This window comes from Rhizobium sp. 25PS6 (genome assembly GCF_032464655.1).
GTDB lineage: Bacteria > Pseudomonadota > Alphaproteobacteria > Rhizobiales > Rhizobiaceae > Rhizobium > Rhizobium laguerreae.
The window spans coordinates 57,672-288,357 of record NZ_JAWDIV010000002.1; the positions used below are offsets into that span (position 1 = coordinate 57,672).

Here is a 230,686-nt window from a genome sequence, read left to right on the forward strand (position 1 = left end):
TGGCGGCGTAGTTCACCGCGACACGCCAGCCCTGGCGCGCGGCGAGCCGTGAAGCCGCGGCGCCGATACCCCGGCTTCCGCCGGTAATGAGAACAACAGGTGCATCGCTCATGTCGCACACTCCTTAAATGTCAGCACGTCCCAGGGTGCCACCACGGCCTTGCCCTCGCCCCAGGCGCTGGATTCGCGGATGGCAGGACCAAGGCCGGGAAGCACGAGTTTTTCAGCCGCCGCCGCACCTTCGGGCTGCAGATTGTTCATCTCGCCCTCGGCATCCATGCCATAGACGGCGCCCTGCCAGACCGTGCAGGCATTGAGATCGGCGCCGGTCGCATCACCCTCGGGGCAGTTGAACATCAAGATGCCGATGGCGCGCACCGGATCTTCCGATGGCATGACATAACCTTCCATCACGACAGGTGTCTTCAGCGCGCTGAACTTGAACTGGTTGCTGGCGGCGGCCGATGGAGAATTCAGCGGTGCAAAGCGCAATTCATAGGCACCGTCGCGATCGACGTAGACGGCCTGCTCCTGCTTGCATGCGGCACCGAAGGTGGATGCCGGAAAGACAAAAAACGCGGCGGCTGCGATTGCAGCCACGCCTGTCCGTCTCGTCGTGATCCCGGTCCTTCCGCTCATTGCAGCTTCGGCTCCTTGCGCCCGTCGGCATTCTCGACAACGCTGAAATCCGTCAGCAGCACCAACGCGCGGCCATCCCTGTCGAGCCCCCAGAAAACCGGATAGAAACCGTCGCCCCAGCCGCTCCAGAACACCGCGACATTGCCTCGTCTGCCGGCGACCGGCCGATGCAGCGCATAGATGCCCTTGTTGGCGTCGAGGTCCGACGCCAACACGTCGTCGTAATAGTTGACGTCGGAATCTGGTTTCTGCGCCTGCACCTGGGCCTCGCGCTCTCCGATCAAATCAAGCGTATCGGCATCCATGTAGCAGCCGAGGCCGGCATCGACGGGATAGCCGAAGATCTCGCCGTCCTTCAGCGTCGCCGGGTCCTGCCCTGGCAGGACCGCAAGCTCCCAACGATCCGGCTTGCCCTCGGCAAACCGCATGCTGGCAGCGGCGATGCGCCCGAACGCCTGGTAGAGCGTCACCGGATACTCGCCGGGCGCAACCGTTCTTGCGAGTGCCGGACGGTCGGGCTGGGCCAGCGGATCGGCGGCAACGATGCGCCCCGAGGTCAGTTCGACATTGCCCATATGGATGACGCCGATCGACCGCCCGGAAAGCTCGGCATCGCCAAGCGCCACCAGCTCGAAATTGCTGCTTGCCTTGCCGATATCCCAGCCGGCAGCCGATGCGGAGACCGGGACATGCGCGGCGGCAGCGCAAAAAAGAAGGCGCGCCGCTCGCATGATCCGGTTCCGCATCGAAAACGCTCCCTTAGAGATCGAGAACCAGACGTTCCGGATCTTCCAGGCTTTCCTTGACGCGCACGAGGAAGGTGACCGCTTCCTTGCCGTCGACCATGCGGTGATCGTAGGACAGCGCCAGATACATCATCGGACGGATGACCACCTGGCCGCCGATCGCAACCGGCCGCTCCTGGATTTTGTGCATGCCGAGAATGCCGGACTGCGGTGCGTTGAGGATCGGCGAAGACATCAGCGAACCGTAGACGCCGCCATTGGTGATGGTGAAGGTGCCGCCCTGCATGTCGGCCATGGAGAGCGAGCCATCACGGGCTGCCTTGGCAAGACGGCCGAGCTCCTTCTCGATTTCGGCGATCGACATCTGGTCGGCGTCGCGGATGACGGGAACGACGAGACCTTTGTCCGTGCCGACGGCCATGCCGACATGGCAGTAGTTCTTGTAGATGACGTCGGTGCCGTCGATTTCGGCGTTGACGGCCGGCAGTTCCTTCAGCGCATGCGTCACCGCCTTGGTGAAGAAGCCCATGAAGCCAAGCTTGACGCCGTGCTTCTTCTCGAAAATGTCCTTGTACTTGTTGCGCAGATCCATGACCGCCTTCATGTCCACCTCGTTATAGGTGGTCAGCATGGCGGCAGTATTCTGCGCATCCTTGAGGCGCTTGGCGATCGTCTGGCGCAGGCGCGTCATCTTCACGCGCTCTTCGCGCGAGGCATCCTCGACCGTCGACGGGCCACGCGCGGCGGCAGGCGTCGCCGCCGGTGCGGCCGCCGGAGCGGAAATGCCCTTGGCAACGGCGGCGATGACGTCGCCCTTCAGCACCTGGCCGCGCTTGCCGCTACCGTCGACCTGATCGGCGGAAAGGTTGTTTTCAGCAAGCATCTTCGAAGCTGCCGGTGCCGGCGGCATGGTGGAGACGGAGGCGCTCGACGACGACGCAGCAGCGGCGGCAACCGCCGGCTGGGCCGGAGCAGCAGCGGCCGGTTGGGCGGGAGCCGGAGCAGCAGGCGCGGCGGCCGGTGCAGCGGCAGCAGGCGCGGCGGCAGCGGCTGCACCTTCGGCGATCTGGCCGAGCAATGCGCCAAGGCCGACAGTCTCGCCGGCAGCGACAACGATTTCCGAAAGCGTGCCGGAGGCGGGTGCTGGAACTTCGATGGTCACCTTGTCGGTTTCAAGCTCGAGAATCGGCTCGTCGGCCTTGATGGCGTCGCCGACCTTCTTGAACCAGGTGCCGACGGTTGCCTCGCTGACGGATTCACCGAGAGTTGGAACGCGGATTTCTGTGGCCATTGTTCAGATCCTGATTTCGTGTGTTTTCGTTTATGCGTTTCAGACGGCGGGAGGCCGCGAGATGATCGAGGGCATCGGCAGGATATCGAAACGGAAACCGAAGCCGGAAGCGATGATCGGATCGCCGTCGGCAAGAACCTGCGCCGCCGCCTTGATCCTCGACCTCGACGATCGCCATGCCCCAGGCGCCTTCACCCTCGAAGACGGGGCCGACGATAATCGCCGATCCCGCAAGAGCGTTCCGATGCCAGTATTCGGCATGGCGTTTCATCGCCGCCATTTCCTCCCCGGTCCCGTCATGCGGGAAAGTGGGGCGCGGCGGCTGCGGTCTCAGAAAGAAATAAGCCATTGCGCCCCCCTTGTTTTAACCGCCCAATGCATCCTCGAGGAATGCGGCGAGCTGCGACAGATGCTTGGACATCAGGCCCGTCGCCGGCGAGGCGGCGGCCGGACGGCCGGTATACCGGACACGCTGGTATTTCGCGTCGATATGGGCGAGCACCCATTCGAGGAAGGGGTCGATGAACGACCATGCGCCCATGTTCTTCGGCTCTTCCTGGCACCAGACCATCTCGGCATTGCGGAAGCGCGACAGCTCGTTGATCAGCGCCTTAGCCGGGAACGGATAGAGCTGTTCGACACGTAAGAGATAGACGTCGTCGATACCGCGCTTTTCACGCTCTTCGAGAAGATCGTAATAGACCTTGCCGGAGCACATGACGACGCGGCGGATCTTGTTGTCCTTCTGCAGCTTGATCGGACCATCCTTGATCACCTCGGCATCGTCCCAGAGCAGGCGATGGAAGGCGGATTCGCCGGCCATTTCGGCAAGCGTCGAAACCGCCCGCTTGTGGCGCAGCAGCGACTTCGGCGTCATCAGGATCAGCGGCTTGCGGAAATCGCGCTTCAGCTGCCGGCGCAGGATGTGGAAGTAGTTCGCCGGCGTCGTGACATTGGCGACCTGCATGTTGTCTTCCGCGCAAAGCTGCAGGAAACGCTCGAGGCGGGCCGAGGAGTGTTCGGGACCCTGACCTTCATAGCCGTGCGGCAGCAGGCAGACGAGGCCCGACATACGCAGCCACTTGCGTTCGCCCGACGAGATGAACTGGTCGAAGACCACCTGCGCACCGTTGGCGAAATCGCCGAACTGTGCTTCCCAGAGCGTCAGCGCATTCGGGCGGGCGAGCGAATAGCCATATTCGAAACCGAGCACGGCCTCTTCCGAAAGCATCGAATTGATGACTTCGTAGCGCCCCTGCGTCGGCGAAAGATTGGCGAGCGGGATATAACGCTCTTCGGTTTCCTGATCGTAGAGAACCGAGTGACGCTGCGAGAAGGTGCCGCGTTCACAATCCTGGCCGGACAGGCGGATCTTGCTGCCTTCGACGCAGAGCGCGCCGAAGGAGAGCGCTTCGGCCATCGCCCAGTCGATACCCTCGCCGGTGGCGATCATGTTGGCGCGGTTTTCCATGAAGCGCTGGATCGTGCGGTGCGCGTTGAAGCCAGCCGGGATCTCAGAGAGCTTGCGGCCGATCTCCTTCAGCGTCTTCATCGGCACGGCGGTCTTGCCGCGGCGTTGCTCGTCGGCATTGTCGGCCGTGCGCAGGCCTGACCACTCGCCGTCTAGCCAGTCGGCCTTGTTCGGCTTGTACTGCTGGCCGGCCTCGAATTCCTGTTCGAGATGGAGGCGCCAATCGGCCTTCATCTTCTCGACTTCACCGTCGGTCAGCAGGCCCTCGGCGACGAGACGGGCCGCATAGAGCTGCAGCACGGTCTTGTGGGCGCGGATCACCTTGTACATCTTCGGCTGCGTGAAGGACGGTTCGTCGCCTTCATTGTGGCCGTAGCGGCGGTAGCAGAACAGGTCGAGCACAACAGGCTTGTGGAACTTCATGCGGAATTCGGTGGCGATCTTCGCCCCATAGACCACCGCTTCCGGATCGTCGCCGTTGACGTGCAGGATCGGCGCCTCGATCATCTTGGCGACGTCGGACGGATAAGGCGACGAGCGCGAAAAGGCCGGGTTGGTCGTGAAGCCGATCTGGTTGTTGATGATCACATGCATGGTGCCGGCGACGCGGTGGCCGCGCAGACCGGAAAGGCCGAGGATTTCGGCAATGACACCCTGGCCGGCAAAGGCCGCGTCGCCATGGATCAGCAGTGGCAGAACCTTGGCGCGTTCGGAAAGCGGGATGATGTCGCCGTCCCAGACGGTGGCGTTCATATCCTGCTTGGCGCGGGCCTTGCCCATGACGACGGGATCGACGATTTCGAGATGCGACGGGTTCGCCGTCAGCGAAACGTGGATCTTGTTGCCGTCGAATTCGCGGTCGGAAGAGGCGCCGAGATGGTACTTGACGTCACCCGAGCCCTCGACCTCGTCAGGAGCGGCCGAGCCGCCCTTGAACTCGTGGAAGATCGCCCGGTGCGGCTTGCCCATGACCTGGGAGAGCACGTTCAGGCGGCCGCGATGGGCCATGCCGAACACGGCTTCCTTGAGGCCAAGATGGCCGCCGCGCTTGAGGATCTGCTCCAGCGCCGGGATCAGCGATTCGCCGCCGTCGAGACCGAAACGCTTCGTGCCCTTGAACTTGACGTCGAGGAACTGTTCGTAGCCTTCGGCTTCGACGAGCTTGGCAAGGATCGCCTTCTTGCCTTCCGGCGTAAAGGCCACACCCTTGTCCGGTCCTTCGATGCGCTCCTGGATCCAGGCCTTTTCTTCCGGATTGGAGATATGCATGAATTCGACGCCGAGCGTCGAGCAATAGGTGCGCTCAAGGATCCCGATCATCTCGCGGATGGTCGCGTATTCCAAGCCGAGCACGTTGTCGATGAAGATCTTGCGATCGTAATCGGCGGCCGTGAAGCCGTAATTCTCCGCCGAGAGTTCGTGATAGTCGTCAACGGGAGCGGCGATGCCGAGCGGGTCGAGCTTGGCATGCAAGTGGCCGCGCATGCGGTAGGCGCGGATCATCATGATGGCGCGCACGGAATCGCGCGTCGCCTGCAGCACCTCGGTGCTGTCGGCAGGCTTGCCCTGAGCTTCGGCCTTGGCCTTGACCTTGGTTTCGATCACCTTCTCGACGATGCCCCAGTCGCCATCGAGAGCCGATACCAGATCGCCGCTTGCCTGAAGCGGCCAGTTCTTCTTGCGCCAGGAAGCGCCCTTGGCCGCCCTTTTCACATCGCTGGGATCCTCCTCCAGCGCCTTGAAGAAGGACCGCCACTGATCGTCGACCGATGCCGGATCTTCTTCGTACCGCGCGTAGAGCTGCTCGATATAGGCAGCGTTGGCGCCATCCAGAAACGAGGTGATCTGAAACTGCTCGTTGGCTTCTTGCCGTGCCATGGTGATATGCGGACGCTTCCGTCCGCCTCCTGACTTTGATGAATTTGCCGGCTTGATGGCCGGCTGCCGCATTCCGATTGCCGCCTGTCCGCGGCGCATCTGCTGGTCTCGTGTCGAGGCCGGGCGGGAGCACAGATGCCGTTCCTCCGCCCGGTCTATATAGGTGGCTTAGCCCTTGAGGACTTCAACCAGCGTCTTGCCGAGGCGGGCCGGAGAGGGCGATACCTTGATGCCTGCCGATTCCATCGCCGCGATCTTCGATTCCGCATCGCCCTTGCCGCCGGAAACCACAGCGCCGGCATGGCCCATGGTGCGGCCCTTCGGCGCCGTACGGCCGGCAATGAAGCCAGCCATCGGTTTCTTGCGGCCCTTCTTGGCTTCGTCCTTGAGGAACTGGGCTGCGTCTTCTTCAGCCGCACCACCGATTTCACCGATCATGATGATCGACTGGGTCGCTTCATCGGCCAGGAACATTTCCAGGACGTCGATGAACTCGGTGCCCTTGACCGGGTCGCCGCCGATACCGACGGCCGTCGTCTGGCCGAGACCTTCATTGGAGGTCTGGAACACGGCTTCATAGGTCAGCGTGCCCGAGCGGGAAACGATACCGACCGAACCCTTGCGGAAGATCGAGCCCGGCATGATGCCGATCTTGCATTCTTCCGGCGTCATGATACCCGGGCAGTTTGGACCGAGCAGCCGCGACTTGGAGCGGTCGAGGCGAGCCTTGACCCGCACCATGTCCATGACCGGGATGCCTTCGGTGATGCAGGTGATGAACGGGATCTCGGCGTCGATCGCCTCGATGATCGCGTCTGCGGCTCCCGCCGGCGGGACATAGATGACGGTCGCGTTGGCGCCGGTCTTTTCCTTGCCCTCGGCAACGGTTGCGAAGATCGGCAGGCTTTCGCCCTTTGCGCCGGTCCAGGTTTCGCCACCCTTCTTCGGATGGATACCGCCGACCATCTGCGTGCCGTAGTAAGCAAGCGCCTGTTCGGTGTGGAACGTGCCGGTCTTGCCGGTCAGACCCTGAACGAGGACCTTGGTGTCTTTATTGACGAGAATAGACATTCTTTCAGATCCTTCAAAATTAGCCGTTGATCGCCGCGACGATCTTCTTGGCCGCATCGTCCAAGTCGTCAGCCGCCGTGATCGCCAGACCCGACTCGTTCAGGATCTTCTTGCCGAGCTCGACATTGGTGCCTTCAAGGCGCACGACGAGCGGAACCTTGAGGCCGACTTCCTTGACCGCGGCAATCACGCCCTCGGCAATGACGTCGCACTTCATGATGCCGCCGAAGATGTTGACGAGAATGCCTTCGACCTTGGGGTCTGCGGTGATGATCTTGAAAGCCGCAGCAACCTTCTCCTTGCCGGCGCCGCCGCCGACGTCGCAGAAGTTAGCCGGCTCCTTGCCGTAGAGCTTGATGATGTCCATCGTTGCCATGGCAAGGCCCGCACCATTGACCATGCAGCCGATGTTGCCGTCGAGCGCGACATAGGCGAGGTCCCACTTCGAGGCCTCGATTTCCTTGGCGTCTTCTTCGGTCTCGTCGCGCAGCACCTTAACGTCGTCGTGACGGAAGAGCGCATTGCCATCGAAAGACATCTTGGCATCGAGGACGCGCAGGTGGCCGTCCTTCATGACGATCAGCGGATTGATCTCCAGCAGAGCCATGTCCTTCTCGCCGAAAGCCTTATAGAGCATCGGGAAAAGCGTCTTGGCGTCTTCGGCGGCAGCACCCTCGAGCTCAAAAGCCTTGGAGATCGCAGCAACGTCGGCAGCCGTCACGCCGGCTTCAGGATCGATGGCGATCGTCTGGATTTTTTCGGGCGTGTCGTGGGCGACAGCTTCGATGTCCATGCCGCCTTCGGTGGAGACCACGAAAGCCACGCGACCGACCGAGCGGTCGACCAGCAGCGAGCAATAAAGCTCGCGAGCGATGTCGGCGCCGTCTTCGATGTACAGCCGGTTGACCTGCTTGCCGGCTTCGCCGGTCTGCGCCGTCACCAGCGTGTTGCCCAGCATTTCCTTGGCATGGGCGACGACTTCGTCGATCGACTTGGCGAGCCGCACGCCGCCCTTGGCTTCCGGTGACAGTTCCTTGAACTTGCCCTTGCCGCGGCCGCCGGCATGGATCTGGCTCTTGACCACGTAAAGCGGACCGGGAAGAGACTTGGCGGCAGCCTCGGCTTCTTCAACCTTGAGAATAGCCACACCTTCGGCAACCGGCGCGCCATAACCCTTCAGCAGAGCCTTGGCCTGATATTCATGAATGTTCATGGGTGTATCCCTGTTTCGATTACTTCAGCCCAGCGACTACTTGAGGGCAGGCGCGATGTTGATGCAGGCTTCGCAGAGACCGGCGACGGCGCCGACGGACTTGTCGAAGGCTTCCTTCTCGGTCTTGTTGAGATCGATCTCGATGATGCGCTCGACGCCGCCGGCGCCGATGACGGTGGGAACGCCGACATACATGTCCTTGACGCCGTACTGACCGGAGAGGTGGGCAGCACAAGGCAGAACGCGCTTCTTGTCCTTGAGGTAGGATTCGGCCATTTCGATCGCCGAGGCGGCCGGGGCGTAATAGGCCGAGCCGGTCTTCAGCAGGCCGACGATTTCGGCGCCGCCGTCACGGGTACGCTGGATGATCTCTTCGAGGCGCTCCTTGGTGACCCAGCCCATGGTGACGAGATCGGTGAGCGGAATGCCGCCGACCGTCGAATAGCGGGCGAGCGGCACCATCGTGTCGCCGTGGCCGCCGAGAACGAAGGCCGTGACGTCCTGGACGGACACGTTGAATTCCTTGGCGAGGAAAAGACGGAAACGCGAGGAGTCGAGAACGCCGGCCATGCCGACGACCTTGTTGGCCGGAAGGCCGGAAAACTTCTGCAGCGCCCAGACCATGGCGTCGAGCGGATTGGTGATGCAGATCACGAAGGCGTTCGGCGCATATTTCTTGATGCCGGCGCCGACCTGCTCCATGACCTTGAGGTTGATGCCGAGAAGATCGTCGCGGCTCATGCCGGGCTTGCGGGCGACGCCCGCCGTGACGATGCAGACGTCAGCACCTTCGATCGCGGAATAGTCGCTGGCGCCCGTCAGATTGACGTCGAAGCCTTCGACCGGCGACGATTGGGAAATATCGAGACCCTTGCCCTGGGGAATACCGTCCGCGATGTCGAAGAGAACGATGTCGCCCAGTTCCTTCAGGCCGGCGAGGTGCGCCAGCGTGCCACCAATCATGCCAGAACCAATGAGTGCGATCTTGTTACGCGCCATTTTCGCTGTTTCCTTTGCGATCAAATTCGTCGAACGGACGCGCAAGGCACCGCCCAATGACGCAATCGCATAGACCCAAAGCCAAAAAATGGCAATTCATTATTTTTGATGCAGCGTTTTCAATCGTTTAGATACAAAAATTCTTACGTAAACGTAAGGTATTCTGTCACCAAATTGTTACTCTGCGGCGCGTTTCTCATGGTGCAGCGCAAGATATTCCGCACTGCGCATCTCGAACAGGCGCGACGCCGTGCGGTCGAATTCGAAGCCCTCGGTGCCCCGACGTTGCAGCAGCAGTTCCTCCGGCATGGCCGCCGCGGAAACGTAAAGCCGCACGGCATGATCGTAGAACGTATCGACCATAATGATGAACCGTTTGATCTGGTTCCGCTTTTCCGGCCCGAGCAAGGGAATGTGATCGACGAAGACCGTATCGTAGCGCTCGGCGATGGCCAGGAAGTCAACCGCCCCGAGCGGTTTGTCGCAAAGATCGGTGAAAGAGAACCGCGCCATGCGGTCGACGGCGAGCGGCACATGGATGTGGCGCCCCTTCATCGGAATATCCAGCGGCTGCGCCTTGCGCCCATGCAGCGCCTGCGTCCAGGACGCATCCATCGCCATGTCGTTATGCTCGTTGATCGGCACCAGATAGACCGGCTGGCTGCTCAGCTTCTCCATCCGGTAGTCGGTCGGCGAACCCAGGGTGACGACATCGACATGCTGCTTGAGCAACGCGACGAAGGGCAGGAAGAGGCCGCGATTGAGACCATCCATGTAGAGATTGTCGGGCTCGACATTCGAGGTCGCGACCAGCACACATCCGCGCGCGAAAAGCTCGGAGAACAACCGTGACAGGATCATCGCATCGGCGATGTCGGTGACCGTGAACTCGTCGAAGCAGAGCAGTTCCGCCTCGTCGTAGAGCGCTGCGGCGACCGGCGGCATCGGATCGGCCTGTGTCGTCTCGCCGTTCTTGAGCTTCAGCCTGTGCGCCGCGATGCGGTTGTGCACATCCGCCATGAATTCGTGGAAATGCGCCCGGCGCTTCTTCCTGCACGGCGCCATGGCGAAGAACATATCCATCAGCATGGTCTTGCCGCGCCCGACGCTGCCGTGGATGTAAAGCCCCTTGATGCCGTCGGCGGATTTCTTCTTGGCGGCAAACAGCCAGCCGAGCGCGCTCGATTTTGCCGCCGGCCGCCGCTGCTTCAGCCCGGCGAGCACCCGGTCAAGGTTCTTTGCCACATCCATCTGAGCGGAATCGACCTGGAGGGCGCCCGATGCGGTCAGCGCTTTAAGCTGTTCGCAGACGCTGAGCGCATAATCCGGCATTGGTTGCATGGGGGCATATCCGCCTGTCAGTCAACGGCGACCCGCCGGAATATTTACCGGCTGAGACTGATCGACTGACCTGTGCTCGTCTGTCCCTCAAAGCGGTTGTCGGCCGTCTTGTAGACGCTGCCGAGCTGGTTGCCCGAGCGGTCCTTGAGCAGCACCTGCTTGCCGGCGACCTCCCAGGAGCCCATCGCCGTCAGCTCGCCGACGCAGCCGCGCGTTCCGCCGCGCGAACCGCTGCCGAGATTGGTGAGCGTCAGGAACATGTCGCAGCTGCCGTTGACACGCCAGCTTCCGACCATCGATTCCTTGGTGATATCGAGCGCATTCGCGGCCATTGCGCCAGGCTGAGCGCCCGGCATCGGCGCCGTCGTCGTCGGCGCGGCCGGAAACTGCGAACTGCCGGTTGGCGGCGGAAGCTGCCCACCCTGCACCGAGGGAACCGGCTGCGCCGTCAACGGCGCCGGGCCGGCACTGGAGCTGTAATCATATGCCGTACGCTGACAACCGGCTAGCGCGAGAGCCACCACCAGACCTGTCATCGCATATCGCAACTGCATCATCATACTCCTGAATTCGGCCATCGCCGTAGAGAAACGGGCGTGAGACAAGTCCGATTATCGTAATTCGCTTTGGTTAATCAAGTCGGGCAGCATAAATTGCCCGAGACAACAACTAACCGAAAAACGATACAGTTCAACTGTCCCGCTGCAAAACTTCCTGCACATAGAATTTGTCAGCAAGGTGTTGCCCGCGTTCATCTCTGTCAGGATCCCTGTCGAACTCCCGCAATGTCTCTCGGAATAGCGCGCCCCGGCGAACCCTGGAGAAGGATTGCACCAGCACCGATGCGGAGGCCCTGTTCGCGCACCGAGGTAAGCCTCGACCTGATCGCGGTGACGGCTTCGGGATCGAAGCCGTCGATTCCGCCAGCGGCATGCATGCCGATCAAACCCGACGCTCGACCATCATCTTCTTGATTTCGGCGATCGCCTTGGCCGGATTGAGGCCCTTCGGGCAGGTCTGCGCGCAGTTCATGATCGTGTGGCAGCGATAGAGACGGAACGGATCCTCGAGATTATCGAGGCGCTCGCCGGTCGCCTCGTCTCTGGAATCGATCAGCCAGCGATAGGCCTGCAGCAGAACGGCCGGACCGAGATAGCGGTCGCCGTTCCACCAGTAGCTCGGACAGGAGGTCGAGCAGCAGGCGCAGAGGATGCATTCATAAAGGCCATCGAGCTTCTGCCGGTCCTCGTGGCTCTGCTTCCACTCCTTGGCCGGCGCCGGCGACACCGTCTTCAGCCATGGCTCGATCGAACGGTGCTGGGCATAGAAGTTGGTGAGGTCGGGAACCAGATCCTTGACGACGGGCAGATGCGGCAGCGGATAGATCTTCACCGCACCCTTGATATCGTCGAGGCCCTTGGTGCAGGCGAGCGTGTTCGTGCCGTCGATATTCATCGCGCAGGAGCCGCAAATGCCCTCGCGACAGGAGCGGCGCAGCGTCAGCGTCGGATCGATCTTGTTCTTGATATAGAGAAGACCGTCGAGCACCATTGGCCCGCAATCGTCGACATCGATGTAGAAGGTGTCGATCGACGGGTTCTGACCGTCGTCCGGGCTCCAGCGGTAGACGCGGAATTCGCGGGTGTTCTTGGCACCCGCCGGCTTCGGCCAGACCTTGCCTTCGCGCATCTGAGAATTCTTGGGGAGAGCGAGTTCAACCATGTCCGGTTCCTCTTGAGATCAGTACACGCGCGCCTTCGGCTCGATCTTGTGCGGATCGATGCCTTCGGCGATGAGCTCGGTGTGAACAGGCCGGTAGTCGAGTTTCACGTCGCCTGCCTCGTTCACCCAGGCGAGTGTGTGCTTGCGCCAGTTGACGTCGTCGCGGCCGGCGAATGCACCCTCGGTATAGTCCTCGCGTGCATGCGAACCGCGGCTCTCCTTGCGGGCCTCGGCGCCATAGATCGTCGTGATGGCATTGGCCATCAGGTTCTGCAGCTCCAGCGTCTCGACCAGATCGGAGTTCCAGATCATCGAGCGGTCGGTGACCTTGATGTCCTTCATCTCGCCCCAGATCGCCGAAATGCGCCGGCAACCGGATTCCAGCGACTCCTGCGTGCGGAAGACGGCGGCGTCTTCCTGCATGGCGCGCTGCATCTTCTCGCGCAATTCCGCCGTCGGCGTGCCGCCGCTGGCGTGGCGCAGACCGTCGAAGCGGTCCATGATCTGATCGCAGGCTGCGACGTTGAGATGGGGAATCGGGGCTGCGCGGTCGATCACCTCGCCGGCGCGGATCGCAGCGGCCCGGCCGAAGACCACGAGGTCGATCAGCGAGTTGGAGCCGAGGCGGTTCGCGCCGTGCACCGAGGCGCAGCCGGCTTCACCCACAGCCATCAGGCCGGGGATGATCCGTTCAGGATTGGCGCCGTCGGCGTTCAGCACTTCGCCCCAATAATTCGTGGGAATGCCGCCCATATTGTAGTGAACGGTCGGCAGAACCGGAATCGGTTCGCGCGTGACGTCGACGCCGGCGAAGATCTTGGCGCTCTCGGAAATCCCCGGCAGACGTTCATGAAGAACGGCCGGATCGAGATGATCGAGATGCAGGAAAATGTGATCCTTCGCCTTGCCGACACCGCGGCCTTCGCGGATTTCCAGCGTCATGCAGCGCGAAACGACGTCGCGCGAGGCAAGGTCCTTGGCCGAAGGGGCATAACGCTCCATGAAGCGCTCGCCCTCGGAGTTGACGAGGTAACCGCCTTCGCCGCGCGCGCCTTCGGTGATCAGACAGCCCGAACCGTAGATGCCGGTCGGATGGAACTGGACGAATTCCATGTCCTGCAGCGGCAGGCCGGCGCGCGCCACCATGCCGCCGCCGTCGCCGGTGCAGGTATGGGCTGATGTTGCCGAGAAATAGGCGCGGCCGTAGCCGCCGGTCGCCAGCACAACCATCTTGGCGGCGAAGCGATGGATCGTGCCGTCATCGAGGCACCAGGCAACGACGCCGATGCAGCGGCTGCCGTCTTCCGACATGATCAGATCGAGCGCGAAATACTCGATGAAGAATTCGGCATTGTTGCGCAGCGACTGGCCGTAGAGCGTATGCAGAATGGCGTGGCCGGTACGGTCGGCAACGGCGCAGGTGCGCTGTACCGGCGGGCCTTCGCCGTAATTCTGCATGTGGCCGCCGAACGGGCGCTGATAGATCTTGCCTTCCTCGTTGCGCGAGAACGGCACGCCGTAGTGCTCGAGCTCATAGACCGCCTTCGGCGCTTCCATGGTGAGATACTGCATGGCGTCGACGTCGCCGAGCCAGTCGGAACCCTTGACGGTGTCGTAGAGGTGCCACTGCCAGCTATCCGGCGTCATGTTGCGCAGCGAGGCGGCGATGCCGCCCTGGGCCGCGACCGTATGCGAACGGGTCGGGAATACCTTGGTGATGCAGGCCGTGCGGAAACCCTGCTCGGCCATGCCGAGCGTGGCGCGCAGCCCGGCGCCACCGGCGCCGACGACGATCACGTCGTAGGAGTGATCGACATACTTGTAGGCCTTGCCATTCTGGGCGGGTGAAGTCGGTGCCATGTCAGCTTATCCTACGAATGCGATTTTCAGAATGGCGAAGAGACAGAGGCCGGCAATCAGGATCGCGAAGAACGTGTTCAGCATCAGCAGAGCGACTTTGCCGAACTCGCCATGCACATAATCCTCGATGATGGCCTGCATGCCGAGCCTCATGTGAATGACGCCCGAGATCACCATCAGCCCCATGACGACCGCGACGAAGGGGTTCGACAGCGCGCGAACCACATCCGCATAAGGCGCGCCGGCATAGGCGAGCATGAAGATGACGAAGAACAGGATGAGCGGAACATTGGCGACGGCCGTCAGTCGCTGACGCCAGAAATGATCCGTGCCGTCCTTGGCGGAGCCGAGCCCGCGAACCTTGCCGAGGGGGGTGCGCATATCCATGAGAGGACCTTCAGAAGCGAATGAGGAAGCCGATCACCCAGACCAGCACGGTCAGACAGAGCGACCCGATGATGTTGGCGATGGCGAGCTTGGTCGAGAATTCTTTCCCGAAGCCATAGCCGAGGTCCCACATGAGATGGCGGAAGCCGCCGAGCATGTGGTGCAGCAGCGCCCAAGTGTAGCCGAGAAGCACGAGCTTGCCGAGAAGGCTGCCGAGCACCCAGTTGGCCCAGTCATAGGAGCCCTGGCCGCTTGCCGCCGCGATCAGCCACCAGGCGACGAGCAGCGTGCCGACGTAGAGCGCGCTACCGGTAATGCGGTGAACGATGGACATGACCATGGTGGGAATAGGTTTGTAGATTTGCAGATGCGGCGATAGGGGCCGGTTATTTGTCACGTTCGCCATCAGAACCTCGCGGCGGCTTCTCTGCGCTCCCGGATTTCGGAGCATGCTCAGTCAACCACACGAATGACAAAATTCTCTGTGTGCGTTGCATCAATTGCGACGTTTAATCACCGGAACCGCCGACGACAAGCACAATCGCTGTCTGCTTTTAATTTAATCGATTCGCGTTACCGGGAAGTTTGCAGGCTAAGGAAACTGGTCTTTTCCGCTCAAATTTTGTGCCGGTTGTCCGACCCGAATGGACAAGCTCTGGCTTTTGGCGCAATCTGGCGTTAACGATTTGTTAGGGATCGGAATTCCGGAGGCCGGCCACCCATGTTTCGCAGTCTGACCGCAGTCGCCCTGCTTGCCCTGTCAGCACTCGCTGCACTTCCCGCCGAAGCCGGCGACCGCCGTCATGATCGTCGCTTTTCCGACCACCGCCACGCTTTTCATGGCGGACTGCTTCTCGGCGAACGTGTGAACTGGCGCAATCGCGGCATCCGCTTCGACAACGCCTATCGATCTCGGAACCGCAAAGAACGGATGCCGTTCCTGCAACATTTTTCCTCGCCGGCGACCAACCGCGTCACCCGCAACAATATCATCATCGTCGCACCCCAGCCGCAAAGCGACGGCGGCGACACCTATGCCGGCACGTCTTACGTCTATCAGGCTGATGGCGGAACCTATGTCGGCGGCGAGCGCTACGGCTTCTATCCCCCTGCGCGGCCTGAGCCGCTAGCCCCGAAAGCGAAAGTCATCGATATTGCAGTGCAGGACGATCCCTGCGCCTACGAGGCCAATGTCTGCGTCATCCGGCCTTAGAGCATGTCGCGCAAAAGTGTGCCGCGGTTTTGCGACAACGACATGCGGGAAACAAAGACCTAAAGCGCGAGGAGCGAATCTGAACGAATCGCGACGCGCTTTAGAGTGTGATGACGAACACGGGCAGCTCAAATTTGCCCGGACCCACTCTTTCGCGACGCGGCTATGTCAATACGGATGGCGCACATCGGCGGGAGATTCTTGTCCTCAAACGTCGCCCGCCGTGGCGTTCCGCTATCCGGCATCCAAGCATCCCAGGCTCTGTTCATTTCCTCGAATGAGGCAAGGTCCCTGAGCCAGATGTTGGCGAGAATGATCTCTGACTTGTCGGTACCTTCGCGCAGCAGCATATCATCGATGCGCTCCAATATTTCGTTGGTTTGCGCCGTCAAGCTCGCTCCCCTCGTGAGGTTTGCGACCTGGCCGGGCAGATAGGCGGCAGCCGCGAGGAGGGTTTCGTCAACTTTGGCTTGCCCCATCATCGTATTCGCAGACTTCCATGAATGCTTGAGATTGGGCCGTCGACCCTTCATGGATCACTGTGGGGCTTCGCTCGCCAGTCCGGTAGAGCGAATTAAATTGACCCGATATAATGGAAGCTGAACGCTCCCGGAACAGGATGTTGTCCGAAAACCGATCACGCTTTTCGGCATCATGTTCTAGCTGGACAATATGGCCGTATGCCGCGAAATGAAGTCCACAAGGTAGCGCGCGCCTTCGGCCGTCTCGGGTTGAGCATAGAGACCGATCTCGATGCGCACCGGACCGGGCAGATCCGCCGATCTGTCAAGCGTCCGGCAGCCCTCCGGTTTCGTGGTGAGCATCATTGGCGCGATGCCGATACCGACGCGAACCGCGGTCGCCATGGCCACCAGCGTCGATGCGACACACGCCGTCTTCCATTTGACGTTCCGCTGGGACAGAGCCGCAATCGTCGGGAGCGTCCAGGGGCACTCCTCCTCGAACATGATGATCGGAAGCGGTTTTTCCGTATCCGCCACAAAGTCGGATCTAACCGTCCACATCAAATATTCAGTCCAGATCAGGGTCGGTTTTCGCGAGAGGCAGGTGATGTCGCAAACCACGAGATCCAGCTTCCTGTCTTCAAACAGTTTGGCGAGGCGGCGATTCGGCTCGACAATGATGTCGATCTCGACCTTCGGGTTCTGGGCTCTGAAGGCACTAAGAATGTCGATCAGGTGGCCGGCTGCGAAGTCCTCAACGACGCCGAGGCGAATGCGGTCCTCGATCATCTTGCCTGTCAGCCTTTTCCCGACCTCGTCGCTGAGGGCGACCATTTCGCGGGCATAAGCCAGCATGATCTGCCCATGGCTCGTCAGCTCGAGGCCCTTTGATGAACGCGAAAACAGCGTAACGCCGACAAGCTCCTCCAGCTTGCGGATCTGCATGCTCACGGCCGCCTGCGTTCTGTTCAGCTTGACGGCTGCTCGATTGACGGTGCCGATCTCCGCGACGGTCAGAAATGCACGAAGCAGGTAGGAATCAAGATCAAGCATCAGAAGCCGCATTCCATACTTTGTGGCGCTCGAGAGCCGAGGGCCTCTCTGCCCGTAAGTGGATATTGGACGAACCATGTCCTTCCGGCAACTGGTGACCCTTATCCCCGGGCGAGCGCAAGCTGCGCCCGGTCAATGCCAGCTTATTGCGCGAATAGAACGCAGCCTGGGGCGGAATCGAAACGCTGATCTCCTGCCCGCGAGCGAAGGTTATGTCTGGACGGTTCGGGCAAGCCGAGATTATCCGGTCGCCACTGACGAGGTCCAGAACGACATGCCTGAAGGCACCGAGTGTCACGACGTCGGCAACGCGTCCGGGCATGGCTCCGGCATCCGGAGCGCCGGACGACATCTCGACGCTTTCCGGCCTCACCCAAGTCTCGGCGGCGCCTGAGGTTTCCAACCGCGATAGTGGGAAAATACTCGCCGGCTTATAAAGTTTTCTGAACATACCGATGAACGCATTACCCGCATCGCGGAGCATCGACGGATCCAAGCTATCAAGAATCGTTATATCCCCTCTCGAATTTTCGCGGTTCCAAGAGAAGCGGGCGGCCCCGATGATGATGGCAGCATCATACCGTGGGAGCCTGCCTTGACCATTGACCATGACTTTCTGGAGGACTTGAGAAAGCGCTTCGGCAGCGCTGCAGGCGGGGAGATGGAAGATCAGCACTTCCGCGCCGTGGCGGCGAGCGTATTCAAGGACGGCGACAGCCGCAAATGGCCCTTCGCCGATCCCGCGACCTTTCTGGATGCCCGTTTCATCGAGAACGGCTTGCGGCCCGAGGTGCTTGAGGCGCTTGACGTGGCTTTGATCGGTGTGCCGATGGACCTCGGCGTCACCAATCGCGCCGGCGCGCGGCTGGGGCCGCGGGCCGTCCGGGCGATCGAGCGTATAGGCCCCTACGAACATGTTCTGCGTGTCGCGCCGATGGGAGGGTTAAAGGTCGCCGATGTCGGCGACGTGCCGATGCGCAGCCGGTTCGACCTGGCCGAGTGCCATGCCGACATCGAGGCCTGCTACCGGATGATCGCGGCAACCGGGGTCATCCCGCTGTCGGTCGGCGGCGACCATTCGATCTCCGGCGCCATCCTCAAGGGCCTGGCGGCCAGCCAGCCGGTAGGCATGATCCACATCGACGCTCATTGCGACACCGCCGGTCCCTATGAGGGCTCCAAGTTCCATCACGGCGCGCCTTTCCGTGAGGCGGTTCTGGCGGGCGTGCTCGATCCGAAGCGTACGATCCAGATCGGCATCCGCGGTGGCGGCGAATATCTCTGGGAGTTCTCCTTTGCCTCCGGCATGACCGTCATTCACGCCGAAGAGGTGGCGGAGATGGGGCTCAGGGCGGTGATCGCAAAGGCTCTGGAGGTAGTCGGTGCCGGTCCGACCTATCTCAGTTTCGACGTGGATAGCCTCGATCCGGCCTTCGCCCCGGGAACCGGCACGCCGGAAGTCGGCGGGCTTCAGCCGAGGGAAGCCCTGACTCTGCTGCGCGGCTTCAAGGGCATCAACCTCGTCGGCGGCGACGTCGTGGAAATCGCGCCGCAATACGACAACACCACCAACACCGCGCAGATCGCGGCGCAGGTGTTTTTCGAACTCCTGTGCCTCGCGATGTTCAGTCCCGCGGTCAGGACAAAGCTGACCTGAGAACCAGCTCCACAACGGCAGCGTGCCTCGTGCCCGCTGCCATCCATCACCTGTCGCACAACACGTCTCAAAAAGGGGAACGACATGACTGCTCTTATGAAATTGCGCTACACCGCCACCGCGGCAATTGCCCTGTTCGGCATTCTGGCAGGGGCCGCACAGGCCGACGAACTTGCCGATATCAAGGCCGCAGGCGAGATCAACATCGGCATCTTCTCCGATTTCCCGCCCTTCTCTTCGGCAAGCGCCGATATGAGCATCAAGGGCTATGACGTCGATGTCGCTCAGAAGATCGCCGACGGGCTCGGCGTGAAACTCAATCTGGTCAGCGTTACTGGCCAGAACAGGATCGCCTACCTGAACGACGACCGCGTCGACCTGCTGATGAGCGTCGGCTATTCGAAGGAGCGCGCCGAGGTTATCGATTTTGCGGCCCCGTACGCTCCCTATTATATCGCCGTCATTGGTCCGGCTGCGCTGAAGGTCAGCGGCAAGGAAGACCTCGCCGACAAGACCGTTGCCGTCAATCGTGGGACGCTCGAAGACACGTCGCTGACGGCCGTCGCCCCCGGCTCGGCTGCGATCCAGCGTTTCGAGAACTATAATTCGGTCATCCAGGCCTTCATTTCCGGCCAGACCCAGTTGATGGTCGTCGGCAACGATGTCGGTGCGCAGGTTCTCGCACGACAGGAGGAGCTGAAGCCGGAGCAGAAGTTCCAGCTCCTCAGCTCCCCCTCGCACATCGCGCTCCGCAAGGGCGAGGAAGGCCTGAAGAAGGTTGTCAACGACAGCGTCGCCGCAATGATCTCCGATGGTTCGCTCGACGCAAGCTCGAAGAGCTGGCTGAAAGCGCCGCTCAACCCTGAAAACCTGAAGGACTGACGAGCACGGCCTCCCACTCACCTGAGCGTGATGCCGAAAACTGCAGGCGATTGCGGTGGCATCATGCTCCAATTCTTTGCTTGAGAGGCGGGTCGGGATTCGGTCGGCCCGGCTTGGATCATCCGGCTCCAAAGGACAAGCGATGAAATACAGCCTCGATTTCAATTGGCTTTGGGACGGAATGGGAGCTCTGGCTTATGGCGCAGGCACGACGCTTGCACTGACGGTCTCCACATCGGTCCTCGGGATCATTCTCAGCATTCTCGGCGCAGCCGCGCGCCGGGGACCTTATCCATGGTTGCGCAAAGTCGTCGGCCTGTATGTGGAAATCATGCGCAACACGCCATTCCTGGTGCAGCTGTTCTTCATCTTCTTTGGCTTGCCTAGCCTCGGCATTCGCCTCGATCCGATCACTGCCGCCGTGCTTGCCATGACCCTCAACATGGCGGCCTACACGATCGAGGTGGTCGGAGCCGGGCTCGATGCCATACCGAGAGGCCAGAAGGAGGCGGCGCAGGCACTCGGCCTCAGGCCTCGGCTAGTATTCTTCAAGATCATCCTGCCGCAGGCGATCGCCATCATTTTTCCGGCGCTGACGAGCCAGATCATCATCATGATGCTGGAATCGGCGGTGGTTTCGCAAATATCCGTCCGCGAGTTGGCGCAGGAGGCCGATCTGCTTCAATCACGCACCTTTCGCTCCTTCGAGACCTATCTGGTGGCGACGTTGATCTACCTTGCGATGTCCGCCGCACTTCGCCGGCTCCTTTTCGCCGGGAAACGCCGTTTTCTGGGAGCCGGTCTGACATGATTGAGTTCACCTTTTGGGACATTCTGCGCAATCTTGTCTTCGCGACACGCTGGACTCTGCTGCTTTCGCTCGCAGCCTTTGCCGGCGGCGCCATCGTTGGCCTGGCGATTCTATCTGCACGGATATCGAAAACACGCTGGCCGCGCAGCTTCGCGTCCGGCTACATTGCCCTGTTTCAGGGAACGCCGCTCCTGATGCAGCTGTTTTTGATGTTCTTCGGCCTGCCGATGCTCGGCTTCCGGATCGAGTCATGGACCGCCGCCGTCTGCGGTCTAACGTTCTACGCCAGCGCTTATCTTGCCGAAATCTGGCGGAGCGGTGTCGAGGCAGTGCCGCGCGGGCAATGGGACGCCGCAGCCAGCCTGGGCTTGCATCGTCTCCTCGAACTTCGCCTTGTCATCCTGCCGCAGGCTTTCCGGATCACGCGTGCGCCGACCGTCGGGTTCTTGGTCCAGTTGATCAAGAGCACCGCACTGGCATCGATCCTCGGCTTCGACGAACTGCTGAAAACCGCGAACGCCATCAACAACGCGACCTTCGAACCTTTCAAGGTCTACGGTCTCGTCGCGGTGATCTTCTTCGCCCTGTGCTACCCGCTGACGCAATACGCCAGAATTCTGGAGAAGAAAGCGGCGTTTGGCTGAGCGGTGCCGAGGTGCTCCGCATGCCGATCGCAACGAAGTGTCCAAAGGGCCGATGCCGGTTTGGTGCGCCGCGCAGCGGCGACGCGGCTCTCGTTCAATCGCACAGGATTCGCTTTATCCAGCAGTCAGACCTTCCTGAGAGATCGCTTCCATGACCGACACACAAATCCGTATTCTCGATGCCCGGACAACGGGCGAGCTTCTCCCTTTCGGCCCACTGGTCGCGACCCTGCGGCAAGCATTTGCCGAAGGCTGTGTCGTGCCGGTACGGCATCACCACACGATAGCCAATAGCGGCGAGCCGGATGCGACGCTGCTTCTGATGCCCGCCTGGCATGAAACGCACCGGTCGGAGCGCTACCTTGGGATCAAGATCGTCACCGTCTTTCCCGGCAACACGCTGCGCGGCATTCCCGGTTTGACCTCGACTTACATGCTCTATGATGGCCGGACCGGGATGCAGCTTGCGCTCCTTGACGGAAACACGATCACCACGCGCCGCACGGTAGCGGCATCTGCCCTTGCCGCGGATTATCTTACCCGAAAGGATGCACGCCGTCTGCTGGTGATCGGCGCAGGCCGCGTCGCGAGCCTCATACCCGATGCCTACCGCGCCGTCCGGCCGATCGCAGACGTCGATATCTGGGATATCGATCCCGCCAGCGCCGAACGGCCGGCGCAGAGCCTCCGGCAACAGGGGCTCCAGGCCGCAGCCGTCACGGATCTGGAGGCAGCGGCGCGGCAGGCCGATATCGTCAGTGCGGCGACGCTGGCGACCGCACCGCTTATCCGCGGCGAATGGCTGAGGCCGGGCACCCACGTCGATCTGATCGGCGGCTTCACCCCGGCGATGCGCGAGGCCGATGACGAGGCGCTTCGACGCTCGTCTGTCTATATCGACACCCACGAAGCCCTTCACGAAGCGGGCGATCTGGTTCAGCCGATCAGCGCTGGCGTCATTTCTGCAGATGCGGTGCGTGCGACACTTGACGAGCTGAGCCGCCGGGATGTTCCAGCGCGGACGTCCAACGATGAGATCACCCTCTACAAGGCAGTCGGAACGACGTTGGCCGATCTTGCCGCCGCGACGATGGTGTATGAAGCCGCCTCGGTCGCCGGCTGACGTCTTCTGGTCCGGGCGATCGCGAACGATCGGAACGCGCCTGTTGCTCGTCTCCGGTAGTCCAGGACCTGCGCCAGAGGCAAGAACTATTGGTGCTTCCTTCCGCCGACGGCGTTCCCTACAATCTCGCCTGCCCTCCCCGAGCCCTGGAAATGAGGTTTACATGAGCACGCTTACCCGCTTCTCCGTTCAGCCGCTCTCGACCATGACCCGCCGTCTTGCGGATGTCGCCTCCGCTCGTCGCGAACCCGACCTGGTTATCCAGGGCGCACGCGTCTTGTCCACCTATTCGGAGCGCCTTCTCGACGGACGCGAAGTCTGGATTTCGGGGGGCCGCATTGCAGCCGTGAAGCCGGCCGGCAGCTACAGAGGCGGGAGTGCCAAGCTCTACGACGCAAAGGGCGGCATCATCGCCCCGGGCTTGGTCGATCCGCATATCCATATCGAATCCTCGATGGTGACGGCCTGCGCCTATGCGGAAGCGGCGCTCCTCAACGGCACGACGACGATCTTCTGCGACAGCCACGAGATCGGCAATGTCATGGACGTCGCCGGCGTCGAGGCCATGCTCGAGGATGCACGGCAGGCGCCGCTGTCGATCTTCCTAACCGTGCCGAGCACCGTGCCGGCGACGACGCCGGATCTGGAAACAGCCGGCGGCGACCTGACGCCGGACAAGATCGCCGCCCTGTTCGACAAATGGCCGGAAGCCGTGGCTCTCGGTGAGAAAATGGATTTTGTCCCCGTTGCGATGGGCGACGAGCGCAGCCATGCGATCCTGGCTGCAGCACTCGGGCGTGGCAGGCCGGTGTCGGGCCATATCTACGGACGAGAGTTCGTTGCCGCCTATGCCGCATCCGGCGTTACCGACACGCATGAAGCCATCGACCGCGACATTGCCGACGACCTGCTGGAAGCCGGCGTGTGGATCTTCCTGCGCGGCGGCCCGCCGACGACTCCCTGGCATTCGCTGCCGCAGGCGATCAAGACGATCACCGAGCTCGGCGCTTCCCACAAGCGCGTCGCCGTCTGCACCGACGACCGTGATGCGGAAGATCTGCTCGCCTTCGGCCTGGACTGGGTAACGCGCGAAGCCGTGAAATACGGCATGAGGCCGGAAGAGGCCTGGGCGATGGGTTCGCTGCACGGCGCGACGCGGTTCGGCATGGAGGGCGAAATCGGCGGTCTGGGCGGCGGGCGCCGCGCCGACCTGGTGCTTCTCAGCGACGACCTTACGCCGATCAGCACCTGGTATGGCGGCGAACTCGTCGTCGACGGCAAGAAGATCACGCCGATCCTCGACGAAGCCCTATCGAAACCGTACCGCTATCCGGATGCCGCCTACCACACGGTCAAGCTGCCGAAAAATCTCAAGCTGACACCGGACCTACCGACGGAGACGGTCGTCGCTCATACGATCAGGACGGAGCTGCCTGGCATTACCCTTGGCCATGTCATCGTCACGCTGGAACCGGCCAATGACTGGCAAGCCCATTTCGACAAGCACGACCTCTGCTTCGTGACGGTGGTGGAACGTCACGGCAAGTCTGCCGGCAATGTCGCCCACGGACTGCTCAACGGCTTCGGGCTCAGACAAGGGGCTGTCGCATCCTCGGTCGGCCACGACAGCCACAACATCATCGTCGCCGGCACCAATGCCGCGGACATGCAGGTGGCGCTCGACGCGATCGAGGAAAAGCAGGGTGGCGTCTGTGTCGTCATGGACGGCAAGGTGACGGCCATGGTGCCACTGCCGATCGCCGGGCTTTTGTCCGACAAGCGCGTGCACCAGGTCGCGGACAAGGTAAAGGCCTTGAAGCTCGAATGGGAAAGGGCAGGCTGCACCATCGCCTATATGGGCTTCAACCTTATCCCGCTATCGGTCATCCCGGAAATCCGGATAACCGACAAGGGCCTGGTGCTGGTGCCGGAAATGGTGATCTCGCCGCTCTTCGAAAAGGCCTGAAAGCTGGCAATCCGATGGTGAAAGAGGTGCCGATCCTTCGCCGTGACGGGGCAAGAAAACCGAATTTGTCGCTAGAGCAATTCCAGGAAAAGTGCGAAGCGGTTTTCCGTCCGGAATGCGTAAAAACAAAAGGATAGAGCGGTTCTGCGCTTCCGTTAAAAGCTGAACCGCTCTAACAAACCACGATCAATAACGTTAGGCATCGAGCGCACGTTGTTTGGCAGTCGAGATCAGATCCTTGAAGTGCGCAGCAATTCTATCTTCGCGGCTAGCGTCCTCTGCTTCCCATCCGAACTTCCACGCGTCGTGACGCGCAAGCCAATCGCCGAGGGCGCTGGTATCACCAGTCGGCATCCTATGGGCGGCGAGGTATGGGTTTTCGTGAGCCTTCAGGCCGAGCACCCGCGCCCTTGAGCCCGCTTCCTGCAGATCGATCAGCTCTTCAATCGTCATACGCGATCCCCCACGATGCCGGCGACGGTAGCATCGTAGTCCGCGCATGCAAGTGAATGCTAATTAATGGGTTAATTTGGGACAGTTGCGGTGACAAGCGTCCAATGACCACACCCCAGAATAACCTCCTGCCACCACGGGCCGGTGTCGCCCGCCGCCTCCACCCGCATCCAACTCTTGCCGTGACACACAAAAATGCAACTGCAATACTAGAGGTCAGCGACTTGTAGATGCATTCGCGTAAATGCGATTAGGCTTTCGATGTGTTGGGCGACAGCTCGGCGCGTTTCCTCAACATCGCCCCGGTCGATCGCCTCGATGATAACGAGGTGTTCCGTGGAGTCCGGCTTCAGGCGATCTTTCAGGCGGTCGATTTCGAAGAGACGCGTGGTCGCCCGAAGCTCCCGCAGTACCTTTGCCATGACCGCGTTGCCGCAATGATCAATGATCATATTATGGAGATTGTCGTCCGAGAACCAGTGCGCGTCTGTGTGATACGCCGTCGCATCCAAAAGGTCGTGGATTTCCTGCCGGACGCTGATCAAAAGCCGCCGCGGAATGGCGTTGATCGACAGTACCGCCGCTTCAGGTTCGATCAACAACCTCAGTTTCAAGCTTTGAAGATACTCGCCGACATCCACCTGTCGCACGACGTAGTTTCGGCCATCGCCCTTGCGAACCAGGCCTTCGCCTTCTAACCTCTGCAGCGCTTCGCGCAGCGGTGTCCTCGAAATCCCGAGTGTCTCGGCAAGCCTTGCCTCAACGATGACATGCCCGCCTTTCAGCCGGCGATGCCGGATCATGTCGGACACGGCCTTGTAGGTCAGCGATGCAAGATTATGCTGCCCTTTCTCCGCAATTTTCCGACCCGGGGCCGCTAAGGCGTCTGTCACCGGTTGCTATTTCCTTGTTCTTTAGGGCGTTGGCCGCTCGACGCGGCACCGCGCTTTCCTTACGCGATCACTTGTTACATATGATAGCCGATTTGGAAAAGGACTGGAACGAGTGCAGATGGACGATGGTCTGAATGAAGTTGGCGACTCCAGCCTTGCTGACGAAACCTACCGTTCCCTGCTGGCCGATATTCTATCAGCCAGGCTCGCGGGGGGATCGGTCATCCAGCAACGCCGCCTGGCGACGAAACATGCCGTTTCGCGTTCTCCCATGCGCCACGCGCTGGGACGTCTTGAAGGAGAGGGACTACTTGTCAGAAACGAAAAAGGCGTTCTCTCGGTCAGGGTCATCAGTCTCAAGGATTACCTTGACAGTCTCACCATGAGAATGCTGCTCGAACCAACGGCGGCCGCGCTCGCCAGTCCCCATGTTTCGCGACTTGAACTGGACCCTTTGACAAAGATGCTTGACGAGGTCGAGGCCGACCCCGAACCTGACCCAGAGGTGGTTTGGGCGTTTGACGATGCGCTTCACAACTATATCGCAAGCGAGAGCCGCAACCCCTTTATGGCAACCACTATCGGGGAGATGCGGCGCTACACAACGATCTTCGAGCGGCAGCTGCCTGTGGTGCGGGCAAAGCCGGGCGTGCGGGAACATCGAGCGATCCTGCTTGCCTTGGCCGCCAACGATGCCGAGGCGGCTCGCCGAGCCATGACCGACCATCTCGAAGTCGTCCGTCAGGGCGTGCTTGCGAACTACTGAATCAATGAGTTGAGAATGCACTTGCTTCTACGGTGGACTTTTGTATAAAAGTGGGATCCCACTTGAATGCACTGTCGGGATCCAACGATAAAGAACCGAACTCCAGAGGCTCTCCATGCTCCGTTCACACTTCTCTCGCAGCCTTTTTGCCGCGTCCTTCCTGTCGGTCACAGCGTCTTTTGCCTTCGCTCAATCCTGCGAACCCAAAGTCGCGGCAGGCGAGTTGATCAAGCCCGGCACGCTCGTCATGTCGACCAATCCAACGCTTCCTCCGCTCCAGTTCATCGATTCCACGGGTGATCTGAAGGGCATGCGCATCGACCTCGGCAAAGAGATCGCCAAACGCCTTTGCCTTGAGCCCGAATATGTCCGCATCGAATTCTCCGCGATGGTTCCGGGTCTGCAAGCTGGCCGCTGGGACATGATCAATACGGGCATTTTCTTCACCGAGGAACGTGCCAAGATCATGCAGATGATCCCCTATGAAGATCAGGCCATCAGCATCTCCGTGGCGCCGGATTCGAAGAAAAACGTCGCTGCAAAAGATGATCTGGCCGGCATGACGATCGGTGTCGAAATTGGTGGTTTCGAGGAAACAAAGACACGCCTTCTCGACAAGGAACTGCGTGACGCGGGCAAAGAAGGCCTGACCATCCAGACGTTCGATAATTTCGCCTTGGCCTTCCAGGCTCTGCGGGCGGGCCAGGTCCAGGGTGTCGTGTCGATCGACGCCGTCGCCAAGGAGTACGATTCTCGCGGCGACTTCAAACGGGCAATCAGCGGCCTCTACCCCGCTCCGGTTTCTGTCGCATTCAAAAGCCCGGCTTTGGCTGATGCCGTGTCTGCAACGTTGAAAGACATGAAGGCGGATGGATCTCTGAAGGCGCTCTTTGACAAATACGGCCTGCCGATGGTCGCGGGTGACTATTCGGTCAAAGGCCCCGGCCGCTGAACTGATTTCAAAGATCGTTTAGAGATGAGGCGGGGCGCGACCACGTCGCGCCAGCCCTCTTGCAGAAGGTCGTCTTCATGTCGCTTTGGAACTGGTCTGGCTTCTTCGGTTACCTGTTCAACCCCTTTATACTTGGCGGGGTGTTCACGACTGTCTGGCTCACCGTCGTCTCGTTGGTTGCGGGGCTAATTCTTGGTTTTGCCCTTGCATTGATGCGGCGATCGTCGCGGCGGGTGCCATACTCCCTTGCCAAGGCGTATATCTGGCTTTTTCGTGGCACGCCGCTTCTTGTACAGTTGATTGCGATCTACACGGCGCTTCCGCTGTTCGGCATCAAGTTCATAGAGGCGGCGTTGCTCGGATTGGCTCTCAACGAGGCGGCTTATCTCGCGGAGATCATTCGCGCCGGTATCGAAGCCGTACCGGAAGGCCAGACCAGGGCGGCGCGCGCGCTCGGCATGACGGAGCGTCAGATCATGCGCTACATCGTGATGCCGCAAGCCTTCAAAGTTATCGTTCCGCCTCTCGGCAATTCGGTGAACGGTCTATTGAAAACGACCTCCGTCACCTCCGTCATCTCGGTCGAAGAACTCCTTCGCCGGACCCAGGTTCTCATCCAGGAGCGGTTCATGGTGCTCGAACTGTTTGCGGTCGCGGCGATTTATTACCTCCTCCTCACAACACTCTGGGACTTCTTCCAGAGCCATATCGAAAAGCGTCTCGGTCAAGCCGGATCTCGGCTTTCCATTAACGAGAAGCGCTAGAACCAGGATTTTCAAATGCAGAAGACGTTCCGCGGTGTCTACACCGTGATGATTACTCCGTTGGATCCCAGCGGCGCGGTCGATCTGAAGGGGCTGGCTGCCTTCACCGACTGGCAGGTCAAGGAAGGTATACATGGCCTGATCCCTCTTGGATCGACGGGTGAATTTCTGTCGCTCAGCGAGGAAGAGCGCGATGGTGTGGCGAGGACCGTCATCGAAACCGTCGCGGGACGGGTGCCTGTTCTGATCGGCACGGGAGCGGAAGATACGCGGGAGTCCGTTCGCCTTAGCGTCAAGGCCGAGGCAATGGGAGCTGACGGCGTCATGATTATTCCGCCGTTCTATTCGACCCCAACGGATGACGAACTCGTTCACCACTACAAGAGCGTTGCGTCTGCCGTGGCCATCCCGATTATGGTCTACAACAATCCCGCGACCGCAAATGTCGACCTGACGCCGGAGTTGGTCAAGCGCATCGCCGAAATCGACGGCTGCGACTATATCAAGGAGTCCACCCTCGAAGTGACGCGCGTGCGCGATATCATCCGGCTGGCCGGCGACGATATGACTGTGTTCGGAGGTATTCTCGGGTTCGAGTCTTTCGTTATGGGTGCGCAGGGCTGGGTGGCAGTGGCTTCAAATATTGCGCCAGGACCGATGGCGCGGATCTTCGAACTTGTCGCAAATGAGAAAAAGTTCGATGAGGCAAGAGAGCTTTACCTCAAATGGCTGCCTGTCATTCAGGCGGTCGGGGGCCAGGCCTATGTCGCAGGAACGAAGTCACTGCTGACCCATATGGGATTTGGCGCAGGCCTGCCGCGTCCGCCGCGCCTGCCGTTGCCACCCGCGCAGGACGCCGCCATGAAGAGGCTGGTGGCCGATTTCGGTCTGACGTTCAGCGTCTGAGGAATTCCATGATGCCCGTCGCTTCCATAAACCAGAGTTTGAGGCCCGACGATGCGCGGGTCAGGCTCTCGGTCGACGGTCTGCAGATATTTGCCGAAAAAGGCATGTCTGTTGCCGCCGCCATCGAGGCCACGGGGCGGCATGAATTTTCCCGAGGCATCAAAGGCGACGGCCGTGGCCTCTTCTGCGGAATGGGTGTCTGTCACGACTGTCTCGTGACGATCGACGGAAAAGTCAGCCAGCGGGCCTGCATGACCACTGTCGACAATGACATGCAGGTCCTGCGCCCTGCTGCGCGGCCAGATCTTGCCACTGGTCAGATTGCCGATCTCTGCGGTGTGCCGCAGTCCTTGACGACAAGGACGATGGACGTTCTCATCGTAGGAGCGGGGCCTGCGGGGCTTGCCGCCGCGCAGATCCTTGCCGCGGCCGGCGCCAAGGTGACTGTCATTGATGAACGGCCGTCTGCCGGCGGGCAGTATTTCAAACAACCCTCGACACGGAGCGCCGCCGAGCGATTGAGTGGCGACGAGCAGGCTTTATCCGGCGCAGCGCTTATAGGGCAAGTGCGCGATCACGGCGTGATATTTCTAACCGCTACGGTGGTGTGGGGTGCCGCACGTGACGACGACGGTTCGCTTATTATCGCCTGCTATGGCCCCGGCCATGCGTTTTACTGCAAGCCGAAAATACTCATCATCGCGACGGGGGCCTACGAACGCCCAACGCCGGTGGGGGGTTGGACACTTCCTGGTGCGATGACAACAGGAGCCGCCCAGACGTTGCTGAGGAGCTACGGAACCGTGCCCGGCCGAAGGATCGTTATTGCCGGAAACGGTCCTTTGAATATGCAGGTCGCAAACGAACTTCGAAAGGCAGGAGCCTCCATAGTCGCTTTGCTGGAAGCAGCGCCGCCACCCTGGTCTCGCCCTGCAGCAGCCCTCGGCCTTCTGACAACGGATCCCGCTCTCGCCCGTCACGGATTGCACCAGATATCGTCGCTTGGGTCCGCGGGCGTCAAGATAGGCTGGAATAGCGTACTCACCTCGATCGACGGTTCGCAGCGTGTGGAGAGCGTCACGTTCGCCGGACCAGGCGGCGAGACCAGTCTCGATGCTGACACGGTCCTTATCGGCGGCAATTTCACATCCTCCAATGAGCTGTCCCGGCTACTCGGATGCGGCCATGAGGTCACTGACGGCGATCTGCGGGCAATGCGGGATCTCGACGGTCAGACAACGCTTGCCAACGTGCATATTGTCGGTGAAGCGGCGCGTTTCGGCGGCGCGCATGTTGCAATGGCAGAAGGGCAGATCGCCGCCGCCGCGATTGCGCGAAGATTGGGCTTCCTTGTCCAAACCGACGAAAGCGTGGTGAAAAGACTTGCCCGCCATAGACGGTTTCAGAGGGCGCTTTGGCAGGTCTTTGCGCCGAAGGACGATGCAAAGACAAAGACGGCAATTCCGCCAGATGATGCATTGATCTGCCGTTGCGAAGGGGTGACTTACGGTGTCTTGAGGACGCTCAGCGCAAATAGTGCGCAGGACGTTTCGACATTAAAGCGCCTGTCGCGTGCAGGCATGGGGCGGTGTCAGAGCCGCTACTGCAGCAAAGCGATCGCTGACGTCGCGAAGGAACGGCACCTCACCGGCGAGACAAGCGGTTTTCTCGCGCCGCAAATGCCACTTCGCCCTATTCCGCTGGCGGCGCTTGCGGTCGAGAAGCCGGAATGGGGCGGCCACAAGCGCGCACTTTTGCCGGAAAAGCCCCCATTGGCGAGCCCTCAAGCTTTGCCGGTGAAAGAAACGTCCACGCTGGTAATCGGCGCAGGCATTGCAGGCCTTTCGACGGCGCTTTTCCTTGCCCGGGAAGGCGAGGACGTTGTGGTAGTGGAGCGTGCTTTTGCGAACTCGCTGGCATCAGGAGGGAATGCAGGAAGCCTTCATGCCCAGTTGCTTTCCTTCGACCATGGTGCCCGTGCCGAAGGTGGCGGCGGAGCGGCCGCACAAACACTTCCCCTCCAGCGCGATTCAATCGCTCTTTGGGCCGCGCTGCAAAGCGAGCTCGGACAGGATTTCGAGATGAAGGTCACGGGCGGCCTCATGGTGGCCGAAACCGATGACCACATGCGTTTTCTGGCAGAAAAGGTCGGGGTGGAGCGCGCGGCCGGGATCGATTGCCGCTTGATCGGGCAAGAGGAACTGCGCTCCCTGGAGCCTGCCCTGTCTTCTCACTTCGTCGGTGCTGCCTACTGCTCCCAGGAGGGCAAGATCAATCCTCTCGTCGCTACGCAATATATATCGGAGGCGGCACGGCGAGACGGCGCTCAAGTCTTCGAAAATTGCGAGGTCACCGGAATAAGGACCTCGGACGACGGGTTCGAGGTCAAGACATCGAGGGGCATATTGCGGGCAAAACGGATCGTCAATGCAGCCGGAGCCTTCGCTTCAAGGATCGGCGCGATGCTCGGTATCGACGTGCCCGTATTCGGTGCTCCGCTGCAGATGGTGGTTACCGAGGCCGCCGCACCTTTGATTTCGTGTCTCGTCGCCCATGCCGACCGCCATTTGACCCTGAAGCAGGCGGCAAACGGGAACTTCATCATCGGCGGCGGCTGGACCGCAGGCCTCGATCCGGTCCATCAACATCCACGCCCGCTCCTGTCGAGCCTTGAGGGGAACCTTTGGGTTGCCCAGCACGTCGTTCCCGCTCTGCGCAAACTTCACGTCATCCGAAGCTGGGCGGCGATGAACATCAACATCGATGGTGCGCCGATCCTTGGCGAACATCCGTCAATGCCCGGGTTCTTCAACGCCGTCACTTCAAACGGCTATACGCTCGGCCCGATCGTCGGCCAGTTAACATCTCGGCTCGTTCTCGGTCGCGAGACCGATAGAGCCTTGCAACCCTTTTCCATCTCGCGTTTCCAGAAAGGCCGGGCATGATTGAGATCGCTGGCGTTACCAAATATTATGGTCAGTTCGCTGTCCTTAAGAACTGCTCGGTGAACGTCGAGCGCGGTGAGGTCGTGGTTGTCTGCGGTCCCTCGGGGTCGGGCAAATCGACATTGATCAAATGCGTCAACGGGCTCGAGCAGTTTCAGGAAGGTTCGATCCGGGTGCACGGTATCGAAGTCGGCGACCCGAAGACCGACCTGCCGAACCTTCGCACACGGGTAGGCATGGTCTTCCAGAACTTCGAATTGTTTCCGCATCTGACGATCATCGGCAATATCATGCTGGCGCAGAAGATTGTCATTGGCCGCAGCGAAACCGCGGCCCACGCGAAGGCGATGGCGCTTCTTGATCGCGTCGGGCTGACGGACCACGCGCAAAAATATCCAAGCCAACTCTCCGGCGGGCAGCAGCAGCGCGTGGCGATCGCGCGGGCGCTGGCGATGGATCCGCTCGCCATGCTCTTCGACGAGCCGACATCCGCGCTTGATCCGGAAATGATTTCCGAAGTGCTCGACGTCATGACCGGATTGGCAAAGGACGGCATGACGATGATGGTCGTCACCCATGAGATGGGATTTGCCCGCCGAGTGGCGACGCGCGTTATTTTCATCGATCAGGGCGAGATCCTCGAGGATCGTCCGAGCGAGGAGTTTTTCGCGGGCAAACACAATCCGCGGACCGAAGCTTTCCTTGGCAAAATCCTGCAGCACTGAAGGTCAGGCTTGTGAGCAACTAGCGCAGACTATTCGCCCTACGAGGGGATCGAGATCACCGGCTGGCCGATAACGACAATTGTCGCCGGAAAGCCTGTCGTCGAAAACGGCGTCCTGGTGGGTACTAAGGGCCACGGGCAATATCGGAAAGCCGCGGCGAGACAAATCAACAAACAGTCAAATCTAACAAGAGCGACATCATGAAACTGAAAATTACAGCAGGGCCATTCATCTTCGACGCTGTCCTGGAAACTGCCAGAGCGCCCAAAACCTGTGAAGCATTCATCAAGCAGATGCCGTTCGATGGTAAAATCGTGCACGTTCGCTGGTCTGGCGAGGGCGTTTGGATCCCGCTTGGCGACCATGATTTCGGCGTCGGTTATGAGAACCATACAAGCCATCCGGCCCCGGTCACATCATCCTTTACCCGGGAGGCATTAGCGAAACGGAAATCCTGCTTGCCTACGGAGGCGTCGATTTTTCATCGAAAATGGGCCAACTGGCTGGCAATCATTTCATCACAATCACATCCAATCTCGACCAACTCGCCGAGATAGGGCGCCTCACGCTGTGGGAAGGCGCGCAATCCATTCGATTTGAGGCCGTATCCTAACGCATAACCCCGAAAATCGGAATCGGTTTTCGGAAAATTATGCGCAAATTCAAAGTGCTATAGCGTTCTTTGCGCGTCTGAAAAGGCGCGCGGCGCTCTAGAGCATGATGCCGAAAAGTGTGGGCGGTTTTCGGATGCCATCATGCTCTAACTATTTAATTTAGAACAGGATTCAGATTTTAGGCCGACCCGGCCTAAAATCATCCAGCGCGAGGCGACAGGGCTGACGCCGCCGCGCCAGCAGCGGTTGGCACGTTTCCTGCGTGCTGGTTTTGGAGATTCTCTTCGAGATTTCCAAATGGTGGATGAGGCCCGAAATGTCTTTTGATTTTGACTTCGAACTTGCGAAAAGAGCGGCGCAAGAACTGCCTCCGTCGCAGAAGCAGCCAAAAGCGCGTAAGATGTCTCTTCTACAGAGGCTCATGGCTTCGCCGCCAATTCCTCCTCGTCCGTCTCTCAGTATTCTGCGCACATATAGAGATGGTGATGCGCAATGACGCTGTGATAGCCCTGTCGAACAGGTAAGGCGGTGCTGTGCCGACGGTTCCCGTCGAGGTGGCGTCATGTCTACAGATGCGGTGCGTGCGACACTTGACGAACTGTGTCGCCGGATAGTCCAGCGCGGACGTCCAACGATGAGATCACTCGCTACAAGGCGGTCGGAACGGCGTTGGCTGATCTTGCCGCCGCGACGCGCTTTAGGGAGCGAACCGCCACACTGTCGTCTTCTTGATTTCGCTGTCCTCCAGTGCCCGCGTCACCGGCACCTCATAAACCGCGCAGAATTCCAGCCGCTCTCTCGGCAGGTAACTGCGTCCGGGATCGCCGACCAGCACCCGCTTGCCGTCGGCTGCTAGCTTGGCGAACCAGGGAACGAGCGCGTCGGCAAAAGCGCGGTCGTAGAAGACGTCGCCGGCAAGCACGACATCCGCATCGACGCCCTGCCCGATCAGATCGGCGCCGGTAAATCCGAGCGAAACGCGGTTGGCCTCGGCATTCAGCCGGACTGCGGCTTCCGTCCAGGGATCGATATCGGCGGCCGTGACTTCCCGGGCACCGGCCATCATCGCCGCAATGCCGACAAGGCCGGAACCGCTGGCGAAATCGAGCACGCGCTTGCCGCGCACCGTTTCCGGATGATCGAGAACGTAGCGCGCCAGTCCCTGCCCGCCTGCCCAGGCGAAAGCCCAGAAGGGCGGCGGCAGGCCGATCGCCTCCAGCTCCTCCTCGGTCTTCAGCCAGAGCTCATGCGCCTCGCTCGCCAGATAGAGCGAAACCTCCGGCACATGCGGCGGCGACATCAGGCTGGTATTGGCGCGGATGAAGGCTTGCGGGTCGGTCTTCAACGCGGCGGATTGTCCAATCCGCCCATCCGGCAGACTTCGAGATATTCTTCCTCCGTCACCGGCTGCACCGAAAGCCGCATCGAGGTGACGAGCGCCATCTTGGCGAGCTTCTCGCTCGCCTTGACATCCTTCAGCGTCACCGGCTTCGGGACGTCCATGACGGCGCGGATATCGACGCAATCCCACTTCGGATCGCCCTTGGCGGAAGAATCGGGGTGCGACAGGGCGCAGACTTCGACGATGCCGACGATCTCCAACCCGTCATTGGAATGATAGAAGAAGCCTTTGTCGCCGATCTGCATCGCCCGCATGTTGTTGCGCGCCAGATAGTTGCGGACGCCGGTCCATTCCGTGCCCTTTTCGCCGGCAGCCTTCTGCTGCTCCCAGGACCAGGAGGCAGGTTCGGATTTATAGAGCCAGTGCGCCATGCTCACGCCTCCGGTTTGTTGAAGACCCAGTTGTAGGCCTTGACGTCGACGCTTTCGAATAGTCCGGCCTTGGCATAGGGATCGGCATCGGCAAGCGCACGCGCCGCCTCTTTCGATTCCGCTTCGACGATGATCAGGCTGCCGCAGGGCTTGCCGTCGTCATCGAGAAATGGGCCGGCGATCTTCAGCGTGCCCTCGGCATTCAGCTTGTTGAGATGCTCGATATGTGTCGGACGCGTATCCATGCGCACGTTCAGGTGTCCCGGTTTGTCCTTGCAGAGAAGGGCGAAAAGCATGTCTGTCTCCTATTCGGTGGTGATCGGACGCGTCATCAGCTGCTCTATCGCCTCTGATATATCGAGCCTGCCGTCGATGATGGCGGAAATGGCATCGGTGATCGGCATGCTGACCTTCAACTCCGCCGCAAGCCGCGAGGCGACGGAAGCGGCAAACGCGCCTTCCACCAGCGCACCCTGCAGGGGATCGGTCTTTTCGCCGCGCCCGAGCGCGATGCCGAAGCGCAGGTTTCGCGATTGATGGCTCGTTGCCGTCAGCACCAGATCGCCGAGGCCGGAAAGTCCGCGCACCGTATCCGCCTGCCCACCCTTGGCGACGACGAAACGCGACATTTCGGCAAGTCCGCGCGCAATCAGCGCCGCACGTGCGGAATCGCCGATGCCGCGGCCTTCGACGATGCCGCAGGCGATCGCCAGCACATTCTTCAGCGCGCCGCCGAGCTGCACGCCGATCCGGTCATTGGAAGCGTAGAGCCGGAAGGTCCGCCCGGAAATCGCCAGAGCGAGCCGCTCGGCGATTTCCATGTCGGCTGCAGCAATCGCCATCGCCGTCGGCAGGCCCTTGGCGATATCGGCGGCAAAACCCGGGCCGGAGAGCACGGCGATGGGATGGTCCGGAAGTTCCCGTTCCAGCATGTCGGTCAAAAGATTGCCGGTCGCCCGTTCGATACCCTTGGCACAGGTAACGACGACAGCATCCTTGGAAAGATAAGGTCCGTATTGCCGCGCCGCATCGGCCTGCGCCTGCGACGGCATCGCAAACAGCACGATGGAGGCACCAGTGATCGCATCCGCCTCGGCGGAGAATTCCAGCGTATCGGGCAGGAGAATGCCGGGCAGCACCGCATCATGCAGCCGTTCGGCCTTCAGATCGGCGATCAGGGACGGATCGCGCCCGACGAGTGTCACGGCGCTGCGGCCGGCAAGCGCGATGACGGCGGCAAGCGCCGTGCCGAAAGCCCCCGATCCGACGACGGCGATGTTTTCGCTCATGCCTTGGCCCCTCGTCTTCCGAAGCCGATCAGCGTCTCCGCATTGGAATCGAGCGGCCAGCGCGAACGCGGCTGCACGTCGAGCGGATCCGGCGCAGCGCCGGTCGCCATCCGCTCCAGTCCCGCCCAGGCGATCATCACCGCATTGTCGGTGCAGAGCCTGAGCGGCGGCGCGACGAAACGGAAGGCGTTCTTGTCGCACAACGCCTGCAGCGTGCCGCGCAGTTCGAGATTGGCGGCGACACCGCCGGCAACGACGAGCGCCGGCTTTTCACCGGTCGTCGGAAATTCGGTCTTGAACCGCTGCAGGCCGCGGCCGATACGGTCCTTCAGCGTCCGCGAAACCGCCTTCTGGAACGAGGCGCAGATATCCGCGACGTCCTGATCGCTAAGCGGCGCGATATCCTGCGCCGCCTGCCGCACCGCCGTCTTCAGGCCGGAGAAGGAAAAATCGAGCCTTGCTTCGCCGACCAGCGGCCGCGGAAAGTCGAAGCAATCGGGATTGCCGTCCCGCGCCATCCGCTCCACCGCCGGGCCGCCGGGATAGGGCAGACCGAGCAGCTTTGCCGTCTTGTCGAAGGCTTCGCCCAGCGCATCGTCGATCGTCGTGCCCCAGCGTTCGTACTGTCCGACACCACGCACCAGAATGAGCTGGGTATGGCCGCCGGAGACGAGCAGCATCAGATAGGGAAAGGAAAGCCCGTCCGTCAGCCGCGCCGTCAGCGCATGGCCTTCGAGATGGTTGATCGCATAGAGCGGCTTGCCGGCGGCTCTGGCGATCGCCTTGCCGGTCATCAACCCCACCAGCAGCCCGCCGATCAGCCCCGGCCCCGACGTGGCGGCGATGGCATCGACATCGTTGAGCGACACATTGGCGCGCGTTAGCGCTTCCTCGATCAGCTCGTCCAGCGCTTCGACATGGGCGCGTGCGGCGATCTCGGGCACCACGCCGCCATAGGCGCTATGTTCGTCGAGCTGGGAAAGCACCACGTCCGACAGCACATTGGAATGCCCCTCCTCATCGCGCTCGACGACCGCGGCGGCGGTCTCGTCGCAGCTCGTTTCGATGCCAAGGATGCGCAGAAAGGGAACCATGAAGCCTGTTCGTTCATTGCGATGGGATGGAAACCCGTTTACGAGAACTCCGGTAACAACGGAATAGAACGGATGCAAACAAAACCTTTCCGGATCGGCACGCGGGGCAGCCCGCTGGCGCTTGCCCAGGCGCATGAGGCCCGCGACAGGCTGATGGCGGCGCATCATCTGCCCGAGGACATGTTCGAGATCGTCGTGCTGACGACCAAGGGCGACCGCATCACCGACCGGTCGCTGGCCGAGATCGGCGGCAAGGGCCTGTTCACCGAGGAGCTCGAACAGAAGCTTGCAGCCGGCGAGCTCGATTTCGCCGTGCATTCCGCCAAGGACATGGCGACGAAGCTGCCCGAGGGGCTTTATCTCTCCGCCTACCTGCCGCGCGAGGATATCCGCGACGCCGTCATCGGCCGCACCGCCCGAAAGCTGATCGACCTGCCGCATGGCGCCACCGTCGGTTCCTCGTCGCTCCGCCGCCAGGCGCTGATCCGCCGCATGCGGCCGGATATCAACGTCGTCACCTTCCGCGGCCTGGTCGAAACCCGCCTGCGCAAGCTCGAACAGGGCGAGGTGGACGCGACCCTGCTGGCGCTTGCCGGCCTGAAGCGTCTCGGCAAGGTCGACGTGCTGACCGACATCCTCGACCCCGACACCTTCCCGCCGGCGCCGGCGCAGGGAGCGATCTGCATCGAAAGCCGCATCGGCGATGCCAGGGTCGACGATCTGCTGGCACCTGTTAACGATGGCCCGACCTTCGACACCGTCTCCTGCGAACGCGCCTTCCTCGCCGCACTCGACGGCTCCTGCCGCACGCCGATCGGCGGTTACGCCGTCTGCGAAGGCGACCTGATCCGGTTCTCCGGCCTCATCATCACTCCCGACGGCCGCAGCCAGCATGCGGTGACGACCGACGGCCACCGCCGCGATGCGGCGGCACTCGGCACCCGCGCCGGCCAGGACGTGCGCGCCAGGGCCGGCAGCGCCTTTTTCGACGACTGGCACTGAAGCGGCCATGCGCGTGCTCGTCACCCGCCCCGCGCATTCGGCGACGAGAACTGCACAACGTCTGCGCGATATGGGCCACGAGCCGCTGCTGCTGCCGCTGCGTCAGCCGCTGCACGACAGCGATGCCGCCGCAGACGCGCTTGCAACCACCAGCGGCGCAATCGCGGTGACCAGCGCCGAAGCCATCAGGGTCCTCTCCGCGCTCGGCGAGCAACTTCACCCGCATCTTGCCCGCCCGCTTTTTGCGGTCGGCGAAACGACGGCCGAAGAAGCGCGCAACCTTGGTTTCCGATCCATCGCCTCATCCCAGGGCAACGGCCGCGATCTCGCCGATCTCGTCGCGGCGGAGAAACCGGTCACGCTGCTCTACCTCGCCGGCACCCCGCGCGCCGAGAATTTTGAAGGAAGATTGCGAGAACTCGGCATCCGTTTTTCCGTCGCCGAATGCTACCGCATGCAGCCCGCCGTCCCCGATCCCGCCGAGATCGACGCGATCTTCGCTAACGGTTACCCGGACGCCATTCTCTTCTATTCCCGGCAGACGGCCGAGGATTTCTTCCAAGTGCCCGCCCTGCCGGAACACTGTGCAGCCCGCCTTCTATGCCTCAGCGAAGCGGTGGCGCAAGCCATTCCGGCGGCTCTGAAAAAAAGCGTCGAGATTTCACCGATGGCGGATGAGAAAAGCCTTTTGTCGCTGCTTTGAAGGCTCTAGCTGCCCAAATTTGATCTAACCTCTTCCCTTAACTGGCATCACTGTCTAGTTTCGTTGCAATGCAGGATAAAGAGGACCTCATGGTATCGGGAAACCCGCCACGCCATTCGAAGAGCGCCGACGAACCGGTCACGATCGACCTTGATGCACAGGAATTCGCCGCTGCAGCCGATACCGAAAAACCGGTAGACAATGAAACCGGCGAGGCCGACAGCACTACCGCCGATGCCGGCCTGGCGCCCGAAACCGAGACTGCGTCGCATGCCCAAGATGAAGAGAAGCCCGTGATGGATGCGCCGGAGGAGGAACCGGCAGCTCCAGAACCTCCCTTCACCCCTCCTCCTGAACAGCCCGCGCCGAAGAGCGCCGGCACCTCCGGCCCGATTGCCGCCGGCATCTTCGGCGGCCTCGTGGCGCTGCTTGGCGCCGGCGCCATCCAGTATGCGGGTTACCTCCCGGGCTCCTCCACGCCGCAGACGACATCGCCGGAGACGGCCGATCTTGCCGGCGAGATCGACGGCCTGAAACAGACCGTTGCCAACCTTGCCGCCAATCCGGTGAGCACAGATGACGGCGAGCTTGCGAAACGTGTCGCTGCGCTGGAAGCGGCTGCCAAGGCCCCCGCGGCCGGCGCGCCGGCCGATTCTGGTAACGTCGAGGCACTCAACAAGAAGATTGCGGAACTGACCGGTCAGGTCGACCAGCTGCGCTCGACGCTTGCCCAGTCTTCCGAGCAGCAGACGACGAACGGCGCCGATATCGCCAAGCGCCTCGAAGAGGCCGAAAAGAAGCTGAACGAGCCGCGCGAGGACGTCGCCGTTGCCCGGGCGATCGCGGCCGCCGCCCTGAAGGCGGCGATCGATCGCGGTGGCCCGTTCCTGGCCGAGCTCGACACCTTCGCCGGTGTTGCCCCCGACGATCCAGCCGTCGCTGACCTCAGAGCCTTTGCCCAAACCGGCGTTCCCTCACGCACCGAGCTGGTGGGCGAGGTTCCCGATGTCGCCACCGCGATCGTCGAAGCCGTCAACCAGCCGGATTCGAACCAGAGCTGGTCGGACCGGCTGATGTCGAGCGCCAAATCGCTGGTGAGCGTTCGTCCCGTCGGCAATATCGAGGGTGAAAGCGTCGAAGCCATCGCCGCCCGCATGGAGGAGAAGGTGAAGAACGGCGACCTGCCCGGCGCTTCCGCCGAATGGAACAGCCTGCCCGCCCTCGGCAAACAGGCGTCCGCCGCCTTCAAGCAGTCGCTCGAAGCGCGCATACGCGTCGAGGAACTGGTCGGCGGGGCGCTGTCGAAGGCGGTCTCAGGCACCGGCAAGGAGGGATGAGACCATGCTGATCCGTCTTGTCGTCTTCGCCCTCTTCGTGCTGCTTCTTGCCTATGGCTTCTCCTGGCTCGCCGATCGTCCCGGTGACCTCTCGCTGATCTGGGAGGGCCAGATCTACCAGACAAAGCTGATCGTCGCCGCCAGCGCAATCATCGCGCTGGTCGCCGCCGTGATGATCGCCTGGTGGTTCGTCCGGCTGGTCTGGACCTCGCCGCATTCGGTGACGCGTTATTTCCGCGCCCGCAAGCGGGACCGTGGGTATCAGGCGCTGTCGACCGGCCTGATCGCCGCCGGCGCCGGCAATGCGCTGCTCGCCCGCAAGATGGCCGCCCGCTCGCGCGGCCTGATCCGCGCCGATCAGGAACCGCTGATCAACCTGCTCGAGGCCCAGGCCGCCCTGATTGAAGGTCGCCATGATGAGGCGCGCGCCAAGTTCGAGGCCATGGCCAACGATCCCGAGACGCGCGAGCTCGGTCTGCGCGGCCTCTATCTGGAAGCCCGCCGTCTCGGAGCCAACGAGGCCGCCCGCCAATATGCCGAAAAGGCCGCCGACAACGCGCCCTATTTGCCCTGGGCCGCACAGGCGACGCTCGAATATCGCAGTCAGGCCGGCCGCTGGGATGATGCGATCCGCCTGCTCGAACAGCAAAAGGCCGCCCGCGTCGTCGAAAAGGCCGAAGCCAACCGTCTGCACGCCGTCCTCCTGACAGCGCGCGCCGGCGAGAAGCTGGAAAGCAACCCGACGGGTGCCCGCGACGACGCTCTGCAAGCGTTGAAGCTTGCCGCCGATTTCATTCCGGCAGCCCTCATCGCCGCAAAGGCGCTGTTTCGCGAAGGCGGCGTCCGCAAGGCCGCCTCGATCCTCGAACAGGCATGGAAATCGGCACCTCATCCCGAGATCGGCCAAGCCTATGTCAGGGCTCGCAGCGGCGATTCGACGCTCGACCGGCTGAAGCGCGCCGAGCGGCTGGAAGGGCAGCGCCCGAACAACGTCGAATCCCTTCTCGTCGTCGCCCAGGCAGCCCTCGACGCGCAGGAATTCGCCAAGGCTCGCGCCAAAGCGGAAGCAGCGGCGCGCATGCAGCCGCGTGAAGCCGCCTATCTGCTGTTGGCCGACATCGAAGAAGCCGAGACCGGAGACCAGGGCCGCGTGCGCCACTGGCTGGCCCAGGCGCTCAAGGCGCCGCGCGATCCGGCCTGGGTGGCAGACGGCTTCGTGTCGGACAAATGGCTGCCGGTATCCCCCGTGACCGGCCGCCTCGACGCCTTCGAATGGAAGGCGCCCTTCGGCCAGATCGAGGGTGCGCTCGAAGACGGTTCGACGCCTGCCTCGATCGAAACGGCTTTGAAGACATTGCCGCCGCTGCGTGACGTCAGGCCGGAAAGCCCGGTCAACGACCATCGCATCATTGAGCTGGAACGCGCCGCGACGATTGCCGAGGCTGTGCGCCCCACGCCGGCACCGGCACCGCCATCGGCAAAACCGAAACCCGCCGAACCGGCCGTGAGCGATAAAGCGCCGGCGCCAAGCGAGGCGAAACCTTTCTTTGGCGGACTGCCGGATGATCCGGGCGTTCGCGACCCCAGGGTGGAACCGGAACCCAAGACACGGCTCCGCCTTTTTTGAAATGGAACGAAAACCGCATGTTCGAACGCTTTCAGGCATTCTTCCAGAAGCTCACCGCCGACAGTCCTAAGAAAGGTTTCGCCCCTGATGATCCGCGCATCACGGTGGCAGCGCTCTGCATGCAGGTGATGGAGGCCGACGGTCAGATCAAAGCCAGCGAGAAGAAGCGGCTGCGCAAACTCCTGAAGGAGCAGTATGCGCTCGACGGCAAGCAGCTCGATGCTCTGATGGCGGCGGGTCTCGAGGCCGAAAGCTCCGCCGTCGACTATTATCGCTTCACCGCCGATCTGAAGCGTCATCTCAATACCGAGCAGCGGCTGGAGCTGATCGGCATCCTCTGGGACATCGTCTATGCCGATGGCGAGCGCAGCGAGATGGAAGACCATGTGATCTGGCGTATCGCCGATCTGCTCGGCGTCTCCTCACGCGAGCGCATCCAGAAGCGGCAGGAGGCCGCCGCCAGGGTGACCGATGTCCAGGTTGCACAAGATGATGCCGACTGAGCAAATCAAGAACCGCGACACGCGCCCGATCCTCATCGTCCTGCATCAGGAGCGGTCGAGCCCCGGCCGTGTCGGCCAATTGCTCGTCGAAAAGGGCTACCGCCTCGATATCCGTCGCCCGGTTCTGGGCCAGCCCCTTCCGACAACACTTGAAGACCATGCCGGCGCCGTCGTCTTCGGCGGACCGATGAGCGCCAATGATCCCGATGACTTCGTCAAGAAGGAGATCGACTGGCTCGACATTCCGCTCCGGGAAAAGCGCCCTTATCTCGGTATCTGCCTCGGCGCGCAGATGCTGGTCCGTCATCTCGGCGGCAAGGTGCAGTCGAATGCCGACGGCTCGACGGAGATCGGCTGGTATCCGCTGCACCCGACCGAGAAGGGCCGCCTGCTGATGCACTGGCCGAAGATGGTCTATCATTTCCATCGCGAGGGCTTCGAACTGCCGCGCGGCGCCGACCTGCTCGCCGAAGGCGATGCCTATCCGAACCAGGCCTTCCGCTACGACGGCAACGCCTGGGGCCTGCAGTTCCATGCCGAACTGACCCGGGTGATGATGCATCGCTGGGTCGTGCATGGCGCCCATCGCTTCATCCTGCCGAACGCCCAGCAGGGCCGCGAACATCTCGAAGGCCGCATGCTGTTCGACGCGCCGCTGAAGGCCTGGCTGACCGAATTCCTCGACATCGTCTTCGAGGGAAAGACGGCAAAGGCGACGTCTTCTATCGCTCTTCGCGCCTAAAGCGCGTCGCGCTTAGAGCATTTCCAGGAAAAGTGCGAAGCGGTTTCCGTCGGGAATTGCGTAAAACAAAAGCCTAGAGCGGTCCTGCGCTTCCGTTAAAAGCTGAACCGCTCGAGAGCCTGTCCTCAAACCGAATGCGAGGATGCGCTGGGCGCGTCGAGCGTATCGATCCGGCGCAGTTTGGGGAAACTCGACGCCCAGATCGCCGCCACGACAAGCGTCCCGACCCCGCCGATGACGACCGCCGGCACCGCGCCGAAGAGCGCCGCCATCGTGCCCGCCCTGAATTCCCCAAGCTCGTTCGAGGCGCCGACAAAGACCATGTTGACCGCATTGACCCGGCCGCGCAGATGATCCGGCGTCCAGAGCGCAATCAGGCTCTCGCGCACATAGACCGACACCATGTCGGCCGCCCCCATCAGCGCCAGCGCCGCGATCGAGACCTCGGTGTTGGTCGAGACGCCGAAGATGATCGTTCCGACGCCGAACAGGGCAACGCCGATGAACATGTAGATGCCGGCGCGATGTTTGAGTGGATAGGCGGCCAGGAAGATCGCCATGACGATGGCGCCAAGTCCGGGTGCGGCGCGCAGCAGTCCGAGCCCCCAGGGACCGAGGGTGAGGATATCGCGTGCGAAGATCGGCATCAGCGCCGTGGCGCCGCCGAGCAGCACGGCGAAGAGGTCGAGCGAGATCGCCCCGAGCACCACCTTTTCGGCGCGGATGAAACTGAAGCCGCCGAGAATCATCGCCCAGCTCTTGGTCTCGCCGGTCGTCTTCTGCACCGGTTTTGGGATCATGTAGAGAAGGGCCGCACCGAGCACCGAAAAGACCACCGCCACCGTATAGGCAGTCGGCGCACTGACGCCGTAGAGCAGACCGCCGAGCACCGGCCCGGTAATTGCCGCGAGCTGCCAGGACGACGAATTCCAGGCGATCGCATTGGAAAGATCCTGCTCCGGCACGAGATTGGGCGCCAGCGACTGCACCGCCGGCGACATGAAGGCGCGTTCGATGCCGAAGATCAAAAGCACTGCGAAAACAGGCAAGGGAGTGAAGGTCCCCATGACGGTCATAGCCAGCAGCGCCAGCGTGCAGAGCGCGCTTACCAGCGAGCAGAGGGCCGCGATCGCCCGGCGATTGTACCGGTCGGCCACCGAACCGGTGACGAGCATGAGCAGCAGCGACGGCAGGAACTGGACGAGGCCGATCAAGCCGAGATAGATCGCGCTGCCCGTCTGGTCGTACATCTGCCAGCCGACCGCGACGCTGACGATCTGCTGCGAGAAGGAAAGCAGGAAGCGCGCGAAGAAGAACCGCGTGTAGGACGAATGCCGGAACGCTGCAAAACGGTCTCCGGTGGGCGAAAACGACATGGATGTTTTCCGAGGAGACGGGCGCCGGAAGAGCTGCAAAGCCGCCCGTTAAACATGATTCACCGCGTGTTTCCACACGGCACTTGCCCGTTTAGTCGCCAATGTCTACATGTCTGTCAACAACGAATTGGAGACGATGATGTTTGCGCTGTTTCAAACCATTGATTTGGCTTTGAATATTTACACCTGGATCCTGATTGCCAGTGCCATTTTTTCCTGGCTCTATGCCTTCAATGTTATCAATTCCAGCAATCAGTTCGTCAATTCGGTCGGCACATTCCTCTATAATGTCACCGAACCGGTGCTGAAGCCGATCCGCCGCCGCCTGCCGAACCTTGGCGGCATCGATATTTCGCCGATCATCCTGCTGCTGATCATCTTCTTCCTGCGCACCTTGCTTTGGACCACGCTGTACCCGCTGGTCGCTTGAGCCGTCCCTGGAGCCTTTTCGATGACCATCTGCGCCTCGCCGTCCGGCTGACGCCGAATGGCGGGCGTGACGTGCTCGACGGCGTTGAGGCCGACGGCGAGGGTGAGGCTTTCCTGAAGGCACGCGTCACCGCCGTGACCGAGAAAGGCAAGGCCAACAAGGCGCTCATCCTTTTGATTGCAAAGTCCCTGCACCTTCCCAAGTCCAGCATCAGCCTCGTCTCGGGTGAGACCGCGCGCAGAAAAATCCTCCGGATCGACGGCGATCCGGAGGATTTGGTAAAAAAGCTCGAGATATTTTTAGGCTGAACGATCAGCCTTTCTTCTTGGCGCGCTCGACGGCTTCGAGGATGAGGTCGCCTGCTTCCTTGGAGTCGCCCCAGCCGAAGATCTTCACCCACTTGCCGGGCTCCAGATCCTTGTAGTGCTCGAAGAAATGCTCGATCTGCTTCAGCGTGATCTCGGGAAGATCGGTGTGGTTCTTCACCTTCTCATAGCGCAGCGTCAGCTTCGGCGACGGCACGGCAATGATCTTCTCGTCCTTGCCGGAATTGTCTTCCATCTTCAGGACGCCGATCGGGCGCACATTGATGACGCAGCCGGGAACCAGCGGACGGGTGCTGGCGATCAGCACGTCGATCGGGTCGCCATCTTCCGACAGCGTGTGCGGCACGAAACCATAATTGCCCGGATAGGTCATCGGCGTATAGAGGAAACGATCGACCACCAGCGTGCCGGCTTCCTTGTCCATCTCATACTTGATGGGATGACCGCCGACCGGAACCTCAACGATGACGTTGACGTCCTCAGGTGGATTATGACCGATTGAAATAGCGTCGATGCGCATAGAAAACTCCCGCGAGGTTGAATGTGCTGGCAGCCAGATAATCAGTTTCATGCGGCAACGCAACATGGCACAGCACCAATGCTTGACTGCACCGGCGCACATTCACATCTAATGGGAGATAGCCGAACGCCGACTCCAGCGTCGCGCGTCCTTTCAGACGCCAAAGGACGTCGTGGCACTTTGAATGGCCGTTCAGCTCCAGATGAAGCCGATCTTCTTCAACTGCCTGTGGTCGAAACTTTCCATGCCTTCGCAGAAATCGACGCCGCCATGATTGCGGTAGAAGTGGCTGGCGGTCTCGTTATCCTCGAGGCACCAGACGACCAGCCCGTTGCAGCCGAGCGACTTCAAGAGACGGCGCGCTTCGCCGAACAGCATCCTGCCAAGGCCGATGCCCTGATACTCAGGCCGAAGATAAAGCTCGTAAATTTCGCCTTCCTGCGGCAGAGCGCGGGCCCGGTTGAGACCGAGCGTCGCATAGCCGGCGACTGTCCCGGCAACATCGAGAACCAGCAGCGTCGCGGGTCCACGTGTTGCCTTGCGCCACCAGCTTTCGCCGCGCCGCTCGATCATCTGCGTCAGTGCGCGATGCGGAATAATGCCCGCATAGGTGTGTTGCCAGGCAAGCCTGTGTGTTTCCGATATGGCTCGGGCATCTTGCGGCTCGGCCCGCCGGACATCGATCGACAACGTCTTCATAACGTTTACTCTGGTCCCGCTAGAGGCAACTAACCATATGCACAGAGGCATTGTGATCGATTGCCCACAGACTTGATATGTGGACGACGATCAAAAGTTAACGCTTTTTTAACGATTGTCACAAGGCGGAATCGACGCGGCGCACAATAAAAAACCCCGGCGCGAAGGCCGGGGTTTTGAAGGATTTCTGTCCAGCGCCGCGCCTCTTTTCGAGAGACCCAAGACGCTGCAGCACTTTGAATGGCGCTCAGAGCGCCGCTTTCGTCTTTTCGAAACGCTTGCGATCGTTCGCGTCGAGATACATCTTGCGCAGACGAATATTCTTCGGTGTCACTTCCATCAGCTCGTCATCCTGGATCCAGGAGAGCGCGCGATCAAGCGTCATGCGGATCGGCGGCGTCAGCTTCACCGCTTCGTCCTTGCCGGCGGCGCGGATGTTGGTGAGCTGCTTGCCCTTCAGCACGTTGACTTCAAGGTCGTTGTCGCGCGAATGGATGCCGATGATCATGCCGGCATAAACCTTTTCGCCCGGCTCGATGATCATCGGGCCGCGATCTTCCAGGTTGAACATCGCATAGGCGACGGCTTCGCCGGGAGCGTTGGCGAGCAGCACGCCGTTGACGCGGCCACCGATCACACCCTTGTAGGGCTGGTAGTCGTGGAACAGGCGGTTCATGATCGCCGTGCCGCGGGTATCCGTCAGCAGCTCCGACTGGTAGCCGATCAGGCCACGGGTCGGCGCGTAGAAACGCAGGCGAAGACGGTTGCCGCCCGAAGGACGCAGCTCGACCATTTCGGCCTTGCGCTCGGACATCTTCTGCACGACGACACCGGAATGTTCTTCGTCGACGTCGACGACGACCTCCTCGATCGGCTCCAGAAGCTGGCCGTTTTCATCCTTGTGCATCACGACGCGCGGACGCGACACGGCAAGCTCGAAGCCTTCGCGACGCATGGTTTCGATGAGAACGGCGAGCTGAAGTTCGCCGCGGCCGGACACGTAGAACGAATCCTTGCCTTCGGCTTCTTCGATCTTCAGGGCGACGTTGCCTTCCGCTTCCTTGAAGAGACGGTCGCGGATGACGCGTGAAGTCACCTTGTCGCCTTCGGTGCCCGCCAGCGGGCTATCGTTGACGATGAAGGACATGGTGACGGTCGGCGGATCGATCGGCTGCGCCTGCAGCGGCTCGGTGACCGAGGGATCGCAGAAGGTGTCGGCGACCGTGCCCTTGGAAAGGCCGGCAATCGCGACGATGTCGCCCTGATGCGCTTCTTCGATCGCCGTGCGCTCGATGCCGCGGAAGGCGAGGATCTTGGAAATACGGCCAGTTTCGATCGTCTTGCCGTCGGCGTGGAGAACCTTCACCGCCTGGTTCGGCTTGATGGAACCCGAATTGATACGACCGGTGATGATGCGACCGAGGAAGGGGTTGGCTTCGAGGATCGTGCCGATCATCGTGAACGGACCTTCGTGGACGGTCGGCTCCGGAACATGCTTGAGCACCAGGTCGAGAAGCGGCGTAAGACCCTGATCCTTCGGACCTTCCGGATTGACGTTCATCCAGCCGTCGCGGCCGGAACCGTAGAGGATCGGGAAGTCGAGCTGTTCGTCGGTCGCGTCGAGATTGGCGAAAAGATCGAAGACTTCGTTGATGACTTCTTCGTGGCGGCCATCAGGACGGTCGATCTTGTTGATCGCGACGATCGGACGAAGACCGACCTTCAACGCCTTGGAGACAACGAACTTCGTCTGCGGCATCGGGCCTTCAGAGGAGTCGACGAGAACGATCGCGCCATCCACCATCGAGAGAATGCGCTCGACCTCACCGCCGAAGTCGGCGTGGCCGGGGGTGTCGACGATGTTGATGCGGACACCCTTCCATTCCACCGAGGTCGCCTTGGCGAGAATGGTGATGCCGCGTTCTTTTTCGAGATCGTTCGAGTCCATCACGCGTTCAGCGACACGCTGATTTTCCCGGAACGAGCCGGACTGCTTGAGAAGCTCATCCACCAGGGTCGTTTTGCCATGGTCAACGTGCGCGATGATCGCGATATTGCGAAGTGCCATATGTGAAATCTCTGAGGCTGGGGCGCACGCTCTAGAGGACGCGCCTATTAGTTTGGGGCGTCCATACAGTTTTTTTTGCGTTTGCGAAAGGGGGGAACGCGCAAAAGCTGCGGCAAGGCTGTCGCCCCGCCGCATCATGGCATGTCATCAAATTGTCTTAGGCGTCGCTGCCTGTCAATTCCTCGAAGGTCGAAAGTCCTTTTTTGACAAGCATCGCATCCGGGCTCGGCAGCTTGCCGCGGAAGGCCTTGTAGGCGTCTTCCGGATCGACCGAACCGCCGACGGAATAGATATTGTCCTTGAGCTTGCGCGCCATCTCGCCGTTGAAGGCGTCTCCCGTCTCCTCGAAGGCGGCAAAGGCGTCGGCGTCGAGCACCTCCGACCACATGTAGGAGTAATAGCCGGCCGAATAGCCGCCGGAGAAGATGTGCTGGAAGTGCGGCGTCGCATGGCGCATGACGATCGATTTCGGCATGCCGATCTCGGCCAACACCTCGGCCTGCACCGCCATCGGGTCCTCGACAGTCGTTCTCGTGTGAAACGCCATATCGACCAGCGCCGACGAGGTGAACTCGACGGTATTGAAGCCGGCATTGAAGGTGCGCGCTGCCAGCACCTTGTCGAGCAAGGCCTGCGGCATCGGCTCGCCGGTTTCGACATGCACGGCATAACGCTTCAGGATAGCGGGCACCGTCAGCCAGTGTTCATAGAGCTGCGACGGCAGCTCGACGAAATCGCGCGAAACGCCGGTGCCCGAAACCGAGGGATAGGTGACGTTCGAAAGCATGCCGTGCAGCGCATGGCCGAATTCGTGGAACAGCGTGCGGGCATCGTCGAGCGACAGCAGCGCCGGCTTGCCTTCCGCCGGCTTGGCGAAGTTGCAGACATTATAGATGATCGGCAATTCGCCGTGGCGGCCGTTCTTCAGCTCCAGCTTGTGCTGCGATTGCAGCGAGCTCATCCAGGCGCCTGACCGTTTCGAGCTGCGGGCGAAATAATCGCCGAGGAACAGCGCGACGAGCTTGTCCTCGCGGTCCCTGATTTCGAACACCCTGACGTCAGGGTGATAGGCGGCCACGCCCTTCTTCTCGACGGCCCGGATGCCGAACAGCCGGCCGGCCACGTCGAAGCAGGCTTCGATGATCTTCTCGAGCTGCAGATAAGGCTTGAGCTCGGCCTCGGAGAAATCGAACTTCCGTGCGCGAATCTTTTCGGCATAGTGGCGCCAGTCCCAGGGCATCACCTCGTGGTTCCGGCCTTCCTCGGCAATCAGTGCCGCGATATCGATCTCCTCCTCGCCGGCGCGTTTCACCGCCCGCGCCCAGACAGCCCGCAGCAGGCCGTTCACCGCATCCGCCGTCTTCGCCATCGTGTTGTCGAGCTTCAGCTCGGCGAAATTGCCGTAGCCAAGCAGTGTCGCCACCTGATGGCGCAGCGCCAGCGTTTCCTTGATGACGGCGCGGTTATCCGTTTCCCCTTCATTTTCGCCGCGCGCCACCCACGCCTTGAAAGCCTGCTCGCGCAGATCGCGGCGCTCCGAAAAGGTGAGGAAGGGCTCGATGATCGAGCGTGACAGCGTCACTGCATATTTGCCCTCCTCGCCGCGTTCGCGCGCTGCGGCCGCCATCGCGTCGCGAAGGAATTCCGGCAGGCCCTCGAGCTCGGCGCTGTCCGAAAGGATCAGTGCCCAGGCCTTTTCGTCGGCCAGCACGTTCTGGCCGAATTGCGTCCCGAGACCGGCAAGCTTTTCATTGATCGCGGCGAGTTTTTCCTGCTCGGCCTTGTCGAGCTTGGCGCCCGACTTGACGAAGCCTTTCCAGTGGCGTTCCAGCACGCGTGTCTGTTCGAGCGTCAGGCCAAGGCTCTCGCGGCTCTCCCAGAGCGTGTCGATGCGGGCAAAAAGCGCGGCATTCATGCCGATCTTCGAATAGTGGCGCGACATCTTCGGCGAGATCTCCCGCTCCAGCGCCTGGATCACATCATTGGTATGGGCGCCCGCCTTGTTCCAGAACAGTGACGAAACGCGCGACAGCGCGTCGCCGGCAATCTCCAGCGCCACGACCGTATTGTCGAATGTCGGCGCATCGCCGTTTCCGGCGATTTCGTCGATCTCCCTTTCATGCGCGGCAAGTGCGGCTTCGAAGGCGGCGGCGAAATCGCCGTCATCCAGGGCCTCGAAACGCGGCAGGCCGTGAAGACCGTCCCAGGTTACCAGTGCCGGATTGAAATCATGTGGAGAAGACATCGGAGAATTCCTTTTTGGCATGCAAGTGAATCGGCAATATAGGAGAGCGGCCATAGAATTGGTATGTTGCGGGGAAGGACCTTTTGCCTCGCCTGGCAAATCCGGCGGGCGCCTGTCAATCCGGTGGACAACAATTGATACGTGAAAATTAACCAATCGTTAACGATTGACGCGAATCACGCGCAAGCGCTAGTTTCCAGGTGATCTTCTTGTAAGGGGACATGCGCCATGGAAATTTTTTCTGTGCGGTCTTCTCAGAGTTTGCTTTTTAAAAACAATCCTAATAACGCAAAAAGTTCGAAGACCTCTGATATTCAAATCGAGACCAGAGCTCCCGCCCCGGCCTCGTTCCAGATCGAAGACGATGTTGGCGAAGGCCCGGATTTCACCGCGGTCAGCCCTGGGGAACTACGCAATTACGCACGCCAGGGTTTCGACAGTGGCCTGATCGATCAAAACACCTACGCCGCGATCTCCGAACCGCTGCCGATGCACGCGATCGATCCGCTCGGCAACATCATCGATCTCTCCAGCGTCACCGACGGCACCAGCTTCAATTTCCTCGATTATTACAAGAACCAGCTGCAGATCGCTATGTCGATCGGCGATGCTGGCGAGGTCCAGACGCTGAACTCTATCGTCAGCTTCCTGAATGCCTGACCTCACGCATGTTGCCCAAAAGTGCACAGCGGTTTTGGGCAACATGCATAAATCCAAGAACAAGCGCGTCGCATGTCTCGGGCACGACGCGCTTTAATCAGGCCTTGCGCCAGCCGAGCAGGCCGGGCGTTGCGTGCCAGAGCGCCTGGGCGGCAAATCCCATGAAAAGCACGCCCGAGCAGCGCACGATCAGCCGCTCATGGGCGCGATAGAAGCGCCGCACCGTACCGGCGCCGATGATGCCGATCAGGATGATGTCCGCAGTCACGAAACCGACGAACGACACGACGAGCAGCACCGGCAGCGCCTCGAAATCGAGCGCGCCGGCCGAGCCTGCTACGAGTGCGGTGAAGGTGGCAAGCGCCACCGGATAACCCTTCGGATTGGTGACGCCGAAGATCAGACCGCGGCGAAACGGCCGCTCGACCACAACAAGCGCCTGCCCCTCCGCTTTTGGCTTGGCATTGACGGCGCTCCAGCCGATCCAGGCGAGGTAGAAACCGCAGGCAAGACCGAGCAGGTCGAAAACCAAGGTTCCGATCGTCTTTGCGCCGACGATCGCGATCAGCGCCAGCGACGACCAGATGAGATCCCCGACCAGATGCCCCATCATGAAGAGGGCGCCGGCCTTGCGGCCCTGCCCGGCGCCGATGCCGAGCAACTGCAGGAAGGCGGGTCCCGGAATGAGCACGTAAAAGAGCGCCGCCAGAAAAGCGCCGAAGAGCAGGGACTGCGTCATGGAAATGCTCCGGAGGATGATGAGGGCAGACTAAGCGATCACGGCCATCCGTCAAGGGTGGTGCAGTGCCACGAAGAGTGGGATCAGGCAGCAAACGCTACCGGAGGCGGCTTTCGGCCCGAGGCGGACATCTGTCCGTTGTTGAAGGATGCGGCTTGCGCTCCAGGTCGGCTGTTAAGGTGATCTTTGCCGTCCCTTGATAGCAGACGTTGCCGGAGACCACCTTGAACAGTAACTGGAGCGGCTACCGCTGCCGTCCGACGACGGCCTATCGCTGCCGGGTCAGTCCTGATGAAAGTCGACGTCTTGTTCTCTGCTCCTGCTACGATTGGCTTTGGCGGTGCCCATGCGTTTTCGACGATCGGTGCTAACGCGGCCGGTGCGATCTTCTTCACGGATTTTACCGCTGCTTGAGCTAGTTATGAGCGACAAGCGCCAGCTCGGCTCGCGTCCACCTAGTGGTCATATTGCCGGCGCGCCTCCTCGATCACATGCCGATTTGAATCTGCCCAGGTCACCAAGGCCATGACGGGGGCGAGAAGCGACCTGCCGACTGCAGTCAGCTCGTAATCCACGCGCGGTGGGATCGTCGGAAAGTGGGTGCGACTGATCAAACCGTCGCGTTCCAATTGACGAAGCGTAATCGTGAGCATCCGCTGCGAGATGCCGTCGATCTGCCGTCGCAATGCATTGAAGCGGACCGGCCCATCCTTCAGGGCCACGAAGATGTAAAGACTCCATTTATCGGCAATGCGATCGAGGATCTCCCGAACCGGACGGCAGTCTGCGTCTTCGCTTGGGGTAGGAAACTCTATGTCATTGAGTGTCATGAATGTGCCTTCTTGCGAACAGTCAAATAGTTACCTTAATAGTGTTGGTCACAATTTGATACTACTCTATTCTCCCAGGAGCCACCAATGACCAACATCCTCCTCGTTACCTCTAGCCCACGCGGTCCTCAGAGCCTTTCGACCCGGTTTGCCCGTGACATTGCTGAAAGCCTCAATGCCCGTTCTGCCGGCACAATTGTCAAACGCGATCTTGGGGCGGCACCTCTGCCGCATATCACAGCAGCCTATATCGACGGCCGCATTGCGCCGCCCGCGACACGTACACCCGAACAGATCGAAGCCGTCAATCTCGCTCAAAGCCTCGTTGATGAGGTTCAGGCTGCCGAGGTGATTGTCATTGGCTCGGGCATGATCAACTTCGGCCCGCCGACGCAGCTCAAGGCTTGGTTTGACTATATCACCTGGCCTGGCGTCACCTTTCGCTACGACGCAACCGGTCTGATGGGATTGTTGCCAGCCAAGAAAGTCTATCTCGTGACGGCAACCGGCGGCGTCTTTTCGGAAGGCAAGAATGTCCCGTTCGACTTCCAGACCACCTATCTCGCGCATCTTCTCGGTTTTATCGGACTGACGGATATCGAAGTGGTCCGCGTGGAAGGAACACTCGTAAGCCCGGACGCAGCCAAGGCTGCGATCGCCTCCACCGAAGCACAGATCCGGGCTGCACTAGAGCGTGCCGCCTGACCCACAAACCATCAGTCCGCTACCCGAGAAATCGGCGAATGGCCTGATGCCAGCGGGTATGGCGATGGTAGGTCCGCACCGAGTCAGCTCGCGACAACGCACGCAGAGTGTTGCCGCAATCCGGCCATCCAAAGTGCTCTAAGAATTTGGTGGCGTACCTCACTCCACGAAAAAGCCCGCGCGGCAATGCCGGCGGGCTCATATCCGGTTCGAAGGCGAACCGTGATTATTTCACGAGGTTGCGCTTGGCGAGCGTGCGCAGGCGCAGCGCATTGAGCTTGATGAAGCCGGCCGCATCCTTCTGGTCGTAGGCGCCCTGATCGTCCTCGAATGTGACGAGCTTGTCGGAATAGAGCGACTTTTCGCTTTCGCGGCCGATGACCATGACATTGCCCTTGTAGAGCTTCAGCGTCACTTCGCCTTCGACATGCTCCTGGCTCTTGTCGATCAGCGCCTGCAGCATCTCGCGCTCCGGCGAGAACCAGAAGCCGTAATAGATCAGCTCGGCATAGCGCGGCATGATGTCGTCCTTGAGATGGGCGGCACCGCGGTCGAGCGTGATCGATTCGATGGCGCGATGCGCCGTAAGCAGGATGGTGCCGCCTGGCGTCTCGTAGACGCCGCGCGACTTCATGCCGACAAAGCGGTTCTCGACGAGGTCGAGACGGCCGATGCCGTTGTCGCGGCCATAATTGTTGAGCGCAGCCAGGAGCGTCGCTGGGCTCATGCGCACGCCGTTGATCGAAACCGCATCACCCTTTTCGAAGCCGACCTTGATGGTCGTTGCCTTGTCGGGTGCGGCCTCAGGCGAAATGGTGCGCATATGCACATATTCAGGCGCCTCCTGGGAGGGGTCCTCGAGAACCTTACCCTCGGAAGAGGAATGCAGAAGGTTGGCGTCGACCGAGAACGGCGCCTCGCCCATCTTGTCCTTGGCAACAGGGATCTGATGCTGTTCGGCAAAGGCCAGCAGATCGGTGCGGCTCTTGAACGCCCAGTCGCGCCACGGGGCGATGATCTTGATGTCGGGGTTCAGGGCATAGGCGGACAGTTCGAAACGGACCTGGTCGTTGCCCTTGCCGGTCGCGCCGTGGGCGATCGCATCCGCACCCGTCTTGCGGGCGATGTCGATCAGATGCTTGGAAATCAACGGACGGGCGATCGAGGTGCCGAGCAGGTAGACGCCCTCGTAGACGGCATTGGCACGGAACATCGGGAAGACGAAATCGCGCACGAATTCTTCGCGCACATCCTCGATGTAGATCTCCTTGATGCCGAGCATCTCGGCCTTCTTGCGCGCCGGCTCCAGCTCTTCGCCCTGGCCGAGATCGGCGGTGAAGGTGACGACTTCGGCGCCGAGCTCCGTCTGCAGCCACTTCAGGATGATCGAGGTGTCGAGGCCGCCGGAATAGGCGAGAACGACTTTCTTCACGTCTTTGTATGATGCCATGATGATGAGGTCCGTTGCATAAAAGGCCGGCGAAAACCCGGTATCGCGGCACTTTTAGCGAGATTGGCGCGTGACGCAAGGCCACGTGCGACGGTGATGGTGCCGATACCGTTTGACAGCGCCAAAGCGGAGCCCATATTCGCCAGCGTCCGCAAATGCTCGAGGAGAGGCTGCCCGTGACGAATATTCAAGACATTTTCAAGAAATCCAATGTAGCCGTCATCACCGGCGGCGCCTCCGGCATCGGCCTTGCCGCGGCGAAATATTTCGCCGGACGCGGCATGAGCGTCGCCATCGCCGACCTCGGTAGCGATCGGCTGGCCGACGCCGCCAATGAGCTCAAGGCCATTGCCGGCGAGGAAAATGTGATGGCGGTCGAGACCGACGTCGCCAGCAGAGACTCGCTGGAAGCGCTCGAGCGCGCCGTGCTCCAGCGCTTCGGCCGTGTGCACGTGCTGATGAACAATGCCGGCATCGGCCCGGAAACTTCGATCTTCAGCCCGCAGGCGAACTGGGACAATATCTTCGCCGTCAACCTGATGGGCGTGATCAACGGCACGCGCACCTTCGGCCCGAAGATGCTGTCGCACGGCGAGCCGGGACTGATCATCAACACCGGCTCCAAGCAGGGCATCACCACTCCGCCCGGCAACCCCGCTTACAATATCTCCAAAGCTGGCGTGAAAGTCTTCACCGAAGCGTTGCAGCACGAGCTTCGCAACGTCGAAGGCGGAAAGATCTCCGCCCATCTTCTGATCCCCGGCTTCGTGTTCACCGGCCTCACCAAGGGCGACCGCGCGGAAAAACCGGCCGCGGCCTGGACAGCCGAGCAGACCGTCGATTTCATGGTCGAAAGCCTCGAACGCGGCGATTTCTATATTTTGTGCCCTGACAATGACGTGGCGCGTCCGATCGACGAGCGCCGCATGCTTTGGGCAGCCGGCGATATCGTCGAGAACCGCCCGCCGCTGTCGCGCTGGCACAAGGATTATGCCGACAAGTTCAAGGCCTTCCTCGAACAGAAGTAATCGGTACCATCAGAAGGTTTGATTGGTAATTTTCTGAAAGCCGAGTAGGAGATCGTCGGATCTTTCCGGCTTTCGGAGCGTGTCATGGATTTCCTGCCCAGCCTGCCGACCCTTCTCGCCTTTGCCGCCGCGACGCTGCTGCTTGCGGCGACCCCAGGCCCCGATATGACGCTGTCGATCAGCCGCGCGCTGGCCCAGGGCAAGAAGGCGGCGCTCTTCGTTGTCGTCGGCACCAGCCTCGGCATCGTCGTCCACACTATGCTGGTCGCTTTTGGCATTTCGGCGCTGATCACCGCCTCGCCGACCGCCTTCCTGATCCTGAAGACCGGCGGTGCCGCCTATCTGCTCTGGCTGGCGGTGCAGGCGATCCGGTTCGGTTCCAAGCTCACCGTCGCCAAGGTCGAGGAGCAGAAGGGCACCGCCCTTTCGAACATCTCGTCGGGCTTCTGGGTCAATCTTCTGAACCCCAAGGTCATCATCTTCTTCATGACCTTCCTGCCGCAATTCGTCAGCGCCGGCGATCCAGCCGTCACCCAAAAGCTGCTTTTCCTCGGCTTCTGCTTCATCCTGATCGGCATGCCGGTCAATGCCAGCGTCGTCTTTGCCGCCGACTGGCTGGCCTCCTGGCTGCAGAACAACAAAAAAGTGCTGCGCGGCATGGACTACACCTTCGCCGGCGTCTTCTCGATCTTTGCCGCGAAGATCCTGCTCACCCAATCGAGATAGCCGCGGTTGCGCAGCAATCCCGCGGTTGCGCAGCAATCCCGCGGTTGCGCAGCAATCCGCCGCGGTCGGCATATCGATCCGCCCCGCGGTCGGCATATCGATCCGCCCGCGGTCGGTTGATCGATCCGCCCGCGGTCGTGAACCAATCCGCCGCCAACGACACCAATATTCGCGAGACGCCACGCCGGAGCAGGCAGTGACCGCGAATTTCGTCGCCTTCCAAAATTATTCCATGCCTTTCGCGCGATTACTTGTGATCAACATATGATCGTAAGTCGACAATTGTGGCTAGGCCACGCCACCTTCGCTGCCCACATATCCTTTACGGCTCACGAAGAGCTGCCTTGAAAGGATAATTCCATGATTAGGTTCCGCAATATCATAACGGCAGGAGTTGTTGCGCTGACGTTTGCCGCCACCTCCCTGACAGCGACAACACCTGCCTTAGCGCATGGCGGCGAAGGCCATGGCGGTGGCGGCTTCTCGCGTGACGGCGGCCACTTCGGCGGTGGTGCGCATATGGGCGGCGGCAATTTCGCCGATCGCGGCTTCGGAGCGCATCATTTCGGCGGAGCCGGCCATTTTGGCGGACACCGCGACGGCCGTTTCGCCTTCCATGATAGAAATCGTCTGTTCTTCGGCGATGACGACTATGACCCGGAACAGTGCCAGCCGGAATGGCTCAACCAGTACGGCCATCGCGTGCTGGTGGAAGTCTGCTCTTGATGACGGTCCCACCGGCCTCTGAGGAGTCGTGAAACGATCAGCTGCCCGCTAACCGATCAGCCCGCTGTCGGCCTAGCCGATCAGCAGCGCATCGTCATCCAGCGTCTGGCCGCGCATCTTGCGGAACATTGCGATCAGATCCTCGACCTGCAATGTCCTGCGGCTGTCGCCGGCGACATCGAGCACGATCTCGCCGCCATGCAGCATCACGGTTCGGTGGCCATAATCGAGCGCCTGGCGCATTGAATGCGTCACCATCAGCGTCGTCAGCTTGCGCTCGGAAACGATCTTCTGGGTCAGGCCCATGATGAATTCCGCCATGCCGGGGTCAAGCGCCGCCGTATGTTCGTCGAGCAGCAGCACTTCCGAGCCCGCCAGCGTCGCCATGACGAGCGAGACGGCTTGGCGCTGTCCTCCGGAGAGCAGGTCCATGCGGTCCTTCATGCGGTTCTCCAGCCCGAGATTGAGCTCCGCGATCCTCTCACGAAAATGGTCGCGCCGTTTTGCGCCAAGCGCCGAAACAAATCCGCGCCGTTCGCCACGCCGTGCCGCAAGCGCCAGGTTCTCCTCGATCGACAAGGCACCGCAACTTCCGGTCAGCGGGTCCTGGAAAACACGGGCAACGAGCCCGGCGCGCGCCGCCGTCGTCTTGCGCGTCACGTCGGCATTGCCGATCAGCACCTGCCCCTCGCTGGCCAGCACATCGCCGGCGAGCACGCCGAGCAGCGTCGATTTGCCGGCACCGTTCGAGCCGATGACGGTAACGAAGGAGCCTTCCTCGATCGTCAGGCTGACACCCGAGAGAGCCTGCTTCTGCAGCGGCGTGCCGCGCCCGAAGACGACCTTGATGTTCTGGAGGTTGATCACGACGCGGCACCTCCGCGCAAACGGGGAAGGATGAGCGCCACGGTCACCAGCACGGCCGTGACGAAATTGAGGTCGGATGCCTGCAGGCCGATGACGTCGCTCGAAAGCGCCAGCTGGATCGCGATGCGATAAAGGATTGAGCCGAGCACGCAGCCGACGAGCGCAATCAGCAGACCGCGGCGCCCAAGCAGCGTCTCGCCGATGATGACGGCCGCCAGACCGACGACGATCGTGCCGACGCCTGAGGTGACGTCGGCAAAGCCGTTCGTCTGGGCAAATAGCGCGCCGCCGAGCGCCACCAGCGCGTTGGAGATCGCCATGCCGAGATAGATCTGCCGGCTGGTATCGACACCCTGCGCCCGCGCCATCCTTGCATTGGCGCCGGTCGCCCGCATTGCCAGCCCGGCATCACTCTCGAGGAAACGCCAGACCAGAATAAGGGCGATGATAACCAGAACACCGACGAAGAGCGGCCGCACGTAGAAATCGCGAAGGCCATGGCCGAAGAACGGGCTGATCATCGTGTCGGCATTGATGAGGGCGACATTGGGTTTGCCCATTACGCGCAGATTGACGGAAAACAGTGCAATCATCGTCAGGATCGAGGCAAGCAGATTGAGGATCTTGAAGCGCACGTTGAGCAGCGCCGTCACCATGCCGGCGGCGGCACCGGCCGCCATGGCGATCAGCGTCGCAAGCCAGGCATTGACGCCGGCAATGATCAGCACGGCCGTCACCGCCGCGCCAAGCGGAAAGGAGCCATCGACCGTCAGGTCGGGGAAATCCAGAACACGGAAGGCGAGATAGACCCCAAGGGCGACGAAGGAATAGACCAGTCCGAGTTCGACGGCCCCCCAGAATGCGATTTGGCTCAAGGCTTTCAGCCCCTTTTTTGTCCGTTCCGCCCGTCGCGAAACGGAGCCTTTTAATACAAACAGCCGCTCCCGTGCAAACGAGAGCGGCTGAATACGATGAAGGAGCTAGAAGTGCCGGCCAACTATTCGATGACTTTGTTGGCGCGGGAAAGCACGCTCTGCGGCAGGGTGACGCCCATTTTCTCGGCCGCCGCCTTGTTGACGACGAGATCGCTGCCGGCGGCAGTCTTGACCGCGATGTCGCCCGGGTTCTCGCCCTTCAGCACACGCACGACGATGTCGCCGGTCTGCTTGCCGACATCATAATAGTTGAAGCCGAGGGCGGCGATCGAACCGCGCGAAACCGAATCCGTATCGGCGGTAAAGAGCGGCAGCTTGCTCTCCTCGGCAACCGCGACAGCGCCTTCGAGCGCGGAGATGATGGTGTTGTCGGTTGGAATGTAGATCGCATCGGCGCGGCCGACGAGCGCACGCGCCGCACCCTGAACCTCGGCCGATTTGGTGGCGGCCGATTCGACCACCTTCAGGCCAGCCTTTTCGGCTTCAGCCTTCAACACGGCGAGCAGCGAAACGGAATTCGCCTCGCCGGAATTGTAGAGATAGCCGATGGTTTTCAAATCGGGCAGGATTTCCTTGATCAGCGCAAGGTGCTCGGCGACCGGCGACATATCGGAGAGGCCGGTGACGTTACCGCCTGGCTTGTCCATGTTCTTGACGAGTTGGGCGCCGAGCGGATCGGACACGGCCGTGAAGACGACAGGAATGTCGCGCGTCGAGGAAACGACGGCCTGGGCTGATGGCGTCGAGATCGGCACGATGACATTGGGCTCGTCGCCGGCAAACTGGCGGGCGATCTGGGCTGCCGTCGCTGGATTGCCCTGCGCCGATTCGAACACGAATTTCAGGTTTTCGCCTTCCTTGTAGCCGGCAGCCGTTAGCGCATCGAGAACGCCCTTGCGTGCCGCATCCAGCGCCGGATGTTCGACGATCGCCGTCACGGCGACGGTGACGTTATCGGCCTTTGCGGGCAGGGAAAGGGCCAAACTGGCGGCAAGAGCGAGTAAAATCGGGCGCATGGGGATCCTCCTGAATGATTTTGGGGGCACTTTTAGGAAAAGCGCCCCCTGAAATCAATCGCGGAGAATTGTAGCGAGGATCAAACTTGCTGATCAGTCGTCGGCGCCGTGATTGGCGATCATCATCGCCTCGAAGGCTAGACGTTCGGTCTTGCGCATGCGTTCCGATTCCGACTTCAGCTGGCCGCAGGCGGCAAGGATGTCGCGGCCGCGCGGCGTACGGATCGGCGAGGCATAACCTGCCGAATTGATGAAATCGGCGAACTTCTCGATCTGCTCCCAGTCGGAACACTGATAATTGGTGCCGGGCCAGGGATTGAACGGAATGAGGTTGATCTTCGCCGGCACGCCCTTCAGGAGCTTGATCAGCCCCTTGGCATCTTCGAGGCTGTCGTTGACATCCTTCAGCATCACATATTCGAAGGTGATGCGCCGCGCGTTCGAAAGGCCCGGATAAGTCCGGCAGGCTTCGATCAGTTCCTTCAGCGGGTACTTCTTGTTGATGGGCACCAGAATGTCGCGCAGATCGTCGCGCACCGCATGCAGCGAAATCGCCAGCATGACGCCGATTTCCTCGCCGGTCCGGAAGATCTCCGGCACGACGCCGGAGGTGGAAAGCGTCACACGGCGCCTGGACAGCGACAGACCGTCACCATCTGTTGCGATCAGCAATGCCTGCTTGACGGCATCGAAGTTATAGAGCGGCTCACCCATGCCCATCATGACGATGTTGCTGACCTTACGGCCCTCGGCAGGCATGATCGTACCCTGCGGCGCTTCACGGTCCGGGAAGTCCCCAAGCCGGTCGCGGGCAAGCAGCAGCTGCGAAAGAATTTCCTCCGCAGTCAGGTTGCGCACCAGACGCTGTGTCCCGGTATGACAGAAGGAACAGGTGAGCGTGCAGCCGACCTGGCTGGAAATACAGAGCGTCCCGCGGCCCTCTTCCGGAATGTAGACGGCCTCGATCTCGACGGGACGCCCGGCGCCGCGGGCGGGAAAGCGCAGCAGCCATTTGCGCGTGCCGTCGTTGGAAACCTGCTCCTCGACGATCTCGGGACGTTCGATGGTGAAATGCTGCTTCAGCATCTCCCGCATGTCCTTGGCGACATTCGTCATATGGTCGAAGTCGGAGACGCCGCGCACATAGATCCAGTTCCAGAGCTGCGAGACGCGCATCTTGATCTGCTTCTCGGCCACACCCTTTTCCCGCAGTGCCGCCCCCATTTCCTCGCGCGACAGGCCGATCAACGACGGCTTCTCGAGGCTGGCGGACGTGTGCGCCTGCGGCTTGGTGACAACGATCGCATCCATGACGGACATAGGCATTCATCCCGAATTCAAACATGTGGCTGCTCCTCGCAACCCCGCGGACTTCAGCGGTAAGCCGGAAGACCTGCGGGCGCATGACAGCACATCGGCAGAAGTTGAATGGCGGAACGGCGACTGAAATCGCGATCTGTCCGCTGTTGGCGCCGGCTTTAGCATCATTTTGCCCGCGCGTCACCATAGATGGAAACGGCATGGGCCGGCGCAAGGCCGGCCCATGAAAATCTTCGGCCAAAAGGACCGCTTATTTGCAGGTTTCGATCTGCTTCAGCGCAGCCGAGATACCCGAGAGAGAATAGCTGTAGGAGGTGCCGGTGCCCTTGCGCGAAACGGCATTGACCGTCATCGAATGACCGGTCTTCATCGCGGCGACGAGGGCCGGCTCCTGCGCCGCGTTCTCGACCCAGCCGGCCTTGTCCTTGGTGAACATCACGAAAGTCTTGTTGTCGATGACGACGTTGATCTTCGAACTTTCCTTGACCGTGTAGCCCATCATCGCCTGCGGCTCGTAGGAGATGTTTTGGCCCGGTCTCTGAGAGACGATGAAGAAATTGTCGCCGTGGTCGACGCTTGCCGGCTGCTTTGCCGTCGGAACGGACAGCACATAGCAGACGGTGCTGTTGCCCGACTTGTAGGAGTAGGCGCCCCATGCCTGGAACTGCTGGATGCGGTTCGGCGCGGCCTGCTGCGCTGTCGCAACTCCGGCCATAACAAGGGTGAGTGCGAGAGCGGATACGATACTTTTTACAAACATGGATTCCTGCCGGTTCTTGCGATTCAAGGCCCGAAGCGATCATAGCGGGCGCCGCATAATCACGATCTGCTTTATTTTGACTTAATTCAGGTTACCAAATGGTCAACAATAGCTGCGATTTGTATCTGCCTGTGTCATTTCAGCTCGGGTGTCAATTTTCGTCCCTTTGACGGTATCGCCCGCGACACCGTGCCCCAATGGCACTGGCCGTCCGTTCGGCTGAATTTAAGACACAAAGATTCAGGCAAGAGTTTGACCTTTCCCAAATCCGTTGTACCTCAGTAAGACTCGGAAATCCGGGACGAAATTATTGCCGCAGGGGGCTGGTGAGGGGATATGGATGCCGAGGAAAGACAGCGTTTCGCTGCCCTCGCGAAGGCCGTCGCGGACGATCGCGACCAGCAGGCCTTTTCCATCCTGTTCGACTATTTCGCACCCCGCCTAAAGGCCTGGCTGATACGCCAGAGGATGACATCAGGCGAGGCTGAGGAACTGGTCCAGGAGATCATGATCGTGCTCTGGCACAAGGCAGACCTCTACGATGCCACGCGATCTTCCCTCTCGACCTGGCTTTTCCGCATTGCCCGCAACCGCCGCATCGACATGCAGCGCCGCGCCAACACCCGCATCTTCGATGAGACTGATCCGGCCCTGCAGCCGCCGGCCGATATCGGCGCGGAAGAAATCATCGCCAATGACGATCGCGACGCCAAGATACGCGCCGCCGTCGGCCAATTGCCGGAGGAACAGCGCGACATGCTACGCGCCGCCTTCTTCCTCGGTCAATCGCATTCGGAGATCGCCGAAGCGACCGGTCTCCCGCTCGGCACGATAAAATCGCGTATCCGGCTTGCCTTCGGCAAGCTTCGCAAGGTGCTGGAACGCGAAATCGCCTGATGCAATGTGCCCAAAGGACGCAGCGCTTTGGGGATGATGACACGCATGAAACAAGCTGTCGCACACCGGTTGGACGCGACACACGTTAAATCGTCTTCATCGCTTCTTCCGGCCGATCAGCGAGAACGCGGTCGGCTGCTTCGTAGTGGCCTGGCCGGATGTGGCCGCGCACCATGGCGAAGGCCGCCGAAAGCACGGCGATGTCGTCGGAAAAGCCGATGACGGCGAAAATATCCGGGATCATGTCGACCGGCATGACGAAATAGGCGAGTGCTGCAAGGAGCACGCCCCGCACCTTCGTCGGCGTCTGCGGATCGAGCGCGCAATAGAAACCGGCGACGACATCGCGCGAGAACGGGATCTGCCGCACCGCCCGCCGGAAAGTCGGCCAGAATTTCTGCCTGACTGTTTTCTCGCGCCGGCTCCGGGTGTCCTCGTCGCCCGGCAACAGGATTTCCCCGAATTTGACCTCGTCCATCCCTGCATCCCTTTTGTCCATGCGAACATATGGTGACGGCGCCCAGTCTTTCAATCGGCCCCTTTCAATCGGCCCCGTTTTCAATCAACACGACGCGCCGCAGCCTTCTCCATGGCTTTGGCGAGCTTGAAATCCAACTCCGTCAGCCCGCCCGCATCATGCGTGTTCAGCGTCACATCCACCCTGGAATAGACGTTGAACCATTCGGGATGATGGTTGAGCTTCTCGGCCGCAAGCGCTGCCTCGGTCATGAAGCCGAAAGCCTCGACGAAATTTGCGAACTTGAACGTCTTCGATATCGAAGAGCCCGCATCATTGAGCGCCCAGCCCGAAAGCTCGGTCAGCTCAGCCTCAACCGCCGTCCGTTCCAGTCTTTCCATTTTCATGCCATGCTCCTCTTCTCTGTCGACAGGTTACCGATGAAACGCATCAGCATCCTCTTCGTTTGCATGGGCAATATATGCCGTTCTCCGCTCGCGCAGGGAATTTTTGGCCATCTCATCGCCGAGGCAGGCTTGACCGGCGATTTTACGATCGCTTCCGCCGGCACCGGCGGCTGGCATGAAGGCGAGCCGCCCGACCGGCGTTCGATCGCCACCGCGAAAAGCCACGGCATCGACATATCGGGACAGCGCGCCCGGCGCATTCAGCCGAGAGATTTCAGGGATTTCGATCTGATTCTCGCCATGGACCGCCACAATCTGGCGGTGCTCGAAAAGAGCGCGCCGCATGGGGCGAATATCCACCTTTTCGGTGATATCGCGCTGGGAACGGGAGAGGATATCCCCGATCCCTATTATGGCGGCCCTGAAGGTTTCGAGCTGGTCTACACCAGGCTCTTGACCGGCTGCTGCAGGCTGCTCGAAACGCTGGGCGCCGAGCGCACCTCGTGCAGCGGGAATACTTCCTCGGTGAGGTAAGGCCCGCCGCCAACTGATTCGCGCGACGAAAGCAGCACGAAGCGCGGTGCGGTGAAGGTTGCGGTGTGGAAGTTGCCGCGTCCCGCCAGATATTGCACGACATCGTCGAGCCGCGAGGATTTGAGCCGCGCCAGCGTTACATGCGGCATGAATTTGCGGGGATCCGGCGGCAGGCCGATGCGCTGGCAGATGCGCTCTATCTCGCCCTGCAGGGCATACATCTCAGGCGATTGCGAGACGCCGGCCCAGACCGAATGCGGTTTCTTCGAGCCAAACGAACCGATGCCTTCAAGCCGGAACTGGAATTCCGGCCGGTCGATCCGGTCGAGGCGTTCAACGATTTCATCGGCCGTCCGGCCATCGACATCACCGATGAAGCGCAGAGTGATGTGGTAATTTTCCACATCGATCCACCGTGCTCCGGGGAGGCCACCGCGCAGCAATGAAAGACTCATCGCCGCATTGCGCGGAATTTCGAGGGCGGTAAACAGTCTCGGCATCACGAGCACTCCCCGAATCTTTTGCAGGTGCTCACACGGAATCATGCAATCAACAACCGCGCAAGCCCCTAATTCTTCACAGAAGAAATCGCTTCGACGAAATTTGTGACAGCAGGCTCCATCTTTTCGACCATGACGTCGACCCCTCTCGCATTCGGATGCATACCGTCGTCGAGCTTCAACCCCGCCTCCAGCGCAACGCCGTCGAGGAAGAAGGCATAGAGTGGAAGCCCATGTTTTTCCGAGAGTTTCTGGTAGATCGGGTTGAATCGTCCGGCATAATCCGCCCCCATGTTCGGCGGCGCCATCATGCCGGCGAGCAGTACGGCAATGCCGCGTTCCTTCAGCCGGATAATCATCTGGTCGAGATTCTTCTCGCTCTCCTCCGGCGGGATACCGCGCAACGCATCATTGGCGCCAAGCTCCAGAATGACCCCATCGGTGCCGTCGGGTACCGACCAGTCGATGCGCGCAAGACCCCCTGTCGTCGTGTCTCCGGAAACCCCGGCATTGGCGATAGTGACGTCGAGGCCCTTCGCCTTCAGGGCCGCCTGCAGCTTTTCGGGAAAGCCGTCGCCGGGCGGCAGCTGATAGCCCGCCATCAAACTGTCCCCAAAACCGACGAGATTGATCGTCCGGGCATCGGCTGCAGTGGCAAAGATCAGCGAGACGGCGATGACGGTGAATTGAAGGGCGGCAACTTTAAATCTCATCGTGTCTTCCCTAGATTGGCGAAGTGCTGTCATGCGGCCATTCGATTACGAACTTTATATAGGGCGATTCCTGTTGGCAAAAACCATTATCGAGTTGAAGAGCGCCGATCTGACCCTTGGCAGCGCAGCCGCGTCCGTCCATGTGCTGAAGGGCATCGATCTCGATATCGCTGCCGGCGAATCCGTCGGCATCGTCGGCCCTTCCGGTTCCGGCAAATCCACCTTGCTGATGGTGCTTGCCGGGCTGGAGAAACTCGACAGCGGTGAAATCAACATCAATGACACGCCACTCCATAGTCTCAGCGAGGACCAGGTTGCCGATTTCCGCGGCCGCAACATCGGCATCGTCTTCCAGTCCTTCCACCTGATCGCCAACATGACGGCGCTGGAAAACGTCGCCGTGCCGCTCGAACTCGCCAATGTCGGCAACGCCTTCGAGATCGCTCATCGCGAGCTGAAATCGGTCGGCCTCGGCGAACGGCTGAACCACTATCCCGGTCAGCTTTCCGGCGGTGAACAGCAGCGCGTGGCAATCGCCAGGGCGCTCGCCCCATCGCCGGCCCTGCTGATCGCCGATGAGCCGACCGGCAATCTCGACACCGAGACCGGCCGCCAGATCGCCGATCTTCTGTTCTCCAAGCAGGCTGAACGCGGCACGACCCTGCTTCTCGTCACCCATGACGTCTCGCTCGCAAACCGGTGCTCGCGCCAGATTCGCGTCCGCTCCGGCCGAATCGAAGGCGACAGCGCCGCCCGCCGCAGCGAAGCGGCGATCGCATGAGGATCATCACGCCACGCGTTTCGTTGGCTTTTCGACTGGCGCTGCGCGAGCTGCGCGGCGGCGTCCGCGGCTTCTACATCTTCCTTGCCTGCATCGCGCTCGGCACCAGCGCGATTGCCGCCGTCAATTCCGTTTCGCAGTCGATCACCGACACGATCGCCTCGCAGGGACAGGAACTGCTGGCCGGCGATGTCCGCTTCGAACTCAACAACCGCGAAGCCACGCCTCAGGAAATCGGTTTCCTCGAAGGCCTCGGCACCGTTTCGCTGTCGACAGGCCTGCGCTCGATGGCGCGCAAACCTGACGGTTCCGATCAGGCGCTGGTAGAGGTCAAGGCCGTCGACGACGCCTACCCGCTCTACGGCAAGTTCGTGACCGAGCCGGACTATCCGCTTGCAGCACTGCTTTCGGGCCAAGGCGGCACCTATGGTGCGGTCGCAGCCCCCCTCCTTCTCGATCGGCTTGGGCTTGCGATCGGAGACGAATTGCTGCTCGGCAACGTCAAGCTCAGCATCACCGGTACGGTGAAAACCGAGCCGGATGCACTGTCGGAAGGTTTCGGCTTTGCGCCTCGTCTGCTCGTCAGCCGCCAGGCGCTCCAAGCCTCCGGGCTGATCCAGACTGGGAGCCTGGTCGAGCATGCCTACAAGATCCGGCTGGACGACAAGGGCGCGATGTCGGGCATCCAGGCGCGCGCCTCCAAGGAGTTCCCCTCCGCCGGCTGGGCGATCCGCACAAGCGACCGCGCCGCGCCCTCGCTCACCGAAAACATCACCCGCTTCTCGCAGTTCCTGACGCTGGTCGGCCTCACGGCGCTGATCGTCGGTGGCGTCGGTGTCGCCAATGCCGTGCGCGCCTTCCTCGATTCCAAACGCACCACCATCGCCACCTTCAAATGTCTCGGCGCGCCGGCGCAGGTCGTCGTTCTGATCTATCTCTTCCAGATCGCCATCATCGCTCTCGGCGGCATCCTGATCGGCCTCGTCATCGGCGCCCTGTCGCCGGTGCTTGCCGCGCAGTTCCTGGCGCAATTCCTGCCGGTCTCGACGGCGCCGGCCCTCTATCCCGGCGCGCTGCTGCTCGCCACGCTCTTCGGCATTCTGACGACGCTCGCCTTCGCCATCCTGCCGCTCGGCCATGCCCGCGAAGTGCCGGCGACGGCACTCTTCCGCGAGCAGGGCTTCGAAGCCCGCCGCCTGCCCTCCTGGCCCTACATCCTGCTTGCCGCCCTGTTCATGGCCGGCCTTGCCGGGCTTGCCATTCTCACCGCCTATGACCGCTTTATCGCCGTCGTCTTCGTCGGGGCGATCGTCTTCGCCTTCGTCGTCCTGCGCCTGGTCGCCGCGCTGATCGCCTGGCTCGCGCGCCGCAGCCCACGCGTCAATTCGCCGGCGCTGCGGCTTGCGATCGGCAACATCCATCGTCCCGGCGCACTGACGCCCTCAGTCGTGCTCTCGCTCGGCCTTGGCCTGGCATTGCTGGTGACGCTGACCCTGATCGACGGGAACCTGCGCCAGCAGCTGACCGGCCGCATGAACGAGGGTGCGCCGAACTTCTTCTTCGTCGATATCCAGAGCGTCGAGGTCGGCGCCTTCCGCGATCTCGTCCAAGGCCAGGCACCGAAGGGCAAACTCGTCGAAGTGCCGATGCTGCGCGGCCGGATCATCGCCTTCAACGGCGAGGACGTCACCAAGATGAACGTGCCGGCGGCCGGCCGCTGGGTGCTGAACGGCGATCGCGGCATCACCTATGCCGAAACCCTGCCGGAGAACGCCGCCCTCACCGAAGGCAAATGGTGGGACAAGGATTACAGCGGCGAGCCGCTCGTCTCCTTCTCCTCGGAAGAGGCGCATGAACTCGGCCTCAAGCTCGGCGATAAGGTGACCGTCAACGTGCTCGGCCGCAACATCACGGCGAAGATCGCCAATCTGCGCCGCGTCGAGTGGGAATCACTGTCGATCAATTTCGTCATGGTTTTCTCGCCGAATACCTTCCGCGGCGCCCCGCATGCGTGGCTGGCGACGCTGACCGATCCCTCCTCGACACCGGCCGAAGATGCGGCGATCCTGAAATCGGTCACCAACACCTATCCGACGATCACCAGTGTGCGCGTCAAGGACGCGATCGATATCGTCAACCAGCTGGTCGCACAGCTGGCGACCGCAATCCGCGCTGCGGCCTCGGTCGCCCTGATCGCCTCGATCCTCGTCCTTGCCGGCGCGCTTGCCGCCGGAAACCGGGCGCGCACCCACGACGCGGTGGTGCTGAAGACGCTCGGTGCCACGCGCGCCATGCTGATCCGCGCCTTCAGCTACGAATATCTGATCCTCGGCCTCGCGACTGCGATCTTCGCGCTGATCGCCGGCAGCGCCGCCGCTTGGTTCATCGTCGCCCGCATCATGCGTCTGCCCTCGGCCTTTCTGCCCGACGTGGCGGGACTGACGCTGGTGACCGCGCTCGTCCTGACCGTCGGCATCGGCCTCATCGGCACCTGGCGCATCCTCGGACAGAAGGCAGCCCCCGTCTTGCGCGAGCTTTGACCGGGCAACGGCACCCAAACCCTTCACCTTACGGCGATTTAACCGACCGAGTCTATGCAAGCCTCTTGTTTGCAAAGGGCGAAAGCCTCATATTATCCGCAGGCATGCTGGAGCTCCGCAGCGGCGCCCGGGTCGAAAACCCCGACACCGTATTTCCATCGGAGCTTGTAAGAGGAAACTATGGCTGATCTTCGTAACTATCAAAGCCGCGCTCAGACCGGCGAGATGATTGATCAAGGCCTGCGCGCTTATATGCTCAAGGTCTACAATCTGATGGCGCTGGGTCTGGCGATCACCGGCGTGGCCGCATATCTGTCGTTCCAATTCGCCTTCGCCAATGGTGAGCTGACCGCTTTCGGTCAGGCGATCTATGTGAGCCCACTGAAGTGGGTGGTCATTCTGGCGCCGCTGGCTCTGGTGTTCTTCCTGAGCTTCCGGATCCATAGCATGACGGTGGCCGCCGCGCAGACGACCTTTGCGGTCTACGCCGCGCTCGTCGGCCTGTCGCTCTCGTCGATCTTCCTGATCTACACGGGCCAGAGCGTCGTTCAGACCTTCTTCGTCACCGCCGCCTCCTTCGGCGCGCTGTCGCTTTACGGCTACACGACGAAGCGTGACCTGTCGGCGATGGGCTCGTTCCTGATGATGGGTCTTTTCGGCCTGATCATCGCTTCGCTGGTCAACATCTTCCTGGCGTCGTCCGCCGTACAGTTCGCGATCTCGGTACTCGGCGTGCTGATCTTCGCAGGCCTCACCGCCTACGATACGCAGCGGATCAAGGAATTGTACCTGGAAGCCGATGACGTCGCCGTCGCCGGCCGCAAGGCGATCATGGGTGCGCTGACGCTCTATCTCGACTTCATCAACCTCTTCATGTTCCTGCTGCAGTTCATGGGCAACCGTAAATAAGCAGGACCGAGTGAGATCGAAAAGGCGGCTTCGGCCGCCTTTTTTGTTGCGCAGGCTTTCACGGGATGGTTTTAGAAAGCCCTTGCCGCCCTTATGGATATGCTGCTGAAATGTCCTTCCTCCTGCGCGATGCTTCGAATGCCGATATCCCCGCCATTGCCGATATCTATCGCGAATCGGTCCTGAACGGCGTCGCGAGCTATGAGATCGTCCCGCCCTCCGAGGCCGAGATGGCAGTGCGTTTTTCGGCGATCGTCGGCCAGCAATATCCCTATATTGCAGCCATCGGCACGGACGGGACGCTTCTCGGCTACGCCTACGCCTCGGCGTTTCGCGCGCGTCCCGCCTATCGCTGGCTGGTCGAGGACTCGATTTATCTGGCGCCTGAGGCCCGCGGCCGGGGCATCGGCAAGGCGCTGCTCGCCGAACTGATCATCCGCTGCACCACCCTCGGCTTTCGGCAGATGGCTGCCGTCATCGGCGGCGCCAGCCCCGCATCGATCGCGCTCCATCGCGCGGCCGGCTTCGCGGAGGTCGGCCTGATGAAGGGCACCGGCTATAAACACGGCCGCTGGCTGGATACGATGTTCATGCAGCGCGCGCTCGGCGAAGGCATGAGCACCGATCCGGACCAGTCCGTCTATCCCGGCACGCTGTTTAACGGCTGATATGGCTTAATGCATGTCGCCCAAAAGTGTGCAACGGTTTTGGGATAACGACATGCATAAAACAAAGACTTAAAGCGCGACGCGCTTTAATTGTCGACGAGCTTCAGGGCCTTGTCGAAGACCTTCAGCACTTGGTTCAGCTCGTGACCGCGCTTCAGGATCGTGCCGTTGACGCTGATTACGGAATAGGCGCCCTGCTTGGCGGCAAGCTTCGGGTTTTTCTCGATGCGGAAGAGCGGCATTTCGCCGGAACGCTTGAAAACGGAAAAGACGGCCCTGTCCTTCAGGTGATCGATGGCGTAGTCGCGCCATTCACCATCACCGACCATCCGGCCGTAGATCCAGAGGATCGCGTCCAGTTCGCGCCGGTGGAAGGTCACCGGAAGCGGGTCCTTGCTTTGTTTGTATTCCCTGAGATCGACGACGACTGAGGAACTATTGTCGACGGAGCGGCTCTCGCCGTGTCGCAAATCCGGCTGATCTGTCATCAGTCTCCCGAGGCCTCCGCTTGTGACAGGAGGGTGACAGTTTGCCCGAGCCGCCGCAAATTGCAAGAGTGCCAGCCGTCACATTCAGCCGCACGACAACACCGCACGTCTCTCGCGCAAGGACGCTGTAGCACTTTGAGTCAGTGCATCATGCCTTCCGAAAGTTGCGTTCGATTTCGGAAAGCATGATGCGCTGGACAGGTCAACGCTTTCTCTGCAGCGCCGCATTTCAGTCAAAACAGCGCCTCATTTGCAGGAGATTTATGAATTCCGGTTTGGCGCCAGCGCGCCAAAGGGCCCGGCGGAGCGTATCGACCTTAACCCCAGCCCCGAATACGCTCGGCCGGGCCGCCCGGAACTTCGTCCGTAACCGGACGAAGTGTCAGATATTTTTACCAGCCATCACTACGGTCGCGCCAAGGATCGCAGCCGGATCGCCGTCTGCGGTCGCCGATTGCAGCAGGATGGCGCAGCCCTCGAGCTGCGGCCGCTGCAGGACGCTGGCAGGCAGCGTCAGGCTGGTTGCCTTGCCGTCCCACATGCCGACGGTTTCGACATTGGTGACGCTGTGCAGATAAGAAATCTTCTTGCCGCTGTTCTCGCCTTTTTCGACGTCGATCGTCTTTTCCTTATCGAAATAGACCATCACGACATTGGCTTTGCCCTGTCCCGCGCCGATCTTGATCTCCAGCTCGTCGCCGCGCATCGCGGCGCTGATTGGAACGGTCAGCCCATTGCCCTCGCTGCTATAGGTATCGATCTTGCTGTTGATGCCATTCAGATCGGCGCCGGCCAAATGGTCGCGTCCGTTGACGATGGCTTGCGGCGTGTAGACGTTGCTGCGGCCCATCGTCTTGGCATAACCATACTGCCGCTCGGTATTTTCCTTGGAGCTCAACGTATCGGCCCAGCCGAGATAGTTCCAGTAATCGACATGATAGGCGAGCGCGATGACATCGCCCTGGTTCACCAGCTTGCGAAAAGCGGCATCAGCGGGAGGACAGGAGGAGCAGCCCTGCGACGTGAAGAGTTCGACGACACCTTTCGGCGTGCCGTCTTCGGCCTGCAGCGGGCCCGAGAGAACAACGCCCGCGATTAGCGGAATCAAAAAACGGGGGGACATTCACCTGCACCTCTTTTTCAGCGCCGACGGCATGTTTGAACCAGCGGCCCTGACATATGAACGTACGAATAATCCTTCCGGGTCCAAACGAAAAGTCACGAACGGGTGAGACGAAGCTCGACAGGAACTTGCGCAAAACAAATCATCGTGAGCCCGTCCAAATACTATCGTCGCACCAAAGAAAAGCCGCCGGAGATTGCTCTCCGGCGGCTATTATCAAACAAGTCTCTTAAAAATCAGGCAGCGAGATCGCGCAGAACCGTCTGCAGGATGCCGCCATTGTTGAGGTAGATCACCTCGTCGAGCGTATCAACGCGCGACAGCAGCGGAACCTCCTTCACGGCGCCGTCGCCATAGGTGATCCTGGCGATCTTCTTCTCGCGCGGCTTGATCTTTTCCAGGCCTTCGATGGTGACGAGTTCATCGCCCTTGAGGCCGAGGCTCTGCCAGGTCGTGCCCTCTTCGAAGACGAAGGGGATGATGCCCATGCCGACCAGGTTCGAACGATGGATGCGCTCGAAGGACTGAGCGATCACTGCCTTGACGCCGAGCAGGTTGGTGCCCTTGGCAGCCCAGTCGCGCGAGGAGCCGTTGCCGTATTCGACACCGGCGAAGATGACGAGCGGCACGCCTTCCTGCTTGTACTGCATCGCCGCGTCGTAGATCGAGGTCTCTTCCTTCGACGGGTAATGGATGGTGTAGCCACCTTCCTTGCCATTTGGGCCGAGCATGTGGTTCCGGATGCGGATATTGGCGAAGGTGCCGCGCATCATCACTTCATGGTTGCCGCGGCGCGTGCCGTACTGGTTGAAGTCGGCAACGGCGACGTCATGGCCGATGAGGTAGGCGCCGGCCGGCGAAGCCGCTTTGATCGAACCGGCCGGCGAGATGTGGTCGGTGGTGATCTTGTCGCCGAACAGGCCAAGGACGCGGGCGCCCTTGATGTCGGAGACGCCGGTCCCCTTTTTGCCCATGCCGACGAAGTAGGGCGGGTTCTGCACATAGGTCGAATCATCGTCCCAGGCATAGGTCTGACCCGGCGGGACCTGGACGGCCTGCCAGTTGACGTCACCCTTGAAGACGTCGGCATATTTGCTTTCGTAGAGTTCGCGGGTCACATATTTCAGGATGAATTCCTGGACTTCCTTCGAAGTCGGCCAGATGTCCTTGAGATAAACAGGATTGCCGCTCTGGTCCTCGCCGATCGGCTCCTTGGTCAGATCCATCTGCACCGTACCGGCAAGCGCATAAGCGACGACGAGCGGCGGAGATGCGAGGTAGTTCGCCTGCACGTCGGGCGAGATGCGGCCTTCGAAGTTACGGTTGCCGGAGAGAACGCCGGAAACGATAAGGCCCTTGTCGTTGATCGTCTTCGAGATCGGTGCCGGCAGCGGGCCGGAATTGCCGATGCAGGTGGTGCAGCCGAAGCCGACGAGGTTGAAGCCGAGTTTGTCGAGATCGGCCTGCAGGCCCGATTTGGCGAGATATTCGCCGACGACCTGCGATCCCGGTGCCAGCGAGGTCTTCACCCACGGCTTCGTCTTCAGGCCCTTGGCAACGGCGTTGCGGGCAAGAAGGCCGGCGGCGATCAGCACTGACGGGTTGGAGGTGTTGGTGCACGACGTGATGGCAGCGATCGCCACGTCGCCGTGGCCGAGATCGAAGTCGGTGCCTTCAACCGCATAACGATTGTTCAACTGGCCGGGCTTCTTGTAGTCGGCATCCATGGAGCCGGCAAAACCGGTCGCGATGTTCTCGAGCGAAATGCGGCCTTCCGGACGCTTCGGGCCGGCCATCGACGGCACGACGTCGCTAAGATCGAGTTCCAGCGTATCGGTGAAGACGAGCTCGGAGCCGTCGCCCTCACGCCACATGCCTTGCGCCTTCGAATAGGCTTCGACGAGGGCGATCCGGTCATGCGTGCGGCCGGACATGGTGAGATAGTTGATGGTTTCGCCGTCGACCGGGAAGAAGCCGCAGGTGGCGCCATATTCCGGACCCATGTTGCCGATCGTCGCGCGGTCGGCGAGCGGCATGTTATCCATACCGGGGCCGAAGAATTCGACGAACTTCGAAACGACGCCCTTCTTGCGCAGCATCTGCACGACGGTGAGAACGAGGTCGGTCGCCGTGACGCCTTCCTTGAGCTTGCCGGTCAGCTTGAAGCCGATGACTTCGGGCAGCAGCATCGAGACCGGCTGGCCGAGCATCGCAGCTTCCGCTTCGATACCGCCCACACCCCAGCCGAGAACGCCGAGACCGTTGATCATCGTCGTGTGGCTGTCGGTGCCGACGCAGGTATCGGGATAGGCGATCGTCTCGCCGTCCTCTTCCTTGGTCCAGACGGTCTGGCCGAGATATTCGAGATTGACCTGATGACAGATGCCGGTGCCGGGAGGCACGACGCGGAAATTCTTGAAGGCCTGCTGGCCCCACTTCAGGAAGCGGTAGCGCTCGCCGTTGCGCTGGTATTCCAGCTCGACATTCTTGGCGAAAGCCTGCGGCGTGCCGAATTCGTCGACGATGACGGAGTGGTCGATGACGAGATCGACGGGAACGAGCGGGTTGATCTTCTCGGGATCGCCGCCGAGCGACACCATCGCGTCGCGCATCGCGGCAAGATCGACGACGGCGGGAACGCCTGTGAAGTCCTGCATCAGCACGCGCGCCGGGCGATAGGCGATTTCGTTTTCGACCGCACCCTTGTTGTTCAGCCATTCGGCAACGGCCAGGATGTGCTCCTTGGTAACCGACTGGCCGTCCTCGAAGCGCAACAGGTTTTCGAGCAGCACCTTCATCGAATAGGGAAGCTTCGACACGCCGGCCAGACCGTTTGCCTCAGCCTTGGGCAGGCTGTAATAGACATAGTCCTTCCCGTTCACGGAAAGCGTGGAACGACAATTGAAACTGTCAAGAGATTTAGACACGAGATACCCCGTTTCTGATAGCCAACACAGTCGTGCGAACGCCTATGCACTTAATGCACATCAGGATGCGGGTACGGCCATTTCCGCTGTCCGCACGTGGAACAGACGCTCCAAGTTCGGCGCAAGGATGAAATTCACGCCGACCGCTGGCGTGGTTGCAGGTCTTATAGATAATTTCCTAAAAACTTGCCATACCCGAGCACAGTCAAAATCGGACATTTTTTGACCCCGCCGCAAGCCGAAACCAAGAAAGAGCCGACGCATGCATCTCACCGCCGACAATCTGGCTGCAAGGCGCGGTGAGGATCTCATTTTCGTTAACATTTCCTTTCACTTGGCAGCCGGCGAGGCGCTTGTGCTGACGGGAAAAAATGGATCGGGAAAGTCCACTTTGCTTCGTGTCGTCGCCGGCCTCCTCAGGCCGGAAAAAGGCACTGTCATATTTCACGGCGAAGAGAGCCCGGGAGGCAGGCATCCCGGTGAGGTCAGCCACTACCTCGGCCATCGAAATGCGATGAAGAATGAACTTACGGTTGCAGAAAACCTCGATTTCTGGCGCACCTTTCTCGGCAATACAGACTCAGCCGCCGCCCTCTCCGTCGAAGACGCCACTGACGCCGTCGGTCTTTCCGGCATCACTCACCTTCCCTTCGGTTATCTCTCCGCCGGCCAGCAACGCCGGATAGCCTTCGCCAAACTGCTCGTCGCCCACCGCCCCGTCTGGATACTCGACGAACCGACCGCCGCCCTCGATGCCAGCGCCGACCGGCTGTTTGCCGATTTGATCACGGCGCATCTGACAAAGGGCGGCATCGTGCTGGCGGCAACGCATCAGCCGCTGGGGCTGGAGAATACGCAGGAATTGAAGATGGCGGGCTTTGCCGGCGTGGATCATGGGGTATGGGGTTGAGCTTGTCAGCGCATGACGTCAAGACCCCTCCCCAACCCCTCCCCACAAGGGGGAGGGGCTACGGTGCCGCGCTGTCTCGAACAAACCTCATCGTAGCAGTCGGCAGAACCGTAACAGCCGGCGAAACCTTTGCTTTCGGCCACCGGCGCGGACCACAGCTTAGCCCCTCCCCCTTGTGGGGAGGGGTTGGGGAGGGGTCTTCCTCACATCCCCGCAACGAGTGCCCCGCATGACCGCCCTCTTCCTCCGCGACCTGAAACTTTCCATCCGCGCCGGCGGCGGCGCGCTGATCGGCGTACTGTTCTTCCTGACCATCGTCGCCGTCATCCCCTTCGGCGTCGGCCCCGATCTCAAGCTGCTGTCGCGCATCGGCCCCGCCATCGTCTGGATCGGTGCCCTGCTCGCCGCCCTTCTCGGCCTCGACCGCCTGTTCCAGGCCGAGCGCGACGACGGATCGCTCGACTTGATGCTGATGCAGGAAACGCCGCTCGTCCTCACCGTGCTGGTCAAATGCTTCGCCCATTGGACGGCCACCAGCCTGCCGCTGGTCATCGCCTCGCCGCTGCTCGGCCTCTTCATGAACATGGACGAAACGGCGATTGCTGCCACCATGCTGACGCTGCTGGTCGGCTCGCCCGCCATCACCTTCATCGGCGCCGTCGGTGCTGCCGTTGCCGTGGCGCTGCCCCGCGGCGGCCTGCTGGTCTCGATCCTCGTGCTGCCGCTGACCATTCCGGTGCTGATCTTCGGCGTCAGCGCCACCTATGCCGCAGTCGAAGATCCCGCCCCCTTCCTGCCGCCCTTCCTGATCCTCATTGCGCTGACACTCTTCTTCGCCGTCATCGGCCCGGCAGCTGCGGCGCTTGCGCTACGAAATACAGCGGATTGATGGGCCATTCGATTGCGGGAAAAGCCGGATCAAGGTAAGGAAGCGGACATGAGCGAAACCAGCCTTGCCATCAGCAAATTCAGTGATCTCGCCAACCCGACGCGGTTTCTGGCGCTGGCGGCGCGCGCCATTCCGTGGCTGGCCGGCATCACCGCCCTCTGTTTCGCGGTCGGCCTCTATCTGAGCTTCGCCACCGAAGGCGATTATCAGCAGGGCGAGACCGTGCGCATCATGTATGTGCATGTGCCCTCGGCCTGGCTTTCGATGATGTGCTATACGATCATGAGCCTCTCGGCGATCGGTACGCTGGTCTGGCGCCATCCGCTGGCCGATGTTTCCGCCAAGGCCGCAGCGCCGCTCGGCGCCGCCTTTACCCTGCTTGCACTCGTCACCGGTTCGCTCTGGGGCAAGCCGATGTGGGGCACCTGGTGGGTCTGGGATGCGCGGCTCACCTCCGTCTTCGTTCTCTTCCTGATGTATCTCGGGCTGATTGCGCTCGGCCGCGCCATCGACGATCCGTCGAAGGCCGCACGCGTCAGCGCCGTGCTCATCCTCGTCGGCTTCGTCAACATCCCGATCATCAAATTCTCGGTCGAGTGGTGGAACACGCTGCACCAATCGGCAAGCGTGCTGCGCCTCGACGGCCCGGCGATCGATCCGGAATTCCTGCGGCCGCTCTTCGTCATGGCGATCGCCTTCACCCTGCTCTTCTTCACGCTGCACATCATGGCGATGAGGAACGAGATCTGGCGGCGCCGCGTTGCCGCCCAGCGCCGTCTTGCCGCCCGCATGGCGAGCCGGGAGGATTAATCGTGACGCATGCCTTCTACGTCTACGCTTCCTATGGTTTCGCAGCCCTGGTGACGATCGCCGTCACGGTCTGGACCTGGGCCGACGGCCGCGCCCGCCGCACGGAACTTGCAGCCCTTGAGGCTGCCGGCATTCGCCGCCGTTCGGCGCGCCCTAAGGACAGTGTGGGGGATGGCGAATGAACGACACGCCGGAAAACACCGTCGCCAAGCCGCGCGGGCTGAGCCGTTACGCATTGGCGCTGCTGCCGCTCGTCGTCTTCGGCGGCATTGCGGCCACGGCCGCAAAGATGCTCTACGACCAGGATTTCCATGGCAAGAACATCGCCGAAATTCCCTCCGCCCTGATCGGCACCAAAGCGCCGGCGCTGAACCTGCCGCCGCTCGACGGCTCCAACCTGCCGGCGCTGACCGATGCCGCAATCAAGGGCAAGCTGACCCTCGTCAACGTCTTCGCCTCATGGTGCCTCCCCTGCCGGGACGAACATCCGATATTGAAAGAACTGGCAAAAGACGGTCGGCTGAATATCGTCGCCATCAATTACAAGGACCAGAACGACAACGCCCTGCGTTTCCTCGGCGAACTCGGCAACCCCTTTCGGGCGATTGGCATCGATCCGAACGGCAAGGCGGCGATCGACTGGGGTGTCTACGGCATTCCGGAAAGCTATCTGGTCGCGCCTGACGGCACGATCCTCTACAAGCGCGTCGGACCCTTCGACGATATCAGCCTCAAGGAAGGGCTTTTTCCTGCGATGGAAAAGGCGCTCGGGAAGCCGGCTTCGTAACGATCGCGCCCACAAAGACCCCTCCCCACAAGGGGGAGGGGCTAAGTTGTGGCACCCGCCTCACAAACAAATAGCCAACCGCACAGTCGATGTTCAATAGGGCTCACGACGAGAGCCGCCTGTTAAGCCCCTCCCCCTTGTGGGGAGGGGTTGGGGAGGGGTCTTGTTAGAACAAAGAAGCCCTACACCCCACCCTGCCAGACCTTGATCGCCTCCACCGGCCAGATCAGCATCACAACGTTGAGCGTCAGGTTGTCGCGGATTATGTAGCCGGTGAAAATCTCGAAGAAGATGGCGATCGCCACCGTGAGCGCCACCGGTGCGCGCCGCGCGAAGAAGAAGCCGACGCACATGAAGACGGTGTCCATCGCCGAATTCAGGATGCTGTCGCCGTAATAATCGAGCGCGATCGTCGCCGTGCGGTAACGGTCGATGATGAGAGGGGAGTTTTCGAGCAGTTCCCAGCCGGATTCAATCACCAGCGCCAGCAGCAGCCTTGCCGCCAGCGGCTTGCCGCGCAGGATGAGATGCGCGAGGCCGTAAAACAGGAAGCCGTGGATGATGTGTGACGGCGTGTACCAATCCGACAGGTGCTGCGAGTTGCCGCTGGTATTGACCCCGCCCTCCCACAGCTTCACATAACCGCAGGCGCAGATCGGCACGCGGCCCATCATATATTCGGCGGCGATCTGAATGACCAGGATCGCAAGGCAGGCGACAAACCAGAAGTTCTGGTGTCTTACGCGAGATTCTACGTCGACAGCGCTCACTTCTCGCCTTCCGTTTCCAGGTTGACGCTATGTTTCAGCACTAGCGGCATCTGCGCCAGCGTGAAGATAATGGTGATCGGCATCGTGCCCCAGACCTTGAAGGCGACCCAGGTACCGTCGGAAAAATTGCGCCAGACGACTTCGTTCAGCACGGCAAGGAAGAGAAAGAAGATGCCCCAGCGGATGGTGAGCTTGCGCCAGCCCTCGGCATCGAGCTGGAAGGCGGCGTTGAAGACATAGCCGAGCAGCGACTTGCCGAAGGCCAGCCCGCCGAGCAGCGCCACGCCGAAGAGCGCGTTGACGATGGTCGGCTTCATCTTGATGAAGGTCTCGTTCTGCAGCCAGATCGACAGCGAGCCGAAGATGACGACGACGATGCCCGATACAAAAGGCATGATCGGCAGATGGCCGAGCACGATCTTCGAAACGATCAGCGAGATGATCGTCGCCGCCATGAAAAGGCCGGTCGCGACGAACAGCGGCCCGCCCAGCTCGGAAAGACCAGGAAATTTCTCCACCAGCCACTGGCCGCGCAGATTGGCGAAGAAGAAGATCATCAGCGGCCCGAGTTCCAGCGCCAGTTTCAGCAGCGGGTGATGCCGGTCGGCAGCAGACGGGGTGATATCGCTCTCGGTGCTCATGCGTTCTTAAACCTGTTTCCTGGAAACTGTTTCCGGCCGTGCCCCGCAGGCTTTCGGCGGCATATCTGTGGCATCATTGTCCAAGTCCGGCAATGGCATGGGCAAAATCCTCGGCCTCGAACGGCTCCAGGTCCTCGACGCCCTCGCCGACACCGATGAAATAGACCGGCAGCTTGTGCTTGGCGGAGATGGCGACGAGAATGCCGCCACGCGCCGTGCCGTCGAGCTTGGTCATGATCAGCCCATTGACGCCGGCGACGTTGCGGAAGATCTCGACCTGGCTCAGCGCATTCTGCCCCGTCGTGGCATCGAGCGTCTGCAGCACGGTATGCGGCGCGTCGGGATCGAGTTTTCCGAGCACGCGCACGATCTTCTCAAGCTCGGCCATCAGCTCTGCCTTGTTCTGCAGGCGGCCGGCGGTATCGACGATCAGCACGTCGCATTTGTTCGCCTTTGCCTGTTCGAAGGCATCATAGGCAAGGCCGGCGGCATCGGCGCCGAGCTTGGTGCCGATGAATTCGGAATTTGTCCGATCGGCCCAGATTTTCAGCTGCTCGATTGCCGCTGCCCGGAACGTATCGCCGGCAGCCAGCATCACCTTCAACCCGGCGCCGGAAAGCTTTGCCGCAAGCTTGCCGATCGTCGTCGTCTTGCCGGTGCCGTTGACGCCGACGACGAGGATGACATGCGGCTTGTGCGAGAGGTCGAGCTGCAGCGGCTTGGCGACCGGCTTCAGCACCTGGGCGATTTCCGACGCCATGATCCGGCTGACATCCTCGCCGGTGACATCCTTGCCATAGCGCTCGGAAGAAAGCGTGTCGGTGACGCGCATGGCGGTCTCGACGCCGAGATCGGCCTGGATCAGCAGGTCTTCGAGATCCTGCAGCGTCTCGTCATCGAGCTTGCGCTTGGTGAAGAGCGCAGTGATCTGGCCGGTCAGTTGCGAAGAGGTGCGTGCAAGGCCGTTGCGCAGACGCTGGAACCAGCTGAGTTTCGGCTGCAAAACAAACGGCGCCGGCTCGACGACCTTCGGGCCGGTGGCAAAGCCCCTGGGGAGGACGGGAGAGCCGGTCTCCGGTTCTGCTGCGGTCGTTTCGGAGGGCTCGCCGGGTGCGATACCCCCCTCTGCCCTGCCGGGCATCTCCCCCACAGGTGGGGAGATTGGCTGGGAGGGCGAATCCAACCCCGCATCATCCTCAGTCGGAATCTCTTCCGGAAGCTTTTCAACGATCTCTTCGAGGTCAGTCGGCTGTTCTAGCGCTCCGGTCTCCAGAGGACCTCCCGCCTCGTCGGGGAGATGTTCCAGAGGGACAGAAGCGGGTCTTTCCGTAACGGGTTCGGCGACCGTCTGGCTTTCAGCCTCCACCTCCGCTGCCGCCTCGGCTTCCAGCAATGAGAGCGGCACAACACTCATGTCGCTCAACTGGTCGGCGGCGGGCAGGATTGCGGATTCGACATCATCGTCAGCAACCGGTGCTTCGACTCCGCCGTCGTCAATATCGGCAGCCGGCCCGCCGGCCGTATCCATTTCCTCGGCCAGCACCGGATCGTCGGCAACCGGCAGATCTTCGTCGCGCGAACGCGGCTCCAGCTCCCTTTCCACGGCCGCAGGCACAGGTTCTTCAGCCGGCTTGCCGAAGGTGAAGACCTTTTTGATGAAACTGAGCGCCATGGGGATTCCGTGAAAGTCAGGCCGCTGCTGCAGCCGTCAATTGCATGTCGAGATGTTTGCCATTGTGGCCGGTGATCGTGACCGGCACAAGTTCGCCGGGACGAAGGCCGGGGGCCGCGACCAGCGTGAAGTTCTCCGTATGCGCCAGGCCGTTGTTTTCAACAAGCAGCCATTGCCGGGTTCCGATCATCCCATCGAGATGGGATTGATGCAGCATATGTCCAGCGGCGCGCAGCCTTGCGGCGCGATCCTTGACCAGCGACCGGTCGAGCTGCGGCATGCGGGCGGCCGGCGTGCCGGGACGCGGACTGTAGGGGAAGACATGCAGATGAGCGATGCCAGCCTCTTCGGCCAGCCTCACGGCATTCTCGAACATCTCTTCGGTTTCGGTGGGAAAGCCGGCAATCATATCGGCGCCGAAGCTCATCTCGGGGCGGAGGCGGCGCGCATCCTCGATGAAACGCAGCGCATCGGCGCGTAAATGCCGGCGCTTCATGCGCTTCAGGATCATGTCGTCGCCATGCTGCAGCGACAGATGCAGATGCGGCATGAAGCGTGGCTCGTCGGCGATGAGATCCATCAGGTGGGCATCGGCCTCGATGCTGTCGATCGAGGAAAGCCTGAGCCGACGGATATCGGGGATCTGCTTCAGCAGCGTCTTCGCCAAAAGCCCGAGCGTCGGGGCGCCCGGCAGATCGCCGCCATAGCTGGTGGCATCGACGCCGGTTAGTACGATCTCGCGATAACCGCCGTCGACGAGATTGCGGGCCTGATCGACGACGGCTCCCATCGGTACGGAGCGGGAATTGCCGCGGCCATAGGGAATGATGCAGAAAGTGCAGCGATGGTCGCAGCCATTCTGCACCTGGATGAAGGCACGCACGTGGCCGTCGATATGCCTGACCATCTGCGGCGCCGTCGCCTTGACGCTCATGATGTCGTTGACCCGGAGCTTCTCTTCGGCCGAAACGCCGAAATCCGGCAGGCTGCGATAGGAGGCGCTCGTCAGCTTCTCCTCGTTGCCGAGCACGGCATCGACCTCCGCCATCGCGGCGAAAGTCTGCTTTTCCGTCTGCGCGGCGCAGCCGGTGACGATGATGCGGGCATGCGGATTGTCGCGCCGTGCCCGGCGGATCGCCTGGCGGGCCTGGCGCACGGCCTCGCCGGTCACGGCACAGGTGTTGACCAGGATGGCGTTGTTGAGCCCGGCCTTCTCAGCCTGCGCCTTCATCACTTCGGATTCATATGTGTTGAGGCGGCAGCCGAAGGTAATGACCTCGATGCCGCTCACTGCGCCTCCGCCTCTCGGGTACCATCGCGCGACCAGAGACCGGTCGAAGGATCGAGCCTGCCCGACCATTCCCATTCGGCCGGGCCGGTCATGATGACATGATCGTCGCGCTCGCGCCATTCGATGGAAAGCGTGGCCGGCAGCTTGGCGCTTGCCACATTGATCGTCACCTTGCGGCCGGTGCGGCCGGTGCGCGCAGCACTGACGGCAGCAGAACAGGCAGCCGAGCCACAGGCAAGCGTCAGTCCCGCGCCGCGCTCCCAAGTGCGCGTCGTCACCGATGTCGGCGACGTCACTTGCGCCAGCGTGATATTGGCACGCTCGGGAAACATCGGATGGTTTTCGAGCAGCGGTCCGAATCGGGCGAGATCATAGGACATCACGTCCCTGTCCACCCAGAAGATCGCATGCGGATTGCCCATCGACATCACTGAGGGCGAATGCAGCACCGGCTTGTCGATCGGGCCGATCTGCAACTCGATGCGGCTGGTGTCGTGGAATTCTTCCGCCAGCGGGATCCCGTCCCAATCGAACACCGGCCGGCCCATATCGACCGAGATCGTCCCGTCCTCGTGCTCGACGGCGTTGAGGATGCCGGCGACCGTCTGGAAGGTAAAGACCTTCCTGCCGGTCTCGGCGGCAAGCGCCTGCACCACGCAGCGCGTGCCGTTGCCGCAGGCCTGCGCCTTCGAGCCATCGGAATTCAGGATATCGATGAAGGCATCGGTGCCGTCGGCCTTCGGATCATGGATCGCCATGATCTGATCGAACTCAGTCTGCGGATCGGCATTGAGCGCGACCGCCGCCGCCGGCGTCACCTTGTCCGGCCGGCCGCGCATGTCGACGACCAGGATCTTGTTGCCAAGCCCGTTCATCCTCGCGAATTCGACCGTTGCGCTCATGGCGATCATTCCGTCTGTCTTTCCGGTGTATATGGCGGAAATGCGAAGGAATTACCAGTGGGTGAGGCCCGCGGCCACACCATCACGCAGCCTTCCGGAATCTATACGGCTTTCCTTCAAAGCCTTGGAGAAGATTGAAACCTAGGAAAAGTTCGATAGGTTCCCGATTGAAACTGTCTTCAATGAAATTCGATCTCGATCATGTTTAAGTCATTGTTCAACCGGGTTCTAAACCGGGCTGGGTCCAAGATCTCGGATGCTTACTCGGTTTTCACACGCGATTTCGACGTTGTCGTCGATGCGCCGCGTCTGAAAGAGGTATTGGCCCCTCTGAGCCCCGATGATGCAACCGCACTTGATGATGCCTGGAAGACATTTGAAACGTCGCTCAATTCATGGCGCACAACTGCTAACCTACAGGCACTGGAAACAACGGGACTTATAAGAAACACGATATCGGATCATGAGCGACAAGATACTGTCGTTTCCATTCTCGTAGATCATTCGGGCTCTATGCGCGGACAATCGATACTCTTGGCCGCGGCTACAGCGGAGATTGCTTGCGATTTCCTGTCTCGTCTCGGTTGCCGGGTAGAGATATTGGGCTTCACAACACTAGACTGGAAAGGAGGCAAATCACGCAGATTGTGGAGAAGGCAAGGAAGTCCTCGATATCCGGGCCGTTTGTGCGACTTGCTCCACATCGTCTATCGATCAGCAAACGAGAGAAGCGCACCCGCGCTCGGTTACGTCCTGAAAAATATGCTGCGAAGGGACCTTTTAAAGGAGAATATCGATGGTGAAGCGCTAGAGTGGGCAGCAAGCCGCCTTTATCGGAGGCCGGAGAAGCGCAAGATACTGATAATACTTTCGGACGGCGCTCCCGTTGATGATTCCACGCTGCATGAAAACGGACCGAATTTTCTGATCGATCATCTACGCGGAGTCATTGCGCGTCTGGAAGCAGATGATCGCATACTGCTAGCGGCTATCGGGATCAATTGGGATACCGACGGTCTTTACAAGCGTAACTTGCGCGTCACCGCACCTGAGGATCTAGCGGGTGTAATGATAGACATGCTCCGCAATGTTCTGATCGAAAGTGGATCGCGGATCACTTCCGAATAGATCGGCAATCGTGCCAACGCCGTTCGTGTGGCGCAATGAGGGCTTATAGGCGTGCCAAGCTGTTCATGGGATAGCATTCGCTCGTCGCCGCACTCGAGCGCTGAACAACATCTCCGTCAGTATTTTCAGCTTTCTGGTTGCGCCCCGTCGGGATCGAAAGACGCAGCATGGGCTTCGACAATAGCTGCGGTAATGACCTTTCTCAGCTCGTAGACCAGCGAGCGGGACCGCTTGCGATCCAGATCCTGTGCCGCCTTCGCAAGATTCAGGCCTTCGTTCAGGACAATATGATGGGCCCGCGCCAGCGCCCAGCTCTCAATATCAGCATTTAGCATTCGATATCTCCGCCGATTCATTCGGCATCAAGGATATTCACGAATCATTTTACAGGACGCACTTAAGTAGAAAGTAGAATCATAAGCAGAATAATTTGCAACTGGCATTGACAGCGAATTCGGCCGCCGGGGCAGCAATATATATCGGCAAAACCTGAAACGCTGGCGGATTGCGCAAGCCAATACATCACTTTGTTTGAGTATGTACTTTCGCTGCAACCATTGGATGAAACACTGCCGCCCTCTCGTCAAACGGCTTCCGAGAAGTCGGTCATGCGGTCATTTGTCCGCATCGCCTTGACTTTCGCGCGGCTTTCCTGTTTATCGCGCCCAATCCGCGACGAGCCACACGACTCCGAGCCGCCGACCGGGACCTTAAGATCCCGGAGGTCAACACCCGACAGCGCGACGCGCCCTCGGGTGCTTTTTGGCTTTGCGTCTTGTTTTCGTCAAGGAAAAGCACGACGTTTCCGGGCATATCCCAACCTGCCCGAAACGTATCAAGGAAGAGCCGATGTTTGAAAACCTCCAGGACCGTCTTGGATCCATTCTGAATGGACTGACAGGCCGTGGCGCGCTTTCGGAAGCCGATGTTTCCGCAGCGCTGCGCGAGGTTCGCCGTGCGTTGCTGGAGGCCGATGTCGCGCTCGACGTCGTGCGTTCCTTCACCGACCGCGTGCGTGAAAAGGCCGTCGGCGCCGAGATCCTGAAGGCGATCAAGCCCGGCCAGATGGTCGTCAAGATCGTGCATGACGAACTGATCGAGATGCTGGGCGGCGAAGGGGTCGGCATCGACCTGCATGCGCCGGCCCCCGTCGTCGTCATGATGGTCGGCCTGCAGGGCTCCGGCAAGACGACGACGTCGGCGAAGATCGCCCATCGCCTGTCGACCCGCGAGAAGAAGAAGGTGCTGATGGCGTCGCTCGACACGCGCCGTCCGGCAGCCCAGGAGCAGCTTCGCCAGCTCGGCGCGCAGGCCAATATCGACACGCTGCCTGTTATATCAGGCCAGTCGCCGACCGATATCGCCGCCCGCGCCGTGCAGGCGGCCAAGCTCGGCGGCCATGACGTCGTCATCCTCGATACCGCCGGCCGCACGCATATCGACGAGCCCTTGATGGTCGAGATGGCCGACATCAAGAAGCGGTCGAACCCGCATGAAATCCTGCTGGTCGCCGACAGCCTCACCGGCCAGGACGCTGTCAATCTCGCCCGCAGTTTCGACGAACGCGTCGGCATCACCGGTCTGGTGCTGACCCGCATGGACGGTGACGGCCGCGGCGGTGCCGCCCTTTCGATGCGCGCCGTCACCGGCAAGCCGATCAAGCTGATCGGCGTCGGCGAGAAGATGAGCGAGCTGGAGGAATTCCATCCCCGCCGCATCGCCGACCGCATCCTCGGCATGGGCGACATCGTCTCGCTCGTCGAGCGTGCGGCCGAAAACATCGACGCCGAGAAGGCGGCCGCCATGGCGGCCAAGATGGCCAAGGGCAAGTTCGATCTCGACGACCTCGCCGACCAGCTGCGTCAGATGCAGAAGATGGGCGGCATGGGCGGTATCATGGGGATGATGCCCGGCATGGCCGGCATGAAGGACAAGATGGCCGCAGCCGGCCTCGACGACAAGCTTTTCGGCCGACAGATCGCCATCATCCAGTCGATGACCAAGGCCGAGCGCACCAATCCCGACCTGCTCAAGCATTCGCGCAAGAAGCGCATCGCCGCCGGTTCCGGCACCGATGCCGCCGCCATCAACAAGCTTCTGAAGATGCACCGCCAGATGGCGGACATGATGAAGATGATGGGCGGCAAGGGCAAAGGCGGCATGATGAAGCAGATGATGGGCGGCCTAGCCGGCAAGATGGGGCTCGGCGGCGGCATGGGCGGTATGGGTGGCGGGATGCCCGATCTCTCGAATATCGATCCCCGGCAGCTCGAGGCCTTGCAGAAGCAGGCGGAAGCGGCGGGGCTTGGAAAACCGGGTGGGGGCATGCCCGGTCTCGGCGGTCTGCCGGGTGGTTTGTCGGGCCTCGGCGGCGCCAAGCTGCCGGGCCTCGGCGGTGGTTTCCCGGGATTGCCCGGATTGCCGAAGAAGAAGTGAAAGGATCGCTTGCCCCATGATTGATCCAGGCGTCAAAGCCCAGCTTGCGAGCTATCGTCAGTCGATCGACAATATCGATGCCGCTCTCGTGCACATGCTGGCCGAACGCTTTCGCTGCACCAAAGAGGTCGGCGTGCTGAAGGCCAAATATAATTTGCCGCCGGCCGACCCGGCGCGCGAGGAATACCAGATCGAACGCCTTCGCCAGCTGGCGAAAGCCGCCAATCTGGACCCGGATTTCGCCGAGAAGTTCCTGAACTTCGTCATCAAGGAAGTCATCCGGCATCATGAGCAGATCGCTGCGGATCACGCTGAACAGAGCGCTGCAGCCCGATAACCGTACCGCTCAAGAAAGCGGTCAAGAAAAGCCCAAGGAGTAAAGAACATGGCACTGAAAATTCGTCTCGCCCGCGGTGGTTCCAAGAAGCGCCCGTACTACCACGTCGTTCTCGCCGATGCGCGCAGCCCGCGTGACGGCCGCTTCCTCGAAAACCTCGGTTCCTGGAACCCGATGCTTGCCAAGGATGATGAGAAGCGCGTTCAGCTGAACGCCGAGCGCATCAAGCACTGGATCGAACACGGCGCCCAGCCGACCGACCGCGTTCTGCGCTTCCTCGACGAGGCAGGCGTTGCCAAGCGCGAAGCCAAGAACAACCCGGTCAAGGCAAAGCCCGGCAAGCGCGCCCAGGAACGCACCGCCGAAAAGGCTCAGAAGGTCGCCGACGCCGCCGCTGCTGCAGCAGACGCCGCGGAATAATCGCGACATTCCCTTCGAGCGGGCGGCATGGCGACATGCCGCCCGTTTTCGTTTCCAATCGCACGCACTTCGTTTATGAGAAACCTGTCTTTCGGCTTCACATGAAGGAACCCATGACAAAGCTTGAAAACCCCGTTCTGATGGCGACGATCGGTGGCGCGCAAGGCCTCCGGGGCGAGGTGCGCGCCAAGGCCTATACGGCCGATCCCGGCGCGCTTGGCGACTACGGCCATCTGCACAGCATGGACGGCCGCAGCTTCGAAGTCCTCGAAATCCGCGAGATGAAGAATGTCGTCGTCGTCCGTTTCCGCGGCGTCAACGACCGCAATGCCGCCGAGGCCCTGAACGGGCTTGAACTCTATATCGAGCGGGACAACCTGCCGGACGAGGAGCTGGAGGACGACGAGTTCTACTATGCCGATCTCGAAGGGCTCGAGGCGCGCGACGACAAGGGTGTCAGCTATGGCACGGTTACCGGCGTCTTCGATTTCGGCGCTGGCGACCTGCTCGAGCTCAAAGGTCCGGGCAAGCGCCCGGTGCTGATCCCCTTCTCCGAAGCCTCGGTGCTGGAGATCGACCTGGAGGCCGGCACGCTGCTGATCGATCCGCTGGCGGCGGGGCTGGTCGACGATCCCGAAGAGCTTTCGAAATTCACTCCCGACAAGCCGAAAAAGAAGAAGTAATGGCTTTCCGGGCGAGCGTGCTGACACTTTATCCGGAAATGTTTCCGGGGCATCTGGGCTTCTCGCTCGCCGGCAAGGCGATGGAGCGGGGGCAATGGTCGCTGGACACGGTGCAGATTCGCGACTTCGCCACCGACAGACACCGCACCGTCGACGACACCCCGGCAGGCGGCGGCGCCGGCATGGTGCTGAAACCAGACATTCTCGCCCGCGCGATCGACAGCGCCTCAGAAAACGATACCCGCCCGCGCCTGCTGATGAGCCCGCGCGGCAAGCCGCTGACGCAGGAGCGTGTGCGCGCGCTCGCGGCGGGCGACGGCGTCATCATCGTCTGCGGCCGCTTCGAGGGCGTCGACCAGCGGGTGATCGAGGCGCGCGGACTGGAAGAGGTCTCGATCGGCGACTACGTGCTGTCAGGCGGCGAGCCGGCGGCGCTGATCGTGCTCGATGCCATCATCCGCATCCTGCCCGGCGTCATGGGCAACGATCTTTCCGGCCTGCACGAAAGCTTTGAAGGCGGACTGCTGGAACATCCGCATTATACCCGGCCGCAGGAGTGGGAAGGCCGGGAAATCCCCGCGATCCTCACCTCGGGCAACCACGGCGCGATCGAGAAATGGCGGCATCAGGAAGCGGTGCGGCTGACGCAGGAGCGGCGGCCGGATCTGCTGGAAAAGGCCGGCGCATCGCCCGGAAAATCGGGATCGAATTTCGGAAAGCACGATGCGTAGATTCAAAATGCTACAGCGTCCTTTGCGCGTCTGAAAACACGCGGCTGCGCTATAAAGTGAGAAAAACGGCTGATTTCGCAGCCCTTTTCACAAAAATGCCGTCCAAGGGATGACAAGCCCTGGCCTTTCGTGTATTGGCGCACGCGGAAATGGGGTTTATCCCCGTCTGCCAGCAAACAAAGAATGGCGAATCCGCTCCCGCCCTTGACGGGCAAAGTCCTGAGGCCAGTTCCAAGGGATCAGTGTCGAGCGCTCTGGCTGTTTCAGAAGAACCAAAGGTTAAGACGATGAACATCATTCAGCAGCTTGAGGCCGAACAGGCCGCCAAGATCGAAGCCAAGCGCACGCTTCCCGAATTTTCCCCCGGCGACACCGTCCGCGTCAACGTCAAGGTCACGGAAGGCACCCGTACCCGCGTTCAGGCCTATGAAGGCGTCTGCATCGCCCGCTCCGGCGGCGGCCTGCAGGAAAACTTCACGGTCCGCAAGATCTCCTACGGCGAAGGCGTCGAGCGCGTATTCCCGGTCTACTCGCCGATGATCGAAAGCGTCGACGTCGTTCGCCGCGGTAAGGTCCGTCGCGCCAAGCTCTATTACCTGCGCGACCGTCGCGGCAAGTCTGCCCGTATCGTTGAAGACACCGGCGTCCGCGCCCGCAAGCTCAACGACGCCGAGCGCGCCGCCATTGCCGAGGAAAAGGCACGTATCGAAGCTGAAAAGGTTGCAGCAGCTCAGGCGCTCGCCGCCGAGAAGGCAGCAGCCGAAGCTGCGGAAGCCAAGGCCGCTGCCGAAAAGGCCGCCGCAGAAGCAGCCGCCGCTGCAGCGGAACCGGCCGCAGAATAAGATCTGCGCTACGCAAAATTCTTTGCTTGGAAAGGCGGCCTTCGGGTCGCCTTTTCTATTTTTTGCTTCGGTGCGCAGCCGGCGGCCTTGCCTCAGACCTATCTTCCGTGACAGTTTTTGCCGTTCAATTTGGGGGACCGTTCAATGTTGTTTCGTCGTACCGTTCTTGCGAGCTTCGCCGCCCTTGCTCTCGCACCCCTCGCCGCATTAGCCGCCGAGCTGCCCGATCTCGGCGGTAAGAGCGTCGTCGTCGTCACCGAGAATGCCTATCCGCCGCTGCAATTCGTCGATCCGAAATCCGGCAAGGCGATCGGCTGGGAATATGATGCGATGAACGAGATCGCCAAGCGGCTTAATTTCAAGGTCGAATACCAGAACATCAGCTGGGACGCGATGATCCAGGCGGTGTCCGACGGCCAGTACAACATCGGCATGACCGGCATCACCATCAAGGAAGACCGCAAGCAGAAGGTGGACTTCTCCGATCCCTATATGCGCTCGCAGCAGTTCATGCTGGTGCGCGGCGATGAGAAGCGCTTCACCGATGCCAAGTCCTTCGGCGAATTCAAGGATGGCCTGGTCGGCGCACAGCCCGGCACCACGCCCTTCTACACCGCCGTCTATGAAGTGCTTGATGGCAACGAGCAGAACCCGCGCATCAAGCTCTTCGAAACCTTCGGCGCCACCGTCCAGGCCCTGAAGGCCGGCGACGTCGACGTCGTGCTGACCGACGGCACCGCCGGCAAGGGCTATGTCGACGCCTCGAACGGCGCCTTGAAGCTGATCGGCGAGCCGCTCGGCACCGAAGATTTCGGCTTCATCTTCCCGAAAGGGTCCGACCTCGTCGCCCCTGTCAACGCCGCCATCGCCGCACTCAAGGCCGACGGCACGCTCGATGGGCTGAACAAGAAGTGGTTCCTCGACTACAAGATGGGCGAATGACGCCGAGCAGCCGCTGATGGCGTCGCGACCATCTCCCGACAGACACGTCAAGGACGACTATCCCTGGTGGCTGGTCGCCCTCCTCACGATCGGCATCGTCCTTGCCGCCGTCATCGTCGCCAACGATATCTATGCCCAGGTCTTCCGCACCGTCGTCAACGGTGTCGGCGTCACCGTCTTCGTCACGCTGGTCGCCTTCGTGCTCGCCACCGTGCTCGGCCTCGGCATCTGCCTGCTCGGCATGGCCGACAGTCAGGTGTTGCGTCAGATTGCGCGGTTCTACATCGAGATCATCCGCGGCATACCGATCCTCGTGCTGCTGTTCTACGTCGCCTTCGTCGGCGCGCCGGCTCTGGTCGTAGCCTATAATTTCCTGATTTCGCCGCTGGTGATTTCAGGCATGGCCGAGCCCATCCTGGTGCGCGACCTGTCGCTGATGTGGCGGGCGATCATCGCGCTGACGATCGGTTATTCCTCCTTCATCGCCGAAATCTTCCGGGCCGGTTTCCAGTCAGTCGATCTCGGTCAGATCGAGGCGGCCAAGGCGCTCGGCCTGTCGCGCTACCGGCGCTTCCGCTCCGTCGTCTTCCCGCAGGCGATCCGGGTGATCTTCCCGCCGCTCTCCAACGATTTCGTCTCGATGGTGAAGGACAGTTCGCTCGTCTCCGTGCTCGGCGTCGCCGACATCACCCAGATGGGTAAGGTCTATGCCGCCGGCTCTTTCCGCTTCTTCGAGACCTATTCGATCGTCACCTATATCTATCTGATCCTGACGATCGGCCTGTCGCTGGCGCTGCGGCGGACGGAGAAGTGGATGAAGTCGCGGTAAGCGATCAATAGCCGCCGCGCCGCTGAGAGGCCGGAGAGCGTCTGCTGATGATTCAAATTGAAGCCGCCGCGAAAAATCGCTATATGCAGGCCATGGAATCCAAGTTCAGATGCATTGGCGCGCATATTTTCGTGCTGCAGGATCATTATCGCCTGCCGGCGCGGTTTTTTGCGTGCGTGTCCGGCGCGCCCAACAGCCGACTTCGTTGATCGAATGACGGCCGGCGGAGCCTGATCCGCCATGTCTCGATTTTCCAAAGCTTCCAAAAAACGGACTTAACGCCATGAGCGCACCGCGTACCCTCTACGACAAGATCTGGGACGATCATCTGGTCGACGAACAGGCAGACGGCACCTGTCTTCTCTACATCGACCGCCACCTGGTCCACGAAGTGACCTCGCCGCAGGCGTTCGAAGGCCTGCGCATGACCGGCCGCAAGGTTCGCGCGCCGGAAAAGACGCTCGCCGTCGTCGACCATAACGTTCCGACCTCGCCTGATCGCCATCTCGGCATCAAGAACGAGGAAAGCCGAATCCAGGTGGAAGCGCTGGCGACCAATGCCGCCGAATTCGGCGTCGAATATTATTCGGCAAGCGACAAGCGCCAGGGCATCGTCCACATCGTCGGTCCGGAACAGGGCTTCACCCTGCCCGGCATGACCATCGTCTGCGGCGACAGCCACACCTCGACGCACGGCGCCTTCGGCGCGCTGGCGCACGGCATCGGCACCTCCGAGGTCGAGCATGTGCTGGCGACCCAGACGCTGATCCAGAAGAAGGCAAAGAACATGCTGGTGCGGGTCGACGGCGTGCTTCCGCCGCATGTCACCGCCAAGGACATCATCCTTGCCATCATCGGCGAGATCGGCACGGCCGGCGGCACCGGCCACGTCATCGAATTTGCCGGCGAAGCAATCCGCGCGCTGTCGATGGAAGGCCGCATGACCATCTGCAACATGACGATCGAGGGCGGCGCCCGCGCCGGCCTGATCGCCCCTGACGAAAAGACCTTCGAATATATCAAAGGCAAGCCACGCGCGCCGAAGGGCGAGGCGCTGGAACAGGCGATCGCCTACTGGAAGACCCTGCAGACCGACGAGGGCGCTCATTACGACCGCGTCGTCGTGCTCGACGCCGCCAGCCTGCCGCCGATCGTTTCCTGGGGCTCGTCGCCTGAGGATGTCATCTCCGTCCAGGGCATCGTTCCGAACCCGGATGACATTCCGGACGAAACCAAGCGCACCTCCAAGTGGCGCGCGCTCGACTATATGGGCCTGAAGCCGGGCACGAAGATGACCGACATCACGCTCGACCGCGTCTTCATCGGCTCCTGCACCAACGGCCGCATCGAGGATCTGCGCGAAGTCGCCAAGGTCGTCGAAGGCAAGACGGTTGCCCCAACCGTCGATGCGATGATCGTGCCGGGTTCCGGCCTCGTCAAGGAACAGGCGGAAGCCGAAGGCCTCGACAAGATCTTCAAGGCCGCCGGTTTCGACTGGCGCGAGCCGGGCTGCTCCATGTGTCTTGCGATGAACGACGACCGCCTAAAGCCGGGCGAACGCTGCGCTTCGACCTCGAACCGCAACTTCGAAGGCCGCCAGGGCTTCAAGGGCCGCACGCACCTCGTCTCGCCGGCGATGGCCGCCGCAGCCGCGATCGCCGGTCACTTCGTCGATATCCGCGAGTGGAACTGATCCGTCAAAACGGATGACGATCAAAAAGCCCACCGATGCCGCTGCGCATCGGTGGGCTTCACATTTTATGCCGCCCTGCCTCGGTCGCCTTATAAAACAGCTACCGCATGCGGTCTTTTGCGGGACGACCCTTGCCTGGCGATAATCGAGACGACGATCAGAAGGTTGCCGTCATCGGATCCGGCCCCATGCGGGCACCGGCGCTGTCGAGCCTGGCGATCGCGGCCATATCGTCGGCATCGAGCTTGAAGTCGAACACCTGGAAATTCTCCTCGATACGCGACGGCGTCACCGATTTTGGGATAACGACGAGGCCGGTGTCGATGTGCCAGCGAATGATGACCTGAGCCGGCGTCTTCTGATGTTTTTTGGCGATCTCGCCGATATCGGCGTTCGAGATGAACTTGCCCTGGCCGAGCGGGCTCCAGGATTCGGTGACGATACCAAGCTTCTTGTGAACCTCCTGCGCCGCCTTCTGCTGGAAATCGGGATGCAGCTCGATCTGGTTGATGACGGGAACGACGCCGGTTTCGCCGATGATGCGCTCGAGATGTTCAGGATTGAAATTCGACACGCCGATCGAGCGGGCACGGCCCTCTTCCCGGATGCGGGCGAAAGCCTTCCAGGTCTCCGTATAAAGGCCGCGATGCGGCGACGGCCAGTGAATGAGGTAGAGGTCGACATATGCGGAACCGAGCTTCTTCAGGCTGCCGTCGAAGGCCCGCAGCGCATTGTCGTAGCACTGGTCGTCGTTCCTGAGCTTGGTGGTGACGAAGATATCCTTGCGGTCGAGGCCGGAAGAGCGGATGCCTTCGCCGACGCCCTCTTCGTTGTCGTAACCGGAAGCCGTATCGATATGACGATAGCCGGCGGCGATTGCCGTGCGCACGGTGGGAGCGGCAATGTCCTGCGGCGTCTGCCAGACGCCGAGGCCGACTTGCGGAATGGAATGTCCGTCATGGAAAGTGATGATGGGTTGAGCGGTCACAATATATCTCCGGGAGTTTGAAGAATTGGACGAGGCATGAATTGCGCCCGCACCTACGGGGCGTCCCAGAACGCATTTCAGCCGGAGCGTTTGGTCACCGCAAGCATATAGGTGACCGCATCCGGAAGACAATCAGACGATGCGGACAATCGTTCCCTTCCGAAGGTAAGGCAGCAGTCGGCGCATGTCGCGCAGGCTCACCGCCACGCAGCCCGCCGTCGGCTCGTAGCCCGGCCTGATGAGATGGAAGAAGATCGCCGAGCCGCGATTGCGCGCACGCGAGGAGATGTTCCAGTCCATCACCAGGCAGATATCGTAGAGCCCGTCGCTGCGCCGCATTTCCTCGTGACTTGCACTGAACGGCGCCCTGACGAGGCGGTTGTAGCTGGCACTGTCAGACTGATCGCACCAGAGCATGTCGGGGCGGATGCGGCGGATGGAAAGTGGAGTGACGAGCCGGCCGTTCCGCTCGCCGCGCCGGAAGCCTGATATCAGCTTCATCGAAGCGATCGGCGTGGCGCCGTCGCCCTCTCGTTTCATCACGGTGCGGCCGGAGCGGCCGATCGCAGCAGGCACGGTGATGGCGCCGAGCCGGACGATCGCCCGGCTCTTGCGCCCCGGCGCAGGACGCACCACGATCGTCGGCCGCTTTATCCCCCGCCTCTGCCTTGCTTTTTCCATTTTTCTCGCATGTCGTGCCTTGTCTGGGGCTTCGATTGAAATCATATCGAAACCGACCCGGCAACAGCCCGCTGCCCGATCCTTGCCAAACCAGGAATTTGGCGTAGGACTAGGGGACTTAACACGAGGACGCAAACGGCATGACCGCACGCACCATTCTTCTGGTGGATGACGACGATGACCTTCGACAGACGCTGACGGAGCAATTGTCGCTGTATGAGGAATTCACGGTTCTGCAGGAAGCCAACGCCGGCAAAGGTGTCGCGACCGCCCGTGCGACGCCGATCGACCTGCTGATCATGGATGTCGGCCTGCCCGATATGGACGGCCGCGAGGCAGTGAAGCTGCTGCGCAAGGGCGGTTTCAAGGCGCCGATCATCATGCTGACCGGCCACGATACCGACTCGGATACGATCCTCGGCCTCGAAGCCGGCGCCAACGACTATGTCACCAAGCCTTTCCGCTTCGCCGTGCTGCTCGCCCGCATCCGCGTGCAGCTGCGCCAGCATGAGCAGAGCGAGGACGCGACCTTCACCGTCGGCCCCTACCTTTTCAAGCCGAGCCAGAAGCTTCTGACCACCGATAACGGCCAGAAGATCCGGCTGACGGAAAAGGAAGCGGCAATCATCCGCTATCTCTACCGCGCCGAACAGAAGGTCGTTACCCGCGACGTACTACTCGAAGAGGTCTGGGGCTATAATTCCGGGGTGACGACGCATACGCTGGAAACCCACGTCTATCGCCTGCGCCAGAAGATCGAGCGCGATCCCTCCAATGCCGAAATCCTCGTCACGGAAAACGGCGGCTACAAGATCATACCCTAGAGCAGTTCCGTTTTCCTCCGAATCGCGGGAATGCTCTATCTCTTTGTTTTCACTCAATTTCGGACGCAGAACCGCGACGCGGTTTTGCTGGAATTGCTCTAAGGCGAAAAGCCCGCATGGCGCTGACCGACGACATCCACATGCTCGCGCAGCTTCCTCTGTTCAAGGACATGAGCGAGGATCAGCTGCGGTTGATCGCCTTCGGCGCCGACCGGCGCATGATCGCTGCCGGCCAGATGCTGTTTCGCCAGGGCTCGCCCGCCGAGAGCGCCTATGTCATCCTCAGCGGCAGCCTGGAGCTGAGCGCGACGAGCAGTGACGGCATGCAGAGGACAGAGGGAATCGCTGGCCCCGGTACCCTGGTTTCCGAGCTGGCGCTGGTGACGCTGGTGGAGCGCAAGTTCACCGCGGTAGCGCGCGAGGATACCAGCATCATCCGCATCACCCGCGCCCTCTTCCACCGGCTGATCGAAGAATATCCGGACGCAGCCCGGCTGATCGAGAACCGCATTCGCGACAATCTCGCCGAGCTTGCGGCAAAGGCCGCAAGCCAGTTCTACCGCTTCAGCTGATCCCTGTTAGCGATAAGAATCCCTGCGCTTCCACGAAGCTGCACCGCTTAGAAATCGAAATGCGCCGTCACCGGCACGTGGTCGGAGGGACGATCCCAGCCGCGCGCCTCCTTCAGGATTTCTATCCGCTTGAGATGCGGCCCGAGATCCGACGACGACCAGATATGGTCGAGACGACGGCCGCGATCGGCGGCCTCCCAGTCCTTGGCGCGATAGCTCCACCAGGTGTAGAGCTTCTCGCTTTCAGGCACATGCTGGCGCATCAGATCGAGCCAGGCGCCGCGTTTCATCACCTCGAGCAGTCCGTCGGTCTCGACGGGCGTATGGCTGACGATCTTCAGAAGCTGCTTGTGCGACCAGACATCGTGCTCCAGCGGCGCGATATTGAGGTCACCGACGAGGATGGCTGAGGTGTCGGCCTCGCCATTGGCTTTCAGCAGCTTCATCTCCTCGATGAAATCGAGCTTGTGGCCGAATTTCGGATTGATCGTGCGATCCGGCTCGTCGCCGCCGGCCGGGACATAGAAATTATGCAGCCGAACGCGGCGATTGCCGTGCTCGAAGATCGCCGAGATGTGGCGCGCATCGCCGACACCGCAATAATCCTGCCGGTGATCCTCGGTTAGCGGAATGCGCGAGGCGATCGCCACGCCGTGATAGCCCTTCTGGCCATGGATGATGATGTGATTGTAGCCCATCGCCCTGAGTGGTGCCGCGGGAAACAGGTCGTTCGTCACCTTGGTTTCCTGCAGGCAGAGGATATCGGGCCTGTGCTTGAGAACGAGCTGCTCGACGATGGGCATGCGCAGCCGCACCGAATTGATGTTCCACGTGGTGATCGAAAAACCCATGCCCATACCCCTTCACGCTTTCATGAAAGGGCTTTAAAACAAAGGCGGACGCGAGGGAACCGGCCGCTTGTAAAAGGAGCGGCCGATCAACCGAAAAGGTTCAATCGCGCGACTGAGGCGTGCCTGGAATGGTCTCATAGGGCACACGGAAGACGCGATCCTCGAACTGCATGCCGGTTTTGACATTGAAGATCATCACCGAGGTGTCCTTGCCCTGATTGTCGGTGATCGTCCACTGCCGCAGATCGTAGGTCTTCGGGTCGAACATCATGGTAATGGTCGAGTTTCCGAACACCGTATTGTTGCCGAGCGCGATCGTCGTCAAGTCAGACTCTTCCTTCACGCCCTTCACCATGCCGGCCGACAGATCTATGCGCTGCGCCAGGAGCAGGCTGAGCGGGGTCTTGGAGAGCGGATAGAGATCCCAGGTTTTGAGCTTCATATTGCCGATGGCGACGTTCTTGCCGTCGGCGATCACCCGCATCGGCGACGGATCGTCATAGTTGAAGCGCAGCTTGCCGGGGCGCTGGATGAAGAACTTGCCGCCGGTCTGTTCGCCGCGCGGGCCGAACTGCACGAATTCGCCCTGCATCGTCGTAACGCCGGAAAAATGATCGGCGATCGCCTGCGCCGTGCCGGAGGCGGGAGCGGCCGCCTGCGCATAAGCGCCAAGGGGAATGGCGCTCGCTATCGCAGCGACGACAAAGGCGCCGAGAAGGTCGCGGCGCGTTACCGTCAGGCCGGAGAGGAAGGTATCGGAGTGACTCATCTAAATCTCCTTTATGCGATCTGCATGCTGCCGAAAGGCGGCGTCTTCAAGGCGTTGCGATCGGCCTGCGAGAGGTAACGGCTTCGATGCTATCAGGTTTCCGCAAAAGCGGCTGTATTGGAAATATATGCCTGTTATGTCAGCGGTCGAGGATGTCGCCTTCGGTCGGAACCAAAATTTCGCGTTTGCCGGCGTGGTTGGCTGGTCCGATGATACCCTCCTTCTCCATGCGCTCGACGAGCGAGGCGGCACGGTTGTAGCCGATACCCAGCCGGCGCTGCACGTAGGAGGTCGACGCCTTGCCGTCGCGCAGCACGATGGCGACCGCCTGATCGTAGGGATCTTCCGATTCGGAAAGATTGGACGTGCCGGCCGGACCGCCTCCACCACCGCCGTAATCGCCGTCTTCATCGTCATCGGCGGTAATCGCGTCGAGATATTGCGGCGAGCCCTGGGTCTTCAGGTAGGAGACGATCTCTTCCACCTCGACATCAGAAACGAACGGGCCGTGCACGCGCTGGATACGCCCGCCACCCGCCATGTAGAGCATGTCGCCCATGCCGAGCAGTTGCTCGGCGCCCTGTTCGCCGAGAATGGTGCGGCTGTCGATCTTCGAGGTCACCTGGAAGGAGATGCGGGTCGGGAAGTTCGCCTTGATCGTGCCGGTGATGACGTCGACCGACGGACGCTGTGTCGCCATGATCACGTGGATGCCGGCCGCACGCGCCATCTGCGCCAGACGCTGGACGGCGCCTTCGATATCCTTGCCGGCGACCATCATCAGGTCGGCCATTTCGTCGATGATCACGACGATATAGGGCATCGGCCGCAGATCGAATTCCTCGGTCTCGTACATCGCTTCGCCGGTATGGCGGTCGAATCCGGTCTGCACCGTGCGCGAGATCGCCTCGCCCTTCGACAGCGCCTGCTCGACGCGGGTGTTGAAGCCATCGATGTTGCGCACGCCGATCTTCGACATCTTCTTGTAGCGCTCTTCCATCTCGCGCACGGTCCATTTGAGCGCGACGACGGCCTTCTTCGGATCAGTGACGACAGGCGAAAGCAGGTGCGGGATGCCGTCATAGACGGAGAGTTCCAGCATCTTCGGGTCGATCATGATCAGCCGGCACTGTTCCGGCGTCATGCGGTAGAGCAGCGACAGGATCATCGTGTTGATGGCGACCGACTTGCCGGAACCGGTGGTGCCGGCGACGAGCAGATGCGGCATCTTGGCGAGATCGGCGATCACGGCTTCGCCGCCGATCGTTTTGCCGAGCGCCATGGCGAGCTTCGCCTTGCTGCCTTCGAAATCCCGGGAGGCGATGAGTTCACGCAGATAGACGGTCTCGCGCGTCTGGTTCGGCAATTCGATGCCGATCGCGTTGCGGCCGGGCACGACGGCCACGCGGGCGGCAATCGCGCTCATCGAGCGGGCGATATCGTCGGCAAGGCCGATGACGCGCGACGACTTGATACCGGGCGCCGGCTCCAGTTCGTAGAGCGTGACGACGGGACCGGGACGGACATGGATGATCTCGCCCTTGACGCCGAAATCCTCAAGCACGCCTTCGAGCATGCGGGCGTTCTGCTCCAGCGCATCGGCCGAAAGCGTGGAATCGCGCACCACGTTCTTCGGTTCGGCGAGCAGATGCATCGAGGGAAGCTGGAAACCCTCGGGACGGATGAACGAGCCCTGCGCCTCCCGCTCGATGCGGGCGCTGGGCTTCGGACGCGCAACGACGGGGACGACGCGCGGCTCCGGCTTGCCGGCCGCCTTTGCCGGTGCTCGAATCATCCAGTCGTCGTCATCGTCGTCGGGCAGGATATCGGCCGGGCGTGGCGGCATGTCGTTATCGAAGGGCAGGTCGTCGTCATTATCGTCGTCGTCATCGACGGACAGCGACGGTGCGGAGACGATACGCCGCGGCGAAGCCATCCTTGCCCCCATCGATGGTTCCATCGACGGCTCCATGCGCTCGCCTCGGACGGTCGGCGCCTTTGCGCGGACGGGTTCGTTCAGCGTGCCGAACTCGTCATCGTTGAAATCATAAGGTGATTCGTAATCGCCCTGGCGCCGCTTGCGCGGACCCATGCCGAACAGCCGCCGCAGTCGGCCCTGGCTCATGTACCAGGCATGCGTCACGGCGCCGCTGAGAGCGACCCAGCGGGACTCGTCTTCCTCCTCGTCCTCGTCTCCGACAACGCGGGCCTTGCTACTGCGTGTATCGACGTAGTCTTCCTCGATCTCCTCGTCGGCGTCGCTGCGGCCGACAAGGCCTGATGCAAACAGCATCAGCCAGGCGGTCGGCGCGGCAAAGATGCAGCCGATGACCATGGCGAAGGTGCCCGTCGGATAAGCGCCGACGAAGAGTGCGGGAAAACGCAGGATCATGTCGCCGATGACACCGCCGATACCGTTCGGGATCGGCCAGGTGAGCGGCGGCGGAAAGCAGCCGAGGACGGCGCAGGAAAGCACCGAACCGCCGAACCAGGCGCCGGCACGGGCAGGAATACGGCTGAATCGGCGGCCCGAGATCAGCGTCAGCGCCCAAGCGACGATCGGCAGCATCGAAACGACGCTGGCAAGCCCGAGGAACTGCATGACGATATCGGCAAAGGCAGCCCCGCTGTAGCCGAGAATATTCGTCGGCAGGTTGGCGGTCGCATAGGAGTAGCTCGGATCCGCAACATTCCATGTCGCCAGCGCCGCGACGCAGAACGCCAGCAGCAGAAAGATCGCAAAGCCGATGAGCGCCTGGATCTGCCGCAGCATGAATGCCGAGAAGGAGAACCGATCCGGACGGCCATCCATTGCCGGCGACGTGCTTCTTGCCATGTGTCTAACCCGTCCAATGCCTGAGGACACGCGAATCGCTGAAGCTTCGGTGCCAAAATGCGTCCGCTCTACCTAATCAGAGCCGGGTTAAAGCGATGTTAACCATGCATGCCTGGACGTGCATTCCGAACCGGGAAATGAAAAAAGCCCGAACCTTGAAAGGTCCGGGCCAAGTGCAGTCTATAGTTAGATAGGCCGCGACGGGCTGTGAAGCGGCGCCCTCATGCCAGGCGCCGCAAACCCTGTGATCAGGAAGCGTGGTAGGCGGCTTCGCCGTGGGTCGAAAGGTCGAGACCTTCGCGTTCGGCTTCAACGGTGACACGCAAGCCGATGACGACGTCGACGATCTTGTAGAGGATCGCCGAGCCGATACCGGACCACAGCAGCGTTGTCAGCACGCCCTTGGCCTGGTTCCAGACCTGGGTTGCCGTGCCAGCATAGGAGGCTGCGAAATCCGCGGTCGAGTAATCGACGATGCCTGCACCGCCGAGTGCCGGGTTGACGAGGATACCGGTGCCGAGAGCGCCGATGATGCCGCCGATGCAATGAACTCCGAAGACATCGAGGCTGTCGTCGTAGTTGAACTTGTTCTTCACGACGTCGACGAAGAAGTAGCAGACCGGCGAAACGATCAGGCCGAGAACGATCGAGCCCATCGGGCCGGCAAAGCCTGCCGCCGGGGTAATGGCGACGAGACCGGCAACCGCGCCGGAAGCGCCACCGAGCATGGAAGCCTTGCCGCGGCTGAGGGTTTCGACGATGCACCAGGACACAGCGGCAGCAGCCGCTGCGACGAAGGTGTTGATAAAGGCAAGCGAGGCGTAGGAATTGGCTTCGAGGTTGGAGCCGGCATTGAAGCCGAACCAGCCGACCCAGAGCAGCGAGGCGCCGACCATGGTCAGCGTCATCGAATGCGGAGCCATGATTTCCTTCTTATAGCCCGTGCGCTTGCCGAGCATGATGGCGCCGACGAGGCCCGCGATACCGGCATTGATGTGAACGACCGTGCCGCCGGCAAAGTCGATTGCGCCGTAGGAGAAGATCAGGCCGGCCGGCGAGGTGTAGGAGCTCGGACCGCCCCAGAACCAGACCATGTGTGCCATCGGGAAATAGATGAAGGTGACCCAGAGCACGACGAAGAGCATGACGGCCGAGAACTTGATGCGCTCGGCGAATGCGCCGACGATCAGGCCGGGCGTGATGCAGGCAAACGTCATCTGGAACACGATGAAGGTGTATTCCGGAATGGCGACTCCCTTCGAGAAGGTTTCTACGAGCGACGAGGTGTTGACGCCGGCGAGGAAGGCCTTGGAGAAGCCGCCGACGAAGCTGTTCAGCGAACCGCCGTCGGTGAAGGCGAGCGAATAGCCGTAGGTCACCCAGATCAGCGCCACGACGGCCGTGATCATGAAGACCTGCATCAGCACCGAGAGCATGTTCTTGGCGCGCACGAGACCGCCGTAGAAAAGCGCAAGGCCGGGGATGGTCATCAGCAGGACGAGCGCCGAGGAGACGAGCATCCAGGTATTATCACCCTTATCCATCGTGAGAGCAGGAGCAGCAGCGGCAGTGGCGGCTGGCGCAGCCTCCTGCGCGAAAGCGACGGCCGGCGCGAGAAGGGCGGCCGAAGCTGCGCAAATCCGCGCAAAGGTGGAAGAAAACTTCGAAATTGACATTGGAAAAAGCTCCTTGATCTGCCGTTCTTACAGCGCTTCTGAATCGGTTTCGCCCGTACGGATGCGCACGGCATGGTCGATCGAATAGACGAAGATCTTGCCGTCACCGATCTGACCGGTCTTGGCCGCTGCCGCGATGGCCTCGACTGCCCTGTCGACGAGTTCCGATGCAACCGCGATTTCGATCTTGAGCTTCGGCAGGAAGCTGACTGCATATTCGGTGCCGCGATAGATTTCGGTGTGCCCCTTCTGGCGCCCGTAGCCCTTCACCTCGGTTACGGTCAGCCCCTGAATACCGATCGCCGTAAGGGCTTCGCGGACCTCATCGAGCTTGAACGGCTTGATAATGGCCATCACAATTTTCATCTGGTTTCCCATCCTTCGTTATCCTCGGCGCGGAGCCGACTCTCCTTGCCGCTGACATTCCTGAACAGCGACCGGCCAATACACATTCAAGGGACGTGCCAGATTCGAAGCAAGACGTAAGTTATTGAAAAGTAAAGCTTATAATAAAGAGTGCCAATAAACAGGCAAATGATAGGCCAATAAGCGCACAAATAACGCGCAAATTTATAAAGTTGCACATTATTTATTCATTTGCCTTTTTCCGAATCAGGCCTTCCTGCGCGACCGATGCGATCAGGCTACCGGATCGTGTAAATAGGCTACCCCGGGTTAATCCTCTGGCGCCTGAAGCCGACGGACTGTCCTGCGTATAAAGCAGCCAGTCGTCGAGCTTGCAGGGCTTGTGGAACCACATCGAGTGATCGAGGCTCGCCACCTGCAGGCTCTGGTCGAAGATGGACGTTCCGTGCGCATAGAGCGACGTATCGAGCAGCGTCATGTCCGAAAGATAGGCAAGCACCGCCGCCTGATAGAGCCGGTCGTCGGGAACCGGGCCGGTGGCGCGCACCCAGACGTCCTGTTTGGGATCGAGCTTCCTGTCGGAAAAATAATGCGTCAGCGAGACAGGGCGGATCTCGATCGGCCGCTCACGCTGCCAGTATTTTCGGATCGCTTCCGGCGCGTGGGCGAGATACTGTTCCTTGATCTGCTGCTCGCCGAGCAACGCCTCCGGCATCTCGACCTCGGGCATCGCGATCTGGTGCTCGAAGCCCGGCTCCTCCACCTGGAAGGAGGCCGACAACGCGAAGATCGCCTTGCCGTGCTGAATGGCGACGACACGCCGCGTGTTGAAGCTCGATCCGTCGCGGATGCGCTCCGCCTGATAGATGATCGGCACCGAGGGATCGCCGGGACGCATGAAATAAGCATGCAGCGAATGGACGAAACGCTCGCCCTCGATGGTGCGCTGCGCCGCCATCAGCGCCTGGCCGATCACCTGGCCGCCGAAGACCCGCTGCCAGCCGACCTTGGGGCTGCGGCCGCGGAAGATATCGACCTCGATCGGCTCGAGGTCGAGCGTCGAAAGCAGCGTCTCCATCGCCGAAGGCCCTGATGTCTCGCCCGTCATTTCTATGTCTCCCAGCGGTAGGAAGTGAAGTTGCGATGATCTATATAGGTCACATCTGAGGCATAAGGTACGGGAGCGGCGCGATGCTGGACATGCTGGTTGTGGGCGGGGGTTATGTCGGCCTTTCCGCCGCTGTCGCGGTCAAGCAGGCAGCGCCGCATCTGAATGTCGCCGTCGTCGAGGCGGCCCCCGAACATGTCTGGAAAAACGATACGCGCGCTTCCGCCATCATCGCCGCGGCAGCGAAGATGCTCGAAGTCTTCGGCATCTGGAAGGAGATTGAGCCGGAGGCCCAGCCGATCACCAAGATGATCGTCACCGACTCCAAGACCTCCGATCCGGTGCGTCCGGTGTTTCTGACCTTCGACGGCGAAGTGGCCGACGGCCGGCCGTTCGCCCACATGATCCCGAATGTCGCGATGGTCGCCGCCCTGCGCGGCGCCTGCGAACGGCTCGGCATCGACATTCGCCACGGGCTTGGCGCGACGGAGCTGAAGACCCACGACACCCATGCCACCGTCACGCTCTCGGACGGCAGCGCGCTGGAAACCCGGCTGCTGGTTGCCTGCGACGGCGTGCGCTCGACGTTGCGCGATCTCGCCGGCATCAGGACCGTCACCTGGGACTACGGCCAGTCCGGCATCGTTGCGACGGTCGAGCATGAGCGGCCGCATGACGGCTGTGCCGAGGAACATTTTCTGCCGGCCGGCCCCTTCGCCATCCTGCCGCTTAAGAACAACCGCTCCTCGCTCGTCTGGACGGAGCGCACGCCGGATGCCAACCGGCTGGTCGCCGCCGACGACCTGATCTTCGAGGAAGAACTCGAGCGCCGCTTCGGCCACAAGCTTGGGAGCCTGAAAGTGATCGGCGACAAGCGTGCCTTCCCGCTCGGCCTGACGCTCGCTCGCGCCTTCGTCGCGCCGCGTTTCGCGCTGGCCGGCGACGCCGCCCACGGCATCCACCCGATTTCGGGTCAGGGGCTCAATCTCGGCTTCAAGGATGTGGCGGCACTTGCCGAAACCATCGTGGAGGCCGACCGCCTCGGCCTGGATGTCGGCTCGATCAACATTCTCGAGCGCTACCAGACCTGGCGGCGCTTCGACACTTTCCGCATGGGGGTGACGACCGACGTGCTGAACCGGCTCTTCTCCAACGACGCGACGCCGATCCGCATCGCCCGCGACGTCGGCCTCGGCATCGTCGACCGGCTGCCGCGTCTCAAATCCTTCTTCATCGGCCAGGCGGCCGGAACGACGGCAAAGGACAATCCGCGGCTGCTAGCGGGAGAGACGATTTAACCTTTTACGCCATTCCCGGCAAAAGCGCTTCGCACTAATCGTCGAGGCGGCGGGCTTCGGACACCAGCATGATCGGAATGCCGTCGCGGATCGGATAGGCAAGCCGCGCCTTTTCCGAGACGAGCTCATTGTGCTCGCGATCATAGGAAAGCCGGCCCTTGGAGAGCGGGCAGACCAGGAGATCGAGCAGCTTGGGATCGACGCGGCTGAGTTTTTCATCCATGGCTGAAGTCTACTGCAGAACCGTGTCGGAGTCACCGAAGACGCGCGCCAGCACGATTTCGGTAATGGCGATCAGCGTCTCGGCCCGCGTTTTCAGGTCGGGCGCTTCCAGCAGCGCCTGTTTTTCCGCCGGCCCGAAGGGCGACATCATCGCCAGCGAATTGACGAGCGTCAGATTGCTCGCCCGCTCGACGCTCTCCCAGTCCGCCTCCAGCTTGTTGGCATCGAGATAGGCCTTGAAGGCGGTCAGAAGCGCTGCGCGGTCGACGGCCTCCTCCTCGTTCTCGGCCGAGAGGTCGGCGATAAAAGGGGCGATACGGAAGGTGCGGAAGGGATCGCTGGTCGCTTTCTCCTCCAGTAGCCGGAAGCGGCAGACGCCGGTCAGCGATACGATATAGCGCCCGTCGCCGGTCTCGGCGAAGGAGGTGATGCGGCCGAGGCAACCGACAGCAGCAAGGTTGGGCTCGCCGCCCTTGTCCTCATGTTCGCCGAGCGCCGGCTGCACCATGCCGATCAGCCGGTTTCCGGTCAGCGCGGCATCCAGCATCGCCAGATAGCGCGGCTCGAAAATGTTGAGGGGAAGCTGCCCGGCCGGCAGGAGGAGGGCGCCGGTCAGGGGGAAGACAGCAATCACATCAGGCAGATCGCCCGGCTTCAGGTATCTGGCATTCCCGACTTGCATGAAACCGTCCCGCATTCTTGTAACGGGCATGCCCGTCTTGACGAGAATGTGGTGCCCTCGTCCGAAAACGCAAGGGCAGATGCTCGAAACTTGCAGCGCCGCGCGTCTTTTTAGACGCGCGGCGCTGTAACACTTTGAATCGCTGCATAATTTAATCGCTAAATCGATTCCGATTTAACGAATTATGCAGTGGCGAAAAGATCACGCACGGATTCAATGCGATAGACCGTCCGTGACGTGTCCTGTCGGACGCGCGCCCTACGAGAACAGCATCGCCGAAAGCTTGCGGCGCGCTGCGACCGTCGCCGGATCCTTGAAGCCCCAGACCTCGAAGAACTGCAGCAGCTGGCGGCGGGCGCCGTCATCGTCGAAGGCACGGTCCTTGCGCATGACCAGCAGCAGATGGTCGGCCGCCTCGTCGCGCCGGCCTTCGACATTGCGGATCTTCGCAAGCTTGATCCGCGCCTCGTGGTCATCGGGATTGGCGGCCAGTTCACGCTCGAGCGCAACGGGGTCGCCGAGCTTGCGGGCTTCCTCGATCTGCTCGAGCTTCATCAGCACGGCCTGGATGCCGGCATCTTTTGCCAGCTCTTCCGGCAATTCTGTCAGTACTTCGCGCGCCCGCTGATGCTGGTTGGCGGCGATCATGCATTCGGCCATGCCGGCAAGCGCCTTGGCATTCTCGGGATCGGCCTGCATCACGGCGCCATAGAGCTGAGCGGCCTCGTTGATATTGCCGGCGGCAAGCAGTTCCGCCGCTTCCGCAAGCACCGCTTCGATTTCGGCCGCCTCATCGGCGCCGGCCGGACCGGCGATCCGGTCGATGAACTGCTGGATCTGGCTTTCCGGCACCGCGCCCATGAAACCGTCGGCAGGACGGCCGTTGACGAAGGCGATGACGGCGGGGATCGACTGGATGCCGAGCTGACCGGCGATCGACGGATGGTCGTCGATGTTCATCTTGACCAGCCGGACACGGCCCTTGGCTTCGTTGACCACCTTTTCCAATACCGGCGTCAGCTGCTTGCACGGACCGCACCAGGGCGCCCAGAAATCGACCAGCACCGGCTGGCTACGCGATGCCTCGATGACATCCTTGGAAAAATTCGCGGTCGTCGTCTCCGTGATGTAGCTGCCGGCCGCAGCCGCGGGTTCCGGCGTAGCACCGAAGCTTGTCGTCGCAGTCATCTGATTTCCGAAGGAACCGTTATAGGGGTTGTCGCTGCCGCTCATAGGTATCTCCCGCCGCGCCGATCCTGCCGGCGTCTTTGCTAAAGCATCTCGCGCAAAACTGTGGTGCGGTTTTGCGATAAAGACATGCACAAAACCAAAGACTAAAGCGCGGCAAGCGAATCTAAAAGATCGCGACGCGCTTTAGCGCTAAAATCGTATGTCAGGACGTCACTTTCAAGACAAGCGGCTTATGTCCCGTCGCTTCCATGAAACGGATGAGATCGCTGCCCGCAATCGATGTCGTCGCATCGTTGGATAGCGGATGGCAGTTGACGATCTCGTGCGCCATCAGCTCGGCATCGAGCACGAAGGTGACATTCTCGGCAGTATCGTTGATCGCGCCGAAGGCGGTCACCGAACCCGGAGCGACGCCGAGATACTCCATCAGCTTCTCCGGTCTGCCGAAGGAGACCCGGCCGGAGCCGCCGATGGCATTATGCACCTGCTTGAGGTCGACGGCAGCATTTTCCTCCACGGTCAGCAGAAAATACCTGTCCTTCTTGTCTTTGACGAACAGGTTCTTGGTGTGGCCGCCGGGAATTTCATCGCGCAGGGCGACCGATTCCGCCACGGTGAAGACCGGCGCATGGTCGACCGTCTTATGGGCGATGCCGAGCCCATCGAGAAAGGCAAACAATTCTTCTCTTGTCTTCGGGGCATTTTCGGACATCGGGCAATCCATTGGGCAGGAAGGGAAAAAAGCGAGGCGTCCTGATTAAGTCGGTCCACATCGTTTGGCAATCTTTGTGACCGACGCTTTGCCCCGCATTTGCGGCCTTTCCGCCGGGCGTCTGCGAGCATCAGAATTTTTCTTCGCCTCTCCGTCATTTCCCTGTTGCATTTGAAAACCCGTTAGGCCATATAGCGCCGGTCGCCGCGAGGCGGCGCCCACGGTCCAACAACTACCCCGGACCGATGCGGATTGAGCGGGTGTAGCTCAGGGGTAGAGCACAACCTTGCCAAGGTTGGGGTCGAGGGTTCGAATCCCTTCGCCCGCTCCAGTTTTCCTAAGCTTTTCAGAGACTTGTTCGAATCACCAGGCGAAAGCCTGGCTATTTCCGTTTGTTGGGGCAGCACCGGGGCAGCACGACAGCGCGCCCGTCGCTATCAGTTTCAGCTTTCTGAGTGTGGTCATTGCCGGCTGTCAGACGGCAGAAAACCGCCAGGTGGCCATTGATGAGGGCCTGAATGCGAGGCTCGGCACTACAACGGAGTCTCAATGGCTGAATTCCAGTCGCGCACCGGCATGTTTGCGATGTTGATGGGGAAGCTTGATTTAGCTATGCACCGACTCGTGCTATCCACCAGAAATCGATGGTAAGGCGGGCCGGCATTGTCGTGTCTACTGAAGAGCAAGTTCAGCTGTGGTTCGGGTTCTTCGTGTTCGGTGCCTTTTGCGCCCACAGCTGGTATTGGTATATCCGGTCATTCATTTTCTATTATAAAAACGGCTTCGATTTTAGCGAAGATTTCGGTCCCAAAATGTCCGAATTCGACGACGATGATCGCTTTACGGCGAAGCCGAAAGAGAAGTTCCTGATCATTTGGCCTCTTTTCGTGTTCATGACCTCCTTGTTTTCACTCCTCCTCTTTTTGACGCTAATGGGAGTTCTCAAACCTTGCATCGGTTGCGGACGGTAGAAGTTCGCGGGTTATTCCAACTCATACACCACCGCGTTATCCTGCTCATCGCGCAACCCCTTATAGGAGCCATGCCGCAGCTTCCCATCAGAGAGGATCAAGGCCGGGGGGGGCCGAGGATAAGCACCTATGAGCATTGAAGGCCATTCGAGCGCGCCAGGCGCTAACGTGATCGTTGAGCACTATTGCGAGCATCAGGATGCAAGGAATGGGAAGGATGGGGCCACAGCCCATCCCCGGCCGTGCCAACGCGCTGGTGGTGCTTCGAGCATTTCCCGCATAAGTCATATGAGCAGGAACAGGCGCTCAGAAAAAAGCGCGACGCGGCCGAGCGAGATGTACGATAAAGTCTGTCGTTTCCTGTGTGAGCGATGATGTCGGCTCTGCCACAGTATCTCTCCTTCAGTGGAATTAACCGTTGTTAACTGCATAGATTAAAAGCGTCGTCCATGCCGAACCGAGCATAAATATTGCTGCCCAGATCCACATAAGTTGCTTTACTACGTCATGCTTTCCTCTCAAGACATGCAAGAATATCGCCAAGATCAACATCAGATAGATATGCGGAGACAGAAACATCATAAAAGCAAGTGGACCTCTAAATTGAAGCACATCAGAAAAATCCCTATATATACTTTCGCTATATTCCGCCCACCTGATGAAAAAATAGCAAAATAGAAACAGTATGATGGATAATATTATTATTGCTTTTCTGACCACATGAATTTTATTCACAAATATATCTCACAAATTCGCTATTTTATGTTGATATATTAAGTCATTTACCGAAGCAAAAATATCTTCGGAGCACCGATAAGAAGAAAGATACGCACCAAGGGCGCAATTGGTGACCAGCACCTCGCGATCATGGAAGGGATAGTCGATCTCAGGCAGACCCTTGTAGAAGCGGTTTGAGGGCCGATAGATATCTGCCGGATGCCGCATGTTCAGCGCCTCGTGCGGGCGTTCTTCGTTGAATTCGCTGATGAAGTCATCGAAGCGTGTCTGCTGTTGAAGGGTCGTTTGCCGGGCCGACGGGTGGCCTTCTTCTTCAACGTCAGATGCATGCGCTCGTGGCGGCCGTTCTGCTGCGGATGGCTTGATGCGTTCGATACCTGCCGAGCCTCAGCCATCAGACCGACAGCTTCGACAGGTTGTAGAGCCCGTTGGGGCTGGCAAAGGGCAGGCCTTTTAAGCCAGGGTCATGCCGCCATCGACATGAAGCTCGATCCCGTTGACAAAGCTTCCTGCATCGGAGGCGAGGAAGAGTGCGGCGCGCGCCAACTCTTCCGGTCGGCCGAGACGGCCGGCGGGGATCAGGGAAGCCATGTAATCTTCGAAGGCCGGCCGCTCGGCCTCCGATACGCCCAGCTTGGCGAGGATTTCCGTCTCGACCGGTCCCGGGCTCAGGATGTTGACGCGGATCCGCCGCGACTTAAATTCGATCGCCCAGTTTTTCGCAAAGGCGGCGGTTGCTGCCTTTGAACCGGCATAGACGGTATGGTCCGCAAGGACCTTCGTGGCCGCGAGCGAGCTCGTAACGATGATGTTTCCGCCGTCGCGGATCAGAGGGGCGATCGTCTGCACGCCGAAGAACACGCCGCGCGTATTGATTGCGAAATGCCGGTCATAGTCTGCCGGAGTCACCTCGGCGGAGGTGGTGAGATTGATGATCCCAGCATTGGCCATGTAGATGTCGAGCCCGCCGAAGCGGCTCTTCACGGTGTCCGCCAGCCTGCGATGATCTTCCAGGTCGGCGGCATCACCCACGAAGCCGATGGCCGACGGACCGATTTCTTGCACGGCGCGGTCGACAGCATCCTGCCGGCGCCCGGAAATGATGACCTGCGCTCCTTCTTCCGCGAACAGCCGAGCGGTCGCCTTGCCGATGCCGCTATTGCCGCCGGTGATGACGGCGACCTTGTCTTTGAGGTGTTGCATTGTTTATCTCCTTTCAACGAGAAATTAGATAAACGCTGCCACCCTTCGTCATTAGATCATGGGCGGGCACATGATCTGTGCCGCGGAGGTGCAAATGCCGAATCTGCTCAACGAGATGCCCGGATTGATGGCTTTTGTGCGGACGGTAGAGGCCGGCTCGTTCAGCGCCGCGGCCCGCGATCTGGCGACGACACCTTCAGCGGTGTCGAAGAGCGTGGCGCGGCTGGAAAAGAAGATTGGCGCCCGGCTGTTCCTGCGCTCCACGCGCGCCCTGACGCTTACCCAGGACGGGCAACTTTTCTTCGACCGCGTTGCGCCACTGTTGCGGGACCTGGATGCAAGTGAAGAGGCGATCAGGTCCGACGTTGCGCCCTCGGGTCGCTTGCGCATCAGCATGCCTAGCGAAATGGCGCCTCTACTGCTACCGCGCCTCTTCGGAAGCTTTGCAGCCGACTATCCGAACCTGCATCTCGAAGTCGGACTTACGGATCGGTTCGTCGATCTGATCAGGGAGGACTACGACGTTGCGCTGCGCGTTGGAAATCCCGCGCCGAGGGACCTCATGGTTCGTCACCTGGCCGACCTGCCGATGACGATTGTCGGGTCTCCGACCTTTCTGAAGACCTGGGGCAATCCTGCAACTGCCGAAGCGCTGGCGGCTCTGCCCTTTGCCCGCTATGCGCTAGGTGGCGTCACGCAGCCTCTGCGCCTGCCGGACGGGACGAGCTTCATTCCCTTCGGGCGCGTCGATTGCGACTCAGCGGCCGCACTCATTCAGGCTGCGCTGAGTGGGCTGGGAGCGGCCTATCTTCTGCGATGTCTGGTCGCGAAAGACCTGGCAGGCGGCACGCTTGTTACACTCGCGGCGGGGTTTGCGTTCCCGAGCGCTCCCTTTAATGCACTGCACGCCTTTGGCCGCACCGTGCCGTTGCGCGTAAAACTGGTCTGCGATTTCATCGCCCGCGAGGCAAAAACCCTCGAAGCCATCTGAGCACTTGATGTTGGGGTTGGTCAAAATCCAGGTCCGCCGGTCTCGCGCATCGTCGGGGGTAAGGTCTCCCATGCCCCGATCAGCTCACCGACGGAGCGGACCTCCATCTTGCGCATGACATTGGCACGGCGCAGCGCGTCACCACCTCGCGTAGGATCTCGGGCTCGCGATGCGTCAGCGTCCCTAAACGTTCAAGATTGCGCTTGACGATGACCGCCTCCGTGCGCCGGGGCCATCCAAAGCGATACCGGCTATCACCGCATCGAGCAGCGCCTGGTCTGACACCGGCTTGGTGAGGAGATCCACAGCGCCGCCTTCATCGTTTTGGCAGCGTTCCGCCACTTGGGAAAAGGCGGCGAGCTTCAATCAACGGCCGGCGAACCTGTCGAGCGCTTGGCTGACTTCATCGGTCAGCCAGGCCCCCACCATAATCTATATAGCACTTCGGAACCCCGAAATTGGTTGGGGTGTAGAAATCATTGGATGTTTCCCCACGGCGACACCGCCCAAAACGCGACGAATTTCGGAATCCCGAAGCGGGGGAATTTCGGGATCCCGAAGTGGGATTTTTTCTTTATGGCGATGCTGACGCGTAAATCGGCAGCAATCGGCGCGGCATCCGACGGAAGAAACCGAGTCGGTCGGAGGCTCAGCGATTACAGCGCCTTCCACCTCGACGCCGGTTTAGAAGATCAAGATTGTAATTTATTTTGGTTGATTGGTTCGTTTGTGAACCTATTGTCGAGGCAAAAGGACGCGTCTTCGGATCCCGAATGTTCAGTTTATCGCAGCACAAACTCCGTCGACCGACACAGATCCGCACCCGGCGCGTCGATACCGGCGCTGCAGCCGGGTTGCCAGCATCGCCCATGACTTCCTGATTGCTCCCAACACCAACTGAGGTTTCCCATGCGCATCGCCGTCGGTGGCATTCATACCGAGTGCAGCACATACAATCCCGTCCTGAACGAGGAGAAGGATTTTCGAGTCTTGCGCGGCGAGGCGCTGCTGGCCGCGCCCTATTTCGCCTTCCTCAGGGATTACGATGCCGAGTTCCTGCCGACGATCCATGCCCGGGCCATTGCCGGCGGCCCGGTTTCGCGCGCCACCTACGAAGCCTTCAAGGGCGAATTCCTCGAGCGGCTGAAGCCGATGCTGCCGCTCGACGGTCTCTATCTCGCCATGCACGGCGCCATGTATGTCAAGGGCATGGAGGATGCAGAAGGGGACTGGATCAGTTCGGCCCGTGCGCTCGTCGGCAAGGATTGCAAGGTCTCGGCGAGCTACGACCTGCACGGCAACGTCACGCAGCGCATCATCGATGCGCTCGACATCTATTCCACCTATCGCACTGCGCCGCATATCGATGTCGAGGAGACGATGCGCCGCTCCGTCTCCATGCTGGTAAAGAGTCTGAAAACCGGCGAGAGGCCGACCCTTCTCTGGGCGCCGATCCCCGTCGTGCTGCCCGGCGAGCGCACCAGCACCGTCGATGAGCCGGCTAAGAGCCTCTATGACCTGCTGCCCGGGATCGATGCGCTTGATGGCGTTTGGGATGCATCGCTGATGGTCGGCTATGTCTGGGCCGACGAACCGCGCGCCACCGCCGCCGCCATCATGACCGGCACCGACCGCGCCGTGCTGGAGCGCGAGGCCAAACGTCTCGCGAGGGCTTATTGGGATGCGCGCGAAGACTTTGTTTTCGGCTGCGAGACCGGCTCGCTCGAGGAATGCGTCGAAAGGGCAATCGCAAGCCCGACCGCCCCTGTTGTGCTTGCCGAATCCGGCGACAATCCGACCGGTGGCGGTGTCGGGGACCGGGCCGATGTGCTGGCCGAACTGATCGCCAGGGCGGCCACCGGCGTCGTCTTTGCCGGCATCGCCGACAAGGCGGCGACCGAGGCCTGTTACGCCGCAGGCATCGGCGCCGAGTTGGAGATCAGCGTCGGCGCCTCGCTCGATACCAAAGGCAGCAAACCGGTTGTCGCCCGTTTCACGGTCAAGTTCCTGCATGAAACTTCTGATCCGACCGACCGCCAGGCGGTCATATCGACCGGCGGCATCGATCTGGTGCTTTCCGCCAAGCGCCGGCCTTATCACAATATCGCCGATTTCACCCGGCTCGGCCTCGACCCGCACCGGGCGAAGATCATCGTCGTCAAATCGGGCTATCTCTCGCCGGAACTGGCGCCGATTGCCAATCCGAACTTGATGGCGCTATCAACAGGTGTCGTCGACCAGTTCGTCGAGCGCCTGCCGCGGCTGCGCAAGCAGCGTCCGACCTATCCTTTCGACAAGGATTTCGCCTTCGAGCCGCAGGTCTTTCTCTCCGCGCGCTCGACGCCGGCCTGAGCTTCACCTGAACCAATTGCGTTTTTCTGGATGATAGTGTCGATCGCGGCGCCGCCCTGGCAGCCTTCGACTGTTTTCCCGTATCGCCGCAGCAACGGGAATTGAGCAAAAAGCGGGCAGATTTAAGTTTGCACAAAAAAGCGCTTGACGGTCGTCGCGTTTTGGTTTGCACTGAACCAATAGAAAATTGGTACGGACCATTTAAGCCAATGCCGATGGATGAGACGCGGGGCAATTCGAACTATGCGCTGGAGAGGCTGAGGGCTCTCCTGCGGTCCGACAGTCTCGACGCCGACGGCAAGCTGCCGACCGAACGCACCCTTTCGGAAATGCTTGGCGTCGGCCGCCGTGCCGTGCGTCGCGCCCTCGAAGTGCTGGAGGCCGAGGGTCGCATCTGGCGCCGCCAAGGCTCCGGCACCTATGCCGGCCCGCGCCCCGACGGCTGGAGCGATCATGTCGGCTCGATCGTTGCCGGCACCGATCTCATGGAAGTCATGGAAGTGCGCCTGCGCATCGAGCCGCAGCTCGCCCAGCTTGCCGCCATGCGCGCCAAGGCCGCCGATATCGAGCGCATGTACGAACTGGTGAAGAAGATCTACGAAAGCACCGATGCCGACGGGCGCGAACTCTGGGACGGGGCGCTGCACCGCCAGATTGCCCAATGCGCCGGCAACGGTTTCTTCCTCACCATCTTCGACGTCATCAACCGGGTGCGCCAGGACGAGGCCTGGCAGACGATCCGCGAGCGCGCCCGCAGTGCCAGCCGGACGCGGCCCGTCACCTTTAACCAGCACACGGTAATCGTCGATGCGATCGCCGCCCGCGATCCGGCCAGGGCGGGCGAAGCGATGCGCCAGCATTTGCTGACGCTGCAGGAAAGCCTCGTCCGCATCACCTCGCTCGACCACAGCGAAATGGAGGTCGACAAGACCCTCGCCTGAGCCGGGAAGTGAACCGGGAGAAAAAATAAGGGCGGGCCATAACCGCCGGAATGGAAGCAAAAACCAAACAAAAATAGACAGAGGAGAATGGAATGAAGATCGCCAAATTGCTGACCACCGCCGTTGCCGGCGCACTGTTTGCCCTTCCTGCCTTCGCCGTCGATCTGAAGATCGGCCTGCAGGACGATGCCGACGTGCTCGATCCCGCGCAGTCGCGCACCTTCGTCGGCCGCATCGTCTATACCGCGATGTGCGACAAGCTGGTCGACGTCTCACCGGATCTGAAGATCGTGCCGCAGCTTGCCACCGAATGGAGCTGGTCGGCCGATGGCAAAGAGCTCACCATGAAGCTTCGCCAAGGCGTCAAGTTCCATGACGAGACCCCCTTCAACGCCGAAGCCGTCGTCGCCACCATCGAGCGCAACATCACCCTGCCGGAATCACGTCGCAAGAGCGAGCTGACCTCGGTCGCAAAGGTCGAGGCGGCAAGCGAATACGAGGTCAAGTTCACCCTCAAGGCGCCTGATGTCACCCTTCTTGCCCAGCTTTCCGACCGCGCCGGCATGATCGTCTCGCCGAAGGCCGCCAAGGAACTCGGCGCCAAGTTCGGCGATCACCCGGTCTGCGCCGGTCCGTTCAAGTTTGTCGAGCGCGTCCAGCAAGACCGCATCGTGCTCGAAAAGTTCCAGGACTACTGGAACAGGGACAAGATCTTCATCGACAAGCTCACCTATCTGCCAATCCCGGATACGACGGTGCGCCTCGCCAATCTGCGGTCCGGCGATCTCGACATGATCGAGCGCCTGGCCGCGACCGACGCGGAAGCCGTGAAGTCCGATTCGAGCCTCGTCTATGCCGATGCCGTCGGCACCGGCTACATGGCGCTCTACACCAATATCGGCAATGGTGCGCGGGCCGACAATCCTTTCGGCAAGGACAAGCGCCTGCGCCAGGCCTTCTCGCTGGCGATCGACCGCGATGCCGTCAACCAGATCGTCTATGAGGGCACGGCCGTTTCCGGCAACCAGCCCTTCCCGCCAAGCAGTCCGTGGTTCGACAAGGATATTCCCGTCCCCGCCCGCGATCTCGACAAGGCCAAGGCGCTGATCAAGGAAGCTGGCTTCGACCGCGTGCCGATCGAACTGCAGATCCCGAACAATCCTGTTGCCATGCAGATGATGCAGATCATCCAGTCGATGGTCGGCGAAGCCGGTTTCGACGTCAGCCTGAAATCGACGGAATTCGCCACGCTGCTGAGCGAGCAGACGGCCGGCAACTATCAGCTCAGCCGTTCCGACTGGTCCGGCCGCGTCGATCCCGATGGCAACATCCATCAGTTCATCACCTGCAAGGGCGGCATCAACGACACGAAATACTGCAACGCCGAGGTGGACAAGCTGCTGAACGAAGCCCGTGCATCGACCGACGAGGCCGTGCGCAAGCAGAAGTATGATGCCGCCGCCGTCATCCTGAACGGCGATCTGCCGATCATCTATCTCGGCCATCAGTCCTGGATCTGGGCGCTGCACAAGAACATCACCGGCTTCGTTCCGTCGCCGGATGGCATGATCCGCCTCGTCGGCGTCAAGAAAGCCGGCTGATCCCTAGAGCATGATGCCGAGAAGTGCGAGCGGTTTTCGGACGACATCATGCTCTACTTTTTGATCCAGCAAATCATGCGGCGGAAACCCTCCGCCGCATGACCCCAGTAGTGTCAGGATCGCCCATGTACACCTACATCGCCAAACGGCTCTTGGTCGCCATACCGACGCTTTTGATCATCTCGGTCTTCGTCTTCTCGCTGCAGAAGCTGCTGCCCGGCGACCCGATCCTTGCCATGGCCGGCGAGGAACGCGACCCGCAGGTTCTCGAATTCCTGCGCGAGAAATATCGGCTGAACGATCCCGTGCCCTATCAATATGTCCGCTGGCTGGGTGCGGCACTGCAGGGCGACCTCGGCATCTCGCTACGCACCAACCAGCCGGTTCTGCAGCTCATCGGCGAAAAGCTGCCGGTCACCATCCAGCTTGCCATCATGTCGATGGTCTTCGCCTTTGTAATCGGCGTGCCGATGGGCATCCTGGCGGCCGTCAAGAAGAACACGATGATCGACTATCTCGCCAACATCATCGCGCTGACCGGTCTGTCGATCCCGAATTTCTGGCTCGGCATCATGCTGATCCTGCTGGTTTCGGTCAATCTCGGCTGGTTGCCGGCATCAGGCTACGAACCCTTCTTCAGCAATCCGCTGCGTTCGCTGGAAACCATGCTGATGCCATCCTTCGTGCTCGGCAATGCGCTGGCGGCGACGCTGATGCGGCATACCCGTTCGGCAATGCTCAGCGTGCTGAGCGCCGATTACATCCGCACCGCGCGCGCCAAGGGACTGCCGGAAAGCACTGTCGTGCTCGAACACAGCTTCCGCAACGCGATGCTACCGATCGTGACGTTGACCGCGCTGCTCTTCGGCGAACTGCTTGCCGGCGCCGTGCTGACCGAGCAGATCTTCACCATTCCGGGTTTCGGAAAGCTCATCGTCGACGCCGTCTTCAACCGTGACTACGCCGTCGTCCAGGGTGTGGTGATCTGCACGGCGATCGGCTTCATCCTGATGAACCTCTTGGCCGACATTCTCTATGTCCTGCTCAATCCACGCATGAGGGCCGCCCTATGACCGCGATCGGTGAGATCGGCATTCCCTCCGCGATCGACCGCACGCCGAGCCGTGCCTGGCGCAAGCTGAAGGCCAACAAGGGCGCCCTCGTCGGCCTTGCGATCATCGCCTTCTTCGCCATCCTCGCCATGGCCGCCCCCCTTCTTCCGATTCCCGATCCGAACGCCACAAGCTGGTCGGCGATCCGCAAGGCGCCCTCCGCTGCCCATTGGCTCGGCACCGACGACATCGGCCGCGACATTCTTTCCCGGATGATCTGGGGTGCGCAGGCGTCGCTGATGGCCGGCGTCTTCTCGGTCGCCATTGCCGTTGTCATCGGCGTGCCCTTCGGCCTCGTCTCCGGTTATTTCGGCGGCTGGATCGACATGGTGATCTCCCGCATCACCGAAGCCTTTCTGGCCATGCCTTTCCTCATCACCGCCATCGCGCTTGCAGCCTTTCTCGGCCCGAGCCTGACCAATGCGATGATCGCGATCGGCCTTTCAGCCATGCCCGTCTTCGTGCGGCTGACGCGCGGCCAGGTGCTCTCGGTCAAGACCGAGGAATATGTCGAGGGCGCCCGCTCGATCGGCCTCCGGTCCTCGAGCATCATCACCCGCTACATCCTGCCGAATGTTTTTGCCCCGATCCTCGTCCAGGCGACGCTGACCGTCGCAACGGCGATCATCGCCGAAGCGAGCCTCTCCTTCCTCGGCCTCGGACAGCAACCGCCGGCGCCGAGCTGGGGCTCGATGCTGAACGTCGCCAAGAATTTCCTCTCCCAGGCGCCATGGATGGCGATGTGGCCGGGTGCCGCGATCTTCCTCGTCGTCATCGGTTTCAATCTCTTAGGCGACGGCCTGCGCGATGCGCTCGATCCGCGCGAAGCATGATTTCTAGAAAGGACATTTGACATGACCGCTTTCACGACCCGTCCAGAAATCCTCGGCACCTTCGGCGTCGTCACCTCCACGCACTGGATCGCTTCGGCCGTCGGCATGAGCATTCTCGAAAAGGGCGGCAACGCTTTCGACGCGGCAGTGGCGACGGGTTTCGTGCTGCAGATCGTCGAGCCGCATCTTTGCGGTCCGGGCGGCGACCTGCCGGCGGTGATCTATTCGAAGAAGAAGGACAAGGTCGAGGTCATCTGCGCGCAGGGCCCCGCCCCCGCCGGTGCGACGATCGAACACTATACGGCGGAAGGCCTGAGTCTGATCCCTGGCGACGGGCTGCTTGCGACCGTCATCCCCGGCTCCTTCGATGGCTGGATGCTGATGCTGCGCGACTATGGCTCGATGAGCGTGCGCGATGTGCTGGAACCGGCGATCTATTACGCCGAGCACGGCCATCCGATGCTGCCGCGCGTCTCCGCCACCATCAAGGGGCTCGCCGCCTTCTTCGAGAAGGAATGGCCGACCTCCCATGAGACCTGGCTGCCAGGCGGCCGTGCCCCCGAAGCGCATGCGAATTTCAGGAACCCAGTGCTTGCCGAAACCTGGAAGCGCATCCTCGCCGAGGCGGAAGTGAAAAGCGGCCGGGAAGCGCAGGTCGAGGCGGCCCGCGACGCCTTCTATCGCGGCTTCGTCGCCGAGAAGATCGACGACTATCTGAAGACCGCAGAGGTGATGGATGCAAGCGGCAACCGCCACAAGGGCGTTTTGACCGCCAACGACATGGCGAACTGGTCGGCGATGATCGAGGAGCCGCTGACCTATGATTATCATGGCTGGACGATCGCCAAGATCGGCCCCTGGGGCCAGGGTCCGGTCTTCCTGCAGACCCTGTCGATCCTCAAAGGCTTCGATCTCGCCGCGATGGATCCCGCCGGCGCCGATTTCGTCCATACCGTCGTCGAAGCGATGAAGCTCGCCTTCGCCGACCGCGAAGTCTATTACGGCGATCCTGACTTTTCGGAGGTTCCCATCGCGCATCTGCTGTCGGAGACCTATGCCGCCGAGCGCCGCAAGCTGGTCGGCGCGAACGCCTCCTTCGATCTTCGCCCCGGCATCGTGCCAGGCTTCGAAGCGCAGCATGATCTGACGATGAAGATGCTCGGCGCGGATTCGAAGACCGGTGCCGTCTACGAGCCGACCATGGCGCATCTTTCCGAAAAGCGCGGCGACACCGTGCATATCGACGTCATCGACCGCGACGGCAACATGGTCTCCGTCACGCCATCAGGCGGCTGGCTGCAATCCTCCCCGACCGTGCCCGGCCTCGGCTTCTGCCTCAATTCCCGCGCCCAGATGTTCTGGCTGAAATCAGGCCTGCCGACGTCGCTTGCGCCCGGCAAGCGGCCGCGCACGACGCTGACGCCGTCGCTCGGCCTCTATGAGGGTCGCCCGACGCTCGCCTTCGGCACGCCTGGCGGCGATCAGCAGGAGCAGTGGCAGCTTTCCTTCTTCCTGCGGTATGCGCACCACAAGCTGAACCTGCAGGCGGCGATCGACCAGCCGCTGTTCCACACTTCGCATTTTCCGGGCTCCTTCTATCCGCGCACCCGCGAGCCCGGCAGCCTGATGGCGGAAGCGAATTTCGGCCCTGAAGTCCTCGATGCCCTGCGCCGCAAGGGCCACACGCTGACGGTCGCCGATGTCTGGACGATCGGCCGGCTGACCGCCGCGAGACGCGATGCCGATGGACTGCTGCGCGCCGCAGCCACCCCGCGCCTGATGCAGGCCTATGCGATCGGGAGATAGCCATGACCTGGTCGATCGTCGCCCGTGATCCCTCGACAGGTCATCTCGGCATCGCCGTCGCGAGCCGCTTCTTCGCCGTCGGCGCCCTCGTGCCGCATATTCGCGGCGGCATCGGCGCCGTCGCTACCCAGGCCTTCGTCAGCCCGCTTTACGGCGTCGATGGCCTGTCGCTGCTGGCTGCAGGCAAGGCGCCGGAGGAGATCATCACCGAGTTGACTGAGCGTGACGCCGGCCGCAATCAGCGGCAGTTGCATCTCATCGATGCGAAGGGTCGCAACGCCGCCTTCACCGGTCCCGCATGCATCGACTGGGCGGGGCATCTGATCGACGAAAACGTCTCGGTCGCCGGCAACATGCTCGCAGGTCCTGACGTCATCACTGAGACGCTTGCCACCTACAACAAGGCGATGGACAAGCCGCTGGCCGAACGCCTGCTGCTGGCGATGCAGGCAGGTGAAGATGCCGGCGGCGACAAGCGCGGCAGGCAGTCCGCCGCCCTCGTCATCCATCGCGACCAGGATTATCCCTGGCTGAGCCTCCGCGCCGACGACCATCCCGATCCGCTCGCCGAACTTGTTCGTCTGCATGCGGTGGCGGGTGAACGTTATCTGCATGTCGCCGAGACGATGGCGACGCGGCAAAATCCGAACGGCATGGCCGACAGGCGCGAGATCGATGAAAAGATCGCGGCGCTGGAAGCGGCCCGCATCGCTGAAGGCAGGCCTTCCGCCTCCTTTGCCACGCCTTTGAAGATGTGAACCAGATAAAAACCAAGGGAACGATATGAGTGATGTTTCTTCAGCCTCCGCCTCTCCTGTTCTCTCGGTCCGGAACCTGACGACCGCCTTCCTCGTCGATGGAGACTGGAAACCGGTCGTGCGCGACGTCTCCTTCGACGTCATGCCAGGCGAGACGGTGGCGATCGTCGGCGAAAGCGGCTCGGGCAAGAGTGTCACCTCCCTTTCGATTATGCGACTTCTCGCCAAGGGATCGAGCCGCATCGATGGCGCCATCACCTTGAACGGCAAGGATGTTCTCGCTCTTTCAGAAAAGGAGATGCGCCGGGTGCGCGGCAACGACGCCGCCATGATCTTCCAGGAGCCGATGACATCCCTCAACCCGATCTTCACCATCGGCCGCCAGATCTCCGAAGCGCTCACCTGCCACGGCGATATCGGCAAGGCCGAGGCGCGGGCCGAGACCGTGCGCCTGCTGGAAAAGGTCCGCATCCCGAACGCTGCGTCGCGCTTCGACGAATATCCGCACCAGTTCTCAGGCGGCATGCGCCAGCGCGTGATGATCGCCATGGCGCTCGCCAGCCGGCCGAAATTGCTGATCGCCGACGAGCCGACAACGGCGCTCGACGTGACGATCCAGGGCCAGATCCTCGACCTGATCAAGATGCTGCAGGAAGAAGAGGGCATGTCCGTGCTCTTTATCACACACGACATGGGCGTCGTCGCCGAAATCGCCGACCGCACCATCGTCATGTATCGCGGCGAGGCGGTGGAAACCGGCACGACCGACGACATCTTCCATCGCGGCAGGCATCCCTATACCCGCGCTCTGCTCTCGGCCGTGCCGCGCCTGGGCTCGATGGCCGACCGGAAATGGCCACTGCGTTTCCCGGTCGTCGATACCACGACCGGCGAACGCCGCGAGCCGATCGAAGTGGCTGATACCGTCGACCGCCGCCGGACGCCGATCCTCGAAGTCAAGAACCTCGTTACCCGTTTCGATATCCGCGGCGGCCTGCTCGGCCGCAAGACTGGCGCGATCCATGCGGTCGAGGACGTCTCCTTCGATCTCTTCCAGGGCGAGACGCTGTCGCTCGTCGGCGAATCCGGCTGTGGCAAATCGACCACCGGCCGCTCGATCACCCGCCTCGTCCAGCCGAACGGCGGCAGCGTCAGCCTCGACGGCTATGACGTGCTGAGCCTTGACGCGGCCAGTCTCAGACGGATGCGCCGCAGCATCCAGATGATTTTTCAGGATCCCTTCGCCAGCCTCAACCCGCGCATGACCCTCGGCGCCGCCGTTGCCGAACCGATTACGGAGCACGGCCTCGGTACTGGCGCCCAGGCCCGCGACAAGGCGGCCGATCTTCTCGAACGCGTCGGGCTGAAACCGGACATGATGAAACGGTATCCGCACGAATTCTCCGGCGGTCAGCGCCAGCGCATCTGCATTGCCCGCGCGCTCGCACTCGATCCGAAGGTGATCGTCGCCGACGAAAGCGTTTCGGCACTCGACGTGTCGATCAAGGCGCAGGTCTGCAATCTGCTGATGGACCTGCAGCAAAGTCTCAACCTCGCTTTCCTGTTCATTTCCCACGACATGGCGGTGGTCGAGCGCGTCAGTCATCGGGTCGCGGTGATGTATCTCGGCGAAATCGTCGAGATCGGCCCGCGCGCGCAACTGTTCAGCAACCCGCAGCACGCTTACACGAAGAAGCTGATGGCAACCGTGCCTGTTCCCGATCCCTCACGGCGCGGCATCAAGCGCAACCTCGGAACCGACGAGCTCAAGAGCCCTGTCCGCCCGGTTGGGTACGTCGCGCCGCCGCGCCGATATCGGGAAGTGTCGGCAGGTCATCTGGTGCGGCTCGATGAAGCCGCCTGAACGTGAAAACCCACTCTCCAAAGCATCAGGAAAACAAGTATTGCGGGAAAACAACCCGTGCCCGTGGCGCGCAGGCCATCTTTTTTGCTGCACCGCTTATATGACTTCTGCTAGATATTATTTTACCGATAATTATTAACGACCGATTCCACCCTTTTGTGTTCTCTTATCCTTGCGAATCAAAAAGGTTTGATTTGCCCGGGGACGGCCACCATGTTGAAGCATGGGGCGATGCAACAGTTGGGTAGGAGCCTATGCTGCAACGGATTGAAGACATTGATGCAGCGCTCGTCGACAGGCTGCAGCATTCGGCGTTCAACTACTTCCTGAAATATACCAATCCCGAAAACGGCCTTGTGGCGGATACCTCGATCGGCGGGGTTCCGTGCAGCATCGCAGCCGTCGGCTTTGCGCTTTCCTCCTATCCTGTTGGTGTCGAGCGTTTATGGATCAGCCGCGAGGAGGCAGCCGAACGCACGGTCAATACGCTGCGGTTCTTCGCCGAGGCGCGTCAGGGGGACGAACGCCACGCGACCGGCCATCGCGGCTTCTTCTACCATTTCCTGCACATGGATACCGGCCATCGCGCCTGGAACAGCGAGCTTTCGACCATCGACACGGCGCTGCTCGTCGCCGGCATCCTGACGGCTGCGCAATATTTCAATCGTGAAGACGACGAGACGGAAACCGAAATCCGTGAACTCGCCACCTTCATCTACGAGCGCGTCGACTGGCGCTGGGCGCTGAACAAGGGCGACACGATTGCCATGGGTTGGAAGCCCTCTTCCGGCTTCCTGCGCTGGCGCTATCACGGCTTCGACGAGGCGATAATCCTGTATACGTTGGCGCTTGCCTCACCGACACATCCCATTCCGCAGTCGTGCTACGACGCCTTTACGTCAAGCTATTCCTGGATGCTGCACGGCGAGCAGTCCTATCTCTATGCCGGACCACTCTTCATCCACCTCTTCTCGCATGCCTGGATCGATTTCCGCACCATTCAGGACAAGCCGATGGCGGAGCGGAACTGGGACTATTTCCGCAACACGCAGGTGACGATCAACGTCCAGCGTGACTATGCCGAGCGCAATCCCGGCCAGTTCGTCGGCTATAACAGAAATATCTGGGGTTTCTCCGCCTGTGACGGCCCGCCGCCGACACGGCGCATGCGCGGCGGCCGCCAGCCGAAGGTTCTGGGTTACGCTGCCCGCGGCGCCCCGCTCGGCCCCGATGACGGCACGATCGCACCCTGGGCAGCCCTTGCGTGCCTGCCTTACGATCGGCAGGCGGCTCTCGACGGCACCAAGGCGCTTCTGACGACCTATCCGAACCTGCTCTTGGAAGGCGGCTTTCCCGGCGGCTTCAACCCGACGGTCAAGACCAAGCGGCCGGAAGGCTGGGTGGACGACCGCACCGTCGGCATCGACCAGGGGCTTGTCGTCATGACCATCGAGAACGACCGTTCGGATTTCATCTGGAAGCTGATGCGGCAATCGCCGGTCATCCGCCTCGGCCTCGAACGCGCCGGCTTTACCGGCGGCTGGCTCGAAGGCATCGAGCCGGAAGAAGTGGTGCGCAAGTTCGGCTAAGTCTTATCAGTTCTCGAAGACATGCGCCTTGCCGGCGATGTCGAGGCGAACGAGATCGCCTCGCGCCGGAAGAGCGACGCTCGAGGTCTTGATCAGGATCGGCGGCAGCGCCACGCCGTCAAGCGAAACCGCAACGGTGCAGACCGCGCCGCCGAATTCCACCTCGACGACACGTCCGCCGTGGTTGCTATCGCTTTCATCGGCAACGACGCGGATCTGCTCGGGCCGCAGCATGATCTCCGCCTTGCCCTGACGGCTGCCTTCGACGGCGACGCGGCCGAGGGCGCAGTCTGCGAGGCCGTTGCGGATGATGGCGGGAAGCAGCACGGCATCGCCGAGAAACAGTGCCGTCTCGCGATCGCGCGGATGCAGATACAATGATTGCGGCGACCCGGCCTGGATCAGCCGTCCCTCCCTCAGAACCGCGACCTGATCGGCAAAGGTCAGCGCCTCTTCCTGGTCATGGGTGACGAGGATGGTGGTGATGCCGGCCGCCTGCAGCACGCGCGCAACGGCCTTGCGCATATTTTCCCGCAAACCGGTATCGAGGGCCGAGAAAGGTTCGTCGAGCAGCATCAGCCGCGGCTTGCGGCCGAGCGCACGGGCGAGCGCCACACGCTGTTGCTGGCCGCCGGAGAGCTGATGCGGGCGCCGCGCCAGCATGCCGCGGTCGAGCTCGACCATGTCGAGCAGCTCGAGCACGCGCTTCTCGCGATCAGCAGCCCCTCGTTCGAAGCCGAAGCCGATATTCTCGGCAACGCTTAAATGCGGAAACAGCGCGCCGTCCTGCGAAACGATTCCGATGCCGCGTTTATGCGCCGGTACTGTCGCCGGACCGTCGGCAAGCAGGTCGCCATCCAGCGTCACTCTGCCGACATCGGGTTGCTCGAAGCCGGCAATGATGCGCAGCAGCGTCGTCTTGCCCGAACCGGACGGGCCGACAACGGCGGTGCGGCTGCCCGCCTGGACGTCGAGCGAAATATCCTTCAACGCCTGGACGGGGCCATAGCGCTTGCTGATGTTCTCGATCGTAAGCAGCGTCATTGGCCGGCAGTCCGTTTCGATTGGGTATAGAGCATCAGGGTGAGCGGCAGCGACAGCACGACCATCATGAAGGCGTAGGGGGCGGCCGAGACATAGTCGATCTCGCTGGTCAGCGACCAGAATTTCGTCGCCAGCGTATCGACGCCGTTGGGCGATAGCATCAGTGTCGCCGTGAGTTCGTTGGTGATGCCGAGTGCGGCCAGCGCGACACTGGCGGCGGCTCCCGGTGCTGCAAGCCGCATGGTGATCTGCCGCACCGCCTGGCCCGGGGTGCGGCCGAGGCCCATCGCGGCGCGCTCCAGCTCTACCGGGGCCTGAGCGATGCTGGCACGCAGCCCGACCATGGCGCGCGGTAGGAAAAGCATCACATAGGCGACGAGCAGCGTTGCGAAGGTTTGGTAAAGCGGCAGCACGAGACGCACGGAAATCGTCACCAGTGCCAGCGCCACGACGACGCCCGGCAGCGAGCCGACATAATAGTGGCAGGCTTCAAGCACGCGCTGGAGGCGGCCGGGCGCACGCACGGAAAGCCAGGCCATCGGTGCTGCGGCAATCGTCGCCAACACGCCGCCGATAACGGCAAGCACGATGGTCTGCAGGAAGGCGGTGCCGACTTCGATGCGCCAGATATCGGTGCCACCGAGATAGAGCCAGCGGCCGAGCGTCACCAGCGGCACGCCGAGCGTCAGCGCTGCCAGGATGATCGGCAGCAACATGGCCGGCACCACGAACCAGCCCAGCCGGCGGCGGTCGGCCGGACGCGGCGAGCCGGAGCCGACGCGGGCATAGCGTTCATTGCCGCGCACCAGTACCTCGAGGCCGAGCAGAAAAAGACAGCAGGCGACGAGCACGCCGCCGAGCATGTTGGAGGCAGGGCTGTTGTAGGAGGACTGGAACTGATCGACGATCGCAGTCGCGAACGTATCGAACCGGATCATGACGAACAGGCCGTATTCCGAAAGCAGATGCAGCGCGATCAGCAGTGAGCCGCCGCAGATGGCAAGCCTCAGCTGCGGCAGCACGGCGCGGAAGAAGACCCGCCAGGGATTAAGACCCAGCGAGGCCGCGGCATCCTCGATGGCCGGATCGAGACGGCGCAGCGCGGCTACGACCGGCAGGTAGAGGAACGGATAATAGGCGATGACCGAGACGAAGACACCGCTTTGCAGACCACGCATGCCGGGAACGAGGCTGACCCAGGCATAGCTGTGCACGAAGGCAGGCACGGCGAGCGGGGCGATCGCAAGCCAGGCCCAGAGCCGCGCGAAAGGAATGTCCGTCCGTTCCGTCAGCCAGGCAAGCGTCACGGCAAGCGCGATCGACAGCGGGATGGTGATCGATTCCAGCAGAACCGTATTAACGAGGAGTTCGCCGACGCGCGGCCGGAAGACCAGGGCCTTTACCGTTTCCCAGCCGACATCGTAGGTGACCCAGCCGATGAAGCCGAGCGGCACGAGACTGAAGATCGCAACGAGGGTCGCAAGCAGGATCACGGAAGCGTGCGGCATGCGTCCGCGCAGCAAAACCATTCGCGCGGCCCTCGGCGCGGCCGGCGCCTCGTTGCCGAATGCGAGCAATCTGTTGTCCTGCAGCAAGGCCGATGCCTTTACACGCTGAAAAAGGAAGGCAACCGCCCTTGAAAGGCGGTTGCCGGATATCGTCATGCCCTAAGGTTTTCTTGAGCCGAAAGCAATAGTTTTGGCCGAAGGAAGCCTGCGGCAGAAAGGTTAGATCAAACCGGCGGCCGTCATCAGCTCCACGACCTTCTTGCTGTCGAGGGTCGAAGCTTCGACTTTCGGGGCGTTGAGATCGGCAAGCGGAGTGAGCTTGTCGTTGGAGGGCGCATCCTTGCCGATGGCATATTCATAAGAATCGCGGTCCTTGAGGACTGCCTGGCCAGCCTTGCTGGTGAGGAACTTCAGGAAAGCCTGCGCTTCCTTCATGTGCTGCGTGGACTTCAGGATGCCGCCGCCCGAAACGCTGACGAAAGCGCCAGGATCCTGGTTCCTGAAGTAGTGCAGGCCGACATTCTTGCTGTTCTCGCCGGTCTTGGCCTGATCGCCGAACCAATAATAGTGATAGATGATCGCGCCTTCGACTTCGCCTGAATTGACCGCTTTCATGGCAACGCTGTTGCCCTTATAGGGCGTGGCGTTTTCCTTGAGAGCCTTCAGCCAGTCGGCCGTCGACTGTTCGCCCTTGAGCTGCAGCAAGGCGGCGACGATGGCCTGGAAGTCGGCACCGGCAGGTGCTGCACCCCAGCGGCCCTTCCAGACCGGATCTGCGAGGTCGAGCATCGACTTCGGCAGCTTGTCTTCAGTCAGCTTCGTCTTGTCATAGGCAAAAACGGTGGTGCGGGCCGCGATGCCCGTCCACATGCCGTCAGCCGGGCGATACTGGTCCGGAACCTGATCCAGCGTTTCCTTTTCGATGGGGGCGAAGAGGCCCGCGCCATCGACCAGCGTCATTGCTGGCGAATTCTCGGTCAGGAAGATATCCGCGGGAGAGGCGTCGCCTTCCTGGATGATCTGGTTGGCGAATTGCATGTCGCTGCCCTGACGCATGGTGACCTTGATGCCGGTCTCCTTGGTGAAAGCAGCGATCCATTCGCGGCCTAGGCTTTCGTGCTGGGCATTGTAAACGACGAGACCTTCGTCCTGCGCATGGGCGCTGCCTGCGAGCGCGGTGGCGGAGAGAAGCGAAGCGGCAAGCGCTAGGGAAAAGCGGTTAAGAGCGATGTTCATGATGGCCTCCATGGCGATGTCACCCGAGCTCTCCAAGGGCGATGAGAGGCGTATATTTTTCCTGACTGCCGATTTCAAGTTTGGCTTGGCCGGAAAAGCCACACAATATCTTGACTACATGTTTCATATTACATGGGAATAAATCGCGATTGATCAAAAAAGGCGACGCTCCGCGAGCGCCGCCCTCTTTTGCAGCCTCTTGCAGCCGGCTTATTCGACGTCGAACTTGACGCCCTGCGCAAGCGGCAGCGTCCTGCCGTAATTAATCGTGTTGGTGGAGCGGCGCATATAGGCCTTCCAGGCATCCGAGCCGGATTCGCGCCCGCCGCCGGTCTCCTTCTCGCCGCCGAAGGCGCCGCCTATCTCGGCGCCCGATGGTCCGAGGTTGACGTTGGCGATGCCGCAATCCGAACCGCGGGCGGAGACGAAGGTTTCGGCCTCGCGCATGTCGTTGGTGAAGATCGATGACGACAGCCCTTGCGGCACGGCATTGTGCAGCGCCAGAACGTCGTCGAAGTCACTGTATTTCATCACATAAAGGATCGGCGCGAAGGTCTCGTGCTCGACGGGGCCGGTCTGATCCGGCATTTCGACAAGCGCCGGACGAACGTAGAAGGCGTCAACCGAGCCATTGTCGACGCGCTCGCCGCCGGTCACAATGCCGCCAGCCGATTTCGCCTCGCCAAGCGCTGCCTGCATCTTCTTAAAAGCCTGGCCGTCGATCAGCGGTCCCACAAGCGTACCGCTTTCCAACGGATTGCCGATGGTGACGGAGCCATAGGCCTTCTGCAGGCGCGGCACCAGCTGGTCGTAGACGCTGTCATGCACGAAGAGACGGCGCAGCGTCGTGCAGCGCTGGCCGGCCGTACCCATGGCGGAGAAGGCGACGCCGCGCAGCGTCAGGTCGAGATCGGCGCTCGGGCAGACGATCGCCGCATTGTTGCCGCCGAGTTCGAGAATGGCGCGGGCGAAACGCTGCGACAGGCGCGGACCGACGGCGCGGCCCATGGCCGTCGAGCCCGTGGCGGAGACGAGTGGGATCTTCGGATGATCGACCAGCACTTCGCCGACCTCGCGGCCACCGATGATCAGCGTCGACAGATTGGCCGGTGCGCTACCGCCCTCGGCGACGAAACGCTTCAGCGCCTTTTCGAACAGCGCCTGCACGGCAAGCGCCGTCAACGGCGTCTTTTCCGAGGGCTTCCAGACGGTGGAATTGCCGCAGACCATCGCGAGCGCCGCATTCCACGACCAGACGGCAACCGGAAAGTTGAAGGCAGAGATGATGCCGATCACGCCGAGCGGATGCCAGCTTTCCATCATCCGGTGCTCGGAGCGCTCGGTGGCGATCGTCAGGCCGTAGAGCTGACGGGAAAGGCCGACGGCGAAATCGCAGATGTCGATCATCTCCTGCACTTCGCCCAGGCCTTCCGAGGTGATCTTGCCGACCTCGATCGAAACGAGACGGCCGAGCGCCGCCTTGGAGGCGCGCAGCTCCTCGCCCAGCAAGCGGACCAGTTCGCCGCGCTTCGGCGCCGGCACGGCACGCCATTCGAGGAAGGCCTGGTGCGCCTCTTCGATCGCCGTCTTCGTCTCGGAAACGGAATGTTCCCTGAGTTTGCCGATTTCCTTGCCGGTGACCGGCGAGGTGACGGAAAGCGTGCCGCCGTGATAGCGGCCGGCATCGACGCCGAGGTCGGCAAGCAGCTTGGCGGTTTCGGAGGCGAGATCGAGGACGGCGATGGTCATTGTCGTGTTTCCAATCTTATTATTCTCAGAAGCGGGCATCGGCGAAATGGGCGACCTGAGCGCCGGCTTCGTACCATATTTCCTTGAGTGCACGGAAGCTTGGCTCGGCGGGCGAAGTCAGCGGCAACGGCAGATCGGCTTCCGGAAGCCGGCCGAGGATATGCTCCGCCAGCGTACGGCCGAAGACCGTACCGGGGGCAATGCCGCGGCCGTTGTAGCCCGAAAAGCCGACGACACCAGGTGCGAATTTGTGGAAGCGCGGCAACGCATTATCGGTCATGCCGATCCGGCCATACCATTCGCACTCGAATTCGACGTTGCCGATAACAGGGAAGAGCCGCTTCAATGCGCGCTTGGCCCAGCCCTTGTGTACGGCCAGTCCGGTATTGCGCAGCGCCCCGACACTGCCGAAAACGAGACGGCCGGCCTGGTCCATACGGAAGGAGGAGAGGATTTCTTTGGTATCCCATGCGCCTTCCCGCCCCGGCAGGATCGACTGACGCAGATTGTGGCCGAGCGGCACAGTGGCGAAATTGAAATAGGGCAGATGCACCTGTTCGCTGCGCACCTGCTCCCACGGGCCGGTGCTGTAGGCATCAGTCGCAACGATGATCCACTCCGCGCTGACTTCACCCTTGGCTGTCTTCACCATCCAGCGGCTGCCATTACGCTCCGTCGCGATGACCGGGCTGGATGTATGAATGGCGACGCCCGCCTTGACGGCGGCATGGGCAAGGCCGCGCGCATAGGCAAGCGGCTGCAGCGTGCCGGCGCGTTTGTCGAGCAGCGAGCCTGTATAGCCATCGCTGCCGATACGTTTTGCCGTTTCGGCCGCATCGAGCAGCCTCACGGCTGCGCCGCGCGCGGCCCATTGCGCCGCGCGTGCCTCGATCTCCTTCAGCCCATCAGCGCCGACCGCGCAATGCAGCGTGCCGTTCCGTTCGAGTTCGCAGGCAATCTGATGTTTGTCGATCAGCTCCATGACGAGCTTCGGCGCATTGCCGAGCAGATCGAGAAGACGTTCGCCATGCACCGGACCGAGCACGCCGGGCAGATCGTTCGGCATCACCCACATGCCGGCATTGATCAGCCCGACATTGCGCCCGGCACCGCCGAAGCCGATCTCCTTCGCCTCCAACAGCACCACCTTCGACCCGGCTTCGGCAAGATGCAGGGCGGAAGAGAGGCCGGTGTAGCCACCGCCGACGATGACGACATCGGCCGACATCGCGCCGTCGAGAGGCGACGTCGTCGGCGGTTCGGGCGCTGTATTTTCCCAGAGGCCGTGGGAGCGCGGATCATTCAGCATGGCTCAGTCCGATCAGAGCGAAATCGCGGGATACTCTAATGCATAAAAGAAAGTGTTGAACCTGCCATTTCACGCAACCGTCTTCAACGGCAAACCCACAAGGCCGAGCGCCTCCAGCGCCGAATCCAGCGATGCCGCCTGGCGTTCGGCGTAGAGCGCCAGCTCGTCCTGGACGGTGGCGCCAAGTGCTGCCTCGAAGGCGTCGCGGTTCGAGCGGGTCGCGTAGTTCTGCTGCTGGTCGGTGCCGAGGTTCGACTGGAAGATGCCGGCCGCGCTGACGGGCAGGAAGTCTTCGTAGACGATCGGGGTGAAGGTGAGGTAACCCGAGGCGATCAGTGCCTCCGGATCACCGGGCAGCGTGCTGCCGGCCGCGGCGGCAATGCCCGCAGGCGTCGCGGAATAGCGGAAGAAGGCCAGATTCTCTCTGCGCAGCTCATCCCAGCTGTCCGGCAGTGCCTTGAAACGTGCGGCGAGTTCGTCGTCGTAGGCACCGGCTTTGGCGCCGCCGGCGCCGACCTGCACCTCGCCGCGAACGGAGGCGAGCAGCTGGTCATAGAGCGTCCGGCCCTTCGCCGTCAGCGCCACGCCGCGCTGTTCGATCTCCCCGAAGCGGGCGGTATGCGTCCCTTGCATCGCGCCGTCATCACCGGAAAAGGCGATCATTTCCTCCAGCGCCTTGAAACTCGTCTGCCGCAGCAGGATATCGCAATGACGACGCGGCGGCCCTTCGATGACCGCCTTTGGCGTAATGCCGCGTTCCGGCATGCGGGCCTGGACCGCATCGATATCGAGCGTGCGCGGCGTCAGATGGTTGATGTGCGGCCCCTTGAAGCTGACGACGTCGGCGATCAGCCGATGGGCATCGTGCAGACGCTTGTAAGTGTCGGCGCTGACTGTCGCTTCGCCATGCCAGCGGAAGGTTTCCAGCGCCTCGGCGACGAATTCCGTCGCTTCCGCCTCGCTCAGGCCGCCGTTCTGTTCGTGGCGCTCGATCAGCGCGACGGCGCGCGGCGTGTAGATCCGCCGTTTCGCCAGAATGGCTTCGGCCTCGCCGCGCAGCCCTTCGTCCTCGATCAGTTCCAGTCGCAGCAACGAGGTGAAGACGCGGAACGGATTGACGTTGAGCGCTGCCTCGTCGATCGGCCGGAAGCTGGTGGAATGAACCGGCACGCCGGCAACCGAAAGGTCGTAATAGCCGACCGGCTGCATGCCCATGACCGCAAACAGCCGGCGGATGGTGAAAAGCTCGTCGGCCGTACCGAGCCTTATGGCGCCGTGGCGCTCGACATCGATGCGCTCCAGCTCGCCGGCCCGGGCCAGGCGATCGCGCAGGTCGGGATCTTTTTCGAGGCAGCCGGCATTCACATCCGTCACCAGTTCGATCAGCGTGCCGTATTGCGGCACCTCCGCCCGGTACATCTGCGACATCGCCTCGGTAAACAGCGATCGGATGCGGTCTGGGGAAACGAAGGCTTGCGGCATTGGGAAACTCCGGCTCATTCCGCTTTTGCAGGATGAACCTCTTTACACGCGCCAGAAAGCGGCAAATATCGCCATTTTGGAAATAGCCCATTCTGAAACGGAATGATCATGCTGACGTCTAGACGTTTTCTGCCGTCGATTTCGCATCTCGTCGCCTTCGAGGCGGTCGCCCGCACCGGCAGCGTGACGGCAGCGGCGCGCGAACTCGATCTGACACAGAGCGCCGTCAGCCGCCAGGTAAGCGCGCTGGAGGAGCAGCTTGGCGTCGAGCTCTTCCTGCGCGAACGCCAGACCATGCGGCTGACGCTTGCCGGCGACGGATATGCCCGCGAGATTCGCGAGGCGCTGCGGCGGATATCGAGCGCTTCGCTGAACCTGCGCGCCAATCCGCATGGCGGCACGCTCAATCTCGCCATCCTGCCGACCTTCGGCACGCGCTGGCTGGCGCCGCGCCTCGGACGCTTTCTCGCCGCCAATGCCGGCGTAACCATCAATCTGGTGACCCGGCTTTCGCCTTTCGATTTCCGCCTCGATTCGATCGACGCCGCCATCCATTTCGGCCACCCGCACTGGCCGGGCGCCGAACTCGCACTGCTGATGTCGGAGCGCACGGTGCCGGCCTGCAGTCCGGATTTTCTGAAGCAATATGCGATCTCAGGACCAGAGGATCTGCTCGCCGTTCCGCTTCTGCATTTGACGACGCGTCCTGACGCCTGGGAGCAATGGTTCGCCGGCAATGGCGTTTCCTTCGAAAGCGTGCACGGCATGCTCTTCGACCAGTTCGCCACGGCGGCGCAGGCGGCAATCGCCGGCCTTGGCGTCGCCCTGCTGCCGACATTCCTGATGCAGGAGGAGATCAGGCGCGGCGATCTCATCGCAGCTGTCGACCGTGAAATGGAGAGCCGCGAGCGCTATTATCTCGCCTTTCCGCCCGAGCGCGCCGATTATGCGCCGCTTGCCGCCTTTCGCGACTGGATCGTCGCAGAAGCCACCGCCAACCCGGCTGCGTGACGAACGGCTTGCATCGGCATGGCGCTTTCGACCATTATGCGCTCCAAACAACTTTGCAGGAAATCTTCATGAAGCCGATCTTCGTCCAGCTCCAATGCGCACCCGGCAAGACTTACGATGTCGCCGACGCGATCTACCAGACCGAACTGGTCTCGGAGCTCTATTCGACCAGCGGCGACTACGACCTGCTGTTGAAGGTCTATATCGAGGAAGGCCAGGATATCGGCAAATTCATCAACGACAACATCGCCAATATTCCCGGCATCGTCCGCTCGCTGACGACGCTGACCTTCAAGGCTTTCTGAATTCCCGTCAGACGCGGTTAACCTTTTCGCGAAGAAATACGCTTTGCCGGGTGCTGCCTAAACCGCACCTTAACGCGAGACATGTCTGGTCGTTGTTATCACGGGCTCGCGTCAGCGCGGGCCGGCATGTGCAGCGATAGGTGGAAAATGTCGATCGTCGAGGCAGAGAGGGCGCGTGCGAAGCCGCAGTTGGAAACGGCCCCACTGATCGTCCATGTCGTGCGCCAGTTCCTGCCCAATCGCGGCGGCCTGGAAGACGTGGTCGCCAATCTCGCCCGCCAGACCGTGCGCCGCGGTTACCGCGTGCGCGTCGTCACGCTGGATTCGCTCTTCACCTCGCCTGAAGACAAGCTGCCGCTTCGCGAAGATATCGACGGCATCGAAGTGGTGCGCATTCCCTGGTTCGGCAGCAGCCGCTATCCGCTGGCACCGCAGGTTTTCCGCCATCTCGCCGATGCCGATCTCGTCCATGTCCATGCCATCGACTTTTTCTTCGACGCGCTCGCCTGGGGCCGGCTGCTGCACGGCAAGCCGATGATCGTCACCACCCATGGCGGCTTCTTCCACACGCGGAAATACGCGACGATCAAGAAGATCTGGTTCCGGACATTGACCCGTGCTTCGGCGATGGCCTACCGCCGCGTCGTCTGCTGCAGCGCCTCCGACCTCAAGCAGTTTTCCGAGATCGTGCCCGACAGCCTGCTGATCGAAAACGGCGCCGATATCGGCAAATTCGCCGACACCGCTTCGCGCCGGGCAAAACGCCGCATCGTCACGATCGGCCGGTTTTCGGTGAACAAGCGGCTGGACCACCTGCTCGATGCGATGGCCATGCTGAAGACCCGCGATCCGGAATGGCATCTCGACATCGTCGGCGCCGAATCCGACCTGAACCGGGCGGATGTCGAAGGCGCAATCGAAAGCCGTGATCTCTCCGGGCGCGTCACCCTGCATGTGTCGCCCGAGAACGACACCATCCGGCGCATCATCGCAGAAGCCTCGATTTTCGCCTCCGCTTCGGAATATGAAGGCTTCGGCCTGGTGGCGCTGGAGGCGATGAGCGCCGGTCTGCTGCCGGTGCTGAACGCCAACGATGCCTTTTCGACGCTCGCCGACCGGCATCCTGTTCTCCTGCTTGCCGATTTCACCAATCCCGAGAGCGCCGCCACGGCGATCGAAGCCGCCCACCAAGCTCTTTCGCGCCAGCCGGACGCCGTTCGCGCCGGGCTTCTCGACGCCGCCCGCGGCTATTCCTGGGATATCGTCGCCGGACGCTACATCGATCTCTACAGATCGCTTGATGTCGTCGCCGCGAAAAGCATCTGATCCTGTCTTCCTGCCGCATAAGCTACGGGGTTGCGAGTGTGAAAAGACGCGGCGCTGTAAAATCGCCGGTTATGCTCTCGCCAGACGAATGATCTCGTCGAGTACGAATTTGCGCGATTGCGGCGGCGTCAGATTGTGGTCGGCATCCGGCAGCATCAGCAGCCGCACGTTCGGATAGCGCGACAGCCTGGCGCCGCGCGGCCCAAAGTGGAAATAGACGTGGTCGAGCCCGACATCGGCCTCGCTGTAGATCAGCGTCAGCGGTACCTTACGCTTGCCGAACAACGCGAATGAGTGCCGGACCTCGCGGGCGATATGGCGCCGGTCGGGAAGTAACTCGAGCAGCGGCGCGATCCACGGCGACAACCGGCGGCCGGCGGCGATGACGATGTTCCGCAGCGCCGCAACCACGTCGACCTGGCCGCGCAGCAGCCGCTTCAGCGTGTCGAGTCGCGCGAGGCGCTGGCTATAATCATCGAGGCTACGGGGAACGGAGACGACATGCTCCCGTCGCACCGGCATGTCGGGATCCCAATAATAGACGAACGGATTGATCGACACGACCGCCTTCAGCCGTTCGTCGGCGACGCCGGCGCGGAAGGCGACATAGCCGCCGCTGCATCGGCCGGCGACCATGACGGGCCCGGCGACGACGCTTTCGAGCAGATCGAGCGCGGCGACCGCATCCGTGGTCTGCGAATCCGAATAAAGCACCTGTTCCGGCGCATCCGGCCGCGGCGGGCTGTCGCCGACATTGGCGGAATCAAAGCGCAGCGAAACGACGCCTTGGCGAGCGAGCTCGCGCGCCATATCAACCGTCGTCCGTCCCCAGCCGGCATGCCGGTCGTAGGCCGTCGACAGGAAGAGCACGGCATTACCCTTGATCTCGCCGAGCGGCCGGCTGACGACGCCGACCAGATGATTATGGCTTCCGAAACGGACCGGCGTTTCCGCAAAACCATCGCCGGCAAGCGGCAGGCTGTCGATCGCTGCCGGCGATTGGGCGGCGGATGTCTCCGTCGTCGTTGTCTCTAGCCACGTCGTCAGCAGTGCCACGACAGCCATCGGCGTCTTGGCAAACAGCGGATTGGTGGCGAGCTCGTCATAACCTTCGAAAGCCTTCTGCTCGACATCGGCGCCAAGCGCCTTCAGCGTATCGGCAAAACCGGTATCCTCGGCCTTGGCAGGACGTTCTAGGATCAAATAGCGGGGAGCTGCAAGCTCCTGCGGCGAGGCGATGCTGAGCTTGCCGAGCTCGGCAGCGATCTCTTCGGGCATGACGAGCCCGGCAATCTGCACCTTGGCAGTCTGGACATGCTCCTTGCCGAGGCCGAGATCGGCATCGATGATCTTGGACCACATGTTGAGTTCGCGCAGATAGGCCCGGCCGCTCAGCACCGGCGCCAGCATGACGAGGCTGTCGACGCCGTCGATCGAGGAACCGACGCGATGGGCAAGGGTCGCGCCGAGGCCTTGGGCGATGAGGATGACGCGGTCGCAGCCGCTCAGTGATTTCAGCTTGGCGGCGGCCGCACGGATCGAATCTTCCCAGGTTTCCAGCCTTGCCGGCAGAGCGCCGAAATCGAGCGCATCGCCGGTGCCGCGATAGTCGAAGCGCAGGCTCGCCACGCCGATATCCGAGAAATGCTCGGCCGCGACGCGGAAGAATTTCCGGCTGCACATCTCCTCGAAACCCCAGGGACTGACGAAGAGCACGGCGGCCGAACGTTTCTTGGCGAGAGGATTCTCAGGCATGAACAGCCCGATCGTGCCGTCGAAGACGACAGGCAGGGCGGCACTCCGTCCCGCGCCTTCGGCCGGCTCGAGCGAGAATTCACCAGGCGCGACCTTGGCGCGATCGGGATCGCCGGGAAGTCGTGGCGCGATGAAATTGATCGCACGGCCGACCGGCCGGCGCAGCAGGGACGGCATCTTCTCGAGAATAGAGCGCATGACTTCGACATCCTCGCCCGGCACGGCGCGCAGCACCCGCAGTGCTGCGAAATAGCAGAATGCGCCGGCGATGATCGCGCCGACCAATCCGGCCGGACCCTGGACGAATTCCAGCACGGAAATCGCGCCGCAAGCACACAGCACGGAGGCGAGCGTCACCTTCGTCAAGCTCGCGTAGAGGCCCGAAAGCTGGGATCCGAATCCTGTCTGTCTGATCATCATCACCGACATCGCAACGAATACGAGGATACGCACGAGTGCGGCACCCTCGGCTGCAAGCCTAGGTATGATGAGTAAACAACCCACTACCATCAGAAGGCCACCTATCACACTGATGTTCAGGCGGGAGCGGGCCCTGTCCATCGACAGCAGGTAGAGGCTGAGGATCTGCATGAAGGTATAGGCGGGAGCAACAAGCGCAAGCAGCGCCACCACCGTCCCGCTGCGGCGGAATGCTTCACCGAACACGACGAGCACCAGTTCACTGGAGATCGCGGCAAGCCCCAGGCTCATCGGCAGCACGATATAGGCCATGCTGCGGGTGACGGCGGCAAAGACCTCGACCGGCAACGTCGAATCGTCGCTGCTGTGCCGCCGCTCGGAATAATAGGGCAGCAGGCTGCCGGTCATCTGGATCGGCAGTTGCAGCGCGATATTCGCGATCGACAGACCGACGGCATAATAGCCGACCATCTCCACCGACCAGAACTGCTGCAGGAAGAGCAGCTCGAGCCGGTTGAGGAAAATGGAATCGATGATGAACTGGATCGACAGGATGACGGAGGAGGAGGCGAGATATTTCAGCGAGACCCCGCACCAGTCGCGCCGCGCCAGAAGGATCGGCAGCGTGGCGAAAAACAGCACCAGTTGGCCGAGCGCATAACCGACGAGAACGCCTTCGACGCCGTAAAAAACGGCGCCGACGGCAACGCCGGCAAGCTGCACGATCGAGACGGCGACCGTCAGCTTAAAGAAGGCGCCCAGTTTCTTTTCGCCGATCAGGTAGAATTTGACGAAGGAACCGATCGCCTGGACGAAGAACAGCACGCCCGTGACCAGAGCGACGGAAGGCGCGGTGTCGGCCCAGTGCATCTTTTCGGAGGTCAGGAAGAATAGGGCGTAGAGCGCCAGCAGCACGACGGTCGAGAACATCATGAAGCTGACGAGGATGGCGGCAAAACCCCGGCGGCGGCGCGCGTCGAAGCCGTCCGCCGAAAGTTGCGGCAAGGTCTTCAGCAGCGTGATGCTGGAGCCGAGCTCGGCGATCGAGGCGCCGGTCACCACCAGCCAGAGCGAAAAGGCGACGATGCCGTTGGCTTCCGGCCCGAGCAGCCGCGCGGTTATGATCGAGGAAACGAAGCCCGTCAGAAGCAGCAGCATGCCTGCCGCGCCATTCATCACCGAGTTTGCGATAATACCCTTCGACATCTGTCCATCCGTCAGGATCGGCCTACCGCCGCATACCCGCCATCTCTAATGCGAAAATGTTAAAATAAAGCGGAGTGGCACCTTAGCTGGCCTGCATCGCCGCCAGCGTCTGAAGCGCCTTCTCGTAGCTGTTCTCGGCGAGGTAACGCAGCAGGAACTCCCGCGCCTTCTCGGCCTTCTCTCGTGCACGCTCGGGTGTGCGGAAGATGTCCCGCAGGTGCGCGGCCGCCGCCTCGGGTGAGGGATCGGCCCAGACCGCGCCTTCGAGCCCGGCAAATTCGGGATGGGTATCGACCACCGGAATGAGGGGAGAGGCAACCAGCCAGCTATTGTCGGGATCGCAGAAATCCACCGTGCCCGACCAGGCCGTGGAAACGACGGGGGTACGCTGCATGATCGCCTCGGCCACCGTCAGCCCGAAACCCTCGGAACGATGCAGCGAAAGATAGGCGTCTGAACAGCGGATGAGGCCGTTGATATCGGAGTCCGACATCCTGTCGGTGACGATCCTGATCCCGGTATTGCCCGCGACCGAGCTTATCAGTTCGCGCAGGCCCTCATCCTTGTTGATATCGCCGCTGGCCTTCATCAACAGGAAGGCGCTGGGGCATTCGGCGGCAAATATCCTGAAGGCCTCGATGATGGCCTGCGGATTCTTCCGGTTGATCGAGGAGCCGGCGCTGAAGATGAAGCTGACGAGAAAGGCGTCCTCCTCGATGCCGAATTTCTGGCGCATGCCTTCCGTCGCCGGCTTCTCTGTGACGGGATGCGGAACGACGATGACCGGTGCCGCAGTGAGGGGCGCAATCGCCCGCCTGGTGAATTCCGACGGCACGAAGACGGCATTCATGTAATGCATCGCATTGCGCCACTCGGCCGGCACGACTTCGAGCTCCCAGGCGAAATAGCCGATGTTGAAGGCGCGGGTGAAATTGGCAACGCCCTTCTTCAGGATGGCGCGCGGCAGCATCGGCGGATTGAGATGCCAGATCCGGCTCCCCGCGGCTTCGGTGGAGAGATGCGACGGCATCCATCCGGCAAAGGAATTCTCGTCAGGATGCGTGCTGACGTCGGAGAGTGAGATCGCCCGCCCAGCTTCCGACAATGCGCCAGCGCAGAGCCTTGCCGATTCGCCGACGCCGACCGCCATCGAGAGATAGCCGACGATTTCCACCGGCCTGCGCGGATTGAAGGCAAGACGCGACCGCGGGATCAGCCGCTGCAGGACATGGGCGCGCAGAAGGCGGTATATCGTTCTCAAATCACGGTCTTTCCCAATGGATCGGCATCATTCTTCGCAGGGGCGTCAGCCCTCGATTGCGACGCGATGCGAACTGCCTAGACTTCTGATCTCGCCCGCAGGCGGAATATCGCTTTCCACGCCGGACAGCGCGTGGAGCCTCACACGCCGCATCGGACCGGGGGCAAGGTGGAACCAGTCGTCCTCGGCCCGATAGCCCTCGACGTCGATATGCACCGATTGCGCCAGCCGGTCGGTCCTGATGTCAACGAACCAGTCGTCGCCGTCTCTGGTGAATGATGCTTCGATACCTGCATCATGCAGCGCCTTCTCCCGTCCGCACGGGAAGTGGAAGCTCTCGGCGAGAATGGCGCCGTCCGCCAGCGAGCGCAGGCGCGCCACACTGGCATCATGCGCCGGCGGCCCGAAACGGAAGGCATAGGTCGTATCGAAGAAGGCGCCGAACAGCGCGGTGCAGGCAAGGCGCTCCGTGTCTCTTGCCGCCAGCTTGAAGGCCCTGCTACCGCTGACGACCTGCTGTTTTCCGCCGCGCAGGCACACGACTTCGAGCTCGACGTCGAGTGCTGCATCCGTCTCGTTGATGACATGCACGTCGAGACCGTTCGTTCCCTCGTCGGTGAAGATCACTTGCACCGGCCGGAATGCACGGCGCATCGCATACCAGACCGGCTTCGGCTCTCCGGTGGAGTCGATCACTCCCCAGCCCGGGCCCGGCAGCAGGTCTTGCAGCGTCCAGACGAGCGCGCCATTGCAGGCGGAGCCCTTGCGCCGCCATTCGGCAAAAGTCTCCTCGATCACCTCGCCGGTAACGGCGCGGGAGAGATCGAGATAGCGTTCCGGATCTTCGCGGCGCAGCTCAGCCGGATCGAAACCGTAGAGAAGCTGCAGGTAAAAGTCGCGAACGTCCTCGAAATCCCATGATGCGCTGCGGTCGCGGGGCACGCGGGCCTTCCACAGCGGGCTGTGGACGGCGGGCACATCGAGATGGCGCTGCAGCGTCCTTTGCTGCGGCACATGCGCGAAGGCGAGGCTTTCGGAGGCAAAACGCACATCGGCGCGGCGCGCATCGGCAATCGGCCGCATATAGGCGCCGACGCCGTAATAATGCGCAATACCGGCATTGGGCGAAAAGGGCATCGCCCCGCCATGCGGCGAGTTCGGCACATAGGGCACGTCGGGGCGCATGCGCGCGACGACCGCCGGAATGATTTCATCGGTGACCGGCCCGCTCCAGAATTCCGCCGGCAGGCCGAGCATTGCCGCCTGCTGGCGAATTTCGCTGCCGCCGCAAAGCACCGCCAGCGAAGGCGACGCCTGCACGCCGTGCAGGAATTCCTCGACCTCCGCATGCACGTGGCCAAGAAAAGCCTTGTCGTTGCGCGGATAATCGAAATTGGCGAACATGAAGTCCTGCCAGACGAGCAGGCCGAGTTCGTCGCAGAGCGCGAAGAAATTAGGCGTTTCGTAGGCCATGGTGCCGCCGATGCGGATCATGTTCATGCCGGCTGCAGCGGCAAGCCGCAGGAACGGCTCATAATCCGCCCGCCCGCCCGGCAATCGCGCGATATCGGCAGTCGTCCACACCGCGCCGCGGCAGAAGATACGCTCGCCGTTGACGAGGAGCGCGAAGTCGTCGCCATCGGCACCACGGTCGACGTCGATACGCCGGAAGCCGGTCCTGCCGAGCGGATATTCAACCCCGTCGGAAACCAGCGTCAGCGCGTAGAGACGCGGAGCGCCATACGTATGCGGCCACCAGGCCTCGATGTCGGAAAGCTTGAGGATAGCCGAGTAATGACTGTCGCCGACCTTCTCGAACGGCTGCTCCATCCCGCCGCAGCGCAGCAGCATTGCCGGATCCTCGGCATTGCTATGCAGGGAAACGCTGAGGCGGCCGACGCCACTCTCCTCCAATACGGCGCGGATGGAGACGTTGTCGATCGAGACGGGATGGCGCCGCACCATCGAAATCGGCCGCCATGGCCCGACGGCATGGATATCGGGGCACCAGCCCGGCATATGGCCGAGCAGCGTCGTGCGGAAATTCTTCAAGCCCGCCGGCGTGATCATCTGCGGCCGCCAGCGCGCGCGGGGGCCCGGCTCCGACAGACGGGGGCCGAGCGCCCGGAAGCACAGTGCCAGTTCGTCGCCGCCCGAAAGCGTCACCGGAATCTCGTGCGCCGTAAACATGCTCTCGGAAAACAGGATTTCCTGGCCGTTCAAGAAGACATGGCAAAGCGTCGCCAGCCCTTCGAAACGCAGGATCGCGTCGCCGGGCTCGGCATCGAAAAGCCGGCAGAGATACCAGGCATCCCGCGTGTTCAGCGGCTCGGGATTTTCACGGTCGAAGAGCCCGGCTTTTTCGAGCGCGGCGGCGACGGTGCCGGGAACGGGTGCTGGAATGAACTGGGCGGAGAGCGGGATGTCGTGCGGCACGGCGCAGGCGCCCGGCTCCGTCAGGATCAGGTTCCAGCCTTCGGAAAGTAGACTTTCCTCGGCACCGATACTCGCCAAACGCCCCCGCATGGTCAGATCTCCGGCCTCAGATTCGCCCCGCAAGCGACGCCATCATGGAATCCCATGCATCGGCGGCCGGATCAAGTGCTGCCTGCAACGGCTCGAACTTCCTGCGGGTGACGGCGCGGGCAAGCTGGAACTGCACCGATTTCGCCACCTCCGAAATACGCCTAGCCTGCTCGGCGGCAGCCGCGAATTCACCAGGGGAAAGCCAGGCGAGGTAATCGGCCGCCAGCTCGAAATTGGCGCCCACCTGGCGAAGTGTGTTGAAGGCGTATTTGTGGAAGAAGCCGAACGGCCGTTCCGCCACCGCTTCGACCTGGTGTGGAAAGACGCTTGCAAAGGCGCGGATCGGGTTTTCGCGGGGACGCCGGGCAAAATGAAAACCGGCAAGCCGCCGTGCGGTCGCGCGCAGATGCGTTTCATCAGCCGGCCTTTCCGGGAAACGCGCAAATTCCGTGTAGGGCAGGAACGGCAGGTCGTTTTCCGTCAGGTGCAGCTGGAACAGTCCGTCGAAATCCTCGCCTTCAAGCCGGAAATAACCGGCATTATGGAAATAATCGACGCGCTTGGCCGCAACGTCCAGCCGGTTGATCGCGACCGTCGTCTTGCCGTGCTCCTGCCGGTAGGCAGTGCCGCGCGTATCCGGCATGTAGAAGGAATCCATTTCGATCAGGCAGAGACGGGCTCGCGCGATCTGAACCTCGACATGGCGTTCGACACGGTCGTAGATGGCAAGCTCAGTCGCACGAATGCCGTAGAGCGCTTCGAGGTCCTCAAGCGGCACTTTGAAGAAAGTGAACTGGTCGCCCTCGAAATCCTGCGTCAGGGTAAAACCCAGCATCGCCTCCGGCGCAACGCCTGATGTTGCCAGAACCTCGATCCAGAGATCGACATAACAATTGGTTTCCGGCCAGGTGCGCTCACCCGAATGCAGCGCATGCGCCCGGTAGGTTTCCGGGTCGATTCCCGAAAATACCCCCGAAAATACCGACGTCATCGATTTGCTCAGCCCCACAGCGCTTTCCGTACGCTGGCCGGCCATTGCTTCACATCGAGCCCGTGATGATGGAAGAGGGCAAGGGCGATGCGCTCCAGTCCAAAGCCGACGCAGGCGGTGTGTGCGACACTGCCGTCTTCGAGATTGAGACCCCACTTCGTGCCGAAGGCATCCTGATGGTAGTTGAAGCTCATGCAGGCGGTCGGATTGGCGGCCGAGGTGATCGGGATCAGCAGCTCGAACTTCAGGTTCTGGTCGCGCTGATTATTGGCGAGCATCTTGCCGGCGCGGCCGAAGAACGGATCATTAGCGACGTCGATCGTCACATCGAGGCCGACGGCCTTCATCATCTCGACGCCGCGATCCATCCAGCGCTGGCGGAAATCGGTGACGTGCAGCTCTGTGCCCATGCAGACATATTCACGCATGCGGAACAACTGCTGGCGGGCAGGGTCTTTCGACGGCTCATGGCGGAAGCAATAGGATTGCAGGTCGAAGAGGCCGCCGGTCTTCGGCAGGTTGCCGCGCTTGGCGATCGTCGGATAGAGCGGATAGCAGGCAGCCGGCGTCAACACGATGTCGGTCGCCTCCTGTCCCTTGGTCCAGTCTTCGCCGACTTCCATGCATTGCAGCAGGCTGACATGATCGAGCTCGCTGCCGCAGAAGCTGTGCACCGTGCCGGCGAGCTGCGGAAAGCTCTTCATATAGCCGCTCTTTTCGAAGAAGGCACGGTTCATGCCGGGCGGAAAGCGCATGGCTTCGGCACCATCGGCGCCGCCGAACGTGTCGATCAGGCGCTCGAAGGCAGCGATCACATCTTCGAACTGGCCGCTGCGGCCGTAGAGCCCGTCGATGCCGGTATCGATCAGCAGACCGGATTCGAAAAGCCGGTCCAGAAACGAGGTCTGCATATCCATGACTGTCACCCCAGTAGGCTAGTGTCCTGTTTATGGACAAGAAGCATGCTCGACGTGTTGCCGAGGATGCGGTCATTCGAAATCATGAGCTGTGCGGAATGCGCGTCGCGCAGATGGCGTCCGAGGCTGAAGGGCGTGCCGTTCTTGTAGCCCATGATGCCGCAGATCAGCATCGCATGGTTGACGATCTCCAGGATCGTCTCGGACGAAGCGATCTTGACGTTGTTCATCGCCACCGCAAATCCCATCGAAGACAGCCTGTCGGCATCGGCCTTGGCATCCTCATAGGCCTTGAGGCCGGCAACCACGTTGGATTTCACCATCTGCAGCAGGTTCGAAACCTCGGCGAGGCGCAGCGCGCCTGGCGGCTGGGCATCCGGCGCCCTGCGGGCTGCGGCACGCACAAAAGCCTGGGCGCGCACAACGGCGTCGACGGCGATGCCGTACCAGACGCCGCTCCACAAGAGGTGCGAGGAGGCAAGCATGGACTGCGCCGCGATCTCCGCGAAAGGCTTCGGCAGGATCTGGCAAGCCGGCGCTTCGCCCTTGAACAGGAAGCCATCGGAACAGGTGCCGCGCATGCCGAGCGTATTCCAGACATGCGTTTTCTCGAGCGTGTACTGGTCCTTGAGGAAGGCCGTCAGCACCTGATCGGAGGAAGCCGCCTGCGCGTGGGCACGCGAGGTGATGAGAATGGCGTCGGCGTGCGAGCCGTAGGAAATGACAGTCGCATCCTTTTCGAGACGGCACGTGTCGCCATCGACCTCGACCGCACAGATGCTGTTGCGCAGATTTCCGCCGATACCGCCTTCGGTGGTGGCGGATGCGATCAGCAGCTGCTCGGCGGCGATGCGGCGCATGAAACCGCGATGCCATTCGCTGTCGGCGCCGTGTTCAACGAGGCTCGACAGCTTGATGTGGTGCATGGCGAAGACCATGGCGCTTGCAGCGCAGGCCTGGCCGAGCATCGAGCACAATTCGGCGATCTCGGTGATCGAGGCGGATTCGCCGCCGAGATGGCGCGACACCTGGATGCCGAGCAGCCTTTCGGCCTTCATCGCATCGACGGCTTCCCGAGGGAAACGGCCTTCGGCATCAACGGTATCCGCGTGTTTCGCCGCAATTTCGGCGACGCGGGCCACCCTTGTGACAAGACCGTCCTGCATGATCTTGACAGGGAAATTCATCAGGCGACCTTCCGGCCGTCCCGGATGAGATCGACGGTCCTGGCGATGGCCGAGATGCTCGCGAAGGATTTGCGGTTCAGGAGATTGTCGGGAAATTCGATGTCGAAGGCCTCTTCGAGGCCAAGCATCAACTGCACAGAAGCAAAGGACGTCAAACCTGCCGCATAAAGATCGGCGTCGTCGGCGACCTGATCGATCGGCCCAGGAAGCTTGCCGAATTTGGCTACGAGGTCGCGGATTGCCTTATTCATCCCATCACTCCAAGATTCTCATGATCCCGATCCGGCGTTCATCGCCTTGTCATGAGCGTTCTTTTAGTGCGGAAAACAGAACATTCCGCTAATTTATTGAGTTAAATATGACTAAGGCTCATAGTTAGGATTTTAGCGATCATTCCCGCGCCGTCGTAAACAACCACCTTATATCAATGACTTAAGATAATTTCGATACTGCGACGCAGTCTGGTTTCTGGCGTGGCGAGTACAGAAATGACACGCAAAACGCCGCGTTTGTCTCAACCGGCCGGTGGATAGGAATGCTCGCCGCCGCGATAATCGGTGATGGAATAACATCCGTCGCCTGTCGCACGGATCGCACTCCCAGTGACGACGGCCTTGCCGTGACCGCCTGGGATATCGAGGATGTATGCCGGCTGGCAGAGACCGGAAATTCGCCCGCGCAGCGCCGCGACGATCTCCTGCCCCTCGTCGATCGTCACTCTGAAATGACTGGTGCCGGGCGCCAGATCCGGATGATGGAGGTAATAGGGTTTGACGCGGATTTCGACGAAGGCCTTCATCAGCTTCGCGAGCACGTCGGGATCGTCGTTGACACCCTTGAGCAGCACTGACTGGCTGACCATGGCGATGCCGGCATCGACGAGGCGGCCGCAGGCCGCCCGCGCTTCGGTCGTCAGTTCGCTGACATGGTTGGCGTGCAGCGCGATATAGACCGTCTTGCCGCTCGCCTTCAGCGCGGCGATCAGCGCCGCATTGATCTTCTCGGGATCGACGACCGGAACACGCGTATGGAACCTGATGATCTTGACGTGCGCGATGCTGGCAAGCGCCTCCATGATCTCGCCGAGCCGGCGCGAGGAAAGCACCAGCGGATCGCCGCCGGTGAGGATGACCTCCCAGATTTCCTCATGACCGCGGATATAATCGAAAGCGGCCTGCATCGCCGCGGCATCGAGCGTGCCGAGGCCCTGCGGCCCAACCATTTCGCGCCGGAAGCAGAAGCGGCAATAGACCGGGCAGACATGCACGGCCTTGAGCAACACACGATCGGGATAGCGGTGAACGATGCCTGCAACGGGGCTGTGGGCATGATCGCCGATCGGATCGGCGCGTTCTTCCGGGGCGATCGTGAGTTCGGCTGCATCGGGCACGAATTGCCGAGCGATCGGATCATCGGGATCGGCTCGGTCAATGAGCTTGCTGATCGCGGGCGTCAGCGCAACCGCGTAACGCGCTGCCACCTCCTCGAGCGCTATGCGATCGGCAGGCGCGACCAGCCCCGCCTTCACAAGATCGTCGACGCTCTTGATCGGTTTGACGACATTCATCTTCCAACCTCCGCCACCGGCGCCCAGAGCACCTGGTCGATGCGTGATGCTCCCGTCGCGAGCATCACCAACCGGTCGAAGCCGAGCGCGATACCGCTTGCCTCAGGCATCAGCGACAGCGCGGCGAGGAAATCCTCGTCGATCGGATAGGTCTCGCCGTAGACCCGCGCCTTCTCGGCCATCTCGATCCCGAACCGTCGCCGCTGTTCTGCAGCGTTGGTGAGTTCGCCGAAGCCGTTCGCTAGCTCGACGCCGCAGGCATAGAGCTCGAAACGTTCGGCAACCCTCGGATCGCGTGCCGAGCGACGCGCAAGGGCTGCCTCCGAGATCGGATATTCGTCGAGGATGGTGATGCGGCCGAAACCGAGATGCGGTTCGATCTTTTCGACCAGCACCCGGCTGAAGAGATCGGCCCAGCCGTCGTCATCGGCAACCCGCATGCCGATGCGCTTCGTCTCGGCCGCCAGATGGTCGCGGTCGGTCGAACCGTCGGCGGCGACCGAGGCGAGAAGATCGATGCCGGCATGACGCTCGAACGCTTCGGCAACGCTGATCCGCTCCGGCCCGGCGAAGGGATCGCTCTCGGCGCCGCGATAGGCAAGCTTCCCGGTCTTCACCGTCTCAGTCGCCAGCGCCAGGATCCGCACGCAATCCATCATCAGGCTCTCGTAGCCTTCGCCGGCCCGATACCATTCGAGCATGGTGAACTCGGGATGGTGCAGCGGCCCGCGCTCGCGGTTGCGATAGACATGCGCAAAACACGAGATGCGCTCCTCGCCCGCCGCAAGCAGCTTCTTGCAGGCGAATTCCGGCGAGGTATGCAGGTAGAACGGCGCCTTTTGCCCATCCGTCGTCAGTGCTTCCGTCGCGAAGGCATGCAGATGCGCCTCGTTGCCGGGAGAGACCTGCAGCACCGCGGTATCCACCTCGATGAAATCCTCGCGCGCGAAAAACCCGCGCAACGCCGCTTGGATCGCATTGCGTCCGATCAGGAACGGTCGGCGGTCGGCATGCACGGACGGGGTCCACCAGGGGGACGCTTTCGCCGAAGAGTTCATTCCAAGCTTTCTTCGCCGGAGAGGCCGGTATGGGGGGTGGCTATTTCCCGGATTTTAGGTTAGTTGCGCCCCAAAGAAAAAAACATTTGCGTCTTCGGAGCGTCTCGACAGTCATCTACGACGCCGAAAGCCGAGTTACAAGGAAGTCTTATGGTCAAGGTCATCGCCTCTTCGGTCCGCAAGGGCAACGTTCTCGATGTCGACGGCAAGCTCTATGTCGTTCTCACCGCCCAGAACTTTCATCCGGGCAAGGGCACGCCGGTCACCCAGGTCGACATGCGCCGCATCGTCGACGGCGTGAAGGTTTCCGAGCGCTGGCGCACCACCGAACAGGTCGAGCGCGCCTTCGTCGAGGACGTGAACCATCAATTCCTCTACGAAGACGGCGAAGGCTTTCACTTCATGAACCCTCAAAACTACGATCAGGTCGTCGTCGATGTCGACACGATGGGGGACGACAAGGCTTATCTGCAGGAAGGCATGACCTGCGTTCTGTCAATGCATGAAGGCATTGCGCTGGCGATCCAGATGCCGCGTCACGTCACGCTCGAAATCATGGAGACGGAACCGGTCGTCAAGGGCCAGACGGCTTCGTCTTCCTACAAGCCGGCTATATTGTCGAACGGCGTGCGCGCCATGGTGCCGCCGCACATCAATGCCGGCACCCGCGTCGTCATCGCCACGGAAGACAATTCCTACGTCGAACGCGCCAAGGACTGATCCTGGTTTCAGCCTATCGAAGAGGCCGGCTCACGCCGGCCTTTTTTGTATCCGCCGTCTCGATTAATAATCGGAGCATGATGTCGTCCGAAAACCGCTCACACTTTTCGGCATCATGCTCTATCTTTTTGTTTTCACGCAATTCCGGACGCAAAATCGCGGCACACTTTTGCGCGACATGCTTTAGAGATGCGGGTTGCGCGGACGGTATTTCTTCACGAGCTTCTGGTTGATCTCAGCGGCGCCCGGCATGTTGGCACTGAGATAAATTGGCGCATCGCCGGATTTCGAAAGCTCCGAGGCGACTTCGGCGAAGATCGCATTGATGACCGTCACCCCGACTGCTGTCGAGACTGGCCCAACCCGAAGCCCCGTGCCTTCGAGATCGACAACAGCGTCACCCGGTGGCAGCCCGTTGTCGAGCACCACATCGGCCACGTCGGCGAGCCGCCGGCGGCCATTGGCGATCGCTGAGGAATAGGCGATCGACGTGATGGCAATCACCTTTGCGCCGATTTCGCGCGCATAGTCGGCGGCCTCGATCGGCGCGGCGTTCACCCCGGAATTGGAGGCGATGATGATGACATCGCCCGGCTGCATGCCGTAACGCTCCAGCATCGGCCGCACCAGGCCCTGCGTGCGCTCATAGACCGAACTGATGACCGCACCCTCGTGCAGCATGGCCGAGCCGACGAGTATCGGCACGGTGAAGGCGAGCCCGCCGGCACGATAATGCACCTCTTCCGCCAGCATATGCGAATGGCCGGTGCCAAAGACATAGACCCGCTTGTCGCCGCGGGCAGCATTGAGGATGACGGCTGCTGCCTGCGCCATCGGCTCGGCAAGCGTCTGCTTCAGTTCTTCCAGCCGGCCGATCAGATTGGAGAAATAGGCATCGGTGATATCAGTCATCCGGCTTATCCTTGATTTCAGGCCGTTTCGCCGCTGAGCCAGGTGGCGGTGACGGCAAGCGCATCGGTGAGATGCACGAGATCGGCACGCGCGCCCGGCGAGAGATGGCCGCGATCGGCAAGCCGAAGGAACCGGGCCGGATAAAGGGTCGCCATGCGCAAAGCCTCGGCAAGCGTCAGGTCGAGATAGGTGACGCCGTAACGGATCGTCGAGATCATGTCGACGTCGGAACCGGCCAGCGTGCCGTCGGACAGCACCAGCTTCGAGCAGAAACCGCCCGTTTCGCGCCGGACGGTGCGCCCGTTCAGCGTGAACGAGTCCTTCTCCGAGCCGACGAGCGACATCGCATCGGTGACGAAAAACAGCTTGCCTTCACCGCGTTTGGCGCGCAGCGCCGTGCGCAGGGCCTTCGGATCGACATGATGGCCGTCGGCGATAATGCCGCACCAGGTCGAGGGATGATCGATCGCTGCGCCGACGAGACCGGGCGCACGGTGTCCCAACTGGCTCATGGCATTGAAGAGATGCGTGACTCCACGAGCTCCGGCATCGAAACGTTCTTCCGCCGCCTCGCTCGAACAATCGGAATGGCCGATGCTGACGGTGACGCCGGCTTCCGCAAGCTCACGCACCTGGGCAACCGTCACCTGCTCGGCGGCCATGGTGACGAGCAGCGTGCCGATCGCCTCGCGCGCCCGGATGAAGGCCTTGACATCGCGGTCCTCTACCGGCCGCATCAGTTCGGCCAGATGCGCGCCCTTGCGCGCAGGCGCCAGATGCGGGCCTTCGAGATGCAGGCCGGCGACACCGCGGTTCATTTTCACTGCCTCCTTGGCCGCCTCGATGGCGGCAATGGAGGTCTCTGATGTATCGGTGATCAGCGTCGGCAGCAGCGACGTCGTGCCATAGGGCCGGTGCCCGCCGGCGATGATGTCCATCGAGGCAACGGAAGGCTCGTCGTTCAGCATCCGCCCGGCGCCGCCATTGACCTGCGCATCGATGAAACCGGCCGACAGAACACCGCCGGCAAGCGTCACCACCTCGCCGTCCGGCAGATCATTTCTGGCAGCGATCGCTTCGACGCGGCCGCCGACAACGATGAGGGCCTTGTCGTCATGGAGGCGCTCGCCGTCGAAGATGCGGGCGCCGAGGAAGATCTTGCGGACCATCAGACCGTCTCCGTCACCTTGAGCAGGTTTGCCGGCTTGTCGGGATCGAAGCCCTTGCGGCGCGTCACCGACTCGATCAGCCGGTAATAGACGAGCAGCGACACCAGCGGATCGACGAGGCCGTTGCCCGTCGTCGGCACGCGCAGATGGACGCCGGAAAGCAGCTGAGTCGAGAAACCGACGGTGGTGGCGCCGAGTTTCTGCAGGCGTTCCAGCGCCTGCACATTGTTGACGAAGGCCGCATCGTCGGGCGCAAAGGCGACGATCGGGAAGCCCGGCTGCACCAGGCGCATCGGGCCATGCATCAGCTCCGCCAGCGAGAAGGCCTCGGCATGCAGGCCGGAGGTCTCCTTGGCCTTCAACGCCGCTTCGAGCGCGATCGCGAAGGCCGGGCCGCGGCCGGCGGTATAGAGCGAGGTCGCATTGAAGAGCACCTCCTCGGCTGCCGCCGTGTCGATACCGGCGGTTGCCGAGAGCGCCTCCGGCAGCTTGCCGAGCGCGGCCTGCAGATCGGACGCACCGCCGATGGCAGCCGTTACCCCGGAAAGGGCTGCAACCGAGGCGATGAAGGATTTTGTCGCCGCGACACTCTTTTCAGCACCTGCATTGAGACCGAGAACGATATCGGCCTGCTTCGCAAGCGGGCTGTCGGTGACGTTGACGACGGCGATCGTCGTCGCTCCGCCCTTCTTCGCCGCATCCTGCAGCGCGACGATGTCGGGGCTGGCACCCGACTGCGAGACGGTGAAATGGACACCGCCCTTCAGATGCAGCGCCGCACCATAGACCGAAGCGATCGACGGGCCGACCGAGGCGACCGGAACGCCGCAGGTGATCTCGAAGAGATATTTGAAGAAGGTGGCGGCATGGTCCGAGGAGCCGCGCGCCGCCGTCGTCACCACGCTCGGGCGGGCGGACGAAAACAGCCGGGCGATCTCGGCAAAGACCGGTTTTTCCTTTTCGAGCAGCGTGGCCACCACCTCAGGCGATTGGCCGGCTTCCTGTAGCATCAGTGACTGGTGGTCATTCATAGGTCATCTCCGATTCTCAATTCGGCAACGAAATCATAGGCATCGCCGCGATAATGCGAGCGGGTGTATTCGACGACGCGTTGGTCCTCCAGGCGCGAGACACGTTCGATCAGAAGCGCTGGCGCGCCCGATTTGACGTCCAGGATCGCCGCGGAAGACGGATCGAGCGTGACTGCGGTCAGCCGCTGCAGCGCGCGCACGGGCCTGTGGCCGCTGGCCGTCAACGCATCGTAGAGCGATCCCTCACCGCCGGCATCGTGTCCCAGGAACTTGATCGGCACCACGGCGCGTTCGATCGCCAGCGGCAGGCCGTCGGCAAGGCGCAAGCGGTCAAGTCTCAGCACCGGCTCGTCGCCGCCGAGGCCGAGCAGGAAGGATTCCTCCGGGGACGGCGTATTGACCGCCCGCGACAATATCCGTGCGGCCGGCAGACGCCCGCGTGAACGCATGTCGGCGGAGAAGGAGGAAAGCCGCCACAGCGACTGTTCCATGCGTTCCACCCTGCTCGATACGAAAGTACCGCTTCCGTGGCGCGATTCCAGTGCGCCTGACGCCATCAGGTCGCGATAGGCGGTGCGCACGGTGACACGGCCGAGCTTCAGAGCCTCGGCAAGGTCGCGCTCGCCCGGCAGCGCGGTGCCGGGCTTCAGCAGCCCTTCCTGAATGAGGCCGGTCAGCGTCTGCGCCAGCCGCTTGTAGAGCGGCCCGGTCAGCGCCTCGTCACGCAGGCCGCGGCTGTTCAATTCCGCTATCAGACTGGTTCTATCCATGGACACACAATAGAACCTATATAGAACCAATCGGCAAGACAGAATCGAGCACGGAACGAAAAAACCCTCGCCGGCGGACCAGCAAGGGTTTCATAACGCTCGAATTTGACAGCCGTGCGTGCGGCAGAAACACTCAGTTCTTGGTGAAGATATAATCCGTCTCCTGGCGCAGCACTTCGCCGGGGCGCAGGACCGCATTCGGAAAACCTTGGTGATTGATGGCATCCGGCCAGATCTGCGTCTCCAGGCAGAAGCCGGCGAATGGGCCGTATTTGCGCCCGCCGATGCCGGGGGCCGCGACATCGAGCTTGAAGCCGGCATAGAACTGCACACCTGGCTCCGTGCTGCGCACTTCCAGCGATACGCCGGAATACAGGCTGCGGGCGAGCGCGACGCTCCGCTTGGCGGTACGCTCGCCCGACAGGCAGAAATTATGGTCGTAAAACGCTTGTTCACTGCCGACAAAACGCTTCATCGGCGCCATCTCGCGGAAATCGAATTCCGTGCCCTCGACGGAACGGATCTCGCCGGTCGGCACCTGCTTCTCATCGGTCGGCAGATAGTGATCGGCGGCAATCATGATGTCATGGCCAAGCGCGTCTTCGCGGCCGTCGAGATTGAAATAGGCGTGCTGGCAGACATTGGCGAGCGTCGGCTGGTCGCTGGTCGATTCGTAGGTGATCGACAGTTCACCATTGCCATGCACCCAAAAAGTCGCCTGGATGGTGCAATTGCCGGGATAGCCGGCGCGGCCATCGGGATCGACGATCTTCAGCACCACGCGGTCGACGTCATGCTCGACGATCGTCCAATTGCGTTTGGCGATATTGTCGCTGCCGCCATGCAGATGCGTGACGCCGTTTTCATTCGGCTCGAGCTGATAGTCCTTGCCGTCAAGCGTGAACCTGCCGCCGCCGACGCGGTTGGCGCAGCGGCCGGGCGTCGCGCCGAAATAGGACGAATAAAGCAGATAGCTGTCGAAATCGTCGAAGCCAAGCTGCAGCGGCGCATCATGTCCCTCGAGACGCAGATCCTGGATGACCGCGCCCCAGCTGATGATCTTGGCCGTCAGCCCGCCGCCCTTGATCTCGACGCGATAGACGGTCTCGCCCGCCTGCGTCTGCCCGAAAACGTCCCGCTCCAACTTATCCGACATGATCGACCGTCCATTCTATCTCTTCTGCAAATTCCTCAATTCGGAATCGATTTGAGGAATTTGCAGCGATTCAATGTGTGAATTGCACGTCCGACGAAGACGCGCGGTGTGGTAGGCTTCAGGACAGGAACCTGCCCGGATTTGCTTCAATCTGCAACCGGCGGATCAGAAAGAAAAGCCGCAGCAGTGGTGCGGCGGCATCGGCTCCAGGCGTGATTCGGCAACGGTCAGAGATCGGTGCCGATCTCTTCCACATCAAAGGGCGTCGTCTGGTAGATTTCGTTGATCCAGTTGCCGAACAAGAGATGCGCATGGCTGCGCCAGCGGTTCTGCGGCGCAAGCGCCGGATCGTTATGCGGGAAGTAATTGTGCGGCATCTTGATCGGCACACCGGCATTGACGTCGCGGAAATACTCGTCGGAAAGCGAGGTGGAATCATATTCGACATGGTTGAACATGTAGAGCCGCCGGCCTCTCTTCTCGTGCACGAGGCAGACGCCCATTTCGCTGGACTCCATCAGGATCTCCAGGCTTTCGGATTTTTCGATATCAGTGCGGCGCACTTCGGTCCAGCGTGACACCGGCACTTCGAAATTGTCGGAAAAGCCGTTGAGGTAGATCGAGGAAGGCTTCAGGTTCCGGTGGCGGTAGACGCCGAAGGCCTTCTCTTTCAGCTCGTATTTCGGAACGCCGTGAAAATGATAGACCGCCGCCATCGCGCCCCAGCAGACGTTCATCGTCGAATGGACATTCGTTTCCGTCCAGTCGAGAATCTCCTGCATCTCCGCCCAATAGGTGACGTCCTCATAGGGCAAAAGCTCGATCGGCGCCCCGGTGATGATAAAGCCGTCGAACTTGCGGTGCTTTACCTCCTCCCAGGTCTGGTAAAAGGCAAGCAGATGATCTTCGGACGTATTCTTCGCCTTGTGGCCGCCGATGCGGATGAGCGACAGCTCCACCTGCAGCGGCGAGGCGCCGACAAGGCGGGCCATCTGCAGCTCGGTCTTGATCTTGTTCGGCATGAGGTTCAGCAGCCCTATCTGCAACGGTCGGATATCCTGACGGATCGCCAACGTCTCGGTCATCACCCGCACACCCTCCTGAACCAGGGTTTCGAAGGCGGGCAGCGTATCGGGGATCTTGATGGGCATTGCGGTCACTCGATCAAAAACAAAAACCGGCGGCGACAAAAATCGCTACCGGTCCGCACGCGGCCCTTTAGCGACTTTTTTAACGTGGCTGCAAGCCGGCCGGCCAAATCACCACGGAGGCCTTAATTAGACCCAGTCTGATTGCGAATCAACTGGCGAATGCATGCAGGAGAGACTCATGCAAGCATCATCACACTTTAATGACTGATAGAATCTGTTGATAGACCGGTAACGCCACCATGTTATTTATAGGGGCATGGGCGATTTGGAAAAGCGTAATGGCAGATAAGATCGAGAGGAGGCCGGGCATCCGGAGGCAGGATAGGGTAGGGTATGATTTAAGCCTGACATATCGCCTCGGCGTCATGTTCTCAGCATTCTGGAATTCGGAAGTGCGTGGCAAGGTGCTGTTTCTGGCGACCGTGCTGATCCTCGTCATCCTGGCGACATCCTACGGCCAGGTCATCCTGAACGAGTGGAATGCTCCTTTCTACGACTCGCTGGAGCGCCGCGACCTCGGCGAATTCTTCCACCAGCTCGAAATCTTCGCGATGATCGCCGGCACGCTGCTGCTGCTCAACGTGCTGCAGGCTTGGCTGAACCAGATGACCGCGCTCTATATGCGCGAAGGCTTGTCGCGCGATCTGGTCGACCAGTGGCTGAAGCGCAAGCGAGCGCTGCGGCTCGCCTCCAGCGGCTTGATCGGCGTCAATCCGGACCAGCGTCTGCACGAGGATTCCCGCAACCTTGCCGAAAGCACGACAGGACTGGTTCTCGGCCTGCTGCAGTCGACCATTCTTCTTGTGAGCTTCATCGGCGTGCTCTGGGAACTTTCCAGCGGCTTCATCTTCCGCATCAGCGGCCATAGCTTCTCCATTCCAGGCTACATGGTCTGGGCGGCGATTTTCTATGCCGCTTCCGCGTCAGTGCTGAGCCAGGTGGTCGGCCGCAAGCTGGTGAAGCTCAATGCCGATCGTTTTTCGAAAGAGGCCGAGCTTCGCTTCACGCTGATGCACGCCAACGAAAACATGCCGGCAATCACCGTCGCCCGCGGCGAGGAGAACGAGCGTCGGCGCATCAACACCGATATCAGCTCGGTCCTGACAGTCGTCAAGCGGCTTGCCATGGCCAATACCAATCTCACCTGGGTCTCGGCCGGCTATGGCTGGCTGGTGATCGTCATCCCGATCATCGTTGCCGCCCCCGCCTATTTCTCCGGCGGTCTCACCCTCGGCCAGCTGATGATGTCCGTCGGTGCCTTCAACCAGGTCAACACGGCGCTGCGCTGGTATGTGTCCAATTTCGGCCCGATCGCCGAATGGCGCGCCACGCTGATGCGCGTCACCGATTTCCGCCAGGCGCTGGTCGAGATGGAAGAGGACTTCGACCTGAAGGACAGCATCGCCTATGAAAACGCCGCGCCCGACACGCTGACGCTGAAGGACGTGGTGATCGTCGCCAAGATCGGCGAAGACATCGAGGAATGCGGCGGTTTCCGCCTGCGTGAAACCGATGTCGTGATCAAGGCCGGCGAAAAAATCATGATCAACGGCGATCACAGCGTCAATCGCAAGCTGCTCTTCCAGGCGATGGCCGGCCTCTGGCCGTGCGGCAGCGGCACGATAGGCCTGCCGCCGATCGACGACATGCTCTTCGTTCCGCAGGTTGCCTATGTTCCCGGCGGCACGCTGCGCGAGGCGCTGGCCTTCCCCGAACGTCCCGAAGCCTACGAGAAAGCCGACGTCGAGGCGGCCCTCGACAAGGTTGGTCTCCATTCGCTGATCGCAAGGCTCGAAACCCGCGCCCGCTGGGACAAGCTGCTCGACAGCGACCAGCAGAAAGCGATCGGATTTGCCCGTCTGCTTCTCGTGCGCCCGCGCTGGATCATCTTCGACGAAGTGCTGGAAGGCATGGAGCCGGAATTTCAGGAAACAATGGCCAAACTGCTCACCTCGATGCCCGAAAGCGGCATGATCTATATCGGCCGCTCCGAGGCCTATCTCGAGGTGCTGAAGCCGCGCGTGCTGCATCTGCAGGCGCTGCCGTCAAAATCCGAGGAACAGCCATCTGTCGTCCAGACCGGCGCCAGCGCCAGTGCCGGCGCTGCCGCCATGCCCGCGCCGGCGCTTTGATGCCGCGCATCCGTTACATCGGCGGTATGACGCCGTTGAGACCGACGGCGATCTGGCTGGCCGAGATGCTGCCATCCGCCGCCGTCTCGCCGGTGACGACGACGCCGGCGCCGGGCTTCAGATCATCCTTGGTCGCAGGCGCCAACGTCACGATCGGCGTGCCATCGGCAATCGAGATGGTCTTTTCCTTGCCCTGATAGGTCAGCGTGATCGTGTGGCCGTCGACGGATTTGACGGCGTTGCTGACAGTCGCGTTGGTCATCTGGCTGTTCGGCTGCGCATCCCAGGGACGGTTGCCCTCACCGGTTCCCTTCATCGACGCCGGAAAGATCAGCACCTCGATCGCCCCGTCCGGGCCCGTGCCCTTCGGAAGCGAAGCGACGCCGACGAAATCGCCGGGTTTGATATCCTCGACGGAAGCTTTTTTGATGCCGTCGACCTTCCAGCCGGCTTTCAGCGCGACCGTCGCATCGTTGCCCTCGCGCGTCTTGACGACGAGCGTATCGCCGCTGAGTGTTTCGATTGCGCTCCGAACACGAATGCGCTGGGCGTCTTGCGCCTGTGCGGTTTGCGACAGGGCAAGCGCCACGAGGCTGCCGGCAGTAAGTGCTGTGAGAAAACGGGAATGAGGCTTGCGAGACATATGACTTTTCCTTGTCGCCATTGCGATTAGCAATATCCCCGGCTGCCGGACGGCACCTTATGCCGCAGGACGACACACTGACGAATCAAGGAAAAGTGAGCCTTGAGCCTCGAGAAAATCTCAGCCTTCCAGCTCTTCCCGCAGCATTTCGAGCTCCAGCCACTCCTCTTCCATGTCAGTCAGGCTGGCGCGCAGTTTTTCCATCTCGCCGGCAAGCCGGTTGAAGGCTGCGGGATCGCGCGTGAAAAGATTGGGGTCTGCCATCACCTGTTCGCGCTTGGCGATTTCGGCTTCGGCCTTCGCCATTTCCTTTGGCAGGTTTTCCAGTGCGAATTTCTGCTTGAAGGAGAGCTTGACCTTCGAGCTGCCTGAAGCTGTTGCTTGCTGGGTCTTCGGCTTCTCCGCCGCCTTCTCGGCTTTTCTGCGCTCCTCAAGCGCGCCCTTGCGCTGTATAAGCATGTCCGAGTAGCCGCCAGCATATTCGATCCAGCGACCATCAGGCGCATCCGGCACGGCGGGTGCGATCGTCGAGGTCACGGTGCGGTCGAGGAAATCGCGGTCGTGGCTGACGAGGATGACGGTGCCGGGAAAGCCGGCGACAATCTCCTGCAGGAGATCGAGCGTTTCGATATCGAGATCGTTGGTCGGCTCGTCGAGGATCAAGAGGTTCGTCGGGCGCGACAGGATGCGTGCCAGCATCAGCCGGGCGCGTTCGCCGCCGGAGAGGTTTCTGATCGGCGTACGCGCCTGTTCCGGCTGAAACAGAAATTCCTTCATGTAGCCGGTGACATGGCGCTGCTCGCCGTTGACGAGCAGGTTTTCGCCGCGCCCATCCGTCAGATAGTTGGCAAGCGTATCCTCGGGATCGAGATCTTCGCGTTTCTGGTCGAGCGTCGCAATCTCCAGATTGGTGCCGAGCTTGACGATGCCGCTATCGGGTGAAAGCTGTCCGGTCAGCATCTTCAGCAGCGTCGTCTTGCCGGCGCCGTTCGGTCCGACCAGACCAATGCAGTCGCCGCGATGCACGCGGATCGAAAACGGCGTGACGATTGCCCTCTCACCGAAGCTCTTGGTGATCTTGTCGGCCTCGATCACCAGCTTGCCGGATTCCTGCGCGTCCGAAACCGTCGCCTGCACCGTGCCCTGCGGTCCCTTGTGGCCGCGATAGTTCGAGCGCATCGTCTGCAGCTCGCCGAGACGGCGCATGTTGCGCTTACGCCGCGCCGTGACGCCATAGCGCAGCCAGTGCTCCTCGCGCTCGATCGACTTGCCGAGCTTGTGCTGCTCCAGCTCCTCGGCCTCCAGCACCTGGTCGCGCCAGGCTTCGAAATGTGCAAAGCCCCTGTCCAGCCGGCGCGAGGTGCCGCGGTCGAGCCAGACGGTTGCCGTCGAGACCTTTTCGAGGAAACGCCGGTCGTGCGAGATCAGCACCAAGGCGCTGCGCGTCTTTTGCAGCTCGCCTTCCAGCCATTCGATGGTCGGCAGGTCGAGATGGTTGGTCGGTTCGTCGAGCAGAAGAATGTCCGGCTCCGGTGCCATAACCCGGGCAAGGGCTGCGCGCCGCGATTCGCCACCGGACAGCATCCTGGGGTCCTCATCGCCGCTCAGCCCGAGATGCGACAGCAGATAGGTGACACGATAGGGGTCATCGCCCGGGCCGAGGCCGGCCTCGGCATAGGCCTGCACCGTGTTGAAGCCGGCAAAATCCGGCGCCTGTTCGAGATAACGCACCGTCGAGGACGGATGGCGGAAGACCTCGCCGGACTGCGCCTCGACCAGGCCGGCGGCAATCTTCAGCAGCGTCGATTTTCCCGAGCCGTTACGCCCGACGAGACAGATTTTGTCACCGGGCTCGATCTGCAGGCCGGCACCCGCCAGAAGCGGTGCACCGCCAAAGCTCAGGAAGATATCGTCGAGTTTCAGAATGGGAGGGGCCAAAAATCAGACTCCGGAAAGATCATAGGGCCGGGCGAGCACGATTGCCCGGCCGCTGCGGAGCGAAAAGCGAACCTTGCCTTCCGCAACATTGGAAATGGTGCGCGATGAGCCGAAAGGCAGATGGAAATCTGCTAGCGGATAACGTGCATTCTCGATGGAAAGCCCTCTCAGCTCGCTGAATCCGGGCACGGAAAACAGGCTGCCCTTGGGAAGGTCCAGTTCGATCGCACCGGCAACCAGCGGCACTGCCTCTTCCTTGCCCGAGGTCAGCAGCAGGTCGAAACCCTCTTCCGCCAGGCTGACGGCCGACAGCAGATGCTGAAGCGCGTGGTCGGAACGTTCGCCGCCGAGCGCACCGGCGAGGATCAGCCGCCGCGCGCCCCGCGCGATGGCCTCCGCCACGGCGATTTCACCGTCCGTCGCCGCCTTCGCTGCCGGATAGGGCTGTTTCGGCACATCGGGAAATGCACCCGCGAGATCATCAGGGGTCGAATCGAAATCGCCGACCCAGAGCTCCGGCGCAATACCGAGTGCTGCCGCATGCCGCATGCCGCCATCGGCCGCAATGAAGCGGCTGTCCTCGATGGCATCGCGCAGGCGCTCCGTCAGGCTGAGTTCGCCGCCAAGGAGAATGGTGAAGGTGGATTGGCTCATGGGCATTGCCCTTAGCGCAAACGAGGGGTCGAGGGGAAGGGCCGGCGAACGTCGGCGTCTGCCTCAGCCCGGCGTATCCTTGTCGCGCGACAGGAAAACCGCCTCGTAGCCGCCGATGAAGCGCTCGAAGAGCGCTGCGAAGCGCTCGACATCTTCCTGCGGCCAGTCCGAAACGATTTCGGAAATGATCGCAAGCTTCTGCGCGACGATCTCGGCAAGCAGGTCCTGGCCGACCTCGGTCATGACGACGACGATCCGCCGCGCATCGGCCTGCGAGGCCTCGCGGCGCAGCACGTTGCGCCCGACCATGTCGGCCACCACGCGGCTTGCCCGTGACGGATCGATGCGCAGCATCTCCGCGATCATGCCGACCGTGACCTCGCCGGCAGGCTGCGCCCTCCGCACGGCATCGAGCACGTCGAGATGCGATAGCTCGAGGCCCGGTGCAGCACTCTGGATCGCCAGCCGGCCGATCAGCCGCCGCCCGGTCATCAGCCGCATGCGCGCCATGCTCCGGCCGATACGCGGCACGTTTTCACGATCCGGCTTGGCCGGCTCCACAGAATGGGTCTTGGTCAGGACGTCGCTCATCACAGGACCATAACAGAGCCGATTCAAAAATTGAATATGCCGATGTCATTAATGTGCCGTTGACAACTATATGCTGTTAGCACATAAATGCACTTCAACCCGGAACGATGCCTCCCATGGACATGCACCTCGCGCCTGCGCCGCTCGTGACGGATCCTCGTCGCCGGCTTATCCTCTTCTTCTTCCTGATGACCGCCATGTTCATGGCGACGCTTGATAATCAGATCGTCTCCACGGCGCTGCCGACGATCGTCGGCGAATTCGGTCATCTCGAGCGTTTCGGCTGGATCGGCTCGGCCTATCTCCTGTCGCTGAGCGCAGTCATGCCGCTCTACGGCAAGCTCGGCGACCTGTTCGGCCGCAAATACGTGATGATGACGGCGATCATGATCTTCACCGTCGGATCGACAGTCTGCGGCCTTGCGGTCTCGATGAATACGCTGATCGCCGCCCGCGTGCTGCAGGGTCTTGGCGGCGGCGGCATCATGGTATCGATCTTCGCCGTCAACGCCGACCTGTTCGAGCCACGCGAGCGGGCGCGCTACCAGAGCTATTCCAGCCTCGTGCTGATGGCATCGGGCGCGATCGGCCCCGTGCTCGGCGGCACGATGAGCGATCTCTTCGGCTGGCGCTCGATCTTCCTCGTCAACGTGCCGATCGGCTTCATCGTGCTCGCCGGCCTTGTCTTCATGCTGCCGTACCGCAAACCGCATCGCCGCCCCAAGATCGATTATGCCGGTGCGCTTCTGCTTGCCATGACGACAACAAGCATCGTGCTTGCCACCGACAGCAGCGAACTGTTCGGTGCATTGATTTCGCCTGAAAGTATCGGCATCGTCGCCTTCGGCGTCGTCTGCGCCGTCACCTGGGTGTTCGTCGAGCGCCGCGCGCCGGAGCCGATCGTTCCCCTGCAGCTGTTTCGCAACTCGACCTTCAGCCTGCTCCTGGTGATCTCGATCATGGGCGGCGCCATCGCCATCGGCATGGTCAATTATCTCGCTCTCTTCCTGCAGACCACGACCGGCCTTTCGCCGTCTGCCGCCGGCCTGCTCTTCATCCTTCTGACCGGCGGCCTCGTCTGCGGGTCGCTTTCCGCAGGCCGCATCATCTCGAAGACGGGGCGCTACAAGCCCTTCGCCATTGCAAGCCTCACCTGCAGTGCCATCGCCTTTGCACTGATGTCGCAGATCCACGCGGGAACGCCGATCGCCTTCATCGGCGCGGTCATGATGCTGCACGGCATCGGCATCGGCCTTGCCCAGCAGGTTCCCGTCATCGGCGTACAGAATGCAGCACCCGCCCGCGATGTCGGCGCCGCAACCGGCTCGGTGACGCTGTCGCGCATGGGCGGTGCCTCGATCGCCATTTCCATCTATGGCGCCATCATCGCCTCTCAGCTCGGCAAGGTCGGCATCTCCATTCCCGGCGTCGCCGATATCGAGCAGCTGACGCCGAAAATGATGGCCGCCCTTCCCGAAGCGAGCCGCCAGGCCGTCGCCGATACCTATGCCGCCGCTTTCTCGCCGCTCTTCATGACTTCCTGCGCCATTGCGCTGATCGGCCTTGCCGCCGCCATCATGCTGAAACCCGTGCAGCTGCCTCGCGCCGGCGAGACCACGAAGCCGCAACCGGCGACGGCGGAAGCTGCCGAATAGTCGAATCGTTACTGCGAGAGGATGCTTCACCGGGAGCCCTTCCTCTCGATGCCTATATCAAGGGTTGCAATTTTCTCGCAAGACTGTCGCTATCGAGCCGGTTGCTTCAATCGGGCCGTTCTTTTTCCGCGCCGTCGACGAATCTCCGCTTTGTGACGGAACTTTCGCCATAATTTCATCCGAGCGAAAGGAAGCCTTAATGCCTGAGGCTTGCTAAAATGCAACGGCGCCACATTTAAACGAAGTCTCGCTATGCAACCGATGCGTAAATCAGCTACAGCAACGACTTGTATCGGCCGATTGTGCAGCGCGAGATCAGGGGTGCGCACCTGTTGAGTTCCCCTTGCCACGGTCGGTCCGAATCTGCGGCAAACCGGCAAAACAGCGACATGATGCGGAGAATCAGACTGGACAGCTCGACGACGTGGAAATCGCCCGCGCTTTCCAGTGATGCCATCTCCGCGCCGCGGCGCTTCGCGCGTCGCATGATGCTGCTTTCGGCCCTCGCAATGGCGCTGAATGGCTGCCAATCGCTGATCGACCAATCCTATCAGCCCAGTGTCTCGCCTTCTTCCAATCCGCAGATCGTCGACGAGGTGCAGAAGAACGATCCGCGCGCGGCAATGGGCGCCCGCGAGCATCCGCGCATCGTGGCAAGCTATGGCGGCGAATACAAGGACGCCAAAACCGAGCGCCTCGTCGCCCGCATCGCCGGCGCGCTGACGGCGGTGTCGGAAAATCCGAGCCAATCCTACCGCATCACCATTCTGAATTCGCCGGCGATCAACGCCTTCGCGCTGCCGGGCGGTTATCTCTACGTTACCCGCGGCCTGCTCGCCCTTGCCAACGACGCCTCGGAAGTCGCTGCTGTGCTGTCGCACGAAATGGGCCATGTGACGGCAAACCACGGCATCGAGCGGCAGAAGCGCGAAGAGGCTGAGGTCATCGCCAGCCGCGTCGTCGCCGAGGTCCTGTCCAGCGACATCGCCGGCAAGCAGGCGCTTGCCCGCGGCAAGCTGCGGCTCGCCGCCTTCTCCCGCCAGCAGGAGCTGCAGGCCGATGTCATCGGCGTGCGCATGCTCGGCGAAGCCGGCTACGACCCTTATGCCGCCACCCGGTTCCTCGATTCGATGGCCGCTTACAGTCGCTTCATGTCGGTTGATCCCGAAGCCGACCAGAGCCTCGACTTCCTGTCGAGCCATCCGAATTCGGCCCAGCGCATAGAACTTGCCCGCACCCACGCCCGCGCCTTCGGCCAGGAAGGCTCGGTCGGCGACAAGGGGCGCAATTATTATCTCGACGGTATAGACGGACTGCTCTACGGCGACAGCCCGGAAGAAGGCTATGTGCGCGGCCAGACTTTCCTGCATGGCGGCCTCGGCATCCGTTTCGACGTACCGCCGGATTTCCACATCGACAACAAGGTCGAAGCGGTGATGGCCACCGGCCCGAACGACATCGCCGTCCGCTTCGACGGCGTCGCCGACAATCAGAACCAGAGCCTCACTAACTATATTTCCAGCGGCTGGGTGACCGGGCTCGACCCGTCGACCATCCAGCCGATCACCATCAACGGCATGGAAGCAGCCACCGCGCGCGCTAGCGCCGACCGCTGGGATTTCGATGTGACCGTGATCCGCAACAATTCGCAGATCTTCCGTTTCCTGACCGCCGTGCCGAAAGGCAGCGGCGCCCTTGAGCCAACGGCGAATGTGCTACGGGCGAGCTTCCGCCGCATGACGCCGGCAGAGACCGCCTCGCTGAAGCCGCTGCGCATCCGCGTCGTCACGGTCCGGCCGGGTGAGAACATCTCGACGCTCGCCGCCCGCATGATGGGCACAGACCGCAAGCTCGATCTCTTCAAGCTCATCAACGCCCTGCCCACGGGGGCAGCCGTTGCAACAGGCGATCGCGTCAAGATCATCGCCGAATAAAAAAGGCCCGGTTTGCGCCGGGCCAGTCTGTGCTGCTGGAGGGGATAAGGTTCAGGCGTAGGCCGCCATATGCGGATCGGCGCTGACGAGCGCGCTGCGAAGCTTCTCCATCGCCCGGCTTTCGATCTGACGTACGCGCTCCTTGGAAATGCCGAGATCGGCACCGAGCTCTTCGAGCGTGGCACCGTCTTCCGCCAGTCGCCGGGCGCTGATGATCTTCATCTCGCGTTCGTTGAGATGTTTCAGCGCCGAGGCGAGCCAGACGCGGCGGCGCTCGCCGTCGATCATGTTCGACACCTGCTCGTCCGGCAGGGGATCGTCGCTGACGAGGAAGTCCATCTTCTCCGCACTCTCGGCATCGCCGGAGACCGAAGGCGCCTGCAGCGAGGCGTCATTGCCGGAAAGCCTGGCATCCATCGTCTGCACATCCGAGAGGCTGACGCCGAGGGCTGCGGCGATTTCCTGGTGAATGGATTGCAGCGTCAGCTGCGTGTCACCCTTGGCGAGCTTGGCGCGCAGACGGCGCAGATTGAAGAACAACGCTTTTTGCGCCGAACTGGTGCCGCCGCGCACGATCGACCAGTTGCGCAGGATATAATCCTGGATCGACGCTCTGATCCACCAGCTTGCATAGGTGGAAAAGCGCACGTCGCGTTCGGGCTCGAAGCGGGCGGCGGCCTCGAGCAGACCGACATAGCCCTCCTGCACCAGATCGCTCATCGGCAGACCGAAATTGCGGAACTTGCCCGCCATGGATATGACGAGGCGCATATGGGCCATGGCGATCTGGTTGCGCGCACCGCGGTCGTCATGATCCTTCCAACGGGTGGCGAGATCGTGCTCTTCCTGGCGGGCGAGATAAGGCGCGGCCATCGCGATTTTGATCATGCGCCGATCTGCAGACATGTTCTTCATTTCAATCTCCCGAAACAGGCCTCTCGCCCTGAAATGAACAATAAAACTCAACTTCCGGAACATCGCTGTCCGGATTGAATGGGGTTCTGAATGCATAAAAGCCTCGCCCCTGGACTTTTCAGGGGGAGGCCCTATTTCTCATCATGTGCCGGTAAGACGGCTGGGCAGGATCTGTTTCTTCACCTTGCCGGATGGGCAATATAGAAAAGGCATGATCCGCTCCTCATCGAACATTGACGGAATAGCAGTTCGCCCGTGAGGCCATTGCCCGACGAGCAGTCCGCAATTACGTGTGATAAACGCGGCAATCGGGAAAAAGTTCCAATAAAAAAACCCGGCTCGAAGGCCGGGTTTTTTGACAGAAAAACGGGGTCGCTTTATGCGGCTTCGTCCTGTGAATCGTCTTCTTCGATCGCCTTGCCGCGCTTCGGACCCTTGTTGAGATTGGTCTCGACGAGGCGGACGGCTTCGGTTTCCGACATCTTGTTGACCGCGGCGATTTCGCGCGCCATGCGGTCGAGCGCAGCCTCATAAAGCTGACGCTCGGAATAGGACTGTTCAGGCTGGTTCTCGGCACGATAGAGATCGCGCACGACTTCAGCGATGGAAATCAAGTCGCCGGAATTGATCTTGGCATCATATTCCTGGGCGCGGCGGGACCACATGGTGCGCTTGACGCGCGCCTTGCCCTGCACAACCTTCAAAGCACGCTCGACGAAATCCGTTTCCGAAAGCTTGCGCATACCAATGCTCATGGCCTTCGCGACCGGAACCTTCAGACGCATTTTGTCCTTCTCGAAATCGATAACGAAAAGTTCGAGCTTCATGCCGGCAACTTCTTGCTCTTCGATAGCGGTGATGGTACCGACGCCATGAGCGGGGTAGACGATTGATTCACCGGTCTTGAAGCCGTGACGTGCTGTAGAAGGCTTTTTCTGCTGAGTCGTCATTCTATTCAAAAACTCCCTGTTACGCTTCCGGCGGCGGCCGGAGCCGGGTCAGTCAGGCCCGGGTGAGACGGTAGTATCCGTCGGGTGACTTCACTCTGGTCCCATCGGGCAAAAGCAAAGACTTCTTGCGCACGATCTTGGGACCCGGCGCTCAAAGCGTTGATATGTCACGGAAACCGTGTACGGATTTGTTTTGCTTTCGTGATGGTTTTGGGCATGCGTCATGCCACAAATGGAACAGTAGACGAAACCTATCATAAAAATATGAGGAAATCAATAATTTGCTTCGCTTGAGTCATGCGGGCAACACATGTCACCCATATGCCTCACGCAGCTTTTAAAACGTTTCGCGCCGCGGTCGCCCGAATCCGGGACCGGATGTGGGCGCTGTCTCAATCGCCAGAACCGGGCTTCTCCGAAAAATACTTTTCGAACTTTCCGGTCTCGCCATCCATTTCCTTGGCCTCGGGCAACGGGTCCTTCTTGACCGTGATATTCGGCCAGATCGTGGCATATTCGGTATTGATTTTCAGCCATTTGTCGAGGCCCGGCTCGGTATCGGGCTTGATCGCCTCGGCGGGACATTCAGGTTCGCAGACGCCGCAATCGATGCATTCGTCGGGATGGATGACGAGGAAATTCTCGCCCTCGTAGAAGCAGTCGACAGGGCAGACTTCCACGCAATCGGTGTATTTGCACTTGATGCAATTGTCGGTCACGACATAGGTCATGAAGAACTCCAGGATTTCCATGCGGATGGGGCCGGGCAACCTGGAACGTCGCGCCTATCCCCGTGCCGGAGGAAAAGCGTGAGCAGGCTTGGGAGGCAAGCACGCTTCCGGCAGGTTGTCAGTGACCTATCGGCTTTATCGCCGGATTTCAAGGATAAACGATCTGCAAAAGCCGCCGCCGCAGACAGAGTTTTCTAATCCTCGTCCGACATCAGCCTGTCGATTGCACGTCTTTCCTTTTTGGTCGGACGGCCGGTGCCGGTCGCCCGGATCGCCTGCTCGTAGGGCGTGAGACGTTTTGCCTCATCGGGCGGCGGGGACTGGTCGTCGTAGAGCAGCCGCGCCTCCTCGTAAGGCCCCCGCCGTTCGCCGGCAAGGCGCATGACGAGAACGACATCGCGCCGCTCCATCGTCAGCTCGATACGGTCGCCCGGCTTGACCATCTGGCTTGGATGGTTGCAACGCTCGCCATTGATGCGCACATGGCCCGATTGGATGTGGCTCTGCGCCAGCGAGCGCGACTTCACCATGCGCGCGAAGAACAACCACTTGTCGATGCGCTGGCGCGAACCGCTTGTCGGCTGTATCTCCCCGCTCATGATTACTTCTTCATCTGCTCCTTGAGAGCTGCGAGCTTGGCGAAAGGCGAATCCGGATCGATCGGCTTCTCCTTGCGCGGCGGCTTGGCCTCGAAGCGCAACGGCTGCGAGCCGCCACGATTGTTGTTGCGGTCGTTGCGATCGTTACGCTCGCCGCGATCCTTGCGATCGCCACGGTCCTGCCGGTCGCCACGCGGCTGGTCGCCCCGTGGTTGGTTGTTGCGGTCGCCTCTTGCCTGCTGCGGTCGGCCACCATCGCGACCGCCGCCTTCCTTGCCGCGGTTCTGGCGATTGTTGTCGCGGCCGTCGCCGCCGCGATTGCCCTCGCCGCCTTCACCGCCGCCCGGCCGGCGATTGCGGTCGCCGCGCTCCTGGTTCTGACCGCGCTCCTGGCCCTGGGCGCCACGGCGTTCGCCATGCCCGCCGCGCCCCTGGCGCTGATTGTCGTTGCGACCGCCAAGACGCCACAGAAGAACCGGCTTCGGTTCCGTCGGCTCGCCGGCTTCCCCAGGAGCAGGTCCTGCTTCCTCGGAAGCCGATACCGTTTCCGCAGGAGCGGAGATTTCCCCGGCAGCTGAGGCTTCCGCCGGAGCGGATGCCTCGATCGCTTCCGGAGCGGGGCTTTCGACCGCTCCCGTCACCTGCGCGTCGGCGACCGCCGAAGCCGCCTCGGTTGTGGATGGCTCGGCAGCAGTCTCTTCCGCGGCGCCATCGGCATCGTCGTGATCGGCCTTCTCGGCAGTCTCTTCCGCAGGCGTTTGCGCGCTGGCGGCAGGCACTGAGGCCGCATCCTGCGCCGCAAGATAGACCGATGCCTCTTCCGCCTTCACGGCATCGGCGCGATAGCCGAGACCCTTGAGGATTTCTTCCATGTCCTCGAGCGTCGCACCGAGGATCGACAGCATCGCCGTCGTCGTCGTGAAGCGGCGGCCATCATAGGCGCCCTCCGGACGGTTGTTCTGACCGGGCTTCCATTGCAGCAGCGGACGGATGATATCGGCAAGCCGTTCGAGGATGTCGATACGCACGGCACGCTTGCCGAGGAAACGGAAGCCGGCGAGCTTGTAGAACATCCGCTCGAAGCTCGGATCGGTGACGACGGAGGTGCGACCGGCGGCAAGCACGGGAATGAGATCGCCGTAGCCCGGCTTGTCGAGACCGTCGTTCTTCAGCGCCCAGAGCAGCGTGATGAGTTCGGCCGGCGCCGGCTTCAGAAGTGCCGGGACGAAGATATGATAGGCGCCGAAACGCACGCCGTAGCGGCGCATGGAGGCGCGGGCCTCCTGGTCCAGAGACTTCACCTCCTCGGTTACGTCGCGGCGGAACAGCACTCCGAGATTCTCGACGAGCTGGAAGGCAAGCCCCTTGGCGAGACCCTGCAGGTCCTCGGCGCGCGACAGATCATCGAGCGGCTTCAGCACCGTGCTGATATGATGATTGACGAAGCGCTCGATGCGGGCGGCAACGTGATCGCGGGCATTGCCCGTCAGTTGTTCATCGGCCAGCAGGATCACGCGCGGACGCATGATGTGATCGCTGCCCGAAAGCCGCGCCACCGGGTCGCCCAGCCAACGGATCAACCCATCCGAACCGATCACCAGATCGCTGTTGCCGGCGGCGTGCATCCGGGCCGCGCGGGCTTCGAACTCGAGCCCGAGCGCCTTCTGCGACGCAGCCTGAACCGCCTTGGCATCCGGTCCGTCCGTTCCCGCCACCGGCGTGAAACGGAATCCGCTCAACTGCCCTACATGATGTCCTTCAACGAAGACATCGCCATTCACACTGATTTCAGCTTCCAGCATCGCATTCTCTCTCAGGCGCTTCATGAGCACAGATGTCCTGCGATCAACAAAGCGTTTCGTCAACCTTTCATGTAACGCGTCGGACAATCGATCTTCGATTTCCCGCGTCTTTTCCTGCCAGTGTGTCGGATCGGCAAGCCAACCGGGCCGATTCGAAACGTAGGTCCAGGTTCTTATCTGCGCGATTCGCGCCGAAAGCGTGTCAATTTCGCCATCTGTTCGATCGGAGCGATGAACCTGCTCCGCAAGAAACTGCTCGTTCACCGTGCCATAGCGGACGAGATCGGAAAAGAGGGTCGAGATAAGATCGGCATGTTGTGCTGGCGTGATACGCCGATAGTCGGGAAGCGCGCAAGCCTCCCAGAGTTTTTCGACGCGCGCCGGCCTGTCGGCGAGATCGATGACCTCGGGATAACGCGAAAGCTGTTCCAGCGCCTGCTGGTCGACCGCAGGCAGTGCCCGCGTCAGCCCCGGCACGCGCGGACCCGCCTCGAGGCTGGCGCGCAGCGACGCGATTGAGGAGAAGTCCATCTCCGTCGTCCGCCACTGCAAAACCTTGACGTTGTCGAACTCGTGTCCTTCGATGCGCTGCACCAGCTCGTCGTCGAAGGGCGAGACTTGCCCGGTGACGCCGAAGGTCCCGTCCCGCACATGCCGCCCGGCGCGCCCGGCGACCTGGCCGAGTTCGCCCGGATTGAGATTGCGAAACTGGTAACCGTCGAATTTCCGGTCCTGGGCAAAGGCGACGTGATCGACATCGAGGTTGAGGCCCATGCCGATCGCATCGGTCGCCACCAGATATTCGACGTCACCTGCCTGATAAAGCGCCACCTGCGCATTGCGGGTGCGCGGGCTAAGCGCGCCGAGCACGACCGCCGCGCCACCGCGCTGCCGGCGGATGAGCTCGGCGATGGCATAGACCTCGTCGGCGGAGAAGGCGACGATGGCAGAACGCTGCGGCAGCCGTGTGATCTTCTTCTGCCCGGCATAGAAAAGATGCGAAAGCCGCGGCCGCTCGACGATAGTGATGCCGGGCAGGAGCTGCTGCAGGATCGGCCGCATCGTCGCCGCGCCGAGCAGCAGCGTTTCCTCGCGGCCGCGAAGATGCAGGATACGGTCGGTGAAGATATGGCCGCGCTCGAGATCGCCGGCGAGCTGCACCTCGTCGATCGCGACGAAGGCGGCTCTGGTCTCGCGCGGCATCGCCTCGACGGTGCAGACGGAAAAACGGGCATTGGGCGGCGAAATCTTTTCCTCGCCGGTGACCAGCGCCACATTCTGCGCGCCAACCTTCTCGACCACCCGCGTATAGACCTCGCGCGCCAGCAGCCGCAGCGGCAGGCCGATCACGCCCGTCCCGTGCGCGACCATGCGCTCGATGGCATAATGGGTCTTGCCGGTATTGGTCGGCCCGAGCACCGCGGTCACACCGCGCCCACTCAGAATCATCCGCTGCGAAGTCAGAGTCATGGGTCCATGCAAATGAGGCGGGTGGCCCCAGGAAAATCTCGGCTCCTCGATGGAAGCTGGACAACACATGGACAGCTGCCGCCGCAAACGCAAGGGCAGATTTCAAAATGCCACACGGATTGCGACCTTTGCGAGTCTCGCGGAACACTCGAATTCACGATTCGGAACAGCGTGAGAACGAATCAGCGACGAATCGCTGACTCCCGCTGATTCAGCTTTTGTTCACGGCTAAGTATTGATTTTGAATCACTTTTTCCCACTAGATGCTGAATCGTGAGACTCTCTCTTGTTCGCATTTTCGCTGTCGTGGGTGACGATTCCCGCGCCGATTTTGAACAGGCAAAAATCCGCCCGAAATTAACCTCTCGACCAAAGCCTGAACGAATCGGAGACGAATCGTTCACACCATCGTTTTCGCCTTTTGTTCACGGCCACATCTGGTAGCGGTCTCAGGTCTGGGCACTAGATGCATATCGGCGGAGATCCTTTCGCGCCGCCTCGTCGCATCGGCATTAATCTTTCAGGAGCCGGATTCAGACGGCGTTAAGTCAAGGCGGCAATATCGGGTTCCGATCAAATACGGAACGAATCGCCGACGAATCGGCGACATCGCGACCTTCCCGCTTTGTTCACCGCAACATATTGTATTTATATGTCTTTTTAACCATAGCAGCAATTTCCGGAAATAACGGAACTTAGAGCGTGATCAGGCGCCGTCACATTTCCGGCGCTTAACCGGGAACAAAAATCGCCAATGTGTGTTTCTCGTCCATCCAAATTGCGGATGAAATGAAGGAAACACACCATGCTTGGCACGATACTTCTTATTATCCTCATTCTGCTCTTGATCGGAGCCTTGCCGAATTGGGGTTATAGCCGTGGCTGGGGCTATGGACCTTCCGGCGGTTTGGGGCTAGTTCTCGTGATTATCATTATCCTTGTACTAATGGGCCGCATCTAAAGCCCAACTAACCTGGGGAGTTACGACATGATGAAGAAGATTGTTCTTATCGGTGCCCTCGTCGGCGCCTTGGCATCCTGCACAGCGACCGAGCAAGGTACGGCGATCGGCGCCGGCACCGGTGCGGTTATCGGCGGTGCCGTCACCAACAGCTGGGGTGGTGCCGCCGTCGGCGCCGTTGCCGGCGGTCTGACCGGCGCTCTGATCGGCCAGTCGGTCGAACGCCGCGGCTACTGCGTCTATCGCGACCGCTACGGCCGCCGCTATGAGGCCCGTTGCCGCTACTGATCGGCAAGCATATCGGACTCCCGACGGGCGCCTTGGCGCCCGTTTTTCTTTTGGCCTGCTGCATCCGTCAACGTGACGTTGACAATCGGTTGCGAAAGTCAAATCTACCGCCGCCCAACTGCCAGACACATATTTCCTTCACGAGCGCAACGGACAGGCAAAGCCGCCCGGCGCAGCTGAAAGGAACGCCTCCAATGACCCAGATTTTGCTTAATTCTCTCGTCGCTGCTCTGATTACATCGGCTTTCCTGACGACCGCGATATCAGCCCTTAGCGGCGAAAATCGCTCGCTGCGCAAAGTGCCGGCCAGAGCTCGGCCACAGCGACGTCCGAACACAGACCGCCGCTCTTGATCTTCCCGAAAACGCACCACTACACCGGCCACAAACCGGCATCACGAGAGACGTTCAAAAACAGCGATAGCGCGTCCTGCCGGACGCGCTATCGTTTTGAATCTAATCTCTACTGTCGACTCGAAGACAGAAATGCCTAGGCGAAAAACTGTCCACCATTGGCCGTCAGCGTCGAACCGGTGATGAAGCCGGCATCGTCGGAGACGAGGAAGGTGACGCAGCGCGCGATCTCTTCCGGTTCGCCGAGACGGCCGACCGGGATCTGCGGAATGATGCGTTCGTTCAGCACCTTCTCCGGCACGGCAAGCACCATTTCAGTTCCGATGTAACCGGGGCAAATGGCGTTGACGGTGATGTTCTTGTTCGCCCCTTCCTGGGCCAGCGCCTTGGTGAAGCCGAGATCGCCCGCCTTGGCCGCCGAATAGTTCACCTGGCCCATCTGGCCCTTCTGCCCGTTGATCGACGAGATATTGACGATACGGCCGAAGCTGCGGTCACGCATGCCGGTCCAGACCTGATGCGTCATGTTGAACAGGCCGGTGAGGTTGGTATTGATCACCTCGTGCCACTGCTGCTGCGTCATCTTGTGGAACATCGCGTCGCGGGTGATGCCGGCATTGTTGACGAGGATTTCGACCGGGCCGATCTCGCTTTCGACCCTGGCAATTCCTTCGCCGCAGGCGAGGTAATCCGAAACATCCCATTTGAACACCGGAACGCCGGTAACGTCGTGGAAGGCTTTGGCCTTCTCGTCGTTGCCGGCATAGCTGGCGGCGACCCTGTATCCGGCATTTTTCAGTGCCATGGATATTGCCGCGCCGATGCCGCGTGTACCCCCGGTGACCAAAGCCACTCTGCTCATGTTCCGCTCCCCTTTTGTTTTTTGCCCCGCCACTTGGCGGGATCTTCAATCAAATATGGATCGTAGGCTATTTAAAGCGCTTCAAAGCACATGGCCACACCCATGCCGCCGCCGATGCAAAGCGTGGCGAGACCCTTCTTCGCGCCGCGGCGCTTCATTTCGAACAGCAGCGTGTTGAGAACGCGCGCGCCGGAGGCGCCGATCGGATGGCCGATCGCGATCGCTCCGCCATTGACGTTGACGATCGACGGATCCCATCCGAGATCTTTGGTGACGGCGCAGGCTTGCGCCGCGAAGGCCTCGTTGGCTTCGACGAGATCGAGATCGTTGACCGACCAGCCGGCCTTCTCGAGCGCCTTGCGCGAAGCCGGGATCGGTCCGGTGCCCATGATCTGCGGATCGACACCCGCCGTTGCCCAGGATACGATGCGGGCGAGCGGCTGGATGCCGCGCCGGACTGCCTCAGCTTCGCTCATCAGCACGGCCGCCGCGGCACCGTCGTTGAGGCCGGACGCGTTCGCGGCCGTGACCGTGCCGTCCTTGTCGAAGGCCGGGCGCAGCTTCCCCATCGCCTCTATCGTCGCGCCGTGACGGATATATTCGTCGGCATCGACCGTAACGTCGCCCTTACGTGTCTTGATGACGTAGGGGATGATCTCGTCGGTAAAGCGGCCGGCCTTCTGCGCCGCCTCCGCCTTGTTCTGCGAGCTGACCGCGAACTGATCCTGGTCGTCGCGTGAAAGCTGCCACTGGCGCGCGATATTCTCGGCGGTAATGCCCATGTGGTAGCCGTGGAAGGCGTCGGTCAAGCCGTCCTTGATCATCGTGTCGATCATCTTCATGTCGCCCATCTTGACGCCGCCGCGTAGATGCGCGGCATGCGGCGCCATCGACATGGATTCCTGGCCGCCGGCAACGATGATCTTGGCATCGCCGGTGGCGATCTGCTGCATGCCGAGCGCGACCGCGCGCAGGCCCGAGCCGCAGAGCTGGTTGACGCCCCAGGCCGTCGCTTCCTGCGGAATGCCGGCCTTCATCGCCGCCTGACGGGCCGGGTTCTGACCCTCGCCGGCGGCAAGCACCTGGCCGAGGATCACCTCATCCACCTCGCCGGCATCGACGCCGGCGCGCTCGAGCGCGCCCTTGATGACGGCCGCCCCGAGCTCATGCGCGAGTACCGTCGCGAAAGCACCGTTGAAGGCGCCGACTGCTGTTCGCCCTGCGCTGGCGATGACGATGGATGGATTGCTCATGGGGACGCTCCTCGTTTTCGTCTCACTTACATAAGTGGAAACTGGCAAAGCTTGGAGCACAAGTCAAACGCGAAGACCGGCTCCGGCCATTTTTCGGCAGCAGCCCGCCGGAGCCCGATTCATCTGCTCCGTGAAAGGTTTGCCGCATCGCACAAAGAGATTGTCACCGGGCTTCTTTTGCGTTTACAGTCCCGAATGGAGGAATATCCATAAATCAGACGGGGGTTCAGGAGACTGATATGGCGAAGCATGAGGGTCAGATCGTTATCAAGAAATACGCCAATCGACGCCTATACAACACGGGCACCAGCACCTACGTGACGCTGGAAGACCTGGCGGAGATGGTGAAGAAGGGCGAAGAATTTACTGTACAGGATGCAAAAAGCGGAGATGACATCACCCATTCGGTGCTGACCCAGATCATCTTCGAACAGGAATCGAAGACCGGCAACACGTTGCTCCCGATCTCCTTCCTGCGCCAGCTCATCACCTATTACGGCGACCAGATGCAGATGGTCGTGCCGAGCTTTCTCGAACATTCGATGCGCTCCTTCACCGAACAACAGGCCCAGATGCGCGAGCAGGTGAACCGCGCCTTCGGCGAAACGCCGCTCGGCAAGAACCTGCAGTTGCCGATGCAGATGGTCGAGGACCATGTTCGCCGTAACACCGAGCTGTTTCAGCAGGCGATGCAGATGTTCTCGCCCTTCATGACGCCGCCCGCCAAGGAAAGCCGCAAGGCCGAGGCCAAGGATATCGACGAGCTGAAGGAACAGCTCCGCGCCCTTCAGAACAAGCTCGACAACCTATAATCCGATCGACACGTCCCGCCCGGCGCTCCGGATCGACACGGCAAAACCGCCGATGACATCGATCAGAGCGATCGTCATCAAAATGAAGAAGACCTGCGTCGCAGCATCTCGGACGAGTAGAAACTCGACCAGGAAGGCGATGAACACCAGCATCGACAGCATGTGGTTGACGAGATTGCCGGGACCGGTTCTGGTCGCTTTGAGGATTTCGAAGAACAGCACGACAAGGGCGATGACGATGAAAAGATCGCCGAGCGCCATACTCCAGATCGCGCCCGAGATCATCGATAGCACGATGATATCATGTTGCAGTGCCGGAATGCCGCCATCGCCCATCAGGCCCAGCATCGCAAGATTGTAAAGAATAAACGGGATAATCATTAGGGGCATGGCGGCTATCATCTGCAATCTCCCAGCGCATCATGGAAGAATACTGCCGCAAACCCTTGCCCCACCGCAAGTCATTGCAAATATTATATTGTCGAAATGCAAAAGGCCGGCATGACGCCGGCCTTGAAACTTCGATCGGACAAGCCGAATCGGGAAATTATGCGCTTTCCTTCGGCGTCAGAACCTGGCGGCCGCGATACATACCGGTCTTCAGGTCGATATGATGCGGGCGGCGCAGTTCGCCGGAGTTCTTGTCTTCGACATAGGTCGGAGCCTTCAGGGCGTCTGCCGAACGGCGCATACCGCGCTTGGACGGGCTTGTTTTTCTCTTCGGTACAGCCATTTCTCTTACTCCACTTGCGGGCAAAACATTCCCACGGCCACACCGGCGGCCGAAACGGACATGTCGCGATTTCGGAATTTGGCGCGCTTATACATGCAAGGGGTGACCTTGACCAGTCCCCATGCGTATTTTTTGCAAAGCCGATGATTCCAGGCTCAGACTTCGTCTTCCGGCACGATCCAGGGCTCGGCGCGGGCCGCCTCTTCCCATTTCCGCCAGGCCGGATGCGCCTGCATGGTCTCCATATAGGCCAGCGTATCGTTTCGGCTGACGAGATCATAAATGTCGAACCGGTTGACGACAGGCGCAAACATCGCATCCGCTCCGCTGAACGCACCAAACAGAAACGGTCCGCCGGATTGCTGCAGGAGGTCGCGCCAGATCGTCTCGATGCGGCTGACATCGGCGTCGACGCCATCCGGCAACGCGATCCTGCCCTTCGGCCGGCGGATATTCATCGGGCAGGCACTGCGCAGCGCCCGGAAGCTCGACAGCATTTCCATCGAAACCGAACGGGCGAGCGCCCGCTCGGCGCGATCCCTCGGCAGAAGGCCGGCGTCCGGATAAAGCTCGGCGACATATTCGATGATCGCCAGCGATTCCCAGATCTTCAATGCGCCGTGCTGCAGCAACGGCACACGCCCGGTGGGTGAGATGGCCTTGATGTTGGGATTGCCACCCGCATAGTCGAAGGGGATGAGGACTTCCTCGAAATCGACACCGGCGCCCGTCAGCGCCATCCACGGCCGGAACGACCAGGAGGAATAATTCTTGTTGGCGATGTAGAGCGTCGGTCTGTCCATAGGCCTCTCCCGTTCAGGCTTCGAAATCGAAGATCAGCAATTCGTGAAGATGGTTCATGTCCTTGAGCACGCAGAATACCGGCGGGGCAAGCTCGAAAACAGGGCGCCTCGATGACGCTTGCCGCTTCTCATGATGCCGAAAACTGTGAACGGTTTTCGGGCATCATCATGCTCCAATGACAAGTTCTGGTCTCAATCGTAGATGCACTTGATGTAATCGCCCGCACCTTGCGCACGTCTCTCGATCAAGCCGGCGAGCCGGCGAAGGCCTCGTCCGGGCTTGCCGGCATTGCGGTCGATCGGGTTCGGCAGCGAGACGGCAAGCAGCGATGCCTGGCGCCGCGTCAGTTTCGAGGCCGGCACCTTGAAATGATGCTGGGCCGCCGCCTCGATGCCGTAGATGCCGGGACCCCATTCGGCGATATTGAGATAGATTTCCATCAGCCGCCGTTTCGACAGGACGAAATCCGTGGCAACCGCGAGCGGAAGTTCCAGCGCCTTGCGCACGAAGGAGCGGCCGTTCCAGAGGAAGAGGTTTTTCGCCGTCTGCATCGGGATCGTGCTGCCGCCGCGCGTCGCCTGACCTTTCAGCGTATCCTCGACCAGCATGCGCATTTCCGCCCAGTCGACGCCGCCGTGAAAGCAATATTGCCCGTCCTCCGACATCATCACCGACTGCACCACGACCGGGGCGATCTTATCAAGCGACACCCATTGCCTGTCGTAACCACGCAGCAGCACGAGATCGCGCAGCATCAGTGTCGAGACGGGGTGAATGAAGGGCAGCAGATAGAAAAAGATCAGCGCATAGGGAAGGATCAGCACGATCAGCACGGCAAGAACAATGCGTTTCAACATACGCCTGTCTTCGAACCATCGCCGACGAGCCGGCTTGTCGACGCTGTCCTCTCTCTCCGGCGCTATATCCAATGTCCCCAGTCCGATTTCGGTCCTGTGGTTCTCATAACGCCTGTGCGGAGCTTATGCCAGAGTGCGCGGCGAATCTTGCTGCCGCCATCGACAATTCCGTTGCAAGCCCGGGGGCGCTCATGCCAAACAGCGCCCATGGACGCGAACCCGGACACTTTCGAGACGAGGCTGAAGAACAACGCCCGCGACATCGAGGCGCTGCTCGACGCATTGCTTTCGCCGAGTGCCCTTTCCGATGAAATCGCCAGGCCCAAGACGCTGCGCGATGCCATGCATTATGCCGTGCTGAACGGCGGCAAGCGGCTGCGACCGTTTCTGGTCGTCGAAAGTGCCACCCTTCTCGGCGGCGATGCCGAGGCGGCCCTTCGTGTCGGCGCAGCCCTCGAATGCGTCCACTGCTATTCCCTCGTGCATGACGACCTGCCGGCCATGGACGATGACGACCTGCGTCGCGGCAAACCGACGGTCCACATCAAGTTCGACGAAGCGACGGCGATCCTCGCCGGCGACAGCCTGCTGACCTATGCCTTCGACATCATCGCCGCGCCGGAAACGGCCCTTGCCGATACGAGCAAGGCGTCGCTGGTGCTGGCCCTTGCCCGCGCAGCCGGTCTCGGCGGCATGGCCGGCGGCCAGGCGCTTGATCTCGCGGCGGAAAAGCAGGCGCCCGACGAGGTCGGCATCATCCGCCTGCAAGCGATGAAAACAGGCGCGCTGATCCGCTTCGCCTGCGAAGCCGGCGCCGTCATCTCGGCAAGCCCGCCGGACGATCGCCGCCGCCTGCGCGCCTTCGGCGAAAAGATCGGTCTTGCTTTCCAGCTTGCCGACGACATTCTCGACCAGACTTCGGATGCAGCGACCATGGGCAAGGCGACCGGCAAGGATGCGGCTCGCGGCAAGGGAACACTCGTCGCCCTGCGCGGCATGGAATGGGCCGAGACCCAGCTCCGGGAGCACGTCCGCGATGCCGAGGCGCTGCTTGCCCCTTACGGCGCCCGTGCCTCGACCCTCATTGCTGCAGCGCATTTCATCGCCGACCGGAAGAGCTGAAGCGGCAGGTCAGGCCGCCAGTATCTCCTTGAGAGCGGATACCAGACGGGCACACTCCTCATCCGTGCCGATGCTGATCCGCAGGAAGTCCGAAATACGCGGCTTGGCAAAATGCCGGACGAGAATGCCGCGCTCCCGCAGAGCGGCTTGAAATGCTGCGCCCGAACGGCTTTGGTGCCTTGCGAAAACGAAATTCGCCTGGGACGGCAGAACCTCAAAATCCAGCGCTTCGAGTTCCCTAACAAGGCTTTCGCGGCTGGCGATGATGTTCCTCCGGCCTGTCTCGAACCACGCCTCGTCCTTGATCGCCGCCGTCGCGGCAAGCTGCGCCAGACGATCAAGTGGATAGGAATTGAAGCTGTCCTTGACCCGCTCCAGCGCCTCGATCAGCGGCCGCTGCCCCAGCGCGAAGCCGATGCGCAGACCGGCAAGCGAACGGGACTTCGACAGGGTCTGGATCACCAGCAGGTTGGAATGCATGGATATCAGCGGGATGGCGCTCTCGCCGCCGAAATCGATATAGGCCTCGTCTATGACGACGACCGCATCCGGATGGGCGGCAAGAAGTGCCTCGATGCCGGCGAGCGGCAGGCCGATGCCGGTCGGCGCATTCGGATTGGGGATGATGATCGCGCCACAGGGCCTGTCGTAATCGGCCAGGCGGATCCGGAACCCATCGTCAACAGGCACTTCGATCGCTTCGACGCCGTATAGCACGCTATAGGTCGAATAGAAGGCGTAGGTCACATCGGGATAGAGAAGCGGCCGCTCATGTTTCAGCAGCGCCTGGAACGCATGCGCAAGAACCTCGTCGGAGCCATTGCCGACGAATACTTCCTCCGCCGTCAGGCCGAAACGAACCGCGATCGTCTCGCGCAATTCCGTGGCAGTGGGATCGGGATAGAGCCGTAGACGATCGTCCGCCGCCTCCCGGATTGCCTCGATCGCCCTAGGAGACGGCCCGTAAGGATTTTCGTTGGTATTGAGCTTGACCATGTTCGCGGTACGGGGCTGCTCGCCCGCGACATAGGGCCGAAGCTTGCTGACGATTGGCGACCAGTACTGGCTCATCCGAAGATGCGGGCGGTCATTCCGCCGCCGTCCGCTGGCCGAAACGCTTCTCGATATAGTCGACGACAAGCGCCTCGAAATCGGCGGCAATATTGGGACCGCGCAGCGTCAACGCCTTTCGGCCGTCGATGAAGACGGGGGCGGCCGGCGTTTCACCAGTGCCCGGAAGCGAAATGCCGATATCGGCATGTTTGCTTTCGCCCGGCCCGTTGACGATGCAGCCCATGACGGCGACGTTCAGCGCCTCGACGCCGGGATATTTTTCACGCCATACCGGCATGTTTTTGCGGATGTCGTTCTGGATATTTTGGGCAAGTTCCTGGAACACGGTCGACGTCGTGCGTCCGCAGCCCGGACAGGCAGCAACCACGGGTATGAACTGGCGGAAGCCCATGACCTGCAGGATTTCCTGCGCCACCTGCACTTCGCGCGTGCGGTCGCCGTTCGGCTCGGGCGTCAGCGACACGCGGATCGTATCGCCGATGCCGTGCTGCAGCACGAAGCCCATCGCCGCCGACGAGGCGACGATGCCCTTGGTGCCCATGCCGGCTTCGGTCAGGCCGAGATGCAGCGCATGATTGGAGCGTTCGGCGAGCATGGAATTGACGGCGATCAGGTCCTGCACCTGGCTGACTTTGGCCGACAGGATGATGCGGTTGCGCGGCAGGCCGATCTCTTCGGCAAGGGCTGCCGACAGCAGCGCTGATTGCACGATCGCCTCGCGCGTTACCTGCCGGGCCGAAAGCGGTGATCCGGCTTCGGCGTTCCGATCCATCAGCGCCGTCAGCAGATCCTGATCGAGCGAGCCCCAATTGACGCCGATGCGCACCGGCTTGTCATAGCGGATCGCCATCTCGATGATCTCGGCGAACTGCTTGTCCTTCTTGTCCTTGAAGCCGACATTGCCGGGGTTGATGCGGTATTTCGCCAGCGCTTCGGCACAATCCGGATGATCGGCAAGCAGCTTATGGCCGATATAATGGAAGTCGCCGATCAAGGGCACGTCCATGCCGAGGCGCAGAAGCCGCTCGCGGATCTTCGGCACGGCGGCCGCACTCTCGTCGCGGTCGACAGTGATGCGCACCAGCTCCGAACCCGCCCGGTGGAGAGCGGCGACCTGCGCGACGGTGGAATCGATATCGGCCGTATCGGTATTCGTCATGGATTGCACGACGACCGGCGCCCCGCCGCCGACGATGACGCCGCCGACATCGACGGCAACGGAAGCGCGGCGCGGTTTCGGATCAAAATCGGCGGCTGAAGACATGGAGAGTTCTTGCACCCCTAAAAACAGTGCTTTTCAGGTGGATCAAGGCCGGCTGCTTGTCAACCGCCCCTGATATCACTTTTGTTGGGTGGCGGCTCAGTGACCGCCTCCGGAGGTCTCATCGGCATAATGAGCCAGGTTGGACAGCAGCAGAACGACGAGCAGCAGCACCGGCAGCGCCATGAAAATGACGGCAAAACCGATATGCTCGGCGACGAAGCCGATCAACGATGGCGCAACCAGCATGCCGGAATAGCCCATGGTCGTGACCACCGAGATGGCGATGCCAGGCTTGAGGCCGGGTATGTTGCCCGCCGCCGAGAAGGCGATCGGCACCATGTTGGAAATGCCGATACCGCAAAAGGCAAAGCCCAGGATGGCAATCTCGGCATTGGGCGCCAGGCCTGCAAGCAGCATGCCGACAATGGCAAACAAAGTGCAGATCCGCAGCGTCTTGACGCCCCCCAGACGGTCCCGCACCAGGTCGCCGCCAAAGCGCATGATTGCCATGGTGGCCGAAAAGGCTGCGAAACCAAGACCGGAAAGCGCGACGGACGCATCCATTTCCTGCCGAAGATAGAGGGCGCCCCAGTCGAGAACAGCACCTTCCGGCACCATGCTGAACAGCGCCATCAATCCGAGCAGCCATGGCAGCGGCACCATCGGCAGCTTCGTCTTTTCCTTCTTGGTGTCTGGATGCGGCGGATCCGCAAGGATCATCGGCCAGGCGACGGCAAGGAAGATCGCCGCCAGCACCGTCGACAGTTGCGCATGGCCGAGAATGCCGAGCTTGGAGATCACGATGCCGCCGAGACCGGAGCCGATCAGTCCGCCAAGGCTCCAGAAAGCGTGGCAGGACGACATGATGGCGCGGCGCATGGATTTCTCGACCGAGACCGCATTGGCATTCATCGCCACATCCATTGCGCCGATGAAGCCGCCGAACAGGAAGAGCGAAATTGCCCCGGTGATCACATTTGGCGCGAGCGTCAATGCCAGCAGCAACGGCAGCAGACAGACGGCCAGGACTTGAACGACGATACGCGAGCCGTGTTTGGCGATCTGCGCGCCGGTGATCGGCATCATGACCAGCGAGCCGACGCCGAAGACCAGGATCATCAGTCCAAGCTCGAACTTGGTCAGCGCCAGACGCTCGGCAAAATCCGGAATCTTCGGCGCCCAGCAGCCGACGACAAAACCGTTCATGAGAAAGAGCAGGGAAACCGCCGCCCTGCTTCTGGTAATGAAGCCGCTCCGGGCTCCCGACGTACTCACATGACTATCCATTTCCGGTCTTCCTCATTGCCGGGCTTTCACCCGCCCGGTCTCCCTAAACTTTATGACGTCGCCTCAGTTCGCTTTCTCGGCGAGAACAGTTCTGCATCCGCGCTCGCGGTAACGGGCGAGAATGGCCGGATCGGCATCGTGCTCGACGACCAGGCATTCGCAATGGGCAACCGGCAGGATGCTATGGGGGGCCGCGGTGCCGAATTTTTCCGAGGTTGCAGCCACCAATACTTTTCTGCTCCTGGACGCCGCAAAGCGCTTGAACTCTGCATCCTCGAAGCCGAACACCGTGATGCCGGCCTCGAGATCGACACCGCAGGCGCCAAGAATGCAGAGATCGGGCGAAATCTGCTCCATATCCCGCAAGGCCTTGGCGCCGAGGGAACCGCCCGTCTGCCGGTCGACCATCCCGCCGATCAGAATGACGTTGACGGCAGGCTTGTCGATCAGCGCTGCGGCAATCGCCGGCGCATTCGTCGCAGCCGTCAGTGCAAGCTCGGCCGGTAACGCGTTGGCAATCGCCAGATTGGTGCTGCCGGCATCGAAAAACACGGTCGAACCAGCGGCAATCTGCTTTGCCGCAGCGCGCGCCAGCGCCTGTTTCCGGTCAGCGGCAAAGCCGATGCGTTGGGTCATGCTTCCGTGCGCCGGCGAGACCGGCAATGCACCACCATAAACCCGCTCGCAGAGCCCTGCCGCCGCCATTTCGCGCAGATCCCGCCGCACCGTGTCCTCGGAGACACCGAATTCGAGCGCCAGCTCCGTCGCCAGCACGCGGCCATTCAGCCGCAGCCTCTCGGAAATCACGCCTTGGCGTTCTCGCAACAGAAAATCCTGCATGTTCCTACCGGATCGGGATCTTATAAACAGGAAACGTGCATAACCGCTTATGACCATGCAGGCAATATGCACGGTCACACGTTTTCTGACGTTTCGAAACAAAGCTCCATCGCCAGAGCCAAATATGCCCTGTTGACCGATCCGAGAGCCGGGAACATCGATTAGACACTCCCGATTCCCGCCGGCATATCCGCCACCTGGTGCGTTCTCCCCGTGAAAAGCTCCGTCAGCCTGGGCATCCTGCTCACGACCCTCGCCTATATGGCGTTCACCTTCCATGACGCGATCATCAAGGTCCTGGCTTCAACCATTCCAGTCTGGCAGACCTGTCTTTCCGTAGTCTGACGATCCTCGTCGGTTGTCTCGCCTATGGGCGCGGCAAGCTCGTCCAAACGGACGCTTGAGAAAAATATTTGCAGTTGCTGCTTTTATTCGCAGTTTTCTACGCTTCCGGCGCCCTAGTTTTCTGCAAAGTATCCTCACCCGATGACAACCTCCCAAGGATGGATAGAAACAATGAACTGGTTGAAAACCGTCGCTGCCGCTGCCCTCATTCAGGCTGCGGCCTTGCTGCCTGCCCATGCCGGTGAAAACCTCGCCGCCATCAAATCGGCCGGCGTCTTCAAGATCGGCACCGAAGGCACCTATGCGCCCTTCACCTATCATGACGAAAGCGGCAAGCTTGTCGGCTTCGATGTCGAGATCGGCGAAGCGATCGCCGCCAAGCTCGGCGTCAAGGCCGAGTTCGTCGAAGGCAAGTGGGATGGCCTGATCGCCGGCCTCGATGCCAAACGCTACGATACCGTCATCAACCAGGTCGGCATCACCGAAACCCGCAAGCAGAAATACGATTTCTCCGAGCCCTATATCGCCTCCAAGGCCGTGCTGATCGCCCGCGACGGCGACGACAGCATCAAGTCCTTCGCCGATCTGAAGGGCAAGAAGGCCGCCCAGTCGCTGACCAGCAACTTCGGCAAGCTCGCAACTGAAGCCGGTGCCGAACTCGTCGGCACCGACGGTTTCGATCAATCGATCCAGTTGGTATTGACCAAGCGCGCCGACGCCACGATCAACGACAGCCTCTCCTTCCTCGATTTCAAGAAACACAAGCCGGATGCGCCGGTGAAGATCGTCGCCGAGCAGGAAAATGCCGATTATTCCGGCATCATCATCCGCAAGAACGAGCCGGAGCTTCTCGCCGAAATCAACAAGGCGCTTGCCGACATCAAGGCCGACGGCACCTACAAGAAGATCGCCGACAAATATTTCGGCCAGGACGTTTCCAAGTAAACTCCACTCAGGAAAAAGTCCCCTCCCCACAAGGGGGAGAGGCTTAGCCGGCGGATCGCTTCATCTCCAAATAATCGTTTCGGCCTGCCGCTCGGTCGCTATTTCTTGCGAGGCGGCACCTGGATAAGTCCCTCCCCCTTGTGGGGAGGGGTTGGGGAGGGGTATTTCGAGTATCACGACCCAACCGATGAGAGGGAACGCCCTTGCCGCACTGGCTCCAACTGATGGCGGAATCGCTACCCTCCCTCCTCTGGGCGGGGTTGATCTTCACCATACCACTGACCCTGCTATCCTTCGCCTTCGGCCTGACGCTCGGGCTCGCCACCGCGATCGCCCGGCTCTTCGGGCCGATGCCGCTGTCGGCCGTCGCGCGCTTCTATGTCTGGGTCATTCGCGGCACGCCGTTGCTCGTGCAGCTCTTCGTGATCTTCTACGGCCTGCCGAGCCTCGGCATCTTGCTCGATGCCTTTCCGGCCGCCCTCATCGGCTTCACGCTGAATATCGGCGCCTATAGCTCCGAGATTATCCGCGCCGTCATTTCCTCGGTACCGAAGGGCCAGTGGGAAGCCGCCTATTCGATCGGCATGAGCTGGCGCCAGGCGATGAGCCGCACCATCCTGCCGCAGGCGGCCCGCGTCGCCGTGCCGCCTTTGTCGAACACCTTCATCTCGCTGGTCAAAGACACCTCGCTTGCCGCCGCCATCACCGTGCCCGAGCTCTTCCAGGCAGCACAGCGCATCGTCGCCACCACCTATGAGCCATTGATCCTCTATATCGAGGCGGCGTTGATCTATCTCGTCCTGAGCTCCGTCCTCTCGCAGCTGCAGGTGCGGCTGGAACGCCGCTTCGCGCGTTATGGCGGTATGCTGGAGGCAAATGCATGATCGAGCTTTCCAACATCGAAAAGCGCTTCGGCGACGCCGTCATCCTCAAGGATATCAGCATCCGCATCCCCGAAGGCAGCGTTACTGCGCTCGTCGGTCCTTCCGGCGGCGGCAAGAGCACGCTGCTGCGCTGCATCAACCTGCTCGAAATTCCGACCGCCGGCTCCATCCGCCTCGGAGAGGAAACGCTGGCCTTTGCACCGGGCAAACGAACGAGCTGGCCGGCGATCCAGAAGATCCGCCGCCAGACCGGCATGGTCTTCCAGAACTTCCAGCTCTTTCCGCATCAGACCGCGATCGAGAATGTCATGGAAGGCCTGGTGACGGTGCTGAGATGGCCGCGGCCAAAAGCTCGCGAGCGTGCGATGGAATTGCTGACCAAGGTCGGCATGACCCACAAGGCCGATGCCTGGCCTTCGACATTATCGGGCGGCCAGCAGCAGCGCGTCGCGATCGCCCGCGCGCTGGCGCCCTCGCCGCGCGTGCTTCTGTGCGATGAGCCGACATCCGCCCTCGATCCCGAGCTTTCGGCCGAAGTGGTCGATGTGCTGGGCAAGCTTGCCAGCGAAGGTACGACGATGGTGATGGCGACCCACGATCTCCGGCTCGCCTCGAAGATCGCCAATGACGTCGTTTTCCTGGAAGCCGGCAGCGTGGTGGAAACGGGCAGCGCCAGAGCGATCTTCAGCGCGCCGGAGCGCGAACGCACCAAACGTTTCATCTCGACGATCAACGCCGCCCATACTTACGATATCTGAGCTAGAGCATGATGCCGAAGTGTGAGCGGTTTTCGGACGACATCATGCTCTATTTCTTTGATTTAGATCCGGATCCAGATTTTAGGCTGACCTGGCCTCAAATCATCCGGATCTAATGCCGGGATCGAACATCCCGGCATTGCCGGAACTCCAATCAGGAAGCCGTGACGACGGCGCGCGCCGCCTTCAGCGCATTGCCCCACCAGGTGAGCTGGTCGAGCTGGTTCTTCGCCGCTTCGTTGAGATGCGCGTAATCGCTGAGGCTCTTGCCTTCCTTGAGGACGCCGAGATATTCGCCAAGCGCGATATGCACGCCGGTTTTCACCGAAGCCGCCCCCATCTCCACGAAGATCAGCCGGAGATGCTCGACCGCACGTGCGCCGCCGACGCCGCCGTAACCGACGAAGCCGACCGGCTTGTGGATGAACTCGCCGAGGTCGATGGCGTTCTTCAGAACCGCCGTCGGACCGTGATTGTACTCGGCGACGGTGAAAATGAAGCCGTCGAATTCACGCAGCTTCTTTTTCCAGCGCTCTGCCGTCTCGCTTTCAGCGGTCGTCGCGCGCTGCTCACCGAAAAATTGCATGGGGTAGTCGAGCAGGTCGAGAACCTCGACCTCGATGTCCTGCCGTTCGCCGGCGATAGCGGCAATCCACTTGGCCGGATGCTCGGCAAAACGGCCAATACGCGTGCTGCCGACGATGACGGCAATCTTCAACTTGCTCATGGATATCATTTCCTGATGGGTTTTGGGGGCGGATAATGGGAGCGCAACTTTATGAGAAAGCCTCCGCGCCGGGCAAGGCGCGAAGGCTTCGAAAAATCAGCTTTTCGACAGGCCGATCGTACACAATCGAGTGAATGGAGCCCGCTCGCAAACTCGGCTGATGCGCGCCTTGCGGAGGATGGCAACCCTTCAGCCTGCGTAGACGACGAGCAGGTCCTTGGCGTCGATCTGGTCGCCGGCCCGCACCAGCACCTCGGAAATGGTGCCGTCCTTTTCCGCATGCAGCGCCGTTTCCATCTTCATCGCCTCGATCGAGACCAGCACGTCACCGGCATTGACCGCCTGGCCGGGCGAGACGAAGACACGGCTGATGACACCCGGCATCGGCGCGCCGACATGAACGGCATTGCCCGGCTCCGCCTTGCGGCGGACGGCGGCACCCGTCGCTCCATGGGCCCGGTCCGGCACCTTGATGCGGCGCGGCTGGCCGTTGAGCTCGAAGAAGATGGTCACCATGCCCTGGCTGTCGGTCGCGCTCATCGCCTGGTTGACGATGACGAGCGTCTTGCCGCGCTCGATATCGGCAAACAGCTCCTCGCCGTCCTTGAGACCGTAGAAATAGGCGGGCGTCGGCAGCACCGAGACCGGGCCGTAGGTATCGGAAGCGAGCGCGAAGTCGGTGAAGACTTTCGGATACATCAGGTAGGAAGCGAATTCGAAGTCGCTGATCTCGCGCTCGAGTTTCGTCTCGATGACTTTGCGCTCCGCATCGAGATCAGCCTCCTTGAGCAGCGAGCCGGGGCGCACGGTATAGGGCTTGTCGCCCTTCAGCGCCTTCTTCTGCAGCGCTTCAGGCCATCCTGACGGCGGCTGGCCGAGATCGCCCTTCAGCATCGAGACCACCGATTCCGGGAAGGAGACTTCCTTGTCGGGGCTGACGACGTCGGCAACCGTCAGGTCCTGGGACACCATCATCAGCGCCATGTCGCCGACGACCTTGGAAGACGGCGTCACCTTGACGATATCGCCGAACATCTGGTTGGCGTCGGCATAGGCCTGCGCCACCTGATGCCAGCGGGTCTCGAGCCCGAGCGACCGGGCCTGTTCCTTGAGGTTGGTGAACTGACCACCAGGCATTTCGTGCAGATAGACTTCGGATGCCGGGCCCCTCAGATCGCTTTCGAAGGCGGCATACTGGTTCCGCGCCGCTTCCCAATAGAAGGAGATGCGGCGGATCCATTCCGGATCGAGGCCCGGATCACGCTCCGTGCCGCGCAGCGCCTCGACGATCGAGCCGAGACAGGGCTGCGAGGTATTGCCGGACAGCGCATCCATGGCGGCATCGACGGCATCGACGCCAGCATCGACGGCAGCAAGAACGGTCGCGGCCGCAATACCCGATGTATCATGCGTGTGGAAATGGATCGGCAGGCTGGTCGCCTCGCGCAGCGCCTTGAACAGAACCTTCGCAGCCGCGGGCTTGAGAAGACCCGCCATATCCTTGAGCGCGATGATATGCGCCCCCGCCTTCTCGAGCTCGACCGCAAGGTCGGTGTAGTATTTCAGATCGTATTTCGGACGGGCCGAGTTCAAGATATCGCCGGTATAGCAGATCGCCGCCTCGCAGAGCTTGTTCTCCTCGGCAATGGCATCCATCGAGACGCGCATGTTCTCGACCCAGTTCAGGCAGTCGAAGACGCGGAAGAGATCGATGCCGCCCCTGGCCGCCTGGCGGACGAAATATTTGACGACATTATCGGGATAATTGGTGTAGCCGACGCCGTTGGCGCCGCGCAGCAGCATCTGCAGCAGAAGGTTCGGCGCGCCCTCGCGGATCAGCGCCAGGCGCTCCCACGGATCCTCGGTCAGAAAGCGCATGGAGACGTCGAAGGTCGCGCCGCCCCAGCATTCGAGCGACAAAAGGTTCGGCAGCGCATGCGCATAGGTGTCGGCAATGCGGGCGATGTCATAGGTGCGCATGCGGGTGGCAAGCAGCGACTGGTGGCCGTCACGCATCGTCGTGTCGGTCAAAAGCACACGCTTTTCGTTGCGCATCCATTCGCCGAATTTCTTCGGGCCGAGCGTGTCGAGGAGTTGCTTCGTACCATCCTTGACCGCATTGCCGTTGGCGTAGGGAACCACCGGCTCGGCAGCGTTATCAAGCGGCATCGGCCTGTCCTTGGCCTCGGGATGGCCATTGACGGTGACGTCGGCGAGATAGGTCAGCAGCTTCGTGGCGCGATCCTGGCGCTTCACCTGCTGGAACAGCTCCGGCGTCGTGTCGATGAAGCGCGTCGTGTAACTGTTGTCCCGGAACTTGGGATGGCCGATGATCGCTTCGAGGAAGGTCAGGTTGGTTGCCACGCCGCGAATGCGGAATTCGCGCAGCGCCCGGTCCATGCGGGCGATCGCTTCGGACGGATTGGGAGCCCATGCCGTGACCTTGACGAGAAGCGGGTCATAAAAGCGGGTGATGATCGCACCCGAATAGGAGGTGCCGCCATCGAGGCGGATACCGAAACCGGACGCCGAGCGATAGGCGGTGATGCGGCCGTAATCCGGAATGAAATTATGCTCCGGATCTTCCGTGGTGATACGGCACTGCAGCGCATGACCATTGAGACGGATATCCTCCTGGCGCGGCACGCCTGATTCCGGCGTGCCGATCGCAAAGCCGTCGAGGATGTGGATCTGCGCCTTGACGATATCAATGCCGGTAACGACTTCGGTCACCGTATGCTCGACCTGAATGCGCGGATTGACCTCGATGAAGTAGAATTTACCGGTATCGGCATCCATCAGATATTCGACGGTGCCGGCACCGATATAATTGGTCGCGGCCGCGATCTTCAGCGAATAGGCGGCGAGTTCCTGGCGCTGCGCCTCCGAGAGATAGGGCGCCGGGGCGCGCTCGACGACCTTCTGGTTGCGGCGCTGGATCGAGCAGTCACGCTCGAAGAGATGCACGACATTGCCGTGCGTATCGCCGAGCACCTGGCTTTCGACGTGGCGGGCGCGCTCGACGAGTTTTTCCAGATAGACCTCGTCCTTGCCGAAGGCCGCCATCGCCTCGCGCTTGGCTTCCGTCACCTCGCGGGCGAGATCCTTTGGATCGCGGATCGCGCGCATGCCGCGCCCGCCGCCGCCCCAGGAGGCCTTCAGCATGACGGGATAGCCGATCCCCTCCGCCATCTTCGCCACTTCGGCCATGTCCTCCGGCAACGGCCCGGTGGCCGGCACCACGGGAACACCGACCGAGATCGCCAGATTGCGCGCTGCGACCTTGTTGCCGAGCTGGCGCATCGTATCGGCCTCCGGGCCGATGAAGATGATACCGGCCTTGTTGCAGGCATCGACGAATTCGGGGCTTTCCGACAGCAGGCCATAGCCCGGATGGATGGCATCGGCGCCGGAGAGTTTAGCAACGCGGATCACCTCCTCGATCGACAGATAGCTCTCGATCGGGCCCATGTCCTTGGATAAATGCGGACCGCGGCCGACCTGGTAGCTCTCGTCCGCCTTGAAGCGGTGCAGCGCCAGCTTGTCCTCTTCCGCCCAGATCGCCACGGTTTTTATTCCAAGCTCGTTGGCCGCGCGGAACACGCGAATGGCAATTTCGGAGCGATTGGCAACGAGAATCTTGGAAATGGGCAAAACGGTCTCCTCAGACGTTCAGACGCGGGAATGCTGCACCCGCGAAGAAAATTCTTAACTTCTTGTCACAGAAAGTTCAATTTATCTTGCGACTGCGAAATGCAATTTTTCGACATGCTGAAGCAATTCCAGGAAAAGAGCCAAGCGGTTTCCGTCCGGAGCTGCGTAAAAAATAAAAAGCAGAGCGGTTTCGCTTCAATGAGAAGCGGAATTGCTTTAACTTATCAGGCCATGACGGAAGGCAAGCGCTACCGCCTGCTGCCTGTTTTTCGCCTTCAGCTTGTCCTGCAAGCCGTTCATATACCAGTCGACGGTGTGGTTTGAGATCTTCAGCATCTTGCTGATCTCCATCGACGTCATGCCTTCGGCGAGATAATGCAGGATTTCCATCTCGCGCCGCGTCAGCGGCGTGTCGGCCGGCAGCACGGTCTCCAGTGCCTGCGCCTCACCTTTCAGATCGAGAAACCGCCAGAAGGCCTTGCGCGCCACCGCCTCCAGCAATGCGATTTCCACCGGCGACAGCTCGATCGGCTTGCCGGCGAGGCTAAGGCTGGCGAGAATGCCGTTGCGTCCGTGGATGGGAAAGATGTAGCCATCCTCCAGTCCATGACCGAAGGCATCGACCATCATCTGCTCCATGCGGCGCTGATGTGCGTCCTTGTGGAAGGCCGCCATCGCCTCCCGCCAGCGGAAGGGCCGCTGCGCATGAGCGAGATAGCGCACCATCGGATCGATCAGCGCATATTTTTTTGCGGCATATATCTGCGGCCATTGCTCCGGCCAGCGGCCGGCAAGCGCCGCAGCCCAGGGCTCCGGATTCTGCTGCACCGGGCTCTGCGGGACATGGCGCAGCAGACCGTAATATTCGAAGCCGCAACCGCGGAGGATCTGCTGCATTTCGGTGATGACAGCTTCAGGGTTTGAGCATTCTTCCAGAATTACAAGCAATTGAATTAACGAATTAATTTTCACAAAAATGCCCCTTGCCCGGACCTGATGCCCGCATGAGGCCGTCGGCGGCTGGTCAAACTGGTCGCGAAACGGTCTTCAATAAATGCAGTCTGTAATTTAATGCTGCGCTAAACATTTCATAAAATGCAAGCGCAAATTGTCGCGAGATATAGCCGGACGGCAATTTCGGCGCCATGGCCATCTCCTAGCGCCCTGCAATAATACGATCGTATCAATCGTCACATCGGTCGAACCCTGAATACTCCGTTAATCGCCCGTTCAGGTAGCCTTTTGTAGCATCGCATCATCCCGTTTTCGCAGATGCACAAGAGGTTCGACGTGACGCTATTCAAGGTCTATGCAAGGGCTCTGCGCTATCTTGGCGCCTACAAGCTGCGCGTATCCCTGGTCGTTGTCGCAAACATTGTTCTTGCGACGATCACTATCGCGGAGCCGATCCTGTTCGGTCGTATCATCGATGCGATTTCGGGCAAGGGTGAGGTCAAGCCCATCCTCTTCATGTGGGCGACTTTCGCCGTCTTCAACACCATCGCCTTCGTTCTGGTGGCGCGCGAGGCCGACCGGCTGGCCCATGGCCGGCGGGCGACGCTGTTGACGGAAGCCTTCGGCCGCATCATTTCCATGCCGCTTGGCTGGCACCATCAGCGTGGCACCTCCAACGCGCTGCACACATTGCTGCGCGCCTGCGAGACGCTGTTCGGCCTCTGGCTGGAATTCATGCGCAACCACCTGTCGACGGTCATCGCGCTTGCCCTTCTGATACCGACCGCAATGTCGATGGACCTGCGCCTTTCCGCCGTGCTCATGGTGCTCGCCATCGCCTACTGGCTGATCGGCCGCGTCGTCATGAGCCGCACCAAGGACGGCCAGGCTTCGGTCGAGAACCATTATCATACCGTCTTCTCGCATGTCAGCGACTCGATCAGCAACGTTTCGGTCCTGCACAGCTATAACCGCATCGAGGCCGAAACCAGGGCGCTGAAATCCTTTGCCGACCGTCTGCTCGAAGCTCAGTATCCGGTGCTCGACTGGTGGGCGATCGCCAGCGCACTGAACCGCATGGCGTCGACCATCGCGATGATGGTGGTCCTGATCATCGGCACCATGCTCGTCCAGGCCGGCCAGCTGCGCGTCGGCGACGTCATCGCCTTCATCGGCTTTGCCAACCTGCTGATCGGCCGTCTCGACCTGATGCGCCAGTTCGCTACGCAGATTTTCGAGGCCCGTTCCAAACTCGAGGAATTCTATACGCTTGAAGACTCGGTGCGGGAACGTGAAGAGCCGGCCGGCAACGGAGAAATCAAGGACGTCAAGGGTGCGATCGAATTCCGCGACGTCTCCTTCGGCTTCGGCAACAGCTCACAGGGCCTGCACAATGTCTCCTTCTCGGTGAAGGCAGGCCAGACGGTCGCGATCGTCGGCCCGACCGGCGCCGGCAAGACGACGCTCGTCAACCTGCTGCAGCGTGTCTACGACGCCCAGGGCGGCAAGATCCTCGTCGATGGCACCGATATCACCAAGGTGACCCGCAAGTCGCTGCGTCGCCACATCGCCACCGTCTTCCAGGATGCGGGCCTGCTGAACCGTTCGATCAGCGACAATATCCGCCTTGGCCGCGAGGGCGCCAGCGAAGAGGAAATGCGCCGTGCGGCCGAAGCCGCCGCCGCTGCCGATTTCATCGAGACCCGTGAGGATCGCTACGATACGCATGTCGGTGAACGCGGCAACAAGCTCTCCGGCGGCGAGCGCCAGCGCATCGCGATCGCCCGCGCCATCCTCAAGGACGCGCCGATCCTGGTGCTCGACGAGGCGACCTCGGCGCTCGACGTCGAAACCGAAGCCCGCGTCAAGGCCGCGATCGACAATCTGCGTGAGAATCGCACCACCTTCATCATCGCCCACCGCCTGTCGACGGTCCGCGAAGCCGATATGGTGCTCTTCCTGGATGACGGCCGCGTCGTCGAACAGGGCAGCTTCGACGAACTCAGCCACAGCAACGGCCGCTTCGCCGCCCTGCTGCGCGCCAGCGGCATCCTGACGGACGAAGAGGTCCGCAAGGCCCATACCACCGAAGCCGCCTGATCGGTTTGGGTTCAAGATAAGGCCGGAAGGGTAACTCCTTCCGGCCTTTTTTGTTTGCTCCGATAGCGTCGTGCTGTGTGATACGCTCTTTGGTCTTTCTTGGGCTCTGCCAAAATACTTAGTCATGCCGTGCCGCACCCCCTCTGCCCTGCCGGGCATCTCCCCCACAGGTGGGGAGATCGGCTGGGCGCACTGGCCTCCCCCAACAATGAGCGTCCAGGACGGCGAAACGATAGATGGCGGGAAGGTCAAGCCACTTGTGATCTCCCCACCTGTGGGGGAGATGCCCGGCAGGGCAGAGGGGGGTCACACGGTACAGCCTTTCCGATCTAGGCCAGACTAATTGATCACCCCGCCGATCCTCCCTATCATCCTCCCGCCGCCGAGCATCCAGGGAGAACCGCATGAAGGTCCTGCGCATCGTCGCCAACATCCAGGCACCGGATATCACCCCGGCCCGGCGCTTCTATCAGGATATCCTCGGTCTTGACGTCATCATGGATCACGGCTGGATCACGACATTCGGCGCCGCGCGCTCGATGAACGTTCAGCTGAGCATTGCCAACGAAGGCGGCTCCGGAACGCCGGTGCCCGACCTCTCGATCGAGGTCGACGACCTCGATGCTGCTTTCGCGGCGATGTCGGCCTCAGGCTTCCCGATCGAGTACGGCCCGGCCGACGAGCCTTGGGGCGTCAGGCGCTTTTATGTGCGCGATCCCTTCGGCAAGTTGGTGAACATCCTCGTACATAAAAATTGAGCCGGCGGCCATCGGCCACCGGCTCCTTCATGTTGGGAAAGTCCAAGCCCTATTTTCGATCGTTCTGGCGATAGGCATTCGCCGTCCCGCCAATGCGGACGGGAACGGGAATCGTGGCGGTATCGGCCACAAGTTTCCCCTTGACCTTGCCCTGCTGGCGTTTGCGCTCGAGATAATAGGCATAGGCAAATTGTATCGCGATCCCTGCAATCACGACGAGCGGACCGGCCAGCTGATCCTTGTTGGTGATGTAGAGCACCACCTGGCCGATCATGGCGAGGATCGTGCCGGCGACGAAGATGTTCAGCGAATGGCGGCCGAGGATCGTCAGCGGATGGTCCGCAGGACGGCGCAGGATGCGTGACAGCGCCGGGATGCTGATGACGAGATAGGTCAGTGCCAGCACATGCAGCAGCCGCGGCAGTGACAGGAAGGTCTTGTCGAAACCGGTGATAACAGTCGGCAGGCCGAGGGCCGCCAGCGAATTGCCCCAGATCCAGAGATGGCCGGTGACCCAGATGAAGGACAACATGACGTAACCGGCAGCGGCCGCAAGTAGCAGCGGATGGCGCGGGATCGTGCCGCCGCGCTTGATATGCAGCATCGAGACGATGCCGATCGAAAACAGGAACTGCCAGGAAAGCGGATTGAGGAACCAGTAGTCTTCAATCAGCATGTTGTGCGGCGCCACCTGGTAGATGCCCGCAAGCAGCCAGACCGCAGCCGAGACGCCGAGCGCCAGCCACGGGCTGCGCGCATTCAACAGCAGGATGATCGGCACCATCAGCATCAGCGCGCCGTACATCGGCAGGATATTGTTGTATCCGATCTGGTGGCCGAGCAGGAGCAGCGCCGGAATGCCTTCCTTCAGGTTCATCAGAACCGCCAGGATATTGATTTCAACCAGCAATCCCGGCCGATGGAACAGCCAGGCACCGCAGATGAAGAGCGCCAGCGTCATGAAGGTGGTGATCATATGGGCGAGATAGAGCGTGAAGGCGCGCTTTACCGCCTTGATCGCCACTGTGAGCCGGCTGCCCGGCTGGAAGCGGGACCCGTAGGCAAGGCCGACGGCAATACCCGAGATCAGCACGAAGGCTTCGGCGGCATCGGAGAAACCAAAATTCTTCGTCGTGACATATTCGAAGATCTGTCCGGGAACATGATTGATGAAGATCATGATCAGGGCCACGCCGCGCAAGACGTCGAGCCTGGTGTCACGCACCGGCGCAGCTGCGGATAGGGAATTGCGCCCGGCGACGATGGCTTCGGTCGGCGTGCTTGCCATGGGTTTCTCCTTATTATCCGATTTGCAAACGCGACGATGGCCAAAAGGGTTCCCTTTTGGCCATCGCGAATCGCCGTGTTTTTCAGCGTGGAGAACGCTGTTATCCGAGCGGATATCCCTCTTCGGGATCGGTGACTTCGCAGCCGTTGATCGACAGAGTGTAGCCGCTGTCATTGGACGCTTTTGAGACCGAAATGCGGTATTTGCCGCCGCCTTGCTCTACCTCTGCCGCAAAACCGTCCCATTCCGAAGGGAGCGACGGGCGCACATAGAGCCGGCCGTCCCTCAGCCGGATACCGAGGATGCCCTCGACGGCGGCGCGGTAGAGCCAGCCGGCAGACCCGGTATACCAGGTCCAGCCGCCGCGCGACGCATAGGGATCATGGCCGTAGACGTCAGCCGCCACGACATAGGGTTCGACGCGGTATTGCTCCGCTGAAGCCTTGTCGAACGCGTGGGTGATCGGGTTGAGGATCTGGAAGCAGCGGAAGGCATCGTCACCCCGCTTCAGCTCCGCCAGCGCCATCACCACCCAGGTCGCGGCATGGGTATATTGCCCGCCGTTTTCACGCACACCCGGCGGATAAGCCTTGATATAGCCGGGATCCCTGGCGGAATTGACGAAAGGCGGCGTGAACAGCCGGATGATGCGGGCATCCTCGTCAACCAGCTGATCGAGCACGGCATCCATCGCCGTGACGGCGCGGGCCGGATCGCCCTCGCCGGACAAAACGCTCCAGGACTGCGCAATCGAATCGATCCGGCATTCAGGGCTCTCCCTTGAGCCAAGCAGCGTACCGTCGTCGAACGTGCCGCGGCGATAGTATCCGCCATCCCAGGCCGCAGTTTCGAGCGCCTTCTTGAGCTCGGTAAGATGCGCCGCCCAGCGCTCTGCGCGGACCGTGTCGCCGCGCTCTTCGGCATAGGGAATGAAGGAGCGCAGTGCACCCGCCAGGAACCAGCCGAGCCAGACGCTGGTGCCGCGCCCGGCGATGCCAACGCGGTTCATGCCGTCGTTCCAGTCGCCGCCGAGGAACAGCGGCAGGCCGTTGGCCCCCTTGCGGGCGATGGCGAGATCGAGCGCCAGCGCCGCGTGTTCGTAGACGGTCGCCTTATCCTCGGAAATCTCCGGCTTGTAGAATGAGTCGTGCTGGCCTTCGAGCAGTGCCGGCCCTTCCAGGAAGCCGATCTCCTCGTCGAGGACGTCTTTGTCGCCGGTGACGCTGCAATAGTGATGGATCGCGTAAGCGAGCCAGACGACATCGTCCGAGATCAGCGTGCGCACGCCGGCACCCGTTCCGGGCAGCCACCAATGCTGTACATCGCCTTCGCGGAATTGCCGCGAAGCGGCATTCAGGATCTGCCGGCGGGCAAGCGAGGGTTCGTGCAGCACGAAGGCCAGCGTGTCCTGCAGCTGGTCGCGGAAGCCGAAGGCGCCGCTTGCCTGGTAGAAGGCGGTACGGGCCATGATGCGGCAGCCGAGGCTCTGATACGGTAGCCAGGTGTTGACGAGATTGTTCATCCCGCGATCCGGCGTCGATATCTGCAGCCTGCCGGTGAAATCCCGCCAGAAGGCGCGGTTTGTCTCGACGGTCTCGTCGAACGAAGCCTTGCGGATATCGGCGATAACAGTGCGCGCTTCTTCATCCGTCAGCGTATCGCCGAGGAAGAAGGTGAAGTCGCGCTCCTCGCCGGCGCCGAGCTCGATGTCGATTGCAAGCGCCGCGGCCGGATCACCGTCGAGTTCCGTCGCGCCGGAAAGGGTGGCGGCGGAGATGACGGCCTGCGGTGCCTGGATGGTCCCCGCCTTGCCGATGAATTCGCGCCGGCTTGCCGAGAAGCTCGAAACCGTCTCGCTCGCCGCAAAGAAGGCAGTGCGGTTGGAAAAATCGATGCTGTAGGGGTTGGTGGCAAACAGCGCCCCCGTCTCCTCGTCATGGCTCGACAGGATGAAAGGCACCGTGCGTGCCGGATTGCTGCCGAGGATCCATTCGACATAACCGTAGAGACGCAGCTTGCGGCTGGCCGAACCGGTGTTGCGCAGGCGCAGGCGCTGCAGTTTCACCGGCTTTTCGCGATCGATCGTCTGCGTCAGCTCCAGCGCGATATCGTGCTGAACACTGGAGAAGACGGAATAACCGAGCCCGTGGCGGGCTTCGAAACGAATGTCCGGTCTGCGGGAAAGCGCTGCGAACGGCGTCATGACGGCACCGCTGTCGAGATCGGTGAGATAGAACGCCTCTCCCGAACGGTTGACCACGGTGTCGTTCGACCAGGAGGTCAGCTGATAGTCGCGCGAATTGACGCTCCAGGTGAAGCCCGAGCCCTCGGCCGACACGTGGAAGCCGAAGCTGTCGTTGGAAATGACATTGATCCAGGGCTGCGGCGTCGCATGACCTCCTGGCAGCCGAACGACATATTCGCGTCCGTCGCGGGCAAAGCCGCCAATGCCGTTCCAGAAGTCGAGATCGCCTTCCTCCTCGATGACGACGGCGGGCACGACAGGTGGCGGCACCGGCGCAACACGCTTGAAGGGGGCCTTGTTGCGCTCGGCCCGTTCCATCTCCTGCAACTCCTCCTTGGAGGGTGCGAATAGCGCGACGGCGCGGTTGATCTGGTCGACCACCTTGCCGTTCTTCGCATGCAGGGTGACGCGGGAAGCCGCGATCAGCGCATGATAGGTGGCTTCCTCCATCAGGTCCTGGCGAACCGCGAAGATATGCTGGCGCAAGCCATCGGCCTGGCCTACGCGGCGCACGTTCTCGCACATGGCGTCGAGGGCGTGTTGCATGTCCTGCGCATAGGAGGAGGCGCGTTCGTTCATGATCACGAGATCGGCGGTGACGCCGCGCGAGCGCAGATATTCCTGCGCCAGCAGCGCTTCGCGGGCGATATCGAGATCCATGTCGTCGTTGACGCGCAGCGTGAAGATCGGGAAGTCACCGGAGATCGCCAGCGGCCAGAGCGCCGATTGCGACTGCAGGCCGGCCTCGACGGTCGCCTCGTCCTTGCGCAGCTGCATGTCGGGATAGACGAGGTAGCGTCCGAGATGCTGGAAGGCCGCCGCCTGCTGCGAGGTGACGCCGACATGGCGCATCTGCACCTGCGTGCGTGTCCAGGCCTGGACGAGCTCATGGGTGAAGGCGTCGGGATGACGGTAGCGATTGACCGCCTTGTCGACTTCGTCGCGGCTCGGCGCCGCGATCGTCCAGAAGATCACGCTGACTTTCTTGCCGGCCGGTACGCGGACGGTGCGGCGCAACGACATGACGGCATCGAGCATGAAGCCGTCGCTGCCGGAAAGTGTCGCACCCGGATCGAAGGCCGCCGCATCGGCAAGGCTGCGGCCACGGCCGATGAACTTGCGCCGGTCGGTTTCGAATTCGGTATGGCGGGTATCCCCGGCATTGTCGACGATCAGATGGGCGATGCTGATGTTCGGCTCGTTCGGATCGCGCTTGTTGCGTTCGGCGCGGATGACGTCGCCGCGCTTGCCGATCTCTGTCTTGACGAACATGCGGGCGAATGCCGGATGCGCACTGTCGGTATCGTCGGAGGTGATCACCGGTTCGAGGTAGGAGGTGACCTCGATGAAACGGTCTTCCGTGCCCATGTTGAGCAGGGTGACGCGGCGGGCCTCGGCATCATGCTCGGTCGCAATGATGCACTCCACCTCGCTGGTGAGGTCGCCGACGATCTTTGTGAACTGCGCCTTCTCGTCGGCGAATTCGACCTTGATCTTTTCGCCCTCGACACCCTTCGGCTCCGATGTCGTCGACCACCATTCATTGGTGGCGGTGTCCCGCAGGAAGATGAAGCTTCCCCAGCGGTCTTCGGTCGGATCGGCTTTCCAGCGCGAAACGGCAAGGCCGTTCCAGCGGGAATAACCGGCGCCCGTCGCCGTCAGCATCAGCGAATAATGGCCGTTCGACAGGAACACGAGTTCGCGGTCGCGCGACGCCGGATCGCTGATCTTCCTGATCTCCGGCCGCAGGAGATCGTCCTGGATGCTGGCCGGCGTGTCGGATTCATGCTTACCGCTCATGACGGGAATGTCGCGCGGCGCCTTTTCCTGCAGCAGCAGCTCCGCTGCCTCGATGACGGGATCGGAGTGGAAGAGCTCGCGCAGATGACCATTGAAGGCGACGTTGGCGACCGCCGCGATCGACATGCCGTGATGGTGGGCATAATAATTGTAGACCACCGCGCATTTCTTGCCTTCCGGCACGCGCGTCGGCGTGAAGTCGACGGCGTCATGGAAGCCGAACTTGCCGAGCGCACCGACCTTGCGCAGCCTCTGCAGGTTTTCAAGCGCGCCTGGCGGGTCGTACTGAGCGGCGAGCAGCGACGCGTAAGGCGCGATGACGGCATTGTGGCCGAGACCGCGCTTCAGGCCGAGCGTCGGCACGCCGAAATTCGTGTACTGATAATTGAGGTTATGGTCGCGGGCATTGAAGGCCGCCTCCGAAATGCCCCAGGGAATACCGAGCTTGCGGGCATAATTCATCTGCTCGACGACGACCAGATTGTTGGTCTGGTTGAGAATACCCCCGCCGCGCTCCTGCATGACGAGCGGCGGCATCAGATATTCGAACATCGAGCCGGACCAGGAAACCAGCGCGCCGCGCGAACCGACCGGCACGACTTGGCGGCCGAGGCGGTACCAGTGTTCCGTCGGCAGGTCGCCCTTGGCGATGGCGAAGAGGCTGGTCAGGCGGCATTCCGAGGCGAGAAGGTCGTAGCAGGCCTGGTCGAGTTCACCGCTTTCGACGCGATAGCCGATCGACAGCAGACGCCGCTCTGGCCGAAACAGGAAGCCGAAATCCATCGAGAAGGCGAGATCGCGCGCCTTGTCGCGCAGCGCCACCAGCCGCGGCCTCAGCGCATCGACCTTGGAAAGATCGAAGGTGCTGTCGGAAATATGCGCCTCGCAGACCTTCACCAGCGATGCCGCCCACAAGGTGACCTCTTCGCTCTGCTTCGACTTGACCTCATGGTCGAGATTGGCGGCGAGCTTCTCGATGTCGCGGGCGAGAACGGCGAGGTTGATGATACGGATGGAGGCGAATTCGTGCTCGCGCTTGACGGCGGCGAGTGCGTTCTGGAAGCCGACGATGCGCTCCTCCAGGCGTCGGCGCAGCGGGCGCACGGTCTTGCGATCGTCGGGCAGGTCCGCCAGCACTTCGCCGAGAATGCCGGCCGTGTCGCCGACGCCGTCGAGATTGCCCTGCATATGTGCGGACGGCGCCTCGGCCCAGTTGCGGCAGGCCGACGAAATGGCGATCAGATGGCCGGCGAGATTGCCGCTGTCGACGGCCGAGACGTAACGGGGGCCAAGCGTCTGGAGCGTATCGGTGTGGTACCAGTTGAACAGGTGACCGCGGAATTTCTCCATTTTGTCGATCGTCGCGATCGTCTGCTCCAGCCGCTCGAGCGTCTCCTCGAAGGAGAACCAGCCGAAATGCCGGCCGGAAACGACGGAAAGCAGGTAGACGCCGATATTGGTCGGCGAGGTGCGCGCCGCGACGATCACATGCGGCGTTTCCTGGATATTGTCCGGCGGCAGATAATTCTGCTCGGCCGTCGTGAAGGTCTCGAAATAACGCCAGGTGCGCCGGGCGATCTTGCGCAGTTCGCTCGACACGGAATCGGCGACCTCGAGCCGGTCCTCGGTCTCTGCCGACTGGCTGACATACCAGGCGACAACAGGCGACAGGATCCACAGCAGCGCGAAGGGAATGCCGACGAGGAAGGCGTTGTCGCCTGGAAGAGCAGCAAAACCAAGCGCCAGCAGCGCCAGCACCGGTGCATGCCACATCGCCTTGTAATAGGAGATCAGCGTGCCCTGGCCGCCGGCCTGGACGCTGGCGGCGGTCCGCCACTGCAGCATCAGCTTGCGGCTAACGAACAGGCGGTAGAGCGAGCGGCCGATCGCATCCGCCATCATGCAAGCCGAATCGGCGATGAAGACGATGCGCAGCGCAACCTGCGCATTGGCAGCGGTGATATCGGACCAGACCGTATAGAGATGGGCGCGGGCGATGATATCGCTGGTGCGCGGGATGATGCCGTTGATGAGCGACAACGTCGGCGCGACGAAAAGGCAGAAGATCAGCAGAATCTGCCAGATGAGTGCGCCGAGCGGATCCATGAAATACCAGCCGAGCACGGAGGCGAAGAACCAGGCGATCGGCGTCAGCGAGCGGCGCAGATTGTCGAACATCTTCCAGCGGCCGAGTGCCGTGACGCCGTATTTCGGATTGAACATGTAGGGGAGAAGCTGCCAGTCGCCACGCGCCCAGCGATGCTGGCGCGAGGTTTCCACCTCGTAGCGGATCGGGAAATCCTCCACCAGTTCGAGATCGGTGACGAGCGCGCAACGCGCCATCGAACCTTCGAGAAGATCGTGGCTGAGCACCGAGTTCTCGTCGATCCGGCCCTTCAGCGACGCTTCGAAGGCGTCGACATGGTAAAGGCCCTTGCCGGTGAAGGTGCCTTCGCCGGCGAGATCCTGATAGACGTCGGAAACGGTGAAGACGTAAGGATCGAGGCCGCGATTGATCGAAAAAACGCGCTGGAAGACCGAAGCGTCCTTGCCCGTCGTCAGCGACGGGGTGACACGCGGCTGCAGCACGCCATAGCCGCTTTCGACGCGACCGGTTTTTGGATTGATGACCGGGCGGTTGATTGGATGATAGAGCTTGCCGACGAGCTTGGTGACGGCATCACGCATCAGGCGCGTATCGGCATCGAGCGTCATGACATATTGCACATTGGCCGGCACGGTATTGGCGCCCGGCAGGTAGGTCGTGTCGCGGTCGCCGCGCAGAAGCATGTTCAGCTCGTGCAGCTTGCCGCGCTTGCGCTCCCAGCCCATCCAGACGCCTTCCGAGGGATTGTAGAGGCGGCGGCGATGCAGCAGATAGAAACGCGTCTTGCCGTCATAGGCATAACGGGCGGAGAGATTGGCGATCTCGCGCCTGGCATAATCGAGAACCTCGAGATCGGCAGGCGTTTCCTCGGCCTCGCTGTCTGGCCAGTCGCTGAGCATCGCGAAATAGATCTCGCCACGCGGATTGGCGAGATAATGCACCTCGAGATTGCGCACGTGATCGTCGACACTGTCGCGGTTCGAGATCAGGCAGGGCACGACGAGCAGCGTGCGCGCATCTTCCGGAATGCCTTCTTTGAACTCGTAGCCGACGAGGCGCGCCGGCGTCACGAAGAAGGACAGCAAGGTGTTGAAGAGACCCGTCGCGCCCTCCGACGCTGGCACTGAGAACATGATCAGCAGCAGGGCGATTTCGACCGCCCCCATGCCGGCATTCGCCATGAACTTGCCGACGATCGCCATGGCGATGACCGTCAGCAGCATGACGGGCACGGCAATCGCCAGCCAGTTGAACCGGCGCACGGCGCGCACGAAATGCTGGATGACCGTCGGGCGATAATTGGCCCGCGCCTCGAGCTTCGGCCGCTGCGCGCCCGACAGGAAGCCGCCGACATTCGGTTCATGCGGCTGCGGCTCGCCGGAGGCCTTGGCGGCATCGGTCATGTCGAGCGCCAGCTGGGCGATTTCCATTTCCGACAGCGGCGAGCGCTTGGCCAGCTTCTCGATCTGCTTGCGATATTTGTTGCGCGAGCCGGAATCGAGGATGCCGTAATCCGAATGCTCCCAGAGCAGCTTGTCGACATGGCTGACCTGCTCGACCCAGACGGACCATTCGGCATCGTCGATCTCGCGAAGGCTGCGGATGATGTTGCCCATCGTCACATTGCCGGAAGAGAGCCGGCTGTGTTCGGCCGTCGTCGCCTCTTCGGTGTTGCGGCCCAGTTCTTCCAGCCGCTGATCGAGCCAGGTGATCGCCAGGCTCGACGTCTGCGAGCCGTCGCGCAGGCGATAGAGGAACTGCGTCGAGAAGGTATTGTCCTCGGCAAGCGGTTCCAACGTCTTCAGATAGGCGGCCGCTGCGGCTGGATCGGTAAGGCGCACCAATTCGTCGGCCGCCTCGTTGGCGCGCCGACGCAGGCGGCGGCTGGCTTCGACACGGCTCGAAATGCGACGAAGATTTTCCACGAGCACGTAGCGCACGAGGGAGGGCAACGCCCAGAGTTCGCCGATCCTGAGCGTCTCGCTGGCCTGGAAGCCGTCGACCAGCGCCGTCAGACTTTCCTGCGAGATCGTGCTGTGGGTATGGGCGACATAGAGCCAGGCAAGCACGAGGGTGCGCGGCACCTCGACGCCGCCGACGACCATGGTCGGCAATTCGCGATAGAAGCGGCGAGGAAAGTCGCGCCGCACCTCCTGGATCGCCTCTTCGACGATATAGTGATTATCCAGCAGCCATTCTGCCGCCGGCGTGATCGTATCACCGGCCTCGACGTCGGTCGCCGTGGTCCGGTAGACGCGCAGGATTTCCTTCTCGTTTTCCTTATGCCGAGCGAAGAAATCGAAGGGGGCGAAAGCCGGCAGCTTGTCGACGCCGTTGCGGGCGACCGCATCGCCCATCGCCTTGATGTCCTCGATCGAAAGATAGGTCGAGCGGATCGAACCGTTGTGATCGATCTGCTTCATATCGGGTTCGCGCGGAAGGCTCGGAGAAAGATGAGAAATAGACATGGGTTCGGTTCTGGATCCAAACAAAGTTATGGCTGTTTTGCTCAGCCTTTTGCACTGCTTATCATGACTGCTACATGAACGGAGCCCTATTCTTCAAAGATCGATGAAGCCCGGGTGGACGACACTCGGGCCGAGCGATGCATACGGGCTAAGCCCTGTTCAGGACCTGACCCGACGGGATCAAGGCCATCGATACCCTCTCTGCGAAAGCCATGTCGAAAATTTGGACACCCTCGGGAAAATTCAAGTCAAGCGGCATGCTGCGCCGCCCGGCGAGCTTGTCTGGGCGGTGGAAATGACGAAATGCGGGCACCTGGTTCCGGCAATGCAAGAACTCTTCGATTTTCAGAAAAACGAAAGACGGATGATCGGCTGACCATGCGTCCGGCGTCGGTTTGGGCGGCTGTGGCCCACGCCGCTTGCGCTTGAGATCAAGGCCGCCGTGGTGCGTTTTAGATGGCGTGAAAAAGTACAGAAGAATGATGATGGGGATCGGAATGCCAACCAACCATAACAAAATGCCTCTCGTGACCACTCTCCTTTTGACATTCGAGTGTCAGGAGAGTGCCGAGACAAATGAAATGTTCCGAAATTCTATAAAGGCGGAAACCGCCGCAGCGCCGGCATCGGCCGACGCTTGATCACGCCGGATTATCCGACGGCGCCGCAAACCATGGCTACGACGAACAGGAATGCTGCGGTGAAGATCGCTCCATGGAGTATCGTCTGAAGCCTATGGCGCCTGGTGAGCGGCTTCTTGGTCGGTACGGAACCATACTGGTTCACGTGAGCATGCGAAATACCCAGATCTGCCATATGTCGCCTCCGTTGTTCTCGTGCGGCCGGTTGTGCGGCTCGCGCTTATATTCGTATTTTCTCTATCAAGTAGGTAGAGATAAATTTCCGTCCAGAGCGAGCGGAAGAGAAAATTCAACCAGCCCTTTTAGCAGAGCGTGCGCCATGCCCAGATCAACGAGCGCTCGACGGCATTCTCGTTCTGCGACGGGTTGGAGGAAGTCTCGATCAGCCGACGGTCCTTTTCCGCAGGAATGGACGCCGAAATCTGTTCCCGGCGATCGGCTCGAACAGGAGGATCGAGGTAACCCATGGTCATCCCACCGAGAAAGAACATGCATCAACCTCCATCGATCACGAAAGCTAACAATCGTTAACGGGATCATGACAGAAGCGAGGCAGCTGTCAATAGTCTAGCTGAATGGTCGTCTTTTAGGGAAGCATTATCCTTAACACCGCCACCGGTCTTTTCTTTTCAACGGCTTGAAAAGATTGACTTTCAGGCTTTGACGAAACCCTTGCTCGCGATCATCAAATTTCTCGTATAGTCCTCGTGAACCGCGCCTTTCGCCAGTTCCTGCGAACTCAATCGCTCGACGACGAAGCCGTTGCGCATTACGGCGAGCCTTTCACACATATGGGTGACGACACCGAGGTCATGGCTGACCATCACGAAGGTGAGCTTGCGGTCGCGCCGGATCTCTTCCAAAAGGTTCAGCACTTCGGCCTGCACCGAGGCGTCGAGCGCCGATGTCGGCTCGTCGAGCAGCAGGATCGACGGTTCGACGATCAGCGCCCGGGCGATCGCCACGCGCTGGCGCTGGCCGCCGGAGAGCTGATGCGGATAGCGGAAACGGAAACCATTGCCGAGGCCGACCTCGTCGAGCGCGCGGGCGATGCGCTTCTCGCCGTCGGCGATGCCGTGGATTGCTAGCGGTTCGAGCAGAAGCCGGTCGATCGTCTGGCGCGGATGCAGCGATCCATAAGGGTCCTGGAAGACCATTTGCACGCGCCGGTAGAAGACTTTGCTGCGTTTCGAACCTTTCAGCGGCTCGCCATCGATGTTGATCGCGCCGCCGCTGACCGGCGCAAGTCCGGCAACGGCCCGCAGCAAGGTCGATTTTCCCGAGCCGGATTCGCCGACGAGACCAAAGGATTCGCCGCGTTCGACAGCGATGCTGACATTCTTTAAGGCATGAAAATGGTCGTAGACGACGCTGAGATCGTCGATCTCGAGAGCTGCACTCATGCCGCCCACTCCGGCTTGCGGTCGAGCACCGGCAGCGGGTGGCGGTTTGCGCCGATCTCGGGCATGCAGTTCAGCAGTCCCTGCGTATAGGGATGCTGCGCATGTTTGAGATCGGCCGCCGCCAGCTCCTCGACGATCTTTCCGGCATACATGACGATGACGCGATCGCAGAAGGAAGAGACCAGCCTCAGATCGTGGGAGACGAAGATCAGCCCCATGCCGCGCTCGGACACCAGCCTGTCCATGATCCTCAGCACGTCGAGTTGCACCGTCACGTCGAGCGCCGAGGTCGGCTCGTCCGCAATCAGCAGTTCCGGCCCGGCAATCAGCATCATGGCGATCATCGCACGCTGCCCCATGCCGCCCGAAACCTCGTGCGGATGCAGGTCGAAGACACGTTTCGGGTCGCGGATCTGCACCGCTTCCAGCATCGCGAGCGCGCGCTCGCGCGCCTCCGCCTTGCCGACCTTCTCGTGCGTGCGCAGCGTTTCGCAGATCTGCCGTCCGATCGACATGACGGGATCGAGCGAATATTTCGGATCCTGCAGGATCATGGCGATGCGCTTGCCGCGCAGCCTGCGCCTTTCGCCGGCCGAGGCATTGATAAGATCGATGCCGTTGAAATTAAGCCTGTCGGCCGTGACGATGCCGTGTTTCGGCGTCAGGCCCATGATTGCCCGTCCGGTCTGCGACTTGCCGGAACCGGATTCGCCGACGATGCCGAGCCTTTCCTTGCCGAGCGTGAAGGAGACGCCGCGCACGGCCTCGATCACGCCGGTGCGCGTGGGATAGCTGACCTTCAGCTTGTCCACCGTCAGAAGTGTCGTCATTGGCCGCTCTCCTTCGGATCGAGCGCGTCGCGCAGGCCGTCGCCGAGGAGATTGAAGCCGAGGCTGACGATGAGGATGGCGATGCCGGGCATCGCCGCGACCCACCATTGATCGAGGATGAAGCGCCGTCCCGAGGCGATCATCGCACCCCATTCCGGCAGCGGCGGCTGCGCCCCGAGGCCGAGGAAACCGAGACCGGCCGCCGTCAGGATGATGCCCGCCATGTCGAGCGTCACGCGCACGATTAGCGAGGAAATGCAGAGTGGCATGACATGGCGCACGATAATGCGAAGCGGCGAGGCGCCCATCAGCTTCACCGCCGAAATATAGTCGGAACGCCGGACCGTCAGCGTCTCGGCGCGCGCAATGCGGGCATAGGGCGGCCAGGAGGTGATGGCGATGGCGATGATCGCGTTCTGGATGCCGGGACCGAGGGCTGCGACGAAGGCGAGCGCCAGCACCAGCTTCGGAAAGGCGAGGAAGATATCGGTGATGCGCATCAGCGTCGCATCCACCCAGCCTCCGGCATAACCGGAGACCGTGCCGACAATCAGCCCGACCGGCGCCGAGATGACTGCAACGAGCACGACGACGAGCAGCGTCAATCGCGATCCGTAGATCAGCCGCGAATAGATATCACGACCCTGATCGTCCGAACCGAGCCAGAACTCGCCCGTGCCGGGCGGCAGCAGCCGAGCATTGCGCAGATCGCCGACAACGGGATTATGCGTGGCGAGCACATCGGCAAAGGCGGCGATGAAAAGCAGCGCCACGATGATCAGCAGGCCGACGACAGCGAGCCTGTTTGCCGTAAACTGCCGCCAGGTGACATAGGTGCGGCCGAGGCGGGCTTGCAGGCGCGATTGCGGCCGGTCGGAGAGCAGCCATTCGCGGCGGCTCATCGCAGGAGATGGGCTGGCATTGGCCGTCATCGGTTTCGCGTCCTCGGGTCGAGCGTCCGGTAGAGAAGATCGGACAGTAGGTTGATGCCGATGAAAACAGTACCGATGACGATCGTGCCGCCGAGCACGGCGTTCATATCGGCGTTCTGCAGCGAATTGGTGATGTAGAGCCCGATGCCCGGCCAGGAAAAGACGGTTTCCGTCAGCACCGATCCTTCGAGCAGGCCGGCATAGGAAAGTGCAATCACTGTGACGAGCGGCACGGCGGCATTGCGCAGCGCATGGCCCCAGATCACCCGCGTTTCCGAAAGCCCCTTGGCCCGCGCGGCAACGATGTATTCCTGTGAAAGCTCGTTCAGCATGAAGCTGCGCGTCATACGGCTGATATAGGCGAGCGAGAAATAGCCGAGCAGCGAGGCGGGCAGGATGATGTGGCGGAAGACATCGTAGAAGACGTCCCATTGCCCCTGCCAGGCGCTGTCGAAGAGGTAGAGGCCGGTGATCGGCGTGAACGTATATTCGAAGACGATGTCGATGCGGCCGGGGAAAGCCACCCACCGCAGTCGCGCATAGAAGATGACGAGCGAGATCAGCGCCAGCCAGAAGATCGGCACCGAATAGCCGATGAGGCCGATGACGCGCACCACCTGGTCGGCGATGCTGCCGCGGCGCACCGCGGCGAGAACGCCGAGCGGTACGCCGACGAAGGCGCCGATGAGCGTTCCGAACGTTGCGAGCTCGATGGTCGCAGGCAGGACACGGCGGATATCGACCATGACAGGATTGGTCGTCAGCACCGAATTGCCGAAATCGCCGGACAGTATACCTTTGATATAAAGGAAAAATTGCTGATAGAGCGGCAGGTTGAAGCCCATCTCCTGTCGCACCCGCTCGACGACGTGGTTGGGCGCGCGGTCGCCGAGAATGGCGAGCACGGGATCGATCGGCACGACGCGGCCGATGAAGAAGGTGACGGCCAGCAGGCCGAGATAGGTGGTGACGGCGGCAAACAGAAACCGCCCTAGCGCCTTTGCAAAGGCCCTAGCACGGCCCTTTCGGGGCCGCGCCTCCTGCGTTGTTTCGACGGTGCTCAAGCGACCAATCCTGCCGGACTATTCCTTGGCGATCGGACCGACGAAATTGGTGTCGAAGCTCGGACCCAGCTTGAAGTCCTTCAGGTTCTTGCGGTAGCCAGCCACCTCGGTCTGCTGGAAGATGAAGACGAAGGGGCTGTTTGCCAAGTACTTCTTCTGGATGTCCTGATATATGGCGGCGCGCTTGGCGGCGTCGCGCTCCAGAAGTGCTGCCTTGGCTTGCTTGTCGAGCTCCGGCGCTTCCCAGGTGTTGCGCCACGCGAGCGTCTTCACCGTGCCCGCATCGGAATTGTCGGGATTGCCGGTAAAGGTATCGGCATTGGAATGCGGATCGAAATAGTCCGAGCCCCACTGGCCGATATACATGTCATGGGTACGGGCGCGATACTTGGTCAGCGTCTGCTTGCCGTCGCCGGGGATGATTTCCATCTTCACGCCGGCCTGCGCCAGCGTCTGCTGCATGGATTCGGCGATACCGGTTACCGGCTGACTGTTGCGCACGTCCATCGTGATCGAGAAACCGTCGGGTACGCCGGCCTTGGCGAGCAGTTCCTTGGCCTTGGCGACATCGAGCTTGTAGGGATTCTCATCGAGCGCGCCGAGCTGGCCCTTCGGCAGGAAGGTCTGGTGGATCTCGCCGATCCCCTTGATCAGCGTTGCGCCGATCGCATCGTAATCGACCAGATATTTGAAGGCTTCCTGGACTTCCGGCTTCTTCAGGTTCTCGTTCTTGTTGTTCAGGCTGACATAATAGATCGTGCCCTTCGGCGCACTCGTTGTCGCGAGATCGGGATTCTTCGAAACCGCGTCGATGTCGCCCGGCTCGAGATTGCGGGCGATATCGATATCACCGGCTTCGAGCGCCAGGCGCTGGGCCGAACTTTCCTTCATGTAGCGGTAGATGACGCGGTTGAGCTTTGCCTTGTCGCCATAATAATTGTCGTTGCGCTCCAGCACGACGACTTCGTTGGCGCGCCATTCGCGCATCTTATAGGCGCCGGAGCCGGCATAGCCGGTCTTCAGCCATTCATTGCCGAAGTCGTTGTCGTATTTGTGCTCGGCACCCGGCGTCACCGCCTTCACATGCTCCAGCACCAGCTTCTTGTCGACGACAGAAGCGACGGTTGCCGTCAGGCAATTGAGCACAAAGCTCGGCGCATAGGCCTTGTCGACCGTGAAGACGAAGGTGCCGGCATCGGCAGCCTTGGCCTTTTCCGCGACGTTGTCGCCGGTCAGACCGAATTGGGTGAGGATGAAGGCCGGGCTCTTGTCGAGCTTGACGGCACGCTCGAACGACCAGGCAACGTCTTCGGCGGTGATTGGGTTGCCGGAGGCGAATTTCAGGCCTGACTTCAGCTTGAACGTATAGGTAAGGCCGTCATCGGAAACGCTCCAGCTCTCGGCCAGATCGCCCTTCACCTTGGACGTGTCGTCCATGTCGAGACGGACGAGCAGGCTGTAGCTGTTGGTAGTGATTTCGGCCGTCGAAAGCTCGAAAGCCTCGCCCGGATCCATCGTGATGATGTCGTCGATCGCGAAGCCTTCGACCAGCGTGTCCTTCGGCGTCTCGGCAAAGGCGGAGGGTGCGGCCATCATTAGGAGCGAAAGAGCGGCTCCCGCCGAAAGCAGGCGAAAATTGCGGCTGAGTTTGGTTATCGTCATGGTCTGTTCCCCTGTTTTTTGATTGGATTTGAAAGGCTTAGGCGTGGTCCTCCCGCCAAGTCTGAGCCAGAATGCGAAGCCAGTTTTCACGGGCGAGTTTTGCCAGGTCGGCGTCAGCATAGCCAACCTCTCTGAGAGCGGCAATCAGCTTCTGATTACCGGCTGCATCGCCGATTTCCTCGGGAATGGTGGCCCCGTCGAAGTCCGATCCGAGGGCCACGCAGTCGATGCCGATGCGGTTCACAAGATAGTCGATGTGGCGGATCATGTCGGCAAGCGGCGTGTCGCTGTCCGAGCGGCCGTCGGCACGCAGCATGGCGGTGGCATAATTGATGCCGACGAGCCCGCGGCTTTCGCGGATCGCATCGAGCTGCCTGTCCGTCAGGTTGCGCGCGACCGGCGTCAGGGCGTGGGCATTGGAATGGCTGGCGACCAGCGGCTGGTCCGTCTTCTTCGCCACGTCCCAGAAACCTTTCTCGGTGATATGGGCAAGGTCGATCAGGATACCAAGACGATTGCATTCCCTGACCAGCGCGAAGCCGGCATCGGTGAGGCCCGGCGCCGTGTCCGGCGACATCGGGAAGGCGAAGGGCACGCCGTGACCGAAGACATTGTGCCGGCTCCAGACCGGACCGAGCGACCGCAGCCCTGCCGCATAGAACACCTCGAGCGCCGAGAGATCGGCGCCGATCGCCTCGCAGCCTTCCATATGCATGACGGCGGCGAAAATGTCGTCCGCCATGGCGCTGCGGATATCCTTCACCGTCCGGCAGAGCCGCCAGGCGCCGGCCTGGTCGAGCCGCAGCGCGATCGCCGCCATTTCATTGGCAATGGCAAGCGAAGGCAGCGGATCGAGAGGGGCCGCCATCGGCGTCACATAGCGGCCGTCGGCATCCGGATCGGCGAAGACGAGATCGCCCGAAGGAATATAGATGGCGCAGAGACCGCCTGAAAGACCGCCCTCTCTAGCCCGATGCGCATCGATATGGCCGACCGTCGTGCCGTCTGCGAATTCCGAGATCGGGTCGCTGCCGTCTTTTGAATGGGTCCAGAGTCGAAGGAGAACGTCGTTGTGACCGTCAAATACGAATTGCATCTGTCTTCCTGCGCTGCCCTACTGGATAATTCCTTAAATCGGAATCGATTTAAGAACAAAATTATGCAGCATTCAAAGTGCTACAGCGCCGCACGTCTTTTCAGACGCGCGGCGCTGTAGAGGGCGAATGAAGCGGCCAGAATAGAAAAGCTGACGGAATTCGCCACCTCTTTTTTTAGAAAATGAAACGGGAGCCGAAGCTCCCGTAAAAAATCATCGCAGGCCAGAGATCAGTGTTTGCGGCGCTTCTTCTGTCTGTAGACGTCGATGACGACAGCCGCGACGATGATGAGGCCTTTGACGATCTCCTGGTAGTAGGCGTCGATCCTGAGGAAGGTGAAGCCTGAGGTCATGACGCCGAGGATGATGGTGCCGATGACAGTGCCGGTGATGCGCCCGACACCGCCGGTGAGCGAAGTGCCGCCGATGACGGTCGCAGCGATCGCGTCGAGTTCATATCCGACGCCCATGCTGGCCTGTGCGGTTTCCGCACGTGCCGCCGTGACGATACCGGCAAGACCTGCAAGCAATCCGGCAATCACATAGACCTTGACGAGATGCGCCTCGATGTTGATGCCAGAAACACGCGCGGCCTGCGGGTTCGCGCCGATGGCATAGGTGAATTTTCCATAGCGCGTATAGCGCAGCGCAATGTGAAAGATCAGCGCAACGACCAGGAAGACGACAACCGGCCAAGCTTTCGTTCCGATGAAATGAAACTGCTCGGTGACCCCGGAAACCGGCTGTCCCTTCGTATACCACTTCGCGACGCCTCTGGCCGAAACGAACATGCCAAGTGTTGCAATAAACGGCGGGATCTTCGTGTAGGCGATGAGCGCGCCGTTCGCGAGACCGGCGGCCGCCCCGATCAGCAGACCAACGACGATAGGTATGAAAGCCGGCAGGTCGGTCAGCGAGGGAAATACGGCCCGTCCCCAGGTCGAGGATTGGGCAAAGCTCGTTGCGATCATCGCCGTCATGCCGACGACCGAACCCGACGAAAGATCGATGCCGCCTGTAATGATGACCTGCGTGACGCCGACGGCGATGATGCCGATGACGGAGACCTGCAGGATCATGATGGTCAGACGCTGCGAATTCATCAGAAAGCTTTGGCCGATGAACATCCAGCCGAGCACTTCGTAGATGAGCGCGATGCCGACGAGCACGAGGAAAATGCTGAGCTCCGTCGGTATGCGCCGCCGCCTTTGCCGGGTTGCGAGCGGAGCCGCGCCCTCTGCTGCCTTGGTAGTCATGTCAAACCTCCCTTGGGCAATCGCCGTCAACGCATCACTGCGCAGCCAGCTCCATCACCTTGATCTGCGTTGCTTCATCGCGATTGAGGAAACCGGTCACGCGTCCCTCGTGCATAACCATGATGCGGTCGCTCATCCCGAGAACCTCGGGCATCTCGGACGAGATCATCACCACCGCCACACCGTCTCGCGCCATCTCTGTGACCAGCCGGTGGATTTCCGCCTTGGCGCCGACATCGATGCCGCGCGTCGGCTCGTCGAGGATGAGGATGCGCGGATTGGTGAGCAGCCAGCGCCCGATCAGCACCTTCTGCTGGTTGCCGCCCGAAAGATTTTCCACCCGCTCGTAAAGATTGGGCGTTTTCACGCGCAGCTTTTTTGCCATGTCTTCGCAAGTTGCCTCGACTGCGCCCTGCTGCACGAAGCCGCCCTTGACGTATCTGTCCTGCAGAACGGCGATCTGCATATTCTCGAGAATATCGAGGATCAGCAGACAGCCGGTGTCTTTCCGGTCTTCGGTCAGGAACGCCATCCGATTGCGGATGGCCTCGGTCGGCGAAGAAATGGTCACCGGCTTGCCGTAGAGCTCGATCGAGCCGGAGCTTGCCGGCGTCACACCAAACAGCGTTTCGGCGACATTCGACCGCCCGGAACCGACAAGACCGGCCACACCGAGAATCTCGCCGGCTCTGACCTCGAAGGAGACGTTGTTGAAGACGCCCTTCAGACACAGATCCTTGACGGAGAGCACGACCTCGCCGATCGGCACCTCTTCCTTGGGAAACATCTGGGTGATCTCGCGCCCGACCATCATGCGAATGATGTCGTCGCGGGTGACGTCGGTCGAGGCATGGGTGCCGATATATCGGCCGTCGCGGAAGACGGAGAACTCGTCGGCGATCTCGAAAAGCTCGTTCATCTTGTGGGTGATGTAGACGATGCCGATGCCCTGGGCCCTGAGGTCGCGGATAATACGGAAAAGATGCTCGACCTCACGCTCCGTCAGCGCCGAAGTCGGCTCGTCCATGATCAGCACGTCGGAATTATAGGAAACCGCCTTGGCGATCTCGACCATCTGCCGGTTGGCGACCGAGAGATGCCGGACCTCGATATCGGGATCGATAGCGATATTGAGCCGAGTAAACAGATCTTCGGTCATGCGGTGCATCACACCGTGATCGATGAAGCCGAGGCGGTTCTTCGGTTCGCGGCGAATCCAGATATTTTCGGCAACAGTCATGAACGGCATCAGGTTCAGTTCCTGATGGATCATAGCAATGCCATTCTCCAGCGCGTCGAGCGGAGATTTCAGCCGGATCTCGATCCCCTTCAGGCGAATATCGCCCTTATCGGGCGTGTAGATGCCGGCGAGGATCTTCATCAAGGTCGATTTGCCGGCGCCGTTTTCGCCCATCAGCGCATGCACGGAAGCGCGCTTCAGCCGGAACTGCACGTCGTCGAGTGCGACGACACCAGGAAATTCCTTGCGGACACCCTCGGCGCTCAAGAGATATTCCGCATTCGGGACGGCGCCGCTTGCACGAACGGCGGCCATGGTTGTCGGGCTGACGGCCATATCATCTCCTCCAGATACGGGTAGGCGAAAAGGATGCGGGCAAAGCCCGCATCCTGTGTGGCATTCGCCTCAGTTCTTAGCGACGAAGTCCTTGACGTTGGCAGGCGTGACGAGCTGGAAGGGAATGTAGACCTTCTTTTCGATCTTCTCGCCCTTGGCAAGCTTGAGCGCTGCATCGAGCGAGCCCTTGCCCTGGCCGGCGGCATCCTGGAACACCGTGACGTCGAGATCGCCCGCCTGCATGGCGGCGAGCGCGTCCTGCGTGGCGTCGACGCCGCCGACAACGACCTTGCTCATATCCTTGCCGGCCGCCTTCAGCGCCTGGATGGCGCCGATCGCCATTTCGTCGTTGTTGGAGATGACGGCGTCGAATTCAATGCCGCTGGAGAGCCAGTTGGTCATCAGGTCGGCGCCCTGGGTGCGGTCCCAATTGGCAGTCTGCTCTTCGACGATCTCGATGCCTTTGCACTCGTCTGTCTTGATGACGTCATGGACGTCCTGGGTCCGCATGCGCGCAGCCTGGTTGGAGAGCTCGCCCATGATGACGACGGCCTTGCCCTTGCCGCCGAGAATACGGCAGATTTCCTTGGTTTCCAGCGTGCCGGATTCCAGCTCGTTGGAAGCGACGAAGGCCTGCTTGTCCGGCAGCGTGTCGACGTTGACCGGCTGACGGTTGACGTAAACCAGCGGAATGCCGGCATCGGCCGCGAGCTTCGACATCGCCGTGGTCGCATCGGTATCGACAGGGTTGACGATGATTGCATCGACCTTGGAGGCGATGAAATTCTGGATCTGGCTCTGCTGCTTGGAAACGTCGTTCTGCGCGTCTTCGACCTGCAGCGTCACGCCGCTCAGTGTCTTTGCATAATCGGTCATGCCGTTGCGCAGAACGGTCAGAAAGTTGTCGTCGAATTTCGCCATCGAGACGCCGACGGTTTCCGCGTGAGCTACCGTCGACATGACGAGCGCCATCGCAGTGCCCAGGATAAACTTTTTCATTTTCACTTCCTCCACAAAGCGGTGCCCGGCTGCACCTCCTCACGCCGGAGCTCCAGGCATTTGCTCTGAAGCCGCAATTCCCCGCGCCACCTCTCCCGCGGCGCTCCGCAAAACGGAACAAACAAACCGTCGAATCCGTCCTGCGGAATATTCATTCCATTTTCTGGGAACGACGTCAAGTATCTTTAGCGGCGGCGAGATATGGATGAGAGCGCAATGCCATGCGAGGCTTCAGGACCGACGCCCGCATTGTCGGCGTTGTGAAAGACCAAACGAGCATCCATCTATGGGAGGGTCGAAGACGGGCTCACGGCCACAGACGCCTTCGACCTCTCGCCGCGACCCAATCATTTGAAGCTTTTGGAGACAGGACAGATGTCCATTTCGATGTATCGCCTCACCGTTCCGATGTTCCAGCGCGGCCTCGCCAGCCTGAAAACCTACCTCGACAAGGCCGAAGCCTATGCGAAGGAAAAGAATATCGATCCCATCATATTGGTCGCCGCTCGCCTGGCGCCCGACATGCTGCCGCTCTCCGGCCAGTATCAGCGCGCCAGCGACACCGCCAAATTTGCGCTCGCCCGCCTGACGGCGACCGAAGCCCCGAAGTTCGAGGATAACGAAACGACGTTCGAAGACCTTCGTGAGCGCCTGGCAAAGACTGAAGCCTATCTCGCCGGTTTCTCGGTGGAAGCACTGGAAGGCACAGAAACCCGCCAGATCACCCTGCCGGGAAAGAGTGGTATCGTGCTACCGGGTGACGAATATATCGCCACCTTCGCCCTGCCGAACTTCTATTTCCACGTCGCGACGGCCCACGCCATCCTGCGTAGCCAGGGTGCGCCGATCGGCAAACGCGATTATCTCGGCTAGACCACTGCATAATTCCTTAAATCGAGACCGATTTAAGGATAAAATTATGCAGCGATTCAAAGCGTTACAGCGTCCTTTGCGGGTCTGAAAAAGACGCGCGGCGCTGTAATATCAGGGCCGGTGCGTTACCGGCCCCCTTTCCGTCAGCTCGGTATAGGCGAGCGTCTGATCGAGATGGCATGCTCTGAGCGACAGCAGCTTCTCGGCATAATCGAGCCGTATCGCCGCATAGGCCGGATCCGCCGCGACATTGTCGAGTTCCATCGGATCGTCGGCAAGATTGAAGAGCAGCGGCGGCAAAGCGGTAAAATGCACATATTTGAACCGTGCGTCGCGGATCACCGCGAGATTGCATTCGTTGGACCGCAGCCGGAAATGACGCTCGGCCTCGCCATGCGCAATGTCGCGGAAATCGAATTCCCAGAATGCCGCATCCCGCCAGCCCTGTCCGCTCCCACCCCTGACAAACGGCATGAGCGACCGGCCATCGAGCCCGTTCTTCGCGTCGATGCCGAGCCTTTGGCAAAGTGTCGGAAAAATATCGGCAGCGCTGGTGAATTTGTCGACGACCCCACCCGCAGCACTGCTTGCGGGATCGCGTATGACAAGCGGTATATGATAGCCGCCGTCGAAGAAGCCGCCCTTGCCGAGCGTCCAGTGATCGCCCGCCATCTCGGCGTGATCAGAGGTGAAGACAATAAGCGTGTCGTCCCAGGCGCCCGCATCCTTGAGCGCCTGCCAGATGCGGTCGAGCTGCGCATCGACCTCTGATATCATGCCGTAATAGATCGCCCGGATCGCGGCGAAATCCTCGGCGTTCCAGCCGCTGAGCGGCCCCGTTGCGCCGCGGATGAAGTCGCCCCTGTCGGAGCGCGGCATGGCATAGGCGAGGTAGGGATGACTGTCCTGTTCGGCTTCGAAGTTTGCCGCACGGGCAAAAGCCGGTCCTTCGCCCGGCGGGAACATGCGGTTGAACGGCTCCGGCACGGAGAATGGCGGATGCGGCCGCAGGAAAGAGACATGCGCAAACCACGGCCTGTCCTGTTCGCCCATCCAGCGGATGAATTCGCCGGCCAGGAAAGCCGTCTGGGTCTCGTCGCGCGAATAAGCCGGCGCCGCATCGGAGATGTCTCCGGCTCTGGCACCGACCGGAATATGGATATCGCGGCTGACGGCATCCGCATGGCCGCGGGACCTGAGCCAGGAGAGCCATTGTCTTTCATGCTCGGGCAAAAGCTGGCGGGCCGTAAAGCCCGGCAGCACGCCTTCATAACTCGTCAGATGCGGATCCCTGGCATCCATCCCGCGCGGATCGGGCGCCGTATCCGTGTAGCCGAACAGCGTCGGGTCGTATCCTGCCCGCCGGGCGGCCAGCGCCAGATTGTCGAAGCGAGCATCGAGCGGCGAACCGTTGCGGCAGACGCGGTGGTTCATCTGATAGAGACCGGTATAGAGCGTGGCCCGCGCCGGTGAGCAGGGTGCCGCCCCGGCATAGTGCCGCCGGAAGAGCGTGCCTTCGCGCGCCAGCGCATCGACACCCGGCGTCTTTACGCAGGCATGGCCGACGGCCGACAGGCAATCACCGCGCCACTGGTCCGCCGTGATCAGCAGGATGTTCGGCCGGCGCACCTTGTCAATGCTGGTTGGACTTTGCATGCCAGTCCCAGGCGGAGCGGATGATCTCGGACAGATCATACTGCGGCACCCAGCCGAGCACGTCGCGCGCCTTGTCGTTATTGGCGACCAGCGTATGCGAATCGCCTTCGCGCCGGCCGATATATTCGACCGGGAAAGGCCGGTTCGACACGTCCTCGATCGCGCCGAGCAATTCCTTGACCGTCGTGCCGGTGCCGGTACCTAGATTGAGCGCGACGGAATCGCCGCCCTTCAGCAGATATTCGACGGCGCGCACATGCGCATCGGCGAGATCCAGCACATGGATATAGTCGCGCACACAGGTGCCGTCGCGGGTCTCGTAATCGCTGCCGAACACCTTGAAACCCTGGCGGCGGCCGAGGGCCGCGTCGATCGCCAGCGGTATCGCATGCGTTTCCGGCTGGTGCCATTCGCCGATCCGGCCCTCGAAATCGGCGCCGGCCGCATTGAAATAACGCAGCACCACCGAGCGCAGGCTCCTGTACTGGTCGTAATCGGCAAGCGCCTGCTCGACGATATATTTCGTCCGCCCGTAAGGATTGATCGGCACCTGCCGGTGCGTTTCGTCGAGCGGCACGCTCTGCGGCAGGCCGTAGGTCGCGCAGGTGGAAGAGAAGACGAAGGCGTTGATGCCGGCCGCCTGTGCCGCTGAGAGCAGCGTCAACGTGCCGATCACATTGTTCTCATAGAAGGCAATCGGATCCTTGACCGATTCGCCGACCTCGATCAGTGCCGCGAAATGCAGGATCGCCGCCGGCTTGTGCTTGGCCAGCACCTCATCCAGCCGGGCGCGATCGCGAATATCGCCTTCTTCGGCCGGTCCCCATCTGACGAACTCGCGATGGCCGTTCGAAAAATTGTCGAAGACGACAGGCGTATAGCCCTTGTTCGCCAGGTCGAGGCACGTATGCGAGCCGATATAGCCGGCGCCGCCGACGACAAGAACCGTTTCACCTGCCATGTACCACCCTTATTATTCAGTGAGAGATGGAAGAAACCTAGACGAGATACACGTCAATAAAAAGAAGGAACTGCGATCGGCGTCAACGGACAATACGTCAAATGCCGAAGCTACGCTCGACCGGGTGCAATCGGCCACCTGCGCAATTGTGTCGGATCAGGAAGAAACACATATTATTCGCGTGATTTGCGTGATTTGCATAGCGGCCCGATCTAAGGGGCTTGCACCACCATGTGATGATCAACGGTCCGCAGCCATCAGGCAGGGAGAGCGCAAATGAGGAAGGCATTGGTCGTTTGGGGCGGCTGGCAAGGCCATGAGCCGGAGCAATGCGCTCATATCGTCGCCGATCTGCTGCGCGAGGACGATTTTAGCGTCGAGGTGACCGGCGATCTCGGCGTGTTCGGATCGCCGACGCTGGCGAAAGCCGATCTGCTGGTGCCGATCATCACCGGCGAAAAGCTTGAGAAGGAGCATGCCGCTGGCCTCGTCGAAGCCGTGCGCGGCGGGCTCGGGCTTGCCGGCCATCACGGCGCGCTCGCCACGTCCTTCAAGGAAAGCGCGCCTTTCCGCTATGTCTCCGGCGTCACCTGGGTCGCCCACCCCGGCAACATCATCGACTTTCGCGTTGCCGTCACCCGCCAGGACGATCCCGTCATGGAGGGCATTCCCGATTTTGACTATCGTTCGGAGCAATATTATCTCCATTACGATCCGACCGTCGAAATCCTCGCGACCACCACCTTCACCGGCGCCTACGATCCGGCGGCCCGCAATGCGGTGATGCCCGTCGTCTTCAAGCGTCATTTCGGCGCCGGCCGCATCTTCTATTCCGCCCTCGGCCATGTCGCAGCCGAATTCGACCATCCTTACATGCCGCTCATCCTGCGGCGTGGCCTCAGCTGGGCCGCACGCCAGTAGCGCCAGAACGATCGCCCGCGGATGAGGATCGGCAACGATCCGGGCGATGTCGGCGGCTAAAGAACGCGGATCAGGCTGGAGGGCAGCCTCGCCTAATCGGCCGGCATGGGGCGGCCGCTTGCCGATCGTCTGCCCACGCCGCAACTTGCCCGGATGCAGGATCGCTTCTCTTTCTTCCCCGCCACCGCTGACCGCCTGCCCGATATAGAAGCGGTCTTCGACGATTGCGCCGACGGCCGGAATTGTCGCTGCGCCTACTGGTATCTTCCGAATGCCGACTACAAGACCGGATGGGGCGAGGGGAATCGCAACTGGTTCCGCAGCCTCCTCACCGAACCGCGCCCGCCCGGCATTCTCGGCTATTGTGAAAATGAGCCAGCCGGATGGTGCGGTGTCGCGCCGCGCGTCGTGTTCGACCGGCTGCGCCGTTCAAAGCCCTTTGCTCCAGTCGATGACAGGCCGGCCTGGTCGATCAATTGCTTCATCGTCCGTAAGGCGTTCCGGCAGCAGGGATTATCGCGACTATTGCTGAAATATGCCGTCGAATTTGCGGCGGCAAACGGAGCCGAATGTCTCGAGGCCTATCCCGTCGACCAGGCTGCCCGTGCTTCGAACGGAGCCGAGCTTTATCCGGGAACGCTCTCGATGTTTCTGGATGCCGGTTTCACCGAAGTGGCAAGACGCCTGCCGGCAAGACCGGTCGTTCGCCTGGAATGCCGCTGAATATTTCGGCAACCCAGAGATTGATAATATGGCTTAGCGGGCCGCCTTGATCTGCCGGTCGTTCTCCAAGGCGGGAGCCGCTTCGTCATAGATCCGCATCAGCCGCCCGGCTGCCTTGAGCTTCTCGATGAGGTCGTTTCCATCAGGCGAGGCCTTCGTCAGCTCCATCTGCTCGAACTCCCTCAGCGCCTGCGCCCAATGGCTTTCCCCACGCCCATCCGGCCTGCCTTCCGATTCCCATAGTGAATAAGCGCGCTGGCTGACCCAGGCGTCTCTATTATGACTCATAATCAACCCCAGCGAGAAATTTGGAAGCAATATTCGACAGGCAACAAGGTGCCAAAACCGGCTTTAGGAGTCGTTACGAGGCAGCGTTAGTTTTTAGCTAATCCGAGGTGCCGAGAGATTATTCCGTGCACACATTCCCGGACCTTGGCCTCGTACCGCCTCCAGGGTAGTGTCACCCGCAGAAGCGACAGCGATGACCGATGGCAGCCAAGACAACACTCAATGCGAAGAATCTCGAATCCCTCGGTGCGCAGCGCCTTGCCGAGCTGCTGATCGAGGTCAGCATGGGCAGCGCTGCCCACAAGCGACGGCTTCGAATGGAGCTTGCCGGCAATCACGGCAGCGAGGAGGTGGCGCGTGAGGTGCGAAAGCGGCTTGCCAGCATTGCCCGCGCCCGCACCGTCATCAACTGGCGCAAAGTGAAAGCGCTGAAGAACGATCTCGAAACCCAGCGCAAGACGATCGCAGAAACGGTTGCCGCCGATGATCCCCAGGAGGCGTTCGAACTGATATGGCAGTTCCTCGCACTGGCGAATCCGATCTTTGAAAGATCCAGCGACAGCAGCAGTTCTCTCATCCAAAGTTTTCATCAGGCTTGCAAGGATGCTGCCGCAATCGCCGCGTCCGCCAGGATCGACTCCAATGTTCTGGCCGAGAAGGTGTTCAAAGCCGTGCAAGACGATGGTTACGGCCAGTACGAGAGCCTCATTGCGGCGATGGCGCCAGCCCTCGGCAAGGATGGTCTCGATTGCCTGAAAACGCTCTTCGTCCAATGGTCCAAGGAACCGAAAGACAAGCCGGCCAGGGATGAGCGCAAGGTCATCGGCTGGGGCAGCGCAAGCCCCCTTTACGAAGATGAGATCTTCGGCACGCACCGGGATCTGACGGTGCGCATAGCCTTGCAGGAAATTGCCGACGCCCAGGGCGATGTTGATGCCTACATCGCCCATCACCCTGAGAAAACGCGCAGGATGCCGATAACGGCGGCCGACATCGCCAATCGTCTGGTCTCGGCCGGCCGGGCGAAGGAAGCACTTGAGGTACTGAATGAGGTCGATGCGACAGGCCGGGCCGACATGCCATTCGAATGGCAGCTCGCGCGCGTCGAGACGCTCGAGGCCTTGGGGCAGCAGGAGGAGGCTCAAACCTATAGATGGACGTGTTTCGAGCAGTCGCTGCACGACCAGCATCTCCGCGCCTTCCTCAAGCGACTGCCGGATTTCGACGATCTGGAGGCGGAGGAGAAGGCATTCGCCCATGCCCAGGCTTTCCCGGACGTCCACCAGGCGCTTACATTTTTTCTGAATTGGCCGGCACCGGCAGAGGCAGCAAAACTCGTGATGAGGCGGAAGGCGGAACTGGATGGCAATCTCTATGAGCTGATGCCGCTGGCGGTCGAAGCTCTGGCGGAGAAACATCCGCTCGCGGCAACCATCGCCTTACGCTCCATGATCGACTTCGCGCTCGATAGCGGCCGGTCCAGCCGCTATAAGTACGCGGCGAGGCATCTTGCGGACTGCGCATCGCTTGCGCCTCATATCGATGACTTCGGCAACGCAAGATCCCATGACATCTATGTCGCAGAACTTAAGCGCCGGCACGGCAAGAGGCATGGCTTCTGGAGCCTGGTGACCTAAATCGCTTCAGACATCTCACCTTCGGAGGAATTCCATGACCACCAGCGCCTGGCACGCCGATCCACTGACTTGGGGCAATGGACCCCGCATCTTCGAAGCCTTTCTGGAGCCGACTTGCCCCTATTCGGTCAAAGCGTTCAAAAAGTTCGATGATCTGCTGAGCCAGGCCGACGAAGACAAGATCACCGTGAAGATCCGCCTGCAGTCGCAACCTTGGCATATGTATTCGGGCGTCCTCGTCCGCGGCATCATCGCAGCCTCGACGCTGGAAGGTGGCAAGGAAACTGCAAAGCAGGTGATATCAGCCATCGCCGCCCATCGCGAGGAGTTCGAATTCGAGCGTCATGCCGGCGGCCCGAATATGGATGTGACGCCGAACCAGATCGTCGAGCGCCTGGAAGCCTACAGCGGCGTCAAGCTGAAGGAAGCCTTCGCAATTCCGGATCTCGATCGGGAGATCAAATGGCACTGCAAATATGCCCGCCAGAACGGCATCCATGTCTCGCCAACCTTCATGATCGACGGGCTGGTGCAGCCCGACATGAGCAGCGGCGACGAAGTTGGAGCCTGGGTGAAGAAGGCGCTGGGCAATTGACGCTGGCCGTGTGCCAGAGACTATCAAGCTGAGCCGTCTCGCCGATGTCCTTATCGTGTTCGCATGGGGAATGGAGTCAGTAATCAATCTGGGCTAATTGGCTTTTTAAGGCATTGCTGATGAACTGCCGTCATGACAAAGCCGCCCCGCAAGCCTTCCAAGCCGCTGCTCGGTGAAGCCTATGAGCCGCTCCGCAGCCGACCGCGCCGGCGGCAAGATCCCGCTCAGCCTAATCCCCCTCTCGATCCGATGACGGCGCGTATCACGCCGCGTCGGGGGTCGGGGAGGGCACGGTTTCAAATGACGGACGACCCGGAATTGACCCGGGCCGAAGGTCAGCAATGTCAGCAGCAGACGACCGGCCGGGACATGGCTGCTCGCTACTATCTGAGCCTCGACACGGCGATCTTGCTGGGGATCCTGTTTATTGCGATCGTCTTCAGGTTCCACAAGATCACCTTGCCGCTGGTCGACGGCTTCAGCTGGCGCGAGATAAGCACCGCAATGATGGCCGACAATTTCCAGCAGCGCAGCTGGAACATCTTCTTTCCGGAGGTCAACTGGACCGGGCCCGGGCCAAGCTATCAGGGCCGCGAGTTCCAGATCGTCAGCTATCTCACGGCCTTGCTCTACCAACTCTTCGGCTGGCAGGACTGGTTCGGCCGCGTGGTTGCGGCCTTCTTCGGTCTGGTGACGGTGTTTTCGCTGCATCGGCTGACGGCACTATGCTGGGGCGAGATGCACGCCCACGCGGCGGCACTTGCCTACGCGCTGATGCCGGCGGCGATCATGATCGACAGCTCGTTTCTTCCCGATCCCGCGATGCTGGCCTTGGTCACTCTTGGCGTCTGGCTGTTCGCCAAATACTGGGCCGGCGGCAGCGGCTGGCTCTTGCCTCTCGCCACGGTCAGCTTCTCGCTCGGCGTGCTGTCAAAGCCACCCGGCATCGCGGCCGGCACCGCCATCTTCTATCTGATGGTCTGCTGGATTCGGGAGAAGAAGCAAAAGCAGGCGACCTGGGTCTTCCTGTCGGGGCTTTTGAGCCTGGCCATCATCGGCGCTTACTTCAGCTGGGCGATTTACCTCGGCCGCAGCTATCCGCCGTTTCATGTCGCCGGCACCGGCGGCTATATCTGGGATGACGGCTTCTGGACTTATGTCAGGGACAGATTCTACTTCAAATCCTTGTGGAACACCTCGGTCTTGTGGTTCTACGGCTATCCGTTCCTGGTGCTGCTGGCCGTCGGCTTGTGGATGCCGCCCAGCCGCGCCGAAGACCCGAAGCAGCGCAGCCTTTCGGCCATTCCCTATGTGTGGCTGGCTGCGGCCATCATCCTCTATCTGGCGGCGGCGGGCGAGATTACCAGCAATGTGTGGAACTTCCATATCTTCCATGTGCCGATCGCGATGTTCTGCGGCCACGGCGCGCTTCTTCTGGCAACGCTTGGGTCAAAAACCGTTCTGACGCCGGCGGTGGTGCTTCGCTCGATCTTCATCGTGGCCATCGCGCTTGCCTGGTCGACCTTGCCCCTCGTCAGGACGATGAAGAAGCCAATCGCCATGAACGGCAAGCTGCTCGGTGAGGAACTGGCGCGGTTGGCACAACCGGGCGACCTCGTCGTCGCCATCGCGCCCGAGGTCGGCGATCCCGTCGCAGTCTACTACAGCAGGGCGCGCGGCTGGGTGTTCCCGCCTGGCGGAGGCGATGCGGAATGGTCGAAATTCGTTGCCGATGACGCCACTGCGATCGCGCAGCTCGAGGAACTGCGCGCGCAGGGCGCGGATCTGTTCGGCGTGGCCAAGAATGCCACCGACAAGGAGGGCCGGCTGTTCATCGAGCATCATGATGGGGTTATCGACCATCTGGACAGGACCGCAACCAAACTTGCGGATCTGAATAATTTGCTGGTCTATAGGATCACCCGTCCATGAGAACCGAGACGGTCTGGCATCCATGTCTCGCCGACCTTCATGATCGACGGGCTGGTGTAAGCCGACATGAGCTAGCGGCGATGAGGTTGGAGTCTGGGGGATGAAGGCGCTGGGCAACTGAAGCTGGCCGAGTGCCGGAGGCTATCTCCCCCGCTTATTTGTCTGCTGCCAGTTCTCGACCGCCATGAATATCATGTGTCGCGATCTTCCCAATCCGCTTACTCCCTGGTTCAAGACTGGTTTCGCAAGCCAAACAGCCATGTAGACATGTAGCTGCGTGCCACGCCGCCGGACCCAGGCTTGCCAGCGGCCTCTGAGTTTTCGGATCGTCCGCCATCTGGTCTCCAATAACTTCGTGACGACCTGCATAGTGCGCCTCTGGAAGCGTATTCGCAAAACCCCGCTCCGGTCACGACCTTGTGTCAGCAGGGTTCATTCGGTAGAATTGGGGCCGGCAATCTACAGCGGCGGGTGAAGGTTCGAACATGTAGGTCATTGGGAACTCGATCCCGGCGACGCACCGAAATTCCGCTCGTAACGCCTTCGGACAAGTTGACCATGACTGGCGTCGACGAGCGGCTTCTCGAAAGCAAGATGATCCAGATCGAGCAGGCTCGATCCTGGAGCCCGCGCGTGATCTCTAAGTTCGAAGCGCTGATCAGGGACGGCAACGATCTCTCCCTTTATCGTGTCAATCCGCTGGCGTTCGCACGTGACCGCGCGATAACTGACGCGGAATCCATTGACCTGTTTCTCCATGCCACCCGGTGTGGCCTGTTCGAGATGACCTGGGATGTGCTTTGTCCCCAATCTGGAATGGTGCTCGACAGCTTCGGCGCCTTGCGCACGCTCAAGACCCATTATGTCTGTGGCTTGTGCGACGTATCGGGCGAAACCGACCTCGATGACTTCATCGAAGTTACGTTCTCCGTGTCGCCGCATCTTCGGCGGCTGCCGTTTCATGATCCCGACTCGCTCTCGGTCGAAGACTTCCACTGGAAGCTTCGCTTCGCCAACGACGGCAAGCTGCCCGGCCAGCAAGCTCGATTTCTCGACTACCTGCGCGGACTGGTCCGAGGCCTCACTTATCTGCCGCCGAGCTCGAGCGTCACGCTACGGGCGGAGCTGGGTCCTGGTGTTCTCTCCGGCGTGAATGTCCAAACGCAAGCCGCCTTCATGACGCCGATATCAGGTGAGCCGGCCACAGCGCCGACGCTGCTGCGGGTCAGGTATGATGGGCAACGCTTTTCCCCGGCGTTGGCCGTTTTACCGCCGGGTCCTTGTATTATCGAGGTGGAAAATACAGGACCCGTTCGTGGCTCGCTGCTTTTGATAAACTGGCCGCCCGACGTGGCAGCCCTGACAATCAAGCCGCAGCTCGAATTCGAGCCGTATATCTCCGGCGGGATGTTGCTGGCAAGGCAGACCTTCAGGCGCCTGTTCCGGTCCGAGCGAGTCGACGAGCGGGAAGGGCTCGGCATTCGCCAAGTGACTTTCCTCTTCACAGACCTGAAAGGTTCAACGGCTCTCTATGAGCGCCTGGGCGACCTCAACGCCTACGCCTTGGTGAGGGAGCATTTTGCTCTCCTCGAATTGACGGCGCAGCAACATTCCGGCGCCATCGTAAAGACGATCGGCGACGCGGTGATGGCCGTCTTCTCTCGTCCAACAGACGCAGTTTCGGCGGCATTGGGGATCTTAAAGGAAATCGAGCGTTTCAATCGCGAACATGGCGAGCCGGGCATCATCATCAAAATCGGCGCACACTGCGGCCCATCGATAGCTGTCACACTAAACGATAATCTCGACTATTTTGGTCAGACCGTAAATGTTGCCGCACGCGTGCAATCTCTGGCAGACGCCGGCGAGATTTGTATCTCGGAAGCGCTCTATACGGCGCCAGGTGTCATTCATCTTCTGACCAGCCACCATGTCGTGGAGTTTGGTTCCTCACTCCACGGAGTTGAGGGCAATGCTTCCGTCTATCGCATCATCAACGGGCCATAACCACCTGCGTCGGACTCTTGGGAACGGGTTGCTTCAGCCGCGCCGCAGATGTGGCCCTGCAATCGAATGTGACGCACGCTAAAACCGCACGTTTTCGCACGTGCTATATTTCCATGATATTTGGTTTATGGCGGAGAGGGTGGGATTTGAACCCACGATACCCTTGCAGGTATGCCGCATTTCGAGTGCGGTGCATTCGACCACTCTGCCACCTCTCCGCGGTCTGGTCGGCGCTTGTTCGGCGCGGGCGTTCTCATAACGGGCAAATGACAGGCTGGCAAGCCGAAAAGTCGAACCATTCCATCCTTTTGCCTTGACACTTTTTTGCCACTCGGCTATCTCGGCTGCGCAATAGGTTTGGAGAAATCCGCGCCTAGCTTGTCCTGCGCTTGCGCGGGGCTTCACCGGCAGGAAGAGTTCGAGGATTAGACCTCTGAAATCCCTGCTTAACTTCGACTGATAAAAAGACGGCCACCTTGCTCAATCGGCGAGGAGAGCTGGAACGAACATGAAAGGATAAAAAATGTTCGCAGTCATCAAGACCGGCGGTAAACAGTACCGTGTGGCAGCCAACGACGTGCTGACCATCGAAAAGCTGGAAGCCACCGCTGGCGACTCCATTGAATTCACCGAAGTGCTCGTGATCGGCGAAGGCGCCGACGCTGCGATCGGTGCGCCCTTCGTTACCGGCGCCTCTGTCAAGGCAGAAGTCGTCGAACAGAACCGCGGCAAGAAGGTCATCGCCTTCAAGAAGCGCCGCCGTCAGAATTCGAAGCGTTCGCGCGGCCATCGTCAGCATCACACGGTCGTCCGTATCACGGACATCGTGGCTGCCAAGTAAGATCAACGGGACAAGGTTTAAAGGAGAACTCCAATGGCACACAAAAAAGCTGGCGGTTCATCGCGCAACGGTCGCGATTCTCAGTCCAAGCGCCTTGGCGTGAAGAAGTTCGGCGGCGAAGCCGTCATCGCAGGCAACATCATCGTGCGTCAGCGCGGTACTGAGTGGCATCCGGGTTCCAACGTCGGCCTCGGCAAGGATCACACGATTTTTGCGCTTACCGCCGGCAATGTGAACTACCGAACCAAGGCCAACGGTCGCGTCTACGTGTCTGTCATGCCGAAAGCGGAAGCAGCGGAATAAGCCGGTAGCGCTCAAAAACAGCCGGCGTC

Annotated in this window: 210 protein-coding genes, 2 tRNA genes, 9 pseudogenes and 1 riboswitch (1 of these 222 running past the window's edge); of the genes and pseudogenes, 93 read left to right on the top strand and 128 right to left on the bottom strand. The window is 61.3% G+C overall.

The window, feature by feature from the left end:
• The 15 genes and pseudogenes from RWK44_RS02890 to sdhC all read right to left on the bottom strand — a co-directional run.
• A protein-coding gene (locus RWK44_RS02890; RefSeq protein WP_168329272.1) for an SDR family oxidoreductase crosses the window boundary here: on the bottom strand, positions 1-112 show its start. It extends 641 nt beyond the left edge of the window; 112 of the gene's 753 nt are visible here — the first part of the coding sequence; it begins with the start codon at positions 110-112; its stop codon lies off the left edge, out of view.
• Positions 109-639 (bottom strand): hypothetical protein, encoded by a 531-nt coding sequence (locus tag RWK44_RS02895; protein ID WP_316028341.1) that lies wholly within the window; start codon positions 637-639, stop codon positions 109-111. The genes RWK44_RS02890 and RWK44_RS02895 overlap by 4 nt, the downstream gene beginning before the upstream one ends.
• Complete coding sequence (locus RWK44_RS02900) at positions 636-1,385, bottom strand: DUF4241 domain-containing protein (RefSeq protein WP_222009754.1); 750 nt, start codon at positions 1,383-1,385, stop codon at positions 636-638. Before RWK44_RS02900 ends, RWK44_RS02895 begins: the two co-directional genes overlap by 4 nt.
• Before the next feature lie 13 nt (positions 1,386-1,398).
• The gene (gene odhB, locus RWK44_RS02905) at positions 1,399-2,676 is read right to left on the bottom strand and encodes a 2-oxoglutarate dehydrogenase complex dihydrolipoyllysine-residue succinyltransferase (protein ID WP_132611230.1); all 1,278 of its coding nucleotides are present in this window, start codon (positions 2,674-2,676) and stop codon (positions 1,399-1,401) included.
• A gap of 39 nt (positions 2,677-2,715) precedes the next feature.
• Positions 2,716-3,025: pseudogene (locus RWK44_RS02910) on the bottom strand (YciI family protein).
• A 15-nt stretch (positions 3,026-3,040) separates the two neighbouring features.
• Positions 3,041-6,025 (bottom strand): 2-oxoglutarate dehydrogenase E1 component, encoded by a 2,985-nt coding sequence (locus RWK44_RS02915; protein WP_168268443.1) that lies wholly within the window; start codon positions 6,023-6,025, stop codon positions 3,041-3,043.
• A gap of 168 nt (positions 6,026-6,193) precedes the next feature.
• Complete coding sequence (gene sucD, locus RWK44_RS02920; protein WP_065281498.1) at positions 6,194-7,096, bottom strand: succinate--CoA ligase subunit alpha; 903 nt, start codon at positions 7,094-7,096, stop codon at positions 6,194-6,196.
• Between the two features lie 19 nt (positions 7,097-7,115).
• On the bottom strand, positions 7,116-8,309 hold the full coding sequence (gene sucC, locus RWK44_RS02925; protein WP_011653813.1) for an ADP-forming succinate--CoA ligase subunit beta: 1,194 nt from the start codon (positions 8,307-8,309) through the stop codon (positions 7,116-7,118).
• 36 nt (positions 8,310-8,345) lie between these two features.
• Complete coding sequence (mdh, locus tag RWK44_RS02930; protein ID WP_003543522.1) at positions 8,346-9,308, bottom strand: malate dehydrogenase; 963 nt, start codon at positions 9,306-9,308, stop codon at positions 8,346-8,348.
• A gap of 177 nt (positions 9,309-9,485) precedes the next feature.
• Positions 9,486-10,649, bottom strand: a complete 1,164-nt coding sequence (gene zapE, locus RWK44_RS02935; protein ID WP_222009755.1) for a cell division protein ZapE — start codon at positions 10,647-10,649, stop codon at positions 9,486-9,488.
• A 44-nt stretch (positions 10,650-10,693) separates the two neighbouring features.
• Positions 10,694-11,203 carry a protease inhibitor Inh/omp19 family protein gene (locus RWK44_RS02940; RefSeq protein WP_316028342.1) on the bottom strand — a complete coding sequence of 170 codons (510 nt, stop codon included), beginning with the start codon at positions 11,201-11,203 and terminating at the stop codon, positions 10,694-10,696.
• A gap of 388 nt (positions 11,204-11,591) precedes the next feature.
• Complete coding sequence (locus RWK44_RS02945; protein ID WP_003567268.1) at positions 11,592-12,371, bottom strand: succinate dehydrogenase iron-sulfur subunit; 780 nt, start codon at positions 12,369-12,371, stop codon at positions 11,592-11,594.
• 18 nt (positions 12,372-12,389) lie between these two features.
• Entirely contained in the window at positions 12,390-14,231 is a 1,842-nt protein-coding gene (sdhA, locus tag RWK44_RS02950; RefSeq protein ID WP_221999429.1) for a succinate dehydrogenase flavoprotein subunit, read from the bottom strand.
• A gap of 6 nt (positions 14,232-14,237) precedes the next feature.
• Entirely contained in the window at positions 14,238-14,618 is a 381-nt protein-coding gene (gene sdhD, locus RWK44_RS02955) for a succinate dehydrogenase, hydrophobic membrane anchor protein (protein WP_025396295.1), read from the bottom strand.
• 10 nt (positions 14,619-14,628) lie between these two features.
• The gene (sdhC, locus tag RWK44_RS02960) at positions 14,629-15,024 is read right to left on the bottom strand and encodes a succinate dehydrogenase, cytochrome b556 subunit (protein ID WP_025396296.1); all 396 of its coding nucleotides are present in this window, start codon (positions 15,022-15,024) and stop codon (positions 14,629-14,631) included.
• A 315-nt stretch (positions 15,025-15,339) separates the two neighbouring features.
• Here sdhC and RWK44_RS02965 point away from each other — a divergent pair, with 315 nt between their 5' ends.
• On the top strand, positions 15,340-15,831 hold the full coding sequence (locus tag RWK44_RS02965) for a hypothetical protein (protein ID WP_131661276.1): 492 nt from the start codon (positions 15,340-15,342) through the stop codon (positions 15,829-15,831).
• A gap of 128 nt (positions 15,832-15,959) precedes the next feature.
• On the opposite strand, the gene RWK44_RS02970 is transcribed toward RWK44_RS02965, so the two are convergent.
• From RWK44_RS02970 to RWK44_RS35020, 3 genes are all read right to left on the bottom strand, one after another.
• Positions 15,960-16,313 carry a RidA family protein gene (locus tag RWK44_RS02970; RefSeq protein WP_131661277.1) on the bottom strand — a complete coding sequence of 118 codons (354 nt, stop codon included), beginning with the start codon at positions 16,311-16,313 and terminating at the stop codon, positions 15,960-15,962.
• Between the two features lie 177 nt (positions 16,314-16,490).
• Positions 16,491-17,360: a LysR family transcriptional regulator gene (locus RWK44_RS02975; protein WP_206105857.1), complete on the bottom strand. Its 870-nt coding sequence runs from the start codon at positions 17,358-17,360 to the stop codon at positions 16,491-16,493.
• The gene (locus RWK44_RS35020) at positions 17,341-17,832 is read right to left on the bottom strand and encodes a TOBE domain-containing protein (RefSeq protein WP_246621887.1); all 492 of its coding nucleotides are present in this window, start codon (positions 17,830-17,832) and stop codon (positions 17,341-17,343) included. The genes RWK44_RS02975 and RWK44_RS35020 overlap by 20 nt, the downstream gene beginning before the upstream one ends.
• Positions 17,833-17,943: 111 nt before the next feature.
• Here RWK44_RS35020 and speB point away from each other — a divergent pair, with 111 nt between their 5' ends.
• The 6 genes from speB to RWK44_RS03010 all read left to right on the top strand — a co-directional run bounded on the left by speB (position 17,944) and on the right by RWK44_RS03010 (position 24,431).
• Positions 17,944-19,005, top strand: a complete 1,062-nt coding sequence (speB, locus tag RWK44_RS02985) for an agmatinase (RefSeq protein ID WP_222061668.1) — start codon at positions 17,944-17,946, stop codon at positions 19,003-19,005.
• 84 nt (positions 19,006-19,089) lie between these two features.
• Entirely contained in the window at positions 19,090-19,887 is a 798-nt protein-coding gene (locus RWK44_RS02990) for a transporter substrate-binding domain-containing protein (RefSeq protein WP_222061670.1), read from the top strand.
• A gap of 142 nt (positions 19,888-20,029) precedes the next feature.
• Positions 20,030-20,698, top strand: a complete 669-nt coding sequence (locus RWK44_RS02995; RefSeq protein ID WP_316028343.1) for an amino acid ABC transporter permease — start codon at positions 20,030-20,032, stop codon at positions 20,696-20,698.
• Positions 20,695-21,342, top strand: coding sequence for an amino acid ABC transporter permease (locus RWK44_RS03000; RefSeq protein WP_170260925.1), 648 nt, complete (start codon positions 20,695-20,697; stop codon positions 21,340-21,342). Before RWK44_RS02995 ends, RWK44_RS03000 begins: the two co-directional genes overlap by 4 nt.
• A 151-nt stretch (positions 21,343-21,493) precedes the next feature.
• Entirely contained in the window at positions 21,494-22,465 is a 972-nt protein-coding gene (locus RWK44_RS03005; RefSeq protein WP_316028344.1) for an ornithine cyclodeaminase family protein, read from the top strand.
• A gap of 163 nt (positions 22,466-22,628) precedes the next feature.
• The gene (locus RWK44_RS03010; protein WP_316028345.1) at positions 22,629-24,431 is read left to right on the top strand and encodes an adenine deaminase; all 1,803 of its coding nucleotides are present in this window, start codon (positions 22,629-22,631) and stop codon (positions 24,429-24,431) included.
• A gap of 195 nt (positions 24,432-24,626) precedes the next feature.
• On the opposite strand, the gene RWK44_RS03015 is transcribed toward RWK44_RS03010, so the two are convergent.
• Complete coding sequence (locus RWK44_RS03015) at positions 24,627-24,884, bottom strand: CrpP-related protein (protein ID WP_168283364.1); 258 nt, start codon at positions 24,882-24,884, stop codon at positions 24,627-24,629.
• A gap of 209 nt (positions 24,885-25,093) precedes the next feature.
• Complete coding sequence (locus RWK44_RS03020) at positions 25,094-25,777, bottom strand: GntR family transcriptional regulator (RefSeq protein ID WP_027666893.1); 684 nt, start codon at positions 25,775-25,777, stop codon at positions 25,094-25,096.
• A gap of 112 nt (positions 25,778-25,889) precedes the next feature.
• Between RWK44_RS03020 and RWK44_RS03025 the strand changes: the two genes are divergently transcribed.
• The 9 genes and pseudogenes from RWK44_RS03025 to RWK44_RS03065 all read left to right on the top strand — a co-directional run.
• Positions 25,890-26,543: a GntR family transcriptional regulator gene (locus RWK44_RS03025; protein WP_316028346.1), complete on the top strand. Its 654-nt coding sequence runs from the start codon at positions 25,890-25,892 to the stop codon at positions 26,541-26,543.
• 115 nt (positions 26,544-26,658) lie between these two features.
• The gene (locus tag RWK44_RS03030; protein WP_222370050.1) at positions 26,659-27,495 is read left to right on the top strand and encodes an ABC transporter substrate-binding protein; all 837 of its coding nucleotides are present in this window, start codon (positions 26,659-26,661) and stop codon (positions 27,493-27,495) included.
• 77 nt (positions 27,496-27,572) lie between these two features.
• Positions 27,573-28,259 carry an amino acid ABC transporter permease gene (locus RWK44_RS03035; RefSeq protein ID WP_316028347.1) on the top strand — a complete coding sequence of 229 codons (687 nt, stop codon included), beginning with the start codon at positions 27,573-27,575 and terminating at the stop codon, positions 28,257-28,259.
• Between the two features lie 15 nt (positions 28,260-28,274).
• The gene (gene dapA / locus RWK44_RS03040; protein WP_168283361.1) at positions 28,275-29,165 is read left to right on the top strand and encodes a 4-hydroxy-tetrahydrodipicolinate synthase; all 891 of its coding nucleotides are present in this window, start codon (positions 28,275-28,277) and stop codon (positions 29,163-29,165) included.
• 11 nt (positions 29,166-29,176) lie between these two features.
• Positions 29,177-32,110 (top strand): FAD-dependent oxidoreductase, encoded by a 2,934-nt coding sequence (locus RWK44_RS03045; RefSeq protein WP_410056129.1) that lies wholly within the window; start codon positions 29,177-29,179, stop codon positions 32,108-32,110.
• On the top strand, positions 32,107-32,835 hold the full coding sequence (locus RWK44_RS03050; RefSeq protein ID WP_168283360.1) for an amino acid ABC transporter ATP-binding protein: 729 nt from the start codon (positions 32,107-32,109) through the stop codon (positions 32,833-32,835). The genes RWK44_RS03045 and RWK44_RS03050 overlap by 4 nt, the downstream gene beginning before the upstream one ends.
• Positions 32,836-32,859: 24 nt before the next feature.
• Positions 32,860-33,039: pseudogene (locus RWK44_RS03055) on the top strand (hypothetical protein); the annotation flags it as partial.
• Positions 33,036-33,448, top strand: a pseudogene (locus RWK44_RS03060) (DUF3830 family protein). The pseudogenes RWK44_RS03055 and RWK44_RS03060, both read left to right, overlap by 4 nt.
• A gap of 551 nt (positions 33,449-33,999) precedes the next feature.
• Positions 34,000-34,181: pseudogene (locus tag RWK44_RS03065) on the top strand (ornithine cyclodeaminase family protein); the annotation flags it as partial.
• Here the strand turns inward: RWK44_RS03065 and RWK44_RS03070 are convergent.
• From RWK44_RS03070 to tsaD, 5 genes are read right to left on the bottom strand one after another with little or no spacing between them, the layout of a single operon-like run.
• Complete coding sequence (locus RWK44_RS03070; protein ID WP_168283359.1) at positions 34,147-34,794, bottom strand: class I SAM-dependent methyltransferase; 648 nt, start codon at positions 34,792-34,794, stop codon at positions 34,147-34,149. The pseudogene RWK44_RS03065 and the gene RWK44_RS03070 sit on opposite strands and share 35 nt — an antisense overlap.
• Entirely contained in the window at positions 34,791-35,222 is a 432-nt protein-coding gene (locus RWK44_RS03075; protein ID WP_003543603.1) for an EVE domain-containing protein, read from the bottom strand. The genes RWK44_RS03070 and RWK44_RS03075 overlap by 4 nt, the downstream gene beginning before the upstream one ends.
• 2 nt (positions 35,223-35,224) lie before the next feature.
• Positions 35,225-35,518 carry a YciI-like protein gene (locus RWK44_RS03080; protein WP_003543605.1) on the bottom strand — a complete coding sequence of 98 codons (294 nt, stop codon included), beginning with the start codon at positions 35,516-35,518 and terminating at the stop codon, positions 35,225-35,227.
• 9 nt (positions 35,519-35,527) lie between these two features.
• Entirely contained in the window at positions 35,528-36,511 is a 984-nt protein-coding gene (locus RWK44_RS03085) for an NAD(P)H-dependent glycerol-3-phosphate dehydrogenase (RefSeq protein ID WP_168283358.1), read from the bottom strand.
• A complete protein-coding gene (gene tsaD, locus RWK44_RS03090) occupies positions 36,508-37,605 on the bottom strand; it encodes a tRNA (adenosine(37)-N6)-threonylcarbamoyltransferase complex transferase subunit TsaD (RefSeq protein WP_168283357.1) in 1,098 nt (365 codons plus the stop codon). The genes RWK44_RS03085 and tsaD overlap by 4 nt, the downstream gene beginning before the upstream one ends.
• Before the next feature lie 72 nt (positions 37,606-37,677).
• On the opposite strand from tsaD, the gene hemC reads away from it, so the two are divergent.
• From hemC to RWK44_RS03120, 6 genes are all read left to right on the top strand, one after another.
• Entirely contained in the window at positions 37,678-38,607 is a 930-nt protein-coding gene (hemC, locus tag RWK44_RS03095) for a hydroxymethylbilane synthase (protein ID WP_168283356.1), read from the top strand.
• 7 nt (positions 38,608-38,614) lie between these two features.
• Complete coding sequence (locus tag RWK44_RS03100) at positions 38,615-39,310, top strand: uroporphyrinogen-III synthase (protein WP_168255928.1); 696 nt, start codon at positions 38,615-38,617, stop codon at positions 39,308-39,310.
• 68 nt (positions 39,311-39,378) lie between these two features.
• Complete coding sequence (locus RWK44_RS03105) at positions 39,379-40,647, top strand: COG4223 family protein (RefSeq protein WP_316028348.1); 1,269 nt, start codon at positions 39,379-39,381, stop codon at positions 40,645-40,647.
• A gap of 4 nt (positions 40,648-40,651) precedes the next feature.
• Entirely contained in the window at positions 40,652-42,274 is a 1,623-nt protein-coding gene (locus RWK44_RS03110; protein WP_131661288.1) for a heme biosynthesis protein HemY, read from the top strand.
• Positions 42,275-42,291: 17 nt separating this feature from the next.
• Entirely contained in the window at positions 42,292-42,777 is a 486-nt protein-coding gene (locus RWK44_RS03115; RefSeq protein WP_077977854.1) for a TerB family tellurite resistance protein, read from the top strand.
• Complete coding sequence (locus RWK44_RS03120; protein WP_131661289.1) at positions 42,746-43,519, top strand: glutamine amidotransferase; 774 nt, start codon at positions 42,746-42,748, stop codon at positions 43,517-43,519. Before RWK44_RS03115 ends, RWK44_RS03120 begins: the two co-directional genes overlap by 32 nt.
• A gap of 125 nt (positions 43,520-43,644) precedes the next feature.
• On the opposite strand, the gene RWK44_RS03125 is transcribed toward RWK44_RS03120, so the two are convergent.
• Positions 43,645-44,895 (bottom strand): MFS transporter, encoded by a 1,251-nt coding sequence (locus RWK44_RS03125; protein WP_131661290.1) that lies wholly within the window; start codon positions 44,893-44,895, stop codon positions 43,645-43,647.
• A 139-nt stretch (positions 44,896-45,034) separates the two neighbouring features.
• On the opposite strand from RWK44_RS03125, the gene RWK44_RS03130 reads away from it, so the two are divergent.
• Both RWK44_RS03130 and RWK44_RS03135 read left to right on the top strand, forming a co-directional pair.
• Complete coding sequence (locus RWK44_RS03130; RefSeq protein WP_025396317.1) at positions 45,035-45,325, top strand: YggT family protein; 291 nt, start codon at positions 45,035-45,037, stop codon at positions 45,323-45,325.
• A complete protein-coding gene (locus RWK44_RS03135) occupies positions 45,322-45,633 on the top strand; it encodes a DUF167 domain-containing protein (RefSeq protein WP_316028349.1) in 312 nt (103 codons plus the stop codon). The genes RWK44_RS03130 and RWK44_RS03135 overlap by 4 nt, the downstream gene beginning before the upstream one ends.
• A gap of 4 nt (positions 45,634-45,637) precedes the next feature.
• On the opposite strand, the gene ppa is transcribed toward RWK44_RS03135, so the two are convergent.
• From ppa to RWK44_RS03155, 4 genes are all read right to left on the bottom strand, one after another.
• The gene (gene ppa / locus RWK44_RS03140; protein ID WP_316028350.1) at positions 45,638-46,171 is read right to left on the bottom strand and encodes an inorganic diphosphatase; all 534 of its coding nucleotides are present in this window, start codon (positions 46,169-46,171) and stop codon (positions 45,638-45,640) included.
• 192 nt (positions 46,172-46,363) lie between these two features.
• Positions 46,364-46,870: a GNAT family N-acetyltransferase gene (locus tag RWK44_RS03145; RefSeq protein ID WP_003543622.1), complete on the bottom strand. Its 507-nt coding sequence runs from the start codon at positions 46,868-46,870 to the stop codon at positions 46,364-46,366.
• A 247-nt stretch (positions 46,871-47,117) separates the two neighbouring features.
• Positions 47,118-48,938, bottom strand: coding sequence for a translational GTPase TypA (typA, locus tag RWK44_RS03150; protein WP_025396321.1), 1,821 nt, complete (start codon positions 48,936-48,938; stop codon positions 47,118-47,120).
• A gap of 157 nt (positions 48,939-49,095) precedes the next feature.
• Complete coding sequence (locus RWK44_RS03155; RefSeq protein ID WP_316028351.1) at positions 49,096-51,183, bottom strand: M3 family metallopeptidase; 2,088 nt, start codon at positions 51,181-51,183, stop codon at positions 49,096-49,098.
• A 228-nt stretch (positions 51,184-51,411) separates the two neighbouring features.
• On the opposite strand from RWK44_RS03155, the gene RWK44_RS03160 reads away from it, so the two are divergent.
• Positions 51,412-51,843, top strand: a complete 432-nt coding sequence (locus RWK44_RS03160; RefSeq protein WP_221940910.1) for a hypothetical protein — start codon at positions 51,412-51,414, stop codon at positions 51,841-51,843.
• A gap of 97 nt (positions 51,844-51,940) precedes the next feature.
• Here the strand turns inward: RWK44_RS03160 and RWK44_RS03165 are convergent, their stop codons facing one another.
• Complete coding sequence (locus tag RWK44_RS03165; protein ID WP_062941308.1) at positions 51,941-52,582, bottom strand: LysE family translocator; 642 nt, start codon at positions 52,580-52,582, stop codon at positions 51,941-51,943.
• Between the two features lie 291 nt (positions 52,583-52,873).
• Between RWK44_RS03165 and RWK44_RS03170 the strand changes: the two genes are divergently transcribed.
• Positions 52,874-52,996, top strand: a complete 123-nt coding sequence (locus RWK44_RS03170) for a hypothetical protein (RefSeq protein WP_260684646.1) — start codon at positions 52,874-52,876, stop codon at positions 52,994-52,996.
• Between the two features lie 41 nt (positions 52,997-53,037).
• Here RWK44_RS03170 and RWK44_RS03175 read toward each other — a convergent pair whose 3' ends face one another.
• The gene (locus tag RWK44_RS03175; protein WP_077977862.1) at positions 53,038-53,412 is read right to left on the bottom strand and encodes a winged helix-turn-helix transcriptional regulator; all 375 of its coding nucleotides are present in this window, start codon (positions 53,410-53,412) and stop codon (positions 53,038-53,040) included.
• Positions 53,413-53,499: 87 nt separating this feature from the next.
• Here RWK44_RS03175 and RWK44_RS03180 point away from each other — a divergent pair, with 87 nt between their 5' ends.
• On the top strand, positions 53,500-54,117 hold the full coding sequence (locus tag RWK44_RS03180) for an FMN-dependent NADH-azoreductase (protein WP_221946069.1): 618 nt from the start codon (positions 53,500-53,502) through the stop codon (positions 54,115-54,117).
• Positions 54,118-54,343: 226 nt separating this feature from the next.
• Here RWK44_RS03180 and RWK44_RS03185 read toward each other — a convergent pair whose 3' ends face one another.
• Complete coding sequence (locus RWK44_RS03185) at positions 54,344-55,567, bottom strand: argininosuccinate synthase (protein ID WP_168283343.1); 1,224 nt, start codon at positions 55,565-55,567, stop codon at positions 54,344-54,346.
• Between the two features lie 176 nt (positions 55,568-55,743).
• On the opposite strand from RWK44_RS03185, the gene RWK44_RS03190 reads away from it, so the two are divergent.
• The 3 genes from RWK44_RS03190 (at position 55,744) to RWK44_RS03200 (ending at position 58,047) form a co-directional block, all read left to right on the top strand.
• Positions 55,744-56,595: an SDR family NAD(P)-dependent oxidoreductase gene (locus RWK44_RS03190; RefSeq protein ID WP_316028352.1), complete on the top strand. Its 852-nt coding sequence runs from the start codon at positions 55,744-55,746 to the stop codon at positions 56,593-56,595.
• 84 nt (positions 56,596-56,679) lie between these two features.
• On the top strand, positions 56,680-57,321 hold the full coding sequence (locus RWK44_RS03195) for a LysE family translocator (protein WP_131640836.1): 642 nt from the start codon (positions 56,680-56,682) through the stop codon (positions 57,319-57,321).
• Between the two features lie 360 nt (positions 57,322-57,681).
• A complete protein-coding gene (locus RWK44_RS03200) occupies positions 57,682-58,047 on the top strand; it encodes a hypothetical protein (protein WP_131663177.1) in 366 nt (121 codons plus the stop codon).
• 72 nt (positions 58,048-58,119) lie between these two features.
• Here the strand turns inward: RWK44_RS03200 and RWK44_RS03205 are convergent, their stop codons facing one another.
• The 5 genes from RWK44_RS03205 to RWK44_RS03225 form a co-directional block, all read right to left on the bottom strand.
• Positions 58,120-58,914 (bottom strand): ABC transporter ATP-binding protein, encoded by a 795-nt coding sequence (locus tag RWK44_RS03205; RefSeq protein WP_168283341.1) that lies wholly within the window; start codon positions 58,912-58,914, stop codon positions 58,120-58,122.
• Positions 58,911-59,789 (bottom strand): ABC transporter permease, encoded by an 879-nt coding sequence (locus RWK44_RS03210; RefSeq protein ID WP_316028353.1) that lies wholly within the window; start codon positions 59,787-59,789, stop codon positions 58,911-58,913. Before RWK44_RS03210 ends, RWK44_RS03205 begins: the two co-directional genes overlap by 4 nt.
• A gap of 122 nt (positions 59,790-59,911) precedes the next feature.
• Positions 59,912-60,865 carry an ABC transporter substrate-binding protein gene (locus RWK44_RS03215; protein WP_168283339.1) on the bottom strand — a complete coding sequence of 318 codons (954 nt, stop codon included), beginning with the start codon at positions 60,863-60,865 and terminating at the stop codon, positions 59,912-59,914.
• 93 nt (positions 60,866-60,958) lie between these two features.
• A complete protein-coding gene (gene rlmN, locus RWK44_RS03220; RefSeq protein WP_131663173.1) occupies positions 60,959-62,185 on the bottom strand; it encodes a 23S rRNA (adenine(2503)-C(2))-methyltransferase RlmN in 1,227 nt (408 codons plus the stop codon).
• Between the two features lie 250 nt (positions 62,186-62,435).
• Complete coding sequence (locus tag RWK44_RS03225; protein WP_011653884.1) at positions 62,436-62,945, bottom strand: invasion associated locus B family protein; 510 nt, start codon at positions 62,943-62,945, stop codon at positions 62,436-62,438.
• Positions 62,946-63,281: 336 nt separating this feature from the next.
• Here RWK44_RS03225 and RWK44_RS03230 point away from each other — a divergent pair, with 336 nt between their 5' ends.
• Positions 63,282-63,842 carry a sigma-70 family RNA polymerase sigma factor gene (locus tag RWK44_RS03230; protein WP_168283337.1) on the top strand — a complete coding sequence of 187 codons (561 nt, stop codon included), beginning with the start codon at positions 63,282-63,284 and terminating at the stop codon, positions 63,840-63,842.
• An 85-nt stretch (positions 63,843-63,927) separates the two neighbouring features.
• On the opposite strand, the gene RWK44_RS03235 is transcribed toward RWK44_RS03230, so the two are convergent.
• Together RWK44_RS03235 and RWK44_RS03240 are read right to left on the bottom strand one after the other, a co-directional pair.
• On the bottom strand, positions 63,928-64,320 hold the full coding sequence (locus RWK44_RS03235; RefSeq protein WP_027666926.1) for a YkvA family protein: 393 nt from the start codon (positions 64,318-64,320) through the stop codon (positions 63,928-63,930).
• A gap of 80 nt (positions 64,321-64,400) precedes the next feature.
• On the bottom strand, positions 64,401-64,706 hold the full coding sequence (locus tag RWK44_RS03240; protein ID WP_020052026.1) for a 4a-hydroxytetrahydrobiopterin dehydratase: 306 nt from the start codon (positions 64,704-64,706) through the stop codon (positions 64,401-64,403).
• Positions 64,707-64,739: 33 nt separating this feature from the next.
• On the opposite strand from RWK44_RS03240, the gene RWK44_RS03245 reads away from it, so the two are divergent.
• Positions 64,740-65,240, top strand: coding sequence for a low molecular weight protein-tyrosine-phosphatase (locus tag RWK44_RS03245; RefSeq protein WP_168283336.1), 501 nt, complete (start codon positions 64,740-64,742; stop codon positions 65,238-65,240).
• Here the strand turns inward: RWK44_RS03245 and thpR are convergent.
• A complete protein-coding gene (thpR, locus tag RWK44_RS03250) occupies positions 65,147-65,740 on the bottom strand; it encodes an RNA 2',3'-cyclic phosphodiesterase (protein WP_026158922.1) in 594 nt (197 codons plus the stop codon). The genes RWK44_RS03245 and thpR overlap by 94 nt on opposite strands.
• A gap of 68 nt (positions 65,741-65,808) precedes the next feature.
• Positions 65,809-66,453, bottom strand: coding sequence for an arylesterase (locus RWK44_RS03255; protein ID WP_221986133.1), 645 nt, complete (start codon positions 66,451-66,453; stop codon positions 65,809-65,811).
• A 73-nt stretch (positions 66,454-66,526) separates the two neighbouring features.
• On the opposite strand from RWK44_RS03255, the gene RWK44_RS03260 reads away from it, so the two are divergent.
• From RWK44_RS03260 to RWK44_RS03275, 4 genes are all read left to right on the top strand, one after another.
• Positions 66,527-67,234 carry an ABC transporter ATP-binding protein gene (locus RWK44_RS03260; RefSeq protein ID WP_026265496.1) on the top strand — a complete coding sequence of 236 codons (708 nt, stop codon included), beginning with the start codon at positions 66,527-66,529 and terminating at the stop codon, positions 67,232-67,234.
• Positions 67,231-69,774: an ABC transporter permease gene (locus tag RWK44_RS03265; protein WP_316028354.1), complete on the top strand. Its 2,544-nt coding sequence runs from the start codon at positions 67,231-67,233 to the stop codon at positions 69,772-69,774. The genes RWK44_RS03260 and RWK44_RS03265 overlap by 4 nt, the downstream gene beginning before the upstream one ends.
• A gap of 180 nt (positions 69,775-69,954) precedes the next feature.
• Positions 69,955-70,683: a Bax inhibitor-1/YccA family protein gene (locus RWK44_RS03270; protein WP_077977876.1), complete on the top strand. Its 729-nt coding sequence runs from the start codon at positions 69,955-69,957 to the stop codon at positions 70,681-70,683.
• A gap of 110 nt (positions 70,684-70,793) precedes the next feature.
• Positions 70,794-71,351, top strand: a complete 558-nt coding sequence (locus RWK44_RS03275; RefSeq protein WP_316028355.1) for a GNAT family N-acetyltransferase — start codon at positions 70,794-70,796, stop codon at positions 71,349-71,351.
• 86 nt (positions 71,352-71,437) lie between these two features.
• On the opposite strand, the gene RWK44_RS03280 is transcribed toward RWK44_RS03275, so the two are convergent.
• From RWK44_RS03280 to acnA, 3 genes are all read right to left on the bottom strand, one after another.
• Positions 71,438-71,839: a DUF2794 domain-containing protein gene (locus RWK44_RS03280; protein ID WP_131663168.1), complete on the bottom strand. Its 402-nt coding sequence runs from the start codon at positions 71,837-71,839 to the stop codon at positions 71,438-71,440.
• Positions 71,840-72,221: 382 nt separating this feature from the next.
• Complete coding sequence (locus tag RWK44_RS03285; RefSeq protein ID WP_077977878.1) at positions 72,222-72,962, bottom strand: DUF1223 domain-containing protein; 741 nt, start codon at positions 72,960-72,962, stop codon at positions 72,222-72,224.
• Between the two features lie 236 nt (positions 72,963-73,198).
• On the bottom strand, positions 73,199-75,889 hold the full coding sequence (gene acnA, locus RWK44_RS03290; protein ID WP_316028356.1) for an aconitate hydratase AcnA: 2,691 nt from the start codon (positions 75,887-75,889) through the stop codon (positions 73,199-73,201).
• Positions 75,890-76,151: 262 nt separating this feature from the next.
• Between acnA and ccmA the strand changes: the two genes are divergently transcribed.
• The 5 genes from ccmA to RWK44_RS03315 all read left to right on the top strand — a co-directional run bounded on the left by ccmA (position 76,152) and on the right by RWK44_RS03315 (position 79,285).
• Positions 76,152-76,799, top strand: coding sequence for a heme ABC exporter ATP-binding protein CcmA (ccmA, locus tag RWK44_RS03295; RefSeq protein WP_168283333.1), 648 nt, complete (start codon positions 76,152-76,154; stop codon positions 76,797-76,799).
• Positions 76,800-77,028: 229 nt separating this feature from the next.
• Complete coding sequence (ccmB, locus tag RWK44_RS03300; RefSeq protein ID WP_162116902.1) at positions 77,029-77,688, top strand: heme exporter protein CcmB; 660 nt, start codon at positions 77,029-77,031, stop codon at positions 77,686-77,688.
• 48 nt (positions 77,689-77,736) lie between these two features.
• Positions 77,737-78,498, top strand: a complete 762-nt coding sequence (locus RWK44_RS03305; protein WP_168283332.1) for a heme ABC transporter permease — start codon at positions 77,737-77,739, stop codon at positions 78,496-78,498.
• A gap of 2 nt (positions 78,499-78,500) precedes the next feature.
• Positions 78,501-78,680: a heme exporter protein CcmD gene (gene ccmD / locus RWK44_RS03310; protein ID WP_164025358.1), complete on the top strand. Its 180-nt coding sequence runs from the start codon at positions 78,501-78,503 to the stop codon at positions 78,678-78,680.
• Positions 78,677-79,285 (top strand): DsbE family thiol:disulfide interchange protein, encoded by a 609-nt coding sequence (locus tag RWK44_RS03315; RefSeq protein WP_168283331.1) that lies wholly within the window; start codon positions 78,677-78,679, stop codon positions 79,283-79,285. The genes ccmD and RWK44_RS03315 overlap by 4 nt, the downstream gene beginning before the upstream one ends.
• A gap of 182 nt (positions 79,286-79,467) precedes the next feature.
• On the opposite strand, the gene RWK44_RS03320 is transcribed toward RWK44_RS03315, so the two are convergent.
• The 5 genes from RWK44_RS03320 to dapF form a co-directional block, all read right to left on the bottom strand.
• Positions 79,468-80,055, bottom strand: a complete 588-nt coding sequence (locus RWK44_RS03320) for a DUF2585 domain-containing protein (RefSeq protein ID WP_168283330.1) — start codon at positions 80,053-80,055, stop codon at positions 79,468-79,470.
• Positions 80,052-80,696: a septation protein A gene (locus tag RWK44_RS03325; RefSeq protein ID WP_168283329.1), complete on the bottom strand. Its 645-nt coding sequence runs from the start codon at positions 80,694-80,696 to the stop codon at positions 80,052-80,054. Before RWK44_RS03325 ends, RWK44_RS03320 begins: the two co-directional genes overlap by 4 nt.
• A 73-nt stretch (positions 80,697-80,769) precedes the next feature.
• Positions 80,770-82,368 carry a signal recognition particle-docking protein FtsY gene (gene ftsY / locus RWK44_RS03330; RefSeq protein WP_316028357.1) on the bottom strand — a complete coding sequence of 533 codons (1,599 nt, stop codon included), beginning with the start codon at positions 82,366-82,368 and terminating at the stop codon, positions 80,770-80,772.
• Between the two features lie 16 nt (positions 82,369-82,384).
• Complete coding sequence (gene mtaB / locus RWK44_RS03335; protein WP_017962451.1) at positions 82,385-83,659, bottom strand: tRNA (N(6)-L-threonylcarbamoyladenosine(37)-C(2))-methylthiotransferase MtaB; 1,275 nt, start codon at positions 83,657-83,659, stop codon at positions 82,385-82,387.
• The gene (gene dapF, locus RWK44_RS03340; RefSeq protein WP_316028358.1) at positions 83,656-84,561 is read right to left on the bottom strand and encodes a diaminopimelate epimerase; all 906 of its coding nucleotides are present in this window, start codon (positions 84,559-84,561) and stop codon (positions 83,656-83,658) included. Before dapF ends, mtaB begins: the two co-directional genes overlap by 4 nt.
• Before the next feature lie 201 nt (positions 84,562-84,762).
• Between dapF and RWK44_RS03345 the strand changes: the two genes are divergently transcribed.
• The gene (locus tag RWK44_RS03345) at positions 84,763-85,689 is read left to right on the top strand and encodes a cobaltochelatase CobT-related protein (RefSeq protein ID WP_221999449.1); all 927 of its coding nucleotides are present in this window, start codon (positions 84,763-84,765) and stop codon (positions 85,687-85,689) included.
• A gap of 125 nt (positions 85,690-85,814) precedes the next feature.
• Here the strand turns inward: RWK44_RS03345 and RWK44_RS03350 are convergent, their stop codons facing one another.
• Positions 85,815-86,045, bottom strand: coding sequence for a hypothetical protein (locus tag RWK44_RS03350; protein WP_221999450.1), 231 nt, complete (start codon positions 86,043-86,045; stop codon positions 85,815-85,817).
• 493 nt (positions 86,046-86,538) lie between these two features.
• Here RWK44_RS03350 and ffh point away from each other — a divergent pair, with 493 nt between their 5' ends.
• The 10 genes from ffh (at position 86,539) to leuC (ending at position 94,602) form a co-directional block, all read left to right on the top strand.
• Entirely contained in the window at positions 86,539-88,125 is a 1,587-nt protein-coding gene (gene ffh / locus RWK44_RS03355) for a signal recognition particle protein (protein WP_316028359.1), read from the top strand.
• A gap of 16 nt (positions 88,126-88,141) precedes the next feature.
• Positions 88,142-88,462: a chorismate mutase gene (locus tag RWK44_RS03360; protein ID WP_316028360.1), complete on the top strand. Its 321-nt coding sequence runs from the start codon at positions 88,142-88,144 to the stop codon at positions 88,460-88,462.
• 48 nt (positions 88,463-88,510) lie between these two features.
• The gene (gene rpsP / locus RWK44_RS03365; RefSeq protein WP_020052050.1) at positions 88,511-88,882 is read left to right on the top strand and encodes a 30S ribosomal protein S16; all 372 of its coding nucleotides are present in this window, start codon (positions 88,511-88,513) and stop codon (positions 88,880-88,882) included.
• Between the two features lie 113 nt (positions 88,883-88,995).
• Entirely contained in the window at positions 88,996-89,565 is a 570-nt protein-coding gene (gene rimM / locus RWK44_RS03370) for a ribosome maturation factor RimM (RefSeq protein ID WP_029767597.1), read from the top strand.
• On the top strand, positions 89,565-90,296 hold the full coding sequence (gene trmD, locus RWK44_RS03375) for a tRNA (guanosine(37)-N1)-methyltransferase TrmD (protein ID WP_168283323.1): 732 nt from the start codon (positions 89,565-89,567) through the stop codon (positions 90,294-90,296). Before rimM ends, trmD begins: the two co-directional genes overlap by 1 nt.
• Positions 90,297-90,583: 287 nt before the next feature.
• On the top strand, positions 90,584-91,138 hold the full coding sequence (rplS, locus tag RWK44_RS03380) for a 50S ribosomal protein L19 (RefSeq protein WP_003582945.1): 555 nt from the start codon (positions 90,584-90,586) through the stop codon (positions 91,136-91,138).
• A 144-nt stretch (positions 91,139-91,282) separates the two neighbouring features.
• Complete coding sequence (locus RWK44_RS03385; protein WP_316028361.1) at positions 91,283-92,080, top strand: transporter substrate-binding domain-containing protein; 798 nt, start codon at positions 91,283-91,285, stop codon at positions 92,078-92,080.
• Between the two features lie 16 nt (positions 92,081-92,096).
• A complete protein-coding gene (locus tag RWK44_RS03390) occupies positions 92,097-92,909 on the top strand; it encodes an amino acid ABC transporter permease (protein ID WP_168283322.1) in 813 nt (270 codons plus the stop codon).
• Positions 92,910-92,956: 47 nt separating this feature from the next.
• The gene (locus RWK44_RS03395) at positions 92,957-93,118 is read left to right on the top strand and encodes a hypothetical protein (protein WP_168283278.1); all 162 of its coding nucleotides are present in this window, start codon (positions 92,957-92,959) and stop codon (positions 93,116-93,118) included.
• 74 nt (positions 93,119-93,192) lie between these two features.
• Positions 93,193-94,602, top strand: a complete 1,410-nt coding sequence (leuC, locus tag RWK44_RS03400; protein ID WP_020052055.1) for a 3-isopropylmalate dehydratase large subunit — start codon at positions 93,193-93,195, stop codon at positions 94,600-94,602.
• A 157-nt stretch (positions 94,603-94,759) separates the two neighbouring features.
• On the opposite strand, the gene RWK44_RS03405 is transcribed toward leuC, so the two are convergent.
• Positions 94,760-95,590, bottom strand: coding sequence for an aldo/keto reductase (locus tag RWK44_RS03405; RefSeq protein WP_316028362.1), 831 nt, complete (start codon positions 95,588-95,590; stop codon positions 94,760-94,762).
• A gap of 132 nt (positions 95,591-95,722) precedes the next feature.
• A complete protein-coding gene (locus tag RWK44_RS03410; protein WP_168283397.1) occupies positions 95,723-96,244 on the bottom strand; it encodes a L,D-transpeptidase family protein in 522 nt (173 codons plus the stop codon).
• Positions 96,245-96,411: 167 nt separating this feature from the next.
• On the opposite strand from RWK44_RS03410, the gene RWK44_RS03415 reads away from it, so the two are divergent.
• Positions 96,412-97,095, top strand: a complete 684-nt coding sequence (locus RWK44_RS03415) for a response regulator transcription factor (protein ID WP_017995455.1) — start codon at positions 96,412-96,414, stop codon at positions 97,093-97,095.
• Positions 97,096-97,211: 116 nt separating this feature from the next.
• The gene (locus tag RWK44_RS03420) at positions 97,212-97,667 is read left to right on the top strand and encodes a cyclic nucleotide-binding domain-containing protein (RefSeq protein ID WP_017962463.1); all 456 of its coding nucleotides are present in this window, start codon (positions 97,212-97,214) and stop codon (positions 97,665-97,667) included.
• A 47-nt stretch (positions 97,668-97,714) separates the two neighbouring features.
• Here the strand turns inward: RWK44_RS03420 and RWK44_RS03425 are convergent, their stop codons facing one another.
• The 6 genes from RWK44_RS03425 to tesB all read right to left on the bottom strand — a co-directional run bounded on the left by RWK44_RS03425 (position 97,715) and on the right by tesB (position 105,273).
• Positions 97,715-98,518, bottom strand: a complete 804-nt coding sequence (locus tag RWK44_RS03425; protein ID WP_221999458.1) for an exodeoxyribonuclease III — start codon at positions 98,516-98,518, stop codon at positions 97,715-97,717.
• 100 nt (positions 98,519-98,618) lie between these two features.
• Positions 98,619-99,287, bottom strand: a complete 669-nt coding sequence (locus RWK44_RS03430) for an outer membrane lipoprotein carrier protein LolA (RefSeq protein ID WP_221999459.1) — start codon at positions 99,285-99,287, stop codon at positions 98,619-98,621.
• 139 nt (positions 99,288-99,426) lie between these two features.
• Positions 99,427-102,123, bottom strand: coding sequence for a DNA translocase FtsK (locus tag RWK44_RS03435; protein ID WP_168283317.1), 2,697 nt, complete (start codon positions 102,121-102,123; stop codon positions 99,427-99,429).
• A 248-nt stretch (positions 102,124-102,371) separates the two neighbouring features.
• Complete coding sequence (locus RWK44_RS03440) at positions 102,372-103,799, bottom strand: ammonium transporter (protein WP_168283316.1); 1,428 nt, start codon at positions 103,797-103,799, stop codon at positions 102,372-102,374.
• A 27-nt stretch (positions 103,800-103,826) separates the two neighbouring features.
• Positions 103,827-104,177 carry a P-II family nitrogen regulator gene (locus RWK44_RS03445; RefSeq protein WP_017962468.1) on the bottom strand — a complete coding sequence of 117 codons (351 nt, stop codon included), beginning with the start codon at positions 104,175-104,177 and terminating at the stop codon, positions 103,827-103,829.
• Between the two features lie 211 nt (positions 104,178-104,388).
• On the bottom strand, positions 104,389-105,273 hold the full coding sequence (tesB, locus tag RWK44_RS03450; RefSeq protein ID WP_025396367.1) for an acyl-CoA thioesterase II: 885 nt from the start codon (positions 105,271-105,273) through the stop codon (positions 104,389-104,391).
• 83 nt (positions 105,274-105,356) lie between these two features.
• Between tesB and RWK44_RS03455 the strand changes: the two genes are divergently transcribed.
• Positions 105,357-106,571, top strand: coding sequence for a ubiquinone biosynthesis hydroxylase (locus RWK44_RS03455; protein WP_168283315.1), 1,215 nt, complete (start codon positions 105,357-105,359; stop codon positions 106,569-106,571).
• Between the two features lie 34 nt (positions 106,572-106,605).
• Here the strand turns inward: RWK44_RS03455 and RWK44_RS03460 are convergent, their stop codons facing one another.
• The 4 genes from RWK44_RS03460 to RWK44_RS03475 form a co-directional block, all read right to left on the bottom strand.
• The gene (locus RWK44_RS03460; protein WP_017962471.1) at positions 106,606-106,794 is read right to left on the bottom strand and encodes a Trm112 family protein; all 189 of its coding nucleotides are present in this window, start codon (positions 106,792-106,794) and stop codon (positions 106,606-106,608) included.
• A 9-nt stretch (positions 106,795-106,803) separates the two neighbouring features.
• A complete protein-coding gene (locus RWK44_RS03465) occupies positions 106,804-107,490 on the bottom strand; it encodes an LON peptidase substrate-binding domain-containing protein (RefSeq protein ID WP_020052065.1) in 687 nt (228 codons plus the stop codon).
• 243 nt (positions 107,491-107,733) lie between these two features.
• Complete coding sequence (gene trxA / locus RWK44_RS03470; protein ID WP_077977900.1) at positions 107,734-108,708, bottom strand: thioredoxin; 975 nt, start codon at positions 108,706-108,708, stop codon at positions 107,734-107,736.
• Between the two features lie 160 nt (positions 108,709-108,868).
• On the bottom strand, positions 108,869-109,378 hold the full coding sequence (locus RWK44_RS03475; RefSeq protein WP_032999270.1) for a prolyl-tRNA synthetase associated domain-containing protein: 510 nt from the start codon (positions 109,376-109,378) through the stop codon (positions 108,869-108,871).
• 256 nt (positions 109,379-109,634) lie between these two features.
• Here RWK44_RS03475 and RWK44_RS03480 point away from each other — a divergent pair.
• Positions 109,635-109,709: transfer RNA gene (locus tag RWK44_RS03480), tRNA-Gly, on the top strand.
• Positions 109,710-110,478: 769 nt separating this feature from the next.
• A pseudogene (locus RWK44_RS03490) lies at positions 110,479-110,696 on the top strand (hypothetical protein).
• Positions 110,697-111,093: 397 nt separating this feature from the next.
• On the opposite strand, the pseudogene RWK44_RS35025 reads toward RWK44_RS03490, so the two are convergent.
• A pseudogene (locus RWK44_RS35025) lies at positions 111,094-111,538 on the bottom strand (integrase core domain-containing protein); the annotation flags it as partial.
• A gap of 2 nt (positions 111,539-111,540) precedes the next feature.
• Positions 111,541-112,290, bottom strand: a complete 750-nt coding sequence (locus tag RWK44_RS03495) for an SDR family NAD(P)-dependent oxidoreductase (RefSeq protein WP_131663155.1) — start codon at positions 112,288-112,290, stop codon at positions 111,541-111,543.
• A 58-nt stretch (positions 112,291-112,348) separates the two neighbouring features.
• Between RWK44_RS03495 and RWK44_RS03500 the strand changes: the two genes are divergently transcribed.
• Positions 112,349-113,281 carry a LysR family transcriptional regulator gene (locus RWK44_RS03500; RefSeq protein ID WP_165504402.1) on the top strand — a complete coding sequence of 311 codons (933 nt, stop codon included), beginning with the start codon at positions 112,349-112,351 and terminating at the stop codon, positions 113,279-113,281.
• Positions 113,282-113,301: 20 nt separating this feature from the next.
• Here the strand turns inward: RWK44_RS03500 and RWK44_RS03505 are convergent.
• A pseudogene (locus RWK44_RS03505) lies at positions 113,302-113,593 on the bottom strand (DNA-binding response regulator); the annotation flags it as partial.
• Between the two features lie 597 nt (positions 113,594-114,190).
• Here RWK44_RS03505 and RWK44_RS03510 point away from each other — a divergent pair.
• The 9 genes from RWK44_RS03510 to RWK44_RS03550 all read left to right on the top strand — a co-directional run bounded on the left by RWK44_RS03510 (position 114,191) and on the right by RWK44_RS03550 (position 126,137).
• Complete coding sequence (locus tag RWK44_RS03510) at positions 114,191-115,633, top strand: M81 family metallopeptidase (protein ID WP_131663153.1); 1,443 nt, start codon at positions 114,191-114,193, stop codon at positions 115,631-115,633.
• 209 nt (positions 115,634-115,842) lie between these two features.
• Complete coding sequence (locus RWK44_RS03515) at positions 115,843-116,574, top strand: FadR/GntR family transcriptional regulator (RefSeq protein WP_131663152.1); 732 nt, start codon at positions 115,843-115,845, stop codon at positions 116,572-116,574.
• Positions 116,575-116,666: 92 nt separating this feature from the next.
• On the top strand, positions 116,667-118,175 hold the full coding sequence (locus RWK44_RS03520) for an ABC transporter substrate-binding protein (RefSeq protein ID WP_222009788.1): 1,509 nt from the start codon (positions 116,667-116,669) through the stop codon (positions 118,173-118,175).
• A gap of 125 nt (positions 118,176-118,300) precedes the next feature.
• Positions 118,301-119,248, top strand: a complete 948-nt coding sequence (locus RWK44_RS03525) for an ABC transporter permease (RefSeq protein ID WP_131663150.1) — start codon at positions 118,301-118,303, stop codon at positions 119,246-119,248.
• Positions 119,245-120,120, top strand: a complete 876-nt coding sequence (locus RWK44_RS03530) for an ABC transporter permease (protein WP_131663149.1) — start codon at positions 119,245-119,247, stop codon at positions 120,118-120,120. Before RWK44_RS03525 ends, RWK44_RS03530 begins: the two co-directional genes overlap by 4 nt.
• A gap of 21 nt (positions 120,121-120,141) precedes the next feature.
• The gene (locus RWK44_RS03535; RefSeq protein WP_316028363.1) at positions 120,142-121,926 is read left to right on the top strand and encodes a gamma-glutamyltransferase family protein; all 1,785 of its coding nucleotides are present in this window, start codon (positions 120,142-120,144) and stop codon (positions 121,924-121,926) included.
• Between the two features lie 2 nt (positions 121,927-121,928).
• Positions 121,929-122,684, top strand: a complete 756-nt coding sequence (locus RWK44_RS03540; protein WP_131620022.1) for a DUF1028 domain-containing protein — start codon at positions 121,929-121,931, stop codon at positions 122,682-122,684.
• A 25-nt stretch (positions 122,685-122,709) separates the two neighbouring features.
• Positions 122,710-124,548, top strand: a complete 1,839-nt coding sequence (locus tag RWK44_RS03545; protein ID WP_316028364.1) for an ABC transporter ATP-binding protein — start codon at positions 122,710-122,712, stop codon at positions 124,546-124,548.
• 254 nt (positions 124,549-124,802) lie between these two features.
• Positions 124,803-126,137 carry a glucoamylase family protein gene (locus RWK44_RS03550; RefSeq protein ID WP_316028365.1) on the top strand — a complete coding sequence of 445 codons (1,335 nt, stop codon included), beginning with the start codon at positions 124,803-124,805 and terminating at the stop codon, positions 126,135-126,137.
• Positions 126,138-126,143: 6 nt separating this feature from the next.
• Here RWK44_RS03550 and RWK44_RS03555 read toward each other — a convergent pair whose 3' ends face one another.
• The 6 genes from RWK44_RS03555 to hglS form a co-directional block, all read right to left on the bottom strand.
• Entirely contained in the window at positions 126,144-127,181 is a 1,038-nt protein-coding gene (locus RWK44_RS03555; RefSeq protein WP_131620025.1) for an ABC transporter ATP-binding protein, read from the bottom strand.
• On the bottom strand, positions 127,178-128,845 hold the full coding sequence (locus RWK44_RS03560) for an ABC transporter permease (protein ID WP_316028366.1): 1,668 nt from the start codon (positions 128,843-128,845) through the stop codon (positions 127,178-127,180). The genes RWK44_RS03555 and RWK44_RS03560 overlap by 4 nt, the downstream gene beginning before the upstream one ends.
• Positions 128,846-128,908: 63 nt before the next feature.
• A complete protein-coding gene (locus tag RWK44_RS03565; RefSeq protein ID WP_131663142.1) occupies positions 128,909-129,925 on the bottom strand; it encodes an iron ABC transporter substrate-binding protein in 1,017 nt (338 codons plus the stop codon).
• 210 nt (positions 129,926-130,135) lie between these two features.
• Positions 130,136-131,674 (bottom strand): L-piperidine-6-carboxylate dehydrogenase, encoded by a 1,539-nt coding sequence (gene amaB / locus RWK44_RS03570; RefSeq protein ID WP_316028367.1) that lies wholly within the window; start codon positions 131,672-131,674, stop codon positions 130,136-130,138.
• A gap of 25 nt (positions 131,675-131,699) precedes the next feature.
• Positions 131,700-132,983, bottom strand: coding sequence for an NAD(P)/FAD-dependent oxidoreductase (locus tag RWK44_RS03575; RefSeq protein WP_316028368.1), 1,284 nt, complete (start codon positions 132,981-132,983; stop codon positions 131,700-131,702).
• A 69-nt stretch (positions 132,984-133,052) separates the two neighbouring features.
• Positions 133,053-134,483 (bottom strand): 2-oxoadipate dioxygenase/decarboxylase HglS, encoded by a 1,431-nt coding sequence (hglS, locus tag RWK44_RS03580; RefSeq protein ID WP_316028369.1) that lies wholly within the window; start codon positions 134,481-134,483, stop codon positions 133,053-133,055.
• Between the two features lie 84 nt (positions 134,484-134,567).
• Here hglS and RWK44_RS03585 point away from each other — a divergent pair, with 84 nt between their 5' ends.
• The 3 genes from RWK44_RS03585 (at position 134,568) to RWK44_RS03595 (ending at position 137,107) form a co-directional block, all read left to right on the top strand.
• Positions 134,568-135,476 (top strand): LysR family transcriptional regulator, encoded by a 909-nt coding sequence (locus RWK44_RS03585; RefSeq protein WP_168321278.1) that lies wholly within the window; start codon positions 134,568-134,570, stop codon positions 135,474-135,476.
• A 68-nt stretch (positions 135,477-135,544) separates the two neighbouring features.
• Complete coding sequence (locus tag RWK44_RS03590) at positions 135,545-135,781, top strand: Lrp/AsnC ligand binding domain-containing protein (RefSeq protein ID WP_003543721.1); 237 nt, start codon at positions 135,545-135,547, stop codon at positions 135,779-135,781.
• A gap of 147 nt (positions 135,782-135,928) precedes the next feature.
• The gene (locus RWK44_RS03595; protein ID WP_316028370.1) at positions 135,929-137,107 is read left to right on the top strand and encodes a glycosyltransferase family 4 protein; all 1,179 of its coding nucleotides are present in this window, start codon (positions 135,929-135,931) and stop codon (positions 137,105-137,107) included.
• Between the two features lie 69 nt (positions 137,108-137,176).
• Here RWK44_RS03595 and RWK44_RS03600 read toward each other — a convergent pair whose 3' ends face one another.
• The 9 genes from RWK44_RS03600 to epmA all read right to left on the bottom strand — a co-directional run bounded on the left by RWK44_RS03600 (position 137,177) and on the right by epmA (position 149,995).
• A complete protein-coding gene (locus RWK44_RS03600; protein ID WP_316028371.1) occupies positions 137,177-140,488 on the bottom strand; it encodes an oligosaccharide flippase family protein in 3,312 nt (1,103 codons plus the stop codon).
• An 82-nt stretch (positions 140,489-140,570) separates the two neighbouring features.
• A complete protein-coding gene (locus tag RWK44_RS03605; protein ID WP_168255969.1) occupies positions 140,571-141,749 on the bottom strand; it encodes a glycosyltransferase family 4 protein in 1,179 nt (392 codons plus the stop codon).
• 45 nt (positions 141,750-141,794) lie between these two features.
• Positions 141,795-144,275 (bottom strand): glycoside hydrolase family 2 protein, encoded by a 2,481-nt coding sequence (locus RWK44_RS03610; RefSeq protein WP_316028372.1) that lies wholly within the window; start codon positions 144,273-144,275, stop codon positions 141,795-141,797.
• A gap of 16 nt (positions 144,276-144,291) precedes the next feature.
• Positions 144,292-145,284 carry a DUF1839 family protein gene (locus RWK44_RS03615; protein WP_222061725.1) on the bottom strand — a complete coding sequence of 331 codons (993 nt, stop codon included), beginning with the start codon at positions 145,282-145,284 and terminating at the stop codon, positions 144,292-144,294.
• Positions 145,275-146,183, bottom strand: coding sequence for an amino acid--[acyl-carrier-protein] ligase (locus tag RWK44_RS03620; RefSeq protein WP_025396393.1), 909 nt, complete (start codon positions 146,181-146,183; stop codon positions 145,275-145,277). Before RWK44_RS03620 ends, RWK44_RS03615 begins: the two co-directional genes overlap by 10 nt.
• A gap of 5 nt (positions 146,184-146,188) precedes the next feature.
• Positions 146,189-147,370: an acyl-CoA dehydrogenase family protein gene (locus RWK44_RS03625; RefSeq protein ID WP_316028373.1), complete on the bottom strand. Its 1,182-nt coding sequence runs from the start codon at positions 147,368-147,370 to the stop codon at positions 146,189-146,191.
• The gene (locus RWK44_RS03630; RefSeq protein ID WP_025396395.1) at positions 147,370-147,621 is read right to left on the bottom strand and encodes an acyl carrier protein; all 252 of its coding nucleotides are present in this window, start codon (positions 147,619-147,621) and stop codon (positions 147,370-147,372) included. Before RWK44_RS03630 ends, RWK44_RS03625 begins: the two co-directional genes overlap by 1 nt.
• A gap of 263 nt (positions 147,622-147,884) precedes the next feature.
• Entirely contained in the window at positions 147,885-148,937 is a 1,053-nt protein-coding gene (locus RWK44_RS03635; protein ID WP_168255973.1) for a lysine-2,3-aminomutase-like protein, read from the bottom strand.
• Positions 148,934-149,995, bottom strand: a complete 1,062-nt coding sequence (gene epmA, locus RWK44_RS03640) for an EF-P lysine aminoacylase EpmA (protein ID WP_025396397.1) — start codon at positions 149,993-149,995, stop codon at positions 148,934-148,936. The genes RWK44_RS03635 and epmA overlap by 4 nt, the downstream gene beginning before the upstream one ends.
• A gap of 150 nt (positions 149,996-150,145) precedes the next feature.
• On the opposite strand from epmA, the gene efp reads away from it, so the two are divergent.
• Positions 150,146-150,715, top strand: coding sequence for an elongation factor P (gene efp, locus RWK44_RS03645; protein ID WP_017962511.1), 570 nt, complete (start codon positions 150,146-150,148; stop codon positions 150,713-150,715).
• Between the two features lie 183 nt (positions 150,716-150,898).
• On the opposite strand, the gene RWK44_RS03650 is transcribed toward efp, so the two are convergent.
• The 6 genes from RWK44_RS03650 to metA all read right to left on the bottom strand — a co-directional run bounded on the left by RWK44_RS03650 (position 150,899) and on the right by metA (position 156,904).
• Positions 150,899-151,627 (bottom strand): SIS domain-containing protein, encoded by a 729-nt coding sequence (locus RWK44_RS03650; RefSeq protein ID WP_025396398.1) that lies wholly within the window; start codon positions 151,625-151,627, stop codon positions 150,899-150,901.
• A gap of 17 nt (positions 151,628-151,644) precedes the next feature.
• Positions 151,645-152,796: an N-acetylglucosamine-6-phosphate deacetylase gene (nagA, locus tag RWK44_RS03655; protein WP_222061727.1), complete on the bottom strand. Its 1,152-nt coding sequence runs from the start codon at positions 152,794-152,796 to the stop codon at positions 151,645-151,647.
• Positions 152,796-153,827: an SIS domain-containing protein gene (locus RWK44_RS03660; RefSeq protein ID WP_131663129.1), complete on the bottom strand. Its 1,032-nt coding sequence runs from the start codon at positions 153,825-153,827 to the stop codon at positions 152,796-152,798. Before RWK44_RS03660 ends, nagA begins: the two co-directional genes overlap by 1 nt.
• Entirely contained in the window at positions 153,824-154,597 is a 774-nt protein-coding gene (locus tag RWK44_RS03665) for a GntR family transcriptional regulator (RefSeq protein WP_131663128.1), read from the bottom strand. Before RWK44_RS03665 ends, RWK44_RS03660 begins: the two co-directional genes overlap by 4 nt.
• A gap of 133 nt (positions 154,598-154,730) precedes the next feature.
• Complete coding sequence (locus tag RWK44_RS03670; RefSeq protein ID WP_221953415.1) at positions 154,731-155,753, bottom strand: aldose epimerase family protein; 1,023 nt, start codon at positions 155,751-155,753, stop codon at positions 154,731-154,733.
• A gap of 227 nt (positions 155,754-155,980) precedes the next feature.
• Positions 155,981-156,904, bottom strand: coding sequence for a homoserine O-acetyltransferase MetA (gene metA, locus RWK44_RS03675; RefSeq protein ID WP_221983560.1), 924 nt, complete (start codon positions 156,902-156,904; stop codon positions 155,981-155,983).
• A 47-nt stretch (positions 156,905-156,951) separates the two neighbouring features.
• Positions 156,952-157,029: riboswitch (SAM riboswitch) on the bottom strand.
• A gap of 114 nt (positions 157,030-157,143) precedes the next feature.
• Between metA and RWK44_RS03680 the strand changes: the two genes are divergently transcribed.
• Positions 157,144-159,036: an ABC transporter ATP-binding protein/permease gene (locus RWK44_RS03680; RefSeq protein ID WP_205938857.1), complete on the top strand. Its 1,893-nt coding sequence runs from the start codon at positions 157,144-157,146 to the stop codon at positions 159,034-159,036.
• Positions 159,037-159,049: 13 nt separating this feature from the next.
• Here the strand turns inward: RWK44_RS03680 and RWK44_RS03685 are convergent, their stop codons facing one another.
• The 4 genes from RWK44_RS03685 to RWK44_RS03700 all read right to left on the bottom strand — a co-directional run bounded on the left by RWK44_RS03685 (position 159,050) and on the right by RWK44_RS03700 (position 162,862).
• Positions 159,050-159,679 carry a hypothetical protein gene (locus RWK44_RS03685; RefSeq protein ID WP_316028374.1) on the bottom strand — a complete coding sequence of 210 codons (630 nt, stop codon included), beginning with the start codon at positions 159,677-159,679 and terminating at the stop codon, positions 159,050-159,052.
• Positions 159,680-159,799: 120 nt separating this feature from the next.
• Positions 159,800-161,617, bottom strand: a complete 1,818-nt coding sequence (locus RWK44_RS03690) for an ABC-F family ATP-binding cassette domain-containing protein (RefSeq protein ID WP_222061728.1) — start codon at positions 161,615-161,617, stop codon at positions 159,800-159,802.
• A 3-nt stretch (positions 161,618-161,620) separates the two neighbouring features.
• Positions 161,621-162,277 (bottom strand): thiamine diphosphokinase, encoded by a 657-nt coding sequence (locus RWK44_RS03695; protein ID WP_206105854.1) that lies wholly within the window; start codon positions 162,275-162,277, stop codon positions 161,621-161,623.
• Positions 162,278-162,334: 57 nt separating this feature from the next.
• Positions 162,335-162,862, bottom strand: coding sequence for a MarR family winged helix-turn-helix transcriptional regulator (locus RWK44_RS03700; RefSeq protein WP_131663121.1), 528 nt, complete (start codon positions 162,860-162,862; stop codon positions 162,335-162,337).
• A gap of 116 nt (positions 162,863-162,978) precedes the next feature.
• On the opposite strand from RWK44_RS03700, the gene RWK44_RS03705 reads away from it, so the two are divergent.
• Both RWK44_RS03705 and RWK44_RS03710 read left to right on the top strand, forming a co-directional pair.
• Complete coding sequence (locus RWK44_RS03705) at positions 162,979-164,517, top strand: MDR family MFS transporter (RefSeq protein WP_168329682.1); 1,539 nt, start codon at positions 162,979-162,981, stop codon at positions 164,515-164,517.
• 389 nt (positions 164,518-164,906) lie between these two features.
• Positions 164,907-166,451, top strand: coding sequence for a M48 family metalloprotease (locus RWK44_RS03710; protein WP_131663119.1), 1,545 nt, complete (start codon positions 164,907-164,909; stop codon positions 166,449-166,451).
• A gap of 51 nt (positions 166,452-166,502) precedes the next feature.
• On the opposite strand, the gene RWK44_RS03715 is transcribed toward RWK44_RS03710, so the two are convergent.
• The 5 genes from RWK44_RS03715 to RWK44_RS03735 all read right to left on the bottom strand — a co-directional run bounded on the left by RWK44_RS03715 (position 166,503) and on the right by RWK44_RS03735 (position 172,918).
• Entirely contained in the window at positions 166,503-167,366 is an 864-nt protein-coding gene (locus tag RWK44_RS03715) for an RNA polymerase factor sigma-32 (RefSeq protein ID WP_012759432.1), read from the bottom strand.
• A gap of 377 nt (positions 167,367-167,743) precedes the next feature.
• Complete coding sequence (locus tag RWK44_RS03720; protein ID WP_003543775.1) at positions 167,744-168,316, bottom strand: CarD family transcriptional regulator; 573 nt, start codon at positions 168,314-168,316, stop codon at positions 167,744-167,746.
• A gap of 392 nt (positions 168,317-168,708) precedes the next feature.
• Entirely contained in the window at positions 168,709-169,047 is a 339-nt protein-coding gene (fdxA, locus tag RWK44_RS03725; RefSeq protein ID WP_003567552.1) for a ferredoxin FdxA, read from the bottom strand.
• Between the two features lie 194 nt (positions 169,048-169,241).
• Entirely contained in the window at positions 169,242-169,646 is a 405-nt protein-coding gene (locus RWK44_RS03730) for an RNA-binding S4 domain-containing protein (RefSeq protein WP_131663118.1), read from the bottom strand.
• Between the two features lie 2 nt (positions 169,647-169,648).
• Positions 169,649-172,918, bottom strand: a complete 3,270-nt coding sequence (locus RWK44_RS03735; protein ID WP_221946111.1) for a helicase-related protein — start codon at positions 172,916-172,918, stop codon at positions 169,649-169,651.
• An 805-nt stretch (positions 172,919-173,723) separates the two neighbouring features.
• Between RWK44_RS03735 and RWK44_RS03740 the strand changes: the two genes are divergently transcribed.
• Together RWK44_RS03740 and RWK44_RS03745 are read left to right on the top strand one after the other, a co-directional pair.
• A complete protein-coding gene (locus tag RWK44_RS03740) occupies positions 173,724-173,879 on the top strand; it encodes a DUF3309 family protein (RefSeq protein WP_017962528.1) in 156 nt (51 codons plus the stop codon).
• A 27-nt stretch (positions 173,880-173,906) separates the two neighbouring features.
• The gene (locus RWK44_RS03745) at positions 173,907-174,167 is read left to right on the top strand and encodes a YMGG-like glycine zipper-containing protein (protein WP_003543792.1); all 261 of its coding nucleotides are present in this window, start codon (positions 173,907-173,909) and stop codon (positions 174,165-174,167) included.
• Positions 174,168-174,656: 489 nt separating this feature from the next.
• On the opposite strand, the gene RWK44_RS03750 is transcribed toward RWK44_RS03745, so the two are convergent.
• Positions 174,657-175,382, bottom strand: coding sequence for a beta-ketoacyl-ACP reductase (locus RWK44_RS03750; protein ID WP_017962530.1), 726 nt, complete (start codon positions 175,380-175,382; stop codon positions 174,657-174,659).
• Positions 175,383-175,453: 71 nt separating this feature from the next.
• On the bottom strand, positions 175,454-176,635 hold the full coding sequence (locus RWK44_RS03755; RefSeq protein WP_017962531.1) for an acetyl-CoA C-acetyltransferase: 1,182 nt from the start codon (positions 176,633-176,635) through the stop codon (positions 175,454-175,456).
• A 239-nt stretch (positions 176,636-176,874) separates the two neighbouring features.
• Here RWK44_RS03755 and phaR point away from each other — a divergent pair, with 239 nt between their 5' ends.
• The gene (gene phaR, locus RWK44_RS03760; RefSeq protein ID WP_017962532.1) at positions 176,875-177,447 is read left to right on the top strand and encodes a polyhydroxyalkanoate synthesis repressor PhaR; all 573 of its coding nucleotides are present in this window, start codon (positions 176,875-176,877) and stop codon (positions 177,445-177,447) included.
• Here phaR and RWK44_RS03765 read toward each other — a convergent pair.
• The 5 genes and pseudogenes from RWK44_RS03765 to mtgA form a co-directional block, all read right to left on the bottom strand.
• A complete protein-coding gene (locus RWK44_RS03765; protein ID WP_003543801.1) occupies positions 177,442-177,849 on the bottom strand; it encodes a hypothetical protein in 408 nt (135 codons plus the stop codon). The genes phaR and RWK44_RS03765 overlap by 6 nt on opposite strands.
• A gap of 145 nt (positions 177,850-177,994) precedes the next feature.
• On the bottom strand, positions 177,995-178,180 hold the full coding sequence (rpmF, locus tag RWK44_RS03770; protein ID WP_003543812.1) for a 50S ribosomal protein L32: 186 nt from the start codon (positions 178,178-178,180) through the stop codon (positions 177,995-177,997).
• A 155-nt stretch (positions 178,181-178,335) separates the two neighbouring features.
• Positions 178,336-178,983, bottom strand: coding sequence for a glutathione S-transferase family protein (locus RWK44_RS03775; RefSeq protein WP_131663116.1), 648 nt, complete (start codon positions 178,981-178,983; stop codon positions 178,336-178,338).
• Between the two features lie 13 nt (positions 178,984-178,996).
• Positions 178,997-179,083 (bottom strand): annotated as a pseudogene (locus RWK44_RS03780) (DUF1868 domain-containing protein); the annotation flags it as partial.
• A 92-nt stretch (positions 179,084-179,175) separates the two neighbouring features.
• Positions 179,176-179,913 (bottom strand): monofunctional biosynthetic peptidoglycan transglycosylase, encoded by a 738-nt coding sequence (mtgA, locus tag RWK44_RS03785; RefSeq protein WP_316028375.1) that lies wholly within the window; start codon positions 179,911-179,913, stop codon positions 179,176-179,178.
• Between the two features lie 135 nt (positions 179,914-180,048).
• Here mtgA and RWK44_RS03790 point away from each other — a divergent pair, with 135 nt between their 5' ends.
• A complete protein-coding gene (locus RWK44_RS03790) occupies positions 180,049-180,963 on the top strand; it encodes a polyprenyl synthetase family protein (protein ID WP_316028376.1) in 915 nt (304 codons plus the stop codon).
• 9 nt (positions 180,964-180,972) lie between these two features.
• Here the strand turns inward: RWK44_RS03790 and hisC are convergent, their stop codons facing one another.
• The 4 genes from hisC to RWK44_RS03810 form a co-directional block, all read right to left on the bottom strand.
• On the bottom strand, positions 180,973-182,034 hold the full coding sequence (hisC, locus tag RWK44_RS03795) for a histidinol-phosphate transaminase (RefSeq protein ID WP_316028377.1): 1,062 nt from the start codon (positions 182,032-182,034) through the stop codon (positions 180,973-180,975).
• Between the two features lie 16 nt (positions 182,035-182,050).
• Positions 182,051-183,301 (bottom strand): flavodoxin-dependent (E)-4-hydroxy-3-methylbut-2-enyl-diphosphate synthase, encoded by a 1,251-nt coding sequence (gene ispG / locus RWK44_RS03800; protein ID WP_017962537.1) that lies wholly within the window; start codon positions 183,299-183,301, stop codon positions 182,051-182,053.
• Between the two features lie 96 nt (positions 183,302-183,397).
• Positions 183,398-184,588: an MFS transporter gene (locus RWK44_RS03805; protein ID WP_131663110.1), complete on the bottom strand. Its 1,191-nt coding sequence runs from the start codon at positions 184,586-184,588 to the stop codon at positions 183,398-183,400.
• Between the two features lie 63 nt (positions 184,589-184,651).
• Positions 184,652-185,428 (bottom strand): DeoR/GlpR family DNA-binding transcription regulator, encoded by a 777-nt coding sequence (locus RWK44_RS03810; protein ID WP_316028378.1) that lies wholly within the window; start codon positions 185,426-185,428, stop codon positions 184,652-184,654.
• A gap of 516 nt (positions 185,429-185,944) precedes the next feature.
• Between RWK44_RS03810 and RWK44_RS03815 the strand changes: the two genes are divergently transcribed.
• The 3 genes from RWK44_RS03815 to RWK44_RS03825 all read left to right on the top strand — a co-directional run bounded on the left by RWK44_RS03815 (position 185,945) and on the right by RWK44_RS03825 (position 188,360).
• Positions 185,945-186,718 (top strand): amino acid ABC transporter substrate-binding protein, encoded by a 774-nt coding sequence (locus tag RWK44_RS03815; protein WP_011653981.1) that lies wholly within the window; start codon positions 185,945-185,947, stop codon positions 186,716-186,718.
• 203 nt (positions 186,719-186,921) lie between these two features.
• Entirely contained in the window at positions 186,922-187,602 is a 681-nt protein-coding gene (locus RWK44_RS03820; RefSeq protein WP_077977942.1) for an amino acid ABC transporter permease, read from the top strand.
• A complete protein-coding gene (locus tag RWK44_RS03825; RefSeq protein WP_027668543.1) occupies positions 187,599-188,360 on the top strand; it encodes an amino acid ABC transporter ATP-binding protein in 762 nt (253 codons plus the stop codon). Before RWK44_RS03820 ends, RWK44_RS03825 begins: the two co-directional genes overlap by 4 nt.
• A 154-nt stretch (positions 188,361-188,514) precedes the next feature.
• Here RWK44_RS03825 and RWK44_RS03830 read toward each other — a convergent pair whose 3' ends face one another.
• The 3 genes from RWK44_RS03830 to RWK44_RS03840 all read right to left on the bottom strand — a co-directional run bounded on the left by RWK44_RS03830 (position 188,515) and on the right by RWK44_RS03840 (position 193,713).
• Complete coding sequence (locus RWK44_RS03830) at positions 188,515-189,087, bottom strand: NADPH-dependent FMN reductase (protein ID WP_316028379.1); 573 nt, start codon at positions 189,085-189,087, stop codon at positions 188,515-188,517.
• 189 nt (positions 189,088-189,276) lie between these two features.
• The gene (gene pyc, locus RWK44_RS03835) at positions 189,277-192,741 is read right to left on the bottom strand and encodes a pyruvate carboxylase (RefSeq protein WP_316028380.1); all 3,465 of its coding nucleotides are present in this window, start codon (positions 192,739-192,741) and stop codon (positions 189,277-189,279) included.
• 216 nt (positions 192,742-192,957) lie between these two features.
• Entirely contained in the window at positions 192,958-193,713 is a 756-nt protein-coding gene (locus RWK44_RS03840) for a helix-turn-helix transcriptional regulator (protein WP_316028381.1), read from the bottom strand.
• A gap of 318 nt (positions 193,714-194,031) precedes the next feature.
• Here RWK44_RS03840 and RWK44_RS03845 point away from each other — a divergent pair, with 318 nt between their 5' ends.
• Entirely contained in the window at positions 194,032-195,795 is a 1,764-nt protein-coding gene (locus RWK44_RS03845; protein ID WP_077978083.1) for a glucan ABC transporter ATP-binding protein/ permease, read from the top strand.
• Between the two features lie 404 nt (positions 195,796-196,199).
• Entirely contained in the window at positions 196,200-196,553 is a 354-nt protein-coding gene (locus tag RWK44_RS03850) for a VOC family protein (RefSeq protein WP_168336984.1), read from the top strand.
• A 49-nt stretch (positions 196,554-196,602) separates the two neighbouring features.
• Here RWK44_RS03850 and RWK44_RS03855 read toward each other — a convergent pair whose 3' ends face one another.
• From RWK44_RS03855 to RWK44_RS03920, 14 genes are all read right to left on the bottom strand, one after another.
• Positions 196,603-197,841 carry an OpgC family protein gene (locus RWK44_RS03855; protein ID WP_077977952.1) on the bottom strand — a complete coding sequence of 413 codons (1,239 nt, stop codon included), beginning with the start codon at positions 197,839-197,841 and terminating at the stop codon, positions 196,603-196,605.
• Positions 197,842-197,941: 100 nt separating this feature from the next.
• Positions 197,942-206,461, bottom strand: coding sequence for a GH36-type glycosyl hydrolase domain-containing protein (locus RWK44_RS03860; protein WP_316028382.1), 8,520 nt, complete (start codon positions 206,459-206,461; stop codon positions 197,942-197,944).
• A gap of 148 nt (positions 206,462-206,609) precedes the next feature.
• The gene (locus RWK44_RS03865) at positions 206,610-206,978 is read right to left on the bottom strand and encodes a hypothetical protein (protein WP_132611094.1); all 369 of its coding nucleotides are present in this window, start codon (positions 206,976-206,978) and stop codon (positions 206,610-206,612) included.
• A 134-nt stretch (positions 206,979-207,112) separates the two neighbouring features.
• Positions 207,113-207,277, bottom strand: a complete 165-nt coding sequence (locus tag RWK44_RS03870) for a hypothetical protein (protein WP_316028383.1) — start codon at positions 207,275-207,277, stop codon at positions 207,113-207,115.
• Positions 207,278-207,404: 127 nt separating this feature from the next.
• On the bottom strand, positions 207,405-207,593 hold the full coding sequence (locus tag RWK44_RS03875) for a hypothetical protein (RefSeq protein WP_020052143.1): 189 nt from the start codon (positions 207,591-207,593) through the stop codon (positions 207,405-207,407).
• Positions 207,594-207,755: 162 nt separating this feature from the next.
• A complete protein-coding gene (locus tag RWK44_RS03880; protein ID WP_222061734.1) occupies positions 207,756-208,505 on the bottom strand; it encodes an ABC transporter ATP-binding protein in 750 nt (249 codons plus the stop codon).
• On the bottom strand, positions 208,502-209,335 hold the full coding sequence (locus RWK44_RS03885) for an ABC transporter ATP-binding protein (protein WP_020052145.1): 834 nt from the start codon (positions 209,333-209,335) through the stop codon (positions 208,502-208,504). The genes RWK44_RS03880 and RWK44_RS03885 overlap by 4 nt, the downstream gene beginning before the upstream one ends.
• The gene (locus tag RWK44_RS03890) at positions 209,332-210,267 is read right to left on the bottom strand and encodes an ABC transporter permease (protein WP_025396434.1); all 936 of its coding nucleotides are present in this window, start codon (positions 210,265-210,267) and stop codon (positions 209,332-209,334) included. Before RWK44_RS03890 ends, RWK44_RS03885 begins: the two co-directional genes overlap by 4 nt.
• Positions 210,264-211,331, bottom strand: coding sequence for an ABC transporter permease (locus RWK44_RS03895; protein ID WP_221946122.1), 1,068 nt, complete (start codon positions 211,329-211,331; stop codon positions 210,264-210,266). The genes RWK44_RS03890 and RWK44_RS03895 overlap by 4 nt, the downstream gene beginning before the upstream one ends.
• 18 nt (positions 211,332-211,349) lie before the next feature.
• The gene (locus tag RWK44_RS03900) at positions 211,350-212,993 is read right to left on the bottom strand and encodes an ABC transporter substrate-binding protein (protein ID WP_222061737.1); all 1,644 of its coding nucleotides are present in this window, start codon (positions 212,991-212,993) and stop codon (positions 211,350-211,352) included.
• Between the two features lie 37 nt (positions 212,994-213,030).
• Positions 213,031-214,089 (bottom strand): dipeptidase, encoded by a 1,059-nt coding sequence (locus RWK44_RS03905; RefSeq protein WP_027668555.1) that lies wholly within the window; start codon positions 214,087-214,089, stop codon positions 213,031-213,033.
• 230 nt (positions 214,090-214,319) lie between these two features.
• A complete protein-coding gene (locus tag RWK44_RS03910) occupies positions 214,320-215,345 on the bottom strand; it encodes an ABC transporter permease (protein WP_131665134.1) in 1,026 nt (341 codons plus the stop codon).
• 34 nt (positions 215,346-215,379) lie between these two features.
• On the bottom strand, positions 215,380-216,921 hold the full coding sequence (locus tag RWK44_RS03915) for a sugar ABC transporter ATP-binding protein (RefSeq protein WP_168255994.1): 1,542 nt from the start codon (positions 216,919-216,921) through the stop codon (positions 215,380-215,382).
• A gap of 69 nt (positions 216,922-216,990) precedes the next feature.
• On the bottom strand, positions 216,991-217,920 hold the full coding sequence (locus RWK44_RS03920) for a sugar ABC transporter substrate-binding protein (protein WP_221999485.1): 930 nt from the start codon (positions 217,918-217,920) through the stop codon (positions 216,991-216,993).
• A gap of 375 nt (positions 217,921-218,295) precedes the next feature.
• Between RWK44_RS03920 and RWK44_RS03925 the strand changes: the two genes are divergently transcribed.
• Positions 218,296-218,793 (top strand): DUF1993 domain-containing protein, encoded by a 498-nt coding sequence (locus tag RWK44_RS03925; protein ID WP_316028384.1) that lies wholly within the window; start codon positions 218,296-218,298, stop codon positions 218,791-218,793.
• A gap of 111 nt (positions 218,794-218,904) precedes the next feature.
• Here RWK44_RS03925 and RWK44_RS03930 read toward each other — a convergent pair whose 3' ends face one another.
• Positions 218,905-220,449 (bottom strand): alkaline phosphatase family protein, encoded by a 1,545-nt coding sequence (locus RWK44_RS03930; RefSeq protein ID WP_316028385.1) that lies wholly within the window; start codon positions 220,447-220,449, stop codon positions 218,905-218,907.
• Complete coding sequence (gene galE / locus RWK44_RS03935; RefSeq protein ID WP_316028386.1) at positions 220,427-221,410, bottom strand: UDP-glucose 4-epimerase GalE; 984 nt, start codon at positions 221,408-221,410, stop codon at positions 220,427-220,429. Before galE ends, RWK44_RS03930 begins: the two co-directional genes overlap by 23 nt.
• Before the next feature lie 276 nt (positions 221,411-221,686).
• Between galE and RWK44_RS03940 the strand changes: the two genes are divergently transcribed.
• The gene (locus RWK44_RS03940) at positions 221,687-222,331 is read left to right on the top strand and encodes a ThuA domain-containing protein (protein WP_222007041.1); all 645 of its coding nucleotides are present in this window, start codon (positions 221,687-221,689) and stop codon (positions 222,329-222,331) included.
• A gap of 153 nt (positions 222,332-222,484) precedes the next feature.
• Positions 222,485-223,054, top strand: a complete 570-nt coding sequence (locus tag RWK44_RS03945) for a GNAT family N-acetyltransferase (RefSeq protein WP_316028425.1) — start codon at positions 222,485-222,487, stop codon at positions 223,052-223,054.
• A 33-nt stretch (positions 223,055-223,087) separates the two neighbouring features.
• On the opposite strand, the gene RWK44_RS03950 is transcribed toward RWK44_RS03945, so the two are convergent.
• Positions 223,088-223,342, bottom strand: a complete 255-nt coding sequence (locus RWK44_RS03950; protein WP_168321302.1) for a DUF2934 domain-containing protein — start codon at positions 223,340-223,342, stop codon at positions 223,088-223,090.
• 200 nt (positions 223,343-223,542) lie between these two features.
• Here RWK44_RS03950 and RWK44_RS03955 point away from each other — a divergent pair, with 200 nt between their 5' ends.
• The 5 genes and pseudogenes from RWK44_RS03955 to RWK44_RS03975 all read left to right on the top strand — a co-directional run bounded on the left by RWK44_RS03955 (position 223,543) and on the right by RWK44_RS03975 (position 229,513).
• Complete coding sequence (locus RWK44_RS03955; protein WP_316028387.1) at positions 223,543-224,979, top strand: DUF6880 family protein; 1,437 nt, start codon at positions 223,543-223,545, stop codon at positions 224,977-224,979.
• 34 nt (positions 224,980-225,013) lie between these two features.
• On the top strand, positions 225,014-225,574 hold the full coding sequence (locus tag RWK44_RS03960) for a DsbA family protein (protein WP_316028388.1): 561 nt from the start codon (positions 225,014-225,016) through the stop codon (positions 225,572-225,574).
• 300 nt (positions 225,575-225,874) lie between these two features.
• Positions 225,875-227,506, top strand: a complete 1,632-nt coding sequence (locus RWK44_RS03965) for an ArnT family glycosyltransferase (protein ID WP_316028389.1) — start codon at positions 225,875-225,877, stop codon at positions 227,504-227,506.
• Between the two features lie 6 nt (positions 227,507-227,512).
• Positions 227,513-227,627 (top strand): annotated as a pseudogene (locus tag RWK44_RS03970) (thioredoxin); the annotation flags it as partial.
• 437 nt (positions 227,628-228,064) lie between these two features.
• Positions 228,065-229,513 (top strand): adenylate/guanylate cyclase domain-containing protein, encoded by a 1,449-nt coding sequence (locus tag RWK44_RS03975; protein ID WP_131665124.1) that lies wholly within the window; start codon positions 228,065-228,067, stop codon positions 229,511-229,513.
• A gap of 128 nt (positions 229,514-229,641) precedes the next feature.
• On the opposite strand, the gene RWK44_RS03980 is transcribed toward RWK44_RS03975, so the two are convergent.
• A tRNA-Ser gene (locus tag RWK44_RS03980) sits at positions 229,642-229,731 on the bottom strand.
• A gap of 305 nt (positions 229,732-230,036) precedes the next feature.
• Here RWK44_RS03980 and rplU point away from each other — a divergent pair.
• Together rplU and rpmA are read left to right on the top strand one after the other, a co-directional pair.
• Positions 230,037-230,354, top strand: coding sequence for a 50S ribosomal protein L21 (gene rplU / locus RWK44_RS03985; protein ID WP_003543907.1), 318 nt, complete (start codon positions 230,037-230,039; stop codon positions 230,352-230,354).
• A 33-nt stretch (positions 230,355-230,387) separates the two neighbouring features.
• Positions 230,388-230,657, top strand: coding sequence for a 50S ribosomal protein L27 (gene rpmA, locus RWK44_RS03990; protein ID WP_003543909.1), 270 nt, complete (start codon positions 230,388-230,390; stop codon positions 230,655-230,657).
• The last annotated feature ends 29 nt before the right edge of the window (positions 230,658-230,686 follow it).

Coding starts and splice junctions, on each gene's coding strand:
- RWK44_RS02895 (WP_316028341.1), bottom strand. CDS start 639: ATGAGCGGAAGGACCGGGATCACGACGAGACGGACAGGCGTGGCTGCA.
- RWK44_RS02900 (WP_222009754.1), bottom strand. CDS start 1,385: ATGCGGAACCGGATCATGCGAGCGGCGCGCCTTCTTTTTTGCGCTGCC.
- odhB (WP_132611230.1), bottom strand. CDS start 2,676: ATGGCCACAGAAATCCGCGTTCCAACTCTCGGTGAATCCGTCAGCGAG.
- RWK44_RS02915 (WP_168268443.1), bottom strand. CDS start 6,025: ATGGCACGGCAAGAAGCCAACGAGCAGTTTCAGATCACCTCGTTTCTG.
- sucD (WP_065281498.1), bottom strand. CDS start 7,096: ATGTCTATTCTCGTCAATAAAGACACCAAGGTCCTCGTTCAGGGTCTG.
- sucC (WP_011653813.1), bottom strand. CDS start 8,309: ATGAACATTCATGAATATCAGGCCAAGGCTCTGCTGAAGGGTTATGGC.
- mdh (WP_003543522.1), bottom strand. CDS start 9,308: ATGGCGCGTAACAAGATCGCACTCATTGGTTCTGGCATGATTGGTGGC.
- zapE (WP_222009755.1), bottom strand. CDS start 10,649: ATGCAACCAATGCCGGATTATGCGCTCAGCGTCTGCGAACAGCTTAAA.
- RWK44_RS02940 (WP_316028342.1), bottom strand. CDS start 11,203: ATGCAGTTGCGATATGCGATGACAGGTCTGGTGGTGGCTCTCGCGCTA.
- RWK44_RS02945 (WP_003567268.1), bottom strand. CDS start 12,371: ATGGTTGAACTCGCTCTCCCCAAGAATTCTCAGATGCGCGAAGGCAAG.
- sdhA (WP_221999429.1), bottom strand. CDS start 14,231: ATGGCACCGACTTCACCCGCCCAGAATGGCAAGGCCTACAAGTATGTC.
- sdhD (WP_025396295.1), bottom strand. CDS start 14,618: ATGGATATGCGCACCCCCCTCGGCAAGGTTCGCGGGCTCGGCTCCGCC.
- sdhC (WP_025396296.1), bottom strand. CDS start 15,024: ATGGCGAACGTGACAAATAACCGGCCCCTATCGCCGCATCTGCAAATC.
- RWK44_RS02965 (WP_131661276.1), top strand. CDS start 15,340: ATGTTTCGCAGTCTGACCGCAGTCGCCCTGCTTGCCCTGTCAGCACTC.
- RWK44_RS02970 (WP_131661277.1), bottom strand. CDS start 16,313: ATGATGGGGCAAGCCAAAGTTGACGAAACCCTCCTCGCGGCTGCCGCC.
- RWK44_RS02975 (WP_206105857.1), bottom strand. CDS start 17,360: ATGCGGCTTCTGATGCTTGATCTTGATTCCTACCTGCTTCGTGCATTT.
- RWK44_RS35020 (WP_246621887.1), bottom strand. CDS start 17,832: ATGCTCCGCGATGCGGGTAATGCGTTCATCGGTATGTTCAGAAAACTT.
- RWK44_RS02990 (WP_222061670.1), top strand. CDS start 19,090: ATGACTGCTCTTATGAAATTGCGCTACACCGCCACCGCGGCAATTGCC.
- RWK44_RS02995 (WP_316028343.1), top strand. CDS start 20,030: ATGAAATACAGCCTCGATTTCAATTGGCTTTGGGACGGAATGGGAGCT.
- RWK44_RS03000 (WP_170260925.1), top strand. CDS start 20,695: ATGATTGAGTTCACCTTTTGGGACATTCTGCGCAATCTTGTCTTCGCG.
- RWK44_RS03005 (WP_316028344.1), top strand. CDS start 21,494: ATGACCGACACACAAATCCGTATTCTCGATGCCCGGACAACGGGCGAG.
- RWK44_RS03010 (WP_316028345.1), top strand. CDS start 22,629: ATGAGCACGCTTACCCGCTTCTCCGTTCAGCCGCTCTCGACCATGACC.
- RWK44_RS03015 (WP_168283364.1), bottom strand. CDS start 24,884: ATGACGATTGAAGAGCTGATCGATCTGCAGGAAGCGGGCTCAAGGGCG.
- RWK44_RS03030 (WP_222370050.1), top strand. CDS start 26,659: ATGCTCCGTTCACACTTCTCTCGCAGCCTTTTTGCCGCGTCCTTCCTG.
- RWK44_RS03035 (WP_316028347.1), top strand. CDS start 27,573: ATGTCGCTTTGGAACTGGTCTGGCTTCTTCGGTTACCTGTTCAACCCC.
- dapA (WP_168283361.1), top strand. CDS start 28,275: ATGCAGAAGACGTTCCGCGGTGTCTACACCGTGATGATTACTCCGTTG.
- RWK44_RS03045 (WP_410056129.1), top strand. CDS start 29,177: ATGCCCGTCGCTTCCATAAACCAGAGTTTGAGGCCCGACGATGCGCGG.
- RWK44_RS03050 (WP_168283360.1), top strand. CDS start 32,107: ATGATTGAGATCGCTGGCGTTACCAAATATTATGGTCAGTTCGCTGTC.
- RWK44_RS03075 (WP_003543603.1), bottom strand. CDS start 35,222: ATGGCGCACTGGCTCTATAAATCCGAACCTGCCTCCTGGTCCTGGGAG.
- RWK44_RS03080 (WP_003543605.1), bottom strand. CDS start 35,518: ATGCTTTTCGCCCTTCTCTGCAAGGACAAACCGGGACACCTGAACGTG.
- RWK44_RS03085 (WP_168283358.1), bottom strand. CDS start 36,511: ATGAGCGAAAACATCGCCGTCGTCGGATCGGGGGCTTTCGGCACGGCG.
- tsaD (WP_168283357.1), bottom strand. CDS start 37,605: ATGGTTCCCTTTCTGCGCATCCTTGGCATCGAAACGAGCTGCGACGAG.
- hemC (WP_168283356.1), top strand. CDS start 37,678: ATGCAAACAAAACCTTTCCGGATCGGCACGCGGGGCAGCCCGCTGGCG.
- RWK44_RS03100 (WP_168255928.1), top strand. CDS start 38,615: ATGCGCGTGCTCGTCACCCGCCCCGCGCATTCGGCGACGAGAACTGCA.
- RWK44_RS03105 (WP_316028348.1), top strand. CDS start 39,379: ATGCAGGATAAAGAGGACCTCATGGTATCGGGAAACCCGCCACGCCAT.
- RWK44_RS03110 (WP_131661288.1), top strand. CDS start 40,652: ATGCTGATCCGTCTTGTCGTCTTCGCCCTCTTCGTGCTGCTTCTTGCC.
- RWK44_RS03115 (WP_077977854.1), top strand. CDS start 42,292: ATGTTCGAACGCTTTCAGGCATTCTTCCAGAAGCTCACCGCCGACAGT.
- RWK44_RS03120 (WP_131661289.1), top strand. CDS start 42,746: ATGTCCAGGTTGCACAAGATGATGCCGACTGAGCAAATCAAGAACCGC.
- RWK44_RS03125 (WP_131661290.1), bottom strand. CDS start 44,895: ATGTCGTTTTCGCCCACCGGAGACCGTTTTGCAGCGTTCCGGCATTCG.
- RWK44_RS03130 (WP_025396317.1), top strand. CDS start 45,035: ATGTTTGCGCTGTTTCAAACCATTGATTTGGCTTTGAATATTTACACC.
- ppa (WP_316028350.1), bottom strand. CDS start 46,171: ATGCGCATCGACGCTATTTCAATCGGTCATAATCCACCTGAGGACGTC.
- RWK44_RS03145 (WP_003543622.1), bottom strand. CDS start 46,870: ATGAAGACGTTGTCGATCGATGTCCGGCGGGCCGAGCCGCAAGATGCC.
- typA (WP_025396321.1), bottom strand. CDS start 48,938: ATGGCACTTCGCAATATCGCGATCATCGCGCACGTTGACCATGGCAAA.
- RWK44_RS03155 (WP_316028351.1), bottom strand. CDS start 51,183: ATGTCTTCTCCACATGATTTCAATCCGGCACTGGTAACCTGGGACGGT.
- RWK44_RS03160 (WP_221940910.1), top strand. CDS start 51,412: ATGGAAATTTTTTCTGTGCGGTCTTCTCAGAGTTTGCTTTTTAAAAAC.
- RWK44_RS03165 (WP_062941308.1), bottom strand. CDS start 52,582: ATGACGCAGTCCCTGCTCTTCGGCGCTTTTCTGGCGGCGCTCTTTTAC.
- RWK44_RS03170 (WP_260684646.1), top strand. CDS start 52,874: ATGAAAGTCGACGTCTTGTTCTCTGCTCCTGCTACGATTGGCTTTGGC.
- RWK44_RS03175 (WP_077977862.1), bottom strand. CDS start 53,412: ATGACACTCAATGACATAGAGTTTCCTACCCCAAGCGAAGACGCAGAC.
- RWK44_RS03180 (WP_221946069.1), top strand. CDS start 53,500: ATGACCAACATCCTCCTCGTTACCTCTAGCCCACGCGGTCCTCAGAGC.
- RWK44_RS03185 (WP_168283343.1), bottom strand. CDS start 55,567: ATGGCATCATACAAAGACGTGAAGAAAGTCGTTCTCGCCTATTCCGGC.
- RWK44_RS03195 (WP_131640836.1), top strand. CDS start 56,680: ATGGATTTCCTGCCCAGCCTGCCGACCCTTCTCGCCTTTGCCGCCGCG.
- RWK44_RS03200 (WP_131663177.1), top strand. CDS start 57,682: ATGATTAGGTTCCGCAATATCATAACGGCAGGAGTTGTTGCGCTGACG.
- RWK44_RS03215 (WP_168283339.1), bottom strand. CDS start 60,865: ATGCGCCCGATTTTACTCGCTCTTGCCGCCAGTTTGGCCCTTTCCCTG.
- rlmN (WP_131663173.1), bottom strand. CDS start 62,185: ATGTCCGTCATGGATGCGATCGTTGTCACCAAGCCGCAGGCGCACACG.
- RWK44_RS03225 (WP_011653884.1), bottom strand. CDS start 62,945: ATGTTTGTAAAAAGTATCGTATCCGCTCTCGCACTCACCCTTGTTATG.
- RWK44_RS03230 (WP_168283337.1), top strand. CDS start 63,282: ATGGATGCCGAGGAAAGACAGCGTTTCGCTGCCCTCGCGAAGGCCGTC.
- RWK44_RS03235 (WP_027666926.1), bottom strand. CDS start 64,320: ATGGACGAGGTCAAATTCGGGGAAATCCTGTTGCCGGGCGACGAGGAC.
- RWK44_RS03240 (WP_020052026.1), bottom strand. CDS start 64,706: ATGAAAATGGAAAGACTGGAACGGACGGCGGTTGAGGCTGAGCTGACC.
- RWK44_RS03245 (WP_168283336.1), top strand. CDS start 64,740: ATGAAACGCATCAGCATCCTCTTCGTTTGCATGGGCAATATATGCCGT.
- thpR (WP_026158922.1), bottom strand. CDS start 65,740: ATGCCGAGACTGTTTACCGCCCTCGAAATTCCGCGCAATGCGGCGATG.
- RWK44_RS03255 (WP_221986133.1), bottom strand. CDS start 66,453: ATGAGATTTAAAGTTGCCGCCCTTCAATTCACCGTCATCGCCGTCTCG.
- RWK44_RS03265 (WP_316028354.1), top strand. CDS start 67,231: ATGAGGATCATCACGCCACGCGTTTCGTTGGCTTTTCGACTGGCGCTG.
- RWK44_RS03270 (WP_077977876.1), top strand. CDS start 69,955: ATGGCTGATCTTCGTAACTATCAAAGCCGCGCTCAGACCGGCGAGATG.
- RWK44_RS03275 (WP_316028355.1), top strand. CDS start 70,794: ATGTCCTTCCTCCTGCGCGATGCTTCGAATGCCGATATCCCCGCCATT.
- RWK44_RS03280 (WP_131663168.1), bottom strand. CDS start 71,839: ATGACAGATCAGCCGGATTTGCGACACGGCGAGAGCCGCTCCGTCGAC.
- RWK44_RS03285 (WP_077977878.1), bottom strand. CDS start 72,962: ATGTCCCCCCGTTTTTTGATTCCGCTAATCGCGGGCGTTGTTCTCTCG.
- ccmA (WP_168283333.1), top strand. CDS start 76,152: ATGCATCTCACCGCCGACAATCTGGCTGCAAGGCGCGGTGAGGATCTC.
- ccmB (WP_162116902.1), top strand. CDS start 77,029: ATGACCGCCCTCTTCCTCCGCGACCTGAAACTTTCCATCCGCGCCGGC.
- RWK44_RS03305 (WP_168283332.1), top strand. CDS start 77,737: ATGAGCGAAACCAGCCTTGCCATCAGCAAATTCAGTGATCTCGCCAAC.
- RWK44_RS03315 (WP_168283331.1), top strand. CDS start 78,677: ATGAACGACACGCCGGAAAACACCGTCGCCAAGCCGCGCGGGCTGAGC.
- RWK44_RS03325 (WP_168283329.1), bottom strand. CDS start 80,696: ATGAGCACCGAGAGCGATATCACCCCGTCTGCTGCCGACCGGCATCAC.
- ftsY (WP_316028357.1), bottom strand. CDS start 82,368: ATGGCGCTCAGTTTCATCAAAAAGGTCTTCACCTTCGGCAAGCCGGCT.
- dapF (WP_316028358.1), bottom strand. CDS start 84,561: ATGAGCGCAACGGTCGAATTCGCGAGGATGAACGGGCTTGGCAACAAG.
- RWK44_RS03345 (WP_221999449.1), top strand. CDS start 84,763: ATGTTTAAGTCATTGTTCAACCGGGTTCTAAACCGGGCTGGGTCCAAG.
- RWK44_RS03350 (WP_221999450.1), bottom strand. CDS start 86,045: ATGAATCGGCGGAGATATCGAATGCTAAATGCTGATATTGAGAGCTGG.
- ffh (WP_316028359.1), top strand. CDS start 86,539: ATGTTTGAAAACCTCCAGGACCGTCTTGGATCCATTCTGAATGGACTG.
- RWK44_RS03360 (WP_316028360.1), top strand. CDS start 88,142: ATGATTGATCCAGGCGTCAAAGCCCAGCTTGCGAGCTATCGTCAGTCG.
- rpsP (WP_020052050.1), top strand. CDS start 88,511: ATGGCACTGAAAATTCGTCTCGCCCGCGGTGGTTCCAAGAAGCGCCCG.
- rimM (WP_029767597.1), top strand. CDS start 88,996: ATGACAAAGCTTGAAAACCCCGTTCTGATGGCGACGATCGGTGGCGCG.
- trmD (WP_168283323.1), top strand. CDS start 89,565: ATGGCTTTCCGGGCGAGCGTGCTGACACTTTATCCGGAAATGTTTCCG.
- rplS (WP_003582945.1), top strand. CDS start 90,584: ATGAACATCATTCAGCAGCTTGAGGCCGAACAGGCCGCCAAGATCGAA.
- RWK44_RS03385 (WP_316028361.1), top strand. CDS start 91,283: ATGTTGTTTCGTCGTACCGTTCTTGCGAGCTTCGCCGCCCTTGCTCTC.
- RWK44_RS03390 (WP_168283322.1), top strand. CDS start 92,097: ATGGCGTCGCGACCATCTCCCGACAGACACGTCAAGGACGACTATCCC.
- RWK44_RS03395 (WP_168283278.1), top strand. CDS start 92,957: ATGATTCAAATTGAAGCCGCCGCGAAAAATCGCTATATGCAGGCCATG.
- leuC (WP_020052055.1), top strand. CDS start 93,193: ATGAGCGCACCGCGTACCCTCTACGACAAGATCTGGGACGATCATCTG.
- RWK44_RS03415 (WP_017995455.1), top strand. CDS start 96,412: ATGACCGCACGCACCATTCTTCTGGTGGATGACGACGATGACCTTCGA.
- RWK44_RS03420 (WP_017962463.1), top strand. CDS start 97,212: ATGGCGCTGACCGACGACATCCACATGCTCGCGCAGCTTCCTCTGTTC.
- RWK44_RS03425 (WP_221999458.1), bottom strand. CDS start 98,518: ATGGGTTTTTCGATCACCACGTGGAACATCAATTCGGTGCGGCTGCGC.
- RWK44_RS03430 (WP_221999459.1), bottom strand. CDS start 99,287: ATGAGTCACTCCGATACCTTCCTCTCCGGCCTGACGGTAACGCGCCGC.
- RWK44_RS03435 (WP_168283317.1), bottom strand. CDS start 102,123: ATGGCAAGAAGCACGTCGCCGGCAATGGATGGCCGTCCGGATCGGTTC.
- RWK44_RS03440 (WP_168283316.1), bottom strand. CDS start 103,799: ATGTCAATTTCGAAGTTTTCTTCCACCTTTGCGCGGATTTGCGCAGCT.
- RWK44_RS03445 (WP_017962468.1), bottom strand. CDS start 104,177: ATGGGAAACCAGATGAAAATTGTGATGGCCATTATCAAGCCGTTCAAG.
- tesB (WP_025396367.1), bottom strand. CDS start 105,273: ATGACGGGCGAGACATCAGGGCCTTCGGCGATGGAGACGCTGCTTTCG.
- RWK44_RS03455 (WP_168283315.1), top strand. CDS start 105,357: ATGCTGGACATGCTGGTTGTGGGCGGGGGTTATGTCGGCCTTTCCGCC.
- RWK44_RS03460 (WP_017962471.1), bottom strand. CDS start 106,794: ATGGATGAAAAACTCAGCCGCGTCGATCCCAAGCTGCTCGATCTCCTG.
- RWK44_RS03465 (WP_020052065.1), bottom strand. CDS start 107,490: ATGCGGGACGGTTTCATGCAAGTCGGGAATGCCAGATACCTGAAGCCG.
- trxA (WP_077977900.1), bottom strand. CDS start 108,708: ATGAGCGGCAGCGACAACCCCTATAACGGTTCCTTCGGAAATCAGATG.
- RWK44_RS03475 (WP_032999270.1), bottom strand. CDS start 109,378: ATGTCCGAAAATGCCCCGAAGACAAGAGAAGAATTGTTTGCCTTTCTC.
- RWK44_RS03495 (WP_131663155.1), bottom strand. CDS start 112,290: ATGCAACACCTCAAAGACAAGGTCGCCGTCATCACCGGCGGCAATAGC.
- RWK44_RS03500 (WP_165504402.1), top strand. CDS start 112,349: ATGGGCGGGCACATGATCTGTGCCGCGGAGGTGCAAATGCCGAATCTG.
- RWK44_RS03510 (WP_131663153.1), top strand. CDS start 114,191: ATGCGCATCGCCGTCGGTGGCATTCATACCGAGTGCAGCACATACAAT.
- RWK44_RS03515 (WP_131663152.1), top strand. CDS start 115,843: ATGCCGATGGATGAGACGCGGGGCAATTCGAACTATGCGCTGGAGAGG.
- RWK44_RS03520 (WP_222009788.1), top strand. CDS start 116,667: ATGAAGATCGCCAAATTGCTGACCACCGCCGTTGCCGGCGCACTGTTT.
- RWK44_RS03525 (WP_131663150.1), top strand. CDS start 118,301: ATGTACACCTACATCGCCAAACGGCTCTTGGTCGCCATACCGACGCTT.
- RWK44_RS03530 (WP_131663149.1), top strand. CDS start 119,245: ATGACCGCGATCGGTGAGATCGGCATTCCCTCCGCGATCGACCGCACG.
- RWK44_RS03535 (WP_316028363.1), top strand. CDS start 120,142: ATGACCGCTTTCACGACCCGTCCAGAAATCCTCGGCACCTTCGGCGTC.
- RWK44_RS03540 (WP_131620022.1), top strand. CDS start 121,929: ATGACCTGGTCGATCGTCGCCCGTGATCCCTCGACAGGTCATCTCGGC.
- RWK44_RS03545 (WP_316028364.1), top strand. CDS start 122,710: ATGAGTGATGTTTCTTCAGCCTCCGCCTCTCCTGTTCTCTCGGTCCGG.
- RWK44_RS03550 (WP_316028365.1), top strand. CDS start 124,803: ATGCTGCAACGGATTGAAGACATTGATGCAGCGCTCGTCGACAGGCTG.
- RWK44_RS03555 (WP_131620025.1), bottom strand. CDS start 127,181: ATGACGCTGCTTACGATCGAGAACATCAGCAAGCGCTATGGCCCCGTC.
- RWK44_RS03560 (WP_316028366.1), bottom strand. CDS start 128,845: ATGACGATATCCGGCAACCGCCTTTCAAGGGCGGTTGCCTTCCTTTTT.
- RWK44_RS03565 (WP_131663142.1), bottom strand. CDS start 129,925: ATGAACATCGCTCTTAACCGCTTTTCCCTAGCGCTTGCCGCTTCGCTT.
- amaB (WP_316028367.1), bottom strand. CDS start 131,674: ATGACCATCGCCGTCCTCGATCTCGCCTCCGAAACCGCCAAGCTGCTT.
- RWK44_RS03575 (WP_316028368.1), bottom strand. CDS start 132,983: ATGCTGAATGATCCGCGCTCCCACGGCCTCTGGGAAAATACAGCGCCC.
- hglS (WP_316028369.1), bottom strand. CDS start 134,483: ATGAGCCGGAGTTTCCCAATGCCGCAAGCCTTCGTTTCCCCAGACCGC.
- RWK44_RS03585 (WP_168321278.1), top strand. CDS start 134,568: ATGATCATGCTGACGTCTAGACGTTTTCTGCCGTCGATTTCGCATCTC.
- RWK44_RS03590 (WP_003543721.1), top strand. CDS start 135,545: ATGAAGCCGATCTTCGTCCAGCTCCAATGCGCACCCGGCAAGACTTAC.
- RWK44_RS03595 (WP_316028370.1), top strand. CDS start 135,929: ATGTCGATCGTCGAGGCAGAGAGGGCGCGTGCGAAGCCGCAGTTGGAA.
- RWK44_RS03600 (WP_316028371.1), bottom strand. CDS start 140,488: ATGTCGAAGGGTATTATCGCAAACTCGGTGATGAATGGCGCGGCAGGC.
- RWK44_RS03610 (WP_316028372.1), bottom strand. CDS start 144,275: ATGCGGGGGCGTTTGGCGAGTATCGGTGCCGAGGAAAGTCTACTTTCC.
- RWK44_RS03620 (WP_025396393.1), bottom strand. CDS start 146,183: ATGGATATGCAGACCTCGTTTCTGGACCGGCTTTTCGAATCCGGTCTG.
- RWK44_RS03625 (WP_316028373.1), bottom strand. CDS start 147,370: ATGAATTTCCCTGTCAAGATCATGCAGGACGGTCTTGTCACAAGGGTG.
- RWK44_RS03630 (WP_025396395.1), bottom strand. CDS start 147,621: ATGAATAAGGCAATCCGCGACCTCGTAGCCAAATTCGGCAAGCTTCCT.
- RWK44_RS03635 (WP_168255973.1), bottom strand. CDS start 148,937: ATGAATGTCGTCAAACCGATCAAGAGCGTCGACGATCTTGTGAAGGCG.
- epmA (WP_025396397.1), bottom strand. CDS start 149,995: ATGAACTCTTCGGCGAAAGCGTCCCCCTGGTGGACCCCGTCCGTGCAT.
- efp (WP_017962511.1), top strand. CDS start 150,146: ATGGTCAAGGTCATCGCCTCTTCGGTCCGCAAGGGCAACGTTCTCGAT.
- RWK44_RS03650 (WP_025396398.1), bottom strand. CDS start 151,627: ATGACTGATATCACCGATGCCTATTTCTCCAATCTGATCGGCCGGCTG.
- nagA (WP_222061727.1), bottom strand. CDS start 152,796: ATGGTCCGCAAGATCTTCCTCGGCGCCCGCATCTTCGACGGCGAGCGC.
- RWK44_RS03660 (WP_131663129.1), bottom strand. CDS start 153,827: ATGAATGACCACCAGTCACTGATGCTACAGGAAGCCGGCCAATCGCCT.
- RWK44_RS03665 (WP_131663128.1), bottom strand. CDS start 154,597: ATGGATAGAACCAGTCTGATAGCGGAATTGAACAGCCGCGGCCTGCGT.
- RWK44_RS03670 (WP_221953415.1), bottom strand. CDS start 155,753: ATGTCGGATAAGTTGGAGCGGGACGTTTTCGGGCAGACGCAGGCGGGC.
- metA (WP_221983560.1), bottom strand. CDS start 156,904: ATGCCCATCAAGATCCCCGATACGCTGCCCGCCTTCGAAACCCTGGTT.
- RWK44_RS03680 (WP_205938857.1), top strand. CDS start 157,144: ATGTTATTTATAGGGGCATGGGCGATTTGGAAAAGCGTAATGGCAGAT.
- RWK44_RS03685 (WP_316028374.1), bottom strand. CDS start 159,679: ATGTCTCGCAAGCCTCATTCCCGTTTTCTCACAGCACTTACTGCCGGC.
- RWK44_RS03695 (WP_206105854.1), bottom strand. CDS start 162,277: ATGCCCATGAGCCAATCCACCTTCACCATTCTCCTTGGCGGCGAACTC.
- RWK44_RS03700 (WP_131663121.1), bottom strand. CDS start 162,862: ATGAGCGACGTCCTGACCAAGACCCATTCTGTGGAGCCGGCCAAGCCG.
- RWK44_RS03705 (WP_168329682.1), top strand. CDS start 162,979: ATGGACATGCACCTCGCGCCTGCGCCGCTCGTGACGGATCCTCGTCGC.
- RWK44_RS03710 (WP_131663119.1), top strand. CDS start 164,907: ATGATGCGGAGAATCAGACTGGACAGCTCGACGACGTGGAAATCGCCC.
- RWK44_RS03715 (WP_012759432.1), bottom strand. CDS start 167,366: ATGAAGAACATGTCTGCAGATCGGCGCATGATCAAAATCGCGATGGCC.
- RWK44_RS03720 (WP_003543775.1), bottom strand. CDS start 168,316: ATGACGACTCAGCAGAAAAAGCCTTCTACAGCACGTCACGGCTTCAAG.
- fdxA (WP_003567552.1), bottom strand. CDS start 169,047: ATGACCTATGTCGTGACCGACAATTGCATCAAGTGCAAATACACCGAT.
- RWK44_RS03730 (WP_131663118.1), bottom strand. CDS start 169,646: ATGAGCGGGGAGATACAGCCGACAAGCGGTTCGCGCCAGCGCATCGAC.
- RWK44_RS03735 (WP_221946111.1), bottom strand. CDS start 172,918: ATGACTCTGACTTCGCAGCGGATGATTCTGAGTGGGCGCGGTGTGACC.
- RWK44_RS03740 (WP_017962528.1), top strand. CDS start 173,724: ATGCTTGGCACGATACTTCTTATTATCCTCATTCTGCTCTTGATCGGA.
- RWK44_RS03745 (WP_003543792.1), top strand. CDS start 173,907: ATGATGAAGAAGATTGTTCTTATCGGTGCCCTCGTCGGCGCCTTGGCA.
- RWK44_RS03750 (WP_017962530.1), bottom strand. CDS start 175,382: ATGAGCAGAGTGGCTTTGGTCACCGGGGGTACACGCGGCATCGGCGCG.
- RWK44_RS03755 (WP_017962531.1), bottom strand. CDS start 176,635: ATGAGCAATCCATCCATCGTCATCGCCAGCGCAGGGCGAACAGCAGTC.
- phaR (WP_017962532.1), top strand. CDS start 176,875: ATGGCGAAGCATGAGGGTCAGATCGTTATCAAGAAATACGCCAATCGA.
- RWK44_RS03765 (WP_003543801.1), bottom strand. CDS start 177,849: ATGATAGCCGCCATGCCCCTAATGATTATCCCGTTTATTCTTTACAAT.
- rpmF (WP_003543812.1), bottom strand. CDS start 178,180: ATGGCTGTACCGAAGAGAAAAACAAGCCCGTCCAAGCGCGGTATGCGC.
- RWK44_RS03775 (WP_131663116.1), bottom strand. CDS start 178,983: ATGGACAGACCGACGCTCTACATCGCCAACAAGAATTATTCCTCCTGG.
- RWK44_RS03790 (WP_316028376.1), top strand. CDS start 180,049: ATGGACGCGAACCCGGACACTTTCGAGACGAGGCTGAAGAACAACGCC.
- hisC (WP_316028377.1), bottom strand. CDS start 182,034: ATGAGCCAGTACTGGTCGCCAATCGTCAGCAAGCTTCGGCCCTATGTC.
- ispG (WP_017962537.1), bottom strand. CDS start 183,301: ATGTCTTCAGCCGCCGATTTTGATCCGAAACCGCGCCGCGCTTCCGTT.
- RWK44_RS03805 (WP_131663110.1), bottom strand. CDS start 184,588: ATGGATAGTCATGTGAGTACGTCGGGAGCCCGGAGCGGCTTCATTACC.
- RWK44_RS03810 (WP_316028378.1), bottom strand. CDS start 185,428: ATGCAGGATTTTCTGTTGCGAGAACGCCAAGGCGTGATTTCCGAGAGG.
- RWK44_RS03815 (WP_011653981.1), top strand. CDS start 185,945: ATGAACTGGTTGAAAACCGTCGCTGCCGCTGCCCTCATTCAGGCTGCG.
- RWK44_RS03825 (WP_027668543.1), top strand. CDS start 187,599: ATGATCGAGCTTTCCAACATCGAAAAGCGCTTCGGCGACGCCGTCATC.
- RWK44_RS03830 (WP_316028379.1), bottom strand. CDS start 189,087: ATGAGCAAGTTGAAGATTGCCGTCATCGTCGGCAGCACGCGTATTGGC.
- RWK44_RS03850 (WP_168336984.1), top strand. CDS start 196,200: ATGAAGGTCCTGCGCATCGTCGCCAACATCCAGGCACCGGATATCACC.
- RWK44_RS03855 (WP_077977952.1), bottom strand. CDS start 197,841: ATGGCAAGCACGCCGACCGAAGCCATCGTCGCCGGGCGCAATTCCCTA.
- RWK44_RS03860 (WP_316028382.1), bottom strand. CDS start 206,461: ATGTCTATTTCTCATCTTTCTCCGAGCCTTCCGCGCGAACCCGATATG.
- RWK44_RS03870 (WP_316028383.1), bottom strand. CDS start 207,277: ATGGCAGATCTGGGTATTTCGCATGCTCACGTGAACCAGTATGGTTCC.
- RWK44_RS03875 (WP_020052143.1), bottom strand. CDS start 207,593: ATGTTCTTTCTCGGTGGGATGACCATGGGTTACCTCGATCCTCCTGTT.
- RWK44_RS03880 (WP_222061734.1), bottom strand. CDS start 208,505: ATGAGTGCAGCTCTCGAGATCGACGATCTCAGCGTCGTCTACGACCAT.
- RWK44_RS03885 (WP_020052145.1), bottom strand. CDS start 209,335: ATGACGACACTTCTGACGGTGGACAAGCTGAAGGTCAGCTATCCCACG.
- RWK44_RS03890 (WP_025396434.1), bottom strand. CDS start 210,267: ATGACGGCCAATGCCAGCCCATCTCCTGCGATGAGCCGCCGCGAATGG.
- RWK44_RS03900 (WP_222061737.1), bottom strand. CDS start 212,993: ATGACGATAACCAAACTCAGCCGCAATTTTCGCCTGCTTTCGGCGGGA.
- RWK44_RS03905 (WP_027668555.1), bottom strand. CDS start 214,089: ATGCAATTCGTATTTGACGGTCACAACGACGTTCTCCTTCGACTCTGG.
- RWK44_RS03910 (WP_131665134.1), bottom strand. CDS start 215,345: ATGACTACCAAGGCAGCAGAGGGCGCGGCTCCGCTCGCAACCCGGCAA.
- RWK44_RS03915 (WP_168255994.1), bottom strand. CDS start 216,921: ATGGCCGTCAGCCCGACAACCATGGCCGCCGTTCGTGCAAGCGGCGCC.
- RWK44_RS03920 (WP_221999485.1), bottom strand. CDS start 217,920: ATGAAAAAGTTTATCCTGGGCACTGCGATGGCGCTCGTCATGTCGACG.
- RWK44_RS03925 (WP_316028384.1), top strand. CDS start 218,296: ATGTCCATTTCGATGTATCGCCTCACCGTTCCGATGTTCCAGCGCGGC.
- RWK44_RS03930 (WP_316028385.1), bottom strand. CDS start 220,449: ATGCAAAGTCCAACCAGCATTGACAAGGTGCGCCGGCCGAACATCCTG.
- galE (WP_316028386.1), bottom strand. CDS start 221,410: ATGGCAGGTGAAACGGTTCTTGTCGTCGGCGGCGCCGGCTATATCGGC.
- RWK44_RS03940 (WP_222007041.1), top strand. CDS start 221,687: ATGAGGAAGGCATTGGTCGTTTGGGGCGGCTGGCAAGGCCATGAGCCG.
- RWK44_RS03945 (WP_316028425.1), top strand. CDS start 222,485: ATGCAGGATCGCTTCTCTTTCTTCCCCGCCACCGCTGACCGCCTGCCC.
- RWK44_RS03950 (WP_168321302.1), bottom strand. CDS start 223,342: ATGAGTCATAATAGAGACGCCTGGGTCAGCCAGCGCGCTTATTCACTA.
- RWK44_RS03955 (WP_316028387.1), top strand. CDS start 223,543: ATGGCAGCCAAGACAACACTCAATGCGAAGAATCTCGAATCCCTCGGT.
- RWK44_RS03960 (WP_316028388.1), top strand. CDS start 225,014: ATGACCACCAGCGCCTGGCACGCCGATCCACTGACTTGGGGCAATGGA.
- RWK44_RS03965 (WP_316028389.1), top strand. CDS start 225,875: ATGACGGACGACCCGGAATTGACCCGGGCCGAAGGTCAGCAATGTCAG.
- RWK44_RS03975 (WP_131665124.1), top strand. CDS start 228,065: ATGACTGGCGTCGACGAGCGGCTTCTCGAAAGCAAGATGATCCAGATC.
- rplU (WP_003543907.1), top strand. CDS start 230,037: ATGTTCGCAGTCATCAAGACCGGCGGTAAACAGTACCGTGTGGCAGCC.
- rpmA (WP_003543909.1), top strand. CDS start 230,388: ATGGCACACAAAAAAGCTGGCGGTTCATCGCGCAACGGTCGCGATTCT.